The organism is Acidovorax sp., from assembly GCF_034519795.1.
In the GTDB taxonomy this organism is placed as follows: domain Bacteria; phylum Pseudomonadota; class Gammaproteobacteria; order Burkholderiales; family Burkholderiaceae_C; genus Acidovorax.
The window spans coordinates 329,185-496,720 of sequence record NZ_JAXHOB010000009.1 but is presented as its reverse complement, the minus strand read 5'-3'; the positions used below and the strand labels follow the sequence as shown (position 1 = coordinate 496,720).

General features: G+C 68.2%; 155 protein-coding genes, 1 pseudogene and 1 riboswitch (1 of these 157 cut by a window edge). Of the genes and pseudogenes, 72 read left to right on the top strand and 84 right to left on the bottom strand.

All coding sequences use genetic code 11. The features are described from left to right. Window positions 1–977 precede the first annotated feature (977 nt). Complete coding sequence (locus U5N23_RS12995) at window positions 978–1,220, bottom strand: SlyX family protein (RefSeq protein ID WP_322593218.1); 243 nt, start codon at window positions 1,218–1,220, stop codon at window positions 978–980. Then, window positions 1,220–2,410 carry a PLP-dependent aminotransferase family protein gene (locus tag U5N23_RS12990; RefSeq protein ID WP_322593217.1) on the bottom strand — a complete coding sequence of 397 codons (1,191 nt, stop codon included), beginning with the start codon at window positions 2,408–2,410 and terminating at the stop codon, window positions 1,220–1,222. Before U5N23_RS12990 ends, U5N23_RS12995 begins: the two co-directional genes overlap by 1 nt. 111 nt (window positions 2,411–2,521) lie before the next feature. On the opposite strand from U5N23_RS12990, the gene U5N23_RS12985 reads away from it, so the two are divergent. After that, window positions 2,522–2,998 carry an AraC family transcriptional regulator gene (locus U5N23_RS12985; RefSeq protein ID WP_322593216.1) on the top strand — a complete coding sequence of 159 codons (477 nt, stop codon included), beginning with the start codon at window positions 2,522–2,524 and terminating at the stop codon, window positions 2,996–2,998. Between the two features lie 81 nt (window positions 2,999–3,079). On the opposite strand, the gene U5N23_RS12980 is transcribed toward U5N23_RS12985, so the two are convergent. Genes U5N23_RS12980 through U5N23_RS12965 form a run of 4 tightly spaced genes read right to left on the bottom strand, consistent with a single transcriptional unit; the run spans window position 3,080 to window position 8,370 of the window. Continuing rightward, window positions 3,080–4,408, bottom strand: coding sequence for an MmgE/PrpD family protein (locus U5N23_RS12980; protein ID WP_322593215.1), 1,329 nt, complete (start codon window positions 4,406–4,408; stop codon window positions 3,080–3,082). Window positions 4,409–4,464: 56 nt separating this feature from the next. Next, complete coding sequence (locus tag U5N23_RS12975) at window positions 4,465–6,549, bottom strand: acetate--CoA ligase family protein (RefSeq protein ID WP_322593214.1); 2,085 nt, start codon at window positions 6,547–6,549, stop codon at window positions 4,465–4,467. A 5-nt stretch (window positions 6,550–6,554) separates the two neighbouring features. Further along, complete coding sequence (locus tag U5N23_RS12970) at window positions 6,555–7,355, bottom strand: enoyl-CoA hydratase/isomerase family protein (protein WP_322593213.1); 801 nt, start codon at window positions 7,353–7,355, stop codon at window positions 6,555–6,557. 16 nt (window positions 7,356–7,371) lie between these two features. Then, on the bottom strand, window positions 7,372–8,370 hold the full coding sequence (locus U5N23_RS12965) for a tripartite tricarboxylate transporter substrate binding protein (protein ID WP_322593212.1): 999 nt from the start codon (window positions 8,368–8,370) through the stop codon (window positions 7,372–7,374). A gap of 161 nt (window positions 8,371–8,531) precedes the next feature. Here U5N23_RS12965 and U5N23_RS12960 point away from each other — a divergent pair, with 161 nt between their 5' ends. Next, window positions 8,532–9,329: an IclR family transcriptional regulator gene (locus tag U5N23_RS12960; RefSeq protein WP_322593211.1), complete on the top strand. Its 798-nt coding sequence runs from the start codon at window positions 8,532–8,534 to the stop codon at window positions 9,327–9,329. Window positions 9,330–9,417: 88 nt separating this feature from the next. Here the strand turns inward: U5N23_RS12960 and U5N23_RS12955 are convergent, their stop codons facing one another. Beyond that, window positions 9,418–10,428 carry a hypothetical protein gene (locus U5N23_RS12955; protein WP_322593210.1) on the bottom strand — a complete coding sequence of 337 codons (1,011 nt, stop codon included), beginning with the start codon at window positions 10,426–10,428 and terminating at the stop codon, window positions 9,418–9,420. A gap of 271 nt (window positions 10,429–10,699) precedes the next feature. Between U5N23_RS12955 and U5N23_RS12950 the strand changes: the two genes are divergently transcribed. Continuing rightward, the gene (locus U5N23_RS12950; RefSeq protein WP_322593209.1) at window positions 10,700–11,911 is read left to right on the top strand and encodes a hypothetical protein; all 1,212 of its coding nucleotides are present in this window, start codon (window positions 10,700–10,702) and stop codon (window positions 11,909–11,911) included. 22 nt (window positions 11,912–11,933) lie between these two features. On the opposite strand, the gene U5N23_RS12945 is transcribed toward U5N23_RS12950, so the two are convergent. Both U5N23_RS12945 and U5N23_RS12940 read right to left on the bottom strand, forming a co-directional pair. Beyond that, on the bottom strand, window positions 11,934–12,920 hold the full coding sequence (locus tag U5N23_RS12945) for a tripartite tricarboxylate transporter substrate binding protein (RefSeq protein ID WP_322593208.1): 987 nt from the start codon (window positions 12,918–12,920) through the stop codon (window positions 11,934–11,936). A 61-nt stretch (window positions 12,921–12,981) separates the two neighbouring features. Then, window positions 12,982–14,484: an amidase gene (locus U5N23_RS12940; RefSeq protein ID WP_416208602.1), complete on the bottom strand. Its 1,503-nt coding sequence runs from the start codon at window positions 14,482–14,484 to the stop codon at window positions 12,982–12,984. Between the two features lie 92 nt (window positions 14,485–14,576). Here U5N23_RS12940 and U5N23_RS12935 point away from each other — a divergent pair, with 92 nt between their 5' ends. Further along, on the top strand, window positions 14,577–15,494 hold the full coding sequence (locus U5N23_RS12935; protein WP_322593207.1) for a LysR family transcriptional regulator: 918 nt from the start codon (window positions 14,577–14,579) through the stop codon (window positions 15,492–15,494). Between the two features lie 158 nt (window positions 15,495–15,652). Here the strand turns inward: U5N23_RS12935 and U5N23_RS12930 are convergent, their stop codons facing one another. The 4 genes from U5N23_RS12930 to U5N23_RS12915 form a co-directional block, all read right to left on the bottom strand. After that, window positions 15,653–16,069 (bottom strand): GNAT family N-acetyltransferase, encoded by a 417-nt coding sequence (locus tag U5N23_RS12930; RefSeq protein ID WP_322593206.1) that lies wholly within the window; start codon window positions 16,067–16,069, stop codon window positions 15,653–15,655. A gap of 121 nt (window positions 16,070–16,190) precedes the next feature. After that, window positions 16,191–17,804, bottom strand: a complete 1,614-nt coding sequence (locus U5N23_RS12925) for a RimK family protein (RefSeq protein ID WP_322593205.1) — start codon at window positions 17,802–17,804, stop codon at window positions 16,191–16,193. Further along, complete coding sequence (locus tag U5N23_RS12920; protein WP_322593204.1) at window positions 17,786–18,952, bottom strand: GNAT family N-acetyltransferase/peptidase C39 family protein; 1,167 nt, start codon at window positions 18,950–18,952, stop codon at window positions 17,786–17,788. Before U5N23_RS12920 ends, U5N23_RS12925 begins: the two co-directional genes overlap by 19 nt. Next, window positions 18,940–19,284 carry a hypothetical protein gene (locus U5N23_RS12915; RefSeq protein WP_322593203.1) on the bottom strand — a complete coding sequence of 115 codons (345 nt, stop codon included), beginning with the start codon at window positions 19,282–19,284 and terminating at the stop codon, window positions 18,940–18,942. The genes U5N23_RS12920 and U5N23_RS12915 overlap by 13 nt, the downstream gene beginning before the upstream one ends. 189 nt (window positions 19,285–19,473) lie before the next feature. On the opposite strand from U5N23_RS12915, the gene nth reads away from it, so the two are divergent. Then, a complete protein-coding gene (gene nth, locus U5N23_RS12910; RefSeq protein WP_322593202.1) occupies window positions 19,474–20,112 on the top strand; it encodes an endonuclease III in 639 nt (212 codons plus the stop codon). A gap of 804 nt (window positions 20,113–20,916) precedes the next feature. Here the strand turns inward: nth and cynR are convergent. After that, on the bottom strand, window positions 20,917–21,783 hold the full coding sequence (gene cynR, locus U5N23_RS12905) for a transcriptional regulator CynR (RefSeq protein ID WP_322593201.1): 867 nt from the start codon (window positions 21,781–21,783) through the stop codon (window positions 20,917–20,919). Between the two features lie 142 nt (window positions 21,784–21,925). Between cynR and U5N23_RS12900 the strand changes: the two genes are divergently transcribed. The 12 genes from U5N23_RS12900 (at window position 21,926) to U5N23_RS12845 (ending at window position 33,268) form a co-directional block, all read left to right on the top strand. Next, window positions 21,926–23,116 carry a muconate cycloisomerase family protein gene (locus U5N23_RS12900; protein WP_322593200.1) on the top strand — a complete coding sequence of 397 codons (1,191 nt, stop codon included), beginning with the start codon at window positions 21,926–21,928 and terminating at the stop codon, window positions 23,114–23,116. A 32-nt stretch (window positions 23,117–23,148) separates the two neighbouring features. Next, window positions 23,149–23,424 (top strand): muconolactone Delta-isomerase, encoded by a 276-nt coding sequence (gene catC / locus U5N23_RS12895; RefSeq protein ID WP_322593199.1) that lies wholly within the window; start codon window positions 23,149–23,151, stop codon window positions 23,422–23,424. 44 nt (window positions 23,425–23,468) lie between these two features. Next, window positions 23,469–24,461, top strand: coding sequence for a tripartite tricarboxylate transporter substrate binding protein (locus U5N23_RS12890; RefSeq protein WP_416208606.1), 993 nt, complete (start codon window positions 23,469–23,471; stop codon window positions 24,459–24,461). A gap of 49 nt (window positions 24,462–24,510) precedes the next feature. Then, window positions 24,511–25,431 (top strand): dioxygenase, encoded by a 921-nt coding sequence (locus tag U5N23_RS12885; RefSeq protein ID WP_322593198.1) that lies wholly within the window; start codon window positions 24,511–24,513, stop codon window positions 25,429–25,431. A gap of 177 nt (window positions 25,432–25,608) precedes the next feature. After that, complete coding sequence (locus U5N23_RS12880; RefSeq protein WP_322593197.1) at window positions 25,609–27,258, top strand: sigma 54-interacting transcriptional regulator; 1,650 nt, start codon at window positions 25,609–25,611, stop codon at window positions 27,256–27,258. Between the two features lie 277 nt (window positions 27,259–27,535). Continuing rightward, a complete protein-coding gene (locus U5N23_RS12875) occupies window positions 27,536–27,814 on the top strand; it encodes a phenol hydroxylase subunit (protein ID WP_322593196.1) in 279 nt (92 codons plus the stop codon). A 42-nt stretch (window positions 27,815–27,856) separates the two neighbouring features. After that, the gene (locus U5N23_RS12870; protein ID WP_322593195.1) at window positions 27,857–28,858 is read left to right on the top strand and encodes an aromatic/alkene monooxygenase hydroxylase subunit beta; all 1,002 of its coding nucleotides are present in this window, start codon (window positions 27,857–27,859) and stop codon (window positions 28,856–28,858) included. 21 nt (window positions 28,859–28,879) lie between these two features. Beyond that, window positions 28,880–29,197 (top strand): MmoB/DmpM family protein, encoded by a 318-nt coding sequence (locus U5N23_RS12865; RefSeq protein WP_322593194.1) that lies wholly within the window; start codon window positions 28,880–28,882, stop codon window positions 29,195–29,197. A gap of 54 nt (window positions 29,198–29,251) precedes the next feature. Then, a complete protein-coding gene (locus U5N23_RS12860; RefSeq protein ID WP_322593193.1) occupies window positions 29,252–30,850 on the top strand; it encodes an aromatic/alkene/methane monooxygenase hydroxylase/oxygenase subunit alpha in 1,599 nt (532 codons plus the stop codon). Between the two features lie 26 nt (window positions 30,851–30,876). Beyond that, on the top strand, window positions 30,877–31,239 hold the full coding sequence (locus tag U5N23_RS12855; RefSeq protein WP_322593192.1) for a phenol hydroxylase subunit P4: 363 nt from the start codon (window positions 30,877–30,879) through the stop codon (window positions 31,237–31,239). 10 nt (window positions 31,240–31,249) lie between these two features. Continuing rightward, a complete protein-coding gene (locus U5N23_RS12850; RefSeq protein WP_322593191.1) occupies window positions 31,250–32,305 on the top strand; it encodes a 2Fe-2S iron-sulfur cluster binding domain-containing protein in 1,056 nt (351 codons plus the stop codon). 42 nt (window positions 32,306–32,347) lie between these two features. Next, window positions 32,348–33,268 carry a dioxygenase gene (locus U5N23_RS12845; RefSeq protein ID WP_322593190.1) on the top strand — a complete coding sequence of 307 codons (921 nt, stop codon included), beginning with the start codon at window positions 32,348–32,350 and terminating at the stop codon, window positions 33,266–33,268. 15 nt (window positions 33,269–33,283) lie between these two features. On the opposite strand, the gene U5N23_RS12840 is transcribed toward U5N23_RS12845, so the two are convergent. From U5N23_RS12840 to U5N23_RS12815, 6 genes are all read right to left on the bottom strand, one after another. Then, window positions 33,284–34,039, bottom strand: a complete 756-nt coding sequence (locus U5N23_RS12840) for an aspartate/glutamate racemase family protein (RefSeq protein ID WP_322593189.1) — start codon at window positions 34,037–34,039, stop codon at window positions 33,284–33,286. Between the two features lie 5 nt (window positions 34,040–34,044). After that, on the bottom strand, window positions 34,045–34,857 hold the full coding sequence (locus tag U5N23_RS12835) for a GntR family transcriptional regulator (RefSeq protein WP_416208601.1): 813 nt from the start codon (window positions 34,855–34,857) through the stop codon (window positions 34,045–34,047). Window positions 34,858–34,878: 21 nt separating this feature from the next. Then, window positions 34,879–35,772, bottom strand: a complete 894-nt coding sequence (locus tag U5N23_RS12830; protein ID WP_322593188.1) for an ABC transporter permease — start codon at window positions 35,770–35,772, stop codon at window positions 34,879–34,881. 40 nt (window positions 35,773–35,812) lie between these two features. Further along, a complete protein-coding gene (locus U5N23_RS12825) occupies window positions 35,813–36,727 on the bottom strand; it encodes an ABC transporter permease (RefSeq protein ID WP_322593187.1) in 915 nt (304 codons plus the stop codon). A gap of 211 nt (window positions 36,728–36,938) precedes the next feature. Then, window positions 36,939–38,231 (bottom strand): PotD/PotF family extracellular solute-binding protein, encoded by a 1,293-nt coding sequence (locus U5N23_RS12820; RefSeq protein ID WP_322593186.1) that lies wholly within the window; start codon window positions 38,229–38,231, stop codon window positions 36,939–36,941. Window positions 38,232–38,301: 70 nt separating this feature from the next. Further along, the gene (locus U5N23_RS12815; RefSeq protein WP_322593185.1) at window positions 38,302–39,402 is read right to left on the bottom strand and encodes an ABC transporter ATP-binding protein; all 1,101 of its coding nucleotides are present in this window, start codon (window positions 39,400–39,402) and stop codon (window positions 38,302–38,304) included. A 265-nt stretch (window positions 39,403–39,667) separates the two neighbouring features. Between U5N23_RS12815 and U5N23_RS12810 the strand changes: the two genes are divergently transcribed. Continuing rightward, window positions 39,668–40,801 (top strand): GGDEF domain-containing protein, encoded by a 1,134-nt coding sequence (locus tag U5N23_RS12810; RefSeq protein WP_322593184.1) that lies wholly within the window; start codon window positions 39,668–39,670, stop codon window positions 40,799–40,801. Window positions 40,802–40,940: 139 nt separating this feature from the next. Here the strand turns inward: U5N23_RS12810 and U5N23_RS12805 are convergent, their stop codons facing one another. From U5N23_RS12805 to U5N23_RS12795, 3 genes are read right to left on the bottom strand one after another with little or no spacing between them, the layout of a single operon-like run. Further along, window positions 40,941–41,804: a CoA ester lyase gene (locus U5N23_RS12805; protein WP_322593183.1), complete on the bottom strand. Its 864-nt coding sequence runs from the start codon at window positions 41,802–41,804 to the stop codon at window positions 40,941–40,943. After that, on the bottom strand, window positions 41,804–42,985 hold the full coding sequence (locus tag U5N23_RS12800) for a CaiB/BaiF CoA-transferase family protein (RefSeq protein WP_322593182.1): 1,182 nt from the start codon (window positions 42,983–42,985) through the stop codon (window positions 41,804–41,806). The genes U5N23_RS12805 and U5N23_RS12800 overlap by 1 nt, the downstream gene beginning before the upstream one ends. A gap of 16 nt (window positions 42,986–43,001) precedes the next feature. After that, window positions 43,002–43,988, bottom strand: a complete 987-nt coding sequence (locus tag U5N23_RS12795) for a tripartite tricarboxylate transporter substrate binding protein (RefSeq protein WP_322593181.1) — start codon at window positions 43,986–43,988, stop codon at window positions 43,002–43,004. A 134-nt stretch (window positions 43,989–44,122) separates the two neighbouring features. On the opposite strand from U5N23_RS12795, the gene U5N23_RS12790 reads away from it, so the two are divergent. Next, complete coding sequence (locus U5N23_RS12790) at window positions 44,123–45,046, top strand: LysR family transcriptional regulator (protein WP_322593180.1); 924 nt, start codon at window positions 44,123–44,125, stop codon at window positions 45,044–45,046. A gap of 23 nt (window positions 45,047–45,069) precedes the next feature. Here U5N23_RS12790 and cobT read toward each other — a convergent pair whose 3' ends face one another. The 20 genes from cobT to U5N23_RS12690 all read right to left on the bottom strand — a co-directional run bounded on the left by cobT (window position 45,070) and on the right by U5N23_RS12690 (window position 67,624). Further along, window positions 45,070–46,125 (bottom strand): nicotinate-nucleotide--dimethylbenzimidazole phosphoribosyltransferase, encoded by a 1,056-nt coding sequence (gene cobT / locus U5N23_RS12785; RefSeq protein ID WP_322593179.1) that lies wholly within the window; start codon window positions 46,123–46,125, stop codon window positions 45,070–45,072. Window positions 46,126–46,149: 24 nt separating this feature from the next. After that, entirely contained in the window at window positions 46,150–47,610 is a 1,461-nt protein-coding gene (locus tag U5N23_RS12780) for a cobyric acid synthase (RefSeq protein ID WP_322593231.1), read from the bottom strand. Window positions 47,611–47,645: 35 nt separating this feature from the next. Beyond that, window positions 47,646–48,038, bottom strand: coding sequence for a DUF3037 domain-containing protein (locus U5N23_RS12775; RefSeq protein ID WP_322593178.1), 393 nt, complete (start codon window positions 48,036–48,038; stop codon window positions 47,646–47,648). Continuing rightward, complete coding sequence (locus tag U5N23_RS12770; RefSeq protein ID WP_322593177.1) at window positions 48,025–48,810, bottom strand: HipA family kinase; 786 nt, start codon at window positions 48,808–48,810, stop codon at window positions 48,025–48,027. The genes U5N23_RS12775 and U5N23_RS12770 overlap by 14 nt, the downstream gene beginning before the upstream one ends. Continuing rightward, on the bottom strand, window positions 48,810–49,862 hold the full coding sequence (locus U5N23_RS12765; RefSeq protein WP_322593176.1) for an aminotransferase class I/II-fold pyridoxal phosphate-dependent enzyme: 1,053 nt from the start codon (window positions 49,860–49,862) through the stop codon (window positions 48,810–48,812). Before U5N23_RS12765 ends, U5N23_RS12770 begins: the two co-directional genes overlap by 1 nt. Before the next feature lie 11 nt (window positions 49,863–49,873). Beyond that, window positions 49,874–50,875 (bottom strand): adenosylcobinamide-phosphate synthase CbiB, encoded by a 1,002-nt coding sequence (gene cbiB, locus U5N23_RS12760; RefSeq protein ID WP_322593175.1) that lies wholly within the window; start codon window positions 50,873–50,875, stop codon window positions 49,874–49,876. 53 nt (window positions 50,876–50,928) lie between these two features. Further along, on the bottom strand, window positions 50,929–51,333 hold the full coding sequence (locus tag U5N23_RS12755) for a DUF1636 domain-containing protein (RefSeq protein ID WP_322593174.1): 405 nt from the start codon (window positions 51,331–51,333) through the stop codon (window positions 50,929–50,931). 17 nt (window positions 51,334–51,350) lie between these two features. Then, on the bottom strand, window positions 51,351–51,953 hold the full coding sequence (locus U5N23_RS12750; RefSeq protein WP_322593173.1) for a vWA domain-containing protein: 603 nt from the start codon (window positions 51,951–51,953) through the stop codon (window positions 51,351–51,353). 95 nt (window positions 51,954–52,048) lie between these two features. Beyond that, a complete protein-coding gene (locus U5N23_RS12745; RefSeq protein ID WP_322593172.1) occupies window positions 52,049–53,116 on the bottom strand; it encodes an ATP-binding protein in 1,068 nt (355 codons plus the stop codon). Continuing rightward, window positions 53,113–56,934 (bottom strand): cobaltochelatase subunit CobN, encoded by a 3,822-nt coding sequence (gene cobN, locus U5N23_RS12740; protein WP_322593171.1) that lies wholly within the window; start codon window positions 56,932–56,934, stop codon window positions 53,113–53,115. Before cobN ends, U5N23_RS12745 begins: the two co-directional genes overlap by 4 nt. Window positions 56,935–56,944: 10 nt before the next feature. After that, window positions 56,945–58,012: a cobalamin biosynthesis protein CobW gene (cobW, locus tag U5N23_RS12735; RefSeq protein WP_322593170.1), complete on the bottom strand. Its 1,068-nt coding sequence runs from the start codon at window positions 58,010–58,012 to the stop codon at window positions 56,945–56,947. 43 nt (window positions 58,013–58,055) lie between these two features. Then, window positions 58,056–58,937: a helical backbone metal receptor gene (locus U5N23_RS12730; protein ID WP_322593169.1), complete on the bottom strand. Its 882-nt coding sequence runs from the start codon at window positions 58,935–58,937 to the stop codon at window positions 58,056–58,058. Window positions 58,938–58,940: 3 nt separating this feature from the next. Beyond that, window positions 58,941–59,510 carry a cob(I)yrinic acid a,c-diamide adenosyltransferase gene (gene cobO / locus U5N23_RS12725; protein ID WP_322593168.1) on the bottom strand — a complete coding sequence of 190 codons (570 nt, stop codon included), beginning with the start codon at window positions 59,508–59,510 and terminating at the stop codon, window positions 58,941–58,943. Window positions 59,511–60,289: 779 nt separating this feature from the next. After that, a complete protein-coding gene (locus tag U5N23_RS12720) occupies window positions 60,290–60,967 on the bottom strand; it encodes an energy-coupling factor ABC transporter permease (RefSeq protein WP_322593167.1) in 678 nt (225 codons plus the stop codon). Window positions 60,968–61,018: 51 nt separating this feature from the next. After that, window positions 61,019–61,792, bottom strand: a complete 774-nt coding sequence (locus U5N23_RS12715) for an ABC transporter ATP-binding protein (RefSeq protein ID WP_322593166.1) — start codon at window positions 61,790–61,792, stop codon at window positions 61,019–61,021. Further along, window positions 61,789–62,829, bottom strand: a complete 1,041-nt coding sequence (locus U5N23_RS12710; protein WP_322593165.1) for an iron ABC transporter permease — start codon at window positions 62,827–62,829, stop codon at window positions 61,789–61,791. The genes U5N23_RS12715 and U5N23_RS12710 overlap by 4 nt, the downstream gene beginning before the upstream one ends. After that, on the bottom strand, window positions 62,826–63,725 hold the full coding sequence (locus U5N23_RS12705) for a helical backbone metal receptor (RefSeq protein WP_322593164.1): 900 nt from the start codon (window positions 63,723–63,725) through the stop codon (window positions 62,826–62,828). Before U5N23_RS12705 ends, U5N23_RS12710 begins: the two co-directional genes overlap by 4 nt. Then, window positions 63,725–64,333 carry a bifunctional adenosylcobinamide kinase/adenosylcobinamide-phosphate guanylyltransferase gene (locus U5N23_RS12700; protein ID WP_322593163.1) on the bottom strand — a complete coding sequence of 203 codons (609 nt, stop codon included), beginning with the start codon at window positions 64,331–64,333 and terminating at the stop codon, window positions 63,725–63,727. Before U5N23_RS12700 ends, U5N23_RS12705 begins: the two co-directional genes overlap by 1 nt. Next, the gene (locus tag U5N23_RS12695; RefSeq protein ID WP_322593162.1) at window positions 64,330–65,691 is read right to left on the bottom strand and encodes a cobyrinate a,c-diamide synthase; all 1,362 of its coding nucleotides are present in this window, start codon (window positions 65,689–65,691) and stop codon (window positions 64,330–64,332) included. Before U5N23_RS12695 ends, U5N23_RS12700 begins: the two co-directional genes overlap by 4 nt. A 43-nt stretch (window positions 65,692–65,734) precedes the next feature. Beyond that, window positions 65,735–67,624, bottom strand: coding sequence for a TonB-dependent receptor domain-containing protein (locus tag U5N23_RS12690; RefSeq protein ID WP_322593161.1), 1,890 nt, complete (start codon window positions 67,622–67,624; stop codon window positions 65,735–65,737). Between the two features lie 86 nt (window positions 67,625–67,710). Beyond that, window positions 67,711–67,950, bottom strand: a riboswitch (cobalamin riboswitch). 36 nt (window positions 67,951–67,986) lie between these two features. Between U5N23_RS12690 and U5N23_RS12685 the strand changes: the two genes are divergently transcribed. The 4 genes from U5N23_RS12685 (at window position 67,987) to U5N23_RS12670 (ending at window position 70,518) form a co-directional block, all read left to right on the top strand. Beyond that, window positions 67,987–68,211 (top strand): hypothetical protein, encoded by a 225-nt coding sequence (locus U5N23_RS12685; protein WP_007858570.1) that lies wholly within the window; start codon window positions 67,987–67,989, stop codon window positions 68,209–68,211. Continuing rightward, window positions 68,208–68,624, top strand: a complete 417-nt coding sequence (locus tag U5N23_RS12680) for a cell division protein ZapA (protein WP_322593160.1) — start codon at window positions 68,208–68,210, stop codon at window positions 68,622–68,624. The genes U5N23_RS12685 and U5N23_RS12680 overlap by 4 nt, the downstream gene beginning before the upstream one ends. Window positions 68,625–69,018: 394 nt before the next feature. Next, on the top strand, window positions 69,019–69,606 hold the full coding sequence (locus tag U5N23_RS12675) for an ankyrin repeat domain-containing protein (RefSeq protein WP_322593159.1): 588 nt from the start codon (window positions 69,019–69,021) through the stop codon (window positions 69,604–69,606). A gap of 96 nt (window positions 69,607–69,702) precedes the next feature. After that, window positions 69,703–70,518 carry a sulfite exporter TauE/SafE family protein gene (locus tag U5N23_RS12670; protein ID WP_322593158.1) on the top strand — a complete coding sequence of 272 codons (816 nt, stop codon included), beginning with the start codon at window positions 69,703–69,705 and terminating at the stop codon, window positions 70,516–70,518. Between the two features lie 25 nt (window positions 70,519–70,543). Here the strand turns inward: U5N23_RS12670 and U5N23_RS12665 are convergent, their stop codons facing one another. The 4 genes from U5N23_RS12665 to hemN all read right to left on the bottom strand — a co-directional run bounded on the left by U5N23_RS12665 (window position 70,544) and on the right by hemN (window position 76,757). Continuing rightward, window positions 70,544–73,012, bottom strand: coding sequence for an EAL domain-containing protein (locus U5N23_RS12665; RefSeq protein WP_322593157.1), 2,469 nt, complete (start codon window positions 73,010–73,012; stop codon window positions 70,544–70,546). Beyond that, window positions 73,009–74,337: an HD-GYP domain-containing protein gene (locus U5N23_RS12660; protein WP_322593156.1), complete on the bottom strand. Its 1,329-nt coding sequence runs from the start codon at window positions 74,335–74,337 to the stop codon at window positions 73,009–73,011. Before U5N23_RS12660 ends, U5N23_RS12665 begins: the two co-directional genes overlap by 4 nt. 297 nt (window positions 74,338–74,634) lie before the next feature. Continuing rightward, window positions 74,635–75,372, bottom strand: coding sequence for a sulfite exporter TauE/SafE family protein (locus U5N23_RS12655; protein ID WP_322593155.1), 738 nt, complete (start codon window positions 75,370–75,372; stop codon window positions 74,635–74,637). 2 nt (window positions 75,373–75,374) lie between these two features. Then, window positions 75,375–76,757: an oxygen-independent coproporphyrinogen III oxidase gene (gene hemN, locus U5N23_RS12650; RefSeq protein WP_322593154.1), complete on the bottom strand. Its 1,383-nt coding sequence runs from the start codon at window positions 76,755–76,757 to the stop codon at window positions 75,375–75,377. A gap of 172 nt (window positions 76,758–76,929) precedes the next feature. On the opposite strand from hemN, the gene fnr reads away from it, so the two are divergent. Further along, window positions 76,930–77,649: a fumarate/nitrate reduction transcriptional regulator Fnr gene (gene fnr / locus U5N23_RS12645; RefSeq protein ID WP_322593153.1), complete on the top strand. Its 720-nt coding sequence runs from the start codon at window positions 76,930–76,932 to the stop codon at window positions 77,647–77,649. Between the two features lie 4 nt (window positions 77,650–77,653). On the opposite strand, the gene U5N23_RS12640 is transcribed toward fnr, so the two are convergent. The 3 genes from U5N23_RS12640 to U5N23_RS12630 form a co-directional block, all read right to left on the bottom strand. Continuing rightward, entirely contained in the window at window positions 77,654–78,262 is a 609-nt protein-coding gene (locus tag U5N23_RS12640; protein ID WP_322593152.1) for a histidine phosphatase family protein, read from the bottom strand. After that, on the bottom strand, window positions 78,234–79,205 hold the full coding sequence (locus U5N23_RS12635) for an MBL fold metallo-hydrolase (protein WP_322593151.1): 972 nt from the start codon (window positions 79,203–79,205) through the stop codon (window positions 78,234–78,236). Before U5N23_RS12635 ends, U5N23_RS12640 begins: the two co-directional genes overlap by 29 nt. A gap of 117 nt (window positions 79,206–79,322) precedes the next feature. Further along, window positions 79,323–80,303 (bottom strand): tripartite tricarboxylate transporter substrate binding protein, encoded by a 981-nt coding sequence (locus U5N23_RS12630; protein WP_322593150.1) that lies wholly within the window; start codon window positions 80,301–80,303, stop codon window positions 79,323–79,325. Between the two features lie 95 nt (window positions 80,304–80,398). On the opposite strand from U5N23_RS12630, the gene U5N23_RS12625 reads away from it, so the two are divergent. From U5N23_RS12625 to iaaH, 3 genes are all read left to right on the top strand, one after another. After that, a complete protein-coding gene (locus tag U5N23_RS12625; protein ID WP_322593149.1) occupies window positions 80,399–81,211 on the top strand; it encodes an IclR family transcriptional regulator in 813 nt (270 codons plus the stop codon). A gap of 55 nt (window positions 81,212–81,266) precedes the next feature. Then, window positions 81,267–83,606 (top strand): cytochrome P450/oxidoreductase, encoded by a 2,340-nt coding sequence (locus tag U5N23_RS12620; RefSeq protein WP_322593148.1) that lies wholly within the window; start codon window positions 81,267–81,269, stop codon window positions 83,604–83,606. Window positions 83,607–83,715: 109 nt separating this feature from the next. Continuing rightward, window positions 83,716–85,272, top strand: coding sequence for an indoleacetamide hydrolase (iaaH, locus tag U5N23_RS12615; RefSeq protein ID WP_322593147.1), 1,557 nt, complete (start codon window positions 83,716–83,718; stop codon window positions 85,270–85,272). On the opposite strand, the gene U5N23_RS12610 is transcribed toward iaaH, so the two are convergent. Further along, window positions 85,269–86,213 carry a LysR family transcriptional regulator gene (locus U5N23_RS12610; protein WP_322593146.1) on the bottom strand — a complete coding sequence of 315 codons (945 nt, stop codon included), beginning with the start codon at window positions 86,211–86,213 and terminating at the stop codon, window positions 85,269–85,271. The two genes, iaaH and U5N23_RS12610, sit on opposite strands and share 4 nt — an antisense overlap. Window positions 86,214–86,311: 98 nt before the next feature. On the opposite strand from U5N23_RS12610, the gene U5N23_RS12605 reads away from it, so the two are divergent. Then, a complete protein-coding gene (locus U5N23_RS12605; protein WP_322593145.1) occupies window positions 86,312–86,995 on the top strand; it encodes a glutathione S-transferase family protein in 684 nt (227 codons plus the stop codon). Window positions 86,996–87,043: 48 nt separating this feature from the next. Beyond that, the gene (locus U5N23_RS12600; RefSeq protein WP_322593144.1) at window positions 87,044–88,042 is read left to right on the top strand and encodes an MBL fold metallo-hydrolase; all 999 of its coding nucleotides are present in this window, start codon (window positions 87,044–87,046) and stop codon (window positions 88,040–88,042) included. A gap of 75 nt (window positions 88,043–88,117) precedes the next feature. Here the strand turns inward: U5N23_RS12600 and U5N23_RS12595 are convergent, their stop codons facing one another. Continuing rightward, window positions 88,118–89,092, bottom strand: a complete 975-nt coding sequence (locus tag U5N23_RS12595) for a hypothetical protein (RefSeq protein WP_322593143.1) — start codon at window positions 89,090–89,092, stop codon at window positions 88,118–88,120. Between the two features lie 162 nt (window positions 89,093–89,254). Between U5N23_RS12595 and U5N23_RS12590 the strand changes: the two genes are divergently transcribed. Next, window positions 89,255–90,400 (top strand): IS5 family transposase, encoded by a 1,146-nt coding sequence (locus U5N23_RS12590; protein ID WP_416208600.1) that lies wholly within the window; start codon window positions 89,255–89,257, stop codon window positions 90,398–90,400. A gap of 280 nt (window positions 90,401–90,680) precedes the next feature. Here U5N23_RS12590 and U5N23_RS12585 read toward each other — a convergent pair whose 3' ends face one another. The 10 genes from U5N23_RS12585 to U5N23_RS12540 form a co-directional block, all read right to left on the bottom strand. After that, window positions 90,681–91,448 carry a helix-turn-helix transcriptional regulator gene (locus U5N23_RS12585; RefSeq protein WP_322593142.1) on the bottom strand — a complete coding sequence of 256 codons (768 nt, stop codon included), beginning with the start codon at window positions 91,446–91,448 and terminating at the stop codon, window positions 90,681–90,683. 279 nt (window positions 91,449–91,727) lie between these two features. Further along, entirely contained in the window at window positions 91,728–92,024 is a 297-nt protein-coding gene (locus U5N23_RS12580; RefSeq protein WP_322593141.1) for a hypothetical protein, read from the bottom strand. Window positions 92,025–92,060: 36 nt separating this feature from the next. After that, the gene (locus tag U5N23_RS12575; RefSeq protein WP_322593140.1) at window positions 92,061–92,348 is read right to left on the bottom strand and encodes a FixH family protein; all 288 of its coding nucleotides are present in this window, start codon (window positions 92,346–92,348) and stop codon (window positions 92,061–92,063) included. A 57-nt stretch (window positions 92,349–92,405) separates the two neighbouring features. Next, on the bottom strand, window positions 92,406–93,863 hold the full coding sequence (gene ccoG / locus U5N23_RS12570) for a cytochrome c oxidase accessory protein CcoG (RefSeq protein WP_322593139.1): 1,458 nt from the start codon (window positions 93,861–93,863) through the stop codon (window positions 92,406–92,408). 119 nt (window positions 93,864–93,982) lie between these two features. After that, complete coding sequence (gene ccoP, locus U5N23_RS12565) at window positions 93,983–94,903, bottom strand: cytochrome-c oxidase, cbb3-type subunit III (protein ID WP_322593138.1); 921 nt, start codon at window positions 94,901–94,903, stop codon at window positions 93,983–93,985. Window positions 94,904–94,953: 50 nt separating this feature from the next. Continuing rightward, window positions 94,954–95,091, bottom strand: coding sequence for a cbb3-type cytochrome oxidase subunit 3 (locus U5N23_RS12560; RefSeq protein ID WP_007860005.1), 138 nt, complete (start codon window positions 95,089–95,091; stop codon window positions 94,954–94,956). A 139-nt stretch (window positions 95,092–95,230) separates the two neighbouring features. Next, window positions 95,231–95,869 (bottom strand): cytochrome-c oxidase, cbb3-type subunit II, encoded by a 639-nt coding sequence (gene ccoO, locus U5N23_RS12555; protein WP_322593137.1) that lies wholly within the window; start codon window positions 95,867–95,869, stop codon window positions 95,231–95,233. A gap of 26 nt (window positions 95,870–95,895) precedes the next feature. Then, a complete protein-coding gene (ccoN, locus tag U5N23_RS12550) occupies window positions 95,896–97,338 on the bottom strand; it encodes a cytochrome-c oxidase, cbb3-type subunit I (RefSeq protein ID WP_322593136.1) in 1,443 nt (480 codons plus the stop codon). A gap of 62 nt (window positions 97,339–97,400) precedes the next feature. Then, window positions 97,401–97,538, bottom strand: a complete 138-nt coding sequence (gene ccoS, locus U5N23_RS12545; protein ID WP_007860012.1) for a cbb3-type cytochrome oxidase assembly protein CcoS — start codon at window positions 97,536–97,538, stop codon at window positions 97,401–97,403. After that, window positions 97,538–99,949 carry a cation-translocating P-type ATPase gene (locus U5N23_RS12540; RefSeq protein ID WP_322593135.1) on the bottom strand — a complete coding sequence of 804 codons (2,412 nt, stop codon included), beginning with the start codon at window positions 99,947–99,949 and terminating at the stop codon, window positions 97,538–97,540. The genes ccoS and U5N23_RS12540 overlap by 1 nt, the downstream gene beginning before the upstream one ends. Before the next feature lie 103 nt (window positions 99,950–100,052). Here U5N23_RS12540 and U5N23_RS12535 point away from each other — a divergent pair, with 103 nt between their 5' ends. Continuing rightward, on the top strand, window positions 100,053–100,496 hold the full coding sequence (locus tag U5N23_RS12535; protein WP_322593134.1) for a universal stress protein: 444 nt from the start codon (window positions 100,053–100,055) through the stop codon (window positions 100,494–100,496). A gap of 89 nt (window positions 100,497–100,585) precedes the next feature. Here the strand turns inward: U5N23_RS12535 and U5N23_RS12530 are convergent, their stop codons facing one another. Next, window positions 100,586–103,582 (bottom strand): choice-of-anchor Q domain-containing protein, encoded by a 2,997-nt coding sequence (locus U5N23_RS12530; protein ID WP_322593133.1) that lies wholly within the window; start codon window positions 103,580–103,582, stop codon window positions 100,586–100,588. 171 nt (window positions 103,583–103,753) lie between these two features. Between U5N23_RS12530 and U5N23_RS12525 the strand changes: the two genes are divergently transcribed. Together U5N23_RS12525 and U5N23_RS12520 are read left to right on the top strand one after the other, a co-directional pair. Further along, window positions 103,754–104,494, top strand: a complete 741-nt coding sequence (locus U5N23_RS12525) for a response regulator transcription factor (protein ID WP_322593132.1) — start codon at window positions 103,754–103,756, stop codon at window positions 104,492–104,494. Then, window positions 104,475–106,496 carry a sensor histidine kinase gene (locus tag U5N23_RS12520; RefSeq protein ID WP_322593131.1) on the top strand — a complete coding sequence of 674 codons (2,022 nt, stop codon included), beginning with the start codon at window positions 104,475–104,477 and terminating at the stop codon, window positions 106,494–106,496. Before U5N23_RS12525 ends, U5N23_RS12520 begins: the two co-directional genes overlap by 20 nt. 105 nt (window positions 106,497–106,601) lie before the next feature. On the opposite strand, the gene tnpA is transcribed toward U5N23_RS12520, so the two are convergent. From tnpA to U5N23_RS12505, 3 genes are all read right to left on the bottom strand, one after another. Next, a complete protein-coding gene (gene tnpA, locus U5N23_RS12515; protein WP_322593130.1) occupies window positions 106,602–107,033 on the bottom strand; it encodes an IS200/IS605 family transposase in 432 nt (143 codons plus the stop codon). Between the two features lie 215 nt (window positions 107,034–107,248). Further along, entirely contained in the window at window positions 107,249–107,953 is a 705-nt protein-coding gene (locus tag U5N23_RS12510) for an SDR family oxidoreductase (protein ID WP_322593129.1), read from the bottom strand. Between the two features lie 153 nt (window positions 107,954–108,106). Further along, window positions 108,107–108,856: an SDR family oxidoreductase gene (locus U5N23_RS12505; protein WP_322593128.1), complete on the bottom strand. Its 750-nt coding sequence runs from the start codon at window positions 108,854–108,856 to the stop codon at window positions 108,107–108,109. Between the two features lie 111 nt (window positions 108,857–108,967). Here U5N23_RS12505 and U5N23_RS12500 point away from each other — a divergent pair, with 111 nt between their 5' ends. The 5 genes from U5N23_RS12500 to U5N23_RS12480 all read left to right on the top strand — a co-directional run bounded on the left by U5N23_RS12500 (window position 108,968) and on the right by U5N23_RS12480 (window position 112,006). Beyond that, on the top strand, window positions 108,968–109,867 hold the full coding sequence (locus tag U5N23_RS12500; RefSeq protein WP_322593127.1) for an AraC family transcriptional regulator: 900 nt from the start codon (window positions 108,968–108,970) through the stop codon (window positions 109,865–109,867). A 213-nt stretch (window positions 109,868–110,080) separates the two neighbouring features. Continuing rightward, the gene (locus U5N23_RS12495) at window positions 110,081–110,461 is read left to right on the top strand and encodes a hypothetical protein (protein WP_322593126.1); all 381 of its coding nucleotides are present in this window, start codon (window positions 110,081–110,083) and stop codon (window positions 110,459–110,461) included. A 2-nt stretch (window positions 110,462–110,463) separates the two neighbouring features. Then, on the top strand, window positions 110,464–111,282 hold the full coding sequence (locus U5N23_RS12490; RefSeq protein ID WP_322593125.1) for a hypothetical protein: 819 nt from the start codon (window positions 110,464–110,466) through the stop codon (window positions 111,280–111,282). Window positions 111,283–111,378: 96 nt separating this feature from the next. After that, window positions 111,379–111,582, top strand: a complete 204-nt coding sequence (locus U5N23_RS12485; RefSeq protein ID WP_322593124.1) for a hypothetical protein — start codon at window positions 111,379–111,381, stop codon at window positions 111,580–111,582. A 256-nt stretch (window positions 111,583–111,838) separates the two neighbouring features. Then, on the top strand, window positions 111,839–112,006 hold the full coding sequence (locus tag U5N23_RS12480; RefSeq protein WP_322593123.1) for a DUF1801 domain-containing protein: 168 nt from the start codon (window positions 111,839–111,841) through the stop codon (window positions 112,004–112,006). A gap of 11 nt (window positions 112,007–112,017) precedes the next feature. Here the strand turns inward: U5N23_RS12480 and U5N23_RS12475 are convergent, their stop codons facing one another. Next, window positions 112,018–113,079 carry a Kelch repeat-containing protein gene (locus U5N23_RS12475; protein WP_322593122.1) on the bottom strand — a complete coding sequence of 354 codons (1,062 nt, stop codon included), beginning with the start codon at window positions 113,077–113,079 and terminating at the stop codon, window positions 112,018–112,020. Between the two features lie 100 nt (window positions 113,080–113,179). Here U5N23_RS12475 and U5N23_RS12470 point away from each other — a divergent pair, with 100 nt between their 5' ends. Further along, entirely contained in the window at window positions 113,180–114,088 is a 909-nt protein-coding gene (locus U5N23_RS12470; protein ID WP_322593121.1) for a LysR family transcriptional regulator, read from the top strand. Between the two features lie 72 nt (window positions 114,089–114,160). Here U5N23_RS12470 and U5N23_RS12465 read toward each other — a convergent pair whose 3' ends face one another. The 5 genes from U5N23_RS12465 to U5N23_RS12445 form a co-directional block, all read right to left on the bottom strand. Further along, window positions 114,161–115,723: a malonate--CoA ligase gene (locus tag U5N23_RS12465; RefSeq protein WP_416208599.1), complete on the bottom strand. Its 1,563-nt coding sequence runs from the start codon at window positions 115,721–115,723 to the stop codon at window positions 114,161–114,163. A 39-nt stretch (window positions 115,724–115,762) separates the two neighbouring features. Beyond that, window positions 115,763–116,587: an enoyl-CoA hydratase/isomerase family protein gene (locus tag U5N23_RS12460; protein ID WP_322593119.1), complete on the bottom strand. Its 825-nt coding sequence runs from the start codon at window positions 116,585–116,587 to the stop codon at window positions 115,763–115,765. Continuing rightward, on the bottom strand, window positions 116,587–117,582 hold the full coding sequence (locus tag U5N23_RS12455) for a tripartite tricarboxylate transporter substrate binding protein (RefSeq protein ID WP_322593118.1): 996 nt from the start codon (window positions 117,580–117,582) through the stop codon (window positions 116,587–116,589). Before U5N23_RS12455 ends, U5N23_RS12460 begins: the two co-directional genes overlap by 1 nt. A 168-nt stretch (window positions 117,583–117,750) precedes the next feature. Further along, window positions 117,751–119,280, bottom strand: coding sequence for a malonyl-CoA decarboxylase (locus U5N23_RS12450; protein WP_322593230.1), 1,530 nt, complete (start codon window positions 119,278–119,280; stop codon window positions 117,751–117,753). A gap of 2 nt (window positions 119,281–119,282) precedes the next feature. Further along, complete coding sequence (locus U5N23_RS12445; RefSeq protein ID WP_322593117.1) at window positions 119,283–119,951, bottom strand: GntR family transcriptional regulator; 669 nt, start codon at window positions 119,949–119,951, stop codon at window positions 119,283–119,285. A gap of 488 nt (window positions 119,952–120,439) precedes the next feature. Between U5N23_RS12445 and U5N23_RS12440 the strand changes: the two genes are divergently transcribed. The 6 genes from U5N23_RS12440 (at window position 120,440) to U5N23_RS12415 (ending at window position 126,560) form a co-directional block, all read left to right on the top strand. Then, window positions 120,440–121,105: a GntR family transcriptional regulator gene (locus U5N23_RS12440; protein WP_322593116.1), complete on the top strand. Its 666-nt coding sequence runs from the start codon at window positions 120,440–120,442 to the stop codon at window positions 121,103–121,105. Window positions 121,106–121,142: 37 nt separating this feature from the next. Then, the gene (gene ilvD, locus U5N23_RS12435; protein ID WP_322593229.1) at window positions 121,143–122,864 is read left to right on the top strand and encodes a dihydroxy-acid dehydratase; all 1,722 of its coding nucleotides are present in this window, start codon (window positions 121,143–121,145) and stop codon (window positions 122,862–122,864) included. Beyond that, entirely contained in the window at window positions 122,861–123,736 is an 876-nt protein-coding gene (locus U5N23_RS12430; protein WP_322593115.1) for an NAD(P)-dependent oxidoreductase, read from the top strand. The genes ilvD (U5N23_RS12435) and U5N23_RS12430 overlap by 4 nt, the downstream gene beginning before the upstream one ends. After that, on the top strand, window positions 123,733–124,539 hold the full coding sequence (locus tag U5N23_RS12425; protein WP_322593114.1) for a TIM barrel protein: 807 nt from the start codon (window positions 123,733–123,735) through the stop codon (window positions 124,537–124,539). The genes U5N23_RS12430 and U5N23_RS12425 overlap by 4 nt, the downstream gene beginning before the upstream one ends. Next, window positions 124,536–125,501: an NAD-dependent epimerase/dehydratase family protein gene (locus U5N23_RS12420; protein WP_322593113.1), complete on the top strand. Its 966-nt coding sequence runs from the start codon at window positions 124,536–124,538 to the stop codon at window positions 125,499–125,501. Before U5N23_RS12425 ends, U5N23_RS12420 begins: the two co-directional genes overlap by 4 nt. A 66-nt stretch (window positions 125,502–125,567) precedes the next feature. Further along, window positions 125,568–126,560 (top strand): Bug family tripartite tricarboxylate transporter substrate binding protein, encoded by a 993-nt coding sequence (locus U5N23_RS12415; protein ID WP_322593112.1) that lies wholly within the window; start codon window positions 125,568–125,570, stop codon window positions 126,558–126,560. A 181-nt stretch (window positions 126,561–126,741) separates the two neighbouring features. On the opposite strand, the gene U5N23_RS12410 is transcribed toward U5N23_RS12415, so the two are convergent. After that, on the bottom strand, window positions 126,742–127,635 hold the full coding sequence (locus U5N23_RS12410) for a helix-turn-helix transcriptional regulator (RefSeq protein ID WP_322593111.1): 894 nt from the start codon (window positions 127,633–127,635) through the stop codon (window positions 126,742–126,744). A 100-nt stretch (window positions 127,636–127,735) separates the two neighbouring features. Between U5N23_RS12410 and U5N23_RS12405 the strand changes: the two are divergent. From U5N23_RS12405 to U5N23_RS12395, 3 genes and pseudogenes are all read left to right on the top strand, one after another. After that, window positions 127,736–128,577, top strand: a pseudogene (locus U5N23_RS12405) (SDR family oxidoreductase). Window positions 128,578–128,655: 78 nt separating this feature from the next. Next, window positions 128,656–129,492, top strand: coding sequence for an alpha/beta hydrolase (locus U5N23_RS12400; protein ID WP_322593110.1), 837 nt, complete (start codon window positions 128,656–128,658; stop codon window positions 129,490–129,492). A 7-nt stretch (window positions 129,493–129,499) separates the two neighbouring features. After that, window positions 129,500–130,015, top strand: a complete 516-nt coding sequence (locus tag U5N23_RS12395; RefSeq protein ID WP_322593109.1) for a GNAT family N-acetyltransferase — start codon at window positions 129,500–129,502, stop codon at window positions 130,013–130,015. A gap of 10 nt (window positions 130,016–130,025) precedes the next feature. On the opposite strand, the gene U5N23_RS12390 is transcribed toward U5N23_RS12395, so the two are convergent. Then, window positions 130,026–131,516 carry a M20 family peptidase gene (locus U5N23_RS12390; protein ID WP_322593108.1) on the bottom strand — a complete coding sequence of 497 codons (1,491 nt, stop codon included), beginning with the start codon at window positions 131,514–131,516 and terminating at the stop codon, window positions 130,026–130,028. Window positions 131,517–131,659: 143 nt separating this feature from the next. Between U5N23_RS12390 and U5N23_RS12385 the strand changes: the two genes are divergently transcribed. After that, complete coding sequence (locus U5N23_RS12385) at window positions 131,660–132,601, top strand: LysR family transcriptional regulator (protein WP_322593107.1); 942 nt, start codon at window positions 131,660–131,662, stop codon at window positions 132,599–132,601. A 34-nt stretch (window positions 132,602–132,635) separates the two neighbouring features. After that, entirely contained in the window at window positions 132,636–133,064 is a 429-nt protein-coding gene (locus U5N23_RS12380; RefSeq protein WP_322593106.1) for a GNAT family N-acetyltransferase, read from the top strand. A 93-nt stretch (window positions 133,065–133,157) separates the two neighbouring features. On the opposite strand, the gene lgt is transcribed toward U5N23_RS12380, so the two are convergent. After that, window positions 133,158–133,988 carry a prolipoprotein diacylglyceryl transferase gene (gene lgt, locus U5N23_RS12375; RefSeq protein ID WP_322593105.1) on the bottom strand — a complete coding sequence of 277 codons (831 nt, stop codon included), beginning with the start codon at window positions 133,986–133,988 and terminating at the stop codon, window positions 133,158–133,160. Window positions 133,989–134,079: 91 nt separating this feature from the next. Between lgt and U5N23_RS12370 the strand changes: the two genes are divergently transcribed. Further along, window positions 134,080–134,535 carry a hypothetical protein gene (locus U5N23_RS12370; RefSeq protein ID WP_322593104.1) on the top strand — a complete coding sequence of 152 codons (456 nt, stop codon included), beginning with the start codon at window positions 134,080–134,082 and terminating at the stop codon, window positions 134,533–134,535. Between the two features lie 141 nt (window positions 134,536–134,676). Further along, complete coding sequence (gene bfr / locus U5N23_RS12365; RefSeq protein WP_322593103.1) at window positions 134,677–135,147, top strand: bacterioferritin; 471 nt, start codon at window positions 134,677–134,679, stop codon at window positions 135,145–135,147. A gap of 93 nt (window positions 135,148–135,240) precedes the next feature. On the opposite strand, the gene U5N23_RS12360 is transcribed toward bfr, so the two are convergent. Beyond that, on the bottom strand, window positions 135,241–136,548 hold the full coding sequence (locus U5N23_RS12360) for a hypothetical protein (protein ID WP_322593102.1): 1,308 nt from the start codon (window positions 136,546–136,548) through the stop codon (window positions 135,241–135,243). A gap of 227 nt (window positions 136,549–136,775) precedes the next feature. Here U5N23_RS12360 and U5N23_RS12355 point away from each other — a divergent pair, with 227 nt between their 5' ends. Both U5N23_RS12355 and U5N23_RS12350 read left to right on the top strand, forming a co-directional pair. Continuing rightward, window positions 136,776–137,810 (top strand): GlxA family transcriptional regulator, encoded by a 1,035-nt coding sequence (locus U5N23_RS12355; protein WP_416208598.1) that lies wholly within the window; start codon window positions 136,776–136,778, stop codon window positions 137,808–137,810. A 54-nt stretch (window positions 137,811–137,864) separates the two neighbouring features. Then, entirely contained in the window at window positions 137,865–139,040 is a 1,176-nt protein-coding gene (locus U5N23_RS12350; RefSeq protein ID WP_322593101.1) for an MFS transporter, read from the top strand. Here the strand turns inward: U5N23_RS12350 and U5N23_RS12345 are convergent. After that, window positions 139,037–139,999 carry a LysR family transcriptional regulator gene (locus tag U5N23_RS12345; protein ID WP_322593100.1) on the bottom strand — a complete coding sequence of 321 codons (963 nt, stop codon included), beginning with the start codon at window positions 139,997–139,999 and terminating at the stop codon, window positions 139,037–139,039. The two genes, U5N23_RS12350 and U5N23_RS12345, sit on opposite strands and share 4 nt — an antisense overlap. A 143-nt stretch (window positions 140,000–140,142) precedes the next feature. On the opposite strand from U5N23_RS12345, the gene ilvD (U5N23_RS12340) reads away from it, so the two are divergent. From ilvD (U5N23_RS12340) to U5N23_RS12330, 3 genes are all read left to right on the top strand, one after another. Next, window positions 140,143–141,849, top strand: coding sequence for a dihydroxy-acid dehydratase (gene ilvD, locus U5N23_RS12340; protein ID WP_322593099.1), 1,707 nt, complete (start codon window positions 140,143–140,145; stop codon window positions 141,847–141,849). Window positions 141,850–142,203: 354 nt separating this feature from the next. Then, on the top strand, window positions 142,204–143,649 hold the full coding sequence (locus tag U5N23_RS12335) for an FAD-dependent oxidoreductase (RefSeq protein WP_322593098.1): 1,446 nt from the start codon (window positions 142,204–142,206) through the stop codon (window positions 143,647–143,649). A 72-nt stretch (window positions 143,650–143,721) separates the two neighbouring features. After that, window positions 143,722–144,600 (top strand): LysR family transcriptional regulator, encoded by an 879-nt coding sequence (locus tag U5N23_RS12330; protein ID WP_322593097.1) that lies wholly within the window; start codon window positions 143,722–143,724, stop codon window positions 144,598–144,600. Window positions 144,601–144,729: 129 nt separating this feature from the next. On the opposite strand, the gene U5N23_RS12325 is transcribed toward U5N23_RS12330, so the two are convergent. Further along, window positions 144,730–144,972, bottom strand: coding sequence for a TIGR04438 family Trp-rich protein (locus U5N23_RS12325; protein WP_322593096.1), 243 nt, complete (start codon window positions 144,970–144,972; stop codon window positions 144,730–144,732). 119 nt (window positions 144,973–145,091) lie between these two features. On the opposite strand from U5N23_RS12325, the gene U5N23_RS12320 reads away from it, so the two are divergent. Then, window positions 145,092–145,397, top strand: coding sequence for a c-type cytochrome (locus U5N23_RS12320; protein WP_322593095.1), 306 nt, complete (start codon window positions 145,092–145,094; stop codon window positions 145,395–145,397). Between the two features lie 82 nt (window positions 145,398–145,479). Here U5N23_RS12320 and U5N23_RS12315 read toward each other — a convergent pair whose 3' ends face one another. Further along, window positions 145,480–145,950 carry a LapA family protein gene (locus U5N23_RS12315; protein WP_322593094.1) on the bottom strand — a complete coding sequence of 157 codons (471 nt, stop codon included), beginning with the start codon at window positions 145,948–145,950 and terminating at the stop codon, window positions 145,480–145,482. Between the two features lie 541 nt (window positions 145,951–146,491). After that, window positions 146,492–148,495 (bottom strand): acetate--CoA ligase, encoded by a 2,004-nt coding sequence (gene acs, locus U5N23_RS12310; protein WP_322593093.1) that lies wholly within the window; start codon window positions 148,493–148,495, stop codon window positions 146,492–146,494. Between the two features lie 155 nt (window positions 148,496–148,650). Here acs and U5N23_RS12305 point away from each other — a divergent pair, with 155 nt between their 5' ends. The 7 genes from U5N23_RS12305 to U5N23_RS12275 all read left to right on the top strand — a co-directional run bounded on the left by U5N23_RS12305 (window position 148,651) and on the right by U5N23_RS12275 (window position 156,711). Continuing rightward, the gene (locus U5N23_RS12305) at window positions 148,651–149,259 is read left to right on the top strand and encodes a TIGR00645 family protein (RefSeq protein WP_322593092.1); all 609 of its coding nucleotides are present in this window, start codon (window positions 148,651–148,653) and stop codon (window positions 149,257–149,259) included. A gap of 522 nt (window positions 149,260–149,781) precedes the next feature. Next, the gene (proV, locus tag U5N23_RS12300) at window positions 149,782–151,029 is read left to right on the top strand and encodes a glycine betaine/L-proline ABC transporter ATP-binding protein ProV (RefSeq protein WP_322593091.1); all 1,248 of its coding nucleotides are present in this window, start codon (window positions 149,782–149,784) and stop codon (window positions 151,027–151,029) included. Beyond that, window positions 151,026–152,234 (top strand): glycine betaine/L-proline ABC transporter permease ProW, encoded by a 1,209-nt coding sequence (proW, locus tag U5N23_RS12295; RefSeq protein WP_416208597.1) that lies wholly within the window; start codon window positions 151,026–151,028, stop codon window positions 152,232–152,234. Before proV ends, proW begins: the two co-directional genes overlap by 4 nt. A 29-nt stretch (window positions 152,235–152,263) precedes the next feature. Beyond that, entirely contained in the window at window positions 152,264–153,268 is a 1,005-nt protein-coding gene (gene proX / locus U5N23_RS12290) for a glycine betaine/L-proline ABC transporter substrate-binding protein ProX (protein ID WP_322593090.1), read from the top strand. Window positions 153,269–153,424: 156 nt separating this feature from the next. Next, window positions 153,425–154,567, top strand: a complete 1,143-nt coding sequence (locus U5N23_RS12285) for an RDD family protein (RefSeq protein ID WP_322593089.1) — start codon at window positions 153,425–153,427, stop codon at window positions 154,565–154,567. A gap of 99 nt (window positions 154,568–154,666) precedes the next feature. Then, a complete protein-coding gene (locus U5N23_RS12280) occupies window positions 154,667–155,788 on the top strand; it encodes a DNA topoisomerase IB (RefSeq protein WP_322593088.1) in 1,122 nt (373 codons plus the stop codon). A 152-nt stretch (window positions 155,789–155,940) separates the two neighbouring features. Continuing rightward, entirely contained in the window at window positions 155,941–156,711 is a 771-nt protein-coding gene (locus U5N23_RS12275; RefSeq protein WP_322593087.1) for a Crp/Fnr family transcriptional regulator, read from the top strand. A gap of 18 nt (window positions 156,712–156,729) precedes the next feature. Here the strand turns inward: U5N23_RS12275 and U5N23_RS12270 are convergent, their stop codons facing one another. From U5N23_RS12270 to U5N23_RS12260, 3 genes are all read right to left on the bottom strand, one after another. Continuing rightward, a complete protein-coding gene (locus U5N23_RS12270; protein WP_322593086.1) occupies window positions 156,730–158,286 on the bottom strand; it encodes a GH39 family glycosyl hydrolase in 1,557 nt (518 codons plus the stop codon). A gap of 98 nt (window positions 158,287–158,384) precedes the next feature. Then, the gene (locus tag U5N23_RS12265; protein ID WP_322593085.1) at window positions 158,385–159,794 is read right to left on the bottom strand and encodes an aldehyde dehydrogenase (NADP(+)); all 1,410 of its coding nucleotides are present in this window, start codon (window positions 159,792–159,794) and stop codon (window positions 158,385–158,387) included. Between the two features lie 119 nt (window positions 159,795–159,913). Then, the gene (locus tag U5N23_RS12260; RefSeq protein WP_322593084.1) at window positions 159,914–160,900 is read right to left on the bottom strand and encodes a porin; all 987 of its coding nucleotides are present in this window, start codon (window positions 160,898–160,900) and stop codon (window positions 159,914–159,916) included. A 101-nt stretch (window positions 160,901–161,001) separates the two neighbouring features. Here U5N23_RS12260 and U5N23_RS12255 point away from each other — a divergent pair, with 101 nt between their 5' ends. The 6 genes from U5N23_RS12255 (at window position 161,002) to U5N23_RS12230 (ending at window position 166,355) form a co-directional block, all read left to right on the top strand. Continuing rightward, the gene (locus tag U5N23_RS12255; RefSeq protein WP_322593083.1) at window positions 161,002–161,652 is read left to right on the top strand and encodes a GntR family transcriptional regulator; all 651 of its coding nucleotides are present in this window, start codon (window positions 161,002–161,004) and stop codon (window positions 161,650–161,652) included. Window positions 161,653–161,743: 91 nt separating this feature from the next. Then, entirely contained in the window at window positions 161,744–162,733 is a 990-nt protein-coding gene (locus U5N23_RS12250; protein WP_322593082.1) for a tripartite tricarboxylate transporter substrate binding protein, read from the top strand. Between the two features lie 15 nt (window positions 162,734–162,748). Continuing rightward, entirely contained in the window at window positions 162,749–163,945 is a 1,197-nt protein-coding gene (locus U5N23_RS12245; protein WP_322593081.1) for a mandelate racemase/muconate lactonizing enzyme family protein, read from the top strand. After that, on the top strand, window positions 163,942–164,685 hold the full coding sequence (locus U5N23_RS12240; RefSeq protein ID WP_322593080.1) for a ribonuclease activity regulator RraA: 744 nt from the start codon (window positions 163,942–163,944) through the stop codon (window positions 164,683–164,685). Before U5N23_RS12245 ends, U5N23_RS12240 begins: the two co-directional genes overlap by 4 nt. Further along, on the top strand, window positions 164,678–165,490 hold the full coding sequence (locus U5N23_RS12235; protein ID WP_322593079.1) for an NAD(P)-dependent oxidoreductase: 813 nt from the start codon (window positions 164,678–164,680) through the stop codon (window positions 165,488–165,490). Before U5N23_RS12240 ends, U5N23_RS12235 begins: the two co-directional genes overlap by 8 nt. Further along, window positions 165,468–166,355: an SMP-30/gluconolactonase/LRE family protein gene (locus tag U5N23_RS12230; RefSeq protein ID WP_322593078.1), complete on the top strand. Its 888-nt coding sequence runs from the start codon at window positions 165,468–165,470 to the stop codon at window positions 166,353–166,355. The genes U5N23_RS12235 and U5N23_RS12230 overlap by 23 nt, the downstream gene beginning before the upstream one ends. Here U5N23_RS12230 and U5N23_RS12225 read toward each other — a convergent pair. Continuing rightward, window positions 166,333–167,157, bottom strand: a complete 825-nt coding sequence (locus U5N23_RS12225) for an AraC family transcriptional regulator (RefSeq protein WP_322593077.1) — start codon at window positions 167,155–167,157, stop codon at window positions 166,333–166,335. The two genes, U5N23_RS12230 and U5N23_RS12225, sit on opposite strands and share 23 nt — an antisense overlap. Window positions 167,158–167,277: 120 nt before the next feature. Between U5N23_RS12225 and U5N23_RS12220 the strand changes: the two genes are divergently transcribed. After that, a protein-coding gene (locus tag U5N23_RS12220; protein ID WP_322593076.1) for an NAD(P)-dependent oxidoreductase crosses the window boundary here: on the top strand, window positions 167,278–167,536 show its beginning. The gene runs 611 nt beyond the window's last position; only the first 259 of its 870 coding nucleotides appear in the window; its start codon is at window positions 167,278–167,280; the stop codon falls past the right edge of the window.

Here is a 167,536-nt window from a genome sequence, read left to right as displayed (position 1 = left end):
TATTGCCGGGCGTGGTTGTCGGAGCGGGCTGGCCAGGGGGGTCTGCCTTCGCCGCAGGTGTACCGCAGTGAGTTGGCGGCTGCGGCTTGGAGGGCGGTGCGGGCGTGATGGGTGTGGGCCCCAGTGCCGTTCTGTATCTGTGGTTACTGCGTGCTTTTGCCGAGGGCGGAGGCCGGGGTGTGCGCCCGGCGGCGCAGTAACTTTCTCTTGGCCGCCAAGAGAAAGTCACCAAAGAGAAGGCGGTCCCCAGTCTGCGTCCCCCGTACGCCCTGTCGGGCGAACGGGGGCAACCTGCGATGCTCGGAGCTGGGGTGGTGCCGATGAACTCGCTGCGTTCTTCGAACTCCGCTCAAACAGCATCGGCAAGCCAGATCACGAAGTGCGTGTGTCCTTCGGCACACGCACCCACCCCAGCCCCTGCGCTTCTCGGCGCAGCCAGCAGGGGTGGGGAGCGGGTACCACACGGCTGCTGCTGCGCAGCTGCGCCTGGGGTCGGGGACGCGCGCGTTGCGCGCTGCCGACAGCTGGGGCGCGATTGCCTTGGCGAGCCGAGCGCAGCGAAGGGCCATCAGGCCGAGCGAAGCAATGGCCCGTGTGGAGCCCGCTTCCACCCCCTTCTGACCGTGCCGAGAAGCGCAGGGCCTGGGGTGAGCGCGTGCCGAAGGACACGCGCCTCGTCATCTGGCTCGCCGAAGCTGTTTGACCGCAGCTGCCTCGCAGAGGCAGCGCAGGGAGTTCTTCGGCGTCACCCCAGGACCGAGCATCGCAGGCTGCCCCCTCGCCCCCGGGCGAGGGGGACACGGGCAGCGGGGTCGCCTTTCTTTGGGGTACTTTTCTTTGGCGAAGCAAAGAACAAGTACCTCGGCCGCCGGGCCAAGACCCGGCCTCCGCCCTCAGCAAATCACAGAAGCCCCAACCAACCAAACACAAAGTAGACCCCGCTCCGCAACGCAACTCAGATCAACACCACAGCAACCTCAGTAATGCGGCGGCAACTCATCCCGCAGATTGCGCGGCGCCCCACCCGCACCACCATCCGGCGCCTGCTGGCGCAGCTGGATGACCTCCTGCGTGAGCCGGTCGATCAGCTCCTGCTGGCGGTAGATGGTCAGGTTGAGCTGGTCCAGCAGGTCCTCGGTGAAGCTAGCCTTGATCTCCAGGCTCTCCAGCCGCTCGATGATGCGCTGCTGGTCTGCGCCCTGATCGGACACAGGTTCCATCACAAGGCCTGGCCCAGGCGCGCCACGCCTTCGCGGATCTTCTCCACATCGGCCGTGGCGAACGACAGGCGCAAGGTGGCGTTGTCGGGGTTGGCGCAGTAGAACGGCGTGCCGGGCACGAAGGCCACGCCCTTTTCGATGGCGCGCTTGGCCAGCACGTTGCCGTCGGCCACCTTGCCGCCCGCACCCGTGAGGCGCGCCCACACGAACAGGCCGCCCTGGGGCTGCACGAATTCGATGGCGTCGCCCAGTTCCTTGCGCAGGGCATCACCCATGGCCTGCGCGCGCTCGGCATACACCTTGCGCACCTTGGCCAGCGTGGCGGGCATGCGGCCGGCCTTGAGGTACTGGGCGGCCGTGGCCTGGGCGAAGGTACTGGTGTGCGCATCGCTGAACTGCTTGCACATGGTGGCCTTGGCCAGCAGCTCGGCCGGGGCGATCATCCAGCCCACGCGCAGGCCGGGCGAGAGCACCTTGCTCATGGAGCCGCAGTGCGCCAGCAGCTCGCGGCTGCCGGGTACGGTGGCCGAAAGGTTCAGCAGGCTCGGTGGCGGGGCTTCGCCGAAGTACAGGTCGCCGTAGGGGTCGTCTTCGACGATCAGGGTCTGGTGCTTGACGGCCATCTCCAGCACCGCCTTGCGCCGCTCCAGGCTCAACATCACGCCGCTGGGGTTGCCGAAGGTGGGGATCAGGTAGACGAATTTCGGCTTGTGCTCGGCGATGAGCTTTTCGAGCTCATCGGTCTTCACGCCGTTTTCATCGATGGGCGCGCTGATCAGCTCGGCGCCGTACAGGCGAAAGCACTGGATGGTGGCCAGGAAGGTGGGGCCTTCGACGATGACCTTGTCGCCGGGGCTGATGAGGGTCTTGCCCAGCAGGTCCAGCGCCTGCTGGCTGCCGGTGGTGACAATCAGGTTCTCGGGCGCCAGGTCCGTGGCTCCCTTGCTGGCCATGAAGGCGGCCAATTGCTCGCGCAGGGGCTGGTAGCCTTCGGTCGCACCGTACTGCAGCGCGGCACCGGGTTCGTCCGTCAGCGCCTGGTTGCTGGCCGCGCGGATGCCTTCCACGTCGAACATGGCGCTGTCGGGGAAGCCACCGGCAAAGCTGATGATGCCGGGCTTGCCCAGCAGCTTGAAGAGCTCGCGGATGGCAGAGGTTTCTACATTGTTCAGGCGGTCGGCGAATTGCATGGAGTGGGGTCCCGGTGACAGTGGCGAATCCCTCCATTGTCGCCAATTGCGGCGCAGGTTTCCTGCGGCGTAGACTGGCGCATCCCCTCCAAACGACCGAGACAAGGCACCATGCCCCTGGAAATCCGCCAACTGCCGAAGATGCGCCTGGCCTGCATGCGCCACACCGGCCCCTACGGCCCGGCCCTGGGACAGCTGTGGGAGCGCTTTGGCCAGTGGTGCGCCGAGCATCGCCTGAGCGAGCCGCGCCCCAGGTTCTATGGCATCAGCCTGGACGACCCGGCCTGCACACCCCCCGAGCAGTGCCGCTACGACGCCTGCGTGCAGGTCGGCGTGGGCCTGCGCACGGGGACCGATGCGCAGGTGCAGGATTTTGCGGGTGGGGACTACGCCTGCGCGCGCTTCGAGGGCACGGGCGCCGAGATCGGTGCGGCCTGGGCCGGCATGGGCGCGCCGGCCCAGATGCCCAAGGGCTGGGAGTTGGATGCGCGGCCGGCCGTCGAGGTCTACGAAGAGGACTTTGCGATGGACCCTGCGACCGGCGTCTTCGTATGCTGGCTGTATGTAGCAGTGCGGCGCGCACCCTGACCCCACCCCAGCCCTACCGCCGGTGGCTTCGGAACGGATGGGCCGCTGCGGGCCAAGGGAAACGCCGGGACATGCCAGCCATCACAGCGCAAGGGTTGCGCTCGCGTCCAGCGCCCAAAGCCTGACCAGCAGCGACTGGGACCGCGCCTGCCCGATGACAGGTTCTGCCAGCTCCAGAAACTTGCCTTCCAGCTCCGCGTCCGTGAGGGCCTGCTCCGGGTCGCCCTTGCGGTTGGGCTGAAAGTGCGAGAGCCGGCGGCCGTCCACCGTCTCGATGTCGATGCGCGCAGACCGCTGGCCAGGAAAGGCGGCATCGAGCACCGGATCCACCTCGACCGTTATGCGCTCCATCAGCGCGCGGGTAGCGGAGTCGTCCAGGCGGCCTGGCTCGTAGGCTGCCAGGCGAACGCTGCCATGCGACAGCGCAGTGGCCACGACGTAGCTCAGGCTGAAGCGCGCTTCGTTCGCCGTGGTGGGGCGGGTGTAGCAGGCGATGTCGAGGGCGGGACGGTAGGTCGCCACCCGCACGCTCTTGATCTGCTCGGCCTGGAGGTGGTGACGCTGCCGCAGTTCCAGTGCGCCATCGATGGCTGCAAACGTGTGGCCGCACCCGATATGGTTCTTGAAGGTCAGGCGGGTGATATGAAAGTCCCGCCCCAGCGTTGCGCCGACCTGGGACCAGTCGGGACCATTGCTCATGGCCTGGCCCAGACCGGTTTCACCGTCCAGCACATCGAGCGATCCGGTCAGGCCACGCGAGGCCAGTTGCGCGGCAAGCAAGCCGGCCTCGGCCGCCCGCCCTGCGTGCAGGGGCTTGGACATCGAGTCCATGCGAAACGCCTGCTGAAGCCCGGCAGCAAAGGTCGCGGCGGTTGCCAGCGCATGGGCGAACACAGGCCCATCCAGCCGCAGGAGCCCGCCCACCGCAGCCGCTGCACCAAAGCTGCCGACGGTGCCGGTGCTGTGCCAGAACTGGTAGTGGGGCCGCCCCATCACCACCCCGATGCGGGTGGACACCTCGTAGCCGAGCACCACACCGCGCAGAAATTCGAGGCCCGAAACGCCCAGGTCCTGCCCCGCAGCCAAGGCGGCGGCAATGGTGGCGGCGCCCGGGTGGTACATCGCATCGCGAAAACTGTCATCCACCTCGGCGGCATGCGCCGCTGTGCCGTTGATGAGTGCGGCGGTGCGCGCGGTGCTCGCACGCCCGCCCCCGAGAAAAGCGCGCCCCCGGTCAAGGTCGTCCACCAGGGTCTGCTCCAGGATCGCGACGGGCGGCGTGCTCAGCCCCGGGAACAGGGAGGCGTACCAATCGATCACGGCGCGCTTGGCGTGGTGGATCACCTCGCCGGGCAGCGGTTGCCGCTGGAACTCGGTCGCATACCGGGCAAAGATTTCTGTAGCGTGCATTTCAGGTTTCCAGACAGGGGACAATTCTCAAGCACTTCGTGCCCGCTTCGCAGCCATCAGGCCAGCACCACCACACCGTCGGCCGCGCGAACGCCCTGGCCCTGGGGCAGCACGAACACCGGGTTGATCTCGGCTTCAACCAGGCGCTCGCCGAGCTGGGCCGCCATCTGCGAAAAGGCCACGATGGCGCTGACCAGTGCATCGACGTCAGCCAGCGGCCGGCCACGAAAGCCATCCAGCAGCGGCCAGGTCTTGAGCTCCTGCGCCATGGCCAGCGCATCAGCGCGCGACAGCCCGCCGGTGGGCGGCAGCAGGCGCATGCCCGTGTCCTTGAACAGCTCGGCCGTGACGCCGCCCATGCCCAGCAAGATGGCCGTACCCAGCGCGTCACGGTGCATGCCCAGGATCAGCTCGGTGCCGCCACCGACCATCTCCTGGACGAGAAAGCGCTTGGGCAGCACACCGGCCCGGGCCTCGACTTCCGACGCCATGGCCGTGAGGCGCGCACCGATGGTCTCGGCCGTCAGGTTCACCGCCACACCGCCCACGTCGCTCTTGTGTGTGATCTCGGCCGAGAGAATCTTCAGCACCACGCGGCCACCCAGTTCACGCGCTGCGGCTTCGGCCTCTGCGGGCGAGGCGACGATGCGCTCGCCCGCACAGGGCACGCCGAAGCGTGTGAACAGCTGCTTGGCCTGGTATTCGTCCAGAGCGCCGGTCGGCAGATCTTGCACCGCCACCACCGCAGCCGGTTCGCTGGACTCGACCTGCGGTTGCAACTGCGCCACCTGGAACATGGCGCGCAGGGCCGCCGTGCAGCTCTCCGCAGCGGCGAAAGCGGGTACCCCGCGCTGCGTGAGCAGCGCACCCACTTCAGGTGCATGCGGGCTGACGTAGGCGATCACCGGCTTGTCGGAATGGGGCAGGCAGTCCTCTATGGCACCGGCCAGCAGCTCGGGCATGGCCAGGCTGGAGGAGCCCACGATGATGGTCAGCGCATCGTAGCTCGGGCTCTGCAGCAGCACCTTGATGGCGCCGCGCAGCAGGTCGGGTTGGAGGCCGGCCAGCGTCACGTCGATGGGGTTGCGGTCCAGCACGGCATGGTCGCCAGTCTGCAGCGCGCGCAGGGCTGCGGCCGTGGCCGCGTCGGGTGCAGGGGTGTCGAAGCCGGCCATGCCCAGATCGTCGGACACCAGCGTGCCGGCACCGCCGGTGGAGGTCAGGATGGCGACGCGCTTGCCCTGCAGCTTGCGGCCGGTGGCCAGCGCGGCCGGAATGTCCAGCAGGTCGCTGAAGCTTTGCGCGCGGATCACGCCGACCTGCTTGAACAGCGCGTCGTACATGCGGTCGGCGCCAGCCAGCGCACCGGTGTGCGAGACGGCAGCCTTTGCACCCGCTTCGGAGCGGCCGATCTTGAACGCCACCACCGGCTTGCCGGCGCGCGCGGCCTTGAGGCAGGCGCTGCGGAATTTGGCGGGGTCGCGCACGGTCTCCACATACAGGGCGATGACCTTGGTGGCCTCGTCATCGGCCAGGTGGTCGATGAAGTCGGCCAGTTCCAGGTCCACCTCGTTGCTGGTGGAGATCAGCTTGGACAAGCCCACGCCACGCGCCGCAGCGCGCGACAGCAGTGCCCCCAGGATGCCGCCGCTTTGCGACACGACGCCAATGCCGCCCACGGGGAAATGCGCCATCTCCAGCGCACCGGTGGCCGACAGCACGATGGAGTCGGTCAGGTTGACGAGACCGATGGTGTTGGGCCCCAGGATGCGCATGCCGCCCGCGGCCTCGACCAGTTGCTGCTGCCGGCGTGCGCCCTCCTCGCCGGTTTCGGTGTAGCCGCTGGCCAGGACGATGGCTGCGGCAGTGCCCAGGGCTGCGAGATCCCGCACGGCCAGATGGGCCCGCTCAGCGCCCAGCAGGACGATGGCGACGTCAGGCACCGCAGGCAGTGAAGCGATGTCCGGGTAGCAGACCAGGTCACCGATCCGGTCCACCTTGGGGTTGACCGGGTAGATGTCGCCGGCAAAGCCGTGCTTGAGCAGATAGGACACGGGGCGGCCTGCGGTCTTGGCGGCATCGGCGGATGCGCCGATGATGGCCACGCTGCGGGGCTTGAGGAGGCGGGAAATGGCGTTCATGAAAGCTACTCCTTGCTGGCCGTTGCAGAAGCCTTTGCCAAAAAGGCCATCACCGCATCGCGGTGCTCGGTGCTCGTGTAGCAGATGCCTTGAGCCTGGCTGCCTTGTGCGAACACCTGCTGCGCTGACATCTCGAAGCTCTGGTCCAGGATCGCCTTGCCCAGCGCCAGTGCGGTGGCCGAGCCCTGGCTGAGCTCGGCTGCCCAGGCCTGCGCCTCGGCCACCAGCGTTTGCGCCGAGGTCTTGCGGTCCACGATGCCCATGGCCAGCGCCTCGTCCACATCGACCTTGCGGCCGGTGAAGATCAGCTCCTTGGCCTTGGGCAGCCCGACGCGGCGGGGCAGGAAGTACATGCCTCCGCCATCGGGAACGATGCCGCGGTGGATGTAGGACCAGGAGAAATTCGCCCATTCATTGGCGATGATGAAGTCGCATGCCAGCGCGGTGTCGGCGCCCAGCCCGGACGCTGCGCCGTTGACGGCGGCGATGGTTGGCTTGGGCATGGTGTGCAGCAGGGTCTGCGTGTGGTGCACGCGCTGCTGGCGGTGCCAGCCGTTGAAGGCGATTTCCCCGGCAGGAGCCTTCATGCGGCGCTCCATGCCGGAGATGTCACCGCCCGCACAGAAACCCTTGCCATTGCCGGTGAGCACCAGCGCGCGTATGGATTTTTCGGCGCTGACATGCTCCAGCGCCGCGATGAACTCGGTGCGCATGCCGTCGCTCATCGCGTTGCGCTTTTCGGGGCGGTTCAGCGTGAGCGTGGCGATGCCATGGGTGACGTTCAGTTCAATGAGCTCTGGGGTCATTTTCTGCTTTCGAATGCTAGTCGTTGGTGATCTTGTTGTCCTTGACGACCTTGCGCCAGCGGGCCTCTTCGCCCTTGGCGTAGGTGTCGAACTCCTGGGGCGATCCGCCCTTGACGATGAGACCTTCGGCTTCCAGCTTCTTGCGGAAAGCCTCTGTGTTGACCGCTTTCTTGGCCGCACTGTTGAGCTTCTCGATCACATCTGCAGGAGTGCCGGCGGGAGCAAAGAGGCCGTACCAGCTGTCCGCCACATAACCGGGCACACCGCTCTCCGCGACGGTGGGGACCTGGGACAGGACCTGCGAGCTGGACCGCGCAGCAGTCGTCACCGCCAAGGCCCGCAGTTGCCCCTTGTCGATCATGGCTCCCACGGCTGCGGCCGTGGCAAACATCACATCCACCTGGCCGCCCAGCAGGTCGGTGAGGGCGGGCCCGGCTCCGCGATAGGGCACATGGATCAGGTTCGTTGCAGTGAGGTTCTTGAACAATTCACCGGCCAGATGGGCCGATGTGCCCGCCCCCTGCGACGCAAAGGAAAGCTTGCCCGGGGCCGCCTTGGCGGCAGCGATGACGTCCTTCACGGATTTGTAGGGGCTGCTGGCCCGTACGACCAGGACATTGGGAGATACGCCCACCAGCATCACGGGCGCAAACGCTGTTTCATGGCTGTAGGGCAGCTTGGGCTGAATGCTGGGATTGACCACATGCGCCACGGTGGCCATCACCAGGGTGTAGCCGTCGGGGGCGCTCTTGGCTGCGGCATCGGTTCCGATGATGGTTCCAGCGCCGGGCTTGTTGTCGATGATCACCGGCTGGCCCAGCTCCTGCCCCATCACCACGGTCATGGAGCGGGCCACCAGGTCCGTACCGCCGCCCGGCGCAAATGGCACGATGATGCGAACCGGCTTGTCGGGGAATGCAGCATTGGCTGGAGCTGCGTGCAGGCTGCTCAAGACTGCGGCAGCCGCGATGATCGATGTGATGCGCAAACGCGCAGAAAGCAGGAAGTGGTGCATTTCTTTGTCTCCATTTTTTGGGGATTTGACCAACGGCAAGTGACCTCAAGGAGCGGCATCGTCGGCCGCCTCACTCACAGGGTTAGCGTAAGAGAACGCCTTCTCCAGTGCATCCCCTTCATTCCACTGGTTGGAAATGAAATACCTCCACAATGGCTACCATGAACCCACCCGCCAGCAGTGCCGCAAGACGCAAGAACCATGAGGAACCCACGCTGAACCGGTCGCTGGAGCGCGGGGTGGAGCTCCTGCGGGCGTTTCGGCCTGGCGCTGATCTGCTGGGAAACGGCGAGCTGGCGGAGCGCACGGGGCTGTCGCGGGCCACCGTCAGCAGACTGGCGCAGACCCTGGTGCAGTGCGGTCTGCTGGAACACGACGGCGCGCGGCGCGCCTATCGGCTTGCGGCCCCGGTGCTGAGCTTTGCGCACGCCATGCGATCGGGCTCGCCGGTGCTGCAGATCGCGGCGCCATTGATGCGCACGGCGGCGGAGAAACTGCGCGTCAATGTGGGGCTGGCCGTGGCGGACCGCGAGGAGATGGTGTACCTGGAATCCATCCGCTACAACAGAAAGGTATCGCTGCGAAGCGTGGTGGCGGGTCAGCGCGTGCCCATCGAACTCACCTCCCTGGGGCGTGCGTACCTGTGCGCGATCTCCGAAACGCAGCGACGGGGGCTGATGGCCAGGCTGGGGCAGCAGCGTGCATCTGGCTGGAAGGCTCTGCGCGAAGAGATACTCACTGCGGTGCAGCTGTTTGGCGAAAAAGGCTACTGCACTGCGTCCTGGCAGCCCGAGGTGGTCGCCCTCGCGATCCCCATCGTCACGCCCAGCGGCTCCATCTACGTGCTCAACATGAGTGTCACCACACAGCAGAGCGCGCTGGAGATGGAAGCCGAACTCAGCGCGCCCCTCAAAGCGCTGGCCGGGAAGATCGGAGATGCGCTTCGGCAACTGGAATGAGAATAACAGGCGTCAGCGTTCGCCACCGGAGCCTGCGCAGACCGCAGACTGCAGACCGCAGTCCGTTTTGCGGTAGTGGCGATGCCTCTCAGCGCCACTGCTGCGCAAAGAACTCCGCCACCTGGTTCTCCAGCTGCGGCTGGTAGGCCACGCGGTCAAAGCCCGGAGGATTGGCGGCGGCATCGCCCGCATCGGACGGCAGCGGCATGGACGACTGCGCCATGAAGGCGAAGTGCCCTGCCCCCGCCGCCGTGCTGGCCTGGGCCTTGGGCAGGTGGGCGGCCACATGGCCGCCGTGGTATTTGCCGGCCAGCACCGCATCGCGCTCGGCCACGATGACGCGCACCGGCACGGTGATGGCCGCCAGGCTCTCGGGCGTGAACACCACGGCCATGGGGGCCAGGGCGACCACGGCGCGGATGCGGCGGTCGGGCACCGAGACGCGCTGGCCGTCAGCCGGGGGCGCGACGCGGCCCTTGGCGTCCGGGCCACTGGCCGGCCCTTTGGCCAGGGAGCAGAAGACGGGGTCGTCCTGCACGCTGCGGCAGTGCTGGGCCGCGCGTTCGGGTTCGGCCTGTGCACCAGCCAGCGCGAGCACGGTGTAGCCACCAGCCGAATGCCCCACGGCGCCGATTCGCTCCGCCGGGATGCGGTTGCCCCATTCGGGACTGGCCAGCAGCGCGTCGAGCACCCGGCTGACCTGGCGCGGGCGCTCGCCGAAGTAGTGGCCGGAGGTGATCATGGAGCGGTCTTGCCAGTTGTCGCCGGGGTGGCGCAGGGCTGCGACCAGGTAGCCATCCCTGGCCAGCCGGGTGGCCAGGTGGTGGTGCCCCACCTCGGAGCCGCCCGTGCCGTGCGAAATCAGCACCAGCCCCTTGAGCGGTGCCTGACCCGCCGGAGCGCCCGGCGCCACCACGGGCTGCCAGGGGCCCATGGGCAGGGCGCGGGCGGTTGCTGCCGTGGGGTAGAACAGCGCGACCTGAATGGGCGTATCGCCAGGAACGGTGAGCGTGCGGTAACCCGCCGACTGCGAGTTGGCATGGCCCGCCAGGGTCAGCAAGGTGGTGGCAGCCAGGGTGCGGAGCAGTGTGGTGTACATGGGCAGTCCTTCGTTCACGGGCGCCGCGCAAGTTGCGGCATGCAGTCACGGTAGGGCAGCGCATCGTGGCACTCCAGGGCCATGCGACGGAGCGCGGCGCAAGCGCCGCCAAATGCCGGCCGGCGGTGCGAACCGCGCCCGCTGGCAGGACCAGCGCCCGCGCGGCCGCTGCGACGCGACACCTGGCTCGGCGTGGGGAAATTCATGCGCGGCCCGGCCTGGCTTCCTACACTTGGCGGCATACCATAGGCCCATTGCGCACCAGCCCACCATGAACCCACCGTCTGCCCGCAACCACATTTCCGACGACCAGAAGACGGAGAGCCGGGTGATGGCCGGGTTTGCAGCCGTATCGTTCGTGTTCAGCGTGTGGCTGTGCACCCAGGCGCTTCCCCAGGCGTGGAACGGCCGGCCCGCAGCGTGGCTGGTGCTGGTGTTCCCGCTGGTCACCCTGGGCCTGCTGCGCGCGCTCTGGCTGCGCCGGCGCAGGCGTTTGCGCTATGGCGATGCACGCCTGGTGCTCACGCCGTTCCCGCCGCGGCTGGGATCGCAATTCACGGCCCATGTGGACCTGAAAATCCCTTTTCGCAGCGGCCTGCGCTACAGCGCCCACCTGCAGTGCCGGCGCCGGCACGACACGCGCATCGGTGATGATCGCCACTACTCGGAAAGCGTGGAGTGGAGCACCAGCGCACGCGCCCAGGTGCAGGCACGGGGCGAAGGGGTGCGGCTGCAGTGGCAGTTGCAAGCGCCCGCCGGGTTGCCGGTCTCAGATGGATCCAGCGCCGATGGCGGGCAAGCCACAGGCCAGCCCGTGTACTGGAGGCTCGAGGTCCGCGATGACACCGACGCCCAGGGATACCAGGCCCACTTCGGGCTGGACATGCAGGCCGCCGCCGCGCAGCAGGGTGACGACGGGGCGCCAGTCGACGAGGGCGGTGACCTGGCGCAGGCGGCTGCAGCGCTGGGCGGTGTCTGCACCGTGAGCCCCGGGCCAGGCGGCGGAGCCCTGTTGGAGCAGCCTGCGGGCCGCACGTGGCGCGCGCAGCGCATCTTCATCCTCACGGGGCTGCTGGTCGGCGTGCCGCTGTTCCTCACCGTGGCGATGGCGGCAGCGCCCGTGCTGCGCGCGGGCGCGAGCCTGGTGGTCGCATTGCTGGTGGCCTGGGCCCTTTTCGCGGTGGGCAACCGGCGCATCAGCTATTTGCACGCGCAGCAGGGCATTCGCATGGAGCGGAGATTGCTCGGCCTGCGCACTTCGTTCGTGCAGCGCCCTGCGCAGGAGGTGCAGCAGCTCTCGATCCGCCTGGCCTATACCCAGAGCCTGGGCAATGGCCCGCGTGAAGAGGTCTATACGCTGTGCGCCCAACTGCAGGGCGGACGCACGGTAACCCTGGCCGACAGCCTCAGCGGCAAGCCGGCCGCGCAGCAGGCGCTGCGCGAGGTGGCCCGGCTCAGCGGGTTTTCGGCAGCCCCGGTCTGAGCAGGGTGCGAGGTGGCCGCGCTCAGTCTGCGCGGATATCCGCCCTGGCCGCCACAGCCCGCATGGCCGGCAATTCACGCTCGATGCGCGCACGCAGGCCGTCGCCATTGGACCAGGAGGGCGTGAGGCCGATATCCACCAGCTTCTTCTTGAACTCGGCAGAGGCCATGGTGTCGGCCAGGGCCTTCTCCAGTTTGGCCTGCACGGGCGCGGGCAGGCCGGCCGGGCCGACGAAAGCGAACCACGAACCCATGTCGAAGCCCGGGTAACCGCTTTCTGCCACGGTGGGCAAATTGGGCAACAGGGCCAGGCGCTGTGCGCCCAGGGCGACGATGGGCTTGATCTTGCCGGCCTTGATGAGCGGGGTGGATGCCACCACCGTATCGACCGCGAACTGCACCTGCCCGCCCATCAGCGCGGTGAGGTTGGGCGCGCTGCCGTTGAAGGGCACGTGCAGCATCTTCGCCCCGGTGGTGGACTTGAGCACCTCGCCGCCGAAGTGCACCGACGAGCCGGTGCCGTAGGAGCCATACGAGAACTTCTCGGGCGCGGCCCGGGTCTGGGCGATCACGTCCTTGAGCGTGCTGCCGGGCGTGTCGTTGTGGGCCACCAGCAGCAGGCCCATGTCGGCCACCAGGCCCAGTTGCGTGAAGCTGCGCACGGGGTCGTACGGCAGGTTGCTGCGGATGGCGGGGTTCAGCGTGAAGGTGGTGTTGGCGCCCAGCAGCAGCGTGTAGCCATCGGCCGGGGCCTTGGCCACGATGGAAGCCCCCACCACGGTGCCGGCGCCGGCCCGGTTCTCCACCACCATGGGCTGGCCCAGGCGCTCGCCCATGGCCGTGGCCAGCAGGCGCCCCAGGATGTCGGTGGCGCCGCCGGGTGCAAAGGGCACGATGAGCTTGATGGCACGATCAGGGTAGCCCTGCTGGGCCAATGCTACGGCGGGCACCGCCAGCACGGCTGCACCGGCCACAAGACACGACAGAAAACGGGAACGCGACAGGGGCATGGGGAACATCTCCAGGAGCAACAGGACGAAGGGATGGGGGGCGAGGAACGACGGCAACCGATCACCGCAGCAGCGGACTGTGCACGCGCGAGTAACCACTGGCCAGGTCATACGCATGGCCGATCTGCAGCACCGCCGCGTCGGTCTGCGCGGGGCCGATGATCTGCAGGCCGGCCGGCAGGCCCTCGGGGCCGAAGCCTGCGGGTGCCGCCAGCGCGGGCAGGCCGGCCATGGTGGCAGGCACCACGGTCTCCATCCAGCGGTGGTAGGTGTCCATGCGGCGCCCGGCCACTTCGTGCGGCCAGTCCAGGCTGGCGTCGAAGGGGAACACCTGGGCGGCAGGCAGCACCAGAAAGTCGAAGCGCGTGAACAGCCCGCGCAGCACCTGGTACCAGGCCGTGCGCACGCGCGCTGCGTCATAGACCTGCATGGCGGTGAGCGCCAGGCCGCGCTGTATCTCCCACACCGCCTCGGGCTTGAGCTGGGCGCGCTTGGGCGCATCGTGGTACAGGGCCGCATTGGCACCCGCCACGCTGAAGCTGCGCAGGTCGAGCCAGGCATTCCACAGCTGCGCAAGGTCGAAGTCGACCACGGCCTTCTCCACCGTGCAGCCCACGGTGCGGAAATGGCCCAGCGCCTTCTCGCAAGTGGAGTACAGCCCGGCATCGGTGGGCAGGTAGCCGCCCAGGTCGCCCAGCCAGCCGATGCGCGTGCCCTTGAAGTCGCGCTCCAGCGGCTGGCCGAAGGCGGCCACGTCGTCGCTGCGGCGCGTGAGCGGCAGGCGCTCGTCAAAACCGGCCTGCACCGACAGCAGCAGCGCCAAGTCGGGGATGTTGCGCGCCATGGGCCCGGTCACGCTGAACTGCTGGAAGAACACTTCTTCCGACGGCCCGTGCGGCACCAGGCCCGGCGAGGTGCGCAGACCATACACATTGTTGAACGCGGCCGGCGTGCGCAGCGAACCCATCATGTCCGAACCATCGGCCACGGGCAGCATGTGCAGGGCCACGGCCACCCCTGCCCCGCCGCTGCTGCCGCCGGCCGAACGCGCCGGGTCGAAGGCATTGCGCGTGGTGCCGTACACCGGGTTGTAGGTGTGCCCGCCCAGGCCGAACTCGGGCGAATTGGTGCGGCCGATGAACAGCGCACCGCTGGCGCGCATGCGCTCGAACACCACGGCATCGGTGGTGGTGACCTGGCCGGCGAAGAGGGGGGAGCCGCGCGTGGTGACCATGCCGGCCGCGGGCGCGATGTCCTTGGGCGCCTGGGGCATGCCGTGCAGCGGGCCCAGGCTCTGGCCACGCGCCAGCTGCGCGTCGCGCTCGGCCGCCAGATCGTGCAGCACATTGCGGTCGGCCAGGGCCACCAGGGCGTTGACCACGGGGTTCAGGCGGTCCACCTGGGCCAGGTAGGCGTCGAGCACCTGCACGCACGAGACCTCGCGCGCATGGATGGCGCGCGACAGGCCCACGGCCGTGTGGGCGACGATGCCGCTGGGGGCGATGCCCGTGGCGGGCAGGCTGGAGAAGTCGGGCATGGGGGCGGCGGCGTTCGAACAAGTCATTTCGATGTCAGCATAGGCAGGCTGCTGCTTTTCTGCAATCGCCGATTTCTGAGGTTACCCTTGCGTTTTACGCAAACCACATGAGGTCACCCATGCTCTCCAGCCGCCTGCAGGACACGGCCCTGCGCTACTTTCTGGAGGTGGTGCGCAGCGGCTCGGTGAGCGAGGCGGCCACGCGGCTCAATGTGTCGCCCTCGGCCGTGAGCCGGCAGGTGGCAGCGCTGGAAGACCTGCTGGGCGTGCCCCTGTTCGACCGGCGCCCGCGCGGCATGGCACCCAGCGCGGCCGGCGAGATGCTGGCCGCCCATGCGCGGCGCGGCGCGCTGGAGGCCGACCGCGTGGTGGCCGACATCAAGGCGCTGCAGGGCCTGCACACCGGGCTGGTGCGGCTGTGCAGCTCGGCCGGCTTTGCCATCGAGTTTTTGCCGCGCGTGATGGCGCAGTTCCGCACGCAGTACCCGGGCATCCAGTTCCACGTGCGCGTGGCCAGCCCGGCGGCGGTGACCACGGCGGTGCTGCACGGCGACGCGGACATCGGCCTGACCTACAGCCGCGCGGCCGAGCGCGACATCAGCGTGCAGCACCGCGAGGCCTCGCCGGTCATCGCCATCATGCGACCCGACCACCCACTCGCGCGCTTCAAATCGATCACCCTGGCGCAGATGCACCCCCACCCCATCGCCCTGCCCGAGCGCGACAACACCGTGCGCCAGCTGTTCGACATCGGCTGCAGCCAGCGCGGCCTGGTGTTCGAGCCGGTGCTGGTGTGCAACCACTTCGAGACGCTGACCCACTTCGTGCTGCACGGCGGTGGACTGTCGATATCGGGCGAGGTGACGGTGCGCGATCGCGTGCGCCGCGGCGAGCTGCACGCCGCGCAGATCCGCGAGCGCGGCATGGGCGCCCGCGCGGTGGAGGTGCAGACGCTGGGCGGGCGCAGCCTGCCAGCGGGGGTGCGCATGTTCCTCGAATTCCTGCGCGGGCAGTTGGTGGCGGGCCAGGCGGGCTGAAGACACCTACGGGACCGGGGTGTCCTTGCTTTTGCGCTTGCATGCGCCGCAGGCACGCTCCAGCCAGCCAGTGAATTTTCTTCCCAGCTGAAAAGCCAGCAAGAACGCGACAATGACGACTCCGACGAACAGTACATCGTGAACGGCGTGATGCACCATCAGATCAACGGCTTGAGAAGCACGTACAAATTGAGTCCCGGGATGTAGTTGTCAATCTGGGCATAGCCCCGGTATCCGGCGCGTTCATACATCAGCGCCGTCCTTGGCGACAGGGATTCAATGAGGCATTCGTTGCACCCAACACCTCTGGCGGCACCCTCGATGCCGGCCAGCAGCCTGTGGCCCAGGCCTTTGCGCCGGTGCGCTGCATCCACCCAGAGGTATTCCACATACAGCCGGTCCAGTTCGATCCGGCCTGCTGCGCCTCCGATCAGATGGCCGTTGTCGCGCGCCAGGCAGGCCAGGGGTTGGGGGTGCCCTGCTCCGACCGATGCACGGTCGTGGGCGATGACTGCTTTGGACAGGTGTTGAAGCTCCCGGGCTTCAGGTGCAAAAGATGTTTCCAACTCGTTCATAAGTCACACAGGCAATTCTTCAGCCGACGTATTGCTTTCCTTGGGTCCTGCGCACCGACCCGCCTGGCCACGCATGGGCCGCAAGTTGCCTGTTTGCAAAAGGGCGCAGGCGCCTGCCTGATCAGGCGCAACGTGCCGTGCGTGTCGCGGACCTCAGTTCCGAGACGGCGACAGACGACGACAGAAGCGGGGTGATCTGCACGGCTGCGCCATCTACCGCCTGCAGCCCCGGCACAGCCAGGCTGCCCGCACCGCCCTGCCCCCGGTGCAGGCGCTGCTCCATGCGGGTGAGCAGGTGGCCCAGCAGGCTGCGGTACACGGCATCCCCGGTTATGGCGTCCTCCACCCCGGTATCCAGGTTGGGGTTGTCGTTGATCTCGATCACATGGGCGCCGCTGGCATTGCACTTGAGGTCCACGCCGTAAAAGCCGTCGCCGACCAGGCGTGCCGCGCTGGTGGCGGCCGCCAGCACATGGGGCGGCACCTCGGGCAGGGGCACGGCCTGGGTGCGGCCCTCTGTGTACTGGCCGTTGTCGCCGTGCTGCAGGATCTGCCAGTGCCCGTCGCACATGAAGTACTTGGCGGCAAACAGCGGCTGGCCCGCGAGGATGCCGATGCGCCAGTCGAAATCGGTGTACATGTACTCCTGCACCAGGATGATTTCCGACTCCTTGAGCATCTCGCGCGCGATCTCCTGCAGTTGCGCAAAGTGGTCGGCCTTTTTCACGCTGCGGCTGAACGAGCCGTCGGGCACTTTCACCACCACCGGGTAGGCCAGCCCATGCTGGAAGTCCGCCAGTGTGCGGCGACTGAGCATGTGCGTGCGCGGTGTGGCAATGCCGTGGCCGCGCAGCAATTCGGCCAGATAGGCCTTGTTGGTGCAGCGCAGGATCGAGACCGGGTCGTCGATGACGGGCATGCCCTCGGCCACCGCCCGCTTGGCGAACTGGAAGGTGTGGTGGTTGACGGCCGTGGTCTCGCGGATGAAGAGGGCATCGAACTGCGGCAGGCGCGAGAAATCCTTCTTCTCGATCAGCTCGGTCACAATGCCCATGCTGTCCCCCACGGCGATCAGTTTGCACAGCGTGGCGGCGCTCGACGGCGGCAGCGGGTCGGCGGGGTCGTGCAGGATGGCCAGGTCCATGCGCGGCGCGGCCACGGCCGCCACGGGGCGCCAGCTGCGCCGCGTGAAGTGGCCCAGCGCCTCGGTGAAGACCTCGTCGCGGTGCGTGTCCACGTCGCGCGGGTCCAGGGCCTGCAGGGCTGCCACATGCCAGCCCTGCGGGGCATCGCAGCGCTCGACCACGATCTCCAGCAGCGGGCAGCCAAACAGCTCAAAGCCCTTGCGTGCCAGCGCAGCAAACTCGGCATCTTCCGTTCGCCCGAAGAACACCTGCAGCGTGAGGGTACTGACCGAGCGCGGTATGCCGGACAAGGGGCCGACCAGCCGGTCGAGCACGGCGATGGAAGCCGCCCGCGCCTTGCCGCGCGCCAGGCCCAGGATGGCCTCCACGCCCGGCGTCACCCGGTCGCCGCGCGCCTCGGCCAGCAGCGAACAGTAGTAGCCGATGCCCAGGTAGCTGTAGCTGCGGCACAGGTTGGTGACCTTGCGCACGCGGCTGCGCGCCAGGGGGCCTTCGGCAATGAACTCCTCGGCGGTGACGATCTTCACGCCAGGGTCGCTCCAGCGGAAGTCGGAGCGCTTTTCGACCACGATCACATGTTCTGAGGACACGGGGGAACTTCTTTCTTGCTTGCAATGATGACAGCCGCCGTCTGGCGGCGGCGCCCGTAGCGGGCGATCTTTCTGAACTCGGCCAGGCTCACCGACATGCCGCCGTCGCTCTCGCCGGAGCGGGCCATGGGGTCGAGCACGCGGAACACCGCACCGTCGAAGCCGACGATGGCCACCCAGTGCGGCGCCTTCTCGCGGTGCAGCCGCCACAAGCTGATCAGCACGATGGGCACGTGGCCCAGGCGCAATTGCTCGATCACCCCCTCGGCAGACACCGGTAGCGCAAAGATGGGCACGCCGCGCGCCACCAGCTCGGCCTGGAAGTCGTCTTCCACGCGCTGGATGACGCGCTTCTTGTGCGGCTCGCGCACGCTGTCCATGAACAGCGAGGAGCCTGCGGCGGCATACACCGACACCTCGAAGCCGCGGTGCAGCGCGGCGCACGCCAGGCCGAACGGACCGCAGCCACCATGCCCGGCCGCCATGAACACTGTGGTGGCTTCGCGCCACAGCCGTATCTCGGCAGCCTGGTCCATCACGGTGGTGGAATCGAGCGCCGACATGGCGATCAGCAACGCGCAGGGGCCGCAGGTGAAGTCCAGCGTCTGCCCGTAGTGGCGCGCGCTGCGGAGCACCGGGTGCGCGCCCTGGCCCTTGTCGTCGAACAGGTCCTTCTGGAAACAGAGGGCATCCATGCCGTCTTCGTAGTAGGCGCTTTTGCGCCCCGACGGCACGAAGCCGAAGCGCCGGAACAGGCGGTGGGCACCGGCATTGTCGGCCCGGCTCTCCAGTCGCAGCAGCGCACAGCCCGCGCGGCGTGCATGGGCCAGGGCCTCGGTGACCAAGGCGCTGGCCAGCCCACTGTTGCGCGCCTGCGGTGCGACGGCCAGCGAGTACAAGCGCGCGACGAAGGTGCCCCGACGCAGCAGCACCACGCAGGCACCGGGCAAGACCCTGCCGCCGCCGTCGCGGGCCACCAGGACCCGCGCCGACGGGCTGCGCAGCAGGCGCCGCCAGCTGGCCAGGGCAATGCGGTCGCCGGTGAACGCAGCACGCTCCAGGGCATCGAGTGCAGGCGCATCCTCCAGCGTGCCCAGACCAATGGGGCCGCTGGAATGTGCCGGGGGCAGCGCCTTCAATGCACGCATGGGGTGCCAGTGCTGGTGCCTGCGCCGGTCAGCCGCGCAATGCGACCGAACTCGGCCTGTGGCATTCCCGCCATGAGCAGCCCCATGCAGGTGGCCAGCTCGCTGCGGCGCAGGTGGATGTGGGCGCAGATGCCATGGTGCGCAGCATCCATCCCGATGCGGTAGCAGGCCAGCCGGGGGCCCAGGATGCGGTGCAGGGCGCGCCGCACGGCAGGCACGTCGGCGCTGGACAACCGCAGTGGAAGGACCACGATTTCATCGGGACTGCCTTGGGCCGCAGCGCCGAGCGCCACGCGGTGGAGCGAAACCAGGGAAGGGCTGGGGTGCAGCATGCGGGGGCCTGCGCCAGGGAGCCAGGCGGCTTCGGATCTGGCGGCAGGCAGTGGGTTGGACATGCATTGCAGTCTAGGCAGCACGGTATAAATTCGTTGTAAAGAAACGCGCTGCGGCCGTCAAATCGCCGTGAAGAATCCACTGCGGGACAATGCAGCACCCGACAAGAACAACGGCCCCTCTCCACCATGAAAACCGAGCAGATCGAACCCTTCTTCGCCGCCCTCAAGGCCGCCAACCCCATGCCCAACACGGAGCTGGAGTACACCACCCCGTTCGAGCTGCTGGCCGCCGTGCTGCTCTCGGCCCAGGCCACCGATGTGGGCGTGAACAAGGCCACGCGCAAGCTGTTTCCGGTGGCGGGCACGCCGCAGGCCATCCTGGACCTGGGGCTCGAAGGGCTGGAGGGCTACATCAAGACCATCGGCCTGTACCGCACGAAGGCGAAGAACCTGATGGCTACCTGCCGCATCCTGGTGGAGCAGCATGGCAGCGTGGTGCCGCGCACGCGCGAGGAACTGGAGGCCCTGCCCGGCGTGGGCCGCAAGACGGCTAACGTGGTCCTCAACGTGGCCTTCGGCCAGCCCACGATGGCGGTGGATACGCACATCTTTCGCGTGGGCAACCGCACGGGGCTGGCGCCGGGCAAGAACCCGTTGGCGGTGGAGTTGCAGTTGGTGAAGCGGGTGCCGGATGCGTATGCGGTGGATTCGCACCACTGGCTGATTTTGCTGGGGCGGTATGTGTGCGTGGCGCGCAAGCCGCGGTGTTGGGAGTGTGTGGTGCCGCGGTATTGCGACTTTGAGCCGAAGACGGCGGCGCCTTGAGCCTTGAGCCTTGTTGGCGGTGGTTGGGCCATGCCTTGATTGAGGGCGGGGGCCGGGGTGTGCGCCCGGCGGCGCACCTACTGTTCTTTTGCTTCGCCAAAAGAAAGTAGGCAAAGAAAAGGCGACCCCACTGCCCGTGTCCCCCTCGCCGGGGGCGAGGGGGCAGCCTGCGATGCTCGGTCCTGGGATGACGCCGAAGAACTCCCTGCGCTCCCTCTTCGAGGGAGCTCCGGTCAAACAGCTTCGGCGAGCCAGATGACGAGGCGCGTGTCCTTCGGCACGCGCTCACCCCAGGCCCTGCGCTTCTCGGCACGGTCAGAAGGGGGTGGGATCGGGCTCCACTCGGGCCTTTACTTCGCTCGGCCCCGTGGCCCTTCGCTGCGCTCGGCTCGCCTGAGCGACTGCGCCCAAATCGTGGGCAGCGCGCAGCGCGAACCGACCCCAGGCGTAGCTGCGAAAGCAGCAGCCGTCTTTGCCCCCCGCTCCCCACCCCTTCTGGCTGCGCCGAGAAGCGCAGGGCCTGGGGTGGGTGCGTGTGCCGAAGGACACACGCACTTCGTCCTCTAGCTTGCCGATGCTGTTTGAGCGGAGTTCGAAGAACGCAGCGAGTTCATCGGCACCACCCCAGGCCCGAGCATCGCAGGTTGCCCGCAGCGAAGCGGAGGGACGCAGACTGGGGGTCGTCTTCTCTTTGGTGACTTTCTCTTGACGACTCAAGAGAAAGTTACTGCGCCGCCGGGCGCACACCCCGGCCTCCGCCCTCAATACAAGCACGCACCATCCAAGCGAAGCGACACAACAGAATCAAGGCCTCAACAAAGCAGCAAACTCCAACGCCGCCCGACTCCTCGAAGCCCCCTTGCGCCACAAAATCCCCGCATGCCGCACCATCCCCGGCGAATGCAGATTGATAGCATGCAGGTCTGAAGCCTGCAAGGCAGCCCGCTCCGGCGCAATGCTCGCCAGATCCCCCCAACGGCACACATCGAGCAAGCCCTCAACCGACTCCATCTCCACCCGAACCAAAGGCACCACCCCGGCAGCCCGCAGGCTCTCATCAATCAGGCGCCGCGTCGTGAACGCCCGCGGCAACATGGCCAGCGGTACGCCCGCAAGGTCCTTCAGCGCCAGGGTACGTCGCCGCGCCAACGGGTGGGCCCGGTTCACCACCAGCTGCAGCCGCTCCTCGAACAAAGGCTCCGTCTCGATCTCCTCGCGCTCGGTGGGATAAAAGGCGATGCCCACATCAAGCTGCCCCTGCACCAGTTGCTCCTCGATGGGCCCGGCACGCAGGTCACGCACGACCACGTTCACGCGCGGATAGGCGCTGCTGAAGGCCGCCACCGCCGCCGGCACCAGGGTGTGCAAGAAGGTCGGGATCACGCCCACCGTGAGCGAGCCCGACTGCAGCGCCCCCATGTCGGCCAGGGCCATGCGGCCGGCCTCGATCTCCTGCAGCGCGCGCGCCGCATAGGTGCGAAAGGCCACCCCTGCCTGCGACAGCTTGAGCCCCCGGCCCAGCCGGTCGAACAGCGCCACGCCCAATTCCTGCTCCAGTTGGCGCAGGCCGTGCGACAGCGTGGACTGCGTGACGAACAGGTTCTGCGCCGACTGCGTCAGGTGCTCGGTGCGCGCGATGTCGAGGAAATAGCGAAGCTGGCGGATTTCCATGGGGCAGTCCCTTCAGTTGGCAGCCTTTAATCCATCGATGATATCGAACGATGCATTGCAAATGAATCATTGGATTTGCAGGCGAGCAGAAACTAACCTTCGCCTTGAACCGTTTCCTGCTTATCGACCGAAGGCCTCCCCCATGAACAACCCCGGTGGTTTCACCGTCGAGCGCATCGAAGCGCGCATCCTGGACATCCCCACCATCCGCCCGCACAAGCTCTCGTTCGGCTCCATCAGCCGGCAGAGCCCGGTCATCGTGCAGCTGTGGCTGGCCGACGGCGCCTGCGGCTTCGGCGAGGCGGCGACCATCGGCGGCCCCTCGTGGAACGAAGAGTCGCCCGAGAGCATCCACCACGCCATCACCCAGTACCTGGCCCCTGCCTTGCTGGGCCAGGGTGCGGGCGGCTTCGAGGCGGCGCTGGCGCGCATGGACAAGGCCTGCAAGGGCAATGCCTTTGCCAAGAGCGCCGTCGAAATGGCACTCATCGACGCCGTGGCTCGCACCCTGGGCCTGCCGGCCTGGCAACTGCTGGGCGGCAAGGTGCACGCGAGCCTGCCCTTGGCCTGGACCCTGGCCAGCGGCCATGTGGAGCGCGACCTGGAAGAAGCCCAACTGCGCCTGGAGCAGCGCCGCCACCACATCTTCAAGATGAAGATCGGCGCCAACGCCCCGGCCGACGACGTGGCCCATGTCACGCAGATCGCACGCGGCCTGCAAGGCCGCGCCACGCTGACCGTGGACGTGAACCAGGCCTGGGACGGCAACACCGCGCGCCGCTACCTGCCGCAGCTGGTGGAAGCCGGCGTGACGCTGATCGAGCAGCCCGTGGCGCACTGGAATATCGAGGCCCTCAAGGGCCTGACCGCAGCGCTGGGCGGCGGCGCCCTGATCATGGCCGACGAGACCGTGTGTACCCCGCAGGACGCGATGGCCCTGGCGCGCGGCCAGGCCTGCCATGTGTTCTCGCTCAAGGTGGCCAAGCACGGCGGCCTGCTGCGCACGCGCAAGGTGGCAGCGGTGGCCGAGGCGGCGGACATCGGCTGGTACGGCGGCACCATGCTCGAGACCTCGCTGGGCAGCGCCGCGTCGGCCCACGTGTTCTGCACCCTCGGCAACCAGCACCATGGCTGCGAGCTGTTCGGCCCGCAACTGCTGGTGGACGACATCGTGGAAACCCAGATGCCGATTGCCGACTTTGCCTTGCAGCTGCCCGACGGCCCGGGCTTTGGCGTGGAAGTCTCGCTCGCACAGCTCGACCGCTTCGACCGCGCCCGCCAAGGCAAGGTGCCCATCCAGATCGACCTGGGCCGCCAGGCCGCCACCGTTTAGGCAATCACTCAATCAAGCAAGGAGACCCCCACATGCTGTTCCTCGTCCGCATGGATGTGCACATCCCCCACGACCTGCCCGCCGAGCAGGCCAACGACATCAAGGCCCGCGAAAAGGCCTATTCGCAGGAGCTGCAGCGCGACGGCCGCTGGCCTCACATCTGGCGTGTGGTGGGTGAGTACGCCAACTACAGCGTCTTCGACGTGGCCTCCAATGACGAGCTGCACCAGTTGCTGCAAGGGCTGCCGCTGTTCCCGTTCATGAAGATCTCGGTGACGCCGCTGGCACGGCATCCCTCGGCCCTCTGACATCCCCACACACAGACAAGACCCGGAGACAAGAAATGATGATGATGATGATGAAACGACAACAGCTGCTCGGCCTGCTCACCGCCACCCTGGCACTGGCCGCATGGCCCGCCGCGCAGGCACAGGCACCGGCCGCCAACTGGCCGAACAAGCCCATCCGCTGGGTCGTGCCCTTCCCGCCTGGCGGCGCCATGGATGCGATTGCACGCACGCTGGGCGAGAAGGCCGGCCAGGCGCTGGGCCAGCCCTTCGTGATCGAGAACAAGGCCGGCGCGGGCGGCAACATCGGCGCCGACTTTGTTGCCAAGCAGCCGGCCGACGGCTACACGCTGATGATCACCTCCATCGGCATGGCCACCAACAAGCCGCTGTACGGCAAGCTGTCGTACGACCCCCTCAAGGACTTCGCGCCCGTGAGCCTGCTGGCCGTGGTGCCCAACGTGCTGGTGACCAATGCCACCCAGCCCGAGGTGAAGACCGCCACCGACGTGATCGCCGCTGCGCGCAAGGCGCCGGGCAAGCTCACCTATGGCTCGGCCGGCAACGGCACCTCCATCCACCTGGCGGGCGAGGTGTTCAACTCGCTGGCGCAGATCGACATGCTGCACATCCCCTACAAGGGCAGCGGCCCGGCCGTGGCCGACCTGCTGGGCGGGCAGATCAACTACATGTTTGACAGCATTACTTCCGCGCGGCCGCACATCCAGTCGGGCAAGCTGCGCGCCCTGGGCGTCACCACGGCCAAGCGCTCGGCCACCCTGCCCAACGTACCCACCCTGGCCGAAGCCGGCCTGCCGGGCTACGAGGTCTCGCCCTGGTTCGCGGTGTTCATGCCTGCGGGCACGCCCGCGCCCATCGTCAACAAGCTCAACGCCGCCCTGCGCGATGCCATGAAGCAGCCCGACGTGGTGGCCCGCTTCGAGACCATCGGCGCCGAGCCCGTGGGCTCCACGCCCGCTGAACTGGCCAAGCACCTGGCGCGCGAGTCCGAGCGCTGGGCCCAACTGATCGCGGAGCGCCACATCAAGCTCGACTGAACCACTGATCCATTCCTTCCCACGAACACCCCGCAGAGGAGACAAGAACATGGCAGAACTCACCCAGGCCCAGTTGCTCGCACTGGTCAACACCAAGAAGATCGCCCCTGGCAACCCGCGCGTGCGCCAGCTCACCGAGCGCATCGTCACCGACCTGTTCAAGACCATCGACGAGCTCGACGTGACCCCCGACGAATTCTGGGCCGCCACCGCCTGGCTCACGCGCCTGGGTGCCGCGGGCCAGACGGGCCTGATCACGGCTGGCCTGGGCTTCGACCGCCTGCTCGACATCCGAGCCGACGAGGCGGACCAGAAGGCCGGCCGCGAGGGTGGCACACCACGCGCTATCGAGGGGCCGCTGTTTGTGGCTGGAGCCCCCGCCTCCCAAGTGGAAGTACGCGTGGACGAAGGCGAGCCCAAGGGCGAGGTCTTCATCATGGAAGGCCAGGTGCTGGACCTCGAAGGCCAGCCCGTGCCCCATGCGATGGTGGACGTGTGGCATGCCAACGAGAAAGGCGGCTACTCGCACTTCTTCCCAGGCATGCAGCCCTACGAGCTGCGCCGGCGCATCGAGACGGATGCCCAGGGCTTCTACCGCTTTCGCAGCTTCCTGCCGCCGGGCTACGCGATTCCGCCGACCGGCCCGGTGGCCGAGCTGTTCGCCGCCCTGGGCCGCCATGGCCAGCGCCCCGCGCATATCCACTTTTTGGTGGCAGCGCCCGGCATGCGCACGCTGACCACGCAGGTGAACATTCCCGGTGACAGCTACATCGATGACGACTTTGCCTTTGCCACGCGCGACGGGCTGATCGTGGAGCTGGAGCGCAATGTGGCGCCGGCAGGTTATGAATCGCTGGGTATCACCGCGCCGTTCACGCGTTCGGTGTTCAACTTCGTGCTGCCCAAGGCCGCCAGCGAGGACGAGGCCTTGCCGCTGACGCGCATGGAGCGGGTGGCAACACCGGGCTGATCCCCACCGGCGCCGCACAAAGCTGCCCCTGAGAGAGGGCGGCTTTTTGCGTTGTGGCGCCTTGGCCTGCCCGCACTGCGGGAGAAACCCCGTGGTGCTAGCCGGCGCCATGGCGCACGATACTCGCACCATCCCCCGGCGCAGTCTGGCTGCAGGGTGGAATGCTGGAGACCCCACTTGGCCAATCCCCTCTCGCTGCTGCGCTTCAACGCCGACACTGGCCACATCTGGCTCGACGAGCAGCGCATGCTGCTGCTGCATGCCCGTGCGCTCGCGGCATTGCGCAAGGAGCTGTTCGACTCCCTGGGTGTGGAGCGCGCGCGTGGCCTGCTGATACGCATGGGATTTGCCTCGGGCCAGCGCGATGGCGAGCTGGCCGTCAAGCAGCGGCGCGCCGGCCTCAAGACGCACGATGCCTTCCTGCTCGGCCCACAACTGCACTCCATCGAAGGGGTGGTGTCGGTGGAGATGGTGCAGCTCGACATCAACCTCGCGCAGGGCCACTTCTACGGCGAATTTCTGTGGACCAACTCCTGGGAGGACGAGGTCAACATCAGCGACTTCGGCTTTGGCGACGACCCCGCCTGCTGGACGCAGATCGGCTACGCCTCTGGCTACACCAGCACCTTCATGGGCCAGCTCGTGGTCTACAAGGAGGTGGAGTGCCGCAGCCAGGGCGATGCGCTGTGCCGCATTGTCGGCCAGGTGGCAGAGCGCTGGAACGACGATGCCTACGTGGCCTACTTCCAGCCCCAGCCTTTTGCCGCGCAGCTGATCGACTACCAGATCGGCCTGGACCAGTTGCGCAGCGTGCAGGCGCGCCGGCGCTTCGACAGCAAGCTGGTGGGCGTGTCGCCGGGTTTTCGCGAGGCCTTCGAGCTGCTCAGCCGTGCGGCCGACAATGCCATCACCGTGCTGCTGCTGGGCGAAACCGGCGTGGGCAAGGAGGTCTTTGCGCGCTGGCTGCACGAGAACGGGCCACGCGCCAAGGGCCCGTTCATCGCCGTGAACTGTGCGGCCATACCGCATGAGCTGATTGAGGCCGAACTCTTCGGCGTGGAAAAGGGCGCCTACACCGGTGCCCACCTGGCGCGGGCCGGCCGCTTCGAGCGGGCCCATGGCGGCACGCTGTTCCTCGACGAGATCGGCGACCTGCCGCTGGCCGCACAGGTGAAACTGCTGCGCGCCCTGCAGACCGGCGAGGTGGAGCGCCTGGGCGCCGAGCACAGCGTGCCGTTCGACACGCGCATCGTCGCTGCCACCAACGTGAACCTGCAACAGGCCATGCAGGCCGGGCGCTTTCGCGCCGACCTGTTCTACCGCCTCAACACCTTTCCCATCACCATACCGCCGCTGCGCGAGCGCACGGCCGACATCCCGGCGCTGGTGGAGCGCTTCGTGGAGCGCTACGGCGAGCTGTACCGCAAGAAGGTGCTGGGCCTGACCGACAAGGCCATGCGCGCGGTGCTGGGCCACCCCTGGCCCGGCAACATCCGCGAGCTGGAGAATGTGATGGAACGCGCCGTGCTGCTGGCGCCCGACAAGGGCTTCATCGAGGCATCGCACCTGTCGGGCGTGGCGCCACCGGCCTCGGGCGGGCAACTCGACGGGCGCGGCGCGGTGACCCGTGCGCAGACCGACGCCATCGACGGCATCTGCGCCGAGGTACTGGACCGCAACGTCGACCTGGCCCGGCTGGAGCAGCGCCTGCTGCAGACCGCGCTGCAGCGCGCGGGTGGCAACCTGTCGCAAGCGGCGCGCATCCTGGGCATCACCCGACCGCAACTGGCCTACCGGCTGAAGAAAGAAGGCGTTCCCACGGCCTGATCCGGCCCGGGGCATGGCCCTGGGCCTCACCCATCCCCTTGCAGAGCGCCCCACCGGGGCGGCCGCGCATGGACAGCCGCGGGCACGCGCGCACTTCACCATTTGATCAAGCTGCAGCGCAGCAATTGACGATTTCAGGCTTCAGGAAAACCCTTGCGCCAGGGTACCTGGGCAGGCGCATCCCATGCAAATCAAGGGCTTGCGTGCGCTGGCACAGCGATTGCCCTTGTTACACCGTCCGGGCCCCTGGCCCCTCTTCGATTGGTGTAGTGAACAAATGACCCAAACCCATGGCATGACCCCACCGGCATCGGCCAGCGAGATGAGCGGCCTGCCCTGCTACGTGCGGGTGACCGGCACGCTGGAGCAGCGCTTCGTCGCGTTCGAGTTTGCCATCGGCGACCCCGAACTGGCCGTGGAGCTGGTCCTGCTGTTCGACCAGTTCCACGCCTTCTGCGCGCAGCACCAGGCTATCCACCTGGATGCCGAGGAGGGCGCGCGGCTGGACTACGAGCGCCTGAAGTGGCGCTTCGGCGCGCCCGGCATCGACCACTGACACAGATCCCCACCCACAACCACAGCACCAGGAGACAACACGATGCATGTCGACATCCAGACCACCAGCGTCAAGCCGATCAGGCAGACGTTCTCATTCATTGCCCGCCGCCTGGGCGCGGACAAACCGGCGTCGCGCTACCAGGAGGCGACCATCGACATGCAGCCGGAGGTCAACTTCCACTACCGGCCGCTGTGGGAACCCGAGCGCGCGCTGTACGACAAGCGCCGCACGGCCATCGTGATGCAGGACTGGTACGCCTTCAAGGACCCGCGCCACTTCTACTACGGCGTGTACGTGATGGCCCGCGCCAAGCAGCAGGACGCGACCGACAGGCAGTACGAGTTCGTGGAAAAGCGCCAGTTGCTCACCCAGCTCGACGCGGCCACGCGCCAGCGCATCCAGTCCGCGCTGGTGCCGCTGCGCCACTACGAGTGGGGCGCCAACATGAACAACGGCTTCATCACCGCCTACGGCTGGGGCGCCGCGATCACGCAGGCCACCCAATTCGCCACCATGGACCGCCTGGGGATTGCCCAGTACCTCACGCGAGTGGGGTTGATGCTGGACACCAACGGCGAGGCCGCCCTCGACCAGGCCAAGGAGGACTGGCTGCATGCCCCCGCCTGGCAGGGCGTGCGCCGCCTGATGGAGAACCTTTTCGTCACCAAGGACTGGTTCGAGGTGTTCGTGGCGCAGAACCTGGTGTTCGACGGCCTGCTGTACCCGCTGGTCTACCGCCACCTGGAGGCGGACCTGAACCCGGGCACCGGCAACGCCCTGTCGATGCTGACCGGCTTCATGAACGACTGGTACGACGAGACCACCCGCTGGGTGGACGCCACCGTGAAGACCGCTGCCGAGGAATCGCCGGCCAACGCAGCGCAACTCACCGCGTGGATCGGCACCTGGCGCACCGAGATCCTGCGCGCCCTGGCACCGCTGGCCAGTGCCGCACTGGGCGCCGATGCGGGTGCCGCCGCACTGGCCCAGGCCGACCAGGCCCTCGCTGCGCGCATCGCCAAGCTGGGCCTGCGCGCCTGACCCCTCCCACGAAAGCCCCCCATGAGCATCACCACCACGGCCGCATCTACCGCCATGCAGGACCGCCCCAGCGTCTTCATCGCCCTGCAGACCAACGACGAGACGCGCCAGATCATCGACGCCATCCTGGCCGACAACCCGCTGGCCACCGTGGCCGAGTTCCCGGCCATGGTGAAGATCGACGCGCCCGGGCAGATCGTCATCCACCGCAGCTCGGTGCAGGACCGCATGGGCCGCGACTGGGACGTGCAGGAGCTGCACCTGAACCTGATCTCGCTGTCCGGAAACATCGACGAGACGGACGATGCCTTTCGCCTCACGCGCGGCGAGACGGCCTGACGCCCAGCCCCTGCCCTGCCCCTGCCCTGCCCCACTTCACCTTCAGGAGACACCATGAACCAGAACAACAACACCGCCAGCAGCGCCCGCCGCCTGGGCATCAAGGAAAAGTACGCGCTGATGACGCGCAGCCTGGGCTGGGACACCACCTACCAGTCCATGGACGACGTGTTCCCCTTCGACCAGTTCGAGGGCATCAAGATCCACGACTGGGACAAGTGGGAAGACCCGTTTCGACTGACCATGGACGCGTACTGGAAGTTCCAGGGCGAAAAGGAGAAGAAGCTCTACGCCATCATCGACGCCTTCGCGCAGAACAACGGGCAGTTCAACATCACCGATGCGCGCTACGTCAACACCCTGAAGCTGTTCCTGACGGGCGTGTCGCCGCTGGAGTACGCGGCGCACCGCGGCTACGCCATGGCCGGGCGCTCGCTGCGCGGCGTGGGCGCGCGCATCGCCTCGCAGATGCAGTCCATCGACGAGCTGCGCCACGCGCAGACGCAGGTGCACACCATCAGCCACTACAACAAGTACTTCAACGGGCTGCACGACTTTCACCACATGCACGACCGGCTGTGGTACCTGTCGGTGCCCAAGTCCTACTTCGACGATGCGATGACGGCGGGGCCGTTCGAGTTCATCACCGCGATCTCGTTCTCGTTCGAGTACGTGCTCACCAACCTGCTGTTCATGCCCTTCATGAGCGGCGCGGCCTACAACGGCGACATGGCCACCGTGACCTTCGGCTTCTCGGCCCAGTCGGACGAATCGCGCCACATGACGCTGGGCCTGGAGGTGGTCAAGTTCATGCTGGAGCAGGACCCGGACAACCTGCCCATCATCCAGAAGTGGGTGGACAAGTGGTTCTGGCGCGGCTACCGCCTGCTCACCCTGGTGGGGATGATGATGGACTACATGCTGCCCAAGCGCGTGATGAGCTGGGCCGAGGCGTGGGAGATGTATTTCGAGAAGAACGGCGGCGCTCTGTTCGAGGACCTGGCGCGCTACGGCGTGAAGGTGCCCAAGTACGCAGACGTGGCCAAACTGGAGAAGGAGCACATCACCCACCAGGCCTGGGGCATCTTCTACAACTACACCCAGGCCGCGGGCATCCACACCTGGATCCCCAACGACGAAGAGATGGACTGGCTGGCCGCCAAGTACCCCAACACCTTCAACCAGTACTACCGCCCCCGCCTCGAACATTTGCGCGAACAGGAGAAGGCCGGCAAGCGCTGGGTGAACAACAGCCTGCCCATGCTGTGCCAGATCTGCCAGATCCCCATGGCGTTCACCGAGATGGACAAGCCGACCAAGATCGCGGCGCGCGAATCGACCTACCACGGCATGAAGTTCCACTTCTGCTCCGACGGCTGCAAGGACGTGTTCGACGGCGAGCCCGAGAAGTTCCAGCAGGCCTGGCTGCCTGTGCACCAGATCTACCAGGGCAACTGCTTTCGCGAAGGCACTGACCCCACCCAGCCCGGCTTCGACCCGCTGGCCGAGGTGCTGGCTTGGTACCACCTCGACACCAGCGCAGATACCGGCGAATACAACACCAGCCCCGACCGCGCCAACTGGGAGCGCTGGACCGGCCGCAGCCACCTGCCCGCAGATGAGTCCCCTGCCGCGCCAGCCAAGGCGGCCTGACCCCCATCAAAAGAGGAGAACCCGATATGCCCGTCATTGCATTGCAACCCGGCTACACAGGCGAAGTGGCCGATGCCGAAGCGAATTTCCACGGCAACCGCCTGCTCTACATCGGCTGGGAAGACCACCTGATGTTCTGCTCTCCCGTGTGCCTGCCCCTGCCCGCAGCCATGCCCTTTGGCGCCCTGGTGAGCGACGTGCTGCCCGGCGTCTACGGCAGCCACCCCGACTTTGCGCGCATCGACTGGAGCCAGGTCGAATGGCGCGACTCGGGCAAGCCGTTCACGCCCGACCCGGCCTTGTCGCTGGCCGACAACGGCCTGGTGCACAAGTCCTTCATCCAGCTGCGCACGCCGGGCCTTGCCGGCATTGCGGGCTCGGGCTCGTGAGGTGAAGGCCATGGGCTACCAGATCACGATCGAGCCGCTGGGCCAGACTGTGGAGATCGCCGAAGGCCAGACGGTGCTGGACGCCTGCCTGCGCGCCGGCGTGTGGATACCGCACGCCTGCTGCCACGGCCTGTGTGCCACCTGCAAGGTGCAGGTGCTCGATGGCGAGTTCGACCACGGCGAGGCCTCGCCCTTCGCGCTGATGGACTTCGAGCGCGACGAGAACAAGGTGCTGGCCTGCTGCGCCACGCCGAAGTCCGACCTGGTGATCGAGGCCGAGGTGGACGAAGACCCCGACGCCCGCTACCTGCCCCTGCAGGACTTCCTCGGGCAGGTGGTGCGCCGGGAGATGCTCACGCCCACCATCCTGGGGCTGTGGCTGCAGCCAGACCGGCCCATCGACTTCCAGGCCGGGCAGTACGTGATGCTGCAGGTGCCCGGGGTGCAGGGCGCGCGCGCCTTCTCGATCGCCAGCGCGCCCGGCGACGCACTGATCGAGCTGCACATCCGCAAGGTGGAGGGGGGCCCCGCCACCACCTGGCTGCACGGGCAGGTGAAGGTGGGCGACCGCCTGGAGCTCTCAGGCCCCTTCGGCCGCTTCTTCGTGCGCAAGTCGGCCACGCGCCAGGCCATCTTTTTGGCGGGCGGCTCGGGCCTGTCGAGCCCCAAGTCCATGGTGCTGGACCTGCTGGCCGAAGGCGCCGGCTACCCGATCACGCTGTTCCACGGCGCCCGCAACCGGCAGGAGCTGTACTGCGCCGAGCTGTTCGAGGCGCTGGCCGCGCAGCACGCCAACTTCCGCTATGTGCCGGTGCTGTCGGCCAACGACGACGCCAGTTGGGCCGGCGCCACCGGCTACGTGCACCAGGCGCTGCAGCAGCACCTGGGCAACGACTTTCGCGGCAGCAAGGCTTACCTGTGCGGGCCGCCGCCCATGATCGAAGGCTGCATCGCCACCTTGATGCAGGGCCGCCTGTTCGAGCCCGACATCTACACCGAGAAGTTCTTCACCGCGGCCGACGCCAGTGCCCCGGCACGGCGCAGCCCGCTGTTCAAGAGCCTGTGAGCACCACCCCCCACCTTCACCCACCCACAAGGAGACAACCCCATGGCTGAATTCACCCCATCCCAGTTGCTCGAACAGGTCAACACCCGGCAGATCGCCCCGGGCAACGCCCGCGTGCGCCAGCTCACCGAGCGCATCGTCACCGACCTGTTCAAGACCATCGACGAGCTCGATGTGACCCCCGACGAGTTCTGGGCCGCCACGGGCTGGCTCAACCGCCTGGGCGCTGCCGGCCAGGCGGGCCTGATCACCGCAGGCCTGGGCTTTGACCGGCTGATCGACATCCGCGCCGACGAAGCCGACGAGCGCGCCGGCCGCGCTGGCGGCACCCCACGTGCCATCGAAGGGCCCCTCTTCGTGGCCGGCGCTCCCACCTCCAAGGTCGAGGTGCGCGTGGATGAGGGCGAGCCCGAGGGCGAGATCTTCATCATGGAAGGCCAGGTCCTGGACCTGGATGGCCAACCCGTTCCCCACGCGATGGTGGACGTCTGGCATGCCAACGAGAAAGGCGGCTATTCGCACTTCATGCCCGGCATGCAGCCCTACGAGCTTCGCCGGCGCATCGAGACCGATGCCAAGGGCTTCTACCGCTTTCGCAGCTTTTTGCCACCGGGTTATGCGATCCCGCCCGTGGGGCCGGTGCATGAGCTGTTTGCCTTGCTAGGCCGCCATGGCCAGCGGCCCGCGCATATCCACTTTCTGGTGGCCGCCCCCGGCATGCGCACGCTGACCACGCAGGTCAATATCCCGGGTGACAGCTACATCGACGACGACTTCGCGTTCGCCACGCGCGACGGACTGATCGTGGAGCTGGAACGCAATGTGGCGCCAGCAGGTTACGAATCGCTGGGTATCACCGCACCGTTCACACGCTCGGTGTTCAACTTCGTGCTGCCCAGGGCCGCCAGCGAAGACGAAGCATTGCCTCTCACGCGCATGGAGCGGGTGGCTGCGCAGGGCTGAGCATGTGCTGCGGGGCTATCCGCCCCGTGGCAACCCCAACCCCGCCATCTCCTGCGACACCCCCTCCCACGCCACATCGAACGCCGGCACGCTGCGCTCCGGCGGCACGGCATTGGCCCGCAGGGCCCAGTGGGCGCCCGCCACCACGCTGTCGATCACGGGCACCCCTACCTGGGACTGCACGGCCGCCGCCATGCCGGCCAGCCCTGCGCCGCCCAAGATGACGGACTGCACGCCCATCTGGCGTACCACGTCGCGGCAGGCCTGGGCCAGCAGCGCACGGGCGGCCACGGGGTCGGCCGCCAGTTGGGCGCCGGTGGGCGCCACGGTGTGGATGCCGGCCAGCGCATGGGCATGGCCCAGGGCCTGCGCCAGGCGCTGCAGCATGGGGCCCCAGCGCTCGCCGCCGGTGACGATGGCGTAGCGGCCGTGGCGCGCAGCTTCGATGAAGGAGGCCTCGGCCAGACCGGTGACGGGCACGGGGCTGCTTTCGCGCAAGGCCATGAGGCCGGGGTCGCCAAAGCAGCCGATCAGCACAGCGCTGGGTGCCGGAGTGGCTTCGGATTGTGTGGACACATCGAGCGCCCAGGCGTCGAGCGCGGCATGCGCGGCCACGGCGTAGCTGGCCTCGCAGGCGATGTAGGGGGCGCCAAAGCGTGCGGTGGCCGTGCGCACCACCACATGCAAGCCCGCAGCAGCCTGCACATGCTGCTGCAGCAGTGCGCTGACCTTGGGCGACGTGTTCGGATTGATGACCAGCAGGTGGCGCATGCCGTTCAGCCCGCCATTCCCAGCAGGCTCATGAGATCTGGCGCTTCGCTCGCGGGCGGGGTGAACTCCAGCTGCGACTCGATGCGTGCCAGGTGGTCGAGCATGCGGCGCGCGGCCTCCTTGGCGTCGCGCAGGCGGATGGCGTCGATCAGCGCGCGGTGTTCGCGGCAGCCGCAGGCCGTGGCCTCTTCGCGCTCGCGCGCATGGCTGGGGCTGTAGGTCATGAGGATCAGCGAGGTGCGCGAGACCAGCTCGCGCAGGATGCGCCCCAGCGTCTGGTGCCCGGCAGCCTGCGCGATGTGCAGGTGGAAGTCGCCCGACAGCCGGATCGCGCGGCGCATGTCGCCGCTGGCGCGTGCGGCCTCTTCGTCGTCGATGCAGGCGCGCAGCGCGGCGATGTGCTCGTCGGTGGCGTTGGCGATGAACAGCTCCACCAGGCGCGGCTCCAGCAGGCGGCGGGCCTCGAAGACTTCGAGCGCCTCCTCGGGCGTGGGCTGGGCGATGGAGGCGCCGCGGTTGGGCGTGAGCGTAACCACCTGCTCGTTGGCCAGGCGCACCAGCACCGGCCGCACGCGCGTGCGCGACACGCCGAAGGCCGCCGCCAGCTTGTCCTCCACCAGCTTGGTGCCCGGAGGCAGCCGGTGGTCTAGGATGGCCGAGACCATGCGCTCGTACATGTCGTTGTCGCTGAGCAGGCCGCCCGTGGCTGCAGCACTGTCGGCAGGCAGGTCGGCGGGCTCGGGGGACGTGGCCGCAGCAGCACGGCGCCGGGGCTTGGGGGCGGCGGTCATGATGGAATCGTCGGCTCGGATGCGCATGGAAGTCTCATGGCGTGCGGCTCAGCCGGCCCGCCCTTTCTTGCGCTGACCCAGCGCCCAGACCAGCGCCAGCGTGATGCCCATGACCACGAACGACACCACGGTGGTCAGCGTACCCAGCGCGTAGATGGACGGTGTGGTCACCGTGCTGGTCAGGCCCTGCAGCTCCAGCGGCAGCGTGTTCACGTCGCCGATGGCCTGCGAGGTGCGGGCGATCTCGTCCCAGCTCAGGGTGAAGCCGAACATGCCGATGCCCACGACCGAGGGTGCGATCAGCGGCAGCACCACGTGGGCAAAGCCCTGCCAGGGGGTGGCGCCCAGGTCGCGTGCCGCCTCTTCGTAGGCCGGGTTGAAGCGGTTAAACACCGCGAACATGATGAGCAGGCCAAACGGCAGGGTCCAGGTCAGGTGCGCGCCCAGGGCCGAGGTGAACAAACCCAGCGAGGTTCCGTAGCCCTCCAGCGTGCTCTCCATGCCCAGCCATTCGAGGGCGGCCTTGATGCCGTTGTCGATGAGCCGGAACTCCAGCCCGATGCCCAGCGAGACGATGATGGACGGCATGATCAGGCTTGCCACGACGATGAAGAACAGCGTGTTGCCCCCCGCCAGCCGCTTGCGAAAGGCCAGGCCCGCCAGCACCGACAGCACCACCGTGCACAGCATCACCGCCACGCCCAGGCCGAGCGAGCGCCACAGCGCCGCCCCGATGTCCACCACGCCCAGGCCCTCGGCCAGCTTGTGGAACCAGTGCAGCGAGACGCCGCGCATGGGAAAGGTCAGCCCACCCTCGGGGCCCTGGAAGCTCAGGATGAAGATGACGAACATGGGCCCGTACATGAACAGCACGAACAGGCTGAACACGGTGGCCAGCAGCCAGAAGCTGGCGGGGCGGGATTCGCGGATGCGGGCTTTCATGCGGATGTCCTGTGGAGGTTGTCGGCGGCGCAGGTGGTGCTCAAAGCTCTTTGCGGATGTCGACCAGGCGCGTGAGCCCCCAGATGATCATCAGCACCACCGCGAGCAGGATCACGGCGTTGGCCGCAGCCAGCGGAAACTGCAGGTACGAGGTCTGCACCTGGATGATCTTGCCGATGGAGGCGATCTGCTGGCCACCCATCACGCCGATGGTGACGAAGTCGCCCATGATGATGGTGATCACGAAGATCGAGCCGATGATGATGCCGGTGCGCGACAGCGGGACGATCACGTTCCACAGCGTCTGCCAGCCGCTGGCGCCGCTGTCGCTGGCCGCCTCGATGAGGCTGCGGTCGATGCGCATCATGCTGTTGAAGATGGGCACGATCATGAACATGGTGTACAGGTGCACGAAGGCCAGCACCACCGAGAAGTCCGAGAACAGCAGCCACTCGATGGGCTGATCGACCATGCCCATGCTGATCAGGCTCTGGTTCACCAGGCCGTTGCGCCCCAGCAGCGGCACCCACGAGATCATGCGGATCACGTTCGAGGTCCAGAACGGGATGGTGCACAGCACGAACAGCAGCGTCTGCATGCCCGAGGAGCGCACGTGGAAGGCCAGGAAATAGGCCACGGTGAAGCCGATCACCAGCGTGATCAGCCACACGAGAAAACTGAACTTGAGCGTGGAGTAATACGTCTTGAGCGTGACGCACAGGCCCTCCGACGCATCGCTACAGCCCGCAAAGATCGAGATGTAGTTCTTGAACGTGAAGCCAGGCAGCAGCTCGTACTCGTTGAAGTCCCAGAAGCTGACCATCACGATCAGCGCCAGGGGAATAAGGAAGAACAGCGCGAACACCAGCGTGAACGGCGCGGCCTGCCACCAGGCGGCAATGCCGCGCCCGGGGGCGGCGCTCGATGGCAGAGACGGTGTGGTGGTGGTGCTCATGGTGTTTGCAAACAATCGGTATCAGGGTTCCACTGCTCGGCGTTTCGTCTCAATCCTTGAAACTGGCGCTGCCAAAGGCCAGTGCCCCCGTGCAAGGGCCGCCAAGCTGCGAATGCAGCGCTTCGCTTGCGTGCACCGGGGGCGTCCCCCTCCCAGATTGCGAAGCAATATGAGAGAGGGGGAAGGCGCGAAGCGACTCAGGGGGTGCTTCCTATGCAGCAACGAACTCGTTCCACTTTTGGACCATGTAGTTGTTTTCGTCCATCAAGGCGTTCCAGCAGGCGATTCCGCCCATGCGCGACTCGTAGCTGCCGCCGTCGCGCACCGCGCCGGTCTTGGCCAGCACGTCGCCATTGGGGCTCTTGATGTCCTGCGTGGCGGGCTTGCCTTCCATCCAGTAGGCCCACTCGTAGGCTTCCATCTTGGACTTGGCGGTGTCCAGCACGGCGCTGTAGTAGCCCTGGCGGTTCAGGTAGGCGCCGGCCCAGCCATCGAGGAACCAGTTGATGAACTCATAGGCGCCGTCGAGCTTGCGACCCGACAGGGTGGCCGGCAGGCCGAAGCCAGCGGCCCAGGCGCGATAGCCTTCCTTGAGCGGCTGGAAGTTGCAGGCGATGCCCTTGGTGCGCACGGCGGTCACGGCCGGGCTCCACATCGACTGGATCACCACTTCGCCCGAGGCCATCAGGTTCACCGACTCGTTGAAGTCCTTCCACAGCGCGCGGAACTGGCCCTGCTTCTTGGCCTCGATCAGGGTCTTGATCGTGAGATCGATCTCCTTCTTGGTCATGTTGCCCTTGTCGGGGTACTTGTAGATGCCCATGGCCTCGACCACCATGGCGGCGTCCATGATGCCGATGGAGGGGATGTTCAGGATCGCGGTCTTGCCCTTGAACTCGGGGTTGAGCAGCTCGGCCCAGGAGTTGATGGGGCGCTTGATCAGGTCGGGGCGGATGCCCAGCGTGTCGGCGTTGTACACGGTGGGGATCAGCGACATGAACTGCGTGGGCGCGGTCGCGAACTTCTTGGACTTCTCGCCTTCCAGGTAGATCACCTTCTTGGGTGCCGTGCCCTGATCGCCCACGGCCTTGCCGGCCACCATGCCGTTGGTGAACAGCGTGGTGATCTTGTCGGCGTTCTTGATGCGCTTGGTGTCGATGCCCTTCAAGTTGCCGGTGGGCACGATCTTTTTCAGCGAGAAGTACTCGGTGTCGATCAGGTCGAAACTGTTGGGCGCCGTCACAGCGCGCTTGGTCACGTCGTCGGTGGTCACGGCCACGTACTGGATCTCGATGCCGGTGTCGGCCTTGAATTTCTCGGCAATCGCCTTGTCCTGGTTCACCGCCGTGCCCAGGTAGCGCAGCACGATCTTTTCCTGCGAGTGGACGGCCGGGAACACGCCGGCGGCCAGGATGCCCGCCGTGCCCTTGAGCAGCGAGCGGCGCTGCACGCCGGTGGTGTCAGAGGCAACAGCGGGGGAATCGGCACGAGAGTCGTCGGACATGGGAAAGCTCCTTGGTTTGCAAAGTGGAGGGGTGGAAACAGACAGCGGACAACGAAAGAATGAGGAGAACTCAGGCCGGCACGGCCTGGGCAGTGGCCGGCGCCACAGGCGCGGGCACAGGTACCGCCAGCGGGGAGAGGGGATGGGCCTGCTCGGGCGTCCAGTGCAATTGCACGCCCTGCCCCACGGTGTAGGGCTGCGCGGCAAAGGCGGCTTCGGAGACCATCACCGAATACGCCGCCGTGGCGTTGGCCGACAGGGCCACGCCCTGCTTCTGCAGGCCCAGCAGCACATAGGTGCCCTGGTACTCCACGTCGGTCACCACGGCCTGCATGTGCTGGGCGCCCCAGGGCAGCGGCGCGCCCTGCGGCAGCACCTGCAGGTGGTCGGTGCGCACGCCGACCTTGCCCTCGGGGGTGTCGATCACGTTGTGGCCGCCCATGAAGCGCGCCACGAATTCGCTGGCCGGGCGGTTGTAGACCTCGTGCGGGGAGCCCACCTGCTCGATCACGCCGTGGTTCATCACCACCATGGTGTCGGCCAGGGCCATGGCCTCCTCCTGCGAGTGGGTCACGTGGATGAAGGTCAGGCCCAGCTCCTTCTGCCAGCGGCGCAGTTCGGCGCGCATCTGGATGCGCAAAAAGGGGTCCAGTGCCGACAGGGGTTCGTCCAGCAGCAGCACGCGCGGCTGGGTGATCAGGGCGCGCGCCAGCGCCACACGCTGCTGCTGCCCGCCCGAGAGCTCGGCCGGCTTGCGCTCGGCCAGGTGGCCCATGGCCACGCGCTCCAGCAGATCCCGCGCCTTGGCCTGGCGCTCAACCTTGGCCACGCCCTTCATCTTGAGGCTGAAGGCCACGTTATCCAGCGCCGAAAGGTGCGGGAACAGGGCGAAGCTCTGGAACATCATGGCCGTGCCGCGCGCGGCGGCGGGCAGGTCGGTGATGTTGCGGTTTTCGAGCAATATGTCGCCGCTGGTCACCGACTCGTGCCCGGCGATCATGCGCAGCGTGGTGCTCTTGCCGCAGCCCGAAGGGCCCAGCAGGCAGCAGTAGCTGCCGCTGGCGATGCGCAGGTCGATGGCGTCCACGGCGGGCTTGCCGCTGGCGTAGCGCTTGGTGAGCGCCACGATCTCGATGGCGGCCGGGGGCTGGGCAGGCGTGGTGTCTTGCATGCCAGGGTCTACGCAATCCACGTGCCAGCTTTTGCGCACAATGTTTCTCGCAATTTGTATACAAAATGCACCGACATCGTGCGCAACCGCGCCTACCAGGGGCTGGCGGCACCAAAAGCGAACGTCGCGCCACGGCCACATACGCCATTCGGCACCATCTGCGCACACTGGACAAGGGCCCATGCTGCCCGGTCGCTGGCTATACTGGCCAGTCGCAGAAACATTTCTTTACGAGGCGCCCCCCGTCCCACCGCAGCACTGCAGGATGACGAATCTCGACCCTCGCTCCATGATCGCCCTGGCGGGATTCATGTCCGCCCTGATGGCCATCGTGCTGACCTGCATGCGGCGCTATTACCCGGCCCACATCCGGGGCATCGGCTCCTGGGCGGCGGCGCCGGTGTTCTGGCTGGCATCCACCGCCCTCTTCAGCGCGCGCGGCATGCTGCCCGACTGGATGAGTCTGGTGGGCGCCAACATGCTGCTGGTGCTGGGCACCATGACCTACTACATGGGTACCCGCGCCTTTCTGGGCCATGCCCACACCTGGCGCATCTGGGGCTGGGTGCTGGCCGTGTGCCTGGGGGTCTTCACCTGGCTGTCCTACGGCTGGCCCAACTACAGCGTGCGGCTCTCCTTCTTCACGCTGGTGATGTCGTGCATCTACGGCGCCCAGTTGCGCTTTCTATTGCGCCATGGGGGCAGCAACTTCCCGGTGCGGCTGGTGGAGGTGGTGCTGGTGCTGCACCTCGCCGTGCTGCTGGTACGGCTTGGCTCCATCTTCGCAGGGTTTGCGGGCGACAACCTCATGGAGCCATCGCTCTACCAGAACCTGTACATCGGCGCCTACGCACTCACGGTGCTCATGCTCTCCATCGGCGCGCTGCTCATGGCCACCGACCGGCTGCGCACCGAGCTCGAACACCTGGCCACGCACGACTCGCTGACCCCGGCGCTCAACCGGCGCGCGCTGCTGCAGCGCTGCGAAGAGGAACTGGAGCGCGCGCGCCGCTACGGCGGGGGCCCCTCGCTGATGATGCTGGACCTGGACCACTTCAAGGCCGTGAACGACAGCTGCGGCCACCAGCACGGCGACGCGGTGCTGGTGCACTTCGTGCAGCGCACCCTGGCCGTGCTGCGCACGCCCGACCGCATGGGCCGCTATGGCGGCGAAGAGTTCATGGTGCTGCTGCCCGGCACCGATGCCGTCGCAGCGCTCATCGTGGCCCGGCGCATCCACGCCACGCTGGCCGTGGGCCATCCGCTCGATTGCCGGGTGAGCATCGGCCTGACGCAATGGAACGGACCCGGCGACACGCTGGACGCCATGCTCGCACGCGCCGATGCCGCGCTGTACCAGGCCAAGGCGCAGGGGCGCAATCAGACTGCAGTAGGCTAACCCCCTGAGTCGCTTCGCGCCTTCCCCCTCAGGGGGACGCCCCCAGCGCGGCGGGGCGGCCCTTGCGCGGGGGCGCTGGCGTTGACCGCGCCAGTTTCAAAAGGCCACGCACTTGAAGGCAGCGCCGTGGGAAACCTGCTCAGCGCTGTCCAGCCAGCAACAGCACACGCGCAGCCAGCGCCAATACCGGCGCATCGACCATGCGGCCTTCCAGCCGAAATACGGCGCCGCCGTGCGCGGGTGCTGCCTCCAGCACCCTTCTCGCCCACGCCAGTTCCTGCGGCTGGGGCGCAAAGGCCGCCTGCACCGGCGCCACCTGCGCGGGGTGGATGCACAGCTTGCCGCCAAAACCCAGGCGCCGGCTGCGCGCCGTGTCCTCGGCCAAGCGCGCCAGGTCGTCGGTGGCCGTGGTCACGCCATCCACCGGCGCGGCCAGCCCCGCACGGCGCGAGGCGCGCACCAGCGCCAGGCGCACGGGCAGCAGCTCGGCCTCGTCGGCAGCGCATTCCATGCCCAGATCGACCTGCAAGTCGAGGTGGCCAAACGCCAGGCGCGCCACCTGCGGTGCCTGCGCCAGTGCATCCAGCGCATCAAGCCCCGCATTCGATTCGACCAGCGGCACCAGCAGTCCTTGCGGGCCCAGCGCCTGGGCCACGGCGGCCAGCACCACTGCCGACTCGGCCTTGGCCAGCATGGCACCGGCCAGGCCCAGGGCCACGCAGGCGGCCACGGCCGCCACGTCATCGCTGTACCAGGGCGTGCCGGCGGCATTGGTGCGCACCAGCAGGCGCGCGCGCTGCGCTGGCTCCAGAGCCTTGACGGCGGCCAGCAAGGCCGTGCGCGCGGCCGCCTTCTCGCCAGGCGCCACGGCGTCCTCCAGGTCCACGACCACAGCACCTGCGCCGCTGGCCAGTGCCTTGGCGATGCGCTCGGGCCGGGTGGCGGGTACGAAGAGGAAGGCCATCGCGCGGGCCATTGCCTGGTGCGTGGAAGGCACTGACATCAGATCGCCTTGCTGGCGCGCAGCGCAGCCAGTTGCCCGTCGCCACGCCCCAGCGAGCGCAAGATGGCCTCGGTGTGCTCGCCCACGGCGGGTATCGGGTCCATGCGGTAGTCGAAGCTGCTGTGCGCGCCGGGCGGCAGCAAAGCATCGAGCGGCCCTTCGGGCGTGTCCACCTGCTGCACGCGGCCACGCGCCTGCAGCTGCGGGTGCGCCCAGACCTCGGCCATGGTGTTCATGCGCGCGTTGGCAATGCGCGCCTCCTCCAGCCGCTCGATGACCTGCGCGGCCGTGAGCGTGCCGAACACGGCGAGGATCAGGGCCCGGAGCTCGGCCCGGTGCGCGTTGCGCCGGGCATTGCTGTCAAAGCGCGGGTCGGCGGCCAACGGCGGCTGCAGCAGCACATGCTCGCAGAACAGCTTCCACTCGCGCTCGTTCTGCAGGCCGAGCATCACGGTGCCCCCATCGCCGGCCAGGAAGGGGCCGTAGGGGTAGATGGTGGCATGCGAGGCGGCATTGCGCGGCGGAGGCGTGGCGCCGCCGTAGGCGTAGTACATCGGAAAGCCCATCCACTCGGCCAGCGATTCGAGCATGGAGACATCGATGCGCGAGCCCTGCCCCGTCTTCTCGCGCTGCATCAGCGCGGCCAGCACACTGGTGTAGGCATACATGCCCGCCGCGATGTCGGCGATGGAGTTGCCCGACTTGCAGGGCTCCTCGGGCGTGCCGGTCACCGACAGGTAGCCCGCCTCGCTCTGGATCAACAGGTCATAGGCCTTCTTGTCGCGGTAGGGGCCATCGCTGCCGTAGCCCGAGATGTCGCAGACGACGAGGCGCGGGTTGTGGGCGCTCAGCGCCTCCCACGACAGGCCCATGCGCGCGGTGGCACCGGGGGCGAGGTTCTGCACCAGCACATCGGCGCGGGCCAGCAGCTCCCACAGCACGGCCAGGGCCTCGGGCTGCTTGAGGTCCAGCGTGAGGCTCTCCTTGGAGCGGTTGACCCAGACGAAGTGCGAGGCCATGCCCTCTGCCCTCGTGTCGTAGTCGCGCGCAAAATCGCCGCCGCCGGGGCGCTCGACCTTGATCACGCGGGCGCCCAGGTCGGCCAGCTGGCGGGTGCAGAACGGGGCGGCGATCGCATGCTCGAGCGACACCACGGTGATGTGGTCCAGGGGGCGGATCATTGGCTGGCTCCTGTGCTCAGTCGACTGTCGCGCCGGAGGTCTTGACCACCTTGGCCCACTTGGCCAGGTCCTCCTGCAGCAGCGCGGCAAATTGCTCGGGCGTGGTCTTGGGCGCGATCTCCACGCCCTGCGCCTCCAGGCGCTCGCGCAGGTCCTTGGCGGCCAGGGCTGTGGCCATGCCGTCCTGCAGCTTGGCCTGGATGTCGGCCGGCAGGCCCGCGGGTGCGAACAGCCCGATCCACAGCGTGCCGTTGTAGCCGGCCACGGTCTCTGCGATGGTGGGCACGTCGGGCAGCACGGGGGAGCGCGTGGCGCCGCTCACGGCCAGGGCGCGCAGCTTGCCGGCCTTGATGTGCGAGAGCGCCGACGGCATGCTGGCGAAGACCATGGGCAACTGCCCTCCCAGCACATCGTTGATGGCCGGGGCCACCCCCTTGTAGGGCACATGCTGCAGCTGGATGCCGGCCATGCTGTTGAGCATTTCACCGAGCAGGTGGTTGAGCGTGCCATTACCGGCCGACGCGTACTGGTAGTGGCCCGGCTTGGCCTTGGCCAAAGCCACCAGCTCGGCGATGTTGCGCGCGGGGAAGGATGGGTTCACCAGAAGCACGTTGGGCACGGCACCGATCAGGCCCACGGGTTTGAAATCCTTCACGGGATCGAAACCGGGATTCTTGAAGAGGGCCGGGTTGATGGCCTGGCTGCTGCTGATGGTCATGAGCAGGGTGTAGCCGTCCTTGGGCGCCTTGGCGACGAACTGCGTGCCGATGTTGCCGCCCGCGCCGGGCCGGTTCTCCACGACGGTGGCGCCGCCCAGCACCTCGCCGAGCTTCTGGCCCACCAGGCGGCCCACGATGTCGTTGGTGCCGCCTGCGGCCTGGGGTACGACCATCACGATGGGGCGGCTGGGGTAGCTTGTCTGTGCTGCGGCCCACAGGGGTGCGGCCAGCAGGGCAGCGAGGGCGGTGCGGCGCGCGATGGCGCGGGGGTTGGGGAATTTCATGCGGTTTGTCTCCTTGCGTGTTCTCGAAATCTGGGCGGATGTTCGCCGCACAGGCGCCCGCGCACAATCACGCATTTCAGAACCAAGCCTTCGCCAAAACCGAAACCTGGCACGCGCAGCAGTAACATGCGGCCATGCAATTCGACCTGACCGATCTGCGCCTGTTCGTGCTCACGGCCGAGCAAGGCGCCCTCTCCCGCGCCGCAGCGGCGCGGCACCTGTCGCTGGCAGCGGCCAGTGCGCGCATCAAGGCGCTGGAGCAGCAGGCGGGCATGCCGCTCCTGTACCGCCAGGCGCGCGGCATGCGCCCCACGCCGGCGGGCGAGGCCTTCTTGCACCACGCACGTGGCGTGCTGCGCCAGACCGAGCAGTTGCGCGCCGACCTGCAGGAGTACAGCGGTGGCCTGCGCGGCCATGTGCGGGTGTTCGCCAACACCACGGCGGTGACGGACTTCATGCCCGAGATCCTTCCCGCCTTCCTCGCGGCCAACCCGCGCGTGAATGTGGAGCTTCAGGAAAAACCGAATGCCGAGATTCCGCGCGGCGTGCTCGACGGCCGGGCCGACATCGGCATCGTCGCGGGCCAGGTGGACACGCTGGGCCTCACCGCCATCCACTTCAGCACCGACCGCCTGGCCCTGGTGGTGCCGCGTGGCCACCGCTTCGCCCGGCGCCGGCGCATGGCTTTTTCCGAAACGCTGGACGAGCCCATGGTGGGCATGCACCCGGCCAGCACGCTGCAGGTCTTTCTGGCCCAGGTGACCGAGCAATTGGGCCAGCCGCAGAAGCTGCGCGTGCAGCTATCGAGCTTCGACGCCATGTGCCGCATGATCGGTGCCGGCGTGGGCATCGGCATCGTGCCCGAGAGCGCCGCCCGGCGCTACCTCGCCCCCATGGGCCTGGTGCTGATCGACCTGGAAGACGCCTGGAGCGTGCGCGAGCGCTACATCCTGGTGCGCGAGGAGGCGCGCATGCCGGCCTACGCGCAGTCGCTCATCGACCTATTGCGCGCACACCACCAGGCCCCAATCGAAAAGCCCGCGCGCCGCAGGCGCTAAACGCACCGCAGGCGCTGAGGGCCTCAGCTCTTGTTATCTACGCCAGCCGATTCGAAACTCGCCATCTCCGCCAGCACCGCGCAGGCCGACTGCAGCAGCGGCCAGGCCAGGGCGGCACCCGAGCCCTCGCCCAAGCGCAGGCCCAGGTCGAGCAAAGGCTCGGCCTGCATCTGCGCCAGCATCAGGCTGTGGCCGCGCTCGCCCGAGCGGTGGGCAAACACGCAGCGCTGCAGCACGGCCGGCTGCAGGCGGCTGGCCACCAGCACAGCGGCGCTGGTGATGAAGCCATCGACGACGATGACCCGGCGCTCGGCCGCCGCCTGCAGCACGGCCCCCACCAGGGTGGCCACCTCGTAGCCGCCCAGCGCCGCCAGTGCATCCATCGGGCCCGTGGCTTCGGCGTTCACATCCAGCGCCTGCTGCAGCACGGTGCGCTTACGCGCTATGCCGGCGGCGTCCAGGCCGGTGCCCGCGCCCGTCACCTCGGCCAGGGGCTGGCCGGCCAGGCGCGCCAGCAGCAGCGAGGCCACCGAGGTGTTGGCGATGCCCATCTCGCCCAGCAGCAGCGCATTGCCCGGCAGGCCGCGCACCACTTCCATGCCGTTGGTGATCGCTTGAGCGCATTGTTCCGCAGTCATGGCAGGGCCCGCCGACGCATCGGCCGTGCCGGACGCCACCTTGCGCACCAGCAGCCGCGGCGCACCCGGGGGCGTATCGCGCTCGGCAATCGGCTTGGCCACGCCGCAGTCCACCACCGTGAGGGCCAGGCCATGCTGACGCGCGAGCACGCTCACGGCCGCACCGCCGGCCAGGAAGTTCTCCACCATCTGCCAGGTCACGTCGCTCGGAAAGGCCGACACGCCGCGCGCCGCAATGCCATGGTCGCCCGCGCAGACCAGCATCTGCGGCTGCAGCAGCTGCGGTGCCTCGGTGCCCAGCACCTGGCCGATGCGCAGCGCCAGCGCTTCGAGCCGGCCCAGCGAGCCCAGGGGCTTGGTCTTGAAGTCGAGGATGTGCTGCAGTCGCGCCGTGAGGGGGGCGTCGGTGATATCAGCAAGGGTGGGGATAGCGAAGGACATGGGTTCGTCAGGTAAGGAATGGGATCAGGCCACCAGGGCGTTCAATACGCCGGGTTCGAAATGGGTATCCACCGTGCGGGCCAGGCCCTCCATCACGGCATCGAGCGTGGGCACGGGGGCTGCGCCCTCGCGGCCGAACAGGGCCTGCAGCGCGGCGGGGTCTTCGAGCAGGCCGTGCAGGTACAGGCCGAGCACATTGCCCGCGCCGTTCTGCCAGGCCAGGCCAGGCACCACCTCGCGCGCCACGTCGCCACCGGCCGCCATAGCCGGGTGCTGCGCGGTCTGGCCGTGGTGGATCTCGTAGCCGCTGGCCTCGACGCCCGAGAGCGCCGACCAGGCACCCTGCAGCGCGCCGAAGCGCACGGTGCTGCGCTGCACGGTCTTGGCGGGCTCGAAGGTGGTGACCAGCGGCAACAGGCCGAGACCTGGCGCGTTGCCATCGATGCCGGCGGTGTCGACCAGTGCCTCACCCAGCATCTGCAGGCCGCCGCACACGCCGAGCACGCTGCCACCCTGCCCCGCATGCGCCGCAATGGCCTCATCGAGCCCCTGCGCGCGCAGCCAGGCCAGGTCGGCCGCAGTGGCCTTGGAGCCGGGCAGCACGACCCAGTCCGTGGGCTTGAGGCCCGCCAGCCCGGCGGGGCTGCGCACCCACACCAGTCGCACGCCGGGCACGTTCTTGAGCGGCTGGAACTCGTCGAGGTTGCTGATGCGCGGGTAGGCGATCACGGCTACGGTGGTGTGCACGGCCCCTGCGGCGGTGCTGCGGTCGTCGAACACGCCGTCTTCCTCGGGCAGGCCGTGGTGCCACTGCATGGGGATGGTGGCCACGGTGGGCACGCCGGTCAGCTCCTGCAGCATCTGCGGCGCGGGCGCGAGCAGCGTGGCATCGCCGCGAAAGCGGTTGAGCACGAAGCCATGGATCAGCGCGCGTTCGTCCTCGGGCAGCAGGGCCCAGGTGCCGTACAGGTGGGCAAAGGCGCCGCCGCGGTCGATGTCGGTCACCAGCAGGCAGCGCGCGCCGCCGTGGCGCGCCACGCGCATGTTGACGATATCGCTGGCATGCAGGTTGATCTCGGCGGGCGAGCCCGCGCCCTCGATCACCACCACGTCGTTCTCGGCGCGCAGGGCGTCGAGCCCGTCGGCGATCTGCGGCCACACGCGCTCGCTGCGCCCGCGCCAGGGCAGCGCGGTGAGCTCGGCGCTCACCTGGCCCATCAGCACCACCTGGCTGTGGGTGTCGGCCTCGGGCTTGAGCAGCAGCGGGTTCATGCGCACATCGGGCACCGTGCGCGCAGCAATCGCCTGGAAGTACTGCGCGCTGCCGATCTCGCCGTTGCCATGTTCGCTGGCGACCACGCGCGCGTTGTTGCTCATGTTCTGCGCCTTGAACGGCGCGACCTTGTAGCCCTGGTTGCTGTACCAGCGGCACAGCGCCGTGGCCAGCCAGCTCTTGCCGGCGCCGCTGGTGGTGCCCAGCACCATCACGCAGCGCGCCAGGCGGGGGGAATCGGAAGCGCTCAAGGCAAAGGCCGCACCATGCGGTCCATGATGTGTTCCAGCGCCGCCGCCGCATCGGTGCAGCGCCCGGTGTGCGCCGGCGAGGTCTGGATGATGGCACTGCGCCTGGCCGTGAGCCAGTGAAAGCGCTGGCGAAACGGCAGCTGCGCAATCGGCCCGCAGCCCGCGTCCCCCGCGCAGATCGCGACGATGGCCGCCAGGTGGCGGCGCACGGTGTCGATGTCCACATGCGGATCCATCGCCAGCAGGCGCTCCTCGTCGAGCGCAATCGCCGCCTGCAGGAAGCCGCTCTTCTGGCACGAGAGGATGACACCCGCGTTGATGAATTCCTCGCGCTCCACGCGCGGCACCACGCGCACGATGGCGTAGTCGTACACCTCAGCCGCGTGCATCGATCACTCCTTTCAGCCAGGCCTCGCGCCCTTCCAGGCGGGCGCAGAAATGGTCTACATAGGCCTGGCGGTGGCTGGCAGGGGCCGCCAGCGGCCCCTCGGCGTGCTCGGCCCCGGCAATGGCCAGGAACTCGTCGGGCACATCGGCCAAAATGCCCATGAGCACCTCGCGTGTGAGCAGCGCGGCCAGCTCGCCATCCACCTGGGCCAGTGCCGTGGCCTGGTGCAGCAGCACATGGTCGGCAATCGGCGGGAAAGGCTTTGCCGGCTGCGCCACCGCGCCGTTCCAGGCATGGTGGAAGGTGAGCGAGGCACCATGGTCGATGAGCCAGGGCTTCCTGTGCCACATGAGCAGGTTGGTGTTGCGCGCCGTGCGGTCTACGTTGGCCACCAGGGCATCGAACCAGACCAGGCGCGAGGCGAAATCGTCGCTGACCAGGTCCACCGCGGGGTCGAAGTTGAGCGCACCCGAGAGGTAGTCGAGCCCCACGTTGAGGCCGCCGCTGGCGCGCACCAGGTCCTGGATCTCGGGGTCGGGCTCGGTTTGGGCCAACCCCGTGTCGAGCTCGGCGAGCACGATCTCGGGGATCGGCAGGCCCAGCGCCTGGGCAATGCCGCCCGAGATCATCTCGGCCAGCAGGGCGCGCACGCCCTGCCCTGCGCCACGGAACTTGAGCACGTACAGCCCCAGGTCGTCGCCTTCGACCACGGCAGGCATCGAGCCGCCCTCACGCAGCGGCGTGACATAGCGGGTGACGGTGATGGTTCTCATCAGGGGGTGATCTCCTTGGGTTGTGCACCGGATCGTACGGCCATGGCAGTGGGCCATGCGGCGCGCAGGGCATCTTGCGCCACGGGCGCCAGCACGCCCATGCGCACGGCGCCGGGCAGGCCGAACGAGGTGGCATCGCGCAGCTTGATGCCGGCCGCGCGCAGGGCCGCCAGCGCGCCGGGCAGATCGCCACAGGCAGGCTGCGCACAGAAGTAGTTGGCCAGGCTGCCCGCATGCACGGCCCAGCCCAGGTCCAGGCACAGGGTGAGCTGGCGCTGCTTCCAGTCGCGCAGGGTGGCAAGGCTGTGCACCAGCCAGCGCTGCACGCCGGGCCGCACCCAGGCCTGCAGCAGGGCCACGCCATGCGCCCCCACGGCCCACGAAGGGGCCAGGGCCAGCAGCGCCTGCACCTGTGCGTCGAACCCCTCGGGCGCCACGGCATAGGCGGCGCGCACGCCCGTCAGGCCCAGGGCCTTGTTGGGGGTCCACAGCTGCCAGCAGGGCATGGGCGGCAGCGCGGGCGAGCCGGCCCAGGGGCCCGGGCCATCGGTGCCAAGGCGCAGCGGGGCATAGGCACAGTCGAGCACGCGCAGCGCCGTGCTGCCATCGGCCGCTGCCGTCGCCCATGCGCGCAGGGCCGGATCCTCCCGGCCCAGGGGGCTGGATGGCTCGCAGGCCCATTGCAGAGCGGGTGCGGCGTCCACCGAACGCACCAGCGCGAGCCCGCGCGCCTGCGCGGCCTGGGCATAGTCGCCATAGCTGTGCAACGGCAAGCCCACCTGCACGGCCCCCTGCTGCACCGCCAGCGCCGTGATGCGGTGGATGAACTCGCTGGAACTGGCCGCCAGCACGATGCGCCCCGGTGCCACGCCATGGAAGGCCGCCAGCGCTTCGCGCAGCGCCGTATAGTGAGGGTCGGGGTAGCGCGTGGAATCGGCCTGCTGCACCGCTTGCAGCGCCTCGGGGCACGGGCCGCAGGCATTGCTGTTGGTGGAAAAGTCGTGCACCGGCGCACCCAGCGCGTCGGGGCCGCCATGGGGGTGCAGTGGCATGTCCTGCACGCTCATGCACCCACCCATGCGGACACGATGGTGATCAGCAGGTGGGCACCCACTGCCAGCGGGATCAGCGACAGTGCCACCAGCGAGCCGAGCTTGGCCGCGCGCCGGGTATCGAGCGGGCCGGGGTCGCGCGCACTGGCATTGAGCACATACACCCCGGGCTTGCCGAGCCGCACGCCCAGCGCCAGCGCCATGGCCGCCATGGGCCAGCCGCTGTTGGGCGATGGCGTGCGACGCGCCTGGCGTGCCAGCGTGGCCGGCGACAGCCCGCGCGCCAGCAAGGCCAGCAGCAGCGCGGTGATGCGTGCGGGCAGCCACGAGAGCACGTCATCCGCGCGCGCAGCCCACTTGCCGGCCCACTGCCAGTAGCGCCCGCCCCGCATGCCGGGGTAGCCCCACATGGCATCAGCGGTGTTGGCCAGCCGGTACAGCGCGGCACCGGGCAGCCCCAGCAGCACGAACCAGAACAGCGGCGCCACCACCGAATCGTTGAGGTTCTCAGCCAGCGACTCGATGGCCGACTCGCGCACCTCTTCGGCGTTCAGCTCGCTCACGTCGCGGCTCACCAGGCGGGCCAGTTGCGCGCGCCCCTCGGGCAGCGAACGGGCCAGCGCCGCCTCCACGGCCAGCACCTCGTCGTGCAGCATGCGCCAGGACAGCATCGGCTTGAGCAAGAGCCCCATCAGGGCTGCGGCGATCACGTCATGAAAGCGCAGCGCCAGCCACTGCAGACCCCAGGCCGCGGCCATCACTACACCCGCAAGCGCGCACCAGGCCAGCGCCATGCACCAGAAGGCCCGGAAATCGCGCGGCACAGGCGCCAGCGGCGCCCAGCGCTCGCCGCACCAGTGCAGGGTCTTGCCCATCCACACCACGGGATGGATGGCCACCGGTGGTTCGCCGCGCCACCAGTCGAGGGCCAGCGCCACGAAGGGCACCCAGATCAGCACGCGCAGGGCATCCCACTGCGTGCCGGGGAGCAGCAGATCGGCTAGGACTTCCATACGATCGTACGTGGATGCAACATGGTGGCGCGGATGGTACAGGGCCAGGAACCTCAGGCCACGAAGGGCGGCAGCCGTGCCACGATGCCACTCTTGAGGCGCGCGGGCCGCTCGTTGCGGTTGAGCATGCCGTCGCTGGCGCGGGCGTGCATGGCGCCGCACTCCAGCACATGGCGCGCCGTTTCTTCATCGGGCTTGAGGTCGCCGAACACGAAGGTGTGCTTGCCAGGGGCCTGGAAGGCGACCGAGCAGGCGCGCCCGCAGCTGCTCAGGCAGGCCACGCCGCGCACGCGCACCTGGGCCCAGGCGCCGGTGTCGTCTTCGAGCTGGGCCATCTGCACGGCCTCGAACAGCAGTTCGCCGTCGGCCGGCAGATCGCGCGAGGCCCCGGCTGGCCGGCAGGTGGTGCAGACGATCACGTCAGTGGGGACAGGCGTCGGGGATGCGGTTTCGGACATCAGGAAAAGCTCGTGTTCTAGGAAGAAAGGGGTTCGGGCATGCGGTGCTCGGCCTGCCAGCGCGCGGCCCAGGTGGCGCAGCGCCCCACGGGCCGCAGCGGATCGTCGAAATCCACGACCACGACATGCGTGGCCGCAGCAGGCGCGGCGGGCTGCTCCAGCGTGCGGCCATCGGTCAGCAGCCACAGGCACGACGGTGCGCCCGCGCCGCGCTGGCACCGCGTGGTGCGCAGCAGGCGCTCGGCCTCGGCCAGGCCCGCCCCCAGGGGCGTGCCGCCACCGCCGCCCAGCGGGCGCACGCGGGCCGTGCCGGCGGTGCGCGCGGGGCCGGGGGGCAGCAACAATTCCACGCCCTGGCCGCCAAAGCACAGCAGCGCCACCTCGTCGCCCGCACGCGCGGCCTGCTCGATCAGGCGGGCGGCATAGCCCTTGGCCCAGGCCAGGCGCCCGCCCTGGCGCATGGAGCCCGAGGTATCGAGCGCGATCAGGTGCAGGCAGGGCTGCACGGTACTGGCGGGGCGGCGTCGCAAATGCGCGGCCTGCAGGCGCGCCGGGCCCTTGGCCACCAACGTGCGCAGCCAATCGATGCCCGCGCCCGCTGGGTCGGCGGGTCGGGCCACGGCATGCGGCGTGCGCAGCCAGGCATTGCGAGGGGCTTGCCACCGCCAGCCTGCACTTGTCCTGGTTGAACCAGGAGAGCGCAGGCCAGGGTGGCTCAGGCTTTTTTTGGCGGCCACGCTCCGGTGCTGCGCACGCGCGCCATGGGTTGGGACTCGGGCGGCAGTGCGCCCCAATCGCCCTCGGGTGCGTTCTGCGACGAGGCAGGGCCCTGCCCAACGGCCGCAGATGGTTTCGACGAGGAAGTTGGCGGTGGTTGCGTGGCGCCCGAGGGAGGTGCCGCGCCTGCAGCGTTCTCCGTGCGGCGGTGCGCCAGCGCCAGCTCGGCCACGGCATCCACATGCGCCATGCTCACGCTGTCGGCTTGCTCCAGCGCAGCCAGTGCCCGCGCGGCGCGCAGCATCACCAGGTCGGCGCGGATGCCATCCACCCCGGCGGCCAGGGCCAGGCGGGCGGCATGCTGCACCACGGCGTCGGTCCACTGCAGACTTGCCAGCGCAGCACGGGCGCGCGCCACCGACGCCGCCAACCCGGCCTGTGCAGCGGCATGCACCGCCACCACGGCCTCGGGGTCGGCATCGAAGGCCAGGCGGGCGCGCACGATGGCCTGGCGCTGGGCCGCGTCGGCCGGGTTGTGCAGGGCCACCGACAGGCCGAAGCGGTCGAGCAGTTGCGGGCGCAGCTCGCCCTCCTCCGGGTTCATGGTGCCCACCAGCACGAAGCGCGCCGCATGCTGGTGCGACACGCCGTCGCGCTCCACGGTGTTCACGCCACTCGCGGCCACGTCGAGCAGCGAATCCACCAGCGCATCGGGCAGCAGGTTGACCTCGTCCACATAGAGCACGCCGCCGTGCGCGCGCGCCACCAGGCCGGGGGCCAGGCGCACCTGGCCGTCGCGCAGCACGTCTTCGATGTTCAGCGTGCCCACCAGTTGCTCCAGGCTGGCCGCCAGGGGCAGCGTGACGAAGGGCGCATCGGGCAGCAGCGCCGCCAGCGCGCGCGCCGAGGTGGACTTGGCCGTGCCGCGCGGGCCGCTGATGAGCACGCCGCCCATGCCAGGGTCGATGGCGGCCAGCAGCAGCGCGCGCTGCAGGGCCTCGTGGCCGACCAGGGCGGTGAAGGGGAACGCGGTGGCAGGCACAGGGGACACAGAAAAAGCGGTCATGGCAAGGGTCCTTCGCCCTGGGTTTCGAGACGGTGTTCGAGCTCCAGCAGGTGCTGCTCGATGCGCTCGCGGTGCTCGCCCGGCTCGGCCCACAGGCCGCGCTGCATGGCTTCGAGCAAACGCTCGCCGATGCCGCGCAGGGCCAGCGGGTTGTGTTGCTGCAAAAATTCGCGCGTGGCGTCGTCGTGCAGGTAGGCGTCGGCCACCAGCGCGTACTGGTGGTCGCCCACCACGCCGGTGGTGGCGTCAAAGGCAAACAGGTAGTCCACCGTGGCCGCCATCTCGAACGCACCCTTGTAGCCGTGGCGCTTGATGCCATCGATCCACTTGGGGTTCACCGCGCGGGCGCGCACCACGCGCGCCAGCTCTTCGCTCAGCGTGCGGATGCGCGGCGCGCCGGGCGTGCTGAAATCACCGTGGTATAGCGCAGCCGGCGCGCCGGCCAGGTGCTGCACGGCGGCGGCCATGCCGCCCTGGAACTGGTAGTAGTCGTCGGAGTCGAGGATGTCGTGCTCGCGGTTGTCCTGGTTGTGCAGCACCGCGTCCACCGCCGCCAGGCGCTGCTCGAAGGCCGCGCGCGCCGCCTCGCCGTGCTGGCCCTGGCCGTAGGCGAACGCACCCGCGCGCAGGTAGGCCTGGGCCAGGTCGTCGGAGGTGCTCCAGCGACCGCTGGCCATCACCTCCTGCAGACCGGCGCCGTAGCCGCCTGGGCGCGGGCCGAACACACGCCAGGTGGCGCGGCGCTGTGCGTCCTCAGTGGCCATGCCTTGCGCTTCGGCTTCAGCCGCCTCACGCCGCACGCGGGCGCGGATAGGGTTCACGTCGTCGGGCTCGTCGTCCTCGGGGATGGCGGCCACGGCACGCACAGCCGTGTCGAACAGGTCGATCACGCCCGGAAAGGCATCGCGAAAGAACCCGGACACACGCAGCGTCACGTCGATGCGCGGGCGGTTGCGGATGGCCATGGGCAGCACCTCGATGTCCACCACGCGGTGGCTGCCGGGCGCCCATTGGGGGCGCACGCCCAGCAGGGCAAAGGCCTGGCCAATGTCCTCACCGCCCGTGCGCATGGTGCTGGTGCCCCAGACCGACAGGCCCACGGCCGTGGGAAAGCTGCCATGGTCCTGCAGGTGGCGCTCCACCACGCGGTCCGCCGCCAGCGCGCCCATGCCATAGGCCGTGGGCGTGGGCACGGCGCGCGTGTCCACGGAATAGAAGTTGCGGCCCGTGGGCAGCACGTCGGGCCGGCCGCGCGAAGGGGCACCGCTGGGGCCTGGCGGCACGAAGCGGCCGGCCAGCCCGCGCAGCAACTGGGCCATCTCGTTCGGGCCGCAGGCATCGAGCCGGGGGGCCAGCACGGCGCGCATGCGCGCCAGCACCCGCGCACTCTGCGGCCACTGCGCAGCGTCCATCGGCGGGCCCACGATGCGGCCTGCGCCGTCCACCGCCAGGTGCTGCTCTACGCACTGCGCAGCCAGTTTTTCGAGCCGCTCGCGTGTGTGGCCCACATGGCGCCAGGGGTCGTCGACCAGCACTTGCAAAGCTTCAGGGCGCAGGCCGGTCCAGGGCGCGGCCCACTCGGGGTTCAGCGGGTCGAAGCCGGTGAGGCCCAGGTCGCGCGCCAGCGCCACCAGCAGGCTGCCCTGCCCTGGCGCCGAACCACCCGGAAAGCGCGCCAGCGCCACCAGCGTATCGGTGCGCTGGCGATCCCGCGGCGAGCGGCCCAGGATGTGCAGGCCGTCGCGGATCTGCGATTCCTTGATCTCGCACAGGTAGGCGTCAAGCCGGCCGAGCAGGGCTTCGCGCTGCGCGTCGTCGGCCGGTGGCGCAAAGCCCAGCTCCTGGTGCAGGCGGTGCTGCAGCACCTGGTCGAGGATGCTCTGGCGCAGCAGCCTGGCGCGGCGCGGGTCGAGCGACAGGGCTTCGTAGTACTCGTCCATGGCGCGCTCGAGCTGCTGCAGCGGGCCATAGGTCTCGGCCCGTGTGAGCGCGGGCATCAGGTGATCGATGATGACGGCCTGCGTGCGCCGCTTGGCCTGGCTGCCCTCGCCCGGGTCGTTGACGATGAAGGGGTACAGGTGCGGCAGCGGGCCCAGGATGGCGTCGGGCCAGCAGGCGGCGCCCAGCGCCACGCTCTTGCCCGGCAACCATTCGAGGTTGCCGTGCTTGCCCACGTGCACCACTGCATCCACCGCGAACACGCGGCGCAGCCAGAAGTAGAAAGCCAGGTAGCCGTGCGTGGGCACCAGGTCGGCATCGTGGTAGGTGGCCACCAGGTCCAGGTCGCGGCCACGCGCGGGCTGTATGCCCACGAAGATGTTGCCCAGGCGAATTCCCGGCACCATGAAGCGGCCACTGCGCACCATGGGGTCTGCGCCGGGCAGGCCCCACAGGGCGTTCACCGCGTCCTGGCTGGCCTGTGGCAGCGCCCCGAAGTCGGCCAGGTAGTCGGCCATGGCCAGGCTCTGGCCTGCAGGGCGGTCGGCATTGGCATCGAGGTGGTTGGTCACGCCCTCCACCAACTGCGCGATCAGCGCATCGCCGCCCTCGGGCAGCTCGCCGGTGGTGTAGCCGGCATCGCGCAACGCCTGCAAAATCAGCACGGTGGACGCCGGGGTATCGAGGCCCACGCCATTGGCCAGGCGCGCGTCGTCGTTGGGGTAGTTGGCCAGGATCAGCGCCACGCGCTTGCCCACGTGCGGCTTGCTGCGCAGCACACACCAGCGGCGCGCCAGCTCGGCCACGAAGGCAATGCGCTCGGGTTCGGGCTGGTAGCGCACCACATCGACCTCGGTGCGTTCGCAGCGCCAGGCCAGGCCCTTGAAACTGATGGCGCGGGCCCCTATGCGCCCGTCCACCTCGGGCAGCACCACCTGCATGGCCAGGTCGCGCGGCGCCAGGCCATGCGGGTCGGCCTGCCACTGCTCTTGCGAGCAGCCAGCGGTGATGAGCTGCAGCACCGGCGCATCGCCGGCCAGGGCGACCGCCGTTGAGTGCTCGTCGTCACTGCCATCGATGGAGGCCACGGCAAAGCTCGTGGCATTGAGCACCACGCCCACACCCTGCTCTGCGGCCATGGCCTGCAGCGCGGCCAGGCTCTCGGGGTTCTTGAGCGAATCGACGGCCACGGCCAGGGTGTTGATCCCGGCCTGCGCCAGCGCTGCCTGCATGGCGTCGAACACCGCCGTGTTGCCCGACTGCAGGTGGGCACGGTAGAACACCAGCATCGCCACCGGCGCACCGGGCACCCAGGACGCAGCCGCAGCCGGTGTGTAGGCCATCACCGGCGGCAGCGGCCGGGGTGGCGGCGGGCGCGGGCCGATGCCGAAGGCCGCATGGCCGATCAATGCGAAGAAAGCCAGTGCGTTGTCGCGCCCGCCTTCGCGCAGGCAGCGCCACAGCTGGTGGCAGTCTTCGGGGCTGGCAGTGCTGCGCATCAGCAGTTGCGGGTCTTCGACGTTGTCGCCCGAGAACAGCGCCAGCCACTGGCCGCGCTTGCCGGCCAGCGACATCGCCTGCTCGACCACGTAGGCCCAGTCGCTGGGGCTGCCCAGGTGGTCGATGACGACCACGCGCGCATGGCGCAGCACGTCGTCCACGTACATGTCGGTGGACGCGGGCTGGCGCAGCCACATCAGGTTGGCCAGGCGCACGCTCGGAAAATCGTCCCCCAGGCTGGCCGCTGCGTCGGACAGCAGCGACAGCGTGGTGTCGGCCGCGCTCAGGATGACGATGTCGCCGGGCGTCTGCTCCACGCGCACCAGGCCCTGGCCCCCGTCCTCGACGTAGCCACCGGGGCGCGTGGAAAGCAGATGCATGCGGGTCGCCTCAGGCGGTGGTGGTGGCGGATTCGGCCAGCGCCGATTCCAGCTCGGCCTGCAGGGCGGCGGCGTCCAGGTGGTCGCCGATCACCACCAGGCGCGTGGCGCGCAGGTCGCCCTCGCGCCAGGCGCGGTCGAAATGGCTGTCGAAGCGCTGGCCCACGCCCTGCACCACCAGGCGCATGGCCGCGCCCGGCAGGGCGACGAAGCCCTTGATGCGGTAGATCTCGTGGCGCTGCACCAGGGCGACCAAGGCCTCCAGCAGGCGGCCGCGGTCGGCCACATCGAGCGTGACCTGCACCGACTCGAACTCGTCGTGGTCGTGGTCCTCTTCCTCGTCGTGGTGGGTCTTGCGCGCGTCGATCACGTCCTCTACCGCACGGCCCAGGCCCAGCAGCACGCCGGGGTCGATGCGGCCATGCTGGGCATGCACGAACTTCACGCCGGGCAGGGTTTCGCCGCGCACGATGTCTTCCACCTTGGCCAGGGCCTCGGCGGTCAGGCCGTCGGTCTTGTGCAGCACCACCAGGTCGGCGGTGGCCAACTGGTCCTCGAACAGCTCGTGCAGGGGCGATTCGTGGTCCAGGTTCTCGTCGGCGCGGCGCTGGGCGTCCACGGCCACGGGGTCCTGCGCAAACTGGCCGGCGGCCACGGCGGGCGCATCGACCACCGTGATCACCGAGTCGACCGTGAACACGTTGCGCAGCGCGGGCCACTGGAAGGCCTGCACCAGCGGCTTGGGCAGCGCCAGGCCCGAGGTCTCGATGACCAGGTGGTCGATCTGGTCGCGGCGCGCGGCCAGCAGCTCCATCACGGGCGCGAACTCTTCCTGCACGGTGCAGCACAGGCAGCCGTTGGCCAGCTCGAACAGCTGGCCGTTTTCCACACCGTTCTCGTCGCAGCCGATGCCGCAGCTGCGCAGCAGCTCGCCGTCGATGCCCAGCTCGCCGAACTCGTTGACGATGACGGCGATACGCTTGCCCTGCGCGTGGGTCAGCAGGTGGCGCAGCAGCGTGGTCTTGCCGCTGCCCAGAAAGCCGGTGACGATGGTGGCGGGAATCTTGTGGACTTGCATGGAGGTTTCCAGTCAGAACAATGGGTCAATGGGGTGGTGCGAATCAACGCAGAACTTGTGGCAGTCCGAGCAGGCAATCGACCAGCATGTGCGCCGCCTCGCCCAGGCGCGGGCCGGGGCGCGAAAGCAGGTCCATGCGGTCGGCGTCGAGCTGGCAGACCTGGTGCTGGCGCAGCGCCTGCATGCCGGCCCAGCCGGGGCGGTCGGCCAGGTTGAAGAGGGTGGTCTGCGGGCCGATGACCAGGTCCGGCCCACGGCGCACCACCATCTCGGAATTGACGCGCGGGAAGAGGCCCATGTCGCCGGGCACGATGTTCACCAGCCCCAGCCGCGCCACGGTCTCGCCGATGAAGCTGGCCGCGCTGGCGGCGGTGGGGCCCACGCCCACCTCCACGTAGACACTGCGCCCGCGCAGGTGGGCCGGCACGCGGCGCGCGGCGGCGTCGAGCTCGCGCTCGATGCGCGCCACCAGCTCGGCCGCGCGCGCCGATTCACCGAGCGACTGGCCCACGCTGACCAGCATGCGCCTGAGGTCGGCATGCGTGCGCGCATCGAACACCTGCACCGGCACGCCCAGGGCCGAGAGGCGGTCCCCCGCCCGGCTGCGCGGGCCCAGCAGCACCATGTCGGGCCGCAGGGCCACGATGCGCTCGATCTGCGCATCCTGCAGCCCACCCACCTTGGGCAGCCTGGCCACGCTGCCGGGCCAGCTCGAATGGCGGTCGGTGCCCACCAGCTCGGCACAGTGGCCCAGGGCGCAGACGGCTTCGGTGAGCGAGGGCGAGAGCGTGACGATGCGGTGCTGCTGCGGTGCCTGTGCCTGTGCCAGGGGAGCCGCCAGCCCGCCCAGCAGGCCGAGCACGGCCAGCGCGGGCGCCGAGCGGGACCTGGCCATGGGCATGGACATCGACAGGGAGGAACCCATCGATCAGTCCTCGATGCCGCGCTGCGCGGGCACGCCGGCCTTGAAGTGGTGCTTGACGAGCGTCATCTCGGTCACCGTATCGGCCAGTTCGATCAATTCGGCCGGCGCATTGCGGCCGGTGAGCACCACGTGCACATGGGGCGGGCGTTCGCGCAGGCAGGCCAGAATGGTCTCCAGCGGAATCCAGCCGTAGCGCAGCGGGTACATGATCTCGTCGAGCACCACGAGGAAGTGCTCGCCCGCGCGGATGGTGGCCTCGGCCTTGGCCCAGCCGTCCAGCGCCAGTTGCGCGGAGTGGTCCAGGTCGCGGCTCTTCCAGCTGAAGCCGTCGCCCAGGCCTTCGATGGGGATGCCCAGTTGTTCGAACAGGCGGTGCTCGCCGAAGCGGGCGGTGGGCACTTTCATGAACTGGTAGATCTTGACTTTTTTGCCGCGGCCGTGGGCGCGGATGGCCAGGCCGAAGGCGGCGGTGCTCTTGCCTTTGCCGTTGCCGGTGTGGACCAGGATCAGCCCTCGGCGTTCGCCTTGGGGTTTGGGGGTGTCGCGGAGGATGGGGGGGGATTCGATTTGCATTTCTCTGCCGGTGGTCGGTCGTGGTTGCTACGTGCTCGTGTTACGGGCGGGAGCCGGGTCTCGGCCCGGCGGCCGAGGTACTTGTTCTTTGCTTCGCCAAAGAAAAGTACCCAAAAGAAAGGCGACCCCGCTGCCCGTGTCCCCCATCGCCCTGTCGGGCGCTGGGGGCAGCCTGCGATGCTCGGTCCTGGGGTGTGCCGCAGAACTCGCTGCGTTCTTCGAACTCCGCTCAAACAGCTGCGGCAAGCTAGACAACGATGCGCGTGTCCTTCGGCACGCGCTCACCCCAGGCCCTGCGCTTCTCGGCACGGTCAGAAGGGGGTGGGAGCGGGCCCCACTCGGGCCATCGCTTCGCTCGGCCCCATTTGCCTCGCTGCGCTTCGGCCTGTCGGCAGCGCGAGGCGCGTCACCGACACCCGGCGTAGCTGCGAAGCAGCAGCCGTTGTTGTCCCCGCTCCCCACCCCTTCTGGCTGCGCCGAGAAGCGCAGGAGCTGGGTGGGCGTGTGTGCCGAAGGACACACACGCTTCGTCATCTGACTTGCCGCAGCTGTTTGAGCGGAGTTCGAAGAACGCAGCGAGTTCTGCGGCACCACCCCAGGTCCGAGCATCGCAGGTTGCCCCCGTTCGCCCGACAGGGCGTACGGGGGACGCAGACTGGGGGTCGCCTTTTCTTTGCCTACTTTCTTTTGGCGACGCAAAAGAAAGTAGGTGCGCCGCCGGGCGCACATCCCGGCCTCCGCCCTCGGCAAAGAAACAGAAGCAACCACAACCAAAAAGCTCAAACAGCCTGGTGCAACCGCCGCTCAACGAAAGAAGAACCTTCGAAACGACGCAACGCCTTGGCAGCCGCCAACACCCCCAGATCCACCAGCGGCTCCAACAACACCACCGCCATGTAAGCCGCCCCGAACGTAGCAATGCTCTCCAGATTCGCAGAGCCCACCCCAGCCCCATAGATAGCCCAGAACGCCACCCAAACCACGATCCCCCCCTGGTACGCCACCGACAACTTGAACGCCTGCGCATACGTCATGTCCACATACGCCATGCTCTCCGGCACGATGCGCCTGGCAATCGCCGCCGTCGCGAACAAGGGCACCAGCAAGGTCGTCACGTTCATCCCGTACTGCGGCAGATCCTGCTGCGCAAAGAACACGCTCTGGATCAACAAGCCACCCGCCAGCCCGATGGCCGCAGGCGCAGCGCCAAACAGCAGCAGCAAGGTGGTGCCCAGAATCAGGTGCACCTCGGACACCCCCACCGGGTGGTGCGGCAGCAGCTCGAAGAACGCAAACACCAGCGCGATCGTGAAGACCGAGCGCGCCAGCAAGGCCACAGGACCCTCCTTCCTGACCATGTCCCACGCGAGCTTGCTGGCATACAGCAGCGCCGTGGCGCCCGTGGCATAGCTCAGGAATATCTTGGTGGTGTCCACCAGCCCGGGTTCGATGTGCATGGAACGGCTCCTTGGTTAAAACAATTGAAAGAGAAAAAACAAAAACAGTAATCAGCGCGGCAGGGCCACCCACTGCCCCAGCAGCGCGTGCACCGCGATGCGGTTGTCAAAGACGGCCTCCAGCGCGCGGTGGGTGACGGGCTCGTCGCAACCGCCCTGGTGCGTGATGCGGCCCTTGGCCATCACCACCAACTCGTCGGCCTGCAGGGCCAGCGACACCTCATGCAGCACGCTGACCACCGTAGCGCCGCCGGCCACCAGGGCGCGCACGGTGTGCAGCCAGTCGGTCTGGTGCGGAGGGTCCAGGTTGGCCAGGGGCTCGTCCATCAGCAGCACCTGGGCCTGCACGGCCAGGGCGCGGGCCAGCAGTACGCGCTGGCGCTCGCCGCCCGACAGCTGCGACAGGGGGCGTTCGCGCCAGTCCCAGGCCTGCGTGGTGCGCAGGGCCTGCTCCACGGCCGCATGGTCGGCGGCGGATGGCGGGGCCAGCCAGGGCTGGTGCGGCAGGCGGCCGAGCATGGCCACGTCGTAGCTCGTCAAATCCTCGGCCGAGCCCTCGTTTTGGCCCAGCCAGGACAGCTGGCGTGCGCGCTCGCGCGCTGGCACCAGGGTGAGCATGCGGCCGAGCAGCGCCACCTGGCCATCGACCTGGCCGCGCGGCAGCAGGCCGGCCAGCACCTTGAGCAGGGTGGACTTGCCCGCGCCGTTGGGCCCGACGACGCTGGTCCAGCGGCCTTCGGGCAGGTGCAGATCGATGCCGTGCAGCACCTCGGCACCGCCCACGCGCGCGGTGATCTGGTGGGCGCTGAGCGCAATGCCCTTCACAGGCCGCCCCCGTGCACGGTGCGCCGGTGCATCAGCCACAGCAGGTAGGTGCCGCCCAGCGCGGCGGTGAGCACGCCCACAGGCAACTCCTGCGGCGCCAGCATCCAGCGCGCGAGGATGTCGGCGGCGAGCAGCAGCACCGCGCCCATCAGGCTGGAGAGAACAATGTGCCGCTCGTGCGTCACGCGCACCATGGAGCGCACCAGGTGCGGCGCGGCCAGGCCGACGAAGGCGATCAGCCCGGTCTGCGCCACGGCGGTGCCGGTGGCCAGCGCCATGGCGGCCACCAGGCCGGCGCGCATGGGGCCGAGCGGCAGGCCCAGGCTGGCGGCGGTGGACTCGCCCAGCGTGAGGCCGTCGAGCGCGCGCGCCAGCACCCAGGCCAGCAGCGCGCACAGGGCCCAGGCCGCGCCCATCAGCGCGCAGGCGATCCAGCCGACGAAGGCCGTGCTACCCAGGATGAAGGCCTGCATGGCCTGCAGGATGTCGGGCGAGGCCAGCTCCACCAGGTCGCGCAGGGCACCCAGCACCACACCCACGATCACGCCCGCCAGCAGCAGGCGCAGCGTGTGCTGCACGCCCTTGGCCAGCAGCAGCGTGAGCACCACGGCACCCGCTGCGCCGACGAAGGCCATGCCGGTGATGCCGATGCGCGCCATCCACTGCGCGGCCACGGGCGACACGCCGAACATGGCCATGGCCACTGCACCGCCCAGCGCCGCGCCCGAGGCGCTGCCCAGCAGGTAGGGGTCGGCCAGCGGGTTGCGGAACAGGCCCTGCGCCACCGCGCCGGCCAGGCCCAGCAGCGCACCGGCCAACCAGGCGCCCAGGGTGCGCGGCAGGCGGATGTCCCAGACAATCTGGCGCGCCACAGCGTCGTCGCCCATGTGCACCAGGCTCTCCAGCCCCGTGCTGCCCACGGCGATACCCAGCACCAGCAGGACCAGGCTGGCCAGCAGCAGCCACAGCGCACACCAGGCGGCGCGGCGCCGGCCGGCGGCCGAGGGGATCAGGAAGGCTTTTTCAGCAGCAGTCATCGTGCCTTTTCGGTCAGGCAGCGCGCCATGATGCGCGCGGCCTCGGCCATGCGCGGGCCGGGTCGCACCACCACGTCGGAGTCGCCCGGGCCGAACACGCAGATGCGGTCGTCGCGGATGGCGCGCATGCTGGCCCAGCCGGGGTACGGCACCATGGCCTGCATGCTGCGGTTGCCGATCATGATCACATCGGGGTTGGCGCGCACCACGTACTCGGGGTTCAGGCGCGGAAACGGCCCCAGCGATGCAGGCACCACGTTGCGCACACCGAGCCGCGTGAGCGATTCGCCGATGAACGAGGCCTCGCTGGCCGCATACGGCCCGCGGCTCACCTCGAAGTACACGCGCGTGTTGCGCGCCTTGGGCGGCAGCGACTGGGCCGCCGCCTGCACGGCCGCATCGATCACGCGCCACAGCCGGTCGGCGCCCTCGGCCTGGGGCACGCCCAGCACCTGGCCCACCACGCCGAGCACGCGGCGCACGTCGGCATGGGTCTTGGGCTCCAGCACCACGACCTTCAGGCCCAGGGCCTCCAGGCGCTCGCTGGCGCGCGAGCTCATGGCCAGCAGCACCACATCGGGCTTCACGGCCACGATGGCCTCGATGCTCGGGTCGATGCCGCCACCCAGCTTGGGCAGTTTGCCGACCGACTCGGGCCAGTTGGAATAGCGGTCCACCCCCACCAGGCGGTGGCACTGGTCCAGCTCGCACACGCTTTCGGTCAGCGAGGGCAGCAGCGACACGACGCGCTGCGGCGGCTGCGGCAGCGCCACCACGCGGCCGCGGTCATCGGTCACCTGAACCGGTTGCGCCTGCGCCAGGCCCGCCATGAGCAGGCCCAGCACGACAATGATGGCGATCACCCAGAGGATGCGGCGCACGGGGGTTGGGGTCATCAGCGCGGTTCTTTCAAGGGTTCTTTCAGGGCCAGTGGCAGCCCGGCCGCCATCAGGGTCACGCGCGGGCACACCTCGGCCACCTGCTGGTTCAGGGCGCCCAGCGCATCGACGAAGGCACGCACCTCGCGCCCCAGGGGGATGACACCCAGGCCGATTTCGTTGCCCACCAGCACCACGGGGCCGGGTGCTTGCTGCAATGCGGTGAAGAAGTGCTGGCGCTGGGCCGCCCAGTCGCTGTCCAGGGCGTCGCGGTCCTCACGGCCCATGGTCTCGGCGCCCGCCGGCATGGTCCAGTTGGTGAGCCACAGGGTCAGGCAGTCGACCACGACCAGCGTGTCGGCACTGCCGAGCTGGCGCAATGCGCCAGCCAGGTCGCGCGCTTCTTCCAGAGTGGCGAGGCCGGGCACGCGCTCTGCGCGGTCGCGCTGGTGGCGGGCGATGCGCTGGCGCATCTCCTCGTCCCAGGGCTGGGCCGTGGCGACCAGCACGGCACGGTGCGCGGGCGAGCGGGCCAGCCAGTCGCGCGCGATCAGCTCGGCGCGGCGCGACTTGCCGCTCTTTTGGCCACCCAGGATGAACTCGGTGGTGATGTCGGTGGTGCTCATGGGACGCCCTCCCCGCCCAGCAGGTGCGCCACCGCAGCGGGGGCGGACGCGAACCAGGCATGGAAGTAGCTCGCGTGGATGGTGCCCTGGCGGTACAGCGCTTCGCCGGCATCGGGTGCAGGCAGCGCCTGCGGGCGCGCCGTGCGGCCCACCACGGGCGCCGTGCTGTGCGCCGTGGAGTAGTGGAAGGTATGGCCGCGCAGCGTGTGCCCCGCCACCGTGAGGTGCTGCGGGCCCAGCGCGGCCAGCCGCTTTTGCATGGCCACGCGGCCGGGCAGCAGACCCCACAGCGCTTGCTCGGAGCCATCGGCCAGGGTGATCGAGTCGAACAGCGCCATCATGCCGCCGCATTCTGCCCACAGCGGCTTGCCCGCAACCACATGGGCACGCAGGCTGGCCTGCATGGCGGTGTTGGCCGCGATGGTGGCGGCATGCAGCTCGGGGTAACCCCCCGGCAGCCATACGGCTTCGCAGGCGGGCAGTGCGGCGTCGTGCAGCGGCGAAAAGAACACCACCTGGGCGCCCATCCGCGCCAGGCACTGCAGGTTGGCCGCGTAGATGAAGCAGAAGGCCTCGTCGCGGCCCACGGCCACGGTGCGGCCAGCGAGCAGCGGTGGCACAGGCGTCGCTGCGGGGGCCGGAAAATCCACCGCCCAGCGCTGCAGATCGTCCAGGCCCATCTGGCCGAGCGGCGTGGCTGCCAGCGCATCGGCTGCGGCATCCAGGCGCTGCATGGCATCGTGCAGCTCGTGCGCCACCACCAGGCCCAGGTGGCGTTCGGGCAGCAGCGGTGCCGATGCCTTGGTGGCGACATCGCCGGGCGCCACGCGCATCAGCGCGCCCATCCAGTCATCGTCATCCTGCAGGCCATCGCGCAGCATGTCGGCATGGCGTGGCGTGCCCACGCGGTTGGCCAGCACACCCGCCCAGGGCAGGCCTGCGCGGTAGTGGCGCAGGCCAAAGGCCAGTGCGCCGAAGGTACCGGCCATGGCCGAGGCATCGACCACGGCGAGCACGGGCACGCCAAAGCGCAGCGCCAGGTCGGCCGCGCTCGGCGTGCCGTCAAAGAGGCCCATCACGCCTTCGATGAGGATCAGGTCGCTCTCCTGCGCGGCGGCGTGCAGGCGCTGCGCGCAATCGGCCTCGCCGTTCATCCACAGGTCGAGCTGGTGCACGGGTGCGCCGCTGGCAATCTGGTGCCAGTGCGGGTCGAGGAAGTCCGGCCCGCACTTGAACACCCGCACCCGCCGGCCCTGGCGCGCGTGCAGACGCGCCAGGGCCGCGGTGACGGTGGTCTTGCCCTGGCCGGATGCCGGGGCGGCGATCAATATCGCCGGACAGCGTGCCGGGGTGACCATTCTTCTTGCTTCCCTTCCCTGCTCTCTCTCGTTGTGCTGGCGCTTACTGCGGCGCCCACTTCACGCCCACATAGACGGTGCGGCCCGGGGTGGCATAGGTGCGGGCCAGCTCGTAGTGCTTGTCGGCCGCGTTGTCCAGGCGCGCGGTCAGCGTGAAGTCGCGCGCGATGCGCGTGCTGGCATACAGGTTGAACAGGCTGTAGCCGCCCAGCACCGTGGTGTTGGCCACGGTGTCGTAGCGGCGGCCCGAGGCCTGCACCTCGGCACCCACGGTCCAGCCGGCCAGTTGCGTGTCGGCGCCCACGGTGCCGTGGCGCTTGGCGCGGCGCGCCAACATCTTGCCGGTGGACAGGTCGCGCGGGTTCTGCAGATCGAGCGAGCCGCGCAGCTGCACGCCGCCCAGGCGGTACGAGCCTGCGAAGGTCACGCCCTTGTACTCGGCGCGCGCCGTGTTGCGGTAGCAGCCGTCCTTCGACGGGCAAGGGCCGGCGGCGCCGAAGGTGATCAGGTCCTGCACGCGGTTGCGGTAGGCGGTGACCGAGAAGCTGCTCGATGCCTGCGCCCAGCGCAGGCCCAGCTCGGCATTGCGGCTGCTCTCGGGGTTCAGGCGGCCCGTGCCGTATTCGCTGAAGCGGTGGTACAGCGTGGGCGCGCGAAAGGCCGTGCCCACCGATGCCGTGGCGCGCCACTGCGGTGCAAAGGTGTAGCCATAGGCCAGGCTGCCCGTGCCCTTGCCTCCGAACTCGCTGTCCGCGTCGTGGCGCAGGTTGGCCTGCAGCGTGTGGGCACCGGCGGTATAGCCGTAGCCCAGTGCCAGCGCATCCTGCGAGCGCTTGCGGTCGATGGGGGCGTTCTCCAGGCGGTCCTCGCGGCGCTCCAGCGCGGCCGTCACCAGGTGCGGGCCCTGGCGCCATTCGTTCTGGAACAGGTAGCCGCGCAGCCGCGTCTCGGTCAGGTAGAAGGACGGCGTGGTCTGGTACTCGTCGCGCGAGTCGGTGATCTGCAGGCGCGTCTTGTACTGAGGGGTCCACTGGGCCTGCCAGTTCAGGCCCTGGGCATGCAGCTGGTGCTGGTTGCGGTCGTCCCGGCCCAGGCCGCTATCGTAGCCGCTGTCCAGGTCGTTGGCGAGCAGCGTGGCCTCCAGCCGGTGCGTGGCGTTGAGCTGCAGGCCCACGCGGGCGCTGGCCGAGGTGCTTTCGTAGCCGTCGCGGTCGGGGTTCTGCGTGGCCACGGTGCGGGCGTTGAAGCCCTTGCTCTGCTCGCGCGCAATGCCCAAGGCATAGTCGAAGGTGCCGCTGGCGCCGCTCACGCCGGCCTCGGCCTTGCGCGTGCCCTGGTTGCCAATGCCGATGCCCACGTAGGGCGCCACGCCCTGCTCACCGCGCCGGGTGAAGATCTGCACCACGCCGCCCATGGCGTCGGAGCCATACACCGCGCCGGCCGGGCCACGCAGCACTTCGATGCGCTCGATCTGCGCCAGCGGGATCGACTCCCACGCGGCGCCGCCGGTGGACTGCGAATCCATGCGCACACCGTCGATGTACACCGCCGTGAAGCGCGACTCCGCACCGCGCAGAAACACGCCCGTGGTGGCGCCGGGGCCGCCGTTGCGCGAGATCTCGATGCCCGGCACGCGCGCCAGCACATCGGCCAGGCCGGTGGCGCCGCTGGTCTCGATGGTCTGGCGGTCGATCACGGTGACGTCGGCCACCAGGTCGGACAGGGGCTGCGGCGTGCGCGTGGCGGTCACCACGGTCTCGGCCAGCGAGGGTGCGCGCAGGTTCTGCGCCAGCAGGATGGTGCCGTTGGCGTCGGCCTGCTGGGCCTGGGCAGCGCAGGCGCCAAGCACGGCCAGGGACACGAGCGCAGGGCGCAGGCCGAAGGACCTGGAAACAGGCGCAGCAGTGCGCCCACGGGGGGTACGGATTTTCATGGGGCAAATCGTCAGCAAACAAACCCGTGCCGGCCTCCCGCCAGCGTCGTGGGTGATACGGTTGCGCACGCCTGGCCATCCAGCGCGCACGCAACCACCGTGTTGGCCGGTATCCGGGCTGGCGGAACACTCCCCAACGCCTTCCCAGGTGCTTGTTCAAGGCACCCAGTGGCATGTGGCTGGAGAGAGAAGCCCGAAGGCTTCGTCCGCTGACCGTTGCGGGGGCAGCGCAGGCTCGGCGCGCCATGCGTGGCGCCACCTCCCTGCTTCCCGTTGAACTGCAGCATGTGAACCACACCGCGAGCACCAACCCGGTGATTTTACGACCGTTTACAACCCGCCGTCCTACAATCGGCGGCTGTATGGCAACAACACCATCGACCACTGACCAGATCGCCGAGCGCGTGGAGCGGCTGCTGGTGCGCCACGCCGAACTGCAGCGCACCAATGCCCTGCTGTCCGAGCAAGTGGCAGCACTCACCCAGGAGCGCGACTCCCTGAAATCCCGCCTGAGCGCAGCCCGCTCGCGCGTGGATGCCCTGCTCGAGCGCCTGCCCCAGGCCCCTCCCGCGAAAGACGCCGCATGAAGCAAATCGAGGTGCAGATCCTGCAGCAAAGCTACCTGCTCAGTTGCCCCGAGGGGCACGAGAGCCGGCTGCTCGATGCCGTGGAGCGCGTGGACACCGCCATGACGCGCATCCGCGATGCCGGCAAGGTGCGTGCGCGCGAACGCATCGCGGTGCTGGCCGCACTGAACCTCGCTTTCGAAATCGCCGACCGCGAGGCCGCCGACATGGCCGCTGCCGCAGACCACCCCCACCCCGTGCCCATGGCCACCCCGATGGCGATGGGCGACGACATGCCGGCGCCACCACCGCGGCGCAGCGCCAGCGGCGTGCAGGAGTCGCTGCTGCCCCCGGATGCGGACGAGACCCTACGCCTGCAAAGCCTGGTGCAGCGGCTCGACCAGGCCCTGGGCGACGACGGGCGCCTGCTGTAACCCGCATGGCGGCCCGTGCGCTATCAATGGCGTACACCTCCAAGATTTCTTTACATCGCCGACACCTGCCAGGGGCTTTTGGAGCCCCTACAATGAGGGTGTCTGCGGTGCCGCCGGGTCTTATATTTCCTTGAACCAATGCTCAACGAGCACGGGCTTGGTACATCGCCAGGGGAGCGTGATCATCTCGCGTCAGATGAACCCAACGCCTGGCTGCCCTCGCCCACCTGAACCCCCGGTTCAGGATGAGGGCCCGGTAGCAATGCCGCAGACACCTATTCCAGAAAATGGCTGCCGGAGCGATTCGGCAGCCATTTTTTTCGGGCGCCGATTCGTGTGCCCATGCGATGCGTCCGGGCAGTTCGGTATCCTGCGATGATCGCCCACCCAATCCATGCCAGCCCACCGCTCCACCCGCCTTGCCATCTGCTGCACACTGCTCGCCATGATCGCGCTGCCGTCACTGGCGCAGACCGGCAAAGCCCCACCCGCGCGCGATGCCACGCTGTACGACGCCGCCGTGTTCAATGACCGCGCCGCAGTGGAACGGCTTCTGGCTCGCGACCCTGCCAGCGTGAACCAGGGGGACCAATGGGGCTTCACGCCCCTGCACGGCGTGGCCGGTGAGGAGCACACCGCCATGGCCCGCCTGCTGATCGCGCGCGGCGCCAATGTGAATGCTTCCAATGGCGAAGGCATCACGCCCCTGCACGCAGCGGCCAGCCCGGCCATGGTGAAACTGTTGATCGAGGCCGGTGCCCACATCGATGCACGTGATCGCAGCGGCAACAGCCCCTTGCACATCGCCACCGAGCACCCGGAGATGCTGGACGTGATGGCGCAAATGCTCAAGATGGGCGCCAACCCGAACGCGGCCAACAAGGCCGGCGAAACACCACTGGATGTGGCGCTCATGCGGCAGGAACGCGCGAAGGTGGCGCTGCTGCGTCGCCACGGAGCGCAACGGGGCAACGCGAAGTAACGCAACGCCCCGCAGCCCGACAGGTCCCGCGCTCTACAATTCCTGCGGTATTGCCGTACCCTCCTGCCCCTTCTCCATTTCCATCTCCAAACCCCCATGCTCGACCCCCTTCTGATCGTTGAACTCGGCGTCCTCGGCCTGTGCACGGGCTTTCTCGCGGGGCTCTTGGGCATTGGCGGCGGCATGCTGATGGTGCCCTTCCTGACCTACATCCTGGGTGCGCGCGACATCGCGCCCGACCTGGCGGTGAAGATGGCCATCGCCACCTCGATGGCCACCATCGTCTTCACCTCCGTCTCCAGCGTGCGTGCGCACCACCAGCGCGGCGCCGTGCGCTGGGACATCGTGCAGCGCCTGGCACCCGGCATCGTGATCGGCGGCTTTGCGGCCAGCCTGGGCATCTTCGCGCTGCTCAAGGGTTCGTCGCTGGCGATCTTCTTCGCGCTGTTCGTGAGCTTCTCGGCCAGCCAGATGCTGCTGGACAAGAAGCCCGCGCCCACGCGCCAGATGCCGGGCACCGCCGGGCAACTGGCTGCGGGCGGCGTGATCGGGTTTCTCTCGGGCCTGGTGGGGGCCGGCGGCGGCTTCGTCAGCGTGCCCTTCATGACCTGGTGCAACGTGGCCATCCACAATGCCGTGGCCACCAGCGCTGCGCTCGGGTTTCCGATCGCGCTGGCCAACGTGGTGGGCTATGCGCTCAGCGGGCAGACGGTGCAGAACCTGCCGCCGGCCTCGCTGGGCTACATCTGGCTGCCCGGCCTGGCGGTGATCGCCGTGTGCAGCGTGCTCACCGCGCCGCTGGGCGCCAAGGCAGCGCACAAGCTGCCGGTCAAGCAGCTCAAGCGCGTGTTCGCCAGCCTGCTGTTCTGCCTGGCCGCGTACATGCTGTACAAGGGCCTGAGCGCCCTCTGACCCAGGGCCGCGCAGGGGATGGCGCTCAGTCTTTCGGATCGGGCGCCGGCTGTGCCACCAAGGGCTGTGGCGCCGGCACACCGGGCGGCGCCACGCTAGGCCGGCCCAGCAGGCGCCGGAAGTCCTCGGCCGGCAAACCGGGCGCGCGCAGAAAGCCCTGGTAGTGGTCGCACTGCATCTGTGCCAGCACGGCGCGCTGCACCTCGGTCTCCACCCCCTCGGCCACCACCTCGATGCGCATCGCGCGGCCCATGCTGATGATGGCGCTGACGATGGCGCGGTCGCCATCGTCGTCGGGCAGGCCGCGCACGAAGGACTGGTCGATCTTGAGCTTGTGGATGGGCAGCTTCTTGAGATAGGCCAGGCTCGAATAGCCGGTGCCGAAGTCGTCGATGGCCAGGCTCACGCCCAAGCCCGCCAGTTCGTGCAGGCGCTGCTCCATCTCGGCGGCGTCCTGCAGCAGGATGGTCTCGGTCAGCTCCAGCTCCAGCAGCGTGGGCGGCAGCTGGTGCACCGCCAGCAGGCGCGTGAGCCGCTCCACGAAATCGGGCTGGCGGAATTCGAGCGCCGAGACGTTGACCGACACCACGATGGGGTGGCCGCTGTGGATCCACGTCGCCGCCTCGCGCACGGCCTGCTCCATGACCCAGGCGCCCAGCGTGACGATGTAGCCCGACTCTTCGGCCAGCGGGATGAACATGCCCGGCGAAACCGGTCCGAACTCCGGGTCGGTCCAGCGGATCAGCGCCTCGGCACCGGTGATGGCACCGGTCCGCATGCTCACCTGGGGCTGGTAGTGCACGGCCATGCGCTGCTCGCCCAGCGCCTGGCGCATGGCGTGCTCCAGCTTCATGCGCGAGAGCAGGTTGGCATTCATCTGCGGCTGGTAGAAGCCGTAGCTGCCGCGCCCGCGTTCCTTGACCTGGTACATGGCCGTGTCGGCCTGCTTGATCAGCTCGTCCAGCGAGCTGCCGTCCTGCGGGTACAGCGCCATGCCGATGCTGCACTGGATCGAAAAACCCATGCTGTCGAGCGTGAAGGGGCGCAGCATCTCATCGAGGATGCGCCGCGCCACGCTCTCGGCCACCACGGCATCGCCGCCGTGCAGGTAGATCACGAACTCGTCGCCGCCCAGGCGGCACAGCATGTCGGTCTGGCGCAGGCAGGTCTGCAGGCGCTCGGCCACCAGTTGCAGCACGCGGTCGCCGAAGGGGTGGCCCAGCGAGTCGTTGATGATCTTGAAACGGTCGAGGTCCAGGAACAGGATGGCGAAGCCGGTGTCGCTCTGGCGTGCGCCCTGGATGGCCGTGTCCACGCGCTGCGACAGCAGCAGGCGGTTGGGCAGGCCGGTCAGCACGTCGCTGTAGGCCAGCTCCTCGATGCGCTTTTGCGCGGCGTGCTGCAAGGTGAGGTCGCGCATGAAGCCGATGCTCTGCACCAGCCGGTCCTCGTCGTCGCGCAGCGCCACCCAGGACAGCTGCACGGCGCAGTAGGCGTCGTTCTCGCGCGGCAGCCACAGCTCGCCCTCCCAGAAGCCCTCGCGCGCCCAGCCGGCCTCCACCTGGGCCATGAAGTCGGCATCGGGCCCGCCGCCGAACAGCGATGCCGCGGCCGCGCCCTCGAAGGCGCGCGCGGTCTTGCCCACCAGGCGCTCGCAGCCCGGGTTCATGCGCATCAGGCGGTGGTGGCTGTCGGCGATGAAGATCGCGTCCATGCTCGACTCGAACACCCGCGCCGCCAGGCGCAGGCTGGCCTGCACCTCGTGCTGGCGCGTGATGTCGCGAAACGAATACACCCGCCCCACGGCGCGCCCCTGGCTGAACTGGGGCACCGAGCGGCGCTCCAGGCTCATGCCGTTGCGCAGCCCGAGGATGTCGATGCTCTCCTGCATGGGCTCGGCGGTGATGGCCGCCAGCCTTTCCATGTAGACCGGCACGTCGGCCACCTGGTCGGCCATGTGGGCGAAAAGGGCCTCATCGTCGCGGCGCAGCAGCAGCGGGGCCGGCACGTTCCACAGCTGGGCCAGGCGCTGGTTGAAGGCGCGCACGCGCCCGTCCAGGCTGCACACCAGCATGCCGTCGGCGGCCGAATCGAGCGTGGCGCGCAGCTCGGCCAGCAGGGTTTCGAGCTCGCGCTCGGTGGCCTGCTGGTGGCTGCGGTCCACCATGGTGACGAGGAAGGCCGTGCCGCCTTCGAGCCGGGGCACGCGCGTCACGCGCCGCTCCACGGCCACCAGGATGCCGGTGGAGTGCAGCACGCTGGTGTGCGAATGGATGCCGTCGGCCACCACGGCCGCCGGCTGGCTCCAGAAGATCTGGTCCTGCGGCGTGGCGGCCAGCAGGGTCACGGGCGTGCCCAGCATGTCGGCGATGCCCAGGCCGGTCAGGTGCTCGGCCGCCTGGTTGGCGGCCAGGATGTGCAGGCTCTTCTCATCGACGAGCCACACCGCCTCCAGCAAACCGTCGATCCATGCCTGCGGCAGCGGCCGGATCACGCTCCACCCTCTTCGGGGACAGGGGCCACGGCGCGCTCGAAGAAGTAGCAGATGCGCTTGCGCGGCGACAGGTAGTCGAGCGCCTCGCGCGGCAGTTGGGCGGGCTTCAGGCTGCGGCGGATGCCGAGCTCGGGCACCGTCTCCAGGTCGAGGATGGGTGCCTCGTCCTTGGGCACGCGCGGGTCGTGCACGATGACCTTGGGCCGCAGCGGCCGCGAGGAGTTGACCGAGGCCACGATGGCATAGCGGTCGTTGACCAACTGCACGATGGAGCCCGGCGGGTACACCCCCATCATGCGGATGAAGGCCCCCAGCACCACGGCGTCGAAACGCGCCTTGTGCTGGGCGAAGATGACCGACAGCGCCTCGTGCGGGGTCAGCCCGCCCATGCCGCTGCCGGGGCTGCACAGGCGGTCGTAGTGGTTGACCAGGGCCAGCACCTGGCCGGAGCGCGAGAGGTCTGCCGCCGTGAGCCGCATCGGAAAGCCGCTGCCGTCCACCATTTCATGGTGCTGCGCAATGGCCAGCAGCACCGGCTTGCCCAGGCCCATGCGGCCTGCCAGCGCCACGGACTCGCGCACATGGCCCTCGTAACGGGCACGGTCGGGTGCCGGCATGTGCGGCTGCACGTTCTTGAACGCATCGGGCAGGCGCAGCTTGCCCAGGTCGTGGATCAGGGCGGCCACGCCCAGGTCCTGCAGGTCCTCGGCCGTCATGCCCAGGGCCTTGCCCAGCAGCAGGCTGACGACCAGTACGTTCACCGGGTGCAGCGCCCCGGGCTCGCCCACGCCCTCGGAGAGCAGGCGGATCACCGAATCGCCGTTGTTGAGCAGGTCGCTGACGCAGCCGGCCACCAGCACTTCACCGTCGGTGCGGGCGCGCTCGGGGTGGTCCACGACCACCTTTTCCAGCGCCACATAGCGGCGCGTGGCCTCGCCAAAGCGCTGGTTGCACTGGGCCAGGGCGCGGTTCTGCGCCTCCAGCAGCCGGCGGCGGCGGGCGGCGGCTTCGTCCACAGCGGGGTCGTGTGGCACAGCCAGCGGAGCGGGGGCCGTCGCCTCCCGCGCGGCGCCTGGAGCATCGGCGGGCGGCGCCTCCTCGGGGCTGCCCACCGGGGGGAGCGCCAGCTCGCGCAGGTCGGGATCGCTCTTCTTGGGAACGTAGCGCACCTCGGTCAGCCCCAGTTCGCGCAAGGTGGCGATCTGCTCGGCAGACGCCACCCGGAAACTGCTCACCGGAAACGGATGGTGCATCCAGCCGAGGTCGAGCTGGATGTACATGCCGATGCGCAGCTGGCGGATGTCGATGAGGATGGAAGAATTCACTTCGGGGCGTACGGGTGGAAGCACGGCGACATCGCTGCCACCATTGGTTACACCATTATCACCAGTTCTGAAGGCCTGTCTTGTCTTGCAATGTCATAGGACATAGCCATGGCGATACCGCCCCGGATTCGGTGACGCAATGCACACGCCCCCTGGGGAAACCCTGAACGGAGCGTTGCGCCAACGCCGCGCTCGCCCGAGCCAGGCACCGGTCAGGCGGCCCCGCGATCCGTGCAACTGCGTAGGACGCGCAAAACAACAGCGAGGGCCTCCCAACCGCCTGGCCGATCGGCTGTCTCACCGGCACCACAGCGAGGGCTTGTAGACCAGGTCCATCCACAGCGCCCAGCCGGCCGCCGCGCACAGCAGGCCCCCGGCCACGCGCGTGCCCCAGTCGGCCCGGGTCTGGTTCAGGCGGCTGCGCAGCCGCGACCACAGCCAGGGCCCGCTCACCAGCCACAGGCCACTGCCCAGCGCGAACAGCGCCATGGTGGCGCCCCCCTGCACCGGCCCACCGCTGAGCGCCGCCACCAGCAGGGCCGAGTACAGCAGGCCGCAGGGCATCAGCGCCCACAGCAGCCCGGCGGCGCCCACACCGCCCGCCCCCGCCGTGAGCGGCCGCACGCGCTGCCACACCGAGCGGCCCAGGCCCTCCACCCAGGCCGGCTGGCGCGCCTGCACCAGGAGCAAGAGGCCCCAGGCCATGATGGCCAGGTGCAAAAAGGTCCAGGCCGGCTGCAGCGCGGCGGTGCGCTGGGTCAGCCAGGCCAGGCTGTCCATCGCGGTCGCAGCGGCCGCGCCCAGGCCCGCATAGCCGGCCACCCGCCCGCCATGGAAAGCGATGGATCGCGCCCAGGAGAAGGAGGGTGCGGCAGGGGCCACGGCAAGCCCGGCACCGCCCGGCCCGGCCCAGCGAACGGGTTGCTCCCCGCCCTGCCCCACCAGTGCCCCGCAAGGCGCCGCACACATGGCCAGGCAGTGCGGGCCACCGGCCAGGCCCATCAGCAGCGCAGTCCAGCCCAGGGTGGCCAGCATGCTCAGATGATCCGGGAGAATCTGGCGCGGTTGCGGTCGGCCTGCAGGTAGCGGTCGAACACCATGGCGATGCCGCGCACGAAGAACCAGCCCATGGCCGAGACGGTGATGCCCTCCTCGGTCACGCTCACCAGGCCCTGCGCCTGCAGGCCCGCGAGCTGCTCCAGCTCGGCCGCGAAGGTGCGCCGGAAGTCGATCAGCCAGCCCGCCTCGATGGATTCGAACAGCAGCTCGCCCTGGCACATCAGCGCCATGATCACGGCGCGGCGCACCAGGTCGTCGCGGTTCAGCGCCAGGCCGCGCACCACGGGCAGGCGGCCCTGGTCCAGCAGGTCGTAGTACTCGTCCAGGGTCTTGGCGTTCTGGCTGTAGGTGGCGCCCACCCGGCCGATGGCCGAGACCCCGAGGGCGATCAGATCGCAGTCGGGCTGGGTGCTGTAGCCCTGGAAGTTGCGGTGCAGCCGCCCCTGGCGCTTGGCCACGGCCAGCGCGTCGGTGGGCAGCGCGAAATGGTCCATGCCCACATACACATAGCCCGCGTCCATGAACTGCTGCAGCGAGCGCGAGAGCATGGCCACCTTGGAAGGCGCCGCCGGCAGCTCGGCCGGCACGATGCGCCGCTGCGGCTTGAAGCGCTCGGGCAGGTGGGCATAGGCATACAGCGCAATGCGGTCGGGCCGCAGCTGTTTGACCTGCTCCAGCGTGCGGTCGAAGGATTCGGGCGTCTGCCGCGGCAGGCCATAGATCAGGTCCACGTTGACCGACTCGAAGCCCAGGCTGCGCGCCGCCTCCACCAGCGCGAACACCTGCGCGGCCGGCTGCACGCGGTGCACGGCCTTCTGCACATCGGCATCGAAGTCCTGCACGCCAAAGCTCAGGCGGTTGAACCCGAGCTCGGCCAGCACCGCCAGGCGCTCGGGGGTCACGGTGCGCGGATCCACCTCGATGGAGTATTCGCCGCCGGGCGCGAACGTGAAGCTGCGCTTGAGCACCGCCATCAGCTCGCGCAGCCTGTCATCCGACAGAAAGGTGGGCGTGCCCCCGCCCAAGTGCAGCTGGCTCACCACCTGACCCGTGCCGCAATGGGCCGTGTGCAGCTCCACCTCGCGCGCCAGGTAGCGCAGGTACACATCGCCCCGGTCGTGGTGTTTGGTGATGATCTTGTTGCAGGCGCAGTAGTAGCACAGCGATTCGCAGAACGGAATGTGCACATACAGCGACAGCGGCAGCGCCTTGCCCGGCGCGCCGGCCCTGCGCTGGGCCAGGGCCAGCACATACTCGTCTTCGCCAAAGGCTTCTACAAAACGGTCGGCCGTGGGGTAAGAGGTATAACGGGGACCAGGCACATCAAAGCGGCTCAGGAGTTCGGGCGTCACAGCGGTCATGGGGAGCGTTTCCTTGTTGGATATGCACTTTGCCGCAGGCCTGTGCCCCTGTCCTTGACCTATATCAAGTGTTGCGAGACCCACAGGGCCCACAATTTGATGCATGTCAGCCACCACCACGCTCCTCCCACCGGATGCGATCCGTTCGCACCCCCACCCAGCTGCTGTGACCATGAACCCGCTCACCATCAAAGTCGCCTGCTCCAACTGCAACCTGCGTGAGCTGTGCATGCCCGTGGGCCTGGACGAGAAGCAACTGGAACGCATCGACGAGATCGTGGCCGTGCGGCGCAAGGTCAAGCGCGGGGGCACGCTGTTCCACAATGGCGAGGTGTTCACCTCGCTGTACGCCATCCGCACCGGCTTCTTCAAGACCTGCGTGGCCACCGAGGACGGGCGCGACCAGGTGACGGGCTTTCAGATGGCGGGCGAGATCATCGGGCTGGACGGCATCGTCAACGACCACCACACCTGCGACGCCGTGGCGCTCGAAGACGCCGAGGTCTGCGTGATGCCGTTCGACCGCATCGAGGAGCTCTCGCGCGAGGTCACGGCCCTGCAGCACCATGTGCACAAGATCATGAGCCGCGAGATCGTGCGCGAGCACGGCGTCATGCTGCTCTTGGGCAGCATGCGCGCCGAGGAGCGCCTGGCCGCCTTTCTGCTCAACCTGGTGCAGCGCCTGCACGCGCGCGGCTTCTCGCAGTCCGAGCTGGTGCTGCGCATGACGCGCGAGGAGATCGGCAGCTACCTGGGCCTCAAGCTCGAAACGGTGAGCCGCACCTTCTCGAAGTTCGTCGAGGACGGCATCGTCGAGGTCAAGCAGCGCCATGTACGCATCCTGGATACCGATGCCTTGAAGCGCATCGTGAATTCCCAGACCTGTAACTAGCCCCTCAGACCTGGACCTGCAATCGGGCCAGCACCTCGGTCTTGCCGCTGCGGTCTGCACGCAGGATCAGCGCCTCGCCCGAGCTGGTGTTGGTGCTGGCCAGATCGGACAGCACGAACATATGGGTGAACCAGGCCTCGAAGCTACCGCCCCGCGCCGACGCGGCCACCAGCGCCTGGCGCAGCTCGCGCAGGTGGCCGGCACCGGTGGTCTCGGTCGAGCCGCGCGGCGAGCCCAGCGCCGGCCACACCTGGGGCGCGGCAAAGGCCAGCGTAGCACTGTCGATGCAGCGGCACCAGGGGCTCGAAAGCAGCTTGGCCGGCTGCAACTGGCGCTCCTTGAACCAGGCCCCGGTGCGCCGCGCCTGCTCGCGGCCTTCTTCGCTGAGGTTGCGCTGTGTGCTGCAGTCGCCCAGTCGAAACCCCGGTGGATCGAAGGTGCCGGGCGCCAGCGCATGGCGGAACGCCGCCACCACCCCGCCCTTGCGCAGCAGGGCCTCGGCCTCGGGGTTCTGGGCGGCCCAGGCCTGCAGCGTCGTCAACGCCAGCCCGGCGCCCAGCACGGTGCGCCGGCCAACGGCCGCTTCAGGCAGCAGGCTGGAAGGCATAGCCATTGCCCGATGCCGCCATGCGTCCGAAAGCCGGGAACGGGAAGTGGAAGCCCCCCAGCATGGCATTGCTGGCGGTGATGCGCTGGAACACCTCGCGCCGCACCTTGCGCGCCGCCTCGGCATCCATGTCGAAGGTGACGGCCCAGTCGGGGTTGCGGGCGAACAGGGCCGGCACGTTGGTCAGGTCGGCCACGTAAAAGAAGTTCTGGCCGGCGGACTTGAGCTCGAACAGCGTGTGGCCCGGCGTGTGCCCGTAGGCCGCCACGGACTGGATGCCCGGTGCCACCTCGGTGCCCGCCCCAAACTGCACCAGCGTGTCGGCCGGCATGGTGGCAAAGGTGCGGCGCACGTTCTCGAAGGCGCCCTTCATGCCCGCCGGGGCAGCCGCCATGCGGGCATCGTCCATCCAGAAGGCATGCTCGGCGGCCGGCACCAGCACCTTGGCCTTGGGGAAGGTCAGCGCGCCCGCCTTGTTGCGGATGCCGTTGATGTGGTCGCCGTGGTAGTGGCTGATGAGCACGGTGTCGATGTCATCGGCCTTCAGGCCTGCAGCGGCCAGGCTCTGCAGCAGCTTGCCGGTGGTGGGGCCGCCAAACTCGCCCAGGCCCGTGTCGATCAAGATCTTGCGCCCGCCTGCCACCACCAGGAAGGGGGTGTAGGGCACGTCGATGTAGTCCGCGGGCAGGCCCTGCGAGGTGAGCAGCGCGCGCACTTCGGCCAGCGGCGCGTTCTTCACGAACTCCTCGCCCAGCGGGCGGCGCGTGATGCCATCGACCAGCGCAACCACCTCCACATCGCCCACCTTCATGCGCCGAAAGCCGGGGTTGGGCAGGGTGGGCGTACCGAAGTTGGGCGCATTCTGCGCCCACACGGGCACGAACGAGCCCGCAGCGTACAAGGCAGGGGCGGCAAGCCCAGCACCCAGGAAATGGCGACGTGACAGCATGAAACTCTCCGGTATTGAGTTGAACTGATGGGTTTTCAACTGTAACGGGGAGTGGCACGATGGCACCAGGCCCGCTGCAAACCAGTAGGCGCCATGGGGTCTTGCCAGGGGCGGGGTTCAGTCCAGGGTGATGCGCTGCGCCTTGATCAGCTTGTGCCAGCGGTCCGTCTCGGTGCGGATCAGGTCCGCATACTGGGCCGGCGTGCTGGCCACGGGCTCGATGCCGAAGTCGATCAGCTTTTGCTTGACCGCAGGCTGGTTGATGGCTGCGGCCACCTGCTTTTGCAGCGAAGCCACCACATCCGCAGGCGTGCCTGCGGGGGCGACGATGCCCACCTGGGCAGACGCCTCGACGTTCTTGAAGCCCAGTTCGGCGAAGGTCGGCACATCGGGCAGCTGCGGCAGACGCTTGGCACTGGCCACGGCCAGGGGGCGCACCTTGCCGGCCTTGATGAAGGCGCCACCGGCGGCCAGGTCGACCATCATGGCGGGGATCTGCCCGCCGGCCAGGTCCGTCAGCGCCGGCGCAGCGCCGCGGTAGGGGATGTGGGTCATGAACAGGCCGGCATCGACCTTGAGCAGCTCCATCGCCAGGTGGTGCGGGCTGCCTGCGCCGGCCGAGCCGAAGCTCATGGCGCCGGGCTTGGCCTTGGCCTTGGCGACGAAGTCCTTGGCGTCCTTGAAATCGGCGCCCGGGCTGACCACCAGGATCATCGGGAACTTGCCCATCAGCGTCACGGGCAGCAGGTCCTTGCTGGGGTTGTAGGTCAGCTTGCTGTACAGCGCGGGGTTGAACACCATGGTGCCGTTGTCGGCCGACAGGATGGTGTAGCCATCGGGTGCGGCGCGGCCCGTCTCCACGGCGGCGATGGCCGTGTTGCCACCGGGCTTGTTGTCGATCAGGACCGGCTGGCCGATCTGGGTGGAGAGCTGCTGGCCCACCGTGCGCGCGAGAAAATCGGAGCCACCGCCCGCCGGGTACGGCACCAGCCAACGGATGGCCTTGGCCGGGTAGGTTTGCGCGCTGGCCGGCGCGGCCCACGCCAGCAAGGCCGGCAGAGCGAGCATTCCAGCCAACAGGCGACGATTCTTCAACATGTCTGCACCTCAGGGGATTAATATCTGCGTGATGTTACTCCGCTATGCGTAATAGTCAGAGGCAGCGTTTACCCTAGGTTTTCGACCAAAACACCATGACCACATCCCCTTCCACGGCCCGGGTGGCCGACCGCCGGCAACGCGTCCAATCGGCCGAAATGGGGCTCAGCGTGCTCAAGGCGCTGACCCGCCTGGGCGGCGCCGCCAGCCTCACCGCGACGGCCGCCGAGGTCGACGAGAGCCCTGCCAAGGTGCACCGCTACCTCGCCAGCCTGTGCCAGCAGGGCTTTGTCGAGCAGTCGCCCGTCAACCAGCACTACTACCTGGCCCAGGAGTCGATCGCCATCGGCCTGGCGGCGCTGCGCCAGTGCGACCCCATCCGCCTGGGCGAGGCGTCCCTGCAGCGGCTGCGCCAGGCGCTGGAGGTCACGGCCTTCCTGGCCGTCATGGGCAACAAGGGGGCCACCGTGCTGCGCATGGAAGAGCCCACCCTGCCCGTCACGGTGAACATCCGCGCGGGCTCGGTGCTCTCCACGCTGTGGTCGGCCACGGGCCGGGTGTTTCTGGGTTTCTCCAGCGACCGGCTGGTGATCGACATGGCCGAGCAGGAGCTGGCCGAGGCCTCTGCCGAGCGGCGCTCGCAGCTCGATGGCACCCGCCCCGTGGAGCAGTTGCGCCAGCAGGTGCGCGCGCGGGGCTGGGCCATGGCCAATGACTCGCTGCTCAAGGGCATCAGCGCGCTTGCCGCCCCGGTCTTCGACGCCACGGGCAATGTATGCGCCTGCCTGACCACCCTGGGCGCCACGGGCGGGTTCGACCTGCGGCCCGACGGCGCCATCTGCCCCGCCTTGCTGCAGGAAGCGCGGCTCATCAGCCGCGCCATGGGCTACCAAGGCAATCCAGGGTAAACCCGAATCATTGTCGCCACATTGCGTAATACATTTACGCAAAAGGAGATTCACGATGACTGCCCCCGCCAACGCCTCCCGCTGCCCGGTCGACCATGCGGCGATGGCCGCCGCCCAGAAAAGCCCCACGGGCTGCCCCGTGAGCGCGCGCGCGGCGGCGTTCGACCCGTTCGCGCCCAGCTACCAGCAAAACCCGGCCGAGGTGGTGCGCTGGGCGCGCGAGGAGGAGCCGGTCTTCTACAGCCCCGAGCTCGGCTACTGGGTGGTGACGCGCTACGAAGACGTGAAGGCGGTGTTCCGCGACAACCTCCTGTTCTCGCCCTCGGTCGCGCTCGAAAAGATCACGCCCGCCACCGACGAGGTGCTGGCCATCCTCAAGAGCTATGGCTTTGCGATGAACCGCACCATGGTCAATGAGGACGAGCCTGACCACATGGCGCGCCGGCGCTTGCTGATGGACGCCTTCATGCCCGAGCGCCTGATGGACTACGAGCAACCCATCCGCGACCTGGCGCGCCAATACATGGACCGCTTCGTGGACAAGGGGCGTGCCGACCTGGTGGCCGACATGTTCTACGAGATTCCGCTGACCATCGCGCTGCACTTTCTCGGCGTGCCGGACGAAGGGGCCGAGCAGTTGCGCAACTTCGCCGTGGCGCACACATTGAACACCTGGGGCCGGCCCACGGCGCAGGAGCAAATCGAGATAGCCCACAACGTGGGTCGCTTCTGGCAGACCGCCCAGGGCATCCTGGACACCATGATGGCCCAGCCCGATGGCCAGGGCTGGATGTACGACTCGATCCGCCAGCACCACGCGCACCCGGACATCGTGACCGAGTCGTACCTGCGCTCGATGATGATGGCCATCCTGGCCGCCGCGCACGAGACCACGTCCAACGCCACGGCCAACGCCTTCATGACCCTGCTGTCGCACCGCCATGCGTGGGAGGAGATCTGCGCGCAGCCCGCGCTGATCCCCAACGCGGTGGAAGAATGCCTGCGCGTGGCGGGCTCCATCATCGCCTGGCGGCGCATGGCCACGCGCGACACCGAGGTCGGCGGCGTGGCGATCCCCCAGGGCGGCAAGCTGCTGCTGTTCCAGGCATCGGCCAACGCGGATGCCAGCCATTTCGAGGACCCGGACCGCGTGGACCTGCACCGCGAGAATGCCGTGGAGCACCTGACCTTCGGCTACGGCGCGCACCAGTGCATGGGCAAGAACATCGGGCGCATGCAGATGCGCATCTTTCTTGAGGAGTTCGTGCGCCGCCTGCCCCACATCGCACTCGTCGAAGGGCAGCAGTTCGAGTTCCTCTCGAACACCTCGTTCCGCGGCCCGTCGGCGCTGTGGGTGCAGTGGGATCCGCTGCAGAACCCCGAGCGCCAGGCCGACAAGGCGCCTGCAGTCCTCGCCAGGTTCCAGATCGGCCCGCCGCCCAAGGATGGCATTGCCCGTGCCGTGGTGCTCAAGGACAAGATCTCCGAGGGCGACGGCCTGTACCGCTTCGTGATTGCCGCCGCCGGCAGCACGCCCCTGCCGGCCTGGACGGCAGGCTCGCACATCGACCTGATCGCCGGGGGCCACCGGCGCAAGTACTCGCTGTGCGGCGCGGGCGCCCACCCCGGCTGCTACGAGATCGTCGTGCAGCGCGAAGAGGGCGGCCGCGGTGGCTCGCGGCACTTCTGCGACACCCTGCAGCCTGGGGACGAGTTGCAACTGGCCGGGCCGAAGAACCTGTTTCGCATCGACGAAGCGGGCAGCCACCACATCCTGCTGGCCGCAGGCATCGGCATCACCCCCATCCTGGCCATGGCCGACCGGCTCAAGGCCCTGGGCCTGCCCTACGAACTGCACTACGCAGGCCGCTCGCGCCAGAACATGGCGCTGCTGGACCGGGTACTGAAGGACCACGCGGGCCATGCCACCCTGCACATCAAGGCCGAAGGCCAGCGCATGGACCTGGCCGCGATGCTGCGGCATGTGGACGGCGGCACCCGCGTCTATGCCTGCGGGCCGAACCGCCTGATCGCCGAGCTGGAAACCCTGGCCGAGCACTGGCCCGAGAGCGTGCTGCGCTTCGAGCACTTCAGCACCGACAACGCAGCGCTCGACCCCACCAAGGAGCACGCGTTCGTCGCCGAGCTCAAGGACTCGGGCCTCACCATCGAGGTGCCCCGCCACCAGACCCTGCTGCAGGCGCTGCAGGCCGCGGGTGTCGATGTGCCCTGCGACTGCGGCGAAGGCCTGTGCGGCGCCTGCGAGGTGCAGGTGGCCAGCGGCGACATCGACCACCGCGACAAGGTGCTCACCAAGACCGAGCGCCAGGCTAGCCAGCGCATGATGGCCTGTTGCTCGCGGGCCGCTGGCGAGCGCGTCGTTCTTTTTCTGTGAGGGAAGGCTGGTCCCGTTGGGGGCACGCCTCCTCAATCCTGGGGATACCGCGCCCGGCCATGCGCCGATAACCTGAAGGCTCCGAGTTTCGACCTTCAGGAGCGCCTTCATGAGCCACCCCTCGCCCGAGCCCCGCCGCCGGTTTCTGCAACGCACCGGTGCCCTGGCCGGCACCCTCACCGCCCCCGCCTGGCTGGCCGCCTGCGCGAGCACGGCATCCACGCCATCGGACCTCACCCAGCTGACATCCGCGCAGGCCATCGCACAGATCAAGGGCGGCAGGCTGTTGGCCGTGGACTACGTGGCCGCACTGGTGGCGCGCGCCAAGGCGTTGCGGTCCCTCAATGCCCTGATCACCCTCGACGAAGCCGGCGCCCTGGCCGCCGCGCGGCGCATCGATGCGGCACGGGCATCTGGTGCCGCACTCGGCCCGCTGGCAGGCCTGGTGATCGTGGCCAAGGACAACATCAACATGGCCGGCCTGCCCACCACGGGCGGCACGCCCGCGCTGCAGGGCTTTCGGCCAGCGCGCACGGCGCCCTCGCTGCAAAAGCTCATCGACGCAGGCGCCATCGTGCTGGGCAAGGCCAATCTGCACGAGCTGGCCTTCGGCATCACCAGCACCAATTTCTCGCCGTTCGCGGGCGCCGTGGGCAACCCGTACGACCCCACGCGCATCCCCGGCGGTTCGTCGGGCGGCACGGCAGCGGCCATTGCCGCGCGCATGGTGGCGGCCGGCCTGGGCACGGACACGGGTGGATCCACCCGCGTGCCCGCCGCCCTGTGCGGCATCGTGGGCCTGCGCCCTTCGGTGGGCAATGGCGGCGCCGAGCGGCGCTACCACGACCCATTGGCTGTGGTGCCCATCAGCCACACGCGCGACACCGTGGGCCCCATGGGCCGCACCGTGGCCGACGTGGCCCTGCTCGACGCCGTGATCACCGGCGATGCCAGCCTGCCCGCCATGCCGCTGGCCCGCGTGCGTCTGGGTCTGCCGCGCCCGCTGTGGGCGGGGCTCGATGCCTCGCTGGCCACGGTGGTGAACGCCGCCCTGGCCCAACTGCGCGCGGCCGGCGCCACGCTGGTGGAGGTGGACATGGCGCAGTTGCTGCCGCTCAACGAAAAGATGTCATTCCAGATCGCCCTGCACGAGCCCGTGGCCGATCTGCCTGCGTACCTTGCGGCCAACAACGCCCCCGTGAAAACGGTGGCCGAGGTCGCGGCCAAGGTGGCCAGCCCCGATGTGCAGGGCGCCTTCGGCGCCATCACCGCCGATGCCTTTGGCGCCGCCTACCCCGAGGCCATGGCCGTGCACCGGCCGCAGCTGCAGGCGCTGTATGCCAGCACCTTTGCGCAGGGCCAATTCGACGCCCTGCTGTTCCCGACCACGCCACTGCCGGCCGTGCCCATGGACCGGGCCAAGGGCTCGTCCACCGTCAAGGTCAACGGCGGCGCGGATGCGGACACCTTCGCCACCTTCATCCGCAACACCGACCCCGGCAGCAATGCCGGCATACCCGGCCTGTCGGTGCCGGCCGGGCTCACCGCTGGCGGATTGCCCGTGGGGCTGGAGCTCGACGGCCCGGTGGGCAGCGACCGCAGGCTGCTGGCCATTGGTCTGGAGATCGAGAAAGTGCTGGGCAGCGTGCCGGCGCCCAGGCTCTAATCCTGCGCAGGCAGGTTGACTGCGTCTTCTCCCGCCTGCTCGGCCACGGCCGTGACGAACAGCTCGCGCAGCCAGCGGTGCCCCGCATCGGCCTGCGCGCGGGTGTGCCAGGCCATGGCCAGGTTGAAGGGCGGTATCTCGAACGGCGCGGGCAGTATCTCCAGGATTTGCGCGTAGCGGCGCAGCAGGTGGCTGGGCAGGGTGGCCACGCAGTCGGTGTGCGTGAGCACCAGGGCCACCTGGTTATAGCTGGGCACGGTGACGGCCACGCGCCGGCTGCGTGACAGGGCCGCGAGCAGGTCGTCGATCTGGCTGTGCGGGTGGCCCACCTGCGAGACCAGCACATGCGAGAGGCCGCAGTATTCGTCGAGCGTGGCGGCCACCTTGCCGCGCGGGTGGCCGATGCGCTGCGCCATCTCGAACCTGTCGCCCATCAGAAAGCGCGACTTGAGCGGGCCCGGCACCTTGCCCACATCGCCCAGGTACAGGTCCACCTCGCCGCGCTCCATGCGCTCCACCAGCCCGGAGTCGGCCGCAGGCACGAAGCTCACGCGCAGGTCCGGGTTGCCGATGCCCACGATGCGGCCCAGCGCCGCCAGGCCGAGGATGCTGAACACGCTGTCGTTGGCGGCAATGACGAAGGCGCGGCGCGCGGTGGCCGGGTCGAAGCTGTCGCCCAGTTCCACCGCGCCGCGCAGCTGGTTGAGTGCCTCGCTCAAGCGGGGTTTCAACTCCAGCGCGCGGTGCGTGGGCACCATGCCGCGGCCGTTCTCGGCGGGCACCAGCAGCGGGTCTTCGAACAGGTCGCGCAGCTTGGCCAACTGGCCCGACAGGCTGGGCTGGCTGATGTTCAGGCGCCGCGCCGCGCGCGTGACGTTGAGCTCATCGAGCAGCGCATCGAGCGAGATCAACAGCGGCAGATCGGAACGCCGGATATCCATGGTGCCTATACCTCCTATCGGCAATTCCGACTCACGCTGCGGTGCCTGCGCGCCCTATCGTTGCGCACCTTTCCACTGCACCGACTGTGAGTTCTCAGATGATCCAATTTTATTACCACCCCACCCCCAACCCCCGCAAGGTCGCGCTGCTGCTGGAGGAACTGGGCCTGCCCTACCAGATGGTGCCGGTCGATACCTCGAAGGGCGAGCAGCACGGCGCCGCCTACCGCGCCATCAACCCCAACGGCAAGGTGCCGGCCCTGGTCGATGGTGATGCGGTGGTGTTCGACAGCGCGGCCATCCTGCTGCACCTGGCCGAGAAGACCGGGCGCTTTCTCGGCGCGCCCGGCGCAGCGGGCCGCGCCGAGATGCTGTCGTGGCTGATGCTGGCCGCCACGGGCCTGGGCCCCTTCACCGGCCAGGCCGTGCACTTCACCCACTACGCGCCCGAGCCCAAGGAGTATGCGCTGCACCGCTACCTGTTCGAGGCCGAGCGCCACTGGGCGCTGTTCGACGCACGGCTGGCCACGCGCCGCCATGTGCTGGGCGACGACGCCTACAGCATCGTCGACATGTCGCTCTGGGGCTGGTGCGGCGGCCTGCACTACCTGCTGGGCGACGCGGCGTGGGCGAAGTTTCCGAACATCAAGCGCCACTTCGACGAACTCAATGCCCGGCCCGCCGCCATCGCTGCCACGGCCCTGGCCACCAGGCACGCCTTCAAGGCAGAGCTCGATGCAGATGCCAAGGCCCAGTTGTTCCAGCACGGCCGGCTGGCCTGAGGCCACCGCCATTCACCAGACGTCTGCACACTTCATCCATTCCAAGACATGACCACAACACGCCGCTCCCTCCTCTCCCTGGCCGTCGCCGCATCGCTGCTCGGCCCCGTTCTGGCCATCGCCCAGGCCACCGCGCCTGCCGCCCCCGCCAGCGTTCCCCCCGCCACCCAACAGGCCGGCTTCTACCGCTTCAGCGTGGGCGGCGTGCAGGTAGTGGCCCTGTCCGATGGCTCGGTGCCGCAAGACCTGCACGCCCTGCTCACCAACACCACGCCCGCACAGACCGACAAGGCGCTGCACTGCGGCTTCCTCGCCAACCCGGTGGAGGCGTCGATCAACGCCTACTTGGTCTACGCGGGTGACCGGCTGGCGCTGGTCGATGCCGGTGCCGGCGCCTTCTTCGGCCCGGGCGCGGGCGGCCAACTGGTCGCCAGCCTCAAGGCAGCGGGCGTGGAGCCCGCGCAGATCAACGACGTGCTGCTCACCCACATCCACACCGACCACAGCGGCGGCCTAGTCGATGCGCAGGGCCAGCGCGTCTTCCCCAACGCAACGGTCCACGTGGGCAAGCAGGATTTGGACTTCTTCCTCGCCCCCGCCAACCAGCAGGGCGTGCGCGGCTACGACAAGGCCTATTTCGAGCAGGCCACCACGGCCCTGGCGCCCTATGTCAAGGCTGGCCAGGTGCGCCCCTTCACCGGCGCGGTGGAGCTGGTGCCCGGCATCCGCTCACGCCCCACCCCGGGCCACACGCCCGGCCACAGCTTCTTCGTGCTGCAGGGCCAGGGCGGCGAGGCGCTGGAGTTCATCGGCGACATCCTGCATGTGCAGTCGGTGCAGATGCCCCGGCCCGACGTGACCATCGTCTACGACGTGGTGCCGCACGATGCCAAGGCGCAGCGCAAGCAGCAGTTTGCGCGCCTGGCCAAGGAGCGGCGCATGGTGGCTGCGGCGCACATCCCCTACCCGGGCGTGGGCTATCTGCGCGATGAGGGCAAGGGCAAGTATGCGTTTGTGCCAGTGGACTACCGGTACCAAAAAAATTAACAGCGAGTACGGGGAAAGCAATTTTGAAGATCAGATGCGTTTCCCCACGACCGCCACCCACCCAAAACCAGAAAATCAAAATGGAATTTCAAACCTAAACTTGAATGGACCCACATATCTATAAATCGACTTCAGAGCCACAGCAACTATCCCCCCAATATCTTCATCCTCATTCATAAAATCCAAAACATCCTCATTAAACATATACTCAATGCTTAAATCAGAAGAATCCGAATTCCAATTTAAAAGCGGCTTATCATCATAAGAAATCCCCTTAAAATTTCTCTCCAATCGCCACTTCACGGGAAATCTTATTTTGTCATGAAATTTTGACATCAACACTTCTATCCGCTTGTCATCAAGCACTATATCACTATAAAAATCAGCATGCTCTCCTGCGAACCATTTGACATTCGCATTATGCAGCCGCCCATAGTCATCAAGCGAACCAGAAAATCCATCAGCCGTTAAAAACCGTATTCTTGAAAAACTTTCCCGCTTGGCCACAATGTATCGTGCTATATACTGCTCCGACTCAACAGGCACACTCTCCACGCCGCCGCCAGAGTCAGCAAACATGAGTCGATACATATCCGCACCAACCACAGATATCAGATTAAATTGATAAACAGCCTTGTTCTTTTTTCTGGCCGGCAATGCTGATATTTCATAAGCCTGCGCCTTCACAAGCGAAGTCAATGAATTAAATATCGCCTTGTCATTTCTTGGTGATCCATTGATTTTATTCATTTCCTGGAATGCGAAAACTTCAACCTGCGGATCTGCCGCAGCATCGATCACGCCCTGCGCCCTTACCCCTTCATGATATTTTTTCTGCTTACCAGAGATGGCCAACTGGTGTCCTAGCGCTACATCGTTGGTCCAACAATGTAGCGGCCAATAGTCCGTATTTGGATCTTTGAGATTGATATTCCGCGCAAGAAGTGCCCACGAATTCTCTTCACTTTTCTTGCAACTTATGATCATTACGGTGTAGATCTCAATCTCATCACCGTCAATTTTCGCAACTCGATATGCGATGAGATCCATTTCTCGCGGAACATCCTCATTGTCATCAACATAATACTTCCCGCTAATTACAGACCACCCCTTAGCTTTAACAGGCTGAAGAAATACCTCCCGCTCAGCCAGCCCAGCAGTCCAACCCCGGTAAGCTCACCAGCCCCTCCCACATCGCTTGACCCTGACCCCATGCGCGGCGCCGACACTTTCACCGAGAGCCTGTTCTCTGTCCGCAAGCTCGACGACTTCGTGCCAGAGTCGCACCCCCTGCGCCCCGTTCGCAAGATGGTCAACACCGCCTTGGCCAAGATGGATGCCCTGTTCTCGCGCATGTACGAAGCAGACATCAAGGGCGGGCGCCCCAGCATCGCCCCCGAGAAGCTGCTGCGCGCCATGCTGCTGCAAGTGCTGTACAGCGTGCGCTCGGAACGCCAGTTGATGGAGCAGGTGCAGTACAACCTCTTGTTTCGCTGGTTCATCGGCCTGTCCATGGACGATGAGGTCTGGGTGCCCAGCGTGTTCACCAAGAACCGCGAGCGGCTGATCGAACACGACGCCGTGATTGAGTTCTTCAACGAAGTGCTCAAGATCGCCGACAAGAAGCACTGGCTCTCGGGCGAGCACTTCAGCGTGGACGGCACGCTCATCCAGGCCTGGGCGGGCCACAAGAGCTTTGTGCGCAAGGACGACAATGACGCGGGCGGCGGTGGAGATGGTGACCCTGGTGCAGATGCCAATGGCAATGGCGGCAACTTCAAGGGCCAGCGGCGCAGCAACGACACCCATGAATCCACAACGGACGCCGATGCCCGGCTGTACCGCAAAGGCAAAACCGCCAGCGAGCTGCGCTACATGGGCCACACCCTGAACGACAACCGCCACGGCCTGGTGGCCAATGCAGTGGTCACGCTGGCCGATGGCTACGCAGAGCGCGAAGCGGCCAAGGCCATGGTCAACGACGCCCGACAGGCGCAGGCCGATCCCACGCGAACCATCACGCTGGGAGCGGACAAAGGCTATGACGCACGCGAATTCATTGAGGCCTGCCAGGCCATGAACGTCATTCCCCATGTGGCGCAAAACAAGTCAGGCAGAAACTCGGCTGTGCCCGATGCGATTGCGCAAAGCGAAGGCTACGCGGTATCGCAGCAAAAGAGAAAGCTCATCGAGCAAGGCTTTGGCTGGGCCAAGACCGTGGGCGGCATGAGGCAGGTGATGGTGCGAGGCCTTGAGCGCGTGGACCAGATGTTCGTGCTGACGATGGCGGGATACAACCTGGTGCGCATGCGCACTTTGGAGCAATTGGGACAGGTGCGTCTGCAGGGGGCGTATTGAGGGCAAATGGACGCCGAAGTGGCTCAAATCAAGCGCCAAAGAGCCCGATAGACCCCTTCAATCTCGGGATGTGAAAACAAGAGAGCCCGCATGCGCCAGCGGGGCGGGACGTGCTTGGAATCTGGGGAGTATTTCTTCAGCCTGTTAAGCATTTGGGCAATCTTGTGCTCGAGTACATATCCTGTTTTCGATATTTCAGAGCTGATCAAATCCTCATAACTTATCGATCTTGATTTTTCCACCTGACAGCTCCCTCATAAATATCAAATCAATTTCAAACTCACTGGCGGAATTTAAGCTCCCCGATCAACCTGCGCACCAACTCCGTCCGGTTATGCACCCCGAACCGCTCAAACAACGCATCCACATGCGTGCGCACCGTCGAATAGCCAATACCCAGCTCCGCCGCTATCTTCTTGTCGGGCCAGCCAGCGCACAGGGCCTGGGCGATCTCGCGGGCGCGGCCGTTGAGGCCCTGCCAGGGGTCGGGCGAGGCGGGAACAGCCTGCGGTGTTTCTGAAGGCCGCTCGCCCAGCCGCCGCAGCGCACCAGTGAACGCCGGCTGCACCAGCCGCAGCAGGTCCAGCGTGTCGCGATCAAACGGCCCGCGCTGGCGGCTGCGCCAGATGCGCAGGTCACCCAGGTTGCGCCCGCCATCCCAGGCGAAGAGGTTCACGCCGTGGTGCAGGCCGTCGCGGGCCAGGAAGTCGTTGAAGAATTCGGTCTTCATCAGCTCGTGCTGGGGCAGTATCTGCGTGACCAGGGTGGGTTCGCGGCGCTGGCGCAACTGGTGGGTGATGGGGTCGCGGTACTGGTAGTACGCCTCATAGGCCTGCAGGTTGGCATCGTCCATGTGGAGGGCGGCGCGGTCGCCAAAGCGCTGGGCGGTGTCGTCCCAGGCGTACGAGGCGAAATGGTCGGCCTGCAGCAGAGCCAGCAGGTCGGTGCCCACAGCCAGGCGCAGTGGGGCGCTCGCCGGCAGGTCGGCGGCCTCCAGCCTACCCATCAGACGGGACAGCATTTCGACGCGGGCGTGGCTCAGGTACATGGCGGTGGGTGTGCGGGGCTCGGGCACAGCGATGGTGCCGGCCCGCCCGCAACTGTAGGGACATCACTGCCCGCATTCAAGAGCTGTGCCAGGCTCGCTTTCCCTTACACGATCTCGCTCTGGGTCTCGGTATCGGCCAACAACCTGGCGATGCCCCCGCTGACGAAAACTGGCGCGGCAAAGGCCAGTGCCCCCGCGCAAGGGCCGCCCCGCCGCGCTGGGGGCGTCCCACTCCCGACTCGCGCATCGAGGCGAGAGAGGGGAAAGGCGCGAAGCGACTCAGGGGGTGTCAATCCTATGCCGTGCGCAATCTGCGGGTCGCTCGGTCACCGGCACCGGGCAGCGGTTGACCTCGAAGGGCGACATGGACAGCAGCGTGGTGAGCGCGCTCGAAGCCATCGTCACCAGCCAGAACGCAAAAAAGGCGATGGTGTAGACGCCTTCACGCGACAAAGCCAGGGGCTGGCCGAACCAGTGCATGTCCTGCGGGTCCACCATGGCGAAGACCAGCATCTCCAGCACGCCGGCCATCAGAAAAGCGGGCCAGGCGATCCACATCAGCCGTTGCGATCTCATGGGTTTGTCTCCTTCACCTGGATTGTTCTGATTTGCTCAACGCGGCCTGTCATGCTCGGGCGTTGCCGCATGGTTGCGCGCCTTCATGGCGGGGGCCAGGCTGCTGGGCTTGTCCTCCAGCGTCTTGTTGATCTCGATGCCCTGGCGGTAGTAGTCCTCGGCCACCACGGGGTCGGGGCGGGCGATGGCCAGCCACAAGGTGGCGAAGCCCGCGACGACGACGATGGCCGGGCCGGAGATGACCAGCCAGACATGGCCGAACTTCCACCAGGGGGCAGCGGCAGGGGCAGCGGCGGGCGATGCGGCGACGGAAGGGGATGGCATGGGTTACTCCTGACGGGTAAGGAAAGTAAAAGGGGCGGCAGCGGCTGGCGGGAAAGCTCAGCGCGGCACCAGGAACACCGACTTCTCGGTGACATGGCCCCCGCCACCCAGGGCCTCGATCTCGAACTGCACGGGGTGCGAGCCGGGCGGGGCCGAGCCGTAGGGGATCTGCAGGCGCACGGCGACCCAGCGCGACTCGGCGGCGCCGATCTCGACGTCGGCCTCCGATGCCACCGTGAGCCCATCGAGCCCGTGGGCACCGATGCGGTAGCGCTGGCCGGCCTCGGTGGCGTTCATGATCTGCAGGCGGTAGATGTTTTCGAGCTGGCCACCCGCAACGATGCGCGAGAGCGCGGCACGGTCGCGCACCACATCGACCTTGAAGGCGGTGCGCAGTGCCAGGCTGGCCGTGAGGCCCACGCACAGCGCCAGCAGGATGGCGCTGTAGATGAGCACGCGGGGCCGCAGCACGCGCCGCAACATCTGTGCGCCGCTCCAGCGGGCGGCCACGGCGTTCTCGGTGGCATAGCGGATGAGGCCGCGCGGGTAGTGCATCTTGTCCATCACCGTATTGCAGGCATCCACGCACAGGCCGCAACCGATGCACTCGTACTGCAGGCCGTTGCGGATGTCGATGCCCACGGGGCAGACCTGCACGCACAGCGTGCAGTCGATGCAGTCGCCCAGGCCCTTGGCCTTGTAGTCCACGGTCTTGCTGCGCGGGCCGCGCGGTTCGCCGCGCGCCAGGTCGTAGCTGACGACCAGGGTGTCCCGGTCGAACATGGCGCTCTGAAAGCGTGCATACGGGCACATGTACTTGCACACCTGCTCGCGCATGTAGCCTGCATTGCCATAGGTGGCAAAGCCGTAGAACAGCACCCAGAAGATCTGCCAGCTGCCCTGCAGCGCCAGCAACTCGGCACCCAGTGCGCGGATGGGCACGAAATAGCCCACGAAGGTGAAACCCGTCCACAGCGCCACGCTGATCCAGAGAAACTGCTTGACGGACTTCTTGCGGGCCTTCTCCCAGGTCCAGCCACCGGCATCCAGGCGCAGGCGCGCGCTGCGCTCGCCCTCCACCTTGTGCTCGATCCACATGAACATCTCGGTGTACACCGTCTGCGGGCAGGCAAAGCCGCACCACAGACGCCCGGCCACCGTGGTGAACAGGAACAGCGACATTGCGCTGATGATGAGCAGGCCGGTGAGGTAGATGAAATCCTGCGGGTACAGCACGAAACCGAACAGGTAGAAGCGCCGCGCTCCCAGGTCGAACAGCACCATCTGCCGCTCGCCCCACTGCAGCCAGGGCACCACATAGAACACCAGCTGCGTGAGGGCCACCATGGCCCAGCGCCAGCGGGCGAAGGTGCCGCTGATGGAGCGCGGGTAGATCTTCTTTTGCGCCTCGTACAGCGAGACCACTTCGGCCGCGGTGTCGGTGTTGCCGCCAGGGGCGGCAGCAACCGGGGTGATGGGAATGACCTTGCGGGCAGACCCGCTGGGTGGCTTCATGGCAGTTCTCGAAAAGGGGGCCGGTCGCACAACCTGTGGGGGTGAGATGCACCAGCCGGTGCGCTGCAGGCCCCACCGCGTGGCGGGGAAGCCTGTGCGCCTGGGTTCAGGTCACGCGCTCATCGCGCTGCGGCTGCGCCGCCGTTGCTCGAAAGGCTCCACACGTAAGAGGCCAGCACGGCGATCTGCGCCTCGGTCAGCTTCTCGGCCTGGGCCGGCATCTGGTTGGTCTTGCCGCTGTTGACGATGGCGGTGATGGCGGCTTCGCCCCAGCCGTGCAGCCACACGTCGTCGGTGAGGTTGGGGGCGCCCAGGGCCTGGTTGCCCTTGCCGTCCATGCCGTGGCAGGCAGCGCAGGCATTGAACTTGGACTTGCCCAGCGATGCGCGCAGCGAGTCGTGCGGGCTCTTGGAGAGGCTCAGCACATAGTGCGAGAGATTGCGCACGTCCTCGGGCGAGCCCACGGCAGCCGCCATGGGCGGCATCACGCCGGTACGGCCTTGCACGATGGTTTCGCGGATCTTCTCGGGCGCGCCGCCGTGCAGCCAGTCGGCGTCGGCCAGGTTGGGAAAGCCCTTGCTGCCGCGCGCATCGGAGCCGTGGCACTGCGCGCAGTTGTTCATGAACAGGCGCTCGCCAATGGCATGGGCCTGCGGGTCGCGCGCCATGTCCTCGGGCTTCATGTCGGCAAAGCGGGCGTACAGCGGGGCCAGCTCGGCCTTGGCCTTGTCCATCTCGGCCTGGTACTCGCCCAGCTGCGTCCAGCCGAGCTTGCCGGCAAACGTGCCCAGGCCGGGATAGGCGGCCAGGTAGGCCAGGCCGAAGACGATGGTGATGACGAACATCCACACCCACCAGCGCGGCAGGGGGTTGTTCATCTCGACCAGGTCTTCGTCCCAGACATGGCCGGTGGTGTTGTCGCTGGTGGCCATGACCTTCTTGCGGCCGGCCATCCACAGCAGCAGGCCGCAGGCGACGATGCCGCCCAGGGTCACGGCGGTCACGAAGACCGACCAGAAATTGCTGGTGAAGTCACTCATGGGGTGCTCTCTTGTTCATGTGGTTGTCGTTGTTCTTGGGGCAGGCACGGTCATTCGTGCTCGAAGGGCACGCGGCCCGCTTCGTCGAAGCGGTCCTTGTTGCTGCCCAGGTAGGCCCAGACCCAGATGCCGATGAAGCAGGCAAGTGAAGCGAGCGTCGCAACGATGCGCATGGTGGTGATGTCCATTGCTATCTCCCAGAATGTGGTGTTACTTAGAGCGGGGAAAAAACTCAGCGAAGCGGTTCTGGCTAGGCGCTGCGTCGCAGGCAGTACGGGTAGTACGACAAGACGCAGCAACGACGCCAGAAGAGTTTTTTAGCCGCTCTTACTTGAGCGCGCGGCCCATGACCTGCAGGTAGGCCACCAGGGCGTCCATCTCGGTCTTGCCCTTGAGCTCGGCGGCCGCGTCGGCGATCTGCCCATCGGTATAGGGCACGCCCACGGCGCGCAGCGCCTTCATGCGGGGGGCTGCGTCGGCGGGGTCCACGGGCGCCTTCTCCAGCCAGGGGTAGGCGGGCATGTTCGACTCGGGCACCACGTCGCGCGGGTTGTTCAGGTGGATGCGGTGCCACTCGTCGCTGTACTTGCCGCCCACGCGGTGCAGGTCGGGGCCGGTGCGCTTGCTGCCCCACTGGAAGGGGTGGTCGTAGACGAACTCGCCGGCCACCGAGTAGTGGCCGTAGCGCAGCGTCTCGGCGCGGAAGGGGCGGATCATCTGCGAGTGGCAGTTGTAGCAGCCCTCGCGGATGTAGATGTCGCGCCCGATGAGCTGCGTGGCGGTGTAGGGCTCCACGCCCTTGACGGCCTCGGTGGTGGACTTCTGGAAGAACAGCGGCACGATCTCCACCAGGCCGCCGATGGCGATCACCAGCAGGATCAGCACGATCATCAAAAAGTTGTTGGTCTCCACCTTCTCGTGGCTGAAGCCGGTGGGGGGGGTCGCGGGGGTCTTGTTGTCGGACATGGATGAAAGCTCTCCGTACGTGCTGCTCAGGCGTGGGCAGCGTGCACTGCAGGAATGGCGACCTTGGCCGAGCGGCCGGCGATGGCGGTGGCCCACACGTTCCAGGCCATGACCAGCATGCCGCCCAGGTACAACAGGCCGCCGAGCACGCGCACCACATAGAAGGGGTAGGTGGCCTTGACGCTTTCGACGAAGGTGTAGGTGAGCGTGCCGTCGGGGTTGATGGCGCGCCACATCAGGCCCTGCATGACACCGGCGATCCACATCGCGGCGATGTACAGCACGATGCCCACGGTGGCCATCCAGAAGTGCAGCTCGATGGCTGGCACGGAGTGCATCTTCTCGCGGCCGAACAGGCGGGGAATCAGGTAGTACAGCGAGCCCATGGAGATCAGGCCCACCCAGCCCAGGGCGCCCGAATGCACGTGGCCCACGGTCCAGTCGGTGTAGTGGCTCAGGGCGTTGACGGTCTTGATGGACATCATCGGGCCCTCGAAGGTGGACATGCCGTAGAACGACAGCGACACGATCAGAAAGCGCAGGATGGGGTCGTCACGCAGCTTGTGCCAGGCGCCCGACAGGGTCATCACACCGTTGATCATCCCGCCCCAGCTCGGGGCCAGCAGGATCAGCGAGAACACCATGCCCACCGATTGCGTCCAGTCGGGCAGCGCGGTGTAGTGCAGGTGGTGCGGGCCGGCCCACATGTAGGTGAAGATCAGTGCCCAGAAGTGCACGATGGACAGGCGGTAGCTGTACACCGGGCGGCCAGCCTGCTTGGGGATGAAGTAGTACATCATCCCCAGGAAGCCGGCGGTGAGGAAGAAGCCCACCGCGTTGTGGCCGTACCACCACTGCACCATGGCGTCCTGCACGCCGGCATAGGCCGAGTAGCTCTTCATCCAGCCGGCGGGCACGGCGGCACTGTTGACCAGGTGCAGGATGGCCACGGCCAGGATGAAGGCGCCGAAGAACCAGTTGGCCACGTAGATGTGGCGCACCTTGCGCATGCCCACGGTGCCGAAGAACACGATGGCGTAGGACACCCAGACCAGCGTGATCAGGATGTCGATGGGCCATTCGAGCTCGGCATATTCCTTGCCCGAGGTGTAGCCCATGGGCAGGCTGATGGCCGCCGCCACGATGACCAGTTGCCAACCCCAGAAGGTGAAGGCCGCCAGCGGCGCGGCAAACAGCCGCACCTGGCAGGTGCGCTGCACCACGTAGTAGCTGGTGGCGAACAGCGCGCTGCCGCCAAAGGCGAAGATGACGGCGTTGGTATGCAGTGGCCGCAGGCGCCCGTAGCTGAGCCACGGAATGCCGAAGTTGAGTTCAGGCCAGGCCAGCTGGGCGGCGATGATGACGCCCACCAACATACCCACCACCCCCCAGACCACTGCCATGATAGAAAACTGCCGCACGACCGTGTCGTGGTAGTGCGCGGCAGCTGTGTTTTGCGTTGAATCCATCGGGCACCTCTTTGTGTTGGAATGAGTCTCCGGCAAGAGGGGCCGATGGGTATTGACGCATGTCAATCATTTCGGAGAATGCGCTCGCCCTCTTGCTCCACGCTCTCGAACTGACCCCGGTACACGGCCCACCACAGGCCGGCCAGGATCAGCAGCACCAGCACCACGGACAGGGGAATCAGCAGGTACAGGATGTCCATCACACGGTCTCCAGCGCGGTCCTGGGCAGGGCACAAGCAGCGTCCTGTCCAGGCCTCTCTTCCCCCACCAGCCGGGCCAGGCGCGAGGCATTGAGCACCACCAGCAGCGAGCTCAATGCCATGCCCAGCCCGGCCAGCCAGGCCGGCATGTAGCCCAGCACCGCCAGCGGCACGCACAGCGCGTTGTAGGCGGCCGCCCAGCACAGGTTCTGGCGCACCACGCGCAGCGTCTTGCGCGCCAGCAGCACGGCCTGCAGCACCAACTGCAGGCTGCCGCCCAGCACCACGAAGTCGGCGCGCGAACGCGCCAGCGGCACGGCGCTGCCAAAGGCGAAGGACACATGGGCGCCGGCCAGCACCGGCCCGTCGTTGAGCCCGTCGCCCACCATGGCGACCTGGCGGCCCTGCGACTGCAGCGCCTGCAGCGCGGCGAGCTTGCCGCCCGGCGAGCAGTCGCCCTGCGCCTGCGCGATGCCGGCCTGCGCAGCCACGCGCTGCACCGACGCCATGCGGTCGCCCGAGAGCATGTGCACGGCCACGCCTTCGCGCTGCAGCGCCTGCACCACGGCGCGGGCCTCGGGCCGCAGGCTTTCGGCCAGGGTAAAGCGGGCCAGTTCGACGACGGCGCCGCGCCCGTCCGTTTCTTCGGACAGCACCACCTGCAGGGCCGCGCAGTCGGCACCCTGCCCCGCCCCCACGCCCGCATGGCGCGCAGAGCCCAGGCGCAGGCGGCGCGGGGCCAGCGCACCGGTGGTGTCGATCACGCGGGCGGTAAGGCCCTGCCCCGCTTCTTCCACCACCTGCGTGGCGGCCCAGCGACCGGCGTCGCCATCCGCCGCCGCGCACAGGGCGCGTGACGCGGGGTGCATGGACTGGCGCGCCAGCGCGGCGGCCATTGCCAGGGCATCTTGCCGCGCCAGGCCGGCGATGGTGTGCACGCCCTGCAGTGCCATGCCGTCGCGCGTGAGCGTGCCGGTCTTGTCGAACACGAGGGTGTCCACCGCCGCCAGGGCTTCGAGCCCCTGCAGGTTGCGCACCAGCAGGCCATGGCGCGCCAGGGTGCCGGCGGCGGTCAGCATGGCCACGGGTGTGGCCAGCGACAGCGCGCACGGGCAGGTGACGATGAGCACCGCCACCGCCACCATGAGCGCGTGGCTGGGGCTGCTGGGCCACCACCAGGCTGCGGCGATCACGGCGGCCAGCAGCACGGCGATGAGAAAGGGCCGCGCCACGCGGTCGGCCAGCTGCGCCAGGCGCGGTTTTTGCAGCGAGGCGCTTTCCATCAGCGCCACGATCTGCGCAAAGCGCGTGGCACTGCCCGTGCCCTCCACGCGCACCTGCACCGCCGCCTGCAGGTTGTAGCTGCCGGCCACCACGGCGCTGCCCAGCGGGCGCGCCACGGGGGTGGATTCGCCGGTGAGCAGCGCCTCGTCGGCCTGCGTGCTGCCTTCGGTGATGCAGCCGTCGGCCGGGAAGGCCTCGCCCGGCAGCACCCGGATCACGTCGCCCACCGCCAGGCGGCGCGTGGCCACGCGGGTGAATGCACCGTCGGCACCGCGCCGCTCCACGCTGTCGGGCAGGCGGTTCATCACCGCCTCCAGCGCGCCGGCGGTGCTGTCGCGCAGGCGCAGCTCGAGCCAGCGGCCGGTGAGCAAGAAGAACACGAACATGGTGAGCGAGTCGAAGTACACCTCCTTGCCGAAGATGCCCGCCGGGTCGAAGGTGCCCGCCGTGCTCACCGCAAAGGTGATGGCCATGCCCAGCGCCACGGGCAGATCCATGCCCACGCGGCGCAAGCGCACATCGCGCAGCGCGCTGGCAAAGAAGGGGCCGCAGGCAAAGCACACCACCGGCAGCGTGATGACCCAAGAGGCCCAGCGCAGCAGCGTCTCCATCTCCTGCGACAGATCGCCCGGCTGCGCCACATAGGCGGGCCATGCGTACATCATCACCTGCATCATGCAAAAGCCCGCCACCAGCCAGCGCCACAGCGCGCGCCGGCTCTCCTGCTGGCGCTGCGTGCGTGCGAACGCGTCCATCGCGGGCAGCGCCTGGTAGCCCGCACGGGCCACGGCGGCCATCCAGGTAGAGGGCAGCACCTGCGCGGGCTGCCACACCACGCGCGCACGGTGCGTGGTGGCGCTCACTTCGGCCTGCAGCACGCCGCGCACGCTGCGCAGCGCCTCTTCGATGGTGAGCGCGCAGGCCGCGCAGTGCATGCCCGAGAGCACGACATGCGACTCCCACGCGGGTGCGTCCCCTGCAGCGGACTCCACCGGCGCACCGTGGCCATCGCAGGGGCGGCCGAAGGAAGGCCATTCCTGCGGATCGTCGAGCAGTGTCGTGTGCAGCCGCTGTGGCGAGGCCACCGGCGGGCTTGCATCTGCGGGGCTGGGGGTGGCATTTGACATGGCTCAAGCCTATCGCCGCAGCCCGGTTGGCTTGTTGACCTGGATCAAGGCGAGGAACATCATGGCCCGTACGCTTGCGCCATCTACAAGCAAGGAGACCACCATGTACCAACGCATCCTGATCGCCACCGATGGCTCCACGCTGTCCGACAAGGCGGTGGACCACGGCCTCGCACTGGCCGAGCTGACCTCGGCCACCGTCATCGCGCTCAAGGTCGTGCCGCGCTACCCGCGCAGCTACTTCGAAGGCGGCATGCCGGTGGAGATGAGCGACGTGAAGCGCATCGAGCAGCAGTGGAACGACGCCGCCCAGGCCATGGTCGATGCCGTCAAGGCCCGCGGCGCCGCGCGCGGCATCACGGTGAAGGCGGTGGTCCACAAATCCGACCTGGTGGCCGAGGCCGTGATCGCGGCCGCCAGAAAGCACAAGGCGGATCTGATCGTGATGGCGTCGCACGGCCGCAAGGGGGTCAAGCGGCTGTTGATGGGGAGCGAGACGCAGCATGTGCTGACCCACTCGCACATTCCGGTGCTGGTGTTGAGGTAGCTCGCGCCACCCCTGGCGGCATCGCTGGCGTTGCGCGCGGTGCGCAGCGCCATGACCTGGGCCCCGCAGCCTCTCGGCCTCTCAGTCCCCTAGTCCGTAATGCGCACGCCCTGCACCACGCCACCGAGCCTGAGGTAGAGCAAGCCGTCCGAACCCATCCACCAGGGCCCGGCCAAAGGCGGCACGTTGGCGGCATTGCCCTCAGGCAGCACCCCCTGCGGCACAAGGCGCCACTGCTGGCCGGCATACCCCAGCGTCATCGCGCCATCGCTGGACGATGGCTGCACAGCCAGTGAGGCCCCCGGCAGGGCAGCGCTCAGGATGGCGCTGGCCTGCGTGTGGTTCAGCAGCGAGGGCAGCAGCCACTGGCGCGCGCCCTGGCCCGCCTGCAGGTAGATGCGGCCTTGCCCGTCCAGGCCGACCTGCGGCGTGCCCGTGCTGGCTGCGCCGCCACCCGTCCAGTCTGGCCGCAGCACGTAGGTGCGTCCGCCCGTGCGCAGTTGCAGCACGCCTTCGGCGCCCAGTTTCAACTTTCCATCGGGCAGCGCGGCGGTGACAGCCTGGGCCAGGCCTGCGAGGTCGGCCACCGCCGGGGCGAACTGCACCACCACCCCGCCCCTCACCCAGCGCAGCAGGCCCAGGGGGGTGAAGGCCACGCCATCGGGCTGACGGACGTCGATGGTGACGGGCTGCAGGGGCAGCAGCTGGAACACCTGGGCACCGTCGCGCACCAGCACCACGCCAGAGGGCGCTGTCTCCAGGCCCTGCGCCAGGCTCACGCCACCCAGGCGGGCAATGGAGCCCCCCAGGCGCGCAAACACCTTCTCGTCCACCGTGATCGCCGCAGGCAGGTTGGCGAAGGCCATCGCATCCCCCGGTTGCGCGGTGCTGCCGCCGAGCGAGCCCAGCGTGATGGACACCACCGCGCCCGATGCATCCACCTGCAGCCGCTCACCGGCCTGCAGGCCCATGCGGCCCACCTCTGGCAGGGAGCCAGTTGGCGGCACCAGCGAGCCCGCCTCAACCGCCACCACCAGGGGCTGTGCCTGCACGCGCGTGTTCGCGCTCCCGGAGCTGAGCAGCACCGCCCCGGCCAGCACCAGGGGCTGGCCCACGGCGCTGGACGTCATCTGCGCCCAGCCTTGCAGCACCACGAGCACCAGCACGCTCTGGCCATCGATCTGCGCAATGCGCAGCTGCGTGCCCGGCAAGGCCTGCACCTGCAGCGGCTGGCCGTTGATGGTGACCTGCAGGGTGACGGGCGTGGTGCCCGTGCCGGGCAGCACGATGGTGCCACCGCCTGCATCCGGGCCCAGCACCACAGGCAGCGCAGGGTCGGTGATGGTGGTGGTGCCAGGGGTATTGATGGGCAAGGTGGATGGGCCGGCGGGGCCCGGGTCGGCCACCGCGGCGGCCGTGGGGGTCACCGGGGCACTGGGGGTGGATGCGCTGCCCGCGCCTTGCGCGCTCGATGCCACCACGGCAAAGGTATAGGCCGTTCCACCGGTCAGGCCCGTCACCGTGCAGGTGGTGGCAACGGGACTTCCCGCGGTGGACAGGCAGCTCCTGGAGCCATCCTCCACGGCGGTTACCGTGTAGCGGGTGATGGCGCCGTCGCTCGCAGGCGCAGTCCAGTGCACGGTGGCCTGGGCGATGCCAGCCGTGGCCGCCACGGCCGTGGGTGCGGACGGCGGCTGGAGCTCCACCGCACCAAGGTCGCAATGGCCGTTGACATTGCGCGCCAGTCCGCGCTGGTCCGTGGTCTCTGCGGTGCATGAGCCGGCCATGTCGATGGCCGGGCTGCCTGCGCCGGGCAGCATGGTCTGTGTGGGGCCGCCGTTGTCGGCGATGGCCTGCAGTACAGGATCTGCGTCGGTGGTGGCGGTGCAGTTCACGCGGGCAGTGCAACCGCCTTGCACAATGCTGTTGCTGACGGCGATGGCCGAGCCCGAACGGGCGAAGAACTGCGACTGGGCAGGCGCGCTGCCCTGGCCGAAGATGGAGGACGCAACCGAATGGCCGCTGCCGTTCCAGAGGTAGACGGCAGCGCCTGGCCAGGTGGAGCTGTTGGAGCTGAAAGTCGATTGCGATATGGACGTTGGTCCGGCGCCCGTCAGGTTGACCGTGGCCCGGTCACTGGCGGAATTCCCGGTGAATGTGGACTGCTGGATGCGCCCACTGCTGGTGGCGTTGCCTGCCACGACCGCGCTGCCCCACTGCGCAGTGTTGCCGGTGAACGTGGACTGGGAGATGGTGAAACTGTCATCGGACAGATAGACGGCGCCCCCGTCGCTGAGGGCGGTGTTGGCGGCGAACGTGGACTGCGAGATGGTCGTCGCGTTGCTGTTGTTGCCGGCCACGCGGATGGCCCCTCCGTAGCGCGACGAATTGGCACGGAACGTGGACTTCGTGATGGCAAGGCTGCCGCTGCCCGTGAGGTAGATCGCACCGCCCCGCGTTTTCGCTTCGTTGTCGCGGAACACCACATTGTCGAGGACCACGCCACATTGCTTGCCCGCACCCCAGCCATTGCAGTGCAGGCCGCCGCCATTGAATTCTGCAAACGGATCCGCCGCATCATCCCTTGCGTATCCCTCGGCAATGGTCAGCCCGTCGATGGCGGTGTCGGCACTGGTGTACACGCCGTTGCCGCCAGCGACGTCGAGGCCACCGATCACCACCACGTGCAGGCTGTTGTCGGTGCGGCTGGCGGGATCGCCAATGTTGCCCGACAGCACCGTCAGGCTGGCATCGCTGCTGCGCTGGGCCAGCGCCGTTTCGGCGCCTGCAAAGCCGCCATAGAGCTTGAGCGGTCGGTTGATCGCAAAGCCGATGCTGCGCTCGTTGCCTGCGGTGGGCAGGTAGGTGCCCTGCCGCACCCAGATCTCCGTGCAGGCCGCGTCGGCCAGGGCAGCCTGCAGCGACGCCGCACTCGCCCAGTTGCTGCCATCGCCAGTGCCGTCGGTCGCGACCCTGCATGCACCGGCGGCATGCGCGCCACCGACCGCGAGAACAAGCAGGGGCAGCACCCGCACTGCACGCAGCAGAGCACGCGCCAGCGGGCCGCAAAGAGGGGAATGGTTCATGGCAGTTCGCACCTTGCACAATGGCTGTAAAACGCGCCGCACAATCGTTCGCCGCTACCCAAACAGGAGCATTGCCGGCAGCACGGTGGCGATGGTAGGTTTTCCCGCCGGGCTTGTATGTCCCCAGAACTGATGACAGACAGCGCCGCGCCGCTGGCCATAATTGCGCCCATGCCCCCCCACACCACCCCTTTGCCGACCCCCTCTGCGCCGATACGGGTGGGCCTGGTGGAAGACGATGCCAAGACCCGTGCCATCCTGGTGCGCGCCATCTCTGCGCAGGCCGACATGCGGCTGGTGCTGCAGGCCGTGAGCCGCGAACAGGCGCTGGCGTTGCTGCCGCACGAGGCCGTGGATGTGCTGCTGGTGGACCTGGGCCTGCCCGATGGTTCGGGCCTGGACGTGATCACCGCCGCGCGCCGGCAGTGGCCGCAATGCAGCGTGCTGGTGAGCACCATCTTTGGCGATGAGATGCATGTGATGCCCTCCATCGAGGCCGGCGCCATGGGCTACCTGCTCAAGGACAGCAGCGAGCCCGGGCTGGTGGACGAGATCCGCAGCGTGCATGCGGGCGGCAGCCCCATCAGCCCGATGGTGGCGCGCAAGATACTGGCCCGCACCGCCCACCGGCTGGAGGCAAGGCCCTCGCCGGCATCCACCCCATCCCCTGCGGCGGCGGCGCCCCTGGACCCGGTAGCGCAGCCCAAGGCCGCCGTCACCCTGTCGCCGCGCGAGCACGAGGTGCTGCTGCGCGTGAGCAAGGGCTTCACCGCCGAGGAGACGGCCGCCGCCCTGGGCGTATCGCACAGCACGGTGCTGACCTTCGTGCGCCGCATCTACGCCAAGCTGGAGGTGCGCTCCCGGGCAGAGGCCATCATCGAGGCCCAGCGCCATGGCATCCTGCCGCAGTGAGGCGCTGCGCCACGGCCACGGCCATGCCTGGCCATGGGTGCTGGCCTGCGCCTGCCTGTGGCTGCTGTCGGCCGTGCTGGTGCTCGGCGCCATCCCGGCGGTCGCGTCGCCAACACCGTGGCGCGTGGACCAGGCCCGGTTGCTCACGGAGCCAGGCGCTGGCTGGGATGCCCCTGCCCGCGTGCCAGCCGGCGTGCTGGATGCCACCGCGCCAGAGGCAGCGCATGAGCCCGTGGCACTGCCCCATGCCCGGCCCCGCTCGGTCGCTGCGCAAGGCGGGTCCCTGCTCGCGCCGCCCGAAGTGGTGTGGTACCGCCTGGCCCTGCCACCCGCGCTGCAAGGCACGGGCAGCCAAGACAAGCCCACGCTGTACCTGCCGCGCTGGCAGACCATCGGCAACGTGGCGGTGTATGTGAACGGAGCGCTCGCCTACAACAGCAGCGGCAACGGCGGCAGCCGGGTGTGGAACAGCTTCAACCGGCCCCTGTGGGTGCCCTTTCCACCGCAAGACCAGGCAGGCAACACCGACCCTTCCCAGATCGTGCTGCTGCGCATGGCCAGCCAGGCCGGCGTGGGGGGCGCAGTGTCCACCGCGTGGATCGGCCCCGCGCAGGCACTGCAAGGGTCGTACCGCCTGCGCACCTGGCTGCAGGTGGACCTGCTGGCCATCGTCTCGGCGGTGTACGTGGCGCTGGGGCTGATGGCGCTGGCCGTGTGGTGCGTGCGCCGCCGCGACACCCCGTACCTGCTGTTCTTTGCGGCATCGCTCGCCCATGGGCTGCGGATGGTGCACTTCGCCCTGGGTGACCAGCCGCTGCTGGTGCCCGAGCCCTGGTTCGGCTGGCTCACGGTGAACGCACTGGGCTGGTCCATGGTGTTCATCTACATGTTCATCGTGCGGGTGTACGGGCAGCGCCGCCCCCGGATGGAGCGCGCCCTGGCGCTGCTGCAGGCGGCCACGTCGGCGGCCACGCTGCCGCTGCCCTGGCTGCTGCAGGTGGATGCCATCCTGCCGCTGGCCAACGCCGCCGCACTGCTCATGCTGGTGGTGGCCGTGGTCTCCGGCAGCCGCGTGGCCTGGCGCGCGCGCACGCCCGAAGGACGCCTGCTGGCGCTGTGGATGCTGCTGTTCCTGCCGACCGGCGTGAACGACATGCTGCTGCAGACCTATGTGCTGGACGCCGGGCACCTGTACCTCACGCCCTACACCTCCATCGGCGCCCTCGCCGCCTTCCTGGCCATCGGCTACCGCAAATACGTTGGCGCCATCCGCGCGGTGGAGTTGGCCAACACCGAGCTGGAGCGGCGGCTTACCGCCCGCGAGACCGAGCTGGCCGCCAGCTACCGGCAACTGAGCGCGCTGGAACGCCAGCAGACGCTGGACGCCGAGCGCCGCCGCCTGATGCAGGAGATGCACGACGGCATCGGCTCATCGCTGCTGAGCGCGCTGCGCATGGCGCAGGAGAGCCATCTGACCGAGGCCGACATGGCGCGCGTGCTCACCGAATGCATCGAGGACCTCAAGCTCTCCATCGACTCGCTGGAGCATTCCGACGCCGACCTGCTGGGCCTGCTGGCCGCACTGCGCTTTCGGCTGGGGCCGCGCCTGCAGGCCGCCGGCCTCACGCTGCACTGGCGCGTGGAGGACGTGCCGCCCCTGCCCTGGCTGGACCCCCAGAGCGCGCTGCACATCCTGCGCATGCTGCAGGAGGTGCTGACCAACATCGTCAAGCACAGCGGGGCCCGCACCATCGAAATCGCCACGGGCACACAGCCCGGCCCCGGCCCCGGCGCAGTGCTGGTGTGGGTGCGCGACGATGGCAAGCCCTTCGCCGGGCCGCCCCTGCAGGACGCGCATCCCGAGCGCACGGTCGGCAAGGGCCTGGCCAACGTGTGCAGCCGGGCCATCGCCATCGGTGCCGCGTGCCGCTGGCACACGGCGCCAGGGCAGTGGAGCAACTGCTTCGAACTGGGCCTGCCGCTGCAGGCGCCGGTGCAGTAACCATCCCCCGGCAAAGCCGGGGGCTTTCGGGATGTGAGCCGCTCAAAGCGGCTAAAGGGGTCGCTAACGCGGCCCCAACTCTTTGCGCCACCTATCCGGTGGCCGCTACCTCCACAACCCAAGCTGTTCCAATCTCGCGTCCTCCTCCTCTTGGTGCCTTATATAGTTTCGGATCACCTCTTCGTCTCGTCCCACCGTCGAAACAAAGTACCCTCGCGCCCAAAAGTGTTGGCCTACAAAATTCCTTCTGCGCTCTACGTACACCCTGGCCAGATGGATCGCGCTCTTGCCCTTGTTGTATCCCACCACCTGAGACACCGCGTATTTCGGCGGTATCGATAGCATCATGTGCACGTGGTCCGGCATCAGATGCCCCTCTTCTATCTGGCTCTCTTTTTGACTCGCCAATGTCCGAAACACCTCCCCCAGGTGCTTTCGCAGCTCCAGGTACAGCGTCTTTCTTCGACATTTCGGTATGAACACCACGTGGTACTTGCAGTCCCATTTCGTGTGATTTAGGCTTTCTATCTTGTCCATCCAGTTCTTCCTTTCGTTTGCTTGGCGGCTCACGATTGGCAGTTTCTGCGATGGACATCCATACCTACGAATACGTCAAACTTCTACTGCCTCCCCGGCAGAGCCGGGGGGTCTCCCAACGGACTAGAGAAATCGGCTGTGCGCCAGGGTGGCGGCAGGATGGAGCGCGAGGCGCCCGCTGCCGCCCGGCCCGAAGGCTGAGGTGAGGGCCAGGGTCAGAGCGAGCGCGTCAGCCCACCGTCGACGCGCAGGTTCTGGCCGGTGATGTACGCCCCGCCCTCCGACGCCAGGAAGGCGATGGTGGCGGCGATCTCGGCGCTCTTGCCGTAGCGGCCCAGGGGCACGGTCTGGCGGCGCTCTTCCGTGGCCGGCAGGCTGTCGATCCAGCCGGGCAGCACATTGTTCATGCGGATGTTGTCCTTGGCGTAGCTGTCGGTGAACAGCTTGGTGAAGGCCGCCAGCCCGGCGCGGAACACCGCCGAGGTGGGGAACATCGCGCTCGGCTCGAAGGCCCAGGCGGTGGAGATGTTGATGATGCTGCCCCCGCCCTGCTTTTGCATGTGGGGCACGACCAGGCGCGTCGGGCGGATCACGTTGAGCAGGTAGACGTCCATGCCCGTGTGCCATTGCTCGTCGGTCAGATCCAGCACCGGCGCACGCGGCCCGTGGCCGGCGCTGTTGACCAGCACGTCGACGCGGCCCCAGCGCGCCACTGCCTGGTCCACCAGCCGGGCGAGGTCGTCCACGGACTGGTTGGAGCCGGTCACGCCCAGGCCGCCCAGCTCATCGGCCAGCGCCTCACCCTTGCCCGACGAGGACAGGATGCCCACGCGGTAGCCATCGGCCGCCAGCTTGCGGGCCGCCGCTGCGCCCATGCCGCTGCCGCCGGCGGTGATGAGGGCCACCTTTTCTGCTGACATGTGCAAATTCCTGTGCGTTGGTTGGCGGTTGCCCCCTACGCCTTGCGTGGGGAAGATGTTCCAAGCAAGGAATGGTAGCGGCAGTGCGGCTTTCGCGAAGTGGATCCCGGCCCGCCGCACGGCGCCTGGTGACAGCAGCAGGGGCGCGCGTCTTCAGCGTGGTGCCTGCGCCAACGCCACGGCATCGGCCCCGGCAGGAAAGCGCAGTTGCGCATCCCCGCCCGTGGCGGCCTGCCACACGGCCTGGGCCACGTCGGCCTCCGTCGTCACGGCGCCGATCTGCGCGAACGACGCGAACACGCTCTTTGCGTAGGGCGCATAGGCCTCGGGGATCAGGCCCTGCATGCGCTCGCTGCCGTTGCTGGTGAAGCGGGTGGAAGGCGCATAGCCCGGCTGCACCAGCTTCACGCGCACGTTGAAGGCTTCGAGCTCGAACGCCAGCGATGCCGTGAAGCCCTCGATGGCCGTCTTGCTCGCGGTGTACACCGCCACCAGGGGCATGGGCGCCAGGGTGGCGCTGGAGGTGACGTTGACGATGGTGCCCGCGCGGCGCGCACGCATCTGCGGCAGCACCGCATGGGCCATGGCCATGGTGCCGAAGGTGTTGGTCTCGAACACCTCGCGCACGGTGGCCATGGGTGTGGCCTCGAAGGCGCCGAACAGCCCGATGCCGGCATTGTTCACCAGCATGTCGATGGGCCCGGCCTGGGCCAGCACGGCGGCAATGCTGTCGGCACGGGTCACGTCGAGCGGCAGCACGCGCATGCGCTCGCCGGTGGGCAGCAGGTCGGCGCGCGGGCTGCGCATGGTGGCGATCACGTTCCAGCCCTGGGCATGGAAGTGGCGCGCGGTTTCGAGGCCATAGCCGGACGAGCAGCCGGTGATGAGGACAGTGTGGGTCACGGTGATTTCCTGGGGGTTGAATGGAAGGGCTTGACAAGGCCCCAACGATAGGCACCATCGGCCGGACCATCCACAACGAAACGTCCTGTTTTCATTAGCAATCGTCCGGCCATGAACGACCCCCTTGCCGAAGTCATCGCCCTGCTGCAGCCGCGCGCCGTGTTCTCCAAAGGCATCAGCGGCGCGGGCCGCTGGGCCGTGCGCTATGCGGATTTCGGGCATCCGAGCTTTTGCGTGGTGCTGGAAGGGCGCTGCAGCCTGGCGGTGGACGGGCAGGACGCCATCAGCCTCGCGGCCGGCGACTTCGTGCTGCTGCCGGCCACGCCGGGCTTCACCATGTCAGGGGCCGAGCCGGCGGCGCCCCGGTACATCGACCCGAAGACGGCGCCCGCGCCCACCACCGAAGTCCGCCACGGCGAGCAGGACGGCCCGCCCGATGTGCGCCTTCTGGGCGGCTATTTCGTCTTCGGCTCGCCCGACGCAGCCCTGCTGGTGTCCCTGCTGCCGGCGCTGATGCATGTGCGTGGGGTCGAGCACCTGCAGGCGCTGGTGCAGCTGGTGGGCAAGGAATCGGCGGCAGACCGCCCGGGCCGCGACCTGGTGCTGTCGCGCCTGGTGGAGCTGCTGCTCATCGAAGCGCTGCGCTCGACTTCATCGGGCGACGACGCACCGCCCGGCCTGCTGCGCGGCCTGGCCGACGCGCGCATTGGCCAGGCCATGCGCCACATGCACGGCAACCCCTCACGCCCCTGGACCATGGCGCAGCTGGCGCAGACGGCCGCGCTCTCGCGCTCGGCCTTCTACGAACGCTTTGCGCGCGCCGTGGGCATGCCGCCCATGGAGTACCTGCTGGCCTGGCGCATGGCGCTGGCCAAGGGCCTGCTGCGCCAGGGCGGCCTGGCGATTGCCGAGGTGGCCGAGCGCGTGGGCTACGGCTCGGCCAGCACGTTCAGCACCGCCTTCAGCCGGCATGTGGGGCAGGCACCGGGGCGGTATGCGCGGGCGGGGTGAGGCTGCGGCCGTGCACTCGCCAGTAACCAGGCCAGCCGCCAGGCTCCTGGCCCCAAGCCCCTGCCGTATCACGGCACGCTACCCCAGGTAGCAGTGGACGGGCCGTGCGCAAGAAAACCACCCGGTGGCGCAAAAAGCCACCGATGCTCGCGCTTGCTGCCATAGTGCGGCCTGCAAGCCCTGACCAACCACTGCCACCCACGACTGCAACGCATGCGCCCATCGGACCGCTCCTCCCCACTGCCCTACCTCTGGACCACCCTCGCCTACGTCGTGGGAACGCAGTGGGTCAACTGGGGCTGGAGCCGGCTTGCAGGCAAGGCCTCGGGCCAGGAGCTGGTTGTCCTTCTGCTGTACAGCATCTTCCTCTGGCCGATCGCGGTGGCCATCGCGAGTTTGATCCTCATCGCCGTGTTCAAGCACACCCCCGGCGTCGTGCGCGCGGCCATCACGCTGGGCCTGCTTGCACTGGGGCTCGCCGTGTTTGGCGTACCCACGGTGTGGAACCTGCTGTTCACCGGTTTCATCGCCATTGCCGTGTTCGTCCACGCGCAGCGCGAGGACCAGGACAACGCCGATCTGGAAAAGCTCTGACCATGGCGGTCAAGGAACGCCCGCCTGCGGGCCTGCTTGAGTCGTTTGCCAACCCGCTGTGGGAGCGGGTGAAGCTTGCGAACGCCAAGCCGGAGTGGATCGTGCGCAGCACGCACCGTGGCTACGAGTGGATGGCCATCGAGCTGCGGCACAGCGCGGTGGGCCTTTTCAGTGAGGGATTCGACACCACGACAGTCTTCGTGGTCCGGCTGCCCGAAGCCTCCGACCAATGGTTCCTGCCTGCCGAGCGCATCGCTGCGCACCGGCAGTTGTGCGTGGACCGGGACTGCCTGTATCTGGCGACCTTGGGCGAGAGCCCCCGGGTGCGCGACTGGCAGCGCTGGCTGGAGATGGCAGCTGATGCGGCCGACGAAGTGGTAAGCAACCGGGGCCGAAAGGGCCACCCACCCCGTCCCCCGGGCAGCCTGACCGAGGCCGAAGAGGATGCCCCTTCATGGAACCCGCACGATGGCCGTTGGGTTCTGTTCTGGATGGTGATCACCGTGCCGGCAGCCTTCATGCTCGCCATGCTGGTGATGGCCTTTTACAAAGAGTGGGCGGGCACGGGCGCCATCAGCCACTGCGACCCACTGGCGCACATGGGCTACCAGTTGCAGGGCTGGAAGGCACAGGCCTACCTGGGGCTGTTCATCGTCCCCTTCCTCGGCTGGGGCCGCCTGCTGTACACCGTGTCGACCCGCATGCACAGGCCGGGTTTTGCGCTGCGCCTGAACCTGGAAGGCGTTGCACTGGCGGCGCTGTCGGTGCTGGCCTTGTTTCTGCAGCAAACATTGACGGGGTGGGCCAGGACGGCCTGCTGACAAAAGCGATCCACACGCCATGGCAGCATAGGCGCTGTTGGCAGAGGGGCCGGCGCTCCGCGCCATGCACGCACCACCTGCCTCCGAAAGAACACCATGCCCACTGCCGCCGACCGCGTCGCCCAACTGCTCGAAGACCTGCGCGCCCACGATGCGGACCGCTACACCCTGGTCCAAACCCTGCGCGAGGCCGTACTGGACATCGATGCATCCGTGACCGAGGAAGTGAAGTACGGCGGTATCCTGTTCAGTGCCGCGAGGCCCTTTTGCGGCATATTCTCGTATACTAGGGCCTGTTGACAGTATTTTCGGGGTCGCGAAGGCCCTTGCCGGCGTGCCAATCTAGGCGCGTGACGCCGCGTGTGCCCTTGCACACGCAAGGAGCGCAACGACGAGTGGCGCGCCGGCAAGAGCCTTCCCTTCGGGTTGCCCGGCCTGGGGGCCGTCTGCGGCGTTGCCCGCGCTTGCAAGGTTCCTACCTTGCTTCGCGCGGGCGCCTTGCATCCAGCCCCCAGGCCGGGCAACGCGATCCCCGAAAATACTGTCAACAGGCCCTATGCATGTGTCTCTGGAGTTCAGCGAAGGCGCCGCGCTGCCCGACCCGCATGGGGTGCTGGAGGGCGCTGGCAAGGGCCGGCGCCACATCAAGCTGGCCATGGTGCAGGACATGGCGGCCAAGCATGTGGCCGGGTACCTGAAGCACGCATTCCAGGCAGCCGCATGAGCCGTTGAGTTTCAGGGCCTGCCTGCGTCCACCACCAGCACCTCGTGCACCGCCGTGGCGGCATTGCCGCCCGTGCGCAGGCCGCCGCCGAAGACGTGCACGCGCTTGCCCAGCGTGGCCGCGCCCAGGCCGTGGCGGGGGGTGGGCAGCGGCGGCAAGGCGGCCCAGCGGTCGGTGGCCGGGTCGTAAACCCAGCTGTCGGCAAACACCTTCTGTTCGGGCACCCACTGCTCGCCGCCGAACACATAGAGCTTTCCGTCCAGCACCGTGGCGGCCAGGCCACCCTGGGCCTGCGGCATGGGCGCGCGCGTGGCCCAGGTGTCGGTGGCGGGGTCGTAGACCTCCAGGGTGGGAACATTCACCTGGCGGGCCGTGCCGTCGGGGTGCTTGCCGTACTGGCGCCCGCCGACCACATAGACCTTGCCGCCGATGACGCCAAAGGCCGCGCTGTTGCGCGCCGTGGGCGCCGGGGCGCGGGCCGACCACTGGGCACGTGCGGGGTCGAACACCTCGTTGAGCGTGCTGTCCACATGCTCGTCGAAATGGCTGGCCGTGGGCGTGGCACGCACACGCCCACCGATGAGGTAGAGCCTGCCATCCACCGCTGCGGCAATGCCTTCCGCGCGCGGCGTGGCCAGGTCGGTGCCGGCACGCCAGGTGTTGCGCGCAGGATCGTAGATGAACATGGTGGGCTGCGCCTGCCAGACGGGAAAGCCGCCCGTGAAGCCGCCCACGCCGTAAAGCTGCCCACCGATGGCGGTGAGCGTCATGTGGTGGCGCGCCTGCGGCAAGGTGGCCAGCCGCGTCCAGGCGTCGGTGGCCGGGTCGTAGGCCTCGAAGTGGTCCGAATAGCCGGTGTTGGGGCTGAGCAGGCCGCCAGCGACGTAGATTTTGCCGCCCAGCACCTCGGGGTACAGCTCCTGGCGCGCCACACCCGCCGGGGCCGCCGTGGACCAGGTGGCCGCAGCCGCAGCGGGTGCGCCCTGGCTCCATGCCAAGGGTGCCAGCGCCAGCAGGCCGGCCAGGGTGGCGAAGCGGGCAACGCGCAGGGGGAAACGGGAGGACATGGGCATGGTTCGGGATCCAGGTGATGGCTTGCTGTCGACTGTAAAAGTGCCTACAGCGAAGCGATAGACCCATAATGGTTCACAAACAATGAACCCTGGCTACACAATGAACCGCATTCCACTGGCCGACCTCGAAGTCTTCGCCGCCGTGGCCCGGCATGGCAGCTTTCGCCGCGCGGCGCTGGAGCGGGGTGTGACGCCCTCGCTGCTGAGCCAGAACCTGCGCCGGCTGGAGGAGCAACTGGGCGTGGTGCTGCTCAAGCGCACCACGCGCAGCGTGGCGCCCAGCGATGCGGGCAAGGAGCTGTTCGCCCACCTGGAGCCGGCGCTGGCGCAGATCGCCGACGCCGTGGACCGGCTCAACCGCTACCGCGAGATGCCCTTCGGCACGCTGCGCCTGAATGCGCCGGGCCCCATTGCGCACTTCGTGCTGGCGCCGCTGGTGGCGCGCTTTCAGCAGGCCTACCCGGACATCGGCGTGGACATCAGCGCCGACGCGGCCATGACCGACATCGTCAAGGGTGGCTTCGATGCCGGCGTGCGCTTTGCCGACGACCTGGCGCAGGACGTGGTGGCCGTGCCCATCGGCCCGCCACAGCGCTATGCCGTGGTGGCATCGCCCGCCTACCTGGCCGCGCACGGGCGCCCCGCCACGCCGCAGGACCTGGCGGGGCACCGCTGCATACGCCGGCGCTTTCCGGGCGGCACCCTGTTCACCTGGCACTTCGCGCGCGATGGCGAAAGCGCCAGCGTGGTGCCGCGCGGGCCGCTCACGGTGAACGATGCGCACATCGCCCTCAACGCCGCCCTGCACGGCGCGGGCCTGGCCTATGTGCACGAAAGCTATGTGCTCGCTGACGAGGCCGCCGGCCGGCTCGAACGCGTGCTGGCCGACTGGGCGCCGGGCCTGGGCGTGCCTTACCTGTACTACCCGCAGCAGCGCTACATGCCTGTGCCGCTGCGCAGCTTCATCGACTTTGCGCGCAAGCACCCGGTGGAGCTGGCCGCGCCTTGATCGGGCGACCGTACTCCAACGGGAAAAGGGCCCGCAGGCCCTTTCTCGATCATGCCAGGCAGAGCGCCCCGCTCAGGCAAACAGCCCCTTGTGCTGGTCCCGCAGCAAATTCTTCTGCACCTTGCCCATGGTGTTGCGCGGCAGTTCGTCGGCCACGAAGCAGCGCTTGGGGATCTTGAAGTTGGCCAGCTGCGACTTGAGCTGCGCCACGATGGCCTCGCCGTCGAGCTTGGCACCCGGCTTGGCGATGACCACGGCCACGCCGACCTCGCCGAAGTCCGGGTGGGGCACGCCCACCAGGGCGCTCTCGGCCACGCCGGGCATGTCGTTGATGTAGCCCTCGATCTCGGCGGGGTAGACGTTGTAGCCGCCGCTGATGATCAGGTCCTTGCTGCGGCCAACGATGCTCACGTAGCCGCGCTCGTCGACCTTGCCCACGTCGCCGGTCTTGAACCAGCCGTCGGCCGTGAACTCCTCGGCCGTCTTCTCGGGCATGCGCCAGTAGCCCTTGAAGACGTTGGGGCCCTTGACCTGGATGGCACCGATCTCGCCCACGGGCAGCGCCTTGTTCGCATCGTCCACCACGCGCAGGCCCACGCCGGGCAGCGGGAAGCCCACGGTGGCGCCGCGCCGCTCGGTCTGGCCCTGGTGGCGCTTGTCGGCCGCATAGGGGTTGGAGGTGAGCATGATGGTCTCGCTCATGCCGTAGCGCTCCAGGATGGTGTGGCCCGTGCGCTGCTGCCATTCGTTGAAGGTCTCGATCAGCAGCGGTGCGGAGCCCGCGACGAAGAGGCGCATGTTCTTCGCGGTCTCTTTGGTGAGCCCCGGCTCGGCCAGCAGGCGCACGTAGAGCGTGGGCACGCCCATGAAGACGGTGGCGCGCGGCATGGCGGCAAGCACGGCCTTGGGGTCGAATTTGCTGAACCAGATCATCTTGCTGCCGTTGATCAGCGCGCCGTGCATGGCCACGAACAGGCCGTGCACGTGGAAGATGGGCAGCGCGTGGATCAGCACATCACCAGGCTTCCAGCCCCAGTAGTCCTTGAGCACCTCGGCGTTGGACTGCAGGTTGCCATGCGTGAGCATGGCGCCCTTGCTGCGGCCCGTGGTGCCGCTGGTGTAGAGGATGGCTGCCAGGTCGTCGGCCGAGCGCTGCACCGGCGTGTGCTCGTCGCCATGGTGCGCGGCGCGCTCCAGCAGGCTGCCGGTGCGGTCATCGCCCAGCGTGAAGACATGCTGCGTGCCCTGGGTGAAGGCGATCTTGCTCACCCAGCCGAAATTGCCGGGCGTGCAGACCACCACGGCAGGCTCGGCGTTGCCGATGAAGTATTCGATCTCCGCGCTCTGGTAGGCCGTGTTGAGCGGCAGGAACACATAGCCCGCGCGCAGGGTGGCCAGGTACAGCAGCAGCGCTTCGACCGATTTCTCGACCTGCACGGCCACACGGCTGCCCTCGGGCAGCTTGAGCGACACCAGCAGGTTGGCGATGCGCGCGCTGGCGCGCTCCAGGTCGCTCCAGCTGTAGAGCAGCGGCCGGCCATCGGCGGTGGAGGTCTCCACGGCGGTGCTGGCCAGGTCGGCGGGGAAGGCGGCGCGCAGGGCGCAAAAGAGGTTTTGCTGAGGGGTGGAACTCATGGTGCGGTCATCCGGGTGTGCAACAAGGCGGCGGTTCATTCAAAACACGGGGGGACGTTTTTCGAGAAAGGCGGTGATGCCTTCGCGGTGCTCGGCGCTGTCGGCATAGGCATAGGGGTCCGGCAGGGTGTGGCCGGGCGGGTGGTCGGTGGCCTGCGGGCCCTGCTGCACGCTTTTCAGTGCACGCAGGGTCTGCTTGTTCAGGCGTGCGGCGCCGGGCGCCAGCGCCGCGATGCGGCAGGCACTGGCCAGGGCCTCGGCACGCGCCTCTTCGGCGCCGGCCACCACGCGGCTCAGAAAGCCGCGCGCGAACATCTCGTCGGCACCGAAGGTGGCGGCCTCCAGCAGCATCTGGCGCGCGATGACCTCGCCCACGGCACCGGCCACCAGTTGGGCCTCGCGCGGGGCCATGGGGAAGCCCAGGCGTGCAATCGGTGCACCAAAGCGCGCGCCGGCATGGGCCACGCGCACATCGCAGCAACTGGCAATCTCCACACCCGCGCCCATGCAGGCGCCGGTGATGTGGGCGACGATGGGCACGTCGCAGTCGAGCATGGCCGAGAGCCCGCCCCAGACATCGCCTTCGTGGAATTCACGCAGGGCCGCCGCGTCGAAGCGAAAGCCCGGGTACTCCGAGATGTCGCCACCCGCGCAGAAGGCCGCGCCCTCGCCCTCGATCAGCACGCAGCGCGCCTCGTGGCTGCGCTGGATGTCCTTGAACACCGCGCGCAGTTGCTGCCACATGGCGCGCGACATGGCGTTGAGCCGGCCGGTGTGGCGCAGCGTGACTTGCACCACGCCGGCCTGCCCTGCTTGCCCGGCAGCGCGCTCTGCAACGACCTCTGCGGCTGCCATGCTGCGCATCAATCCAGCTTGGCGCCCGAAGCCTTGACCACCGTCGCCCAGCGCTTGACTTCGCTGCTGACCATGGCGCCGAACTGCTGCTGGGTGAGGCCGCCGTAGTCGGCGCCGTTGCTGGCCCAGATGGTCTTGAGTTCTTCGGCCGTGCCCAGGCGCTTGATTTCGTCCACGATGCGCGCCTGGATGTCGGCCGGCGTGCCCTTGGGTGCCCACAGGCCGTACCAGGTGGTCACGGTGTAGTCGGGCAGCCCCACTTCGGCGGCGCAGGGCACATCGGGGAAGGCCGGGTTGCGCTTGCTGCCCGAGACCATCAGCGCCTTGATGCGGCCGCCCTTGATGTGCGCGGCCGACGAGCCCAGGCCGTCGAACATCATGTCCACGTTGCCCGCGATCAGATCCTGCAGGGCCGGGCCTGCGCCGCGGTAGGGGATGTGGGTGATGAAGGTACTGGTCTGCTGCTTGAACAGCTCGCCCGCCAGGTGGTGCGAGGTGCCGGCACCGGCCGAACCGTAGTTGAGCTTGGCGGGGTTGCGCTTGACGAAATCGAGGAACTGCTGGAAGTTGGCCACCGGCACGGCCTTGGGGTTGACCACCACCACCTGCGGCACGTTGGCCAGCAGGGCCAGGGGGATGAAGTCCTTCTCGATGTCGTAGTCCAGCTTGGGGTACATCGACGGGGCGATGGCGTGGTGCACCGCTCCCATGAACAGGGTGTAGCCATCGGGCGCGCCCTTGGCCGCATAACTGGCACCCACGGTGCCGCCCGCGCCGCCCCGGTTGTCGATGACCAGGGCCTTGCCCGTGGACTTGGCAAACTGCGCGGCCAGGGGGCGCGCAAACGCATCGGTGCCCCCGCCTGCGGGAAATGGCACCACCACGGTCACCGGCTTGCCGGGCCATGCAGACGCCTGGGCCCAGCTGTTGCCACAGGCCAGTGCGGCGGCCGCTGCGGCGGCGCCGCGCAGCACGTCGCGGCGCTGCAGATCGTTGTCTTTCATCTTGTCTCCTGTCTTATAAAAATAAAAATGAAATGAAATTACCAACACACAAGAGGCGCATGGTAGCGCCGGCTCACTACACGGGTGTCACCGATGCACGCCATCTCCGCCAGATTGTCGCCAACTCCAGCGGACCGGGGCACCGGGGCCACGCCCGGGTTCTTCACATCAGATTCTGCACAGGCTGTCGATGTCCCCGGACGTGGGGACCTTGCCCTGCGCCAGCAGGCTGCGGTGCTTGTCGATGCGCTTCAAGTCATACAGGTAATTGACCATCAGCCCGTACGACTGCTTGAGCCCCTTGGCCGAGGGGTCGCCGCCCCAGTTCAGGCGCTCCACGCGCGCGCCGTTGCCCAGGTGAAAGCGCGCCACCGGGTCCACGGGCTTGCCCTCGGCCAGCTCGCGCGCAAGGTAGTGGGCCGCGCATTCGAGCAGCATCTGTCGCACGGGCGAGCGTGCGTCCAGGTCCAGCGGCTTTTCGAGCGCGGTGAGCAGGTGCGCGGCCTGTGGCGGCTCGAAGCCCACGGCGCGGCCCAGCTCGGCGCGGCGCTTGTCGTCCAGGCGCTCCAGCATGGGCGCCGCATGCTTGGCCAGCCAGCCCCGAAAGCCCGGAATGGGCGACAGCGTGGCGAAGGTGCGCAAGCGCGGGAATTCCTCGGCCAGCGTCTCCACCACATGCTTGATCAGCGAATCGCCAAAACTCACGCCGCGCAGCCCCGTCTGCGTGTTGCTGATGGAGTAGAAGATGGCCGTGGTGGCCTTGGCCAGGTCGGCTGGCGCAGCGGCCTCGTCGAGCAGCGGCGTGATGCTGCTGGAGATGCGGTCCACCAGCGCCACCTCGACGAAGATCAGCGGCTCGTTGGGCAGGCGCGGGTGAAAGAAGCCGTAGCAGCGGCGGTCGCTGTCCAGCCGGTTCTTCACGTCGGCCCAGCTGCGGATGTCGTGCACGGCCTCGTACTTGATGAGCTTTTCGATCAGCGAGGCGGGCGAGTCCCACGACAGGCGGCGCAGCTCCAGAAAGGCCACGTCGAACCAGGTCGAGAACAGGTGCTCCAGCTCCGCGTCCAGCGGCAGCAGGCGCTTGTCGGCCTTGAGCAGGGGCAGCAACTCGGCGCGCATGTCCACCAGAAAGCGCATGCCCTCGGGCACCACCGCAAAACGCTGCAGCAGCCGTGTGCGCGGCGACACCAGGGCGCGGCGCAGGCTGATCTCGGCCTGGCCCTCCTCGGCCGTGCCAGCTGCAGCCTCGTAGCGCTGGCGGGCAGACTTGAAGCGCGTGGCATCGGGGGCGAACTGCTCGCACAGCAGCAGCCACATGTCGCGCCGCTCCTCGGGCGCGGCATCGGCATACCACTGGGCCACGCCGTGGGCGCGGCGCCCGCCTTCGAGCTCGCTCACCTGCGGGGCCACCACCTCCTGCAGGTCAGCCAGCAGGCGGCGCAGGGCGCGCGGCGACAGGGCCTCCTGCCCGCGGCGCAGCGTGGCCGCCAGGCGCTCGTGGGTGGAGCGCGGCGCAGCCACCTTGGCCACCACATCGGTCACATGGGCCTTGTCGGCGGCCGCACGCGCAGGCTTGTCGCCCGCGGCCTTGTCAGCGGCAGGCTTGTCGCTGGCAGGCTTGTCACTGGCGGGGGCTGCGGGGGCGGCGGAGCGCAGGCGCGAGACGCTGCGGGCAATCCATTCGGGGGCAGTGTTCATGTTCATGGTGTCAACCTCGATTGCTGGGTGCGGGCTACGTCGCGCAGGGCATCGCGCTGGCGCAGCAGGTGGGTGCGCATCGCCTCCTCGGCGGCATCGCAGTCCTGGGCCTTGAGGGCGGCAAACACCGCCAGGTGCTCGGCCAGGCTCTGCTGCAGGCGGCCGGGCGCGTGCAGCTGCTGCAGCCGCGCCAGGCGCAAAATCTTGCGCAGGTCGCCGATCACCTGGGCCAGCCAGCGGTTGTCCGCCAGCGTGATGAAGGCCTCGTGGATGGCGTGGTTGGCTGCGTAGTATTCGGGGATGCGCCCGGCTGCGGCATGCGCCTGCAGGCGCTGGTGCAGCACCTCCAGCGCGGCCACGTCGGCGGCGCTGGCACGGCGCGTGGCCTCGTGCGCGGCACGCCCTTCGAGCAGCGCGATCACGGGGAAGATCTCGTCCAGATCCTTGGCCGTGACCTCGGCCACGAAGCAGCCACGGCGCGGCTCGTGGCGCAGCAGGCCCTCGGCCACCAGCACCTTGAGCGCCTCGCGCAGCGGCGTGCGCGAAATCTCCAGCCGCTCGCACAGCGCCGCCTCGTCCAGAAAGCTGCCCGGCGCCAGCGTGCCGGCAAAGATCTCCTCGCGCAGGCGCGAGGCGACTTCATCGTGCAGTGAATTGGATACCAGGCGCATGGTGCGGGTGAACTCCGGGTGAATCAGCTGCCAAGGCCCCACCAGAGGCCCGGCTTTTGCCGCCAACGTGCCATCAAATGACGGCAAACGCAGGCTTTGCTCTCACATGGGTGTAATTTCTCATAATTATGGAAAATGACAAGAGGGAAAGCGTGAATTTTGGTAAGCCAGGGCGAAATTGGAGGGAGTGAGGCGGTGGAGCAACAGCGGGCAGGGGCCGCCGGGGCGCTGCTGCATTGCCCACAGGCGCAAGCGGAACAGCAGCAGCACTGCTGCAGCCTCCTCAGCAATTGCGCTGTCGGTCCCGCCACTGCGCGCAGTGCGCTTCCTGTGCAGCCCAAATTCGCGCCCGACAAGGCGGCTGCAAACCGCTTGCGCACCCGGGCCAAAACCACCAGGGTTTCCCCCTGCGCGACCAAGCCACCTCCGTGATAGCCTTCGAAAAAATCTTTGATCAAAGATCACATTTTGCATTGCGACGGGCCCCCATGAACCTCAAAACCCCGGTTTCCATCAACGAAGCGGTTTACCGAATGCTGCGAGACCGTCTCATGCGCGGGGAGTTCGCGGCGGGCCAGGTGCTGGGAATCGAGGAGCTGGCGCAAACGATGCAGACCAGCACCATGCCCGTGCGCTCGGCGCTGCAGCGTCTGGCGGAGCAGCGGGCCGTGGAACGCAACAAGAGCCGGAACATGCAGGTCCCACTGCTCAGCATGGAGCGGCTGGAGGACATACGGCGCAGCCGGTTGCTTGTCGAGGGCGCACTCATCGAATGGGCGACCCCCAGGCTTGAGCGGGTCCAGATTGACCACCTTCGGTTGCTGGTGGACAAGATCGCGAATGCACTCGAAGAACCAGAAAAGCTGGACGAGGGCTTGACCAACAACCAGACCTTTCATTTCACCATCTACCAGGCGGCGAACTCGCCCACCATGCTGTCCATGGTGGAGAGTCTGTGGCTGCAGTCCGGCCCGTACCTGCGTGCGGCGCGCAATCTCATGCACACGGCTCCCCGGCCGGACCTGCATGAAAAGATCCTGAAAGCCATAGAACGCAGGGACGGAGTTGCCGCCCGCCTTGCAATGTGCCAGGACATCGCCTGGGCATTCGACCGCCTGAGCGAGGTGCCTCAAGCCCTTTCGCGGGCCGCATGACCCGTTCCTCCACGACTTCCCCCACCCCACCTTGACCATGACCTCGCGTCCATCCCTGCACAAACACCGTTCAAGCGCCGTGACCGACGGTGTTGCCCGTGCTCCCCACCGGGCATTCCTGCGTGCCACCGGTTTCGATGACGCCGCATTCGCACGGTCGATCATCGGCATCGTCAGCACCCAGGGCGAAAACACGCCGTGTTCCATGTCCCTCGGCCCGCAAGCGGATCGCGCGCGTCTGGGCGTGGCCCGAGGCGGCGGTGTGCCGATTTCCTTTTCGACAATCTCGGTGTCCGACGGCACCTCCATGAACCATGCCGGCATGCGGATGAGCCTGGTATCGCGGGAGGTCATTGCCGACAGCGTGGAGGTGGCGGTGAGGGCCCATGCCTACGATGGCCTGGTGGCTGTCGCGGGATGCGACAAGACCTTGCCCGGGATGATGATGGCTGTTGCGCGCCTCAACGTTCCTGCCGTGTTTCTGTACGGCGGAGCCACTTTGCCCGGCAGGGTGCGAGGCCAGCAGGCCACCATACTCACGGCCATCGAAGCCGTCGGTGCGGTGCAGACCGGCAGCCTTTCGCCAGATGGGCTGGCCGAGATCGAGCGCCACTGCACCCCCACCGTCGGCTCCTGCCCGGGCCAATTCACGGCCAATACCATGGCCATGGTCGCAGAGACTCTGGGCCTGTCGCCGCTGGGCACGGCCATGATTCCGGCGGTCTACAGCGAGCGGCTGGCGATTGCGGAGCGGGCTGGCGAGACGGTGATGCACACATTGCAGCGCGGCTGGCCGCTGCCACGCGACCTGATCACCCGCAAGAGCCTGGAGAATGCCTGCGCCGCCGTGGCGGCGACTGGCGGGTCCACGAATGCTGCATTGCACATTCCCGCCATTGCGCACGAGGCGGGGATCGAATTCACGCTGGAGGATGTGGCGTCCGTGTTTCAGCGCACCCCTCTGATCGCCGATCTCCAGCCAGGCGGCACCTACCTCGCGCGTGACCTGCACGAGGTCGGCGGAGTGCCCGCTGTGCTCAAGAGTCTGTTGAAGTCAGGACATTTGCATGGGGACGTGCCCACCCTGGACGGCCGCACCCTGCAAGAGGCCCTGGCCGAAGCCCCAGACGCAGACGGCACCATCGTGCGGTCTGCCGAACATGCCTTGCAGCCCACCGGAGGCGTCACCGTGTTGCGGGGAAACCTCAGCCCCGAAGGCGCCCTGCTGAAGGTGGCAGGCCTGCGTGCCTTGACGTTCACGGGACCGGCGAGGGTCTTCGAAAGCGAAGAAGACTGCATGAAGGCGGTATCGGGCCGCGCGTACCAGGAAGGCGAAGTGCTGGTGATTCGCAATGAGGGGCCTCGCGGAGGCCCCGGCATGCGAGAAATGCTGAGTGTCACGGCAGCCTTGTATGGCCAGGGAATGGGAGAGGCCGTAGCGCTGCTGACGGATGGGCGCTTTTCCGGCGCAACTCGGGGCATGTGCATCGGCTATGTAGGCCCGGAAGCTGCGGTGGGCGGGCCCATTGCCCTGGTTCAGAACGGCGACCTGATTCACATAGATGCCACGAGCGGCACGCTCGAAGTTCGGGTCACCGACGAGGAGTTGGCTGCGCGCAAGGGGCGGTGGAAGCCACCGCAGGCCCAGCGGCTGGGCGGAGTGCTGGAGAAGTACGCGCTGGTGGTGCGGCCGGCGCGGTTGGGCGCGGTCACGCACTCCGGGGGCATGGCCTGGCCCTACGAAGGCGAGGATGCATGACTTCGCTATCGAGCGTCGGCTTCTGCGGCCTCGGGCTGATGGGCTCCGCAATGGTGTCCAGGCTTTTGGGGGCCGGCCACTCGGTGCGCGTCTGGAACCGCTCCCCAGAGAAGGCCAGACCCCTGGTGCAGTTGGGCGCGGTGGCAGCCGAGAGCCCCGCAGACATGGCCCAGCATTGCGAGCTTGTCATCCTGTGCCTGACCGACGAGGCTGCGGTTTCGGACCTGGTTCTGGGCCCCCATGGGTTGTTGAGAAACGGGGCCGTGCGTGTGGTGCTGGACCATTCCAGCATTTCCCCCGAGGCTACCGCGCGCCTTGCCAGCCAGGTGAAGGCCGCCGCGGGCATCGATTGGGTGGACGCACCGGTCTCCGGCGGCGTGTCCGGTGCAACCAGCGGCACACTCGCCATCATGGCGGGTGGCGATCCCGGGGCCCTGGCCGCTGCCATGCCCTACATGCAGGCGTACTCCCGCCAGGTCACCCACCTGGGAAGCTCCGGTGCAGGCCAGTGGGCCAAGCTGTGCAACCAAACGATGGTGGCCACCACTTTGTGCGCCATCGCCGAGGCGGTGCATCTGGCGCAGCGTGCCGGAATCGATGCCGGGAAATTGCCGCAGGCGCTTGCCGGCGGATGGGCAGACTCGGTGCTGCTGCAAACCTTCGTTCCGCGCATGCTTGCGCCGCCAGACGAGAGCATCGGCTCCGTGGCCACCATGCTCAAGGATGTCGACAACATCGTGGAAGCGGCCCACACGGTCAACGCGTACGCGCCCGTGCTCGCAGCGGTGCGCCAGCGCTTTGTCGATGCGCGCCAGCAAGGCCTGGCGCAGGAGGATCTGTCGCACATCTACCGCGTGGCGGGAACGGCATGAAACTCGCGGCCAACATCGGTTTTCTGTATGCAGGCGAATCCATCGTGGATCGCATCGACCATGCCGCGCGGGACGGCCTGGACGGAATCGAATGTCCTTTTCCCTACGAGCTGTCCCCTTCTGCGCTGGACCAGCGATTGCGCGCAGCAGGTCTGCCGCTGGTGCTGATCAACACGCCCCAGGGACCGCAGGGCGAGCCCGGGTTTGCCGCGGTGCATGGGCAGCAGGAGCATTTTCGGGCCGGGATCGAACGCGCGCTCGAGATGGCGCACTACACGGCATGTGCCCGGGTGCACGTGATGGCAGGCCGGCCGTGGGCTGAAGGCCCATGCGAACAGTCGGTGCTGGCGACCTTGCAGGAGAACCTGGCCTGGGCCGAAGCGCAGGCACGCAGGGCGGGGGTCGTGCTGCTGCTGGAACCCCTGAACCGCTTTGACAGGCCCGGCTATGCCTACCACCAGCCGCAACAGGTGGTTCAGTTGCTTGAGAACTTGAACCTGCCGAATCTGAGATTGCAGTTCGACACCTTCCATGCAGCCCGGGAGAACCTGGACGTCCTGGCGTGTCTGCTTGCCTGCGCCCCCTGGATTGCGCATGTGCAGATTGCCGAGGCCCCCCATCGAACGGCACCCGATCTGAACCGGCCCGAAACCGTGCAGACCTTGCGCGCACTGAGCACCCTGCCCTGCGTCGGGTGGCTGGGCCTTGAATTCGAATCGCAAGCAAGTGCGTCGAGCGGCATGGAGTACCTTCAAGCTTTGCGGTCGCTCTTGCAGCCACAAGCAACAGGAGCAGTTGCATGAAAGTTCTCATCACAGGCGCGGACGGCTACATCGGCCGTTCCCTGGCGCGCCGCCTGGCCGACCCCGCTGCCCGGTTGCGGGGGCAGCCGATCACCGCGCTGACCTTGTGCGACTTGCAGCTTCCCGAAGCGAAACGCCTGGGCGAAAGCATGCCCCATTTGCGGCCGATGGAAGGCAGCATTGCCGATGCGGCGGTCATCGACGCGATAGCGCGGGATGCTCCCGACGCCATTTTCCATCTGGCAAGCATCCCCAGCGGTCAGTCGCAAGCCAACTACGACCTGGGCATCGGCGTGAACCTGCTGGCTACCGTCTCGCTGCTCAACGCACTGCGCCGCAACGGCAATGGGCCGGTGGTCGTGTTCGCCAGTTCGATTGCAGTTTTTGGTGCGCCCCTGCCTGAGCGCATCGACGACGATACGCCACTGTGTCCCACCTTGAGCTACGGGGCACAAAAGCAGATGGCCGAAATACTCCTGACCGACGCTACGCGGCGGGGGTTCGTGCAAGGCCGCTCGCTCAGATTGCCGGGAATCGTTGCCAGGCCACCCACCCCCACGGGAGCGCTGTCAGCCTTCTCCAGCGACCTCATGCGCGCGCTGGTACAGCGACAGCGCTACTGCTGCCCGGTCTCTCCGGACGCCACCTTGTGGTTGCTGTCGCTGGAGGCATGCATCGACAACCTCATCCACGCTGCGCAGTGCGCGCCTGAATGCCTGGGCGGCCACACGACCTGGAACCTGCCAGCCCTTCGGCTCAGCATCCGCGATCTTGTCTGCGCCCTCGATGACCTGGATCCGGGGTGTGCGTCATTTGTGACGTATGCGCCGGATTCAGCGCTGGAAGCGCAGTTTGGCCGACTGCCGCCCCTGCATACCGCACGCGCGGACGCCGCCGGATTTCGACACGATGGAACCGTGGCGCGGCTGGTGCAGCGGGCGGCTGCATCCATTGGTACCTAGATCTGCGGGCGGCTCCCGCTGCCCGCGTTACCCCGCGCCTGGCGCACAAAAATGGAGACTTCAGCTATGCAGACCAACCGTCGCGACTTCCTGCAGCACAGCGCCGCCGCGCTGTCCATTCCCGGCTTGATGGGGGCCGGCCTGGCCCATGCCCAATCCTCGGTCGAGGTGCTCAAGATCATCACGGGCTTTGCTGCGGGAGGCACGTCGGACACGGTATGTCGACGCGTGGCCGACGGGCTGCGGGGCCTCTATGCGCGCACTGCCATGGTGGAGAACCGGACCGGTGCAGGCGGCCAGATCGCGATCACGAGCGTCAAGGCGTCCCCGGCAGACGGCACCGTGATGCTGCAAACGCCTGCCTCGATGCTCACGATCTACCCGCACATCTACAAGAAGCTGCAGTACGACCCCTTCAAGGACCTGGTGCCGGTCTCCATGGCCTGCACGTTCGAATTTGCACTGGCGGTGGGGCCTGCCGTTCCCGCCAGCATCACCAGCGTGCCGGAGTTCCTGGCCTGGGTGAAAGCCAACCCTGCGAACGCGAATTTTGGATCGCCTGCTGCGGGATCAACGCCGCATTTCACCGCCGAGATGCTGGCCCGTGCGGGCCAGGTCTCCATGCGACACCTGCCGTACCGAGGCACGCAGCCCGCAATACTGGATCTCACGGGCGGACAGATCGCTTCTGTCAGCGGCCCTATCGGCGACTTTCTGCCGCATCTGGCGGGAGGGCGCGTGCGCCTGTTGGGGGTCTCTGGCGCAAAGCGCAGCCGTTTTGCGCCCCAGACCCCGACCTTCGCCGAGCAAGGACTGAAGGACGTGGTCACCGACGAATGGTTCGCGTTCTACATGCCTGCCGGCACCCCCTCGGAAATTGTGCAGCGTGCGAATGCAGCGTTGCGTGCCGCATTGGCCAAGCCGGAGGTCATCGACGGCCTTTCCGCGATGGGGCTGGAGGCCAAGTCCTCCAGCCAGGCAGAACTGCTGGACATGCAGCGCCGCGACACGGAGCGCTGGGGCCCCATCGTCAAGGCCGTGGGCTTTACCGCAGAATAGATGCCGAAAGACCCCTCGGTGGCTCCAGCCAAGCCCGAGGTCGATGCCACCCGCCCGGCACATTCCTGACACCTGGCCCGGCGCCCCGTCGCGCACCAGCACTTCGTCGAACCCGCCGGCAAACGACGGGGCCTGGAATTGCTCGAAGCTCAAAGGTACGGCGGGCATGGCGGTCATCTGGCTATGCGGGGGTGGTCTGGCGTTTGCGCCTGACAGGAGGGCCTGCAACTGCTGCCGTCTTGCCCTTTGCGCCGCCCGCGATCAGCGCCTTCACCCGCACCAGATCGCGCGGCGTGGCGGGGGTGTAGACCACCATGCCCAGGTCGGGCCTGCCATCGACGGCGAAGGCCGAGTACTCCAGGTCGATGGGGCCGGCCACCGGATGCACCACGTGCTTGGGGTGCTCGCCATAGCTGCTCTGCACACCGTTGTCGCGCCAGAGCGCGCGGAACTCGGGGTCGAGCTGGCACAGCTCGTCCACCATAGGCTGCACGCGCGCGGCGGCGCCAGCGCGCGCCACATCGGCGCGGAAGGCTCCGACGATGAAGCGCGAATCGCGCTCCCAATTGGGCATCTTGCGGCGCAGCGCCATGCTGCCAAAGACCACGCGCAGGATGTTGCGCTGCCCCGCGGGCAGCGCGCCATAGTCGGTCAGCACGTGGGTCGAGGCGTGGTTCCAGGCGACCACGTCCCAGGTGGAGGTCTTCACATAGGCCGGGCTGGTCTCCAGCGAGTCGAGCACGCGCTGCAGCCGGGGCGTGACGCCCTCGGCATCCTGAAAGCGCACCTCGGGCGGGCGGCCCAGGGCGAGCAGAAAGACATATTCACGCTCGGCCTCGGTGAGCATCAGCGCGCGCGCGATGCGCGCCAGCACGTCGGCCGATGGTGCCCCGCCGCGCCCCTGCTCCAGCCAGGTGTACCAGGTGGCGCTGACATGGGCGCGCTGGGCGACTTCTTCTCGGCGCAGGCCGGGCGTGCGCCGGCGCGCGAGCGGAAAGCCGAGCGCGGCCGGGTCGAGCCGTGTGCGCCGGTCACGCAGGTAGTCGCCCAGCGGGTTGTCCCGGGTATCAGGCATGGGTGGAATCCTGTTACTTGTCATACCAGTATAAGAACACTACTTTACCCGGATAAACAGGATGCCGACACTGCCCTTCTTTCACAGGAAGGACATCACCATGCGAATATTCGTGACCGGCGCGACCGGTTTCGTCGGAACGGCCATCGTCAACGAGCTGATCGATGCCGGCCACAGCGTGCTGGGGCTGGCCCGCTCGGACGAAGGCGCCGAGCGCCTGGCCGCCGTGGGTGCCGAGGTGCACCGCGGCTCCATTGACGACCTCCCCAGCCTGCGCCGCGGCGTTGCCCATGCCGATGGCGTGGTCCACACGGCGTTCAACCACGACTTTTCGACCTACGCGGCCAATTGCGAGGCCGACCGGCAGGTCATCGCCGCGCTGGGCGCCGAGCTTGCGGACACCGACCGGCCCCTGCTCGTGACCACCGGCATGACGCTGCTGGGCAACCAAGGCGGCGTGGGCACCGAGGAGGATGCGCCCGTGCCCAGCAGCGCCGGTGTGCCGCGCAGCGCTTCGGAAGAGGCTGCAACGGCGCTCGCGCAGCAGGGCGTGCATGCCTGCGTGGTGCGGCTGCCGCAAGTGCACGACCCGTTCAAGCAGGGGCTCATCACCTACCTGATCGCGCTGGCGCGCGAGAAAGGGGTGTCGGCCTACCTGGGCGAAGGCGCCAACCGCTGGCCCGCCGTGCATGTGCTCGATGCCGCCTGCCTGTACCGGCTGGCGCTGGAGCAAGGCACGCGCGGAACCCGATACCACGCGGTGGGGGAGGAGGGTGTGGCCCTCAAGGCGATTGCCGAGTCCATCGGCCGGGGCCTGAACCTGCCCGTGGTCTCGGTGCCGGCATGGACAGCCCCGCCTCCAGCGCGCTCACGCAGCAGCGCCTGGGCTGGCGGCCGGTGGAGACCACGCTGATCGCCGACCTGGATCGCGCGCAGTTCTGAAGCACAGGTCCATGGCCACAAGGGCCTGACCGATTCCTGCAACCCTCCCTACAATGGCCCGACAGGAGGAGTTCCAGAATGCCAGGAAGAACGCACACCACTGTGCCCATGGACCGGCGCACCGCGCTGCTCGCCCTGGCCGCAGCGAGCGCCCTCGCCGCATGCGGCGGGGGTGGATCGTCCAGCGAGCCGCCGGTCGAACCCGTCGGCCAGGTCGTCAACTCCACGCTCAAGTCCGAATCGAACGGCTTCACCTATGCCATCCAGGTGTACCTGCCGCAGTCGTACGCCACGGGCACCACGGCGCTGCCGGTCATCTATGTGACCGAGGGGGATGCCCCCTACGGCTCCACCACCGCGGCCATCGCGCGCTTCGATTCCTTCAAGCAGGTGATGCAGCGCCGCGGAACGCAGGCCATCCTGGTCGGCATCAGCGGTACGGCACAGCGCAACACGGACTTCCTGTTGCCCGGCGCTACACGCTACCTGAACTTCATCACCAAGGAACTCGCGCCCAGCATCGAGCGCCAGTACCGCGCCGACCCCAAGCGCCGTGCGCTGTCCGGCCTGTCGCACGGCGGCTATTTCGTCGTTGCAGCCCTGGTGCTGGAGGGGCTGGCCGGTGCGCCGAGCTTCTCGCACTATCTCTCGACCGAGTCCAGCATCGGCGCCCACGGGGACGTGGCGGGCTTCCTGGCCTTCGAAAAGCAACTCGACGGCAAGCCCCTGCCCACCACCCTGTTCCTCACCGGGGCGATCGCGGGCAACACCGTCCTCATCGGCAACCCGCTGTATGCCCAGATGGCCGCGCAGAGCAACCCCGGGCTGACGCTGCTCAGGGCAGAGTACAACGCCAGCCATGTCGGTGCCGACGTACCGGCCTTCGAGGATGCGCTGCAGCGCTTCTTCACGTGACTGCCGCATGGGCCCTGTCCCGGCACTGCACATCGCACTGGCAGACAGTCCGAATGCATCGCTCACCGACCTGCTCTGCGAACTGAACGCCTACTACGCCGATGCCGGCGTTGCCACCGCGCCGCGCGAGACCGTGCACGCACATCTGCGCGACCACCTGCTCGCGCCCGGCTCGACTGTGCATCTGGTGGTGGCCAGCGACGCAGCGGGCCAGGCCCTGGGGTTTGCAGCCATCGTTTTCCTGCACTCGCTGGTGGACCCGAGCCCCGCGCACCGGCGTCAGTGCATGGTCAAGGAGTTGTTCGTCAGCGCCAGCGCCCGGGGCCACGGAACAGGCCGCGCGCTGATGGCCTGGGTGGCCCGTTACGCAGCCAGCGAAGGCTGCGGCCGCATGGACTGGAACGTGAAGGCCGGCAACCACGCGGGCATCGCCTTCTACGAAAGCCTGGGCGCTGTGCGCGTGGCCGACCGGCTGAGCTACCGGCTCACGCGCGAAGCCATGGACCCACTGACAGGCCCCTGAAAGGGTGGCCTCAGAGCTTGGCGCCCGCCAGGCTCACCTGGCCGATCAGCCGGTGGTAGAAGCGGATCGCATCGGCATAGTTGGCGATCTCCAGCCGCTCGTTGGTGCCGTGAAAGCGCTTGAGGTCTTCCGAATTGGCGCGCACCGGTGAGAACTTGAAGATGTGGTCGCTGACGGCGCCGTAGTGCTGCGAGTCGGTGCCCGCCACCATCAGGCCCGGGGCCACCAGCACGTCGGGAAAGATCTCGCGGATGGTCTGGTTGAGCAGGCGGTACTGTGTCGAGTCGGTGGGTGCGACCTTGGAGGCGTCCACCGCGCCGGGCAGCGGGCTCAGCTCGTACTGCGCCGTGGGCGCACTGATCTTGCTGCGCATGTGCTCCATCACCTGCTCCTGGCTGTCGCCGGGCAGCAGGCGGAAGTTGACCGTCGCCTCGGCGCGGCCGGGCACCACGTTGTCGCGGTTGCCGGCATTCACGATGGTCAATGCCGTGGTGGTGCGCAGCATGGCGTTGGTGCTCGAAGCCCCTTCGAGCTGCTTTTGCACCACGGGGCGGAACAGCCACAGGTTGGACAGCACCACCCGGTTCACCCCACCCATCTCGGGTGCCAGGGTGTCGAACAGCTCGCCCGCCACGCCGCGGATGCCGCCGGGCATCTGCTCCTCGTCCAGGCGCTTGAGCGCGTCGCTCATCATGGCGATGGCGCTGCTGCCCTTGTGCGGCGGCATGGACGAATGGCCGGGCGTGCCCGACATCTTCATCACCACCGACATGTAGCCCTTCTCGGCCACGCCGATGACGGCGGCCGGCTTGGCCAGGCCGGGCATCACGCCGTCCAGGATCAAGAGGCCCTCGTCGATCACGAAATCCAGGCGCACCTTGCGCTCCTGCAGCAGCGCAGCGATCTTGGCCGCGCCGCGCAGGCCGCCCACTTCCTCGTCGGCACCGAAGGCCAGGTAGACGGTGCGCTGGGGTGTGAAGCCGCTGGCCAGCAGCATCTCCACGGCTTCGAGCTGGCTCATGAGGTTGCCCTTGTCGTCCCAGGAGCCCCGGCCCCAGACGAAGCCGCCCTCAATGGCGCCCGAGTACGGGGGCTGCTCCCAGTCGCCCTCGGTGCCGGGCGCCACGGGCACCACATCCTGGTGCGCCATCAGCATCACCGGGGCGGCCTTGGCATCGCTGCCGGGCCAGGTGTAGAGCAGGCTCAAATCGCCCACCACCTCGCGCTTGAGCTTGGCGTGCACCAGCGGAAAGCGCTGCTGCAGCAAGGCGTGGAACTGCAGGAACTGGCCGGCGCTGAAGTTGGCATCGTCGCGCGAGGACTCGGTGCGCAGGCGGACCGCTTCGGCCAGGCGGCCGGCCACGGCGGCATCGTCCACCGGCAGGCGGGCGATGGGCGCCACCTCCAGCTGGCGCGAGCCCTTGCGCGCGGTGTTGATGCCCAGCGCCGCAGCCAGCAGCACCACCAGGGCCAGCAGCCCCAGCAGGAGTTTCTTGATCATGTCTTCCAATGCTTTCTTCAGTAGGGAGCCCTGGGGATCCAGGGGCGCGCGCGGTGGCACCGCCGCTGGCAAAGGGCCATGCTAAGCCGGTACCGAAACGTTCGTCCAATGCATAATTCAAGTCGTTTCGTTCGATTTTTCGCATGAGCACCACCATCGCCCAACTGCGCCATTTCATTGCCCTGGCCGACAGCGGCAGCTTCACCCGTGCGGCCGACAGCACGCGGCGCTCGCAGGCCGCCTTCAGCCGGAGCATTGCCATGCTGGAGGCGCACCTGGGCGCGGCACTGGTCGAGCGCAGCGGCCAGCGCAACGCCCTCACCCCCATCGGCCGCACCGTGCTCGAGCATGCGCGCCAGGTGGTGGCCCAGGCCGACGAGCTGCACCAGGTGGTGCGCCACCATGTCAGCGGCGAAGCGGGCTCGGTGCGCCTGGGGATGAGCGCCACGCCCCATGCCCTGCTGGGCCGCCGCCTGCTGCACATGGCGGCCGGGCATGCAGGCCACATGCGCCTGCAGCTCAGCGGCGGGCCCCAGGCGCAGCAGATACAGGCCTTGCGCGACCGCGCGCTGGACGCGCTGGTGATGGACCAGCGCTCCCTCCCCGGCGCCCATGCCGACCTGGAAGTGCACACCCTGGCCGAGCTGCCCACCGGGGTCCTGGTGCGGCCCGGCCACCCCCTGGCGCAACGGCAGCCCGTGCGATTTGCCGACCTCACGGAATTTGCCGTGGCCTGCACCGGCATGAGCGCGGCCATGGGACGGCTGCTGGTGCAGCGCCTGGGCCTGCAGGCGCACCCCGACACACTGATCACGCTGGGCAGTGAATCGGTGGCCGACCTGCTGGACGTGGTCAGCCACACGGATGCGGTCTACCTGGGCATCGTGGCCCCGGCCGCACCCTTGCTGGCGCAGGGCCGGCTGGTGGCGCTGGACATACCGACACAGGGGCTGCAATCGCACATCGCCTGGGTGCAGCGCGTGGCGCGCGCGCCCAACCCGGTGCTGGACGGCATCCGCGCGCAGGTGCAGGCCTGGCTGGGAGAGGCGGGTTCCATAGGGCCAGCGCCGGACTTGCCGGCATAATCGCCGCCCCATTCCAGCCCTCCCCCGCGCATCCATGGCCTACTCCTTCGCCTTCGCTCCACCCTCGCCCGAAGACCTGCAGGCCGGCACGCTCGGCAAGCACATGCGCGAATTCAACTACCGCACCGTGGGCGAGTATCCGCAGGCGCAGCCGGTGCGCCTGGATGTGCGGGATCTCGACGGCCGGCTGGTCGCGGGCATCCGCTCCTATGTGTTCCTGTACTGGCTGCAGACCGATGTGCTGTGGGTGGCGCAAGAGCATCGGGGCCTGGGCCTGGGCGCACGCATCCTGGGCATGGCCGAAGCGCAAGGCAAGGCATTGGGTGCCAGGAATGCCAAGCTCGAAACCTTCGAGTGGCAGGCACGCAGCTTTTACCTCAAGCAGGGCTACGCCGAGTACGCACGCATCGACGACTATGTCCAGGGCCAGTACATGGCGCTGATGCGCAAGCCACTGGCCTGAGAGGCTGAGAATCTTTCGCCCATGCCCGCCTTGCACGCCAAAAAATTCCCAGCCTCTGAGCGCCGGTCGCACCCACCGCAGCGGTGACCGGCTTCAGCGGGTTCCGTAGGCCACTGACGGCTCGCGTTTGCCCGCCCACACCCACATGGCAATGCCGGCCAGGATCATGGGCACGCACAGCCACTGGCCCATGCTCATGCCCAGCGAGAGGATGCCCAGGTGCGCATCGGGCTCGCGGAAGTATTCGGCGATGAAGCGGAACGCCCCGTAGCCGATCAGGAAGGCTGCGGCCACCTGGCCCTCACGGCGCTCGCGCCGGGCATACAGCCACAGCAGCACGAACAGCAGCAGCCCTTCCAGCAAAAACTGGTAGACCTGCGAGGGGTGGCGCGGCAGCATGGAGCCGCTTTGCGGGAACACCATGCCCCAGGGCAGGTCAGGGCTGGCAAAGCGGCCCCAGAGTTCGCCATTGATGAAGTTGCCGACGCGGCCTGCCGCCAGCCCCGTGGGCACGCAGGGCGCCACGAAGTCGGCCACCTGCAGCCAGGGGCGCTTGCGCGAGTGCGCGAACCACAGCATGGCCGCAATCACGCCCAGCAACCCGCCATGGAAGGCCATGCCGCCCTGCCACACGTAGAAGATCTCCAGCGGGTGGCTCAGGTAATAGCCCGGCTTGTAGAACAGGCAGTAGCCCACCCGCCCGCCGATCACCACGCCCGCCACGCCCAGGAAGAGGATGTCCTCCACGTCCTTGCGCGTCCACGCGCCCGGCCCGGTGATGGAGGCGAACGGCTGGTGCCGCAGCCGCGCGATGCCCAGCAGCATGAACAGCCCGAAGGCGGCCAGGTAGGTCAGGCCATACCAGTGGATGGCCAGCGGGCCCACTTGCAGGGCGATGGGGTCGATTTGGGGGTAGGTCAGCATTTGGGCGGTATTGTGCCCGGCCCGGTGCAAGCCCCCATGAAAGCCCTGTTACAGGGTGGGCCAGGGGGCTTCTCGCCGCTACCATGTGCGCATGGACACCCCCCGCGACTTCAAGGCCGAGTTCAAGCAGTTGCTGCGCCACACCATCGCGCCGACGCTCAAGGCCGCAGGTTTCGAGGCAAAGGGGCAGCAAAGCTTTCGGCGGCCCTTGGGCGAGGTCTTCCAGTACCTGACCTGCGAGGGCAGCCGCAGCAACGGCAAGGATTCGTTCGGGTTCGCCGGCAACCTGTCGTTCCAGCGCCTGGCCCCGGCAACGCTGGCAGACTTCTGGTGCGACGACCCTGCCATGTGGATCGCGGGCGGGCGCATGGGCTACCTCACCCATGGCCTGGAGCACTGGTACCGCCTGGCAATGCACAGCCCGCAGGACCTTGCAGCGCTGGTCGCGCACGATCTCACGCAGATCGTGCTGCCACGCCTGGCGGCGGCAGCCACGGCCAGCGAGGCCCGTGCGCTGATCGAGTACCGCGCCCCCATCCGGCGCTGACAAGGGGCACAGGGCAACCTCTCGGCCTTTCAATGAGAACGCGTCTGATCCCGGTACGCATGCAGAGCGCACAGTGGGGGACATTCCCCCCAAACACCTTCGTCCGCGCGATACTCCCTGCCAGAATTCAAGGATAAAAACATGCAGGGAAACCCACAAGTCATCGACTACTTCAAGGATCTGCTGCGCGGCGAACTGGCCGCGCGCGACCAGTATTTCGCGCATTCGCGCATCTATGAAGACCAGGGCTTCATCAAGCTCTACACCCGCCTCGACCACGAGATGCAGGAAGAAACCCAGCACGCCGACGCGCTGCTGCGCCGCATCCTCTTCCTGGGTGGCCGCCCCGACATGCGGCCCAAGGAATTCACCCCCGGCGAAACCGTGCCCGAGATGCTGCGCAAGGACCTGGCCACCGAGTACGAAGTGCGCACCGCCCTGCAAAACGGCATGGCCCTGTGCGAGAGCGTGGGCGACTACGTGAGCCGCGACCTGCTGCTGGCCCAGCTGCGCGACACCGAGGAAGACCACGCCTACTGGCTCGAAAAGCAGATCGGCCTGATCGACAAGATCGGCCTGCAGAACTACCTGCAATCACAGACCTCCGCCTGAGCGAGCCCCCAACGGAACTCGCGCCGCCCGGCGCTGGGTCAGGCAAGGCGAGCGCCCGTGCGTGCGGTCCCAACGGCCAGTTCTGGCGTCCACTCAATGTAGAAGTGGACCTTCTTCGTCGTAGTAGTGCCGCGCCTCGTCCCACTCAGGTGCCGGTGGCGCAAAAAGCAGATCCCGGTCACCGGCATCCTGGAGGCTAGGCGCGTCTGCCGGCTCCAGCATCGCCGCCATTTCCTGGGCAAAACTGCGCAGCGCAATGAACTCGCAGGAGATGCGCTGGAAGAGGACCTCGCTGACCCGGTAGGCTCCCGGCCCGAAGTCCTCGGGGTCGTGGGAAATCTGCAGCGCCGTCACCCCGTCCATCAAGGCGATGGCATGCACCCCCAGCGATGCGAAGTGGGACACCAGCACCTTCAAGTCGACGCAGACAAACAACTGAAAAGCCCCCTGCATGAACAGCACGGCATTTTCAGCGGTCATTGACAGGGTGAACGGCTGCATCGGCACCCAGGCCATTTCGGGCGCCACCTGTATCGACATCAGCGATTTCGATGCCATGCCCTTGAGCGCATGCAGGCAACCCGGGTTGCCCTGGTAGTGGTCCGTGCGGATCGCCACGTAACGCAGGCCCTCTTCCGGAAAGACCTGCGCGATGCCCGATTCCATGGCCTGCTGCACACAGGTGTTGAGGTGTGCCGCATGCGCTGTCGCGGGGTGGATTTCCGGCGGTGGCGCATGGCGCGCGCTGCGGAAATCCGCCGGAAATCCGCCGGCAAGCAGCTGCAGGGTCCGCCGCAGCTCATCGTCCAGGAGCTTTCCTGGGCGACCGCGTTGCGCCAACGATTGCAGCTCCACGGGCTGCGGTTCACTGCCCGCCAACACGCAGATATCGCCTTGCCCCACCATGTTCGTCACATCGGCCAGGACAACGGGGATGCCCATGCCGGTGGCGAGCCTCAGGGCCCGGTAGCGCCTGCGAAACGTTTCCTGCCGGGAGAGGAATCCCGCACGCTCCCTGGCCTGGGTTCTCTGCGCAAAGTAGAAATACCGGTGGCGTTGGGGCGGATGGTAGGTCGCCGCAATGCCATCGCCAAAGCAGCGGTACAGAAAGCGCAGGTGTTCCAGCGCGTCACAGCGGTCCTGGATTTTCAGGACCAGCTCCTTCGTCTCGCGCGCCTTCTCTCCGATCAGCCGCTCTCTCACCAGGCGCTGCTTGAGGCGGAGCCTGGCGTCCTGCAGGCGGTCATGGCTGAGCTTCGAGCGGGCGATGCGCCGGATGAGCAGTTGCTGAAGTTCCAGGACGAGATTCACCCGCCCTGGGTCGCCCTGGATGGTGCCGAGCAGCCGCGCGGCCTTCAGGAGCCACTCCATCTCTCGGGGAAACCTCAAGGGGAAAGGCATTCGCAGTCTCCTCAAAGCGTGCAATGGACAAGTTCAAACCAGATTGCGGGCCTTCGGCTTGCCAGTCAACCGGTCTGCAGGATAGCGCCCATGCGGCAGCGAACGCCAGCAAATTATCGCTTGTTGACAATGCGGCCTGGGCAGCGGTGGCAGGCGCATCCTGACAGCACCGGCGCACACTGGCATATGGCCAGATCTGTGGGCTGATTGTCATTGCAGCCACCCGCATGAAGGGCGACACTCGCGGCATGCCCCAGCCCACCCGCACCATGGCCTGCCTGCTCTACCCCGGTGTGATGAGCCTGGACGTGGTCGGCCCCATGCAGGTCTTCGGTTCGGCCAATGCCGAGCGCACCGGCCATGGTCTGCCGCCGGCCTATGCGCTGCGCCTGCTGGCCGAGGTGCCGGGGCCCGTCACCACATCGGCCGGTTTTGCGCTGCTGGCCGATGGCAGCTGGGCCGATACCGACCCCGCAGGCCTCGACACCGTGCTGGTGGCAGGCGGCGATGGGGTGGCCGACCAGTTGGGCCACGCCGGCATGCAGCAGTGGCTGCGCCGTGCCGCGCCCCAGGTTCGCCGCCTGGGCTCGGTCTGCTCGGGCGCGCTGCTGCTGGCCCAGGCCGGCCTGCTTGATGGCCTGCGCGCCACCACCCACTGGTGCCGCATGGACAGCATGCGCCAGGACTACCCCGCCGTGCAGGTGGACGAAGACTGCCTGCACACCTACGATGCGGCCCACCCCGTGTACGGCCACCTGTTCACCTCGGCCGGCGTCACGGCTGGCATCGACCTGGCCCTGGCGCTGGTGGAGGCAGACCTGGGCCGCCCCATGGCCCTGGCCGTGGCACGCCGGCTGGTGATGTTCATGCGCCGCCCAGGCGGGCAGGCGCAGTTCAGCGCGCTGCTCGCGCCCGAGACCCGGCATGCGCCCCGGCTGGCGGCGCTGCTGGAATGGATTCCCACCCAGCTCGGCGGCGACCTGTCGCTCGATGCCCTGGCCGGGCAGGCCTGCATGCCGCCGCGCACGCTCACGCGCGTGTTCCAGCGCGAGCTGGGCACCACGCCCGGCCGCTATGTGGAGCGCGTGCGGGTCGAGGCCGCCTCCACCCTGCTCGCGCAGGCCCAGGCATCCGTGGCCACCGTGGCACGGCTGTGCGGGTTCGAGCACCCCGAGAACCTGCGCCGCAGTTTTCACAAGCACCGTGCCGTAAGCCCGCAGGCGTATGCGCAGCGCTTTGGTGCCGGTGCCTTGCTCGACTGAGCACCCTCCCCTTCCCCCACTGCGCCAACCAAGCGCACACCGAAAGTCCCGCCCATGCTGCTCCTGCGCACTGCCTCCGTTCGCCTGCTGTTTGCCGGCCAGGCCCTGTACTGGGGCTGCTCCATCATCGGCATCACGCTGACCTCCATCGTCGGCGCGCGGCTGGCGCCCTGGCCGGCGCTGGCCACCCTGCCACTGGCCTTGCTGGTGCTGGGCAACCTGCTGTCGGTGCAGCCGCTGTCGCTGTTCATGCAGCGCCATGGCCGGCGCGCCGGGCTGCAGGCCGGCGCGCTGTGCGGGGTGGCGGGAGGCCTCATCAGCATGGCGGGGGTGCAGTGGGGCAGCTTTGCCGTCTTCTGCGCAGGCACGCTGGCCATCGGCGCCTACCAGGCATCCTCGGGCTACTACACCTATGCCGCGCTGGAGGCGGTGGATGCGCAGCAGAAAGGCCGGGCCGCCGCCTGCGTGGTGGCCGGCGGCCTGTGCGCTGCGGTGTTCGCGCCGCCGCTGGCGCTGTGGTCGCGCAACCTGCTGGCCACACCGCTCGCAGGCGCCTACCTGGCCATTGCGGCACTGGCCGCGCTGGGCTGGGCGGTGATGGCGCGGCTGCGCGAGGGCGTGGCCCCCAAGCCGGCCGCAGGCGGCATGGCGGCCATGCGCGCCCTGCTGGCGCGGCCCGACCTGCGCGCGGCGGTGGTGATGACGGCCATCGGCCATGGCCTGATGATCCTGGTGATGAACGCCACGCCGCTGGCGATGGAGGTCTGCGGCCTCTCGGCCGCATCCGCCGCGCAGGTGATCCAGTGGCATGTGATCGGCATGTTCGCGCCTGCGCTGTTCTCGGGCACGCTGGTCGACCGCTTCGGCAGCCGCCGCGTGGCCACGGTGGGAGCCGCATGCCTGGCGGCCAGCGCGGTGGTGGCGCTGTCGGGCATCTCCTTCACCGATTTTTTGGCCAGCTCTTTCCTGCTGGGCACGGGCTGGAACCTGATGGTGATCTCGGGCACCACGCTGCTGTCCGAATCGCATGCACCCGAGGAGCGCGGCCAGGCCCAGGCACTGATGCAGTTGGCCAACGGCATCGTGGCGGCGATGATGTCCTTTGCCTCGGGCGCATTGTTGACTGGCGTGGGCTGGACGGCCATCAACGCGGTGGCGCTGCCGCTGCTGGCCGTTGCGGCGGGGCTGCTGTTCGTGCGCGGGCGCGCGGCTCCCGCCGCGGCAGGCTAGGCGGTCTTCGAGCGCTCGCGCACGAAGTCGATGAAGCGCGCCAGCGCCGGGTTGTTCAGCGCCGCCGGCCAGACCAGGCTGGTCTCGCACACCGGAAGGGGACTGGGCACCGCTTTCACGGCCTTGGTCCGCGCCTTGCCCGGAGCAGGCCCGAACGCATCGGCAGCGCGGTAGACCACGCCCTCGCGGCGGAACTGGGTCACGCTCTCGGGCACCCAGGCCACGCCCAGGCCGCCCCACACCAGGTTGACGATGGTCTGCATCTGGATCGCCTCCTGCGCCACCACGGGCACCCGGCCAGCCGCGTGGTACAGCGCAAAGATGGCGTCGTGCAGCGAAGGCACGATGCGGCGCGGAAAGATCACCAGCGGCTCGGCCAGCACCTGCGCCAGGTCCAGGCGCGGCGCACCGGCCAGCGGGTGGCTTGCGGGCAGCGCCAGCACCAGGGGTTCTTCGGCCACGGCCAGGCGCGCCAGCTCCGGCGGGGCCGCGCCGGGCGAATGCAGCACCAGCCCGCCATCGAGCTCGCCGCGCGCAAACAGGGCGCGCTGCACGTCGCCCGTGGCTTCCACCAGCTCCAGCGCCACCTGCGGGCACAGCACCCGAAAATCGCGCACCCACTCGGGCAGCCGCTCGAAGCCGATGGTGGAGACAAAGGCCAGCCGCACCCGCCCCACCTCGCCCGCCGCTGCGGCGCGCGCCCGCACCGGCAGCGCCTGCGCGCGCTCCAGAAAGTCGCGCACGTCGGGCAGCAGGGCCTCGCCCGCCGGGGTCAGCGCCACACGGCGGCGCGTGCGGTCGAACAGCATCACGCCCAGCGAGCGCTCCATCTGCGCAATCGCCTGGGTCAGCGGCGGCTGCGTCATGTGCAGGCGCAGCGCGGCCCGGCCAAAGTGCAGTTCTTCGGCCACCGCGACGAACTGGCGCCAGGCGCGCACGTCGATGAATGTCTCTTTCATATGTTTTATATATTAATGGAGCAGATGAAAGGGATTGGAAACGCAGCGCCAAACCTCGCATACTTGCAAGCCGAAAGCATGGGACACGTGGAACGCTGCGCTGTCCTCCCCCACAACAACGACTCCCCCACCAGGAAAACGCCATGGCAGACAGCAAGACCATCCCGATCCAGCCCATCAACCACCGCAGCGCCAACATCACGCAGGGCAAGTCGCGCGCGCCCAACCGCTCCATGTACTACGCCATGGGCTACGAGGAAGGCGACTTCGTCAAGCCCATGGTCGGCGTGGCCAACGGCCACAGCACCATCACCCCCTGCAACAGCGGCCTGCAGAAGCTGGCCGACGCGGCCATCGCCGGCATCGAGGAAGCGGGCGGCAACGCCCAGGTGTTCGGCACGCCCACCATCTCGGACGGCATGGCCATGGGCACCGAGGGCATGAAGTACAGCCTGGTGAGCCGCGAGGTGATCAGCGACTGCATCGAGACCTGCGTGGGCGGCCAGTGGATGGACGGCGTGCTGGTGGTCGGCGGCTGCGACAAGAACATGCCCGGCGGCCTGATGGGCATGCTGCGCGCCAACGTGCCCGCCATCTATGTCTACGGCGGCACCATCCTGCCCGGCCGCTACCAGGACAAGGACCTGAACATCGTGAGCGTGTTCGAGGCCGTGGGCGAGAACGCTGCCGGCAAGCTCAGCGACTTCGACCTGAAAGAGATCGAAAAGCGCGCCATCCCCGGCACCGGCTCGTGCGGCGGCATGTACACCGCCAACACCATGTCCAGCGCCTTCGAGGCGCTGGGCATCAGCCTGCCCTACTCGTCCACCATGGCCAACCCGCACGACGAGAAGATGAACTCGGCCAAGGAATCGGCCAAGGTGCTGATCGAGGCCATCAAGATGGACTTGAAGCCCCGTGACATCGTGACCAAGAAGGCCATCGAGAACGCCGTGGCCGTGATCATGGCCACCGGCGGCTCCACCAACGCCGTGCTGCACTTCCTGGCCATCGCCCACACGGCAGGCGTGGAGTGGAGCATCGACGACTTCGAGCGCATCCGCAAGCGGACCCCCGTGCTGTGCGACCTGAAACCCAGCGGCAAGTACCTGGCCGTGGACCTGCACCGCGCAGGCGGCATCCCGCAAGTGATGAAGGTGCTGCTCAACGCCGGCCTGCTGCACGGCGACTGCATCACCATCAGCGGCAAGACCATTGCCGAAGTGCTCAAGGACGTGCCCGATGTGCCCCGCGCCGACCAGGACGTGATCCGCAACATCGACAAGCCCATGTACGAGCAGGGCCACCTGGCCATCCTGAAGGGCAACCTCAGCCCCGAAGGCGCCGTGGCCAAGATCACGGGCCTGAAGAACCCCGTCATCACCGGCCCGGCCCGCGTGTTCGACGACGAGCAATCGGCCCTGGAAGCCATCCTGGCCGGCAAGATCAAGGCCGGCGACGTGATGGTGCTGCGCTACCTGGGCCCCAAGGGCGGCCCCGGCATGCCCGAGATGCTGGCCCCCACCGGCGCGCTGATCGGCGCCGGCCTGGGCGAAAGCGTGGGCCTGATCACCGACGGCCGCTTCTCCGGCGGCACCTGGGGCATGGTGGTCGGCCACGTGGCGCCCGAAGCGGCTGCCGGCGGCACCATCGCCTTCGTCAACGAAGGCGACAGCATCACCATCGACGCGCGCCAGCTGCTGCTGGAGCTGAACGTGAGCGAAGAAGAAATCGCCAAGCGCCGCGCCGCCTGGACGGCCCCCGCCCCGCGCTACACCCGCGGCGTGCAGGCCAAGTTCGCCTTCAACGCATCGAGCGCGAGCAAGGGTGCGGTGCTGGACGCGTACTGACACCCTGGTGGCAGGCAGGCGGCCCCTGCGCCTGCCCAGCCTCACGCACAACGCCCGCAGCCTTCTCAGGCTGCGGGCGTTTTTTCTTTCCACGGGCACTGCTGGGCATGCCTTTGAAGCACGCCGCAGGACTCTTGTTTCAATCCACGCGCCCTCACGGGGCGCGACTCTTCACTTCCAACATCGCCGGCCGCGACGACGGCATGCGCTGGCACGCCCCTCACAGTGGCGTAGCAGCCCCGTCACGGGAGAGCGTATGCCTTCCGGGCATGGGCCATCGGCATTCCGGCAATCGACGGCGCCGCAGGCCACGCCGATGATGCGGGCTCTTTCTGTACCAAGGAGCAGGCGTTGATGCGTATTGCAGTGATCGGTGGCGGCATCGTCGGTTTGGCCACCGCGCGGGCCCTCGTGGGCAAGGGCCACGAGGTGGTGCTGCTGGACCAGGGCCCCGGCCCGGCCAGCGGCGCAAGTGCCCAGAATGGCGCCCAGCTGAGCTATGCCTACGTGGCGCCGCTGGCGTCCCCCGCCATCTTCGCGCAGTTGCCGTCGCTGCTGCTGTCGCCGTCGTCGCCGCTGCGCCTGCGCCCGGGGCTGGACCCGGCTGCCTGGCGCTGGTGCCTGCAGTTCATGGCGGCCTGCACCCAGGCCCGCGCCGACGCCACCACGCGCCAGTTGCTGCGCCTGGCGGATGACAGCCGCAGCGCCTTCCAGCGCTGGCGCACGAACGTCCCGGCGGCGCGCATCGAGCACAGCACGCAGGGCAAGCTGGTGCTGTACTGCAGTGCTGCGGGCCTGGAGTCTGCCAGCCGCCAGGTGCAGCTGCAGCAGGCCATGCACGGGCCCCTGCAGCAGGTGCTGACGGGCGCGGAATGCTGCGCGCGCGAGCCCGCCCTAGGAGCCTGTCGGACTTGGAGCGTCGACAGCGAAAATCGGCCCCAGCGAGGACAGTTTTTGCCGGATTTGCAGCCCCATAGCCAGGCTATGGGGCAAAAAGACGGTGAAAAATGGACCGCTGCGGCCGATTTGCAGCCGACGATTTCCAAGTCCGACAGGCTCCTAGACCCCGCCGCAGCGCTGGCGGGCGGCATCTGGACCCCGAGCGAGGAAGTGGCCGACTGCGCCAAGGTCTGCACCGTGCTGGCCGATGAACTGGCCAGCGGGCCGCGCTTCACCGCGCTGTGGAAGCACCGCTTCCTCGCCTGGGAGCGCCAGGGCAGCGAGCTCAAGGGCCTGCTCGCCGAGCACGGCGGCACGCGCCAGCGCATCGCCTTCGATGCCTGCGTGGTGGCGGCCGGGGCGCAAACGCCCGGGCTGCTGCGCCCGCTGGGCGTGGGCGCCAGCGTGCCCATCCAGCCGCTCAAGGGCTACAGCATCGACGTGGCGGCCGGGCACATCGTGCGCATGCCGGCCACCAGCCTCACGGACACGGCGACCAAGACCGTGTTCGCGCCGCTGGGCACGGGCCCCACGCGGCGGCTGCGCGTGGCCGGCTTTGCCGAGCTGGTGGGCCAGGACACGCGCATCGACCACGGCCGCATCGCCCTGCTGGTGGACAGCGTGCGCCAGTGGTTCGGCCTGCGCGGCACGCCGGGCGACGTGCGCCCCTGGGCCGGCCTGCGCCCCGCCACGCCCACCGGGCTGCCGTGCATCGGCCGCGCCGGTGGCGTGCGCAACCTGTTCGTCAACTCCGGCCACGGCGCCCTGGGCTTCACGCTGGCCTTCGGTTCCGCCGAGTGGCTGGCAGCCGATGTCGAGGGCACTGCACAGGCCCGGCAGGCGCAACACATGCACGCGTGACGCGGCCGGTGGTGGTGACGGCACGCAAGGCACGGCGGTACCCGGCCCGTGCGCGCCTGTTAACCTTGCCCCATGTTCCGCATCCGCCACATCGAGATCTTCTATGCCGTGATGCGCGCCGGCACGGTCAAGGGGGCGGCCGACACACTGCACATCACCCAGCCCGCGGCCTCGCGCCTGCTGCAGCAGGCCGAGCAGAGCATCGGCGTCACGCTGTTCCAGCGCGTGCGCGGCCGGCTCACGCCCACGTTGGAGGCCCAGCGCCTGTTCCCCGAGGTGGAGCAGCTGTTCGGCCAGCTCGATGCCGTGCGCCGCAGTGCGGCCAACCTGGGCGCCGGCTCCGACACGGTGCTGCGCCTCCTGTGCGTGCCGGGGCTGTCGATGGAAGTGCTGCCCCAGGCCCTGGGCCGCTGGAACCGCACCTGCCCGGACGTGCGCCTGACCTTCCGCACCCTGCACTCGCGCCAGATCGCCGACGCCATCGTGCGCCGCGAGGCCGACCTGGGCTTTGCGCTGGAACCCTCGAACCACCCGGCTGCGGTGGACCTGCCCATAGCGCGCGGCCGCGTGGTCTGCGTGGGCCTGGACCTGCCGCCCGGCGACGGCCCCGTTCCCCTGCAGGCGCTGGCCGACCACCCGTTGATCGACCTGGACCCTTCGGACCCCATCGGCCGCCAGCTGCACATGGCCTACGACGCCCATGGCGTGGCGCCCGCCGCGCGCATCACCACCGCCAGTTATCACGCCGCCATTGAAATGGCCGCCCAGGGCCTGGGCTGGGCCCTGGTGGACAGCTGGTCGGCCTGGTATGCGCGGCGCCACCCCCGCCTGCAGGTGCAGCCCCTGGCACCGGAGGTGGGCACGGTGGCCTATGCGCTGCGCTCGCGCGACCTGCCCTGGAGCGCAGCGGCTGGCGCGCTGGTGGAGGAGATGGGGCGGGCGTTGGGGTGAGCCTGTGCGTGCTGCAGGCATGAAAAAGCCCGTCACCCTGGGGGACGGGCTTTTTCATGGGGAGACGGGCGCTCGCCCGGGCCGCCAGAGCGTGGCCCGAACCCCGGCGTGCCGCAGGCCCGGCGGCCCTCAGCGCGGCTTGCGCGGCGCCATGCCCAGCGCTTCCTTGTTCTTGTCGATGCGCGCCTGCTTGCGCTCTGCCATGCGTTCCATGGCCTTGCGCTTGGTGTAGCCGGTGCCGTCGGCCCAGGCCCACCAGACGATGGTGGCGCCGTAGACACCCAGGATCCACCACCAGTCCATGTTGGCGACGGGGCCGATTTCAAGGTATTTCAATGCCGTCAGAATAACGGCGATGGCGAGCAGGTACATGGCAATCTCCAATCAGTACGGGGGCGCAGGGGCTTGGCGGCCGATGAGCCCCAGGTCAACCCAAGTCACTACAATTCCGTTAAAAGAACTGTAACCCAACCCACAGGAAAATCCCCACCATGAAGCGCACTCTGATCACATTGGCCCTTTCACTGTCGGTGGCGGGCCCCGCCATGGCCGATCTGGCGCTGGCCACGGCCAAGAGCTGCATGGCCTGCCATGCCATGGACAAGAAGGTGGTGGGCCCCTCCTACAAGGAAGTGGCGGCCAAGTACGCGGGCCAGAAGGATGCCGTGGACAAGCTGGCCGGCAAGATCATGAAGGGCGGCGGCGGCGTCTGGGGCCCCGTGCCCATGCCCGCCAATGCGCAGGTCAACGAAGCCGACGCCAAGAAGCTGGCGGCCTGGGTGCTCTCGGTGAAGTAAACCGCCGCAACGCGCCCGCGACGACAGCCGCGCCACTGTGCCAGTGGGGCGGCTGTTGCGCTTTGGGGAGCAGCCCGTGGTGCTACACGAGGTTCACGTCGCTCCCGCGCACGCGCAGTTGCTGCTCCAGTTGCCCCACGTAGGCGGCGGTGGAGTTGTCCGACTCCTGGGCACGTGCGGCCAGGCGGGTTTCGAGGTGGTCCAACCGGGCCAGCAGGGCGGTGTGCGTTTGCTGCTGCTGGGTTTCCAGAAAGGCGCGCAATTCGGTGAAGCGCGAGGCCTCGGCCTTGTCGGCCAGCTCGCGCTGGGCCTGCAGCTCCTTGGTGTGGCGGCGCGTCTCCAGCAGCACGGAGCCCTGCAGCGACAGCACATAGGCCACGCACACCACGGCGAGCAGGGCGGTCAGGCCCAGCATCAGCAGGCCCAGGGGCGCCTCGAAAGACATCACGCCGAGGGAAACCAGCACGGGGGCGGACAGAGCAGCCCAGTTGAAGGCGGCCAGCACGGCAATGGCCAGCACGGTCAGCAGCACCAGGATGGATCGAATATGCATGGGAAAGCTCCGTTCGTTCGTTGCACGCATCGCTCGCCGGCCCTCATGGCCGGCGGCGCGTTGAACGGGTTGTAACCGATGCAGGGCGGCAAACGCCGACCTGGCAGCGGTTTGCCGAAGCTGTCCTACAGGGGGCGGCCTCCTGGCCGCCGCGCGGCGGCCGGTGGCCTCGATAAAAAATGCTGCGAAGCGTCCCGAAACGAAAAAGAGAGGGAGGGAGGAAAAGCGCTTCGGAAGGGGCAGCCGGAAACCCATGGGGCCGAAAGGCTTCGCAACAGCAAAAACGGTGCATCGATCATACGCCGTGAGAGGCGACGAAACTTGAGGCCACGCCACATCGCCTGCGGCGATAGGCGTGTCCCCGACCCCGGCAAGCGCTGCGCGCTGGCGCCGTTGCACGGCGCCTTCTGGATCAGTTGGTCTGCGACAACTGATCCAGGATTGCCGATTGTGTGGCCACGTCACATCGCCTGCGGCGATATGAGTGTCCCCGAACCCGGCAAGCGCTGCGCGCTGGCGCCGTTGCACGGCGCCTTGTGGATCAGTTGGTCTGCGACAACTGATCCAGGATTGCCGGATTCTCAAGCGTGGAAGTGTCTTGGGTGATGGCTTCCCCCTTGGCAATGCTGCGCAGAAGTCTGCGCATGATCTTGCCGCTGCGCGTCTTGGGCAGGTTGTCGCCGAAGCGGATGTCCTTGGGCTTGGCGATGGGGCCGATTTCCTTGGCGACCCAGGCGCGCAGCTCGTTGGCGATCTGCTTGGCCTCTTCGCCGGTGGGGCGCGAGCGCTTGAGCACGACGAAGGCGCAGATGGCCTCGCCGGTCACGTCGTCGGGGCGGCCCACCACGGCGGCTTCGGCCACCAGGTCGGTCTTGGAGACCAGGGCCGACTCGATCTCCATCGTGCCCATGCGGTGGCCCGAGACGTTGAGCACGTCGTCGATGCGGCCGGTGATGCGGAAGTAGCCCCGGTCGGCGCTGCGCACGGCACCGTCGCCGGCCAGGTAGTAGCCCTTGAGTTCTTCGGGGAAGTAGGCCTTCTTGAAGCGCTCGGGGTCGTTCCAGATGGTGCGGATCATACTGGGCCAGGGGCGCTTGATGACCAGGATGCCGCCCGTGCCGTTGGCGATGTCGTTGCCCACTTCATCGACGATGGCGGCGGTGATGCCGGGCAGCGGCAGCGTGCAGCTGCCGGGCACCAGCGGCGTGGCGCCGGGCAGCGGGGTGATGACGTGACCGCCGGTCTCGGTCTGCCAGAAGGTGTCCACGATGGGGCAGCGCTCGCCGCCCACGTTCTTGTGGTACCACATCCAGGCTTCGGGGTTGATGGGCTCGCCCACGCTGCCCAGGATGCGCAGGCTCGACAGGTCCGAGCGTGCGGGGTGCACGGCGGCATCGCCCTCGGCAGCCTTGATGAGCGAACGGATCGCGGTGGGGGCCGTGTAGAAGATGGTGCACTTGTGCTTTTCGATCATCTGCCAGAAGCGCCCGGCGTTGGGGAAGGTGGGGATGCCCTCGAAGATGATCTGCGTGGCGCCGGCCGCCAGCGGGCCGTAGGCCACGTAGGTGTGGCCGGTGATCCAGCCGATGTCGGCAGTGCACCAGAACACGTCGTCGGGCCGCAGGTCGAAGGTCCAGTCCATCGTCAGCTTGGCCCACAGCAGGTAGCCGCCGGTGGAGTGCTGCACCCCCTTGGGCTTGCCGGTGGAGCCGCTGGTGTACAGGATGAACAGCGGATGCTCGGCCCCCACGGCCACGGGCGGGCAGTCGCTGCTCTGGCCCTGGAGCACTTCGTCGAAGGTCTTGTCGCGCCCGGCCACCATGTTGCAGGCCGTGGGCGTGCGCTGGTAGACGAAGACATTGCGGATGGTGTCGCAGCCGCCGGCGGCCAGGGCCTCGTCGATGATGGCCTTGAGCGGCAGTTCCTTGCCGCCGCGCATCTGGTAGTTGGCGGTGACCACGGCCACGGCACCGGCGTCGATGATGCGCTCCTGCACCGCCTTGGCGCTGAAGCCGCCGAACACCACGCTGTGCGTGGCGCCGATGCGTGCGCAGGCCTGCATGGCGATCACACCCTCGACCGTCATGGGCATGTAGATCAGCACGCGGTCGCCCTTTTGCACGCCGTGGGCCTTGAGCGCATTGGCGAACTGGCTGACGCGGGCCAGCAGCTCCTTGTAGGTCACGCGGGTCACGCTGCCGTCGTCGGCCTCGAAGATGATCGCGTCCTTGTTCTCGGTGGGCGTGCCGATGTGGCGGTCCAGGCAGTTGGCGCTGGCGTTGAGCTCGCCGTCGTCGAACCACTTGAAGAACGGGGCGTTGGACTCATCAAGAGTGCGGGTGAAGGGCCGGGTCCACTGCACGTTCTCGCGCGCCAGGCGCGCCCAGAAGCCTTCGAAGTCCTGCTCGGCCTCGGCGCACAGGGCGTCATAGCCGGCCATGCCGGAGACGCGGGCGGCCTTGACGATGGCGTCCGACGGGGGAAACACGCGGTTTTCGACCAGCACGGACTCGATTGCCGATGTAGAGGTGGATGCTGCACTCATCTTGTTGTCTCCTGGGTCTGATGGAATCGGTTTGGGCGGTACTGTCCTGCGCGGCACTTACAAGCCACTGACTGGCACGAAGCTTACAGGTCCTGTCACAGGCCACCGCCGGCAGACACCCTAAAATCGCGCGTCTCCCCTACCCCACCCCCTTTATGTCCGCCCCCAAGCTTCCCCTCAAGCCCACGCCCATGCGCCCTCTGTCCTCGCTGATCTTTGCCAGCCGCTGGCTGCAATTGCCCCTGTACCTGGGCCTGATCCTGGCGCAGGCGGTGTATGTGTTCCATTTCTGGGTGGAGCTGGTGCACCTGATCGAGGCCGCCTTCGGCGACACGGCGGCGCTCAAACAGCTGGTTTCCAGCATCGGCTACAAGAGCGATTTCGAGGTCACGGCGCTCAATGAGACCATCATCATGCTGGTGGTGCTGGCGCTGATCGACGTGGTGATGATCTCCAACCTCCTGATCATGGTGATCGTGGGCGGCTACGAGACCTTCGTCTCGCGCCTGCACCTCGAAGACCACCCCGACCAGCCCGAATGGCTGAGCCATGTGAACGCCTCGGTGCTCAAGGTCAAGCTGGCCACGGCCATCATCGGCATCAGCTCCATCCACCTGCTCAAGACCTTCATCAATGCCGCCAACTACGATGAGAAGGTGCTGATGTGGCAGACCATCATCCACGTGGTGTTCCTGCTGAGCGCGCTGGCCATTGCGGCGACGGACCGCCTGATGGCGCACAGCACACCGCCTGTGCGGCACTGACCGGCCCCGGCCCACGAAGCCCCGCAAGGACCTGCGCGCCAGGTCCGGCGGGGCTTTTTTCGTGGGCAAGCGCGCGCACTGCGCCCGCGTATACCACCGTCGGAAAAACCCGTATTTCCAACACAAAAGCACTGAATACTTATAATTCACCAGTGTTTTACAACCTGCAACGCAGGTAATTCGTCCTTTTCACAGGGCGAACCCCCAGTCGGGGCGACTGTAACCTGTTGACGGACAGCCCCCGACGCCAAGGCCGGATTCCGGCCCTGATGCATCTTTCAGCGTTCGGCCCCCCCCTGCGGTGCCGCGCCGACTCTCAGGCCCTTGCGCACATCTCGCGTGCCATCCGGGCCGATCCGGGCACCTGCCGTGCCCACCCCTTGCCTTTGTGCCCTGCGCCTGCGCGCCGGGTCGGCTGCCGCATCAGGGTTTCGCTTTTCCGGCCCTCCATCGCGCCCGGGGCCCCTGTAGGTGGCCGGGCGTGTCGATCCACCCGCCATCCACCGAGGAAGGACCCACCCCATGGCCAAGCAAATCACCATCGAGCATGTGTTCAAGGTTTTCGGCGACACGCCGCAGACCGCGCTGGACCTGGCACGCCAGGGCCTGGACAGGAAAGACATCCTGGCGCAGACCGGCAACTCCATCGCCGTCTTCGACGCCAGCTTCACCATCGCGGCCGGCGAGATCTTCGTCGTCATGGGCCTGTCGGGCTCGGGCAAATCGACGCTGGTGCGCATGCTCAACCGCCTGATCGAGCCCACGGCCGGCCGCATCCTGGTGGAGGGCGAGGACATCAACGCCCTGGGCGAGCGCCAGCTGCGCGCCCTGCGCCGCAAGGACATCAGCATGGTGTTCCAGTCCTTCGCCCTCATGCCGCACCTGACGGTGCTGGACAACGCCGCCTTCGGGCTCGAACTGGCCGGTGTGGGCCGTGCGGAGCGCCAGCAGCAGGCCGCGCTGGCGCTGGAACAGGTGGGCCTGGCCGGCTGGGGCGCGAGCTACCCCGACGAGCTGTCGGGCGGCATGCAGCAGCGCGTGGGCCTGGCGCGGGCACTGGCCAGCGACCCGTCCATCCTGCTCATGGACGAGGCCTTCTCGGCGCTGGACCCGATCATCCGCACCGAGATGCAAAGCGAGCTGCTGCGCCTGCAGCAGGTGCGCCGGCGCACCATCGTCTTCATCTCGCACGACCTGGACGAGGCCATGCGCATCGGCGACCGCATCGCCATCATGAAAGACGGCGAAGTGGTGCAGGTGGGCACGCCCGACGAGATCCTGCGCAACCCTGCCAACGGCTATGTGCGCAGCTTCGTGCGCGGCGTGGACGCGGCCGCCGTGTTCAAAGCCGGCGACATCGCGCGCAAGCGCCTCACGGTGGTGAACGAGCACGGCGACCGGGGCGCCCGTGCGGCGCTGCAGCTCATCGAGGGGCACGATGACGACTTCGCCTACGTGCTCAGCCCCAGCCGGCGCTACCTGGGCACCGTGTCGGCCGACTCGCTGCGCGCGGCCCTGCGCGGCCACACCGGGCCGCTGGGGCTGCAGCATGCCTACCTCGGCGCGGTGGAGCCCATCGCCGCGCAGGCGCCGGTGGCCGAGCTGTTCGGCCAGGTGGCGCAGGCCCCCTGCGCGCTGCCCGTGGTGGAGGCCGACGGGCGCTTTCGCGGCGCCATCAGCAAGACCACGCTGCTGCGCTTTCTGGACCGGGACACACCGCCCCTTCCCGCCGCCACCCCCACCACCGCCACCACCGGGAGCCCCGCATGACCGAGACGACCCTGAACACCACGCTCCCCGCCATGGCGCGGGAAGCATCCCTGCCACTGCAGACCGACGCCAGCCCCTGGACCGGCGATGCCGCCACCGCCCTGCCGCAACCTGCGCCCTTCGTCGATCCCTGGCAGGCCTCCATGCAGGCCGGTGACGGCGGCGCGGCATCCACCGACTGGCTCAACACGCCCGTGCCACCGGTCGACATGGCGGCTGCCTTGGATCCGTCGGCCACGAGCGGCCTGCCGCTGACCCAGCTGTTCGACGGCTCCGTGCCCGTACAGGCCGGGATCAACCAGGGCCTTGGCTGGGTGGTGGAACACTTTCGCCCCTTTTTCCAGAGCGTGCGCGCGCCCATCGACGGCACGCTCAGCGGCGTGGAAGGCCTGCTCACCAGCCTGCCCGCCCCGGCCATGGTGGTGCTGGCAGGGCTGCTGGCCTGGCAGTTCGCCGGTCGCGCGCTGGCACTGGGCACGGTGGTGTCGCTGGCCCTGGTGGCGCTGCTCGGTATCTGGCCCGAGGCCATGGTCACCCTGTCGCTGGTGCTCACCTCGCTGGCCTTCTGCGTGCTGATCGGCCTGCCCCTGGGCATCGTGCTGGCCAGCAGCGACCGCGCCCAGCGCCTCCTGCGCCCGCTGCTCGACGCCATGCAGACCACGCCGGCCTTCGTCTACCTGGTGCCGGTGGTGATGCTGTTCGGCATCGGCAACGTGCCGGGCGTGGTGGTCACCATCGTCTTCGCGCTGCCGCCGCTGGTGCGCCTGACCAACCTGGGCCTGCGCCAGGTGCGGCCCGACCTGATCGAGGCCTCGCGCGCCTACGGCGCATCGCCGCTGCAGATGCTGGTCAAGGTGCAGCTGCCGCTGGCCATGCCCTCCATCCTGGCCGGCATCAACCAGGCGCTGATGCTCTCGCTGTCGATGGTGGTCATCGCCTCGATGATCGCCGTGGGCGGCCTGGGCCAGATGGTGCTGCGCGGCATCGGCCGGCTCGACATGGGCCTGGCCACCGTGGGCGGCCTGGGCATCGTGCTGCTGGCCATCACGCTGGACCGCATCACCCAGGCGCTGGGCCGGCCGCGCCGCGGCGTGCGCCACTGGTGGCACACCGGCCCTGCGGGCCTGATGCTGCGCCTCGCGTCGCGCCTGGTGCAGCCCCGCCGGGCCCCGCAAGGCCCGGGTGCCCTGCCCGCCCTGCGCTGATCTCCCACCCGACACGAGGAAACGAACCCATGGCATCCATGAAACACCGCATCGCCACCGTACTCGCCACCTTCGCCCTGGCAGGCGGCGTGCATGCACAGGTCGACCTGCCCGGCAAGGGCATCGCCGTGCAGCCCCTGCAAAGCTCCATCGCCGAAGAGAGCTTCCAGACCCTGCTGGTGGGCCGCGCGCTCGAAAAACTGGGCTACACCGTGCAGCCTATCAAGGAGGTCGAGTACCCCACCGCCCACGTGGCCATCGCCCAGGGTGACGCCACCTACATGGCCAACCACTGGGACCCGCTGCACGCCAGCTTCTACAAAAACGCGGGCGGCGACGCCAAGCTCTCGCGCACCGGCAGCTATTCGCAGAACGCCGTGCAGGGCTACCTGATCGACAAGAAGACGGCCGAGCGGTACGGCATCACCCACATCGACCAGCTCAAGGACCCGCAGCTCGCCCGCCTGTTCGACACCAATGGCGATGGCAAGGCCGACCTCACCGGCTGCACGCCCGGCTGGGGTTGCGAAGGCGTGATCGAGCACCAGCTCACCGCCTACGGCCTCACCGGCACGGTGACCCATGTGCAGGGCAGCTACTCGGCACTGATTGCCGACACCCTTGCCCGGTTCAAGCAGGGCCAGCCCATCCTGTACTACACCTGGACGCCCTACTGGGTCAGCGGCGTGCTGCGCCCCGGCCAGGACGTGGTGTGGCTGCAGGTGCCGCATTCTGCGCTGCCCGGCGAACAGGCCGGGGTGGACACCGAGCTGCCCAACGGCAGGAACTACGGCTTCGTCCCCAACCACCAGCGCATCGTGGCCAACCGCCAGTTCACCGACCAGAACCCGGCGGCGGCCAGGCTGTTCGAAGTGATGCAGCTGCCCGTGGGCGACATCAACGCCCAGAACCTGGCCATGCGCGACGGGCAGAACCGGCCCGCCGACCTGGCGCGCCATGCGGACGGCTGGATCCGCGCGCACCAGACCACCTTCGACGGCTGGATCGCACAGGCGCTGGCGGCATCCCGATAAATCAGCCCGTTGTGCGAAATGTCTCACTCTTTCGGGTGAGTGTGTGTGGTGCAGGCCACAAGTGGCCGCAGCGCGCTGCAGGCGGCAGGGCGCGCACCGCATAATCCGGCCGCTTCCACCTTTGCCGGCCATTGACTTGTGGCCTGCCGCACCACCATGCAATGTCCCCGCTGCAACTGGCAGAACCACGCTTCCTACACCCAATGCTTCAGCTGCCAGGCGCCGCTGCCGGTGGCGGGCGCGCAGGCAGGTGCAGCCGCCGCCCCATTCCCTGGCGCCAAAGCCCCAGCCCCCGCGCCGGCCCCCAAGCCCGCGCACAAGCAGGCACAACAGCAGGCGCACCAGGCCGAACTGATCGAGGTGTTTCCCGGCACCCTGGCGCGCCTGGGCGCCACGCTGATCGACGGGTTCCTCATGCTGGTCCTGCCCATCGCGATGGTGCTGGCCTGGGTGTTGGCCCGACCGGCCTTCGACGCAGCCCCGAACGCCGCCTACCCGGCCGCGCTGGCACTGGCGGTGCTGGGCCTGTTCTCGCCCGCGCTGATGGACGCCATGGGCCGGGGCTCACCGGGCAAGCGCCTGCTCGGCATGCGCGTGGCCACCCGCACGGGCGAGCGGCCCGGCGTGGTGCGCTCCATGCTGCGGCACTTCCTCAAGTACACGCTGACCCTGGGGCTCACGGTGGCCGTGCCCTTTTTGCTGCACCGTGTGCTCACGGCGCTGTTCGGCGAACGCGGCCTGCACGGCTCGATGACGGGCACCTTCGTCGTTTCCAGCAGCGCCAGCGACACCGCCATCCAGAAGGCCGTGGCACTGGAACGCGGGCCGGGCTGGTTCCTCAAGGCGATGGTGGTGCTGGGGGCGCTGTCGGCCTTCAGCTTCGCGATCATGGTGGCCGTGGCCCTGTGGAACCAGGGGGACGAGCCCGCCAACCCGCACCGCGAGCAGGTGCGCCAACTCGACAAAGCTGCACGCCCCGTGCTGCAGTTGGTGGAGAACCACTACCGCAACACCGGCAGCTTCCCCGCCAATGCGGCGGCCATCGGCCTGGCCCAGGCGGGGCAGTTGCCGGCAGGCTTCAAGGCCCTGGCCATCGAGCCGGCCAATGGCGTGGTGCGACTGACCATTGCCGACGGAGCGGGCGAGCCGCTGGACGGCAAGCACCTGGTCTACCTGCCCACGATGAAGAAGCGCAAGGGCCAGAGCGACCTGGGCAAATGGCAGTGCGGCAGCGACGACATCGCGCGCGAGAACCTGTCCTTCGGCTGCCGGCACGCCGTGGCGGGCGCGGCGAAATAGAACACGGACACGCCGCCCCAGAGGGGTGCGGCGCCGTCCCACGCCGGTGTCGAGCGGGCTCCTACGGCCGCTCCCAGCAGGCCGCGGTGTGATCGGGGCATGCCTTCGCCTGCTCCATCTCCCCGAAAGACCGCCGCCCCCCGGCCCCGCCTGCCAGGCGGCCTGCGTTATGTCAGCACCGCCATGCCGGGCCTCACGCGCGTGAAGCGCGGCAAGGCCTTTCGCTACCGCAGCCCCGACGGGCAGTGGGTGGTGGACCCCGACGAGGTGGCGCGCATCAACCGGCTGGCGATCCCCCCGGCCTACACCAGCGTGTGGATCTGCCCGCTGCCCAACGGCCACCTGCAGGCCACGGGCCTGGACGCACGCGGCCGGCTGCAGTACCGCTACCACCCGGAGTGGCGGCTGCAGCGCGACGAGCACAAGTTCGACCGCATGCAGGCCTTTGGCCGCGCGCTGCCGCGCATCCGTGCGCGCGTGGCGCGCGACCTGAAGGAAGGCGCGCGCAGCAAGGCCCTCTCGCGCACCCTGGTGCTGGCCACGCTGGTGCGCCTGCTGGACACCACCTTCGTGCGCGTGGGCAACGAGGAATACGCCAGCAGCAACAACTCCTTCGGCCTGACCACGCTGCGCACACGGCATGCCAGGCTGCACGGCAGCAGGCTCACCCTGAGCTTCAGGGGCAAGAGCGGCGTACCCCAGCAGGCCGCACTGGACGACCCGCGCGTGGCCCGCGTGGTGCGCCGCTGCCAGCAGTTGCCCGGGCAGGAGCTGTTCCAGTACGAAGGCGATGATGGCCTGCCCCATGCAGTGGGCTCGGGCGACGTGAACGACTACCTGGCCGAGATCACCGGGGCCGACCAGGCCGGCGCCGATGCCATGCGCTTCACCGCCAAGGACTTCCGCACCTGGCACGGCACGGTGCAGGCGCTGGAGCTCACGCGCCTGGCCTGTACCGGCCAGGCCGGCGAACCCGCCTACAGCGCCAAGCACGTCCTGGCCGAGGTGGCGCGCCAGCTCGGCAACACGCCGGCGGTGTGCAAGAAGTCGTACGTGCACCCGGCGGTGCTGGAGCTGGGCTCGCGCCTGGTGTCCGACGCGGGGGCAAGCATGCAGTCAGTGTGGGAGCGCATCGGCGGCGCGGCATCGCCCCGCGGCCTGAGCGCGGCGGAGCGGCGGCTGCTGGCCTTTCTGCACAAGCCGCGCGGCAAGGCAGGCTGAGAGGCCCCCATTCAATCGTGTCGCCAAGGTGCCGCAGCGGGCACCGGTGCCCGGGAGGCGCCGCTAAAATTGCTGCAGCGCGGCAAACCCGGTGTCCTGACGCCGCCCCTGCCCTCCCCACCGACATCGCCCCCACGAGCAGCCCCATCACCATGCTGGAATCCCTGAGCAACGGCGCGGACCGCAACGCCCAGCAGCGCCCCTTCCTGAGCCTGGAGGAGCGCGACGCCATCAACCGCGGTCGCTGGTTCGCGGCGCTCACGCCCTCGCTGCGGCACGACATCCTGCGCCTGGGCCGCGTCACGCGCTACACCCACGGCAAGATGATCGTCGAGCAGGGCAAGCTTGCAACCGACTGGTTCACCTGCGCCAGCGGCGCCATCCGCTTTCGGCGCACCACGCCCTCGGGTAAGCAGGTCACGCTGGCCTATGTGGAGCCGGGCATCTGGGTCGGCGAGGCCGAGGTGCTGCACCAGGGCGCCAACACCTACGACGCCCACGCCCACGGCCCCACCACAGTGCTCAGCGTGGCCGAGGCGGTGTTCCGCCAGCTGCTGCGCGAGCACCCCTCGTTCGGCGAGGCGCTGCTCACCTTGCAGGCGCGGCGCATGCGCTACCTGTACTGGATGATGGAAGACATGGCCACCCTGCCCCTGCGCGCACGGCTGGCCAAGCAACTCCTGCACATGCTGCGCCGCTTCGGCGAGCGCGCAGCCGTGCCCGGCACGCGCGGCGCCATCGGCCTGTCGCTGGTGCAGGACGAGCTGGCCCAGCTCTTGGGCGGCTCGCGCCAGCGCATCAACATGGAGCTCAAGTGGATGGAGCGCGAGGGCATCATCGGCATCCACCAGCGCGACATCGTGGTGCACAACCTCGCGCAGCTCGAAGCGCTGGCGCAGCAGGAGTCGCTGCCTGCGGGCTGAGGCCTCTGAGGCGCCGACCTACTGGAAGATCACCAGGCCCTGGTCGGCGATCACCACCGGGTAGTCACCCACCGGCAGGTTCTTCACCTGCACGCTGTTCGCGCCCGCGTTGTTGTTCACCACGGTGCTGGTGTCCGTGAGCTCGTAGACACTGCCATCGAGCAGGTCCGCAAACCGCGGCCGCAGCGTGCTGCTCTGCGCATAGCGGGGAAAGTGGAAACCCGTGCAGCTGATGGTGATCGGCGCCGTGCCCGCGGTTGCGGTTGGCAGCTCGGTGGTCTTCTTCCACACCACCAGCATGTTGCGCACCACGCCCGCATCGTTGCGCGAGTACGCATGCACCGTGTGGCCATAAGGTGCCGTGCAGCCGTGGTTGGTGATGCGCTGCAAGCGGTTGTCGAAGATCGCCGTCACGTTCTGGTAGGAGCCATAGGCGATCTTGCGGCCCTGCACGGTCTGGTCGCCGTTCTTGGGGCCCGATGCCGGATTGGGGTTGTACTGCCAGGTGCCCGTGCGCAGCAGCCCCTTGGTGTTCTTGGTCGAGTCGTAGTGCAGGTCGACGATGGTGAAGATGTTGGTCTCGATGCCGCGCGAGAAGTCACCCAGCATGCGGCGCAGCATGTACTTGGCCTGGTTCACCTCATCGAAAGCAGCGCCGCCGCACAGCGCAAAGTACAGGCATGCGGTCGATGGCGCACCGTTTTCACCCTGGCGCAGCTTGAAGCCGCGGCCCTCCACCAGCGTGCGCAGCGCATCGAACTTGGTGAGCTGGGACGGATAGGAGTCGTAATCCGGCAAGCCCCAATAGGGATGGAAGGCCACCGAGACATCGGCATTGGGCACGGTCGCGCCCTTGTTGTCGGCAAAGTAGTTCACCACCGATTGGGCGTAGAGGTAACCGTCGGACGTGGCCCCGCCCAGCACGCCGGTGGTGAACGAGCCGATGGTGATCTTCGCACCCGGCTGGATGCTCTTGATCAGTTGCGCGGTCTGCACCGCCAATTGGGCGTAGTCGGCCGCTGGCACATGGCCGTCGGGCTCGTTCCAGATCTCCCAGTCGCTGACCTTGACCGTGGGTTGGTTGTAGCGCGTGACGATGGCACGCACGAAGTCCAGCCACTTCTGCCGCCCGGTGCCCGTGGGCAGTGCACCGCCGAGCCCCTTGGTGCCGCAGTTGGTGCAACCCGCCTGCTCGTTGCCATAGCCCAGGAAGACGAAGGGCTTTACGCCCTGCGCACGCACGCCGTTGACGATGGCGTCGAGCTTGGTGAAGTCGTAGGTGGCGGGGCTGGTGATCACCGGCTCGATGAAGTGCCAGCCGGACTGGATGCGCACCTTGGAGGCGCCCAGAGGGCCCAGGTAGTCCTTCCAGTTGTCAAAGGTGCTGAAACCCCGGTCGGTGGTTTCTCCGCCAATACCGAAGGGGCTGGTGATGCCCGCGGCCACCATGTCCGCCGTGCTGCGCGGCTTGATTTCGCCGATGAGGCCGAAGCCGGGCCCCGGCTGGGCAACGGCGGTGGTGGCGCAGGCAGCGACGGCGAGCGCCTGTGCGAAGGCTTTCAAGTTCCAAGTCATTGTTGTCTCCTTTTTGTTCATCTGTCTTGTGTCGGCCCGCACGGGTGCGCAGCCATGGGTTGTTGTGGGATGTGTTCAGGGGTAGGGTGAAGCTCCTTTCAAGTGGGAAGCCCAGCAAGCAGCCACGCAGGCGCGCTCTGGTAGACCACGGGCCGCAAGAAGCGCTCGCAGGCGTGCAGCCCCACCGAGGTAGACGCCGGTTGCGTGGACGAAGGCCAGGGACCGCCATGCTGCTGGGCGCGCGTGACCGCAACGCCGGTGGGAACTCCAGCGAACAGCACGCGCCCGGCGCGGGCGGTCGCGGCAGCGACGAGTTGGCGGGCCAGCGGTGAATCCCCTTCGGCCCCCCAGAGCGTGGCGACCAGCGCACCGGCCATGGATTCGAGCACCGGCACCAACGCGCTGTCGTCGTTGCACACCACGATGAGCACCGCAGGCCCGAAGACCTCGTGGCGCAGATCTCCCTGGGCCACGAAGTCATCGGCTTTCACGGTGGCGAGCAACGCGCCCATCCGCTCGGGCGCGGGTTCGACAAGCACATTCACGCCTGCCGCGCTGCGCAGCGCCTGCACCGCAGACAGGTAGGCCTTTGCAATGGCGGGGGTGAGCATCGGATGCATGGGCGCTGCCGCCAGTTGCCGCGCGAGCTCGGCGATGAAATGGCGGGACGCATCGCTGTCGACCAAAACGACCACGCCGGGACGCGTGCAGAACTGCCCCATACCCAGCGCCACGGAGGCCGCCAACTGGGCTGCCAGGACTTCTGACGGCTGGGCCGAAAAGGCAGTCGGCAGCACCACCAGTGGATTGACCGAACCGAGCTCGCCGAAGAAGGGAATGGGCACGGCCCGCTGCGCCGCCAGGCCCTGCAAGGCCAAGCCGCCGCGCGTTGAGCCCGTGAACGCCACCGCCTGGATGGCGGGGTGCTGCACCAACGCCACGCCGTGTTCCACCGAAGCACCATCCACCAGCCCCACCAGGCCGCTGGGCAGTTGTTGCTCGTGCAGCACCTGCTGCACAAGGTGGAACACGGCGCGCGACAGCCGCAGGTGCGCCGGGTGCGCGCGGACCACGACCGGGCAGCCGGCTGCCAGGGCCGAAGCGGTATCGCCCCCGAGCACCGAAAACGCGAACGGAAAATTGCTGGCCGCGAACATGGCCACCGGACCCAGAGGCACCAGGACACGCGCCATCTGCGGCCTGCCGCTGGGCGGTGGGCCATCGACCGCGCCGTCCTGCTCCACCGCGTGCAGGCGGCCCGCCAGCACGAAGTCCGCGAAGGCGCGCAGTTGAAAGCAGGTGCGGTCCAGTTCCCCGTGCAGCCGCACGAGGCCCAGATGGGTCTCCTCATGGGCCAGGGCCACCAGGGGGTCGCGGTGCTGCTCGAGTTCCAGGGCCAGCGCCTGCAGGAGCCGGGCCCGGGTTGGCGGTGTGCTGACCGCCCAGAAGGGGGCCGCATGCGCCGCATCGGCGGCAGGGTCGAACGAAGAAAGCGGTGTGCAAGTCATGGGTTGGAGGGGTTCAATGCAGCGGCCAGCCGTCACCGCCACCAGCGAAGGCGAGCGGCGCAGGGCGAAGCACCGGCCGCGGGACAAGGCCCGCATGCCGGGTGCAAGGCCTCTGGAGATCAGAAGTTGTGCTTGAGGCTCAGGTCGAACAGCGTGGTGCGCGTGAGCCTGTCCTGCTTGGCGCTGCCGACGTTGGCCAGGATCGAGGTGCGCTTGCTCAGGAAGTGCTCGTAACCCACCGACAGCTTGGTGTTCGTGTTGTCCACGCCATCGGGGTTCAGGCGCGAGACGGCCAGCTTCACCAGGTGGGTGGACACCGGCACCCGTGCCGTCAGCGAGACATTGCTGCTGTTCACGTTGTTGACCTTGGAGCGCGCATACAGCAGGGCCGGGCGCACGATGCCGAAGTCGTAGGACGCGGCGGCCATCCACACCTTCTGCTGGGAGGTCGTGCTGTCGAAGGCCGTGCCCACATACAGCGGGCCCGAGGTGTATTCGACATTGGCGCCTGCGGTGTTGGAGCGCGTGCCCTCGCCCGCACTCCACGCCACGTTGGTCGAGAAGCCGCCCCAGGTGGCGCTGCGCAGGCCGATGGTGTTGTCGCTGCGGATGCCGCTCACGGGCACGCCGTAGTTGGCCAGCAAGTGCCGCGGCCCCGGCGTGGCCACCGTGTCGAAGCCCCAGGGGTCGGCCTTGAGCGCCACCCAGAAGGCGGGGATGTACTCGCGCCCCGCATACACCGTACCCCAGGCCTTCGGCGCGCCCACGTACACATAGGAGCGCGCCTCCCAGAAGGGGTTGTGGGCCAGGCCCGTGTCGGCATCGAAACGGTGCTCCATCTGGAAGCCGGCCTGCAGGCCGCCACCCAGGTCTTCCACGCCGCGAAAGCCGATGCGCCCGGCCGAGCCCTGGCGCACCTGCCACATGTTGGCGGCTGGGCCGGCGGGGCTGATGCCGCCGTTGGTGGGGGTGGTTCCGCCGTTCTGGTGGAACACACCCAGGTCCACGCGGCCATAGATGGTCACGGACGACTGGGCCAGGGCGGGCAGGCAGGCCAGGGCCGCACAGGCCAGCACGCCATGGCGGACAACGGTGGTTTTCTTCATGTCTCAAGTCTCCTCGGGTTGTGAACGGGGCTGCATGCCCAATGTTCTGAATTGTAGATTTTAGATTTTATAAAATCTGAAATGGAGTATATACTGGCAACATGGACGCACTCAACACCCCCACCTACATTCGTTTGCGCGATCAGTTGCGCAACGACATCGTCGAAGGCGTATGGACGCTTGGCGCCCACATCACCTTGACGGAGCTGGCCAAGCACTACCAGGTGAGCCAGAACCCGGTGCGCGAAGCGCTGCTGCAACTGCAGGGCGAGGGCGTGGTGGCCATGCGCATGAACCGCGGCGCCGTCATTCCCACGGTGGACGCGCTCTACATCAACCAGCTCTACAAGATCCGCGGAGCGATCCAGGCCATGCTGGCCGCCGACGCAGCTGCAGCAGCCAAGCCGGCCGACATCGAGCGGCTGGTGGAACTGGAAGAAACGCGCCAGGGCGCGGCCGAGCGTTCGGACATCGCCGCCTGCGTGATCGCCAACCGCGATTTCCACCGCTACATGGACGGCATCTCGGGCAACCGCATGGCGGTGGAGATGCTGGAAGGCCGCTCAGCGCTGGTCGACGCCGTACGGCGCAGCAAGGGCTACGGCAACGAGCGCCTGGAGATGGTCACGGTGCAGCATGGCCAGATGATCGCGGCCCTGCGCGCCAACGATGGCAAGCGTGCGGCGGCCATCGCCCTGGAGCACGCAGAGATGTCCCGCCTGGATTTGCTTGCCATGCTGCCCAGCCCGTAGTCCACCCATTTTTCACTGACGGCAATCTGCACTCCCCGCCACGCGGGGAGCGGGGTTGCCTGCGCCCAAAAAACCTCAAGGAGACAACACCATGCAAACCCGATATCCCCGCCGCCTGGCACTGGCCACCCTGGCTGCACTGAGCGCGCTGGCAGCCGCCGGCCCTGCCCATGCGCAGAAATTTCCCGACAAGCCGATCACGCTGTACATCGGCTTTGCGCCGGGCGGCAGCGCCGACACGGTGGCGCGGGCCCTGGCCGAAGAGATGGGCAAGAACCTGGGCCAGCGCGTCATCGTGGACAACAAGGGCGGCGCCTCGGGCAACATCGCCACGCAAACGCTGCTCAACAGCCCGGCGGACGGCTACTCGCTGGTCTTCGCCGCCATCCACTTCGCCACCAACCCCTGGATCGGCGGCGTGAAGTACGACCCGGCGAAAGACTTGCAGATGGTTTCGCAGATCACCAGCGTGCCGGTGCTGATGGTCGCCTCGACCGAAAGCGGCATCAAGACGCCGGCTGATGCCGTGGCCCTTGCCAAGAAGACCCCAGGCGGCGCCAAGGCCGCATCGGGCGGAGTGGCCACCTCCTCGCACCTGGCCATGGAACTGTTCAAGCGCGAGATGAAGATCGACATGCTGCACATCCCCTACAAAGGGGGCGCCCCTGCCAACCAGGACCTGATGGCCGGCCAGGTGGACCTGATGTTCGACCTCATGTCCGGCTCGCTCAAGGCCACCCTCGACTCCGGCCGCGCCACGCCCGTCGCGGTGATGCAGGCCAGCCGCATTGCGGCCCTGCCCAACGTGCCGAGCGCCGAGGAGCTGAAGCTGCCGCGCGGCACCCACATCCGCAGCTGGCAGGGCATCGCCGTCAAGGGCGGCACGCCCGCACCCGTGGTCAAGCGCCTGCATGAAGCGGTGGTCGCCGCCGCGACCAGCGAAGGCTTTCGCGCCCGCGTGGCACAGCTCGGCTCCGAGGTGGTGACCAGCGGCAAGCCCGAGGATTTCCAGGCCTTCTATATGCGCGAGCTGGCCCGCTGGCAATCCGTCGTCAAGGACGCAGGCATCAAGCCTGAGTGAGACCAAAGGAAACCCATGAAGATCAAGGAAATACGCTGCCACCTCATGCAGGCGGGTGCCCCGCCGCAGACGGGATGGACGGGCACCGGCAAGTCGGTGCTCGCGACCTCGCGCAACTGGCTGTTCGTGACCGTGCTGACCGACAACGGCCTGGTGGGCACGGGCGAAGGCTCGGGCTGGCCCAGGGCCGTGGCAGAGGCCGTGCAGGACCTGGCGCATGTACTGGTCGGTGAAGATGCCCGCGGCATCGAACGGCTGTGGCAGCGCATGCGCGTGGCCTGCATGGGCCATGGCCAGACCGGGGTGGTGGGCATGGGCGCCATCAACGCCATCGACATGGCACTGTGGGACATCAAGGCCCAGGCGCTCGGTGTGCCGCTGTACGAACTGCTGGGCGGTGCCACGCGCATCCAGGTGCCGTTCTACGTGCATGCCGCGACGCCCGAGGCGGCAATAGCAGCCGTGGCAGCGGGCGCAACGGGCATCAAGGTGGGTGGCATCGCCCAGGTGGTGGAGCGCGCCCACGCCGTGCGGGCCGCCATCGGGCCCGAGGTCGACCTGATGTGCGACCTGCACGGGCCGCCCTGGCTGGCGCCGGCGGATGCCGTGGCCATCGGCCGGGAGCTCGAGCCTCTGCACCTGCTCTTTCTGGAGGAGCCGGTGGCCCCCGACGACATACGCGGCTGGCGGCTGGTGCGCGACAAGGTGGCGCTGCCGCTGGCGGGGGGCGAACGCCTGGCCACGCTGCAGGACATGAAGCCCTTTTTGACCGAGGGCCTGCTCGACGTGGTGCAGCCCGATGGCGGCCGCTTTGGCGGCATCACGCAGATGAAAAAGCTCGCCGGCATGGCCGAGGCGTTTTCGGTGACCGTGGCGCCCCACTCCGGCTCGCTCGGGCCGGTCGCAGAGGTAGCCATGGTGCACCTGCTCAGCGCGATCCCCAATGCGCTGATTCTGGAGCGGATGGCACCCGACTGGGAGGGGCGCGCGCAGGTCATGGACAGCGGCCTCCTGGTGGAGCGCGGCTTCCTGCAGGCTGGCACCGAACCAGGCCTGGATGTGCGGCTGCGCGAGGACTTCATTGCAGCGCATCCGAGTCAGCGCAACGTCGGCCTGGCCACGGGCGGCTGGAATGCCGGCACCGACCACGAATCTGTTTACATGCAAGCGCGCCGCCCCCGGGCACGCATCGGACGAGACGACAAACCATGACCACCCTCCTCCTTCCCAACACCCTGCCCCGCCTGGGGCTCGTATCCACCGCCACCCTGACCACGGTGCTGTTCAAGCGCGGCCTGCGCAACGTCTTCCTGCAGGAGGTGCGGCCCGTGAACCCGGCCACGGCGCGCATGGTAGGTCTGGCCTTCACGCTGCGCTACATTCCCGCGCGCGAGGACCTCGACGGCCTCGATGCCTTCGACGACGCAGCCCATCCCCAGCGCGTGGCGGTGGAAAGCTGCCCGCCGGGCCATGTGCTGGTGATGGACAGCCGGGGCGATGCCACGGCCGCCTCGTCGGGCAACATTCTCATCACCCGCCTGATGCGCCGTGGCGTGGCCGGTGTGGTGACCGATGGCGGTTTCCGCGACTCGCCGGAAATCGCCGCCATGCCGTTCCCGGCCTTCCACCAGCGCCCCTCGGCACCCACCAACCTGATCCGCCACCACGCCATCGACATCGGCCTGCCCATCGCTTGCGGCGGCGTGTCGGTGTACCCGGGCGACGTGCTGGTGGGCGATGCCGAGGGCGTGGTGTGCGTCCCCCGCCACATCGCGGACGCCGTGGCGCGCGAAGCCTATGTGCAGACCATCTACGAGACCTGGGTGGAAGAGCGCATCGGTGCCGGCGACGCCCTGATCGGGACCTACCCGCTGACAGACCCCGCACGCCGCCAAGCCTACGAAGAATGGAAAGCCAAGCACGCCGACCGCTGGCCTTTGGCCCATGACTGAAACCGCCCTGCGCACCATCGCCTTGACCGGGGCGGCCGGCCGCATTGGCCGCACCCTGCGACCGCACCTGCTGCCCCTGTGCAGCGAACTGCGCCTGCTGGACGTTGCCGCGGTGCAGTCTGAGGACTCGCGCGAGACTGCGCTGCAGCTGGACCTGGCGGACCGCGAGGCCCTGCAACACGCCCTGCAGGGCTGCGAGGCCGTCGTGCACTTCGCGGGATACCCGCGCGAGGCCGGATGGGACACACTGCTGGCGGCCAACGTCGTAGGCGTCGTCAACCTGTGGGAGGCGGCCCACGCAGCCGGCGTGCAGCGCATCGTCTACGCCAGCTCCAACCACGCGGTGGGCCTGTACCCGCGCAGCCAGAAGATCGACGGCGCAGCCCCACCGTTGCCCGACAGCCGCTACGGCGTGAGCAAGGTTTTCATGGAGGCGCTGGCCGCCATGTATGCCATCAAGCACGGCGTACGCGGCTTCGGCCTGCGCATCGGCCACTGCAGCGCTGCGCCCGCCGACGCGCGGGCCCTGAGCCACTGGATCCACCCGGAAGACCTGGCCCAGCTGGTGGCGGTGGGCCTCACGGCCGACTACGTGCACGAGATCGTCTACGGCGCCTCGGCCAACAGCCGTTCGTGGTGGGCCGACGAGCGGGCCCGGACGCTGGGCTACCGCCCCGTCCATTCCGCCGATCCGCACACCGCCGCGCTCGAAGCGGTGCAGTCCGGCGATCCTGTCGCCGAACACTTCCAGGGCGGCAGCTTTGCTGCGGCAGGTTTCGACAATGCACGCACCCCAGTCCTCTGAGTCCGTCGCCCCCAGCGTGCAGCAGCACCCCGGCATCGGCACCATTGAGGTCTGGCCCGTAGGCAACCGCGTGGGCGAGTCGCCGGCATGGCACGCCGGCGAGCAGGCGCTGTACTGGATCGACGTGCGCGGCCAGCAGGTGCTGCGGCTCGAACCAGCGCGCCAGCGGCTCACGCGCTGGCAGCTGCCGGAGGTGGTGGGCGCGCTGGCGCTGTGGGATGGCGGCACTGTGCGCCTGGCCTTGCAGCAGCGCATAGGGGACCTGGACCTGCAGACGGACCTGCTCCGCTCGGTGTGCTCGCTGGCGCCGCACGAGCCGCCAGGCAACCGGCTCAACGATGGCAAGCGTTCACCCAGTGGGCGCTGGTTCGTCGTGGGCTCCATGGACGACCGGGCGGACAAGCAGGCCAGCGGCGGCCTGTACTGCGTGGGGGACGGCGGCGCCGTGCGTCGGCTCCATGCAGGCCTGGTGGTGGCAAACGGCATCGCCTGGAGCCCCGATGCCTGCACGCTGTACTTCTCAGACAGCTTTCGCGGCCAGGTCTGGCATGCGGCGTGGAACGAGGCTGAAGGCACGATGGGCAAGCCCCGCCCCTTTGCGGACCTGGGCGAAGCCGAAGGCCGACCCGATGGCGCGCAAGTCGATGCCACCGGACGCTACTGGTCTGCCGGTGTGTCGGCGGGCGCCCTCAACATCCTGGCGCCCGATGGCACCAGGCAGGCCCGCATTGCACTACCCTGCCGCGCACCCACCATGTGCGCCTTCGGCGCGGCAAACGATCTGTGGGTCACGAGCCTGGTGCGGCCGGGCTGGGAACCCACGGCGCACGACGGCGCGGTGCTCAGGCTGCAGATTCCCCGCTAAACCGAGCGAGCGCGCTCGGCGACACCCCCAGCACCCGCCGCATGCTGCGCGCCATGTGGCTCTGGTGCGCAAAACCCGCCGCCAGCGCCACCTCGCTGGCCGGCAGCCGCCCCTGGCGCAGCAGCGCGCGGGCGCGCTCCACCCGGCGCTGCACCACGTACGCGTGCACGGGCACACCCAGGGAGCGCTTGAACAGTGTCTTGAAGTGCGACACGCTGCTGTGCGCCACGCCGGCCAGCACCGGCAGCGACAGGTCTTCGTCGAGGTGCACTTCTATGTAGTCCACCACCCGGCGCAACTGCGCCGCAGACAGGCTGGGCGGCGCCTTCCTGGCCAGCGTGTAGCGGCCCAGCAGGTGCACCGCCAGGGCCGTGCCCAGGCTCTCGGCATACAGGCGGCCGTTGGGGGATCCCGCCTGGTACTCGGCCTCCAGCGCCCAGGCGATGTGCGCCAGGTGCGCGTCCTGGAACTGGTGGCGTGGCGCCAGGGCGGCGCGGCCGGCCGGCAGGCCGACCTCCTGCGCCGTGCGCTCAAGCAGCGCCGGAGAAAAGCGCAGCACCACCGAGCGGCCCGGCCCGTCTTCATGCCAGATGTCGGACTGCCCGGCGGCGACGATGTCCACGTCGCCGCGCGTGTAGACAAAGCGCTGTGCGCCGCACTGGCCCTGCACCGGCTCGCCCGAGTGCACGCGCACGCGCAAATCTGCCATCGGCCTGAGCTCGACCACGCCGCCCGGCGTTTCCACCAGGTCCACCTGCAGGCCGGCGCGGCCGGGTACCACTGCCCATGCTGATTCGTCCATCCGTGCTCTCCAAACAGCCGTTCGTGCGCGACCGGCCAAGCGTTCCTGCGGATTATTGGGTTGCCGCCGCGAAAGCACTTTGCGCCCGCGGTTTGGCGCTACTGAACGAAAGGGATTGGCATGAAAACGACCGTGATCGGAATGGGAACCATGGGCAAGAAGCTGGCCGCGCTGCTGCTGCAGGCAGACCACCGGGTCAGCGTATGGAACCGCTCGCCGGCCCACGCCGCCGAGGTGGTGGGCCTGGGGGCCACCCTGCACCAGGACGTGGCCCAGGCGATCGCCGCCAGCGAGGTGATCGTGGTCTGCGTGAAGGACTACGAAGCCGCCAACGCCATCCTGCTGTCGCCCGGCGTGGGCGCGGCGCTCCAGGGCCGCA

What these genes read in the sequence shown, in the direction of transcription:
- U5N23_RS12995 (WP_322593218.1), bottom strand. Translation starts at nt 1,220, where the DNA reads ATGGAACCTGTGTCCGATCAGGGCGCAGACCAGCAGCGCATCATCGAG.
- U5N23_RS12990 (WP_322593217.1), bottom strand. Translation starts at nt 2,410, where the DNA reads ATGCAATTCGCCGACCGCCTGAACAATGTAGAAACCTCTGCCATCCGC.
- U5N23_RS12985 (WP_322593216.1), top strand. Translation starts at nt 2,522, where the DNA reads ATGCCCCTGGAAATCCGCCAACTGCCGAAGATGCGCCTGGCCTGCATG.
- U5N23_RS12980 (WP_322593215.1), bottom strand. Translation starts at nt 4,408, where the DNA reads ATGCACGCTACAGAAATCTTTGCCCGGTATGCGACCGAGTTCCAGCGG.
- U5N23_RS12975 (WP_322593214.1), bottom strand. Translation starts at nt 6,549, where the DNA reads ATGAACGCCATTTCCCGCCTCCTCAAGCCCCGCAGCGTGGCCATCATC.
- U5N23_RS12970 (WP_322593213.1), bottom strand. Translation starts at nt 7,355, where the DNA reads ATGACCCCAGAGCTCATTGAACTGAACGTCACCCATGGCATCGCCACG.
- U5N23_RS12965 (WP_322593212.1), bottom strand. Translation starts at nt 8,370, where the DNA reads ATGCACCACTTCCTGCTTTCTGCGCGTTTGCGCATCACATCGATCATC.
- U5N23_RS12960 (WP_322593211.1), top strand. Translation starts at nt 8,532, where the DNA reads ATGAACCCACCCGCCAGCAGTGCCGCAAGACGCAAGAACCATGAGGAA.
- U5N23_RS12955 (WP_322593210.1), bottom strand. Translation starts at nt 10,428, where the DNA reads ATGTACACCACACTGCTCCGCACCCTGGCTGCCACCACCTTGCTGACC.
- U5N23_RS12950 (WP_322593209.1), top strand. Translation starts at nt 10,700, where the DNA reads ATGAACCCACCGTCTGCCCGCAACCACATTTCCGACGACCAGAAGACG.
- U5N23_RS12945 (WP_322593208.1), bottom strand. Translation starts at nt 12,920, where the DNA reads ATGCCCCTGTCGCGTTCCCGTTTTCTGTCGTGTCTTGTGGCCGGTGCA.
- U5N23_RS12940 (WP_416208602.1), bottom strand. Translation starts at nt 14,484, where the DNA reads ATGACTTGTTCGAACGCCGCCGCCCCCATGCCCGACTTCTCCAGCCTG.
- U5N23_RS12935 (WP_322593207.1), top strand. Translation starts at nt 14,577, where the DNA reads ATGCTCTCCAGCCGCCTGCAGGACACGGCCCTGCGCTACTTTCTGGAG.
- U5N23_RS12930 (WP_322593206.1), bottom strand. Translation starts at nt 16,069, where the DNA reads ATGAACGAGTTGGAAACATCTTTTGCACCTGAAGCCCGGGAGCTTCAA.
- U5N23_RS12920 (WP_322593204.1), bottom strand. Translation starts at nt 18,952, where the DNA reads ATGCGTGCATTGAAGGCGCTGCCCCCGGCACATTCCAGCGGCCCCATT.
- U5N23_RS12915 (WP_322593203.1), bottom strand. Translation starts at nt 19,284, where the DNA reads ATGCTGCACCCCAGCCCTTCCCTGGTTTCGCTCCACCGCGTGGCGCTC.
- nth (WP_322593202.1), top strand. Translation starts at nt 19,474, where the DNA reads ATGAAAACCGAGCAGATCGAACCCTTCTTCGCCGCCCTCAAGGCCGCC.
- cynR (WP_322593201.1), bottom strand. Translation starts at nt 21,783, where the DNA reads ATGGAAATCCGCCAGCTTCGCTATTTCCTCGACATCGCGCGCACCGAG.
- U5N23_RS12900 (WP_322593200.1), top strand. Translation starts at nt 21,926, where the DNA reads ATGAACAACCCCGGTGGTTTCACCGTCGAGCGCATCGAAGCGCGCATC.
- catC (WP_322593199.1), top strand. Translation starts at nt 23,149, where the DNA reads ATGCTGTTCCTCGTCCGCATGGATGTGCACATCCCCCACGACCTGCCC.
- U5N23_RS12890 (WP_416208606.1), top strand. Translation starts at nt 23,469, where the DNA reads ATGATGATGAAACGACAACAGCTGCTCGGCCTGCTCACCGCCACCCTG.
- U5N23_RS12885 (WP_322593198.1), top strand. Translation starts at nt 24,511, where the DNA reads ATGGCAGAACTCACCCAGGCCCAGTTGCTCGCACTGGTCAACACCAAG.
- U5N23_RS12875 (WP_322593196.1), top strand. Translation starts at nt 27,536, where the DNA reads ATGACCCAAACCCATGGCATGACCCCACCGGCATCGGCCAGCGAGATG.
- U5N23_RS12870 (WP_322593195.1), top strand. Translation starts at nt 27,857, where the DNA reads ATGCATGTCGACATCCAGACCACCAGCGTCAAGCCGATCAGGCAGACG.
- U5N23_RS12865 (WP_322593194.1), top strand. Translation starts at nt 28,880, where the DNA reads ATGAGCATCACCACCACGGCCGCATCTACCGCCATGCAGGACCGCCCC.
- U5N23_RS12860 (WP_322593193.1), top strand. Translation starts at nt 29,252, where the DNA reads ATGAACCAGAACAACAACACCGCCAGCAGCGCCCGCCGCCTGGGCATC.
- U5N23_RS12855 (WP_322593192.1), top strand. Translation starts at nt 30,877, where the DNA reads ATGCCCGTCATTGCATTGCAACCCGGCTACACAGGCGAAGTGGCCGAT.
- U5N23_RS12850 (WP_322593191.1), top strand. Translation starts at nt 31,250, where the DNA reads ATGGGCTACCAGATCACGATCGAGCCGCTGGGCCAGACTGTGGAGATC.
- U5N23_RS12845 (WP_322593190.1), top strand. Translation starts at nt 32,348, where the DNA reads ATGGCTGAATTCACCCCATCCCAGTTGCTCGAACAGGTCAACACCCGG.
- U5N23_RS12840 (WP_322593189.1), bottom strand. Translation starts at nt 34,039, where the DNA reads ATGCGCCACCTGCTGGTCATCAATCCGAACACGTCGCCCAAGGTCAGC.
- U5N23_RS12835 (WP_416208601.1), bottom strand. Translation starts at nt 34,857, where the DNA reads ATGCGCATCCGAGCCGACGATTCCATCATGACCGCCGCCCCCAAGCCC.
- U5N23_RS12830 (WP_322593188.1), bottom strand. Translation starts at nt 35,772, where the DNA reads ATGAAAGCCCGCATCCGCGAATCCCGCCCCGCCAGCTTCTGGCTGCTG.
- U5N23_RS12825 (WP_322593187.1), bottom strand. Translation starts at nt 36,727, where the DNA reads ATGAGCACCACCACCACACCGTCTCTGCCATCGAGCGCCGCCCCCGGG.
- U5N23_RS12820 (WP_322593186.1), bottom strand. Translation starts at nt 38,231, where the DNA reads ATGTCCGACGACTCTCGTGCCGATTCCCCCGCTGTTGCCTCTGACACC.
- U5N23_RS12815 (WP_322593185.1), bottom strand. Translation starts at nt 39,402, where the DNA reads ATGCAAGACACCACGCCTGCCCAGCCCCCGGCCGCCATCGAGATCGTG.
- U5N23_RS12810 (WP_322593184.1), top strand. Translation starts at nt 39,668, where the DNA reads ATGACGAATCTCGACCCTCGCTCCATGATCGCCCTGGCGGGATTCATG.
- U5N23_RS12805 (WP_322593183.1), bottom strand. Translation starts at nt 41,804, where the DNA reads ATGTCAGTGCCTTCCACGCACCAGGCAATGGCCCGCGCGATGGCCTTC.
- U5N23_RS12800 (WP_322593182.1), bottom strand. Translation starts at nt 42,985, where the DNA reads ATGATCCGCCCCCTGGACCACATCACCGTGGTGTCGCTCGAGCATGCG.
- U5N23_RS12795 (WP_322593181.1), bottom strand. Translation starts at nt 43,988, where the DNA reads ATGAAATTCCCCAACCCCCGCGCCATCGCGCGCCGCACCGCCCTCGCT.
- U5N23_RS12790 (WP_322593180.1), top strand. Translation starts at nt 44,123, where the DNA reads ATGCAATTCGACCTGACCGATCTGCGCCTGTTCGTGCTCACGGCCGAG.
- cobT (WP_322593179.1), bottom strand. Translation starts at nt 46,125, where the DNA reads ATGTCCTTCGCTATCCCCACCCTTGCTGATATCACCGACGCCCCCCTC.
- U5N23_RS12780 (WP_322593231.1), bottom strand. Translation starts at nt 47,610, where the DNA reads ATGGTGCTGGGCACCACCAGCGGCGCCGGCAAGAGCTGGCTGGCCACG.
- U5N23_RS12775 (WP_322593178.1), bottom strand. Translation starts at nt 48,038, where the DNA reads ATGCACGCGGCTGAGGTGTACGACTACGCCATCGTGCGCGTGGTGCCG.
- U5N23_RS12770 (WP_322593177.1), bottom strand. Translation starts at nt 48,810, where the DNA reads ATGAGAACCATCACCGTCACCCGCTATGTCACGCCGCTGCGTGAGGGC.
- U5N23_RS12765 (WP_322593176.1), bottom strand. Translation starts at nt 49,862, where the DNA reads ATGCCACTGCACCCCCATGGCGGCCCCGACGCGCTGGGTGCGCCGGTG.
- cbiB (WP_322593175.1), bottom strand. Translation starts at nt 50,875, where the DNA reads ATGGAAGTCCTAGCCGATCTGCTGCTCCCCGGCACGCAGTGGGATGCC.
- U5N23_RS12755 (WP_322593174.1), bottom strand. Translation starts at nt 51,333, where the DNA reads ATGTCCGAAACCGCATCCCCGACGCCTGTCCCCACTGACGTGATCGTC.
- U5N23_RS12745 (WP_322593172.1), bottom strand. Translation starts at nt 53,116, where the DNA reads ATGACCGCTTTTTCTGTGTCCCCTGTGCCTGCCACCGCGTTCCCCTTC.
- cobN (WP_322593171.1), bottom strand. Translation starts at nt 56,934, where the DNA reads ATGCATCTGCTTTCCACGCGCCCCGGTGGCTACGTCGAGGACGGGGGC.
- cobW (WP_322593170.1), bottom strand. Translation starts at nt 58,012, where the DNA reads ATGCAAGTCCACAAGATTCCCGCCACCATCGTCACCGGCTTTCTGGGC.
- U5N23_RS12730 (WP_322593169.1), bottom strand. Translation starts at nt 58,937, where the DNA reads ATGGGTTCCTCCCTGTCGATGTCCATGCCCATGGCCAGGTCCCGCTCG.
- cobO (WP_322593168.1), bottom strand. Translation starts at nt 59,510, where the DNA reads ATGCAAATCGAATCCCCCCCCATCCTCCGCGACACCCCCAAACCCCAA.
- U5N23_RS12720 (WP_322593167.1), bottom strand. Translation starts at nt 60,967, where the DNA reads ATGCACATCGAACCCGGGCTGGTGGACACCACCAAGATATTCCTGAGC.
- U5N23_RS12710 (WP_322593165.1), bottom strand. Translation starts at nt 62,829, where the DNA reads ATGACTGCTGCTGAAAAAGCCTTCCTGATCCCCTCGGCCGCCGGCCGG.
- U5N23_RS12705 (WP_322593164.1), bottom strand. Translation starts at nt 63,725, where the DNA reads ATGACCCCAACCCCCGTGCGCCGCATCCTCTGGGTGATCGCCATCATT.
- U5N23_RS12700 (WP_322593163.1), bottom strand. Translation starts at nt 64,333, where the DNA reads ATGAGCACCACCGACATCACCACCGAGTTCATCCTGGGTGGCCAAAAG.
- U5N23_RS12695 (WP_322593162.1), bottom strand. Translation starts at nt 65,691, where the DNA reads ATGGTCACCCCGGCACGCTGTCCGGCGATATTGATCGCCGCCCCGGCA.
- U5N23_RS12690 (WP_322593161.1), bottom strand. Translation starts at nt 67,624, where the DNA reads ATGAAAATCCGTACCCCCCGTGGGCGCACTGCTGCGCCTGTTTCCAGG.
- U5N23_RS12685 (WP_007858570.1), top strand. Translation starts at nt 67,987, where the DNA reads ATGGCAACAACACCATCGACCACTGACCAGATCGCCGAGCGCGTGGAG.
- U5N23_RS12680 (WP_322593160.1), top strand. Translation starts at nt 68,208, where the DNA reads ATGAAGCAAATCGAGGTGCAGATCCTGCAGCAAAGCTACCTGCTCAGT.
- U5N23_RS12675 (WP_322593159.1), top strand. Translation starts at nt 69,019, where the DNA reads ATGCCAGCCCACCGCTCCACCCGCCTTGCCATCTGCTGCACACTGCTC.
- U5N23_RS12670 (WP_322593158.1), top strand. Translation starts at nt 69,703, where the DNA reads ATGCTCGACCCCCTTCTGATCGTTGAACTCGGCGTCCTCGGCCTGTGC.
- U5N23_RS12655 (WP_322593155.1), bottom strand. Translation starts at nt 75,372, where the DNA reads ATGCTGGCCACCCTGGGCTGGACTGCGCTGCTGATGGGCCTGGCCGGT.
- hemN (WP_322593154.1), bottom strand. Translation starts at nt 76,757, where the DNA reads ATGACCGCTGTGACGCCCGAACTCCTGAGCCGCTTTGATGTGCCTGGT.
- fnr (WP_322593153.1), top strand. Translation starts at nt 76,930, where the DNA reads ATGAACCCGCTCACCATCAAAGTCGCCTGCTCCAACTGCAACCTGCGT.
- U5N23_RS12640 (WP_322593152.1), bottom strand. Translation starts at nt 78,262, where the DNA reads ATGGCTATGCCTTCCAGCCTGCTGCCTGAAGCGGCCGTTGGCCGGCGC.
- U5N23_RS12635 (WP_322593151.1), bottom strand. Translation starts at nt 79,205, where the DNA reads ATGCTGTCACGTCGCCATTTCCTGGGTGCTGGGCTTGCCGCCCCTGCC.
- U5N23_RS12630 (WP_322593150.1), bottom strand. Translation starts at nt 80,303, where the DNA reads ATGTTGAAGAATCGTCGCCTGTTGGCTGGAATGCTCGCTCTGCCGGCC.
- U5N23_RS12625 (WP_322593149.1), top strand. Translation starts at nt 80,399, where the DNA reads ATGACCACATCCCCTTCCACGGCCCGGGTGGCCGACCGCCGGCAACGC.
- U5N23_RS12620 (WP_322593148.1), top strand. Translation starts at nt 81,267, where the DNA reads ATGACTGCCCCCGCCAACGCCTCCCGCTGCCCGGTCGACCATGCGGCG.
- iaaH (WP_322593147.1), top strand. Translation starts at nt 83,716, where the DNA reads ATGAGCCACCCCTCGCCCGAGCCCCGCCGCCGGTTTCTGCAACGCACC.
- U5N23_RS12610 (WP_322593146.1), bottom strand. Translation starts at nt 86,213, where the DNA reads ATGGATATCCGGCGTTCCGATCTGCCGCTGTTGATCTCGCTCGATGCG.
- U5N23_RS12605 (WP_322593145.1), top strand. Translation starts at nt 86,312, where the DNA reads ATGATCCAATTTTATTACCACCCCACCCCCAACCCCCGCAAGGTCGCG.
- U5N23_RS12600 (WP_322593144.1), top strand. Translation starts at nt 87,044, where the DNA reads ATGACCACAACACGCCGCTCCCTCCTCTCCCTGGCCGTCGCCGCATCG.
- U5N23_RS12595 (WP_322593143.1), bottom strand. Translation starts at nt 89,092, where the DNA reads ATGGATCTCATCGCATATCGAGTTGCGAAAATTGACGGTGATGAGATT.
- U5N23_RS12590 (WP_416208600.1), top strand. Translation starts at nt 89,255, where the DNA reads ATGCGCGGCGCCGACACTTTCACCGAGAGCCTGTTCTCTGTCCGCAAG.
- U5N23_RS12585 (WP_322593142.1), bottom strand. Translation starts at nt 91,448, where the DNA reads ATGTACCTGAGCCACGCCCGCGTCGAAATGCTGTCCCGTCTGATGGGT.
- U5N23_RS12580 (WP_322593141.1), bottom strand. Translation starts at nt 92,024, where the DNA reads ATGAGATCGCAACGGCTGATGTGGATCGCCTGGCCCGCTTTTCTGATG.
- U5N23_RS12575 (WP_322593140.1), bottom strand. Translation starts at nt 92,348, where the DNA reads ATGCCATCCCCTTCCGTCGCCGCATCGCCCGCCGCTGCCCCTGCCGCT.
- ccoG (WP_322593139.1), bottom strand. Translation starts at nt 93,863, where the DNA reads ATGAAGCCACCCAGCGGGTCTGCCCGCAAGGTCATTCCCATCACCCCG.
- ccoP (WP_322593138.1), bottom strand. Translation starts at nt 94,903, where the DNA reads ATGAGTGACTTCACCAGCAATTTCTGGTCGGTCTTCGTGACCGCCGTG.
- U5N23_RS12560 (WP_007860005.1), bottom strand. Translation starts at nt 95,091, where the DNA reads ATGGACATCACCACCATGCGCATCGTTGCGACGCTCGCTTCACTTGCC.
- ccoO (WP_322593137.1), bottom strand. Translation starts at nt 95,869, where the DNA reads ATGTCCGACAACAAGACCCCCGCGACCCCCCCCACCGGCTTCAGCCAC.
- ccoN (WP_322593136.1), bottom strand. Translation starts at nt 97,338, where the DNA reads ATGGATTCAACGCAAAACACAGCTGCCGCGCACTACCACGACACGGTC.
- ccoS (WP_007860012.1), bottom strand. Translation starts at nt 97,538, where the DNA reads ATGGACATCCTGTACCTGCTGATTCCCCTGTCCGTGGTGCTGGTGCTG.
- U5N23_RS12540 (WP_322593135.1), bottom strand. Translation starts at nt 99,949, where the DNA reads ATGTCAAATGCCACCCCCAGCCCCGCAGATGCAAGCCCGCCGGTGGCC.
- U5N23_RS12535 (WP_322593134.1), top strand. Translation starts at nt 100,053, where the DNA reads ATGTACCAACGCATCCTGATCGCCACCGATGGCTCCACGCTGTCCGAC.
- U5N23_RS12530 (WP_322593133.1), bottom strand. Translation starts at nt 103,582, where the DNA reads ATGAACCATTCCCCTCTTTGCGGCCCGCTGGCGCGTGCTCTGCTGCGT.
- U5N23_RS12525 (WP_322593132.1), top strand. Translation starts at nt 103,754, where the DNA reads ATGCCCCCCCACACCACCCCTTTGCCGACCCCCTCTGCGCCGATACGG.
- U5N23_RS12520 (WP_322593131.1), top strand. Translation starts at nt 104,475, where the DNA reads ATGGCATCCTGCCGCAGTGAGGCGCTGCGCCACGGCCACGGCCATGCC.
- tnpA (WP_322593130.1), bottom strand. Translation starts at nt 107,033, where the DNA reads ATGGACAAGATAGAAAGCCTAAATCACACGAAATGGGACTGCAAGTAC.
- U5N23_RS12510 (WP_322593129.1), bottom strand. Translation starts at nt 107,953, where the DNA reads ATGTCAGCAGAAAAGGTGGCCCTCATCACCGCCGGCGGCAGCGGCATG.
- U5N23_RS12500 (WP_322593127.1), top strand. Translation starts at nt 108,968, where the DNA reads ATGAACGACCCCCTTGCCGAAGTCATCGCCCTGCTGCAGCCGCGCGCC.
- U5N23_RS12495 (WP_322593126.1), top strand. Translation starts at nt 110,081, where the DNA reads ATGCGCCCATCGGACCGCTCCTCCCCACTGCCCTACCTCTGGACCACC.
- U5N23_RS12490 (WP_322593125.1), top strand. Translation starts at nt 110,464, where the DNA reads ATGGCGGTCAAGGAACGCCCGCCTGCGGGCCTGCTTGAGTCGTTTGCC.
- U5N23_RS12485 (WP_322593124.1), top strand. Translation starts at nt 111,379, where the DNA reads ATGCCCACTGCCGCCGACCGCGTCGCCCAACTGCTCGAAGACCTGCGC.
- U5N23_RS12480 (WP_322593123.1), top strand. Translation starts at nt 111,839, where the DNA reads ATGCATGTGTCTCTGGAGTTCAGCGAAGGCGCCGCGCTGCCCGACCCG.
- U5N23_RS12475 (WP_322593122.1), bottom strand. Translation starts at nt 113,079, where the DNA reads ATGCCCATGTCCTCCCGTTTCCCCCTGCGCGTTGCCCGCTTCGCCACC.
- U5N23_RS12470 (WP_322593121.1), top strand. Translation starts at nt 113,180, where the DNA reads ATGAACCGCATTCCACTGGCCGACCTCGAAGTCTTCGCCGCCGTGGCC.
- U5N23_RS12465 (WP_416208599.1), bottom strand. Translation starts at nt 115,723, where the DNA reads ATGAGTTCCACCCCTCAGCAAAACCTCTTTTGCGCCCTGCGCGCCGCC.
- U5N23_RS12460 (WP_322593119.1), bottom strand. Translation starts at nt 116,587, where the DNA reads ATGCGCAGCATGGCAGCCGCAGAGGTCGTTGCAGAGCGCGCTGCCGGG.
- U5N23_RS12455 (WP_322593118.1), bottom strand. Translation starts at nt 117,582, where the DNA reads ATGAAAGACAACGATCTGCAGCGCCGCGACGTGCTGCGCGGCGCCGCC.
- U5N23_RS12450 (WP_322593230.1), bottom strand. Translation starts at nt 119,280, where the DNA reads ATGAACACTGCCCCCGAATGGATTGCCCGCAGCGTCTCGCGCCTGCGC.
- U5N23_RS12445 (WP_322593117.1), bottom strand. Translation starts at nt 119,951, where the DNA reads ATGCGCCTGGTATCCAATTCACTGCACGATGAAGTCGCCTCGCGCCTG.
- U5N23_RS12440 (WP_322593116.1), top strand. Translation starts at nt 120,440, where the DNA reads ATGAACCTCAAAACCCCGGTTTCCATCAACGAAGCGGTTTACCGAATG.
- ilvD (WP_322593229.1), top strand. Translation starts at nt 121,143, where the DNA reads ATGACCTCGCGTCCATCCCTGCACAAACACCGTTCAAGCGCCGTGACC.
- U5N23_RS12430 (WP_322593115.1), top strand. Translation starts at nt 122,861, where the DNA reads ATGACTTCGCTATCGAGCGTCGGCTTCTGCGGCCTCGGGCTGATGGGC.
- U5N23_RS12425 (WP_322593114.1), top strand. Translation starts at nt 123,733, where the DNA reads ATGAAACTCGCGGCCAACATCGGTTTTCTGTATGCAGGCGAATCCATC.
- U5N23_RS12420 (WP_322593113.1), top strand. Translation starts at nt 124,536, where the DNA reads ATGAAAGTTCTCATCACAGGCGCGGACGGCTACATCGGCCGTTCCCTG.
- U5N23_RS12415 (WP_322593112.1), top strand. Translation starts at nt 125,568, where the DNA reads ATGCAGACCAACCGTCGCGACTTCCTGCAGCACAGCGCCGCCGCGCTG.
- U5N23_RS12410 (WP_322593111.1), bottom strand. Translation starts at nt 127,635, where the DNA reads ATGCCTGATACCCGGGACAACCCGCTGGGCGACTACCTGCGTGACCGG.
- U5N23_RS12400 (WP_322593110.1), top strand. Translation starts at nt 128,656, where the DNA reads ATGCCAGGAAGAACGCACACCACTGTGCCCATGGACCGGCGCACCGCG.
- U5N23_RS12395 (WP_322593109.1), top strand. Translation starts at nt 129,500, where the DNA reads ATGGGCCCTGTCCCGGCACTGCACATCGCACTGGCAGACAGTCCGAAT.
- U5N23_RS12390 (WP_322593108.1), bottom strand. Translation starts at nt 131,516, where the DNA reads ATGATCAAGAAACTCCTGCTGGGGCTGCTGGCCCTGGTGGTGCTGCTG.
- U5N23_RS12385 (WP_322593107.1), top strand. Translation starts at nt 131,660, where the DNA reads ATGAGCACCACCATCGCCCAACTGCGCCATTTCATTGCCCTGGCCGAC.
- U5N23_RS12380 (WP_322593106.1), top strand. Translation starts at nt 132,636, where the DNA reads ATGGCCTACTCCTTCGCCTTCGCTCCACCCTCGCCCGAAGACCTGCAG.
- lgt (WP_322593105.1), bottom strand. Translation starts at nt 133,988, where the DNA reads ATGCTGACCTACCCCCAAATCGACCCCATCGCCCTGCAAGTGGGCCCG.
- U5N23_RS12370 (WP_322593104.1), top strand. Translation starts at nt 134,080, where the DNA reads ATGGACACCCCCCGCGACTTCAAGGCCGAGTTCAAGCAGTTGCTGCGC.
- bfr (WP_322593103.1), top strand. Translation starts at nt 134,677, where the DNA reads ATGCAGGGAAACCCACAAGTCATCGACTACTTCAAGGATCTGCTGCGC.
- U5N23_RS12360 (WP_322593102.1), bottom strand. Translation starts at nt 136,548, where the DNA reads ATGCCTTTCCCCTTGAGGTTTCCCCGAGAGATGGAGTGGCTCCTGAAG.
- U5N23_RS12355 (WP_416208598.1), top strand. Translation starts at nt 136,776, where the DNA reads ATGAAGGGCGACACTCGCGGCATGCCCCAGCCCACCCGCACCATGGCC.
- U5N23_RS12350 (WP_322593101.1), top strand. Translation starts at nt 137,865, where the DNA reads ATGCTGCTCCTGCGCACTGCCTCCGTTCGCCTGCTGTTTGCCGGCCAG.
- U5N23_RS12345 (WP_322593100.1), bottom strand. Translation starts at nt 139,999, where the DNA reads ATGAAAGAGACATTCATCGACGTGCGCGCCTGGCGCCAGTTCGTCGCG.
- ilvD (WP_322593099.1), top strand. Translation starts at nt 140,143, where the DNA reads ATGGCAGACAGCAAGACCATCCCGATCCAGCCCATCAACCACCGCAGC.
- U5N23_RS12335 (WP_322593098.1), top strand. Translation starts at nt 142,204, where the DNA reads ATGCGTATTGCAGTGATCGGTGGCGGCATCGTCGGTTTGGCCACCGCG.
- U5N23_RS12330 (WP_322593097.1), top strand. Translation starts at nt 143,722, where the DNA reads ATGTTCCGCATCCGCCACATCGAGATCTTCTATGCCGTGATGCGCGCC.
- U5N23_RS12325 (WP_322593096.1), bottom strand. Translation starts at nt 144,972, where the DNA reads ATGTACCTGCTCGCCATCGCCGTTATTCTGACGGCATTGAAATACCTT.
- U5N23_RS12320 (WP_322593095.1), top strand. Translation starts at nt 145,092, where the DNA reads ATGAAGCGCACTCTGATCACATTGGCCCTTTCACTGTCGGTGGCGGGC.
- U5N23_RS12315 (WP_322593094.1), bottom strand. Translation starts at nt 145,950, where the DNA reads ATGCATATTCGATCCATCCTGGTGCTGCTGACCGTGCTGGCCATTGCC.
- acs (WP_322593093.1), bottom strand. Translation starts at nt 148,495, where the DNA reads ATGAGTGCAGCATCCACCTCTACATCGGCAATCGAGTCCGTGCTGGTC.
- U5N23_RS12305 (WP_322593092.1), top strand. Translation starts at nt 148,651, where the DNA reads ATGTCCGCCCCCAAGCTTCCCCTCAAGCCCACGCCCATGCGCCCTCTG.
- proV (WP_322593091.1), top strand. Translation starts at nt 149,782, where the DNA reads ATGGCCAAGCAAATCACCATCGAGCATGTGTTCAAGGTTTTCGGCGAC.
- proW (WP_416208597.1), top strand. Translation starts at nt 151,026, where the DNA reads ATGACCGAGACGACCCTGAACACCACGCTCCCCGCCATGGCGCGGGAA.
- proX (WP_322593090.1), top strand. Translation starts at nt 152,264, where the DNA reads ATGGCATCCATGAAACACCGCATCGCCACCGTACTCGCCACCTTCGCC.
- U5N23_RS12285 (WP_322593089.1), top strand. Translation starts at nt 153,425, where the DNA reads ATGCAATGTCCCCGCTGCAACTGGCAGAACCACGCTTCCTACACCCAA.
- U5N23_RS12280 (WP_322593088.1), top strand. Translation starts at nt 154,667, where the DNA reads ATGCCTTCGCCTGCTCCATCTCCCCGAAAGACCGCCGCCCCCCGGCCC.
- U5N23_RS12275 (WP_322593087.1), top strand. Translation starts at nt 155,941, where the DNA reads ATGCTGGAATCCCTGAGCAACGGCGCGGACCGCAACGCCCAGCAGCGC.
- U5N23_RS12270 (WP_322593086.1), bottom strand. Translation starts at nt 158,286, where the DNA reads ATGACTTGGAACTTGAAAGCCTTCGCACAGGCGCTCGCCGTCGCTGCC.
- U5N23_RS12265 (WP_322593085.1), bottom strand. Translation starts at nt 159,794, where the DNA reads ATGACTTGCACACCGCTTTCTTCGTTCGACCCTGCCGCCGATGCGGCG.
- U5N23_RS12260 (WP_322593084.1), bottom strand. Translation starts at nt 160,900, where the DNA reads ATGAAGAAAACCACCGTTGTCCGCCATGGCGTGCTGGCCTGTGCGGCC.
- U5N23_RS12255 (WP_322593083.1), top strand. Translation starts at nt 161,002, where the DNA reads ATGGACGCACTCAACACCCCCACCTACATTCGTTTGCGCGATCAGTTG.
- U5N23_RS12250 (WP_322593082.1), top strand. Translation starts at nt 161,744, where the DNA reads ATGCAAACCCGATATCCCCGCCGCCTGGCACTGGCCACCCTGGCTGCA.
- U5N23_RS12245 (WP_322593081.1), top strand. Translation starts at nt 162,749, where the DNA reads ATGAAGATCAAGGAAATACGCTGCCACCTCATGCAGGCGGGTGCCCCG.
- U5N23_RS12240 (WP_322593080.1), top strand. Translation starts at nt 163,942, where the DNA reads ATGACCACCCTCCTCCTTCCCAACACCCTGCCCCGCCTGGGGCTCGTA.
- U5N23_RS12235 (WP_322593079.1), top strand. Translation starts at nt 164,678, where the DNA reads ATGACTGAAACCGCCCTGCGCACCATCGCCTTGACCGGGGCGGCCGGC.
- U5N23_RS12230 (WP_322593078.1), top strand. Translation starts at nt 165,468, where the DNA reads ATGCACGCACCCCAGTCCTCTGAGTCCGTCGCCCCCAGCGTGCAGCAG.
- U5N23_RS12225 (WP_322593077.1), bottom strand. Translation starts at nt 167,157, where the DNA reads ATGGACGAATCAGCATGGGCAGTGGTACCCGGCCGCGCCGGCCTGCAG.